Annotated in this window: 196 protein-coding genes, 1 tRNA gene and 3 rRNA genes (1 of these 200 cut by a window edge); 132 read left to right on the forward strand and 68 right to left on the reverse strand. The window is 71.5% G+C overall.

Features of this window, described 5'->3' with window-relative positions:
• Positions 1-147: 147 nt before the first annotated feature.
• From C1A17_RS00015 to C1A17_RS00045, 7 genes are all read left to right on the forward strand, one after another.
• Positions 148-1,674: ribosomal RNA gene (locus tag C1A17_RS00015) — 16S ribosomal RNA — on the forward strand.
• Between the two features lie 431 nt (positions 1,675-2,105).
• Positions 2,106-5,214, forward strand: a 23S ribosomal RNA gene (locus C1A17_RS00020).
• 181 nt (positions 5,215-5,395) lie between these two features.
• A 5S ribosomal RNA gene (gene rrf, locus C1A17_RS00025) occupies positions 5,396-5,512 on the forward strand.
• Together the 16S, 23S and 5S rRNA genes form the textbook arrangement of a ribosomal RNA operon.
• A gap of 265 nt (positions 5,513-5,777) precedes the next feature.
• Positions 5,778-6,506, forward strand: a complete 729-nt coding sequence (locus C1A17_RS00030) for an SIR2 family NAD-dependent protein deacylase (protein ID WP_101649554.1) — start codon at positions 5,778-5,780, stop codon at positions 6,504-6,506.
• Positions 6,503-7,513, forward strand: a complete 1,011-nt coding sequence (locus C1A17_RS00035; RefSeq protein WP_101649556.1) for an NAD(P)H-dependent flavin oxidoreductase — start codon at positions 6,503-6,505, stop codon at positions 7,511-7,513. The genes C1A17_RS00030 and C1A17_RS00035 overlap by 4 nt, the downstream gene beginning before the upstream one ends.
• 195 nt (positions 7,514-7,708) lie before the next feature.
• Positions 7,709-8,236 (forward strand): SRPBCC domain-containing protein, encoded by a 528-nt coding sequence (locus tag C1A17_RS00040; RefSeq protein ID WP_101649558.1) that lies wholly within the window; start codon positions 7,709-7,711, stop codon positions 8,234-8,236.
• A gap of 2 nt (positions 8,237-8,238) precedes the next feature.
• Positions 8,239-8,832, forward strand: coding sequence for a TetR/AcrR family transcriptional regulator (locus tag C1A17_RS00045; protein WP_101649560.1), 594 nt, complete (start codon positions 8,239-8,241; stop codon positions 8,830-8,832).
• Positions 8,833-8,977: 145 nt separating this feature from the next.
• On the opposite strand, the gene C1A17_RS00050 is transcribed toward C1A17_RS00045, so the two are convergent.
• A complete protein-coding gene (locus C1A17_RS00050) occupies positions 8,978-11,017 on the reverse strand; it encodes a choice-of-anchor I family protein (RefSeq protein WP_101649562.1) in 2,040 nt (679 codons plus the stop codon).
• A gap of 226 nt (positions 11,018-11,243) precedes the next feature.
• Positions 11,244-12,044: a hypothetical protein gene (locus C1A17_RS00055; protein ID WP_146000559.1), complete on the reverse strand. Its 801-nt coding sequence runs from the start codon at positions 12,042-12,044 to the stop codon at positions 11,244-11,246.
• A 51-nt stretch (positions 12,045-12,095) separates the two neighbouring features.
• Between C1A17_RS00055 and C1A17_RS00060 the strand changes: the two genes are divergently transcribed.
• From C1A17_RS00060 to C1A17_RS00170, 24 genes are all read left to right on the forward strand, one after another.
• A complete protein-coding gene (locus C1A17_RS00060) occupies positions 12,096-13,025 on the forward strand; it encodes a hypothetical protein (RefSeq protein WP_101649566.1) in 930 nt (309 codons plus the stop codon).
• A complete protein-coding gene (locus C1A17_RS00065) occupies positions 13,025-14,062 on the forward strand; it encodes an HAD-IIA family hydrolase (protein ID WP_101649568.1) in 1,038 nt (345 codons plus the stop codon). The genes C1A17_RS00060 and C1A17_RS00065 overlap by 1 nt, the downstream gene beginning before the upstream one ends.
• The gene (locus tag C1A17_RS00070; RefSeq protein ID WP_101649570.1) at positions 14,055-14,258 is read left to right on the forward strand and encodes a hypothetical protein; all 204 of its coding nucleotides are present in this window, start codon (positions 14,055-14,057) and stop codon (positions 14,256-14,258) included. The genes C1A17_RS00065 and C1A17_RS00070 overlap by 8 nt, the downstream gene beginning before the upstream one ends.
• Complete coding sequence (locus C1A17_RS00075) at positions 14,255-15,091, forward strand: TlyA family RNA methyltransferase (protein WP_219618223.1); 837 nt, start codon at positions 14,255-14,257, stop codon at positions 15,089-15,091. The genes C1A17_RS00070 and C1A17_RS00075 overlap by 4 nt, the downstream gene beginning before the upstream one ends.
• Entirely contained in the window at positions 15,088-16,014 is a 927-nt protein-coding gene (locus tag C1A17_RS00080; protein WP_101649572.1) for an NAD kinase, read from the forward strand. Before C1A17_RS00075 ends, C1A17_RS00080 begins: the two co-directional genes overlap by 4 nt.
• The gene (recN, locus tag C1A17_RS00085; protein ID WP_101649574.1) at positions 16,011-17,729 is read left to right on the forward strand and encodes a DNA repair protein RecN; all 1,719 of its coding nucleotides are present in this window, start codon (positions 16,011-16,013) and stop codon (positions 17,727-17,729) included. Before C1A17_RS00080 ends, recN begins: the two co-directional genes overlap by 4 nt.
• Before the next feature lie 7 nt (positions 17,730-17,736).
• Positions 17,737-18,984, forward strand: a complete 1,248-nt coding sequence (steA, locus tag C1A17_RS00090; protein WP_101649576.1) for a putative cytokinetic ring protein SteA — start codon at positions 17,737-17,739, stop codon at positions 18,982-18,984.
• A complete protein-coding gene (locus C1A17_RS00095; protein WP_180953166.1) occupies positions 18,981-20,000 on the forward strand; it encodes a copper transporter in 1,020 nt (339 codons plus the stop codon). Before steA ends, C1A17_RS00095 begins: the two co-directional genes overlap by 4 nt.
• On the forward strand, positions 19,997-20,854 hold the full coding sequence (locus tag C1A17_RS14000; RefSeq protein ID WP_146000560.1) for a hypothetical protein: 858 nt from the start codon (positions 19,997-19,999) through the stop codon (positions 20,852-20,854). Before C1A17_RS00095 ends, C1A17_RS14000 begins: the two co-directional genes overlap by 4 nt.
• The gene (murJ, locus tag C1A17_RS00100) at positions 20,851-22,518 is read left to right on the forward strand and encodes a murein biosynthesis integral membrane protein MurJ (RefSeq protein WP_180953167.1); all 1,668 of its coding nucleotides are present in this window, start codon (positions 20,851-20,853) and stop codon (positions 22,516-22,518) included. The genes C1A17_RS14000 and murJ overlap by 4 nt, the downstream gene beginning before the upstream one ends.
• An 88-nt stretch (positions 22,519-22,606) precedes the next feature.
• Positions 22,607-23,797, forward strand: coding sequence for a glycosyltransferase family 4 protein (locus tag C1A17_RS00105; protein ID WP_101649582.1), 1,191 nt, complete (start codon positions 22,607-22,609; stop codon positions 23,795-23,797).
• 35 nt (positions 23,798-23,832) lie between these two features.
• The gene (locus tag C1A17_RS00110) at positions 23,833-25,014 is read left to right on the forward strand and encodes a glycosyltransferase family protein (RefSeq protein WP_245873327.1); all 1,182 of its coding nucleotides are present in this window, start codon (positions 23,833-23,835) and stop codon (positions 25,012-25,014) included.
• A gap of 35 nt (positions 25,015-25,049) precedes the next feature.
• Positions 25,050-26,717: a CTP synthase gene (locus C1A17_RS00115; RefSeq protein ID WP_180953168.1), complete on the forward strand. Its 1,668-nt coding sequence runs from the start codon at positions 25,050-25,052 to the stop codon at positions 26,715-26,717.
• A gap of 4 nt (positions 26,718-26,721) precedes the next feature.
• Positions 26,722-27,354, forward strand: coding sequence for an NUDIX domain-containing protein (locus tag C1A17_RS00120; RefSeq protein WP_101649584.1), 633 nt, complete (start codon positions 26,722-26,724; stop codon positions 27,352-27,354).
• Between the two features lie 10 nt (positions 27,355-27,364).
• Complete coding sequence (gene xerD / locus C1A17_RS00125; protein ID WP_101649586.1) at positions 27,365-28,345, forward strand: site-specific tyrosine recombinase XerD; 981 nt, start codon at positions 27,365-27,367, stop codon at positions 28,343-28,345.
• 39 nt (positions 28,346-28,384) lie between these two features.
• Complete coding sequence (locus C1A17_RS00130) at positions 28,385-29,269, forward strand: ParA family protein (protein ID WP_245873329.1); 885 nt, start codon at positions 28,385-28,387, stop codon at positions 29,267-29,269.
• An 86-nt stretch (positions 29,270-29,355) separates the two neighbouring features.
• Complete coding sequence (locus C1A17_RS00135) at positions 29,356-30,135, forward strand: segregation and condensation protein A (RefSeq protein WP_245873457.1); 780 nt, start codon at positions 29,356-29,358, stop codon at positions 30,133-30,135.
• Positions 30,128-30,757, forward strand: a complete 630-nt coding sequence (scpB, locus tag C1A17_RS00140; protein ID WP_101649591.1) for an SMC-Scp complex subunit ScpB — start codon at positions 30,128-30,130, stop codon at positions 30,755-30,757. The genes C1A17_RS00135 and scpB overlap by 8 nt, the downstream gene beginning before the upstream one ends.
• Before the next feature lie 216 nt (positions 30,758-30,973).
• Complete coding sequence (locus tag C1A17_RS00145) at positions 30,974-31,801, forward strand: pseudouridine synthase (protein WP_101649592.1); 828 nt, start codon at positions 30,974-30,976, stop codon at positions 31,799-31,801.
• Positions 31,798-32,895: a prephenate dehydrogenase gene (locus C1A17_RS00150; RefSeq protein WP_101649594.1), complete on the forward strand. Its 1,098-nt coding sequence runs from the start codon at positions 31,798-31,800 to the stop codon at positions 32,893-32,895. The genes C1A17_RS00145 and C1A17_RS00150 overlap by 4 nt, the downstream gene beginning before the upstream one ends.
• Positions 32,892-33,557, forward strand: coding sequence for a (d)CMP kinase (cmk, locus tag C1A17_RS00155; protein ID WP_101649596.1), 666 nt, complete (start codon positions 32,892-32,894; stop codon positions 33,555-33,557). Before C1A17_RS00150 ends, cmk begins: the two co-directional genes overlap by 4 nt.
• Complete coding sequence (gene der / locus C1A17_RS00160; protein WP_101649598.1) at positions 33,550-35,094, forward strand: ribosome biogenesis GTPase Der; 1,545 nt, start codon at positions 33,550-33,552, stop codon at positions 35,092-35,094. Before cmk ends, der begins: the two co-directional genes overlap by 8 nt.
• Entirely contained in the window at positions 35,091-36,563 is a 1,473-nt protein-coding gene (locus C1A17_RS00165) for an AI-2E family transporter (RefSeq protein ID WP_101649600.1), read from the forward strand. Before der ends, C1A17_RS00165 begins: the two co-directional genes overlap by 4 nt.
• Positions 36,564-36,669: 106 nt before the next feature.
• Positions 36,670-37,287, forward strand: a complete 618-nt coding sequence (locus tag C1A17_RS00170) for an L-threonylcarbamoyladenylate synthase (protein WP_101649602.1) — start codon at positions 36,670-36,672, stop codon at positions 37,285-37,287.
• A 124-nt stretch (positions 37,288-37,411) separates the two neighbouring features.
• Here C1A17_RS00170 and C1A17_RS00175 read toward each other — a convergent pair whose 3' ends face one another.
• Together C1A17_RS00175 and C1A17_RS00180 are read right to left on the reverse strand one after the other, a co-directional pair.
• A complete protein-coding gene (locus C1A17_RS00175) occupies positions 37,412-38,956 on the reverse strand; it encodes an AMP-binding protein (RefSeq protein WP_101649604.1) in 1,545 nt (514 codons plus the stop codon).
• Positions 38,953-39,732 (reverse strand): TetR/AcrR family transcriptional regulator, encoded by a 780-nt coding sequence (locus C1A17_RS00180; protein ID WP_101649606.1) that lies wholly within the window; start codon positions 39,730-39,732, stop codon positions 38,953-38,955. Before C1A17_RS00180 ends, C1A17_RS00175 begins: the two co-directional genes overlap by 4 nt.
• A gap of 136 nt (positions 39,733-39,868) precedes the next feature.
• Here C1A17_RS00180 and C1A17_RS00185 point away from each other — a divergent pair, with 136 nt between their 5' ends.
• From C1A17_RS00185 to C1A17_RS00225, 9 genes are all read left to right on the forward strand, one after another.
• Entirely contained in the window at positions 39,869-40,672 is an 804-nt protein-coding gene (locus tag C1A17_RS00185) for an SDR family oxidoreductase (protein WP_101649608.1), read from the forward strand.
• A 74-nt stretch (positions 40,673-40,746) separates the two neighbouring features.
• Entirely contained in the window at positions 40,747-41,952 is a 1,206-nt protein-coding gene (locus C1A17_RS00190) for an acyl-CoA dehydrogenase family protein (RefSeq protein ID WP_219618224.1), read from the forward strand.
• Between the two features lie 46 nt (positions 41,953-41,998).
• Entirely contained in the window at positions 41,999-42,751 is a 753-nt protein-coding gene (locus C1A17_RS00195) for an SDR family oxidoreductase (protein WP_101649611.1), read from the forward strand.
• Entirely contained in the window at positions 42,748-43,938 is a 1,191-nt protein-coding gene (locus tag C1A17_RS00200) for an acyl-CoA dehydrogenase family protein (RefSeq protein ID WP_245873332.1), read from the forward strand. Before C1A17_RS00195 ends, C1A17_RS00200 begins: the two co-directional genes overlap by 4 nt.
• Complete coding sequence (locus C1A17_RS00205) at positions 43,935-45,056, forward strand: acyl-CoA dehydrogenase family protein (protein ID WP_101649613.1); 1,122 nt, start codon at positions 43,935-43,937, stop codon at positions 45,054-45,056. The genes C1A17_RS00200 and C1A17_RS00205 overlap by 4 nt, the downstream gene beginning before the upstream one ends.
• Before the next feature lie 69 nt (positions 45,057-45,125).
• Positions 45,126-46,325, forward strand: coding sequence for an acetyl-CoA C-acyltransferase (locus C1A17_RS00210; protein ID WP_101649615.1), 1,200 nt, complete (start codon positions 45,126-45,128; stop codon positions 46,323-46,325).
• Between the two features lie 100 nt (positions 46,326-46,425).
• Positions 46,426-48,093, forward strand: coding sequence for a class I adenylate-forming enzyme family protein (locus C1A17_RS00215; RefSeq protein ID WP_101649618.1), 1,668 nt, complete (start codon positions 46,426-46,428; stop codon positions 48,091-48,093).
• 1 nt (position 48,094) lies between these two features.
• Complete coding sequence (locus C1A17_RS00220) at positions 48,095-49,807, forward strand: AMP-binding protein (RefSeq protein ID WP_219618225.1); 1,713 nt, start codon at positions 48,095-48,097, stop codon at positions 49,805-49,807.
• Positions 49,804-53,070 carry an acetyl-CoA carboxylase family protein gene (locus C1A17_RS00225; RefSeq protein ID WP_101649620.1) on the forward strand — a complete coding sequence of 1,089 codons (3,267 nt, stop codon included), beginning with the start codon at positions 49,804-49,806 and terminating at the stop codon, positions 53,068-53,070. The genes C1A17_RS00220 and C1A17_RS00225 overlap by 4 nt, the downstream gene beginning before the upstream one ends.
• A gap of 105 nt (positions 53,071-53,175) precedes the next feature.
• Here C1A17_RS00225 and C1A17_RS00230 read toward each other — a convergent pair whose 3' ends face one another.
• Positions 53,176-53,862, reverse strand: coding sequence for an SDR family oxidoreductase (locus C1A17_RS00230; RefSeq protein ID WP_101649622.1), 687 nt, complete (start codon positions 53,860-53,862; stop codon positions 53,176-53,178).
• A 159-nt stretch (positions 53,863-54,021) separates the two neighbouring features.
• Positions 54,022-54,648 carry a DUF2238 domain-containing protein gene (locus C1A17_RS00235; RefSeq protein WP_101649623.1) on the reverse strand — a complete coding sequence of 209 codons (627 nt, stop codon included), beginning with the start codon at positions 54,646-54,648 and terminating at the stop codon, positions 54,022-54,024.
• Between the two features lie 65 nt (positions 54,649-54,713).
• On the opposite strand from C1A17_RS00235, the gene C1A17_RS00240 reads away from it, so the two are divergent.
• From C1A17_RS00240 to C1A17_RS00250, 3 genes are all read left to right on the forward strand, one after another.
• The gene (locus C1A17_RS00240) at positions 54,714-56,024 is read left to right on the forward strand and encodes an MATE family efflux transporter (protein WP_101651420.1); all 1,311 of its coding nucleotides are present in this window, start codon (positions 54,714-54,716) and stop codon (positions 56,022-56,024) included.
• Between the two features lie 89 nt (positions 56,025-56,113).
• Positions 56,114-56,698, forward strand: a complete 585-nt coding sequence (locus tag C1A17_RS00245) for a GNAT family N-acetyltransferase (RefSeq protein ID WP_101649625.1) — start codon at positions 56,114-56,116, stop codon at positions 56,696-56,698.
• 4 nt (positions 56,699-56,702) lie between these two features.
• Positions 56,703-57,200: an SRPBCC family protein gene (locus C1A17_RS00250; protein WP_101649627.1), complete on the forward strand. Its 498-nt coding sequence runs from the start codon at positions 56,703-56,705 to the stop codon at positions 57,198-57,200.
• A gap of 228 nt (positions 57,201-57,428) precedes the next feature.
• Here C1A17_RS00250 and C1A17_RS00255 read toward each other — a convergent pair whose 3' ends face one another.
• The gene (locus C1A17_RS00255) at positions 57,429-58,280 is read right to left on the reverse strand and encodes an alpha/beta fold hydrolase (protein ID WP_101649629.1); all 852 of its coding nucleotides are present in this window, start codon (positions 58,278-58,280) and stop codon (positions 57,429-57,431) included.
• 68 nt (positions 58,281-58,348) lie between these two features.
• Here C1A17_RS00255 and C1A17_RS00260 point away from each other — a divergent pair, with 68 nt between their 5' ends.
• Positions 58,349-58,750: a MerR family transcriptional regulator gene (locus C1A17_RS00260; RefSeq protein WP_101649632.1), complete on the forward strand. Its 402-nt coding sequence runs from the start codon at positions 58,349-58,351 to the stop codon at positions 58,748-58,750.
• Between the two features lie 73 nt (positions 58,751-58,823).
• Here C1A17_RS00260 and C1A17_RS00265 read toward each other — a convergent pair whose 3' ends face one another.
• The 4 genes from C1A17_RS00265 to C1A17_RS00280 all read right to left on the reverse strand — a co-directional run bounded on the left by C1A17_RS00265 (position 58,824) and on the right by C1A17_RS00280 (position 65,943).
• Positions 58,824-60,047 carry a MalY/PatB family protein gene (locus tag C1A17_RS00265; RefSeq protein ID WP_245873333.1) on the reverse strand — a complete coding sequence of 408 codons (1,224 nt, stop codon included), beginning with the start codon at positions 60,045-60,047 and terminating at the stop codon, positions 58,824-58,826.
• Between the two features lie 110 nt (positions 60,048-60,157).
• Positions 60,158-60,550, reverse strand: a complete 393-nt coding sequence (locus tag C1A17_RS00270) for a nuclear transport factor 2 family protein (protein ID WP_101649634.1) — start codon at positions 60,548-60,550, stop codon at positions 60,158-60,160.
• A gap of 96 nt (positions 60,551-60,646) precedes the next feature.
• Entirely contained in the window at positions 60,647-61,966 is a 1,320-nt protein-coding gene (locus C1A17_RS00275) for a M1 family metallopeptidase (RefSeq protein WP_101649636.1), read from the reverse strand.
• The gene (locus tag C1A17_RS00280) at positions 61,963-65,943 is read right to left on the reverse strand and encodes a Pls/PosA family non-ribosomal peptide synthetase (protein WP_101649638.1); all 3,981 of its coding nucleotides are present in this window, start codon (positions 65,941-65,943) and stop codon (positions 61,963-61,965) included. Before C1A17_RS00280 ends, C1A17_RS00275 begins: the two co-directional genes overlap by 4 nt.
• A gap of 209 nt (positions 65,944-66,152) precedes the next feature.
• On the opposite strand from C1A17_RS00280, the gene C1A17_RS00285 reads away from it, so the two are divergent.
• On the forward strand, positions 66,153-66,773 hold the full coding sequence (locus C1A17_RS00285; protein ID WP_180953169.1) for a 4'-phosphopantetheinyl transferase family protein: 621 nt from the start codon (positions 66,153-66,155) through the stop codon (positions 66,771-66,773).
• 39 nt (positions 66,774-66,812) lie between these two features.
• A complete protein-coding gene (locus C1A17_RS00290) occupies positions 66,813-68,024 on the forward strand; it encodes a cysteine desulfurase-like protein (protein WP_101649642.1) in 1,212 nt (403 codons plus the stop codon).
• Between the two features lie 6 nt (positions 68,025-68,030).
• Here C1A17_RS00290 and C1A17_RS00295 read toward each other — a convergent pair whose 3' ends face one another.
• Positions 68,031-68,609 carry a hypothetical protein gene (locus tag C1A17_RS00295; protein ID WP_101649644.1) on the reverse strand — a complete coding sequence of 193 codons (579 nt, stop codon included), beginning with the start codon at positions 68,607-68,609 and terminating at the stop codon, positions 68,031-68,033.
• Positions 68,610-68,872: 263 nt separating this feature from the next.
• On the opposite strand from C1A17_RS00295, the gene C1A17_RS00300 reads away from it, so the two are divergent.
• The gene (locus tag C1A17_RS00300; RefSeq protein WP_101649646.1) at positions 68,873-71,605 is read left to right on the forward strand and encodes a cation-transporting P-type ATPase; all 2,733 of its coding nucleotides are present in this window, start codon (positions 68,873-68,875) and stop codon (positions 71,603-71,605) included.
• 122 nt (positions 71,606-71,727) lie between these two features.
• Here C1A17_RS00300 and C1A17_RS00305 read toward each other — a convergent pair whose 3' ends face one another.
• The gene (locus C1A17_RS00305) at positions 71,728-72,132 is read right to left on the reverse strand and encodes a hypothetical protein (protein ID WP_101649648.1); all 405 of its coding nucleotides are present in this window, start codon (positions 72,130-72,132) and stop codon (positions 71,728-71,730) included.
• A 171-nt stretch (positions 72,133-72,303) separates the two neighbouring features.
• Positions 72,304-72,377: transfer RNA gene (locus C1A17_RS00310), tRNA-Pro, on the reverse strand.
• A gap of 118 nt (positions 72,378-72,495) precedes the next feature.
• Here C1A17_RS00310 and C1A17_RS00315 point away from each other — a divergent pair.
• The 9 genes from C1A17_RS00315 to C1A17_RS00355 all read left to right on the forward strand — a co-directional run bounded on the left by C1A17_RS00315 (position 72,496) and on the right by C1A17_RS00355 (position 79,623).
• A complete protein-coding gene (locus C1A17_RS00315; RefSeq protein WP_101649650.1) occupies positions 72,496-72,699 on the forward strand; it encodes a zinc-ribbon domain-containing protein in 204 nt (67 codons plus the stop codon).
• Positions 72,700-72,796: 97 nt separating this feature from the next.
• Positions 72,797-73,783 carry a DUF881 domain-containing protein gene (locus tag C1A17_RS00320; RefSeq protein ID WP_101649652.1) on the forward strand — a complete coding sequence of 329 codons (987 nt, stop codon included), beginning with the start codon at positions 72,797-72,799 and terminating at the stop codon, positions 73,781-73,783.
• Complete coding sequence (locus tag C1A17_RS00325; RefSeq protein ID WP_101649653.1) at positions 73,780-74,112, forward strand: small basic family protein; 333 nt, start codon at positions 73,780-73,782, stop codon at positions 74,110-74,112. Before C1A17_RS00320 ends, C1A17_RS00325 begins: the two co-directional genes overlap by 4 nt.
• On the forward strand, positions 74,109-75,116 hold the full coding sequence (locus C1A17_RS00330; protein WP_101649654.1) for a DUF881 domain-containing protein: 1,008 nt from the start codon (positions 74,109-74,111) through the stop codon (positions 75,114-75,116). The genes C1A17_RS00325 and C1A17_RS00330 overlap by 4 nt, the downstream gene beginning before the upstream one ends.
• 122 nt (positions 75,117-75,238) lie before the next feature.
• A complete protein-coding gene (gene gcvH / locus C1A17_RS00335) occupies positions 75,239-75,643 on the forward strand; it encodes a glycine cleavage system protein GcvH (protein ID WP_101649656.1) in 405 nt (134 codons plus the stop codon).
• Positions 75,643-76,626: an FHA domain-containing protein gene (locus C1A17_RS14775; RefSeq protein WP_425427259.1), complete on the forward strand. Its 984-nt coding sequence runs from the start codon at positions 75,643-75,645 to the stop codon at positions 76,624-76,626. The genes gcvH and C1A17_RS14775 overlap by 1 nt, the downstream gene beginning before the upstream one ends.
• 13 nt (positions 76,627-76,639) lie before the next feature.
• Positions 76,640-77,116: a bifunctional nuclease family protein gene (locus C1A17_RS00345; RefSeq protein ID WP_101649658.1), complete on the forward strand. Its 477-nt coding sequence runs from the start codon at positions 76,640-76,642 to the stop codon at positions 77,114-77,116.
• A gap of 54 nt (positions 77,117-77,170) precedes the next feature.
• Positions 77,171-78,571: a class II 3-deoxy-7-phosphoheptulonate synthase gene (locus C1A17_RS00350; RefSeq protein ID WP_281258678.1), complete on the forward strand. Its 1,401-nt coding sequence runs from the start codon at positions 77,171-77,173 to the stop codon at positions 78,569-78,571.
• A gap of 11 nt (positions 78,572-78,582) precedes the next feature.
• Positions 78,583-79,623, forward strand: coding sequence for a threonine aldolase family protein (locus C1A17_RS00355; RefSeq protein ID WP_219618226.1), 1,041 nt, complete (start codon positions 78,583-78,585; stop codon positions 79,621-79,623).
• Positions 79,624-79,632: 9 nt separating this feature from the next.
• On the opposite strand, the gene pknB is transcribed toward C1A17_RS00355, so the two are convergent.
• Both pknB and C1A17_RS00365 read right to left on the reverse strand, forming a co-directional pair.
• Positions 79,633-81,552 carry a Stk1 family PASTA domain-containing Ser/Thr kinase gene (pknB, locus tag C1A17_RS00360; protein ID WP_101649662.1) on the reverse strand — a complete coding sequence of 640 codons (1,920 nt, stop codon included), beginning with the start codon at positions 81,550-81,552 and terminating at the stop codon, positions 79,633-79,635.
• Complete coding sequence (locus tag C1A17_RS00365) at positions 81,549-82,637, reverse strand: lytic transglycosylase (protein WP_245873336.1); 1,089 nt, start codon at positions 82,635-82,637, stop codon at positions 81,549-81,551. Before C1A17_RS00365 ends, pknB begins: the two co-directional genes overlap by 4 nt.
• Before the next feature lie 124 nt (positions 82,638-82,761).
• Between C1A17_RS00365 and C1A17_RS00370 the strand changes: the two genes are divergently transcribed.
• Positions 82,762-83,115: an Rv2175c family DNA-binding protein gene (locus C1A17_RS00370; protein WP_101649664.1), complete on the forward strand. Its 354-nt coding sequence runs from the start codon at positions 82,762-82,764 to the stop codon at positions 83,113-83,115.
• Positions 83,116-83,130: 15 nt separating this feature from the next.
• Here the strand turns inward: C1A17_RS00370 and C1A17_RS00375 are convergent, their stop codons facing one another.
• The gene (locus tag C1A17_RS00375; RefSeq protein WP_101649666.1) at positions 83,131-84,210 is read right to left on the reverse strand and encodes a polyprenyl synthetase family protein; all 1,080 of its coding nucleotides are present in this window, start codon (positions 84,208-84,210) and stop codon (positions 83,131-83,133) included.
• A complete protein-coding gene (locus C1A17_RS00380) occupies positions 84,207-84,797 on the reverse strand; it encodes a hypothetical protein (protein WP_101649668.1) in 591 nt (196 codons plus the stop codon). Before C1A17_RS00380 ends, C1A17_RS00375 begins: the two co-directional genes overlap by 4 nt.
• 28 nt (positions 84,798-84,825) lie before the next feature.
• Here C1A17_RS00380 and dinB point away from each other — a divergent pair, with 28 nt between their 5' ends.
• Entirely contained in the window at positions 84,826-86,124 is a 1,299-nt protein-coding gene (dinB, locus tag C1A17_RS00385) for a DNA polymerase IV (protein WP_101649670.1), read from the forward strand.
• Between the two features lie 155 nt (positions 86,125-86,279).
• The gene (locus C1A17_RS00390) at positions 86,280-86,705 is read left to right on the forward strand and encodes a DUF3040 domain-containing protein (protein ID WP_101651431.1); all 426 of its coding nucleotides are present in this window, start codon (positions 86,280-86,282) and stop codon (positions 86,703-86,705) included.
• 247 nt (positions 86,706-86,952) lie between these two features.
• Here the strand turns inward: C1A17_RS00390 and C1A17_RS00395 are convergent, their stop codons facing one another.
• The 3 genes from C1A17_RS00395 to C1A17_RS00405 are packed head-to-tail and all read right to left on the reverse strand — an operon-like array spanning position 86,953 to position 91,381.
• Positions 86,953-89,166 carry a transglutaminaseTgpA domain-containing protein gene (locus C1A17_RS00395; RefSeq protein WP_101649672.1) on the reverse strand — a complete coding sequence of 738 codons (2,214 nt, stop codon included), beginning with the start codon at positions 89,164-89,166 and terminating at the stop codon, positions 86,953-86,955.
• Positions 89,163-90,308 (reverse strand): DUF58 domain-containing protein, encoded by a 1,146-nt coding sequence (locus tag C1A17_RS00400; protein WP_101649674.1) that lies wholly within the window; start codon positions 90,306-90,308, stop codon positions 89,163-89,165. Before C1A17_RS00400 ends, C1A17_RS00395 begins: the two co-directional genes overlap by 4 nt.
• A complete protein-coding gene (locus C1A17_RS00405; RefSeq protein ID WP_101649675.1) occupies positions 90,308-91,381 on the reverse strand; it encodes an AAA family ATPase in 1,074 nt (357 codons plus the stop codon). The genes C1A17_RS00400 and C1A17_RS00405 overlap by 1 nt, the downstream gene beginning before the upstream one ends.
• A 314-nt stretch (positions 91,382-91,695) precedes the next feature.
• Here C1A17_RS00405 and mraZ point away from each other — a divergent pair, with 314 nt between their 5' ends.
• From mraZ to nrdR, 22 genes are all read left to right on the forward strand, one after another.
• Entirely contained in the window at positions 91,696-92,127 is a 432-nt protein-coding gene (gene mraZ / locus C1A17_RS00410; protein ID WP_101649676.1) for a division/cell wall cluster transcriptional repressor MraZ, read from the forward strand.
• A gap of 178 nt (positions 92,128-92,305) precedes the next feature.
• Positions 92,306-93,280, forward strand: a complete 975-nt coding sequence (gene rsmH / locus C1A17_RS00415; protein ID WP_101649677.1) for a 16S rRNA (cytosine(1402)-N(4))-methyltransferase RsmH — start codon at positions 92,306-92,308, stop codon at positions 93,278-93,280.
• Entirely contained in the window at positions 93,277-93,831 is a 555-nt protein-coding gene (ftsL, locus tag C1A17_RS00420) for a cell division protein FtsL (protein ID WP_101649680.1), read from the forward strand. Before rsmH ends, ftsL begins: the two co-directional genes overlap by 4 nt.
• A gap of 35 nt (positions 93,832-93,866) precedes the next feature.
• Positions 93,867-95,732, forward strand: a complete 1,866-nt coding sequence (locus C1A17_RS00425; protein ID WP_245873338.1) for a peptidoglycan D,D-transpeptidase FtsI family protein — start codon at positions 93,867-93,869, stop codon at positions 95,730-95,732.
• A complete protein-coding gene (locus C1A17_RS00430; protein ID WP_245873339.1) occupies positions 95,723-97,273 on the forward strand; it encodes a UDP-N-acetylmuramoyl-L-alanyl-D-glutamate--2,6-diaminopimelate ligase in 1,551 nt (516 codons plus the stop codon). The genes C1A17_RS00425 and C1A17_RS00430 overlap by 10 nt, the downstream gene beginning before the upstream one ends.
• Position 97,274: 1 nt before the next feature.
• Positions 97,275-98,726 (forward strand): UDP-N-acetylmuramoyl-tripeptide--D-alanyl-D-alanine ligase, encoded by a 1,452-nt coding sequence (locus tag C1A17_RS00435; protein WP_101649684.1) that lies wholly within the window; start codon positions 97,275-97,277, stop codon positions 98,724-98,726.
• Positions 98,723-99,811: a phospho-N-acetylmuramoyl-pentapeptide-transferase gene (gene mraY / locus C1A17_RS00440; RefSeq protein ID WP_101649686.1), complete on the forward strand. Its 1,089-nt coding sequence runs from the start codon at positions 98,723-98,725 to the stop codon at positions 99,809-99,811. Before C1A17_RS00435 ends, mraY begins: the two co-directional genes overlap by 4 nt.
• Positions 99,804-101,396 carry a UDP-N-acetylmuramoyl-L-alanine--D-glutamate ligase gene (gene murD / locus C1A17_RS00445; protein WP_101649688.1) on the forward strand — a complete coding sequence of 531 codons (1,593 nt, stop codon included), beginning with the start codon at positions 99,804-99,806 and terminating at the stop codon, positions 101,394-101,396. Before mraY ends, murD begins: the two co-directional genes overlap by 8 nt.
• Positions 101,396-102,700: a putative lipid II flippase FtsW gene (ftsW, locus tag C1A17_RS00450; RefSeq protein WP_101649690.1), complete on the forward strand. Its 1,305-nt coding sequence runs from the start codon at positions 101,396-101,398 to the stop codon at positions 102,698-102,700. Before murD ends, ftsW begins: the two co-directional genes overlap by 1 nt.
• A gap of 7 nt (positions 102,701-102,707) precedes the next feature.
• A complete protein-coding gene (gene murC / locus C1A17_RS14735) occupies positions 102,708-105,302 on the forward strand; it encodes a UDP-N-acetylmuramate--L-alanine ligase (RefSeq protein ID WP_101649692.1) in 2,595 nt (864 codons plus the stop codon).
• Positions 105,299-106,021 (forward strand): FtsQ-type POTRA domain-containing protein, encoded by a 723-nt coding sequence (locus tag C1A17_RS00460; protein ID WP_101649695.1) that lies wholly within the window; start codon positions 105,299-105,301, stop codon positions 106,019-106,021. The genes murC and C1A17_RS00460 overlap by 4 nt, the downstream gene beginning before the upstream one ends.
• 160 nt (positions 106,022-106,181) lie before the next feature.
• Positions 106,182-107,435: a cell division protein FtsZ gene (gene ftsZ, locus C1A17_RS00465; RefSeq protein ID WP_101649697.1), complete on the forward strand. Its 1,254-nt coding sequence runs from the start codon at positions 106,182-106,184 to the stop codon at positions 107,433-107,435.
• Between the two features lie 20 nt (positions 107,436-107,455).
• On the forward strand, positions 107,456-108,220 hold the full coding sequence (gene pgeF, locus C1A17_RS00470; RefSeq protein WP_101649699.1) for a peptidoglycan editing factor PgeF: 765 nt from the start codon (positions 107,456-107,458) through the stop codon (positions 108,218-108,220).
• Between the two features lie 134 nt (positions 108,221-108,354).
• Entirely contained in the window at positions 108,355-108,852 is a 498-nt protein-coding gene (locus C1A17_RS00475) for a cell division protein SepF (RefSeq protein ID WP_101649701.1), read from the forward strand.
• 128 nt (positions 108,853-108,980) lie between these two features.
• Entirely contained in the window at positions 108,981-109,280 is a 300-nt protein-coding gene (locus C1A17_RS00480; protein ID WP_101649703.1) for a YggT family protein, read from the forward strand.
• A gap of 198 nt (positions 109,281-109,478) precedes the next feature.
• Positions 109,479-110,276 carry a DivIVA domain-containing protein gene (locus C1A17_RS00485; protein WP_101649705.1) on the forward strand — a complete coding sequence of 266 codons (798 nt, stop codon included), beginning with the start codon at positions 109,479-109,481 and terminating at the stop codon, positions 110,274-110,276.
• A 150-nt stretch (positions 110,277-110,426) separates the two neighbouring features.
• On the forward strand, positions 110,427-111,002 hold the full coding sequence (locus C1A17_RS00490; RefSeq protein WP_101649707.1) for an O-methyltransferase: 576 nt from the start codon (positions 110,427-110,429) through the stop codon (positions 111,000-111,002).
• A gap of 69 nt (positions 111,003-111,071) precedes the next feature.
• Positions 111,072-111,626: a signal peptidase II gene (locus tag C1A17_RS00495; protein ID WP_101649708.1), complete on the forward strand. Its 555-nt coding sequence runs from the start codon at positions 111,072-111,074 to the stop codon at positions 111,624-111,626.
• Positions 111,623-112,552: an RluA family pseudouridine synthase gene (locus C1A17_RS00500; protein ID WP_219618227.1), complete on the forward strand. Its 930-nt coding sequence runs from the start codon at positions 111,623-111,625 to the stop codon at positions 112,550-112,552. The genes C1A17_RS00495 and C1A17_RS00500 overlap by 4 nt, the downstream gene beginning before the upstream one ends.
• Before the next feature lie 126 nt (positions 112,553-112,678).
• The gene (gene dnaE, locus C1A17_RS00505) at positions 112,679-116,212 is read left to right on the forward strand and encodes a DNA polymerase III subunit alpha (protein WP_245873463.1); all 3,534 of its coding nucleotides are present in this window, start codon (positions 112,679-112,681) and stop codon (positions 116,210-116,212) included.
• Positions 116,213-116,255: 43 nt separating this feature from the next.
• The gene (hisD, locus tag C1A17_RS00510; RefSeq protein ID WP_245873341.1) at positions 116,256-117,581 is read left to right on the forward strand and encodes a histidinol dehydrogenase; all 1,326 of its coding nucleotides are present in this window, start codon (positions 116,256-116,258) and stop codon (positions 117,579-117,581) included.
• Positions 117,581-118,090, forward strand: a complete 510-nt coding sequence (gene nrdR / locus C1A17_RS00515) for a transcriptional regulator NrdR (RefSeq protein WP_101649713.1) — start codon at positions 117,581-117,583, stop codon at positions 118,088-118,090. The genes hisD and nrdR overlap by 1 nt, the downstream gene beginning before the upstream one ends.
• Before the next feature lie 190 nt (positions 118,091-118,280).
• Here nrdR and C1A17_RS00520 read toward each other — a convergent pair whose 3' ends face one another.
• Complete coding sequence (locus C1A17_RS00520) at positions 118,281-120,494, reverse strand: HelD family protein (protein ID WP_101649716.1); 2,214 nt, start codon at positions 120,492-120,494, stop codon at positions 118,281-118,283.
• 153 nt (positions 120,495-120,647) lie between these two features.
• Positions 120,648-121,454, reverse strand: a complete 807-nt coding sequence (locus tag C1A17_RS00525) for a spermidine synthase (RefSeq protein ID WP_101649718.1) — start codon at positions 121,452-121,454, stop codon at positions 120,648-120,650.
• A 137-nt stretch (positions 121,455-121,591) separates the two neighbouring features.
• On the opposite strand from C1A17_RS00525, the gene C1A17_RS00530 reads away from it, so the two are divergent.
• The gene (locus C1A17_RS00530; RefSeq protein ID WP_101649720.1) at positions 121,592-122,767 is read left to right on the forward strand and encodes a DUF4192 family protein; all 1,176 of its coding nucleotides are present in this window, start codon (positions 121,592-121,594) and stop codon (positions 122,765-122,767) included.
• A 421-nt stretch (positions 122,768-123,188) separates the two neighbouring features.
• Complete coding sequence (locus tag C1A17_RS00535; RefSeq protein WP_101649723.1) at positions 123,189-124,940, forward strand: RNA polymerase sigma factor; 1,752 nt, start codon at positions 123,189-123,191, stop codon at positions 124,938-124,940.
• A gap of 397 nt (positions 124,941-125,337) precedes the next feature.
• On the opposite strand, the gene C1A17_RS00540 is transcribed toward C1A17_RS00535, so the two are convergent.
• Positions 125,338-126,102, reverse strand: coding sequence for a VOC family protein (locus C1A17_RS00540; RefSeq protein ID WP_101649725.1), 765 nt, complete (start codon positions 126,100-126,102; stop codon positions 125,338-125,340).
• A gap of 122 nt (positions 126,103-126,224) precedes the next feature.
• On the opposite strand from C1A17_RS00540, the gene C1A17_RS00545 reads away from it, so the two are divergent.
• On the forward strand, positions 126,225-127,874 hold the full coding sequence (locus C1A17_RS00545) for an amidohydrolase (protein ID WP_101649727.1): 1,650 nt from the start codon (positions 126,225-126,227) through the stop codon (positions 127,872-127,874).
• Between the two features lie 12 nt (positions 127,875-127,886).
• Here the strand turns inward: C1A17_RS00545 and C1A17_RS00550 are convergent, their stop codons facing one another.
• Entirely contained in the window at positions 127,887-128,729 is an 843-nt protein-coding gene (locus C1A17_RS00550; protein ID WP_101649729.1) for an N-acetylmuramoyl-L-alanine amidase, read from the reverse strand.
• A 255-nt stretch (positions 128,730-128,984) separates the two neighbouring features.
• Between C1A17_RS00550 and C1A17_RS00555 the strand changes: the two genes are divergently transcribed.
• Positions 128,985-131,108 carry a DNA gyrase/topoisomerase IV subunit B gene (locus C1A17_RS00555; RefSeq protein ID WP_101649731.1) on the forward strand — a complete coding sequence of 708 codons (2,124 nt, stop codon included), beginning with the start codon at positions 128,985-128,987 and terminating at the stop codon, positions 131,106-131,108.
• A gap of 74 nt (positions 131,109-131,182) precedes the next feature.
• Here the strand turns inward: C1A17_RS00555 and C1A17_RS00560 are convergent, their stop codons facing one another.
• Together C1A17_RS00560 and C1A17_RS00565 are read right to left on the reverse strand one after the other, a co-directional pair.
• Entirely contained in the window at positions 131,183-132,073 is an 891-nt protein-coding gene (locus C1A17_RS00560; RefSeq protein WP_101649733.1) for a M56 family metallopeptidase, read from the reverse strand.
• Between the two features lie 23 nt (positions 132,074-132,096).
• Positions 132,097-132,456 (reverse strand): BlaI/MecI/CopY family transcriptional regulator, encoded by a 360-nt coding sequence (locus C1A17_RS00565; RefSeq protein WP_245873343.1) that lies wholly within the window; start codon positions 132,454-132,456, stop codon positions 132,097-132,099.
• A 260-nt stretch (positions 132,457-132,716) separates the two neighbouring features.
• Between C1A17_RS00565 and C1A17_RS00570 the strand changes: the two genes are divergently transcribed.
• Genes C1A17_RS00570 through cydC form a run of 3 tightly spaced genes read left to right on the forward strand, consistent with a single transcriptional unit; the run spans position 132,717 to position 138,839 of the window.
• Positions 132,717-134,300, forward strand: coding sequence for a cytochrome ubiquinol oxidase subunit I (locus C1A17_RS00570; protein WP_101649737.1), 1,584 nt, complete (start codon positions 132,717-132,719; stop codon positions 134,298-134,300).
• Between the two features lie 13 nt (positions 134,301-134,313).
• Positions 134,314-135,351, forward strand: a complete 1,038-nt coding sequence (gene cydB, locus C1A17_RS00575; RefSeq protein ID WP_101649739.1) for a cytochrome d ubiquinol oxidase subunit II — start codon at positions 134,314-134,316, stop codon at positions 135,349-135,351.
• Positions 135,348-138,839, forward strand: coding sequence for a thiol reductant ABC exporter subunit CydC (gene cydC / locus C1A17_RS00580; protein ID WP_101649741.1), 3,492 nt, complete (start codon positions 135,348-135,350; stop codon positions 138,837-138,839). The genes cydB and cydC overlap by 4 nt, the downstream gene beginning before the upstream one ends.
• A gap of 34 nt (positions 138,840-138,873) precedes the next feature.
• Here the strand turns inward: cydC and sepH are convergent, their stop codons facing one another.
• On the reverse strand, positions 138,874-140,001 hold the full coding sequence (sepH, locus tag C1A17_RS00585) for a septation protein SepH (protein ID WP_180953170.1): 1,128 nt from the start codon (positions 139,999-140,001) through the stop codon (positions 138,874-138,876).
• 192 nt (positions 140,002-140,193) lie between these two features.
• Between sepH and C1A17_RS00590 the strand changes: the two genes are divergently transcribed.
• On the forward strand, positions 140,194-141,315 hold the full coding sequence (locus C1A17_RS00590; RefSeq protein ID WP_101649745.1) for a ferrochelatase: 1,122 nt from the start codon (positions 140,194-140,196) through the stop codon (positions 141,313-141,315).
• A gap of 19 nt (positions 141,316-141,334) precedes the next feature.
• Here the strand turns inward: C1A17_RS00590 and C1A17_RS00595 are convergent, their stop codons facing one another.
• The gene (locus tag C1A17_RS00595; RefSeq protein WP_101649747.1) at positions 141,335-141,565 is read right to left on the reverse strand and encodes a hypothetical protein; all 231 of its coding nucleotides are present in this window, start codon (positions 141,563-141,565) and stop codon (positions 141,335-141,337) included.
• Positions 141,566-141,817: 252 nt separating this feature from the next.
• On the opposite strand from C1A17_RS00595, the gene C1A17_RS00600 reads away from it, so the two are divergent.
• A complete protein-coding gene (locus C1A17_RS00600) occupies positions 141,818-142,117 on the forward strand; it encodes a DUF4193 domain-containing protein (RefSeq protein ID WP_101649749.1) in 300 nt (99 codons plus the stop codon).
• A gap of 108 nt (positions 142,118-142,225) precedes the next feature.
• Here C1A17_RS00600 and C1A17_RS00605 read toward each other — a convergent pair whose 3' ends face one another.
• The gene (locus C1A17_RS00605) at positions 142,226-142,687 is read right to left on the reverse strand and encodes a DUF3093 domain-containing protein (protein WP_101649751.1); all 462 of its coding nucleotides are present in this window, start codon (positions 142,685-142,687) and stop codon (positions 142,226-142,228) included.
• Positions 142,688-142,820: 133 nt separating this feature from the next.
• On the opposite strand from C1A17_RS00605, the gene dut reads away from it, so the two are divergent.
• The 3 genes from dut to C1A17_RS00620 are packed head-to-tail and all read left to right on the forward strand — an operon-like array spanning position 142,821 to position 144,527.
• Positions 142,821-143,279, forward strand: coding sequence for a dUTP diphosphatase (gene dut, locus C1A17_RS00610; protein WP_245873345.1), 459 nt, complete (start codon positions 142,821-142,823; stop codon positions 143,277-143,279).
• A gap of 49 nt (positions 143,280-143,328) precedes the next feature.
• Positions 143,329-144,126 carry a DUF3710 domain-containing protein gene (locus C1A17_RS00615; protein WP_101649755.1) on the forward strand — a complete coding sequence of 266 codons (798 nt, stop codon included), beginning with the start codon at positions 143,329-143,331 and terminating at the stop codon, positions 144,124-144,126.
• A 35-nt stretch (positions 144,127-144,161) separates the two neighbouring features.
• On the forward strand, positions 144,162-144,527 hold the full coding sequence (locus C1A17_RS00620; RefSeq protein ID WP_101649757.1) for a single stranded DNA-binding domain-containing protein: 366 nt from the start codon (positions 144,162-144,164) through the stop codon (positions 144,525-144,527).
• On the opposite strand, the gene C1A17_RS00625 is transcribed toward C1A17_RS00620, so the two are convergent.
• Complete coding sequence (locus C1A17_RS00625) at positions 144,513-145,199, reverse strand: potassium channel family protein (protein ID WP_101649759.1); 687 nt, start codon at positions 145,197-145,199, stop codon at positions 144,513-144,515. The two genes, C1A17_RS00620 and C1A17_RS00625, sit on opposite strands and share 15 nt — an antisense overlap.
• A complete protein-coding gene (locus tag C1A17_RS00630; RefSeq protein WP_101649761.1) occupies positions 145,196-145,867 on the reverse strand; it encodes a potassium channel family protein in 672 nt (223 codons plus the stop codon). The genes C1A17_RS00625 and C1A17_RS00630 overlap by 4 nt, the downstream gene beginning before the upstream one ends.
• A gap of 41 nt (positions 145,868-145,908) precedes the next feature.
• Between C1A17_RS00630 and C1A17_RS00635 the strand changes: the two genes are divergently transcribed.
• Both C1A17_RS00635 and C1A17_RS00640 read left to right on the forward strand, forming a co-directional pair.
• Entirely contained in the window at positions 145,909-147,933 is a 2,025-nt protein-coding gene (locus C1A17_RS00635; RefSeq protein ID WP_342750285.1) for an APC family permease, read from the forward strand.
• Positions 147,930-149,252 carry a class I SAM-dependent RNA methyltransferase gene (locus tag C1A17_RS00640; RefSeq protein ID WP_101649765.1) on the forward strand — a complete coding sequence of 441 codons (1,323 nt, stop codon included), beginning with the start codon at positions 147,930-147,932 and terminating at the stop codon, positions 149,250-149,252. The genes C1A17_RS00635 and C1A17_RS00640 overlap by 4 nt, the downstream gene beginning before the upstream one ends.
• Positions 149,253-149,341: 89 nt before the next feature.
• Here the strand turns inward: C1A17_RS00640 and C1A17_RS00645 are convergent, their stop codons facing one another.
• Entirely contained in the window at positions 149,342-149,563 is a 222-nt protein-coding gene (locus C1A17_RS00645) for a hypothetical protein (RefSeq protein ID WP_101649766.1), read from the reverse strand.
• Between the two features lie 304 nt (positions 149,564-149,867).
• Here C1A17_RS00645 and acnA point away from each other — a divergent pair, with 304 nt between their 5' ends.
• Entirely contained in the window at positions 149,868-152,549 is a 2,682-nt protein-coding gene (gene acnA / locus C1A17_RS00650) for an aconitate hydratase AcnA (RefSeq protein ID WP_101649768.1), read from the forward strand.
• A gap of 118 nt (positions 152,550-152,667) precedes the next feature.
• Here the strand turns inward: acnA and C1A17_RS00655 are convergent, their stop codons facing one another.
• The gene (locus C1A17_RS00655; protein WP_101649770.1) at positions 152,668-153,219 is read right to left on the reverse strand and encodes a dihydrofolate reductase family protein; all 552 of its coding nucleotides are present in this window, start codon (positions 153,217-153,219) and stop codon (positions 152,668-152,670) included.
• A 222-nt stretch (positions 153,220-153,441) separates the two neighbouring features.
• Between C1A17_RS00655 and dxs the strand changes: the two genes are divergently transcribed.
• Both dxs and C1A17_RS00665 read left to right on the forward strand, forming a co-directional pair.
• Positions 153,442-155,382: a 1-deoxy-D-xylulose-5-phosphate synthase gene (gene dxs / locus C1A17_RS00660; protein ID WP_101649771.1), complete on the forward strand. Its 1,941-nt coding sequence runs from the start codon at positions 153,442-153,444 to the stop codon at positions 155,380-155,382.
• 134 nt (positions 155,383-155,516) lie between these two features.
• Positions 155,517-157,220, forward strand: a complete 1,704-nt coding sequence (locus C1A17_RS00665; RefSeq protein ID WP_245873347.1) for an AMP-binding protein — start codon at positions 155,517-155,519, stop codon at positions 157,218-157,220.
• Between the two features lie 189 nt (positions 157,221-157,409).
• On the opposite strand, the gene C1A17_RS00670 is transcribed toward C1A17_RS00665, so the two are convergent.
• Both C1A17_RS00670 and C1A17_RS00675 read right to left on the reverse strand, forming a co-directional pair.
• On the reverse strand, positions 157,410-158,618 hold the full coding sequence (locus C1A17_RS00670; RefSeq protein ID WP_245873349.1) for an HRDC domain-containing protein: 1,209 nt from the start codon (positions 158,616-158,618) through the stop codon (positions 157,410-157,412).
• Entirely contained in the window at positions 158,615-159,226 is a 612-nt protein-coding gene (locus tag C1A17_RS00675) for a DUF3000 domain-containing protein (RefSeq protein WP_101649772.1), read from the reverse strand. Before C1A17_RS00675 ends, C1A17_RS00670 begins: the two co-directional genes overlap by 4 nt.
• A gap of 223 nt (positions 159,227-159,449) precedes the next feature.
• Here C1A17_RS00675 and C1A17_RS00680 point away from each other — a divergent pair, with 223 nt between their 5' ends.
• From C1A17_RS00680 to hemQ, 4 genes are all read left to right on the forward strand, one after another.
• Positions 159,450-159,947, forward strand: coding sequence for a flavin reductase family protein (locus C1A17_RS00680; RefSeq protein WP_101649773.1), 498 nt, complete (start codon positions 159,450-159,452; stop codon positions 159,945-159,947).
• Positions 159,948-160,028: 81 nt separating this feature from the next.
• Positions 160,029-161,129 carry a uroporphyrinogen decarboxylase gene (hemE, locus tag C1A17_RS00685; protein WP_101649783.1) on the forward strand — a complete coding sequence of 367 codons (1,101 nt, stop codon included), beginning with the start codon at positions 160,029-160,031 and terminating at the stop codon, positions 161,127-161,129.
• The gene (gene hemG / locus C1A17_RS00690; RefSeq protein ID WP_101649785.1) at positions 161,126-162,544 is read left to right on the forward strand and encodes a protoporphyrinogen oxidase; all 1,419 of its coding nucleotides are present in this window, start codon (positions 161,126-161,128) and stop codon (positions 162,542-162,544) included. The genes hemE and hemG overlap by 4 nt, the downstream gene beginning before the upstream one ends.
• A gap of 98 nt (positions 162,545-162,642) precedes the next feature.
• On the forward strand, positions 162,643-163,353 hold the full coding sequence (gene hemQ, locus C1A17_RS00695) for a hydrogen peroxide-dependent heme synthase (RefSeq protein WP_101649787.1): 711 nt from the start codon (positions 162,643-162,645) through the stop codon (positions 163,351-163,353).
• Positions 163,354-163,382: 29 nt separating this feature from the next.
• Here the strand turns inward: hemQ and C1A17_RS00700 are convergent, their stop codons facing one another.
• From C1A17_RS00700 to msrB, 5 genes are all read right to left on the reverse strand, one after another.
• A complete protein-coding gene (locus C1A17_RS00700; protein WP_245873351.1) occupies positions 163,383-163,790 on the reverse strand; it encodes a PKD domain-containing protein in 408 nt (135 codons plus the stop codon).
• A 458-nt stretch (positions 163,791-164,248) separates the two neighbouring features.
• Positions 164,249-164,875 (reverse strand): hypothetical protein, encoded by a 627-nt coding sequence (locus C1A17_RS00705; protein WP_101649789.1) that lies wholly within the window; start codon positions 164,873-164,875, stop codon positions 164,249-164,251.
• A 137-nt stretch (positions 164,876-165,012) separates the two neighbouring features.
• Positions 165,013-166,170 carry an NAD(P)/FAD-dependent oxidoreductase gene (locus tag C1A17_RS00710; RefSeq protein WP_101649791.1) on the reverse strand — a complete coding sequence of 386 codons (1,158 nt, stop codon included), beginning with the start codon at positions 166,168-166,170 and terminating at the stop codon, positions 165,013-165,015.
• 58 nt (positions 166,171-166,228) lie between these two features.
• Positions 166,229-166,822 carry a GNAT family N-acetyltransferase gene (locus tag C1A17_RS00715; RefSeq protein WP_101649793.1) on the reverse strand — a complete coding sequence of 198 codons (594 nt, stop codon included), beginning with the start codon at positions 166,820-166,822 and terminating at the stop codon, positions 166,229-166,231.
• Positions 166,815-167,270 (reverse strand): peptide-methionine (R)-S-oxide reductase MsrB, encoded by a 456-nt coding sequence (msrB, locus tag C1A17_RS00720; RefSeq protein ID WP_245873353.1) that lies wholly within the window; start codon positions 167,268-167,270, stop codon positions 166,815-166,817. The genes C1A17_RS00715 and msrB overlap by 8 nt, the downstream gene beginning before the upstream one ends.
• Before the next feature lie 137 nt (positions 167,271-167,407).
• Here msrB and C1A17_RS00725 point away from each other — a divergent pair, with 137 nt between their 5' ends.
• Positions 167,408-168,640 carry an alpha/beta hydrolase family protein gene (locus C1A17_RS00725; RefSeq protein ID WP_180953172.1) on the forward strand — a complete coding sequence of 411 codons (1,233 nt, stop codon included), beginning with the start codon at positions 167,408-167,410 and terminating at the stop codon, positions 168,638-168,640.
• Positions 168,641-168,673: 33 nt separating this feature from the next.
• Here the strand turns inward: C1A17_RS00725 and C1A17_RS00730 are convergent, their stop codons facing one another.
• Genes C1A17_RS00730 through C1A17_RS14010 form a run of 3 tightly spaced genes read right to left on the reverse strand, consistent with a single transcriptional unit; the run spans position 168,674 to position 171,229 of the window.
• Positions 168,674-169,648, reverse strand: coding sequence for a malate dehydrogenase (locus C1A17_RS00730; RefSeq protein WP_101649797.1), 975 nt, complete (start codon positions 169,646-169,648; stop codon positions 168,674-168,676).
• On the reverse strand, positions 169,645-170,487 hold the full coding sequence (locus C1A17_RS14005) for a dihydrofolate reductase family protein (protein ID WP_146000561.1): 843 nt from the start codon (positions 170,485-170,487) through the stop codon (positions 169,645-169,647). Before C1A17_RS14005 ends, C1A17_RS00730 begins: the two co-directional genes overlap by 4 nt.
• Positions 170,471-171,229 (reverse strand): L,D-transpeptidase family protein, encoded by a 759-nt coding sequence (locus C1A17_RS14010; RefSeq protein WP_146000562.1) that lies wholly within the window; start codon positions 171,227-171,229, stop codon positions 170,471-170,473. The genes C1A17_RS14005 and C1A17_RS14010 overlap by 17 nt, the downstream gene beginning before the upstream one ends.
• A 120-nt stretch (positions 171,230-171,349) precedes the next feature.
• Here C1A17_RS14010 and C1A17_RS00740 point away from each other — a divergent pair, with 120 nt between their 5' ends.
• The 4 genes from C1A17_RS00740 (at position 171,350) to C1A17_RS00755 (ending at position 176,003) form a co-directional block, all read left to right on the forward strand.
• Entirely contained in the window at positions 171,350-172,438 is a 1,089-nt protein-coding gene (locus C1A17_RS00740) for a DUF6636 domain-containing protein (RefSeq protein WP_146000563.1), read from the forward strand.
• A 197-nt stretch (positions 172,439-172,635) separates the two neighbouring features.
• Positions 172,636-174,402, forward strand: coding sequence for a 2-isopropylmalate synthase (gene leuA, locus C1A17_RS00745; RefSeq protein WP_101649801.1), 1,767 nt, complete (start codon positions 172,636-172,638; stop codon positions 174,400-174,402).
• Between the two features lie 90 nt (positions 174,403-174,492).
• Positions 174,493-175,221, forward strand: coding sequence for a DNA repair protein RecO (gene recO, locus C1A17_RS00750; protein ID WP_101649803.1), 729 nt, complete (start codon positions 174,493-174,495; stop codon positions 175,219-175,221).
• Complete coding sequence (locus tag C1A17_RS00755) at positions 175,218-176,003, forward strand: isoprenyl transferase (protein ID WP_101649804.1); 786 nt, start codon at positions 175,218-175,220, stop codon at positions 176,001-176,003. The genes recO and C1A17_RS00755 overlap by 4 nt, the downstream gene beginning before the upstream one ends.
• A gap of 25 nt (positions 176,004-176,028) precedes the next feature.
• On the opposite strand, the gene C1A17_RS00760 is transcribed toward C1A17_RS00755, so the two are convergent.
• Positions 176,029-177,831: a 2Fe-2S iron-sulfur cluster-binding protein gene (locus C1A17_RS00760; RefSeq protein WP_101649805.1), complete on the reverse strand. Its 1,803-nt coding sequence runs from the start codon at positions 177,829-177,831 to the stop codon at positions 176,029-176,031.
• A gap of 67 nt (positions 177,832-177,898) precedes the next feature.
• A complete protein-coding gene (locus tag C1A17_RS00765; RefSeq protein WP_101649807.1) occupies positions 177,899-179,719 on the reverse strand; it encodes a DEAD/DEAH box helicase in 1,821 nt (606 codons plus the stop codon).
• Positions 179,720-180,107: 388 nt separating this feature from the next.
• Here C1A17_RS00765 and C1A17_RS00770 point away from each other — a divergent pair, with 388 nt between their 5' ends.
• Positions 180,108-181,484, forward strand: a complete 1,377-nt coding sequence (locus C1A17_RS00770) for a glycine--tRNA ligase (protein ID WP_101649809.1) — start codon at positions 180,108-180,110, stop codon at positions 181,482-181,484.
• A 23-nt stretch (positions 181,485-181,507) separates the two neighbouring features.
• Entirely contained in the window at positions 181,508-182,764 is a 1,257-nt protein-coding gene (locus C1A17_RS00775; RefSeq protein ID WP_180953174.1) for a YibE/F family protein, read from the forward strand.
• Here C1A17_RS00775 and C1A17_RS00780 read toward each other — a convergent pair.
• Complete coding sequence (locus C1A17_RS00780) at positions 182,754-184,178, reverse strand: L-lactate permease (RefSeq protein ID WP_101649813.1); 1,425 nt, start codon at positions 184,176-184,178, stop codon at positions 182,754-182,756. The genes C1A17_RS00775 and C1A17_RS00780 overlap by 11 nt on opposite strands.
• Positions 184,179-184,320: 142 nt before the next feature.
• Here C1A17_RS00780 and C1A17_RS00785 point away from each other — a divergent pair, with 142 nt between their 5' ends.
• Complete coding sequence (locus C1A17_RS00785) at positions 184,321-185,529, forward strand: acyl-CoA dehydrogenase family protein (protein WP_101649815.1); 1,209 nt, start codon at positions 184,321-184,323, stop codon at positions 185,527-185,529.
• Here the strand turns inward: C1A17_RS00785 and C1A17_RS00790 are convergent.
• Positions 185,507-185,998: a DoxX family protein gene (locus C1A17_RS00790; RefSeq protein WP_245873355.1), complete on the reverse strand. Its 492-nt coding sequence runs from the start codon at positions 185,996-185,998 to the stop codon at positions 185,507-185,509. The genes C1A17_RS00785 and C1A17_RS00790 overlap by 23 nt on opposite strands.
• A 99-nt stretch (positions 185,999-186,097) precedes the next feature.
• Here C1A17_RS00790 and dusB point away from each other — a divergent pair, with 99 nt between their 5' ends.
• From dusB to dnaG, 3 genes are read left to right on the forward strand one after another with little or no spacing between them, the layout of a single operon-like run.
• Positions 186,098-187,294 carry a tRNA dihydrouridine synthase DusB gene (dusB, locus tag C1A17_RS00795; RefSeq protein WP_101649817.1) on the forward strand — a complete coding sequence of 399 codons (1,197 nt, stop codon included), beginning with the start codon at positions 186,098-186,100 and terminating at the stop codon, positions 187,292-187,294.
• 2 nt (positions 187,295-187,296) lie between these two features.
• Complete coding sequence (locus C1A17_RS00800) at positions 187,297-188,583, forward strand: deoxyguanosinetriphosphate triphosphohydrolase (RefSeq protein ID WP_245873357.1); 1,287 nt, start codon at positions 187,297-187,299, stop codon at positions 188,581-188,583.
• Positions 188,583-190,523: a DNA primase gene (gene dnaG, locus C1A17_RS00805; protein WP_101649818.1), complete on the forward strand. Its 1,941-nt coding sequence runs from the start codon at positions 188,583-188,585 to the stop codon at positions 190,521-190,523. Before C1A17_RS00800 ends, dnaG begins: the two co-directional genes overlap by 1 nt.
• A gap of 74 nt (positions 190,524-190,597) precedes the next feature.
• Here the strand turns inward: dnaG and C1A17_RS00810 are convergent, their stop codons facing one another.
• Complete coding sequence (locus tag C1A17_RS00810; protein WP_180953175.1) at positions 190,598-191,554, reverse strand: 2-hydroxyacid dehydrogenase; 957 nt, start codon at positions 191,552-191,554, stop codon at positions 190,598-190,600.
• Positions 191,555-191,762: 208 nt separating this feature from the next.
• On the opposite strand from C1A17_RS00810, the gene C1A17_RS14125 reads away from it, so the two are divergent.
• Genes C1A17_RS14125 through C1A17_RS00830 form a run of 3 tightly spaced genes read left to right on the forward strand, consistent with a single transcriptional unit; the run spans position 191,763 to position 195,035 of the window.
• The gene (locus C1A17_RS14125) at positions 191,763-192,434 is read left to right on the forward strand and encodes a TetR/AcrR family transcriptional regulator (protein ID WP_180953176.1); all 672 of its coding nucleotides are present in this window, start codon (positions 191,763-191,765) and stop codon (positions 192,432-192,434) included.
• Positions 192,431-194,140, forward strand: a complete 1,710-nt coding sequence (locus C1A17_RS00825) for an MDR family MFS transporter (RefSeq protein WP_101649824.1) — start codon at positions 192,431-192,433, stop codon at positions 194,138-194,140. Before C1A17_RS14125 ends, C1A17_RS00825 begins: the two co-directional genes overlap by 4 nt.
• Positions 194,073-195,035 carry a D-2-hydroxyacid dehydrogenase gene (locus tag C1A17_RS00830; protein ID WP_101649826.1) on the forward strand — a complete coding sequence of 321 codons (963 nt, stop codon included), beginning with the start codon at positions 194,073-194,075 and terminating at the stop codon, positions 195,033-195,035. Before C1A17_RS00825 ends, C1A17_RS00830 begins: the two co-directional genes overlap by 68 nt.
• A 28-nt stretch (positions 195,036-195,063) precedes the next feature.
• Here C1A17_RS00830 and glpK read toward each other — a convergent pair whose 3' ends face one another.
• The 6 genes from glpK to C1A17_RS00860 form a co-directional block, all read right to left on the reverse strand.
• Entirely contained in the window at positions 195,064-196,572 is a 1,509-nt protein-coding gene (glpK, locus tag C1A17_RS00835) for a glycerol kinase GlpK (protein ID WP_101649828.1), read from the reverse strand.
• Positions 196,573-196,575: 3 nt separating this feature from the next.
• Positions 196,576-198,018 carry a glyceraldehyde-3-phosphate dehydrogenase gene (locus C1A17_RS00840; protein WP_101649830.1) on the reverse strand — a complete coding sequence of 481 codons (1,443 nt, stop codon included), beginning with the start codon at positions 198,016-198,018 and terminating at the stop codon, positions 196,576-196,578.
• Between the two features lie 94 nt (positions 198,019-198,112).
• Positions 198,113-198,424, reverse strand: coding sequence for an antibiotic biosynthesis monooxygenase family protein (locus tag C1A17_RS00845; RefSeq protein ID WP_101649832.1), 312 nt, complete (start codon positions 198,422-198,424; stop codon positions 198,113-198,115).
• Between the two features lie 19 nt (positions 198,425-198,443).
• The gene (locus C1A17_RS00850) at positions 198,444-199,187 is read right to left on the reverse strand and encodes a fructosamine kinase family protein (RefSeq protein ID WP_101649834.1); all 744 of its coding nucleotides are present in this window, start codon (positions 199,185-199,187) and stop codon (positions 198,444-198,446) included.
• On the reverse strand, positions 199,184-199,807 hold the full coding sequence (locus tag C1A17_RS00855; RefSeq protein WP_219618228.1) for a DNA-3-methyladenine glycosylase: 624 nt from the start codon (positions 199,805-199,807) through the stop codon (positions 199,184-199,186). Before C1A17_RS00855 ends, C1A17_RS00850 begins: the two co-directional genes overlap by 4 nt.
• 5 nt (positions 199,808-199,812) lie before the next feature.
• Positions 199,813-200,856: a YhjD/YihY/BrkB family envelope integrity protein gene (locus C1A17_RS00860; protein WP_101649836.1), complete on the reverse strand. Its 1,044-nt coding sequence runs from the start codon at positions 200,854-200,856 to the stop codon at positions 199,813-199,815.
• Between the two features lie 172 nt (positions 200,857-201,028).
• Here C1A17_RS00860 and C1A17_RS00865 point away from each other — a divergent pair, with 172 nt between their 5' ends.
• The 4 genes from C1A17_RS00865 to C1A17_RS00880 all read left to right on the forward strand — a co-directional run bounded on the left by C1A17_RS00865 (position 201,029) and on the right by C1A17_RS00880 (position 204,010).
• Entirely contained in the window at positions 201,029-201,730 is a 702-nt protein-coding gene (locus C1A17_RS00865; protein WP_245873359.1) for a DedA family protein, read from the forward strand.
• 40 nt (positions 201,731-201,770) lie between these two features.
• Positions 201,771-202,220, forward strand: coding sequence for a hypothetical protein (locus C1A17_RS00870; protein ID WP_101649838.1), 450 nt, complete (start codon positions 201,771-201,773; stop codon positions 202,218-202,220).
• Positions 202,221-202,502: 282 nt separating this feature from the next.
• On the forward strand, positions 202,503-203,564 hold the full coding sequence (locus C1A17_RS00875; protein WP_101649840.1) for a phospholipase A2: 1,062 nt from the start codon (positions 202,503-202,505) through the stop codon (positions 203,562-203,564).
• 17 nt (positions 203,565-203,581) lie between these two features.
• Positions 203,582-204,010, forward strand: a complete 429-nt coding sequence (locus C1A17_RS00880) for a hypothetical protein (protein WP_101649842.1) — start codon at positions 203,582-203,584, stop codon at positions 204,008-204,010.
• An 86-nt stretch (positions 204,011-204,096) separates the two neighbouring features.
• On the opposite strand, the gene C1A17_RS00885 is transcribed toward C1A17_RS00880, so the two are convergent.
• Complete coding sequence (locus tag C1A17_RS00885; protein WP_245873361.1) at positions 204,097-205,137, reverse strand: glutathione S-transferase family protein; 1,041 nt, start codon at positions 205,135-205,137, stop codon at positions 204,097-204,099.
• 192 nt (positions 205,138-205,329) lie between these two features.
• On the opposite strand from C1A17_RS00885, the gene C1A17_RS00890 reads away from it, so the two are divergent.
• Positions 205,330-206,415 (forward strand): FUSC family protein, encoded by a 1,086-nt coding sequence (locus tag C1A17_RS00890; RefSeq protein WP_101649846.1) that lies wholly within the window; start codon positions 205,330-205,332, stop codon positions 206,413-206,415.
• Between the two features lie 31 nt (positions 206,416-206,446).
• On the opposite strand, the gene C1A17_RS00895 is transcribed toward C1A17_RS00890, so the two are convergent.
• Complete coding sequence (locus C1A17_RS00895) at positions 206,447-208,258, reverse strand: AMP-dependent synthetase/ligase (protein WP_101649848.1); 1,812 nt, start codon at positions 208,256-208,258, stop codon at positions 206,447-206,449.
• A 327-nt stretch (positions 208,259-208,585) separates the two neighbouring features.
• On the opposite strand from C1A17_RS00895, the gene leuS reads away from it, so the two are divergent.
• Together leuS and nadE are read left to right on the forward strand one after the other, a co-directional pair.
• Positions 208,586-211,459 carry a leucine--tRNA ligase gene (gene leuS, locus C1A17_RS00900; RefSeq protein ID WP_101649850.1) on the forward strand — a complete coding sequence of 958 codons (2,874 nt, stop codon included), beginning with the start codon at positions 208,586-208,588 and terminating at the stop codon, positions 211,457-211,459.
• A 78-nt stretch (positions 211,460-211,537) separates the two neighbouring features.
• A complete protein-coding gene (gene nadE, locus C1A17_RS00905; RefSeq protein WP_101649852.1) occupies positions 211,538-212,365 on the forward strand; it encodes an ammonia-dependent NAD(+) synthetase in 828 nt (275 codons plus the stop codon).
• Between the two features lie 9 nt (positions 212,366-212,374).
• On the opposite strand, the gene C1A17_RS00910 is transcribed toward nadE, so the two are convergent.
• From C1A17_RS00910 to C1A17_RS00920, 3 genes are read right to left on the reverse strand one after another with little or no spacing between them, the layout of a single operon-like run.
• A complete protein-coding gene (locus C1A17_RS00910) occupies positions 212,375-212,722 on the reverse strand; it encodes a fluoride efflux transporter FluC (protein WP_101649854.1) in 348 nt (115 codons plus the stop codon).
• A complete protein-coding gene (locus C1A17_RS00915) occupies positions 212,719-213,159 on the reverse strand; it encodes a FluC/FEX family fluoride channel (RefSeq protein ID WP_101649856.1) in 441 nt (146 codons plus the stop codon). Before C1A17_RS00915 ends, C1A17_RS00910 begins: the two co-directional genes overlap by 4 nt.
• The gene (locus C1A17_RS00920; protein WP_101649858.1) at positions 213,156-213,839 is read right to left on the reverse strand and encodes a hypothetical protein; all 684 of its coding nucleotides are present in this window, start codon (positions 213,837-213,839) and stop codon (positions 213,156-213,158) included. Before C1A17_RS00920 ends, C1A17_RS00915 begins: the two co-directional genes overlap by 4 nt.
• A gap of 108 nt (positions 213,840-213,947) precedes the next feature.
• On the opposite strand from C1A17_RS00920, the gene C1A17_RS00925 reads away from it, so the two are divergent.
• The 5 genes from C1A17_RS00925 to holA all read left to right on the forward strand — a co-directional run bounded on the left by C1A17_RS00925 (position 213,948) and on the right by holA (position 220,530).
• Positions 213,948-215,270, forward strand: a complete 1,323-nt coding sequence (locus tag C1A17_RS00925; RefSeq protein ID WP_101649861.1) for a UDP-glucose dehydrogenase family protein — start codon at positions 213,948-213,950, stop codon at positions 215,268-215,270.
• Positions 215,267-216,169: a DegV family protein gene (locus C1A17_RS00930; RefSeq protein ID WP_180953177.1), complete on the forward strand. Its 903-nt coding sequence runs from the start codon at positions 215,267-215,269 to the stop codon at positions 216,167-216,169. Before C1A17_RS00925 ends, C1A17_RS00930 begins: the two co-directional genes overlap by 4 nt.
• Before the next feature lie 147 nt (positions 216,170-216,316).
• Positions 216,317-217,102, forward strand: coding sequence for a ComEA family DNA-binding protein (locus tag C1A17_RS00935; RefSeq protein WP_101649865.1), 786 nt, complete (start codon positions 216,317-216,319; stop codon positions 217,100-217,102).
• A 50-nt stretch (positions 217,103-217,152) separates the two neighbouring features.
• Positions 217,153-219,489, forward strand: coding sequence for a ComEC/Rec2 family competence protein (locus C1A17_RS00940; protein ID WP_180953178.1), 2,337 nt, complete (start codon positions 217,153-217,155; stop codon positions 219,487-219,489).
• A 54-nt stretch (positions 219,490-219,543) separates the two neighbouring features.
• Positions 219,544-220,530, forward strand: coding sequence for a DNA polymerase III subunit delta (gene holA, locus C1A17_RS00945; RefSeq protein WP_101649869.1), 987 nt, complete (start codon positions 219,544-219,546; stop codon positions 220,528-220,530).
• Positions 220,531-220,609: 79 nt separating this feature from the next.
• On the opposite strand, the gene rpsT is transcribed toward holA, so the two are convergent.
• From rpsT to C1A17_RS00960, 3 genes are all read right to left on the reverse strand, one after another.
• Positions 220,610-220,870, reverse strand: a complete 261-nt coding sequence (gene rpsT / locus C1A17_RS00950; protein WP_101651451.1) for a 30S ribosomal protein S20 — start codon at positions 220,868-220,870, stop codon at positions 220,610-220,612.
• A 198-nt stretch (positions 220,871-221,068) separates the two neighbouring features.
• Complete coding sequence (locus C1A17_RS00955; protein WP_101649871.1) at positions 221,069-221,800, reverse strand: type II toxin-antitoxin system PemK/MazF family toxin; 732 nt, start codon at positions 221,798-221,800, stop codon at positions 221,069-221,071.
• A gap of 5 nt (positions 221,801-221,805) precedes the next feature.
• Complete coding sequence (locus C1A17_RS00960) at positions 221,806-222,636, reverse strand: endonuclease/exonuclease/phosphatase family protein (protein ID WP_101649873.1); 831 nt, start codon at positions 222,634-222,636, stop codon at positions 221,806-221,808.
• Between the two features lie 72 nt (positions 222,637-222,708).
• Between C1A17_RS00960 and lepA the strand changes: the two genes are divergently transcribed.
• A complete protein-coding gene (gene lepA / locus C1A17_RS00965; protein ID WP_101649875.1) occupies positions 222,709-224,571 on the forward strand; it encodes a translation elongation factor 4 in 1,863 nt (620 codons plus the stop codon).
• 11 nt (positions 224,572-224,582) lie between these two features.
• Here the strand turns inward: lepA and C1A17_RS00970 are convergent, their stop codons facing one another.
• A complete protein-coding gene (locus C1A17_RS00970; protein WP_101649877.1) occupies positions 224,583-225,092 on the reverse strand; it encodes a hypothetical protein in 510 nt (169 codons plus the stop codon).
• Positions 225,093-225,170: 78 nt separating this feature from the next.
• On the opposite strand from C1A17_RS00970, the gene hemW reads away from it, so the two are divergent.
• Positions 225,171-226,403, forward strand: a complete 1,233-nt coding sequence (hemW, locus tag C1A17_RS00975; protein ID WP_101649879.1) for a radical SAM family heme chaperone HemW — start codon at positions 225,171-225,173, stop codon at positions 226,401-226,403.
• Positions 226,404-226,419: 16 nt separating this feature from the next.
• Here the strand turns inward: hemW and C1A17_RS00980 are convergent, their stop codons facing one another.
• From C1A17_RS00980 to C1A17_RS00995, 4 genes are all read right to left on the reverse strand, one after another.
• Positions 226,420-226,830, reverse strand: coding sequence for a magnetosome magnetite crystal formation protein family (locus C1A17_RS00980; RefSeq protein WP_483861848.1), 411 nt, complete (start codon positions 226,828-226,830; stop codon positions 226,420-226,422).
• Between the two features lie 67 nt (positions 226,831-226,897).
• Complete coding sequence (locus C1A17_RS00985) at positions 226,898-227,422, reverse strand: DUF4870 domain-containing protein (protein ID WP_101649882.1); 525 nt, start codon at positions 227,420-227,422, stop codon at positions 226,898-226,900.
• Positions 227,423-227,552: 130 nt separating this feature from the next.
• A complete protein-coding gene (locus tag C1A17_RS00990) occupies positions 227,553-228,278 on the reverse strand; it encodes a DUF4870 domain-containing protein (protein ID WP_101649884.1) in 726 nt (241 codons plus the stop codon).
• Positions 228,279-228,423: 145 nt separating this feature from the next.
• On the reverse strand, positions 228,424-229,293 hold the full coding sequence (locus tag C1A17_RS00995; RefSeq protein ID WP_101649886.1) for a DUF3097 family protein: 870 nt from the start codon (positions 229,291-229,293) through the stop codon (positions 228,424-228,426).
• Between the two features lie 132 nt (positions 229,294-229,425).
• On the opposite strand from C1A17_RS00995, the gene hrcA reads away from it, so the two are divergent.
• Together hrcA and dnaJ are read left to right on the forward strand one after the other, a co-directional pair.
• Positions 229,426-230,436 (forward strand): heat-inducible transcriptional repressor HrcA, encoded by a 1,011-nt coding sequence (hrcA, locus tag C1A17_RS01000; RefSeq protein ID WP_101649888.1) that lies wholly within the window; start codon positions 229,426-229,428, stop codon positions 230,434-230,436.
• A 13-nt stretch (positions 230,437-230,449) separates the two neighbouring features.
• Positions 230,450-230,686: the beginning of a molecular chaperone DnaJ gene (dnaJ, locus tag C1A17_RS01005; RefSeq protein WP_101649891.1), read on the forward strand. It continues 879 nt past the right edge of the window; only the first 237 of its 1,116 coding nucleotides appear in the window; the start codon lies at positions 230,450-230,452; its stop codon lies beyond the right edge, outside the window.

Raw genomic sequence — 230,686 nt, forward strand, 5'->3', positions numbered from 1 at the left:
TGCGTCTGTTCTTTGAGAACTCAATAGCGTGTTTGTTTGTTTTTGTGATGCCAGTTTTTTGTTTTACTGGTTGATTGAAAATTTGGTGGAGTAGCAGAATTTTGTTTTGTTTCTCTGTCTTTTTCTTTTGGCTGGGATTGTATTTTTCTTATGGAGAGTTTGATCCTGGCTCAGGACGAACGCTGGCGGCGTGCTTAACACATGCAAGTCGAACGCTGAAGCCTGCAGCTTGCTGTGGGTGGATGAGTGGCGAACGGGTGAGTAACACGTGAGTAACCTGCCCCTGACTCTGGGATAAGCCTGGGAAACTGGGTCTAATACCGGATATGACCATTCTCCGCATGGAGTGGTGGTGGAAAGTTTTTCGGTTGGGGATGGGCTCGCGGCCTATCAGCTTGTTGGTGGGGTGATGGCCTACCAAGGCGACGACGGGTAGCCGGCCTGAGAGGGCGACCGGCCACACTGGGACTGAGACACGGCCCAGACTCCTACGGGAGGCAGCAGTGGGGAATATTGCACAATGGGGGAAACCCTGATGCAGCGACGCCGCGTGGGGGATGACGGCCTTCGGGTTGTAAACCTCTTTCAGTAGGGAAGAAGCCTTCGGGTGACGGTACCTGCAGAAGAAGTACCGGCTAACTACGTGCCAGCAGCCGCGGTAATACGTAGGGTACAAGCGTTGTCCGGAATTATTGGGCGTAAAGAGCTCGTAGGTGGTTTGTCGCGTCTGCTGTGGAAACGCAAGGCTCAACCTTGCGCGTGCAGTGGGTACGGGCGAACTAGAGTGCAGTAGGGGAGTCTGGAATTCCTGGTGTAGCGGTGAAATGCGCAGATATCAGGAGGAACACCGGTGGCGAAGGCGGGACTCTGGGCTGTAACTGACGCTGAGGAGCGAAAGCATGGGGAGCGAACAGGATTAGATACCCTGGTAGTCCATGCCGTAAACGTTGGGCACTAGGTGTGGGGTCCATTCCACGGATTCCGCGCCGTAGCTAACGCATTAAGTGCCCCGCCTGGGAAGTACGGCCGCAAGGCTAAAACTCAAAGGAATTGACGGGGGCCCGCACAAGCGGCGGAGCATGCGGATTAATTCGATGCAACGCGAAGAACCTTACCAAGGCTTGACATACACCGGAATGTGCCAGAGATGGTTCAGCCCTTTGGGCTGGTGTACAGGTGGTGCATGGTTGTCGTCAGCTCGTGTCGTGAGATGTTGGGTTAAGTCCCGCAACGAGCGCAACCCTCGTTCTATGTTGCCAGCACGTGATGGTGGGAACTCATAGGAGACTGCCGGGGTCAACTCGGAGGAAGGTGGGGATGACGTCAAATCATCATGCCCTTTATGTCTTGGGCTTCACGCATGCTACAATGGTCGGTACAGAGGGTTGCGATGTCGTGAGGCGGAGCGAATCCCAGAAAGCCGGTCTCAGTTCGGATCGTAGTCTGCAACTCGACTACGTGAAGTCGGAGTCGCTAGTAATCGCAGATCAGCAACGCTGCGGTGAATACGTTCCCGGGCCTTGTACACACCGCCCGTCAAGTCACGAAAGTCGGTAACACCCGAAGCCGGTGGCCTAACCCTTGTGGGGGGAGCCGTCGAAGGTGGGACTGGTGATTGGGACTAAGTCGTAACAAGGTAGCCGTACCGGAAGGTGCGGCTGGATCACCTCCTTTCTAAGGAGCGAACACATTTCAGTGTTGCCATGCCCGTGCCATGTGTGTGCGGGGTGGTTGCTCATGGGTGGAACATCATAAGAACTGCTGCCTTCGGGGTCTTCGGGTCCTGGGGGTGGTGCCTGCCTGTCGGTGGCCTGTGTGCTGCTGGTGGGTGGGGGACGGACACGCTGTTGGGTCCTGGGAGAACAGGCCCCCACGTTTGTGGGTGGGTGTTTTTCTGTGGATGGCGGTCCTGCTGCCGTGCCGGCCTTCGGGTCGGTGTGCGGGGTGGGGTCTGCTGGTTGTTTGAGAATCGTATAGTGGACGCGAGTATCTGGACATCCTGCGCGCATATGTGTGTGGGGTGTTCTGTGTGATTTTGTTGTTGTGTTTCTTGTGTTATCCGACTCGGATGCGCCCGGTGCGTGGTTTCGGCTGCGTGGGGGTGTGTGTGAGTGTTCAAGAGCGCATGGTGGATGCCTTGGCATCAGGAGCCGATGAAGGACGTTGTAACCTGCGATAAGCCTCGGGGAGTTGGTAAACGAACGGTGATCCGAGGGTGTCCGAATGGGGGAACCCCGCGACATGTCATGTGTCGTGACCCGCATCTGAATATATAGGGTGTGTGGGGGGAACGTGGGGAAGTGAAACATCTCAGTACCCACAGGAAGAGAAAATAAGAATGATTCCGTGAGTAGTGGCGAGCGAAAGCGGAAGAGCCTAAACCGTGTGTGTGTCAAGCGTGCAGGCGTTGCATGTGCGGTGTTGTGGGGCTATCCGTCCGGGGTCTGCATTCCCTGGGCATGGTTGTGGTGTGTGTAGTCGAACAGGTTGGGAAGCCTGACCGGAGTGGGTGAGAGTCCCGTAGACGAAACGTGTGCCGGCTGTGTGTGATGGTTCCCGAGTAGGACGGGACTCGTGTAATCCCGTGTGAATCTGCCAGGACCACCTGGTAAGGCTAAATACTCCCTGATGACCGATAGCGGAGAGTACCGTGAGGGAATGGTGAAAAGTACCCCGGGAGGGGAGTGAAATAGTACCTGAAACCATGTGCTTACAAGCCGTCAGAGCCTTTCGGGGTGATGGCGTGCCTTTTGAAGAATGAGCCTGCGAGTTAGCGGTGCGTGGCGAGGTTAACCCTGGTGGGGAAGCCGTAGCGAAAGCGAGTCCGAATAGGGCGTCCCAGTCGCGTGTCCTAGACCCGAAGCGGAGTGATCTAGCCATGGGCAGGGTGAAGCACGTGTAAGAGCGTGTGGAGGCCCGCACCCACTTCAGTTGAAAATGGAGGGGATGACCTGTGGTTAGGGGTGAAAGGCCAATCAAACTCTGTGATAGCTGGTTCTCCCCGAAATGCATTTAGGTGCAGCGTTGCGTGTTGCTTGCCGGAGGTAGAGCTACTGGATGGCTGATGGGCCCCACCGGGTTACTGACGTCAGCCAAACTCCGAATGCCGGTAAGTGTAAGCGTGGCAGTGAGACTGCGGGGGATAAGCTTCGTAGTCGAGAGGGAAACAGCCCAGACCACCAACTAAGGCCCCTAAGCGTGTGCTCAGTGGGAAAGGATGTGGAGTTGCGAAGACAACCAGGAGGTTGGCTTAGAAGCAGCCACCCTTGAAAGAGTGCGTAATAGCTCACTGGTCAAGTGATTCCGCGCCGATAATGTAGCGGGGCTTAAGTACACCGCCGAAGTTGTGGCAATACCACGTGTGATGAGCCGCCGGCATGTCCGGTTGGTTGAGTTGTGGTATTGGGTAGGGGAGCGTCGTGTGGCCGGTGAAGCTGCGGAGTGATCCAGTGGTGGAGGCTATACGAGTGAGAATGCAGGCATGAGTAGCGAAAGACGGGTGAGAAACCCGTCCGCCGGATGACCAAGGGTTCCAGGGCTAGGCTAATCCGCCCTGGGTAAGTCGGGACCTAAGGCGAGGCCGACAGGCGTAGTCGATGGACAACGGGTTGATATTCCCGTACCGGCGAAGAACCGCCAATACCGAGGCATGTGATACTAACCGGCCGAGACTGTCTCCTGTCCTTCGGGACGGGTGCACGGTTGAGGGTGGGACCTGAATGTGTAGTAGGTAAGCGTGTTAACAGGTGTGACGCAGGAAGGTAGCCGGGCCGCGCGATGGTTGTCGTGGTCTAAGGTCGTAGGGCGACAGGTAGGTAAATCCGTCTGTCATGTGCCTGAGAGCTGATGGGCACCCACATCTGGTGGGTGATCCGGTGATCCTATGCTGCCGAGAAAAGCATCGACGTGAGGTTCTAGCCGCCCGTACCCTATTACCGACTCAGGTGGTCAGGTAGAGAATACTAAGGCGATCGAGAGAATCGTGGTTAAGGAACTCGGCAAAATGCCCCCGTAACTTCGGGAGAAGGGGGGCCATCCCGGTGATGAGAACATGCTTCTCGGAGCTGGTGGTGGCCGCAGAGACCAGGGAGAAGCGACTGTTTACTAAAAACACAGGTCCGTGCGAAGTTGTAAGACGATGTATACGGACTGACGCCTGCCCGGTGCTGGAAGGTTAAGAGGACCTGTTAGAACTTCGGTTCGAAGCGGAGAATTTAAGCCCCAGTAAACGGCGGTGGTAACTATAACCATCCTAAGGTAGCGAAATTCCTTGTCGGGTAAGTTCCGACCTGCACGAATGGCGTAACGACTTCTCCACTGTCTCAACCACGAACTCGGCGAAATTGCACTACGAGTAAAGATGCTCGTTACGCGCAGCAGGACGGAAAGACCCCGAGACCTTCACTACAGTTTGGTATTGGTGTTCGGTGTGGCTTGTGTAGGATAGGTGGGAGACTGTGAAGCATGCACGCCAGTGTGTGTGGAGTCATCGTTGAAATACCACTCTGGCCATAGTGGATTCCTTAACTTCGGACCCTGATCGGGTTCAGGGACAGTGCCTGATGGGTAGTTTAACTGGGGCGGTTGCCTCCCAAAGAGTAACGGAGGCGCCCAAAGGTTCCCTCAGCCTGGTTGGCAATCAGGTGTCGAGTGTAAGTGCACAAGGGAGCTTGACTGTGAGACGGACGTGTCGAGCAGGAGCGAAAGCTGGGACTAGTGACCCGGCCGTGGATTGTGGAATCGCGGTCGCTCAACGGATAAAAGGTACCTCGGGGATAACAGGCTGATCTTGCCCAAGAGTCCATATCGACGGCATGGTTTGGCACCTCGATGTCGGCTCGTCGCATCCTGGGGCTGTAGTCGGTCCCAAGGGTTGGGCTGTTCGCCCATTAAAGCGGTACGCGAGCTGGGTTTAGAACGTCGTGAGACAGTTCGGTCCCTATCCGCTGCGTGCGTAGGAAATTTGAGAAGGGCTGTCCTTAGTACGAGAGGACCGGGACGGACGAACCTCTGGTGTGCCAGTTGTACCGCCAGGTGCATGGCTGGTTGGCTACGTTCGGAAAGGATAACCGCTGAAAGCATCTAAGCGGGAAGCCTGCTTCAAGATGAGATTTCCATTGAGGCGCCCTACAGACTATGGGGTTGATAGGCCAGATGTGGAAACGCAGCAATGCGTGGAGCTGACTGGTACTAATACGCCGATCACTCACCCACCACCCTATTTCCGGGTGTGTTCGGGTCGGGTAACACAAGCACACACACCATCACTGTGCACACACCACCCCGCCGGTAAGCCGGCCGGGTGGAGACACGCTCGCGTCCACACATACGACACCCCCCACCACGTGTCGGGGGTTCCGCAGAACGAACACGCCCGCCGTGTTCCCCATAGTTTTGCGGTGGTCATAGCGGCAGGGAAACGCCCGGTCCCATTCCGAACCCGGAAGCTAAGCCTGCCAGCGCTGATGGTACTGCACTCGACAGGGTGTGGGAGAGTAAGACACCGCCGCAATATTCTTCACGAGCGAAGGCCCCGAAACCCAGTGTTCCGGGGCCTTCGCCCATTCACCACCTAGCACACCCCGGTCGGGGTGTGCCTTCTCTCATTCACCCACGAAGCACCGCCCACCGATAAGAGACCCCGAGCTCGGGGGCCTTGCCTCAGGCGCACCCACGCCCGGGTGTGCCTTCTCTCGTTCAATGGGGCCCTCGGGCTTCGCCCGCATCCTGCGCTGCACGCCTGGGCAGCGACCCCGGACTCGGGCGACAATGGATGCATGAGCACTCAACCGTTGATCACGTTCCTCACCGGCGCCGGGATCAGCACCGGAGCCGGCATTCCCGACTTCCGCGGGCCCCAGGGGGTGTGGACCAGGGACTCCGAGGCCGAGAAGACCTCCACTCTCTCCTGGTACCTGCGCGACCCGGAGATCCGGAAGCGCGCCTGGCAGCTGCGTGCCGCCTCGGCCGTCTGGGACGTCGAACCCACCCCGGCACACCGTGCGATCGCCGAGCTCGAGGGTTCCGGGCAGATCTCCGGCATCATCACGCAGAACATCGACGGCCTCCATCAGGCCGCCGGCTCGAGCCCCGAACTCGTCCACGAGGTCCACGGCAACGTGCGCCGGTGGCGCTGTGAGTACTGCCGGGCGGCCGGTCCGATGGCAGAGATGATCGATCGGGTCCGTGCGGGGGAGGAGGATCCGCCGTGCCCGATGTGCGGCGGCATCATCCGCGCCACGACGATCCTGTTCGAGGAGATGCTCGACGCAGACGTCATCGACGCCGCCACCTCCGCCGCGGAATCCTGCGACATCATGATCGCCGTCGGCACCAGCCTGTTCGTGCAACCGGTCGCTTCCCTGTTCCCGCTCGCACTCGAGTTCGGCGCCGCCGGAGTCATCGTCAACGCGGAGCCGACCCCGTTCGACTCCGCCGCCGACGAAGTCATCCGCGGCGACATCCAGGACGCACTCCCCGCCTACCTCGAAGGACTCCGCTCATGACATTCCGCCTCACCGACCTCACCCACCCGATCATCCAGGCGCCGATGGCCGGCGGACCCTCGACCCCGGCGCTCGTCGCCGCGGTGAGCCGCGCCGGCGGACTCGGTTCGCTCGCCGCCGGCTACCGCACCGCAGCGGACATGGTCGACGAGATCGCCGCGGTCCGCCGTCTCACTGACCGCCCCTTCGCGATGAACGTCTTCGTGCCGGAGGTGCACCCGTCTGCCCCGGGCGACCTCGACGCCTACGCCCGCGCGCTCCGCCCTTTCGCCGCAGAGCTCGGAGTCCCGGCCCCCGAGGTCCGACCCGCCGGCGACGACGAGTACGGCGCGAAGCTCGAGGAGCTCCTCGCCGACCCCGTCCCCGTCGTGTCCTTCACCTTCGGACTCCCCACCGCGGAGCACGTCCACGCGCTGCAGGAGGCCGGGAGTGCGGTCGTGCTCAACGCGACGACCGTCGCCGAGGCGCAGGCGGCCCTGGCGCTCGACCCCGACGCTCTCGTGCTCCAGGGACCGCTGGCCGGTGGGCACCGCGCCCAGCACGACCAGCGGGCCGAACCCTCCGAGCTGCCACTCGAGGCACTCTTCGATGCCGTGCGCGGTCTCACGTCCGTGCCGCTCATCGCCGCCGGAGGACTCGCGACGCGCGCTGACGTGGCTCGCGTGCTCGAGGCCGGCGCGCATGCGGCGCAGGCGGGCACCGCGTTCCTCCTCGCCGCGGAGGCCGGCACCAGACCGCTCCACCGGCAGGCGCTCGAAGCTGGGCGCTCCACCGAGACCGTCGTCACCCGGGTGTTCTCCGGCCGCCCGGCCCGCGGACTGCGCAACGCCTTCATCGAGCGGATGAACCGGCACTCCGTTATCGGTTACCCCGAGGTCCACTTCCTCACCAGCCCACTTCGGGCGGCGGCAACCGACCCCGACGGCATCAACGCCTGGGCGGGGACGGGATACGCGCACTGCAGGCGCGCCTCGGCCGCGGAGATCCTCGCCGACCTCGCTCCCTGAACCCGCGCGCCGCCCCCTCTTCCCATCCGATCGGGGAGGCAATGCTCCGCGCGGGCGGGCCGCGACCGTGCGGAGAACGGCGGATCCAGTGTCGGAAACCTGCTGGAATCGAGTGCTCACAGGTATTGCTAACAGTGTTAGCCGCACGCTAAGGTAACAGTGTTAGCTGCATTCGCATCCAGCCCAGGGGGCATCATGAATCCCGGACAGATCATCACCGTCATCGTCGCCACCATCGTCTGCATCGTCGCCGGGTCGTTCGTTCACGGGGCCCTGCGCCCCGTACGCGTCACCGCGACCACGGACCTCGCGGCATCTCCGGCAGAGGTGTGGGCCGTGCTCGCCGACACCTCTGCCTACCACGAGTGGAACCCTTCGATCATCGAGAGCAGCGGCACCGTCGCGGAGGGGGAGCGCCTCGACAACACCGTGGTGTTCGGTGACGGCACCATGCGCTTCACGCCGCGCGTCCTCGTCGCCGATCCCGGCCGCGAGCTCACGTGGCGCGGCAGCACGGCGGTCCCCGGGCTCGTCGACGGCACCCACTCCTTCGTCCTCTCACCGCTCCCCGACGGCGGCACCCGTCTGACGCAGGAGGAGACCTTCGTCGGCGCCCTCGTGCCGTGGACCACCGGCATGCTCAGGGCGATGGAGCCGGAGTTCGTCGCGGTCAACACCGCGATCGGCGAACGTGCCGCGCAGCTGCAGCAGTCCCGGCCGTGACCATGGATCCAGAGGAGGCCACCACGTCGGACGCTCCGGCCCCGTCCTCCGATCCGCCGGTCATTCCGGAGCGGACCGCGCGCGTCGATGCGATCGTCGCCCGCGCCCGGGTCCTCGTCGAGGACGCCGGGTGGGAGGCGCTGTCGACGCGCATCCTCGCCGACGACCTCGGGATCCGCGCGCCCTCGCTCTACAAGCATCTCTCCGGCAAGGAGGAGCTGCGCACCCTCCTCCTCACCGACGCCTTCATCGAGATCGGCACGCGCTGCTGGGAGGCGGTGCGCAGCGCCGCCGTGGAAGGCGAGGAGTCGGCGGTCGGTGCCCTGCTCACCGAGTACCGGAGCAGTGCGAGCGGCTCCGCCGAGCTCTACCGACTCGCCACCACCGGTCCGCTCGACCGCTCAGCACTCCCGCCCGGGCTCGAGGAGTGGGCGGGCACACCATTCTTCGAGGCCACGGGGGACCCGGTGCGGGCGCAGGCGCTGTGGGCGGCGGCCCACGGGCTCGCGATCCTCGAGGTCGACGGCCGGTTCCCGCCCGGCAGCGACCTCGACGCCGCCTGGCAGGCCCTCGCCCACGCCTTCGACGCCGGCTGACTGCAGGACCTCACCCGACTGCGCGGTATCCCGAACCGAGCGCACAATTGCGCGCTCAGTTTCGGATACCGCGCAGTTCGCTGGAGGCGGTGCGCTCCTCGCCCCGTGCCCCGCTCTCAGGAACCTTCGGAACTCGAGGTCTGGGTCAGGAACGGGCGCGGCGGGTGAGCCAGACGGCTGCGGCGCCGATGGCTGCGAGGAGAGCGCCGATCCCGGCGAGGATCGCCGCGTCCGTGCCGGTGCGCGGCAGCGGTCCGCCGCCTGCCCGATCGTCGGAGTCGTCATCGGAACCGCCGTCGGGACCCGGAGCCGGGGCCTGCGTGCTCGTCGGCGTCGCAGTCGGCTCCGCGCCGTCCGTCGGGGAACCGGTCGGAGCCGGGTCGTCCGTCGGAGTAGGTCCGGTGCTCGGCTGCTCGGTCCCGGGGGCGCTCGGGTCGTCGCCGGGCCGATCCTCGGCGAGGTCGCTCTTCACGTGGTAGAAGGTCGTCGTGCCCGTCACCTCGTTGCCGATGACGAGCATGCCGGCCACGCCCTCGGCGGGGGTCTCCATCTGGGCGGCCGGGACGAAGACGATGCTCTCCGGCCCGGAATCGCCGGCCGCGTCGAGGTCGGCACCGAGGTCCTCCACCCCGAAGTTCCGGTTGTTGAAGTAGGTGACGAACTCCGCGTCGTCCGGCCGGGTGATGTCGTAGACCATGACACCGCCCACCCGCTCGAGACCGATGAAGGCGAAGGTCTTCTCACCGATGGACCCGACCTCGATCGCCTCGGGCTCGGGGCCCTTGTCGTCGGAGCGGTCGTCGAAGCTCGATTCGGTGTTGTCGGAGTTGAAGAAGTCCGGAACGGCCTCCGCGGTGATCTTCTCGAACTCGTCCCGGGAGTCGAACACGACGTTCCCCTCGGTGTCGAGGATCGAGAACGAGCGGCCGCCGAAGCCGTGGATCTGCTCGTAGCACGAGCCGTCGGCGCTGAGCCCGTTCGCCGCGGTCGCCTTGAGCCGTCCGAGGTCCTCGTCCCGCTGGAGCTCCTCGATGCTCATCCCGGCCTCCGCCGCGACGGACTCGCACAGCGGGGCGACGCCGTCCGTGCCGAAATCCTTGACCCGGATCTCCTCGGAGTAGCCGTCCCAGTCGCGGGAATCGCCCTCGTTCGCGGTGAGCAGGTAGTCGCTGCCGCCGATCGACACCGACTTGAGCGTGTCGGGCATCATGAATGTCTGCACCGGCCAGGTGTCGAAACCGATCCCGCCGTCCCGATCGGAGACATCGGTGTCGACCGCGGAGAGGTCCTGGGTGCCGAGCGGGAGGAGACGCTCGACCGAGGCCGAGGCGAGATCGACGACGGCGATCGCGTTCGCCTCCTGGAGCGAGACGTAGGCGCGGTCGCCGATCACCGTCCCGTACTCCGGTTCGAGGTTCTCCGACACGGGGAACTCCGGTGTGCCGGTCCCCGCGTCCTCCCGGCCGCCGAAGATCCGGACGCCGTCGGGCAGCGCATCGCCCTCGAACGCCCGGAAGCCCGCGAGTCGGACCGCATCCTGCCCCGGGGCCTCGAGCGCATCGGGCAGTGCGATGACGCCGACCGACCCCTCCGGGTCGACGGAATAGTCCTCGGCCGGCTCGCCCTCGTTGGCGACGACGGCGTAGTCCCCGGCGGGGGAGAGGACGACCGAGTCCGGCAGCGCCCCGGTGCGGACCGCGCCGAGCGGCGCCGGCTCCTCCCCGGACAGGTCGAAGAACGCGATCCAGCCGGCCTCGGTCTTCGTCGGGTGCTCGACGGCGACCGCCGCGAGGCCGTCCTCGCGGACCGCCACGGAATTGGCGATGCCGCCCGCCTCGACGGTCGAGCCATCGGCTGACTCCATGCCGACCGTTTCGAGTTCGAACAGGGCGCGGGGATCGGCGGGATCGCTCGAATCGAGCACATTCACCGTCCCGGCGGCGGCGTTGACGACGAGCGTCTGCTGCTGCGCGGCGTAGTGGGCGACGATCTCCGCTGCGCTCTCGTCGAACAGGCCGGTGCGGTGGGTTCCCACCGGGTCCAGGGTGAGCACCGGGTTCGCGGACGAGTACTCGATCGCGCCGTCGGCTCGCGGGCTCGCCGCCTGGACGGTGACAGCGGGGGCGAGGGCACCGAGGCCGACGAGGGCGGCGACGAGGCCTCCGGAGGTGAGTGCGCGGCGCATGGGGTCCTTTCGGGAGAGCGGGCGTGGGCGATGGCCGACCGGGGCCGGCGCGCGTGCCGTCGACGGATCGACGGCTCTCCGAGACTAGGAAGACGGAATGGGGGTGAGGGGAGCGCGACATGACCCGCAGGTGAATTCTCGGGTGCCTCGAGTGCGGGTCTAGACTGGGACGGATCACCCCACCCACATCTGCATAGGGAGCACCGTGTCGAATCCTGAGGACAGCTCATACCGTTCCGCGCGCCGAGGCGCCGGCGGGGACGAGGGAGGTCGACGGGAGCACCGGGGTCGGGACTTCAGCCGCGACGATCGGCCCGCCGGGGACCGTCGGCAGAGCGGCGGGCGAGCACGCGGAGACGACCGCGGTCGCGATTTCCGCCGCGATGACCGGCGTGACGATCGCAGGCAGGCAGGCGGGGGAGACCGCCGCCCCCGGCGTGACGGCGAGGGCCGGGACTTCCGACGCGATGACCGCCGTCGGGACGACGGAGGAGACCGCCGTCCGCGCCGTGACGGGGCGGGGCGCGACTTCCGCCGGGACGACCGCCGCGATGACCGCGATCGGGGCTTCCGGCGCGATGACCGGCGTGACGATCGCCGACAGGGAGGCGGGGGAGACCGCCGCCCCCGGCGTGACGGCGAGGGCCGGGACTTCCGCCGCGACGATCGCCGAGGTGACCGCCGCGACGATCGGCGTCCCCGTGGGGACGCCCGGGGCCGGGACGATCGACGCGAGTTCTCGCGCGGTGACCGCCGCGACGATCGCAGCCGTGATCCCCGACGTGACGATCGCAGGGACGACCGGTGGGACGAGAGGCGTCCCCGCCGTGACGGCGGGGGCCGGGACTTCCGACGGGATGATCGCCGCGATGACCGTCGGAGCGATCGCCGTGACGACCGCGGACGCGACTTCCGGCGCGATGATCAGCGCGGCGGACCCCGCCACGGGAGGCCGCACCGCGACGATCGGCGGGCGGACCGCCGCGACGAACTGCTCGACGTCGACCCCGAGGCCGCTTACGCCCACGCGAGGTTCGCCGTCTCCCGGGCCGGTCGCGTCGGCGCCGTCCGCGAGGCCATGGGCCTCGTCGCCTACCAGCTCGAGAAGTACGACGAAGCGGTGCGCGAGCTGCGCACCCACCGCCGGATCACCGGGTCGACCGACAACCTCGCACTCCTCGCCGATGCCGAGCGCGGCCGCGGCAGGCCCGCGAAGGCGCTCGAGCTCATCGCCGAGGTCGACGCTGCGGACGTCCCGCCGGAGCTCTGGACCGAGCTCATGATCGTCGCCGCCGGCGCGCACACCGACGCGGGCGACATCCGGGCCGCCCGCGCGCTCCTCGAGGAGCAGAGCTTCACCGGCAGCGCCTCCGGGGCGACGGTGCGCCTGATGTCGGCGTACGCCGACATCCTCCGGATCGACGGCGAGCCGGAGACCGCGGACAAGTACGAGGAGCTCGCCCGCCGCACCGCGAGGGCGACGAACACGTTCTTCGGCGACGAGGAGCCCGACCCCAACGCGGGTGTCGAGATCATCACCATCGAGGCGATCGAGGACGAGCCGGAGGACGGCGAGCCGGAGCAGGCCGGGTCCGAGGATGCCGGGCCGGAGGATCCCGGGTCCGAGGAGGACGCCGCGGAGCCGATGGGCGATGACGACCTCGCCGCGGCCCCGCAGAGCTTCCGGGACGAGGTCGAGGCCGAGGTCGACGAGATCCTCGCCGAGGCCGGCATCGGTGCCGATGACGCCGAACCCGAGAGCGCCTCGGCGCCGGACGTCGCTCCCGAGCGCGAGTCGGTGGCCGAACCTGCTCCCGAGCCCGAGCCCGTCTCCGTGGTCGAACCCGAGTCGACCGACGAGCCCGCTCCTGAACCCGCTCCCGTGCCCGAGTCCAGTGACGCATCCGCGGGCGCGTCCGAGCCCGCGGACGCCGAGGACGAGAAGGACGAGCAGCGGCGCCGTCAGGACGAGGACGACGAGATGACCGCTCCGCTGTTCGATCTCTGATGAGCACGCCTTCCTCGCAGCCCACGCCCGCCCCCACGGATCCGGACACCGCCCCCGGTGCGGACACCGGGTTCGATTCGGTGCTCCTCGACCTCGACGGGGTCGTCTACGCGGGACCGCACGCCGTGCCGGGAGCGGTCGAGGCGCTCACCGCGCTCGGCGAGCGCGACATCCCGTTCGGCTTCGTCACGAACAACGCCTCGCGCGGTGCCGCGGAGATCTCCGATCACCTCGTCGAGCTCGGACTGCCCTCCCGGCCCGAGCTCGTCACGACCTCGGCGCTCGTCGCCGCCCGCGCGATGGCCGCGGAGATCGGCGCCGGGTCCCGCATCCTCGTCGTCGGCAGTCCGGCACTGCGCTCGCTCGTCGACGAGGCCGGCTTCACCGTCGTCGACTCCGCCGCGGACGACCCCGACGCCGTCGTCCAGGGCTTCTTCCGGGACATCTCGTGGCACGACATCGCCGAGGCGTGCGTCGCGGTGGCCGCCGGTGTCGACTGGTGGGCGACCAACCGCGATCTCACCATGCCGACGGAGCGCGGGCTGCTGCCCGGCAACGGGGCCTTCGTCCGCATCGTCGCCGACACCACCGGGCGCGAACCCCGGGTCACCGGGAAGCCCGCCGCGCTCATGCTCGAGTCCGCCGCGCAGTCGATCGGCGGGACCCGCCCGCTCATGATCGGCGACCGGCTCGACACCGACATCGCCGGAGCGCGCGCGGCCGGGTACGCCTCCGCCCTCGTCCTCACCGGGATCCACGACATCCGCGATGCGCTCTCCGCACCGGTCGAGCACCGGCCGGACCGGGTCATCGCCGACCTCACCGCCCTCCTCGAACCCGCACCGCGGGTGAGCACGGATCCGGACGCGGCGCGCGCGACGTGCGGCGAGGGCGCGGTCAGGCTCGACGGCGGCACGCTGCGCGCCTCCGGTCCGCCCGTCGACGCGGCGAACGCCGCTCTCGGGCTCCTCGCCGCGCTGCCCGCCGACACCGAGCTCGCGCTCGATCCCGCGTTCCCCCGGAGGGCCGATGGCTGAGCACACCCCCGGCACCGCACCGCAGCCGATCCCGTCGCCCGGCGCGGTGCCGAACCCCGCGCAGGCCGCCGGCCGCCTCGACACTGCGGGCTGGCAGGACGCTCTCGATCGCCTCGCGGATCTCGAACCTGCCGCCTCGCTCGCCGCCGCCGAGGACCTGCTCGCCGACCTCGAGCAGGGGCTCCGCTCCCTGTGAGCGGCCCGCCCGCGATCCGCCTCGACACCGCGCTCGTCGAGCGCGGCCTCGCCCGCTCCCGCACCCGCGCCGCCCGCGAGATCGCCGCCGGGCGGGTCACCGTCGACGGCGCGGTCGTGACGAAGCCCTCGCACCCCGTCCACTCGGGGAACGCACTCGAGATCCGGGCCGCCGACCCCTGGGTCGCCCGCAGCGCCCACAAGCTCCTCGGGGCGCTCGAGGATCTCGACCTCGGGGAGGCCCCCGCCGGAGCGGTATGCCTCGACGCCGGCGCCTCGACCGGCGGCTTCACCCAGGTCCTCCTGGCCCGCGGTGCCCGGCGGGTCCACGCGATCGACGTCGGTCACGACCAGCTCGCCCCCGAGCTCCGCGCCGACCGGCGCGTCCACTCTCTCGAGGGGCACAACCTCCGCGCTCTCGAACCGGCGTGGCTCGCTCCCGACGCCGCCGTCGACCTCGTCGTCGCCGACGTCTCCTTCATCTCGCTCACCCTCCTCGTCGGCCCCCTCCTCGCGGTGACGCGCCCGGGCGGACTGCTCCTCCTCATGGTCAAGCCGCAGTTCGAGCGCAGCCGCGCCGCCCTCGACCGGCACGGGGTCGTCCACCGTTCGGAGGAGCGCGCGGAGGCGGTCATCGGCGTGGTCGAGGCGCTCGCCGAACTCGGCGCCGAGGTCCACGACTGGGCCCCCTCGCGACTGCCCGGACCGGCCGGCAACCGGGAGTACTTCGTGTGTGTTCGCGCCCCGCTGTCGGTAGGATCGTCCTCAGCGCCGCCGCGGCCCCGGGTCGAGGCGGCCGACATCCGCCGCCGCATGAGTGAGGAGCAGACGTGACCCGCACGATCGTCGTCGTCCTCCACCCGCATCGCGGCGACGCCCGCTCCGCCGCGCTCCACGTGTGCCGGACCCTCGACGGCGACGGCATCCGCCCGGTCATGCTCGAATCCGAGTACCGGTCGCTCGTCGCCTACACCGGAGTGCCGGAGACCGCGATCGAGGTCGTCCCCGACAACGAGCTCGACTGCCTCGCGCGCGGCTGCGAGCTCGTCATGGTGCTCGGAGGCGACGGCACGATCCTCAAGGCCGCCGAGCGCTTCCACCACTCCGGGGTGCCGATCATGGGCGTCAACCTCGGTCACGTCGGCTTCCTCGCCGAGAGCGAGCGCGAGGACCTCGCCGAGGCCGTCCATCGCGCCTCCGCCCGCGACTACACCGTCGAGGAGCGGATGGCGCTCGACATCACCGTGTACGACCGCGACGCCGTCATCCACCGCACGTGGGCCCTCAACGAGGCGACGATCGAGAAGAGCGAGGACTGCCGGATGATCGACCTCGTGCTCGGGGTCGATTCCCGGCCGGTGTCGAGCTTCGGGTGCGACGGCGTCATCCTCGCCACCCCGACCGGCTCCACCGCCTACGGCTTCTCCGCCGGCGGTCCCATCGTGTGGCCCGACGTCGAAGCGCTCCTCATGGTCCCGATCAGCGCCCACGCGCTGTTCGCCAAGCCGCTCGTCGTGTCCCCGGCCGCCCGCCTCGGCGTCGAGTTCCTCCCGTCCGCCCCGGGGGTCGGCGCCGTCCTGTGGTGCGACGGCCGGCGCGAGATCGACATCCCGCCCGGCGCCCGCATCGAGGCCGCCCGCTCGCAGACCCCGGTCGCGCTCGCCCGTCTCAACACGAGTCCCTTCACCGACCGGCTGGTGGCGAAGTTCCAGCTCCCGGTCACCGGCTGGAGGGGACCGGTGAGGAACCCGCAGTGATCGTCTCGCTGCACCTCGAGAACCTCGGCGTGATCCCCGCCGCCGACGTCGAGCTGTCACCCGGCCTCACCGTCGTCTCGGGGGAGACCGGCGCCGGGAAGACGATGTTCGTCACCGCCCTCGACCTGCTCACCGGTGCCCGCGCGGAGACGCACGTGGTCCGCGCCGAGGCCGAGCGCGCCGCGGTCGAAGGCGTGTTCGACCTCTCCGGGACCGATCCCGCGGTCGCCGCCCGGATCGTCGAGGCCGGGGGAGAGGCCGAGGACGAGGCGATCCTCGCCCGCATCATCCCGCGCACCGGCCGGGCGCGCGCCACTGCGGGCGGGCGCACCGTGCCGCTCGGCGTGCTCCGGGACGCCGGTGCCGGCCTCGTGAGCATGCACGGCCAGTCCGAGCAGATGACCCTGCGGCAGGCCGCGACCCAGCGCGAGCTCCTCGACACCGCGGGCGGGCCGCCGGTGGCCGCGGCGCTCGACGAGTACCGCACCGCCTACGCCGCCTGGCGGGACGTCACCGCGGAGCACGCCCGGCTGCAGGCCACCGCGACGGAGCGTGCCGAGCGGATCGCCTTCCTCACCACGAGCCTCGAGACGATCGACCGGATCCGGCCGCAGCCCGGTGAGGACGCCGAGCTCTCCGCTCTCGCGGCCCGCCTCGGCGCGGCCGAGGACCTCACCTCCGCCGTCTCCGCAGCCCACGACCTGCTCGTCGGGAGCGACTGGGAGGAGACGGCCAACGCCGCCGACCTCATCAACCGGGCCGCCGCCGAGGTGTCCCGCGCCGCCGCCACCGACGACACCCTGAGCCCGCTCGCCGCCGCCGTCACCGACGCCGCCCTGCGCGTCTCCGACACCGCCGCGGAGCTCTCCGGCTACCTCGAGGAGTTCGAGGACCTCGGTGCGATGTCGCTCGAGGACGCCGAGGCCCGCCGTGCCGAGCTCGGCTCGCTGTCCGCGTTCGGCCCCGACGTCGAGGCCGTCCTCGACTTCGAACGGCGCGCCGGCGCCGAGCTCCTCGAGCTCGAGGGCTCGGAGAGCTCGCTCGCGGACATGGACGCCCGCGTCGCGGCGGCCGGCGCCGAGGTCGAGCGCACCGGCTCCGCGCTCCGCGCGGCCCGCGAGCACGCCGCCGCGGAGTTCTCCTCCGCCGTCGCCGCGGAGCTCGCGGCGCTGTCCATGCCGCGGGCGCGGATCGGCTTCGAGATCGCGCCGGCGGAGCCGCATGCGCTCGGTGCCGACACCGTCCGGATGCTCTTCACCGCCCATGACGCCGCGGCGCCCGGTGACATCGGGAAGCTCGCCTCCGGCGGCGAGCTCTCGCGCGTGATGCTCGCGATCGAGGTCGTCAAGGCCGCCCGCACCGCGTTCCCGACCTTCGTGTTCGACGAGGTCGACGCCGGGGTCGGCGGCCGGGCCGCGATCGAGATCGGCCGCCGCCTGGCTCTCCTCGCCCGGCGCTCCCAGGTCATCGTCGTCACCCACCTCGCCCAGGTCGCCGCGTGGGCCGACCAGCACCTGACGATCGTCAAGGACGATGCCGCGGCGGGCGCGGTGTCGGGGGTGCGCGCTCTCGACCGCGACGGCCGTCTCACCGAGCTCGCCCGGATGCTCGGCGGCATGTCCGACTCCGACAGCGCACGCGAGCACGCCGCGGAGCTGCTCGACACCGCACGCGCGGAGAAAGCCGGGTTCGGACCGGGCGGCGTGTCAGAATGAGTGGACCATGAGACTGCGCAAGGGTCGAGAGACCATCCCCACCGACACCCTCGTCGGACCCGCCAAGGTGCGTGCGGATCCGCGCACCAAGGACCTGACCAAGCGCCTGCAGCCCGGCGAGATCGCGGTGATCAGCCACTCCGACATCGACCGGGTGTCCGCCGAGGCTCTCGTCGCCTGCCGACCGGCCGCGGTCGTCAACTGCGAGCACTCGATCTCCGGCCGGTACCCCAACCTCGGCCCCCGGATCATCGTCGAAGCCGGGATCCCGCTCGTCGACGGCGCCGGCGACGGCGTGCTCGAGGCGGTCACCGAGGGGGAGGAGCTCACCCTCCACGACGGCGAGCTCCGGCGCGGCGAGGAGATCGTCGCGACCGGCCAGGTGCAGACACTCAGCCGCATCGAGCGCTCGATGAAGGACGCCGAGGCGGGGATGAGCACCGTCCTCGTCGACTTCGTCGAGAACACCATCGAGTACATCCGCAAGGACTCGGACCTGCTCGACGAGGAGATCGTCGTCCCGCACGTCCGCACCGACTTCACCGATCGACAGGCCCTCATCGTGGTGCGCGGGTACCACTACAAGGAGGACCTCGCGATGCTCAAGCCCTACATCCGCGAGTACCGGCCGATCCTCATCGGGGTCGACGGCGGCGCCGACGCGATCCTCGAGGCCGGGCACACCCCGGACATGATCGTCGGCGACATGGACTCGGTGTCCGATGCCGCGCTCACCTCGGGCGCGGAGCTCGTCGTCCACGCCTACCGGGACGGCCGCGCCCCCGGCGTCGAGCGCCTCCAGGCGCTCGACCTCGAATGCGTGCTGTTCCCCGCCTCGGGCACCTCGGAGGACATCGCGATGCTCCTCGCCGACGACAAGGGCGCCCAGCTCATCGTCGCCGTGGGCACCCACGACACCGTCATCGAGTTCCTCGACAAGGGCCGGCGCGGCATGGCCTCGACGTTCCTCACCCGTCTCCGCGTGGGCTCGAAGCTCGTCGACGCGAAGGGCGTGTCCCTGCTCTACCGGCAGCGGATCTCCAACTCCCAGCTGTGGCTCCTCGCGCTCGCCGGTCTGCTCGCCGTCATCGTCGCGATGTCCGCGACCGCGGCCGGGCAGACGTTCCTCGGCCTCATCGCCGCGCAGTTCGACGGCATCGCACGCTGGTTCCAGGGCCTGTTCGGCGCGGACCCGGCCGCCGACGTCGCCGCCCGGGGGCTCGCCCCTCTCCTCACAGGAAGAGTTCCTCTGTGATCGATTTCCGGTACCACCTCGTCTCGCTGATCTCGGTGTTCCTCGCGCTCGCCGTGGGGATCGTGCTCGGCGCCGGCCCCCTCCAGCAGCCGATCGGCGACTCCCTGCAGAGCCAGGTCGAGGCGCTCCGCACCGACCGCGACAGCCTCCGCACCGAGGTCGACGAGGCCCGCGCGACGATCGACGAGCTCAACGAGTACGTCACCGCCTCCGCGCCCGATCTGCTCGCCGATTCGCTCAGCGGCGAGAGCGTCGCGCTCGTCAGCGCCCCGGGAGCCGACGCCGACGCCGCCGCCTCCCTCGAGGAGCGCGTCACCCAGGCCGGCGCCGAGGTCGCGGTCCAGCTGTCCCTCGCGGAGACCGCGCTCGATCCCAAGGGCGCCGGCGAGCTGCTCGAGACCCTCCAGGGGATCGACCCGACCCTGCCCGAAGGCGGGGCGGAGGCCCTCACCGCCGCGCTCGCCCGCGCCCTCACCGCCGGGGCGACGGAGGCGGAGGCACCCGGCGACGAGGCGCAGGCCGGGTCCGAGACCGCTCCGACCGGCGAGCCGACCGAGGCCGGAACCCCCGCCGGACCCACCACCTACACCGCGGACCAGGCCGCCGAGGTCATCGCCGCGTTCTCCGGCGACGGACGGCTCACCGGCGGCGAGTACGCTCCCGCGACCGCGATCGTGCTCATCGCCCCGGTCGCCGCGGAGACCGATGCCGCGGCGCAGGCCACGGAATCGACGGCCCCGCCGCAGGGCGAGACCGGCACCGCCGAGGCCGCGCTCGCCGCCGCGCTCGCGCAGGACGCGCCGACCGTCGTCGCCGGATCGCTCGACTCGGCCGAGCGCGGACTCCTCGCCGCGCTGCGCTCCGACGACTCCGGCATCACCACCGCCGACGGCCTCGAGCTCACCGCCGGACCGATCATCACGACCCTCGCCGTCGAGCAGGCCCTCACCGGCGAGCCCGGGGCGTTCGGGTTCGCCGACAGCGCGCAGGCGGTCATCCCGGGAGCCGGGGGATGATCGGGCGCCTCGTGCTCGCCGCCGTCGGCGGCGCCATCGGATTCGGGACCGCCCGCGCGGTCGCCGCCGGCCGTCCCGTGCTCGACCCGCAGGGCCGGCTCGACCGCCCCAACCACTCGGGCGCGACCGTCTCCCTCATCGAGGGTCCCGCCGTCGCCGCCGGCCTCACCGCGGTCGCGCTCGCCGCGGCCCGCCCCCGTGACCGGTTCGCCGCGGTGAGCACCACCGCGGCCGCCGGCCTGCTCGGATGGGTCGACGACGTCCTCGAGACCGGCTCCGCGAAGGGCCTGCGCGGACACCTGAGCGCACTGGCCCGCGGGGAGATCACCACCGGCGGCCTCAAGGTGCTCGGCATCCCCGCCGTCTCCCTCCTCGCCGCCGCCGTCGCCCGGGACCCTGCGCCGCTGCTCGGCTCGCGGCTCCTCGGCCGCTGCGTCGACACCGTGCTCGCCGGCGGCGTCGTCGCCGGCTCCGCGAACCTCCTCAATCTCCTCGACCTGCGGCCCGGCCGCGCCCTCAAGGCCGGTGTGATCGCAGTCGCGCTCGGGCCCGTCGGCTCCGGGTCGGCCGCGCTCCTCGGCGGCGGCATCCTCGGCACCGCGGCCGCAACCGCGCCCGACGACCTCGCCGGGCGGACGATGCTCGGCGACACCGGGGCGAACGCGCTCGGCGCCGCGCTCGGCGTCCGGACCGCCCTGCAGGCCGGGCGCGGAGAGCTGCTGGGCACCCTGGCCCTCCTCGTCGCCCTCACGCTGGCGAGCGAGAAGGTGTCGTTCACCCGCGTCATCGAGGCCACGCCGGGACTCCGCGAGCTCGATGCCTGGGGCCGCCGCCCCGCCGACCCCGGCCCGTGACCTCCCGCTGGATCCGGCTGCTCGCGAGCGCGGCGCTCGCGGTCTCGGTCATCACCCTGCTCTCGCGCCTCGTCGGGTTCGCCCGCTGGCTCGTGTTCTCCCCGACGGTCGGCGCCGGTGCGGTCGGCACCGCCTACCAGACCGCCAATCAGGTGCCGAACATCCTCTACGAGGTCGTCGCCGGCGGAGCGCTCGCCGGCGCCGTCGTACCGCTGCTCGCCGCACCGATCGCCCGGGCGGACCCGCGCACGGTGTCGCGCATCGCCTCGGCGCTGCTGACCTGGTCGATCACCCTCACCCTGCCGCTCGCGGTGCTCGTCGCGGTGCTGCACCGGCAGATCGCGGGGTTCTTCGTGCCGCCGGACACCGCGGCCGGGGCCTACGCCGGGGACTTCCTCCTCATGTTCGCCCCGCAGCTCGTCCTCTACGCGATCGGCGCGGTCCTCACCGGAGTGCTCCAGGCCCACCGGCGGTTCCTCTGGCCGGCGTTCATGCCGCTCCTCTCGAGCCTCGTCGTCATCGCGACCTACCTCGCCTACGGAGCGGTAGCGACCGATCCCGAGGCCGCCGGCCCCGGGCCCCTCGCCCTGCTCGGCTGGGGGACCACCGCCGGGGTGGCGATGCTCGCCCTGCCGCTCGCCCTGCCCGCCGCGCGCACCGGCGTCCGGCTGCGGCCGGTCTGGCGCTTCCCCGCCGGCGTGGCCCCCCGGGCAGGCCGCCTCGCCACCGCGGGCATGTCCGCGCTCCTCGCCCAGCAGATCGCTGTCCTCCTCGTGCTGCGGGTGTCGAACCACGTGGGCGGCACCGGCGTGTTCGTCGTCTTCAGCTACATCCAGGCCGTCTACCTCCTGCCCTATGCGGTGCTCGCGGTGCCGATCGCCACCGTCGTGTTCCCGACGCTCAGCCGGCAAGTCGCCCGCGGTGCGGAGGAGGTCGCGGGCACGGTCGCGACGACCACCGGGATGATCATCCGGGTCGGCTTCGCCGGCGCCGTCGTCCTCGTCGCCGCCGCCGCCCCGCTCGCCGCGTTCTTCTCCTCCTTCGACGCCGCCGGGCAGAACCCGGACGTGCCCTTCGGGGCGATGGCCGCAGGCATCGTGCTCATCGCCCTCGCGGTTCCGGGCTGGTGCATGGTGGCGTGGGCCTCCCGCGTGTTCTACGCGCTCGAGCATTCGCGCTTCGCGGCGATCGGCACGACGACGGGGTGGATCCTCGTCGCCGGCACCGTCGCGCTCGGGGCGCTCGGGCTGCCCGCCCTCACCGCGGGCCCCGCGACGCTCACCGCGGGCGAGGCGACCCTCCTCCTCGTGTGCGCCGGGCACGCCGTCGGGATGATCGTCGCGGGCGTCCTCCTCGTCGTCTTCATCCGGCGCGCCGCGGGGCCCGCCGCGCTGCGCGAAGCCCCCGGCGGGGCGCTCCGCACGCTCGTCCTCGCGGCGGTCGCCGCCGCAGGCGCCGCGTGGCTCTCGCACCTCCTCCTCGCGGCCTTCGCCGGGCTGCCGGAGACCCTCGGCCCGGTGTTCGCCGGGGTGCTCTCCGCCCTCGCGGGCCTCGCCGTCCTCGGGGCGGGCCTCTTCGCGTTCGACCGGGACCTGCTCCGCGACGGTCTGCGGCTCACCGCCTCCCGCGGCGCCGATGACGACCGGGGTCCGGCCGCGGGGTGAACCGGGTCGGCGGCGACCGCCCCGCCGGTGCGAATCCGCCGCCGGGATTGGATAGGCTGGGGACCGAGGACGACGAGAAGGAGGAGCGGTGACCGGGATCGCCGGATCGGCACGGGACACGCACGGCGCGGCGCAGGAGCGCCCGCTGCGGATCCTCCTCGTCCTCGCGACCTCCACCGGCGGCGTCGGCACCCACGTCGCCGCGCTCGCCCGCGAGTACGCGGCCGCCGGACACTCCGTCGGCATCATCGGACCCGCTGCCACGGAGGAGCACTTCGGCTTCACGTCCCATCCGGGCGTGCGCTTCGCTCCGCTCGAGCTCGGCACGTCGATCGGGCCGCGCGACTCCGCCGCTCTCGGCCGGCTGAGCCGGCTCATCGTCACCTTCAGCGCCGACATCGTCCACGCCCACGGGTTCCGCTCCGGCGCGGTCGCGCTCGCCGCGCTCGCCCGGATCCGCCGCACCGAGCGCCCCCGCTCCGTCGTCACCTGGCACAACCAGGCCGCCGGCACCGGCGTGCGCGGGATCGCGGAGAAGGCCGTCGAGCGTTTCGTCGCCCGCCGCGCCGACCTCACCGTGGGTGCGAGCGAGGACCTCGTGCTGCGCGCCCGCGCATGCGGCTCCCGTTCCGCCGTGCTCGGCCCGGTCGCCGCTCCCGACGCCCAATTCACCGAGGACGTCAACATCGCCCTCCTGCGCTCCCAGAAGATCCAGGAGCTCGGGCTGCCGCGCGGCTCGGTGCTCGTGCTCGCCGTCGGGCGCATCGCGCCGCAGAAGAACTATCATCTGCTCCTCGACGCGTTCTCCCGGGTCACCGCCGACCATCCGGAGGCCCACCTGCTCATCGCCGGCAGCGCCGACGCCGCGGAGCTCGCCGCGCTCGAGGAGATCGTCGCGCAGAAGCGGCTGCCCGTCCGCTTCCTCGGCCAGCGCTCCGACATCGTCGCCCTCAACCAGGCCGCGGATGTGTTCGTTCTGTCGAGCCGCTGGGAGGCCCGTGCGCTCGTCGTGCAGGAGGCGATGATGGCCGGCCGCGCGATCGTCGCCACCGCCGTGGGCGGGGTGCCCGGGCTACTCGGCGACGCCGGCATCCTCGTCCCGCCGGACGACGCCCCTGCCCTCGCCGCCGCCCTCGACCGCCTCCTCGGCGACCCCGCCGAGCGCTCGCGGTACGGCCGTGCGGCCGCCCTCGCCGCCGTCGACCTCCCGCGCGAGCCCGAGGTCGCCGACACCCTCGTCCACCACTACCGCGCCGTCCTCGCCCAGGACCGGCGGTAGGCTGAAACGCACACCATCCGAACGTGAGGACTCCCATGAGCACGACCGCGCCGACCGCCGCCCCGGACCCCCAGGCACCGGGGCACGCCCCCGAGGTCCCCGTCCTGCCGGCGGACGCCCGGATCCTCCATGTGCTCGCCGAGACCGACGGGGTCATCGGCGAGGTCGCCGTGCTCGCGATCCGCAGCCATCTCCAGGCCGGTTTCAAGGTCGGGGTGGCCGCGCGCCGCCGCGTGCTCGATGCCCTCGACCTCCCTGCCGACGACCCGAACCTCGTCCATCTCGACGTCGACGTGCGCACCGGTCCGCGGCCCGGCGATCCCGGGCGCGCCCACACCCTCCACCGGTACTACCGCCACGTCGACGTCGTCCACGCCCACGGCCTCCACCCCGCCGCGGTCGCCGGCCTCGGCATGACCGGACTGCCCGCGCGCCTGCGCCCCGCGCTCGTCGCGACCGTCGGCCGGTTCGACCCCCGCAGCCCCTTCGCCGCCGCGGACGCCGCGATCGTCGCGCGCACCGCGGCCGTCGTGCTCGGCACCACCGAGCCCGTCGTCGAGCACTTCGCCGAGGACGTCCCCGTCGTGTCCCGGGCCCGGCTGCTCAACCCCGACGTCCGCACCGTCTACGAACCCGTCCGCTCGCGCGCCCAGATCCGCGAGGCGCTCGGCGTGCGCGCCGGCACCGTCGTCGTCGCGGTGCCGCTCGAGCTCACCGACCACCCCGCGCTCACCACCGCCGTCGAGGCGGCCGTCGAGCTCTCCGATCACCGTCCGGATCGGCGCTGGGCCACGGTCTTCACCGGTTCCGGCCGGCTGCGCCAGACCATCCACGACGAGTTCGTCACCCGCCGGAAGGACATCATCCTCGCCGACGTCGTCGCGACCGTCGATGTGGTCGCCGGTGCCGACATCGTCATCGCGGGGGACCGGATGTCGGCGATCGGACCCGAGGGGATCATGCAGCTCGCCCGTCCGGTCGTCCACCTCGGCTCCGCCCGCGGTGCGCGCGCCTGGGGCGACTCGGCCGTCCACGTCGACACCGACGACACCGCCGGGCTGCTCGCGGCGATCGCCCACTACTCCGACTCGCCGGCCGCCCGCGGGACCGCCGGCATCGCCGCCAAGCGCCGGGTCGTCGACATCAGCGGCCACGGGTACCTCGCCGGGGAGCTCCTCGACGTGTACGCCGCCGACGCCCTGCCCCACCGGCGCTGACCGACAGCCGCCCCCACCTGATAGGATCGAGTCCCGTGGTGAATCGATTGAGCACAAGCGGACAGCACGGCACTCGTCACATCTTCGTGACCGGCGGTGTCGCCTCCTCCCTCGGCAAGGGGCTCACGGCTTCCTCGCTCGGGCATCTCCTCGCACAGCGCGGCCTGTCGGTCGCCATGCAGAAGCTCGACCCCTACCTCAACGTCGACCCGGGGACGATGAATCCGTTCCAGCACGGCGAGGTGTTCGTCACCGAGGACGGCGCGGAGACCGATCTCGACATCGGCCACTACGAGCGCTTCCTCGACACCGAGCTCGACGCCGGCGCCAACGTCACCACCGGCCAGGTGTACTCCAACGTCATCGCCAAGGAGCGGCGCGGGGCGTACCTCGGCGACACCGTGCAGGTCATCCCGCACATCACCGACGAGATCAAGTCGCGGATGCGGGCCCAGGCCGAGCGCACCGACGGCGAGGCGCCCGACGTCATCATCACCGAGATCGGCGGCACCGTCGGCGACATCGAGTCGCAGCCGTTCCTCGAGGCCGCGCGCCAGATCCGCCACGACATCGGCCGCGAGAACGTGTTCTTCATCCACGTCTCCCTCGTGCCCTACCTCGGCCCCTCCGGTGAGCTCAAGACCAAGCCCACCCAGCACTCGGTGGCGGCCCTGCGCTCGATCGGCATCCAGCCCGATGCGATCGTGCTCCGCTCCGACCGCGCGCTGCCGGACTCGATCCGCGCGAAGATCGCCTCGTCCTGCGACGTCGAGTTCGAGGCCGTCGTGTCGTGCGTCGACGCGCCGAGCATCTACAACATCCCGCGCGTCCTCCACGACGGCGGGCTCGACGTCTACGTCATCCGCCGCCTCGACCTCGGGTTCCGCGACGTCGACTGGGAGAAGTGGGACCGTCTGCTCGAGCGCGTCCACCACCCCAAGCACACCGTGGAGATCGGACTCGTCGGCAAGTACATCGACCTGCCCGACGCCTACCTGTCGGTGACCGAGGCGCTGCGCCACGGCGGCTTCGACAACGACGCCCGGGTCAACATCCACTGGATCGCCTCCGACGACTGCCAGACCCCGGCCGGCGCCGAGGAGCACCTCGCCGGGCTCGACGCGATCTGCGTCCCCGGCGGCTTCGGCATCCGCGGCATCGAGGGCAAGCTCGGCGCGTTCACCTACGCCCGCACCCGCGGCATCCCGACGCTCGGGCTGTGCCTCGGCCTCCAGTGCATGGTCATCGAGTACGCGCGCAGCGTCACCGGCATCGCCGAGGCGTCCTCGAGCGAGTTCGACCCCGACACGCCCGAACCGGTCGTCGCGACGATGGCCGAGCAGCTCGACTTCGTCGAGGGCGAGGGCGACCTCGGCGGCACGATGCGCCTGGGCACGTACCGCGCCTCCCTGCTGCCGGGCAGCGTCGTCGCCGAGGCCTACGGCTCCGAGGACATCTCCGAGCGCCACCGCCACCGGTACGAGGTCAACAACGCCTACCGCGAGCGCATCGAGGAGAGCGGGCTCGTCGTATCGGGCACCTCGCCCAACGGCCAGCTCGTCGAGTTCGTCGAGCTGCCCGCGGACGTCCACCCGTTCTACGTCGCGACGCAGGCCCACCCGGAGTTCAAGTCGCGTCCCACGAACCCGCACCCGCTGTTCGCCGGGCTCGTGCGCGCCGCTCTCGACCGGCAGACGCCCTGAGCCGATGATCCGCGACGAGTTCGGCGCACCGGAGATCCTCGAGAGTGAGGTCGTCTACCACGGTCTCGTGTGGGACGTCGTCCGCGAGACGTTCCGGCTCCCGGAGTCCTCCGAGCCGATCACCCGCGACTTCGTCGAGCACCCCGGCGCGGTCGCGATCGCCGCCGTCGACGAGCACGCGCGGATCATGCTCATCCAGCAGTACCGCCACCCGATCCGCGCCCGCGAGTGGGAGATCCCCGCCGGACTCCTCGACGTCTCCGGGGAGCCGCCGCACCGCACCGCCGCCCGTGAGCTCGCCGAGGAGGTCGACCTCGAGGCCGCGACGTGGAACGTGCTCGCCGACCAGCTGTCCTCTCCCGGGGGCATCAGCGAGACGCTGCGCATCTACCTCGCCCGCGACATCACCGCGCGCTCGGACGCGTTCGAGCGCGACGACGAGGAGAGCGGCATCGTGCCCCGCTGGGTGCCGCTCGCCGAGGCGAAGGCCGCCGTCGTCGAGGGTCGGATCACCAACGCGACCGCCGCGCTCGGCATCCTCCACGCCGACCTCGCCCTCGCCCGCGGATTCACCGATCTGCGTCCCGCCGACGCCCCCTGGCCGGCGCGCGAGGTGCCCGCGGCGCCCGGCGCCTGAATTCCGGGCCATGGCACGCCGCGGGGCCGAGCTCTTGCCCGACGTCGCCGCGGGACTGCGGCAGCCGGCCGTCGACTACCTCGCCCACCTCGAGCTCGAGCGCGGGCTCAGCCGCAACACCCTCGACGCCTACGCCCGCGACCTCGGGCGCTATCTCACGTGGCTCACCGCGCAGGGGGCCGAGGACTACCGCGGGGTCACCCCCGAGGACCTCCGGACCTTCGTCGCCGCGCTCGCCGACTCCGGGCTCGCGGTGCGCAGCCGGTCCCGGATCACGGTGTCCGTCCGCCGCCTCCACGCCTTCCTCCACGCCGAGGGCCGCACCGAGTCCGACCCCGGGGTCGACGTCCGCCCGCCGGCAGACACCGAGCGGCTGCCCAAGGCGCTGAGCGTGGGGGAGATCGAGGCGCTCCTCGGCACCGTCGTCGGCGACTCGCCGGCCGAGCTGCGCACGCGGGCGCTGCTCGAGCTCCTCTACGCCACCGGGGCCCGGATCAGCGAGGCGGTCGGCCTCGACATCGACGACGTCGACCTCGAGAACCGGATCGTGCGGCTCTACGGCAAGGGGAGCAAGGAGCGGCTCGTGCCGCTCGGCGGCCACGCCGTCCGCGCGCTCGACGCCTGGCTCGTGCGCGGCCGCCCGCAGATGAGCGCAGCCCGCGCACCGCGGGGTCGGGGGAGCGCCGGTGCGCCGGAGCGACGGCAGCGGGCCGGTGCGGTGTTCCTCAACCAGCGCGGCGGCCGGCTGTCGCGCCAGTCGGCGTGGCAGGCGATCCGCACCGCCGCCGAGCGCGCCGGACTCGCCGCGCACGCCTCGCCGCACACCTTCCGCCACTCCTTCGCGACCCACCTGCTCGATGGCGGTGCCGACATCCGCGTCGTCCAGGAGCTCCTCGGGCACTCCTCGGTGACGACCACCCAGATCTACACCCGCGTGACCTCGGAGACGCTCCGCGAGGTGTATGCCACCTCCCACCCGCGAGCGCGATAGGGTGGGGTGCAGCCGAGCACGAGAAAGGTGACTATCCGCGTGGCCGATTCGCAGCAGAGACTCGACATTCCCGGAGCCGAGGGACGGCTCGGTCCCACCGGGCGTCCGATGAAGGACTACCCGGAGCCCGCACCCCTCACCGAGCACGGGCCGGCGCGCATCATCGCGATGGTCAACCAGAAGGGCGGCGTCGGCAAGACCACGTCCTCGATCAACCTCGGTGCCGCGCTCGCGGCGTACGGCCGCCGGGTGCTCCTCGTCGACTTCGACCCGCAGGGCGCGCTCTCGGTGGGCCTGGGCGTCAACCCCTACGACCTCGATCTCAGCATCTACAACGTGCTCATGAGCTCCCGGGTCGATCCGCACGACGTCATTGTCCCCTCGAACGTCGAGGGCATCGACATTCTCCCGGCGAACATCGACCTGTCCGCCGCCGAGGTGCAGCTCGTGGGCGAGGTCGCCCGCGAACAGGTCCTCGCCCGGGCGCTCGCGAAGGTCTCCGGCGAGTACGACGTCATCCTCATCGACTGCCAGCCCTCGCTCGGCCTCCTCACCGTCAACGCCCTCACCGCCGCGCACGGCGTCATCATCCCGCTCGAGACCCAGTTCTTCGCGCTGCGCGGCGTCGCGCTGCTCGTTGAGACGATCGAGAAGGTGCAGGACCGGCTCAACCCCGCACTCCGGATCGACGGGATCCTCGCGACGATGTTCGACGGCCGCACCCTGCACGCGCAGGAGGTCATCGCCCGCGTCATCGAGGCCTTCGGGGACACGGTGTTCGACACCGTGATCAACCGCACGGTGAAGTTCCCCGATGCCTCCGTCGCCGCCGAGCCGATCACCTCCTTCGCGCCCTCGCACTCCGGAGCCGAGGCCTACCGCCGGCTGGCCCGGGAGCTCATCGCCCGGGGTGGGGCCCCCTGAGCACCACCGGGTTCGTCGTCGAGCTGGAGAACTTCTCCGGCCCGTTCGACCTCCTGCTCGGACTCATCGGCAAGCGCAAGCTCGACATCACCGAGGTCGCGCTCTCCGAGGTCACCGACGAGTTCCTCGCCTACGTCTCCGAACTCCGGGGGCGCAGCGGCCTCGAGGAGCTGTCGAGCTTCCTTCTCGTCGCCGCCACCCTGCTCGATCTCAAGACCGCGCGCCTGCTGCCGAGCGGGGAGGTCGAGGACGAGCTCGACCTCGAGCTCCTCGAGGCCCGCGACCTGCTCTTCGCCCGGCTGCTCCAGTACCGCGCCTTCAAAGGGGTGTCCGCGGAGTTCGCCGAGCGGATGGCGGCCGCCTCCACGCGCACCCCGCGCGCGGTTCCGCTCGAGCCGGCGTTCATCGACCTCCTCCCGCCGCTCGAGCTCACCGCCACCCCGCACGCGCTCGCCGCGATCTTCGCCACGGTCCTCCAGCGCGACCACACCCCGCCCACGGTGTCGATCGACCACCTCCATCTGCCCCAGGTGAGCGTGCCCGAACAGCGCTCGCTCATCCTCGCCCGGCTGCGACCGGGGGAGCGCCTCGAGTTCGCCGACCTCGTCGCCGACGCGGAGGACACCCTCGTCGTCGTCGCCCGCTTCCTCGCCCTCCTCGAGCTCTTCAAGGCCGGGCTGTGCGCCTTCGAGCAGCCGGAGCCGCTCGGCCCGCTCGTGATCAGCGGGCTGGAGCCGGAGGCCGGGGATGCGAGCGCCGGGGACGGCGCCGCGGGGGCGGACGGGGAAGGTGCTGCGGACGCCCGCGCCGGGCTCACCGGCACCGGACTCACCGACACCGACGAATGGGAGACCGCCGATGTCTGACAGCGGAACCGAGGCCACAGGGGCGGCCGGAGCGGACCCCGCCGGGGAGGTCCTCGCTGGGGAGGCGGCGGTCGACACGACGCTGCTCACCGCGCTCGAGGCCGTGCTCATGGTTGTCGACGAGCCGCTCGAGTCGGCCGAGGTCGCCCAAGCGCTCGGCATCACCCCGGCCGAGGCGCTCGCCGCGCTCACCGAGCTCGCCGCTGACTACGACGGTGACCGCGGATCCCGCCGCCGCGGCTTCGAGCTGCGCCGCGCGGCCGGCGGCTGGCGCATCTACTCCCGGGCGGACCACCACGGCACGGTCGCGGACTTCATCACCGCCGGCCAGTCCGCGAAGCTCTCCCAGGCCGCCCTCGAGACGCTCGCCGTCATCGCCTACCGGCAGCCGGTGACCCGCGCCCGGATCTCCGCGATCCGCGGCGTCAACGTCGACGGCGTCGTGCGCACCCTGCTCCTGCGCGGACTCATCGTCGAGTCCGGGGCGGACGCCACCTCGGGCGCGGTGCAGTTCGTCACCTCGCGGGTGTTCCTCGAGTCGATGGGCCTCGAGAGCCTCGACGAGCTGCCCGACATCGCCCCCTACCTGCCCGCCGGCGACGACGTCCCCACGGTGGACTGAGGCACCCAGCTGAGGCACCGGTCACCGGGGTTCGACGCCCGGCTGAGGCACCGGTCACCGGGGCACCGATTCCCCGTGAGGTGTCGATCGAGTACGGTTCCCGGGCCGGATCCGTACTGGAACGAAACATGAGCGGCCCCGGGCCGTTTCGCCGGGGCATCGCGTGCCCGGGCCCGTGGTCACCGAAGACCCTGCGAGTTTGAGACAATGGACCCCATGAATGCCTCAGACCCCCGGTCGCCCGGTCACCGCTCCAAGCGCCCCAGCCGCAGGCAGCGCTCGCGGCAGGCCCCCGCCCCGACCGTCGACGCCCACCGGCCCGACGGGGTGCGCCTGCAGAAGATCCTCGCCGAGGCCGGCCTCGGCTCCCGGCGCGCCTGCGAACAGCTCATCACCGACGGCCGCGTCATGGTCGACGGGGAGACGGTGCGCGAGCTCGGCACCCGCATCGATCCGGACACCCAGACGGTGAGCGTCGACACCATGCCGATCACCGCGCACACCGACAAGGTGTACCTCGCCTTCAACAAGCCCGCCGGCGTCGTCACCGCGATGAGCGACCCCGAGGGCCGCCGCTGCCTCGCCGACTACCTCCGCGACCGCCCCGAGCGGCTGTTCCACGTCGGCCGGCTCGACTACGAGACCGAGGGGCTCCTCCTCATCACCAACGACGGGGAGCTGTCCAACCGGCTCACCCACCCCTCGTACGAGATCTCGAAGACTTACCTCGCCGAGGTGCGCGGCCCGGTGCCCAAGGACGCCGGCGCCCGCCTCCGCGAGGGCATCGAGCTCGAGGACGGGATATCCCGCGTCGACTCGTTCAAGCTCGTCGACTCGACGCCCGGCTACGCGCTCGTCGAGGTCGTCCTCCACTCGGGGCGCAATCGGATCGTGCGCCGCCTGTTCGACGCCGTCGGCACCCCGGTCCAGCGGCTCGTCCGCACGCAGTTCGGTCCGATCCCGCTAGCCGAGCAGCGCCAGGGCAAGGTCCGCGACCTGCGCCCCGACGAGGTCGGCGCGCTCATGGAAGCCGTCCGCCTGTGACCCGGGCCCGCGTCCACATCATCGGGACGGGGCTCCTCGGCACCTCGCTCGGCCTCGCGCTGACGAAGGCCGGCCACCCGGTCTCCCTCGCAGACGCGTCTCCGACCGCGGTGCGCCTCGCCGCGGACATGGGGGCCGGGGACGCCTGCGACCCGACCGACCCCGACATCGTCGTCGTCGCCACCCCGCCCGACGTCGCCGCGCGCACGATCGTCGATGCCCTGGGCCGGTGGCCGAGAGCGACCGTCACCGACGTCGCGAGCGTCAAGACCGCGGTCCTCGCCGAGGCCCGCGAGCTCGCCGGGGACCCGGTGCTCGAACGCTACATCGGGTGCCACCCGATGGCCGGCCGGGAGAGGTCGGGGGCGATCGCCGCCCGCGACGACCTCTTCCTCGCCCGCCCCTGGGTCGTGTGCTCCGATGAGGACACCCCGGCCGAGCGCCTCGCCGCGGTCGTCGCCCTCGCCGAGGCGGCCGGTGCGACCGTCGTCCACCTCGACCCCGAGTTCCACGACTCCGCCGTCGCCCGGGTCTCCCATGCCCCGCAGGTGCTCGCCTCGCTCATGGCCGGCCGCCTCAGGGACATGCCCGCCGACGGGGTCGCCCTCGCGGGGCAGGGATTGCGCGACGTCACCCGGATCGCCGCCTCCGACCCCGGGCTGTGGACCCAGATCCTCGCCGGCAACGCCGCCGAGGTGCGCACCGTGCTCAGCGCGGTGCGCGACGACCTCGACGCCCTCATCGACGCCCTCGACCTGCGCTCCGGAGCGCTCGCGACGATCGCCGGGCTCATCGCGGCCGGCAACGAGGGCCACGACCGGATCCCCGGCAAGCACGGCCAGGCCCCGGAGAAGTACTCCTCGGTCACGGTGTTCGTCGACGACACCCCCGGCACCCTGGCCCGGCTGTTCGCCGACATCGGCGACCTCGGCGTCAACGTCGAGGACATCCGCATCGACCACGCCACCGGCATTAAGCTGGGCAGTGTGGACATCTCCGTCATCCCGTCCGCCCAGGTCACCCTCACCGAGGGACTGGCCGCGCGCGACTGGTGGGTGCCGGAGGCAGCGATCGAGCACGAAGGACGAGAATGACAGTCATCGCCATCGACGGCCCCAGCGGAGTCGGCAAGTCGAGCGTCTCCCGCGAGGTCGCCCGACGCAGCGGGTACGGCTACCTCGACACCGGTGCGATGTACCGGGCGGTCGTGTGGCTGTGCCTCAACCGCGGGATCACCGACCCCGGGGACGTCGTCGAGCTCATCCGCGGCGCCGACCTCGAGATCTCCACCGATCCGGATGTCGTCGGCGTCGAGATCGACGGCATCGACGTCACCACGGAGATCCGCGAGCCCGAGGTGTCGGCGAACGCGCAGATCGTGTCCGCCGTGCCCGAGGCCCGCACCGAGCTCATCGAGCTCCAGCGCGCGATCATCGCCCGCGCCGCGCCCGGCATCGTCGTCGAGGGCCGCGACATCACCACCGTCGTCGCTCCCGACGCCGCGGTGCGCATCCTCATGACGGCCGACGAGTCGGTGCGCATCGCCCGCCGCTCGAAGGAGCTCCACGGCACCGCGGACGCCGTCGCTGTCGCCGCCACCCGCTCGTCGATCGTCGACCGCGATGCCAAGGACTCGGCCACGACGAGCTTCCTCACCGCGGCCGACGGCGTCCACACGCTCGACACCACCGACATCGACTTCGAGGAGTCCGTGGCCGCCGTCATGGGTCTCGTCGAGAAGGTCCACCATGACTGACGGCGCCCAGCCCACCGACCGCGACGCGACCGCCGAGGAGTTCCTCGCCCGTCCCGACGAAGACCTCGCCGCGCGCGTCGCCGGGATCGCCGAGGACGAGGCCGAGCAGCGCGCCTCCTCGCTGCGCGCCGGCCTCGAGTCCTACGAGCTCGAGGCCGAGGACCGCGCGCTCCTCACCGCCTTCGAGGACGGCGACTCCGACCTCGCGCCGGAGGGAGCGGCACCCGAGCTCGCCGTCGTCGGGCGGCCCAACGTCGGCAAGTCGACGCTCATCAACCGGATCCTCGGCCGCCGCGAGGCCGTCGTCGAGGACGTCCCCGGCGTCACCCGCGACCGCGTGAGCTACCCCGCGGAATGGAACGGCCGGCCCCTTACCCTCGTCGACACCGGCGGGTGGGACATCGACGCGAAGGGCATGGCCTCGCGGATCGCCGAGCAGGCCGAGATCGCCGTCGAGATGGCCGACGCCGTGGTCTTCGTCGTCGATGCGACCACAGGGCCCACCGCGACGGACGAGCACGTCGTGCGGATGCTTCGCCGGGCCGGCAAGCCGGTCGTGCTCGCTGCGAACAAGGTCGACGACGAGCGCGGTGAGCTCGCCGCTGCGGAACTGTGGTCCCTCGGGCTCGGGGAACCCCACCCGATCTCCGCGATGCACGGCCGCGGGGTCGCCGACTTCCTCGACGTCGTCATCGACGTGCTCCCCGAGGTCTCCGGCGTCGATTCGCTCACCGAGGTCGGCGGTCCGCGGCGCGTCGCGCTCGTCGGCCGCCCCAACGTCGGCAAGTCCTCCCTCCTCAACCGCCTCGTCGGCAGCGAGCGGGTGCTCGTCGACAACGTCGCCGGGACCACCCGGGACCCGGTCGACGAGCTCGTCGAGCTCGGCGGGCGGCAGTGGCGCTTCGTCGACACCGCCGGCATCCGCAAACGGGCCCGGCAGGCGAGCGGCGCGGACTTCTACGCCGCGCTGCGCACCCAGACCGCGCTCGAGCGCGCTGAGGTCGCCGTCGTGCTCCTCGAGGCCGACCAGACGCTGAGCGAGCAGGACGTGCGGATCATCAAGACGGTGACCGAGACCGGTCGCGCCCTGGTCCTCGCCTTCAACAAGTGGGACCTCATGGACGAGGAGCGCCGCCACTTCCTCGAGCGCGAGATCGAGCAGGACCTGCGCCACGTCGACTGGGCCCCGCGGGTGAACATCTCCGCCCGGACCGGTCGCCACGCCGACCGGCTCGTCCCGGCGATGGAGCGCGCGCTCGAGAGCTGGGACACCCGGATCCCGACCGGCCGGCTCAACGCGTTCCTCGGCGAGCTCGTCGCCGCCAATCCGCACCCGGTGCGCGGAGGGAAGCAGCCGCGCATCCTGTTCGGCACCCAGGCCTCGAACCGCCCGCCCAAGTTCGTGCTCTTCACCACCGGGTTCCTCGAGCCCGGCTACCGGCGCTACATCATGCGCCGGCTGCGCGAGACGTTCGGGTTCGAGGGCACGCCGATCGAGATCGGCATGCGGATCCGCGAGAAGCGGAAGCGCCGGTGAGCACCGCGGCCGCCGGAGCGTCTCCCGAGCCGGCCCCGGACGGGGGAGCGGCCGGGAGCGCGTGGCCCCGCTACCTCGTCGTCGTGCTCGGCCTCGCGGGGCTCGCGTACGCGCTCCATTTCTTCCAGACCCTCCAGTCGATCGTCGCGCCGGTGTTCCTCGCGATCAACCTCGTCATCGTCGCCTATCCGCTCCAACGGCTGCTCGTGCGGATCCGCGTGCCGCGCTTCCTCGCCGCGATGGTCACCGTCCTCGTCGTCCTCGTCATCATCTTCGGGTTCTTCGGGCTCACCGCATGGTCGATCGCCGAGCTCGTCCTCGTCATCCCGGAGTACACCGCGGAGATCACCGCGACCTACGAGGAGACGCTCCTCTGGCTCTCGACCCTCGGGGTGACGAGCGGCGTCATCGAGGACCAGCTCGCCGGGTTCGACGTCTCCTCCCTGTTCTCCACCGTCGGCTCGCTGCTGTCGAACGTCGGCCTCGTGCTCACGGCGCTCACCACGGTGGTCATGGCGGTGTTCTTCGTCGCGATGGATTCGATGTCCCTGCCGCGCCGGCTGCAGGTGACCTCGGCCATCCGGCCCCGGTTCGGGCGCGCGATGCAGATCTTCTCCGCCGGTGTGCGCCGGTACTGGATCGTCGCGACGATCTTCGGTCTCATCGTCGCCGTCCTCGACCTCGTGGCGCTGTGGATCATCGGGGTGCCGCTCGCCCTCGTCTGGGGCGTGCTCGCGTTCCTCACCAACTACATCCCTAACATCGGGTTCGTCATCGGCCTCGTCCCGCCGGCGCTCATGGCGCTCGTCAGCGGCGGCTGGTGGGACGCGCTGTGGGTCGTCATCGCGTACTCGGTGCTCAACTTCGTCATCCAGTCGATCATCCAGCCGAAGTTCACCGGCGAATCGGTGGGCGTCACCCCGTTCATGTCGTTCCTCTCGCTCCTGTTCTGGTACTGGGTGCTCGGCTGGATGGGCGCCCTGCTCGCACTCCCCGCGACGCTGCTGCTCAAGGCGCTCCTCGTCGACGCGGACCCGCAGGCTCGCTGGATCAACAACCTCATCGCCTCGGACCTGTCGACCGGATCCGGCCTGCCGGTCCGTCCCGAACGCGCGGCGCACGGGATCACCGGCCGCACGGTCATCGTGCCGCCGGATCCGGAGGCGTTCGCCGCTCTCGGGCCGGCGGCGGGGGCCTCGGGTGCGGCAGGAGCGCAGGAGTCGGATGCCCGTTCGGCGGGCGACGGCGGGATCCGCCCGGCGGATCAGGCCGCAGCGAGCACAGCGGCGGGGGACTCGGCGGTGACCGGCGTCGCCGCCTCGGGCACGGACGGCACCGGTGAGTGGCCGGCGGTCGAGGAGCCGGCGCCCGAGGAGCTCGTCATGGGCACGCCCATGCTCCGGCCCCCGGAACAGGTCGCCGACGAGACCCCGGCGCCCGAGGACGAGGACCCGGGCGAGCGAATCTGAGAGGCCCGCGGCACGGTCGCGGGCATGCTCTGCTGCGTCCGGGGGCGCCCCCGCACCGGGTCGGCGTCGACCCGCACCGCCTCCGCCGGTGTGGGTACCATGGCGTATGGCCGAAATCCTCGAGATCCACCCCGACAACCCGCAGCCCCGGCTCATCCGGAAGGTCGCCGAGGTCATCGCCTCGGGCGGGCTCGTCGCCTATCCCACCGACTCGTGCTACGCGATCGGGTGCGCGCTCGACAACAAGCAGGGGATCGAGCGGATCACCCGGATCCGCGATCTCGACTCCAAGCACCACTTCACCCTGATGTGCGACGACTTCGCGCAGCTCGGGCAGTTCGTCATCGTCGACAACTCCGCGTTCCGCACGATCAAGTCACTCACCCCCGGGCCGTACACCTTCATCATGAAGGCGACGAAGGAGGTGCCGCGGCGCATGATGCATCCGAAGAAGCACTCGGTGGGTGCCCGGATCCCGCAGAACCGTACGGCGCTCGCGCTCGTCGACGAGGTCGGCGAGCCGATCCTGTCGTCCACGCTCCTCCTGCCCGGAGCCGAGGATCCGCTCACCCATGCGGAGGACGTGCAGGACGAGATCGGCCGCGACGTCGACGTCATCATCGACTCCGGGGTCCCCGGGGTGACGCCGACGACCGTCATCGACTTCACCGAGGGGGCGCCGATCGTCCGTCGCGAGGGGGCCGGCCCCACCGACCGCTTCTAGAGTGCAATTTCCGAAGGTTCCTGGGAACGAATCCGCCGTTCTTCGCAATCTCACCCATCGGCACTGTCCGTGAGATTGCGATAATCTGCGGTTCTGTTCTCAGAAACCTTCGGAAATTGCTGTTTCAGAGGGGGATGTCGCGTTTGCGGATCTTCCCGGTCGGGCCCTTGGGAAGGGCCTCGACGAAGCGGATGATACGCGGGATCTTGTAGGCCGCGAGCCGCTCGCGGCAGAATGCCTCGACCTCGTCCTCCGTCAGCGTCTGCCCGGGCATCGGGGTGATGACCGCGGTGACCGTCTGGCCGTAGTGCTCGTCCGGGGTGCCGACGACCGCCGCCTCGAGCACGTGCGGATGCTCGTAGAGCACCTCCTCGACCTCGCGCGGGTAGACGTTGTACCCGCCGTGGATGATGAGGTCCTTGATCCGGTCGACGATGAAGAGATAGCCGTCGGCATCGATCCGGCCGAGGTCGCCGGTGCGGAAGAACCCGTCCTCGTCGAACGCCCGGGCGGTCGCCTCCGGATTGTTCCAGTATCCCCGCATGACCATCGCACCGCGGATGCACACCTCGCCGACCTCGCCGACCTCGTCGACCTCGCACTCGGCGCCGTGCGGGCCGACGACCCGGACCTCGAGCTGCGGCACCGGGAGACCGACGGACCCCGGCACGATCCGGCCGTCCCAGGGGTTGAAGGTGCCGAACGCGGTCGTCTCGGTGAGACCGTATCCCTCGGCGATCTGGGCGCCGAACCGGGACTCGAACCTCCGCATGAGCTCGACGGCGATCGAGGCGCCGCCGGAGAGCGCGAGACGCAGCGTGTCCGGAGTGCGATCGGACTCGACCTGGAGGATCGCGTTCCACATCGTCGGCACGCCCGCGACGACGGTGAGCCGGTCGTCGATGATCGTGTCGAAGAGCTCGCGGGCGTCGAAGCGGGGGAGCAGCGTGAGCGGCACCCCGGCGCTGAGCGCGACCGCGGCCACCGAGGCGAGGCCGAACACGTGGAACAGCGGCAGCGCGGTCCCCGAACGGTCGTCGGGCCCCATCGCGGAGATCTGCCGCCCGACCTCGGCGACGGCGAGCAGATTGCCGACCGTGAGCATCGCACCCTTGGGCCGGCCGGTCGTGCCCGAGGTGTAGAGCAGCGCGGCGAGGTCGTCGCCGCGCCGGCGCACCGGCCGGGGCACGGCGGCCGGGGCGGGATCACCGTTGATGAGGGAGATGTCCTCGAACCGGATGTCGGCGTCTTCCGCAACCGCTCGGCCCGCATCCGCGCAGGCCGGGTGCGCGAGCACGAGCCGCGCGCCCGAATCGGCGAGGAGGTAGGAGATCTCCCGTTCCGTGGAGAGCGGGTTCACCGCGACGACGGCGATGCCGAGTGTCTGGGCCCCGAAGAACTCGGCGAGGAACTCCGGGCAGGTCGGCGCGATGAGGACGATGCGGTCGCCCGCCCGGAGGCCGGCCGCGGCGAAGCGGTCGGCGGCCCGGGCGATCGCGGTGGCGAGGCCGGCCCGGGTGAGCTCGACGCGATCCTCGCCGCGCGGGCCGCGCACGGCGATCGCGGTCGGGTCCGCCGCGGCATGGGCGAGGAGGGCGTCGACGGGGTTGCTGCCCGCGGTGCTGTCGTCGGGCGTGCCCGCCGACTGCGCGGAGGCCGGGGTGGTCATGAGACTCCTGAGGGGACGGAAGCGGGCGGATGGGTGCCGAGCGGGGACGGCTGGGGGACGGGAATGGTCTCGAGCCCGGGTGCGTCCGATGTCTCGCCGTCGCCGCCGCCGTCGCCGGATCCGGATCCGACTCCCTCGCGGCCTGCGGCCGAGCGCGCCCCCGCTCCGGTCCCCGGATCGAGGCCGAGCGCGTTGATCCACAGCGTGGTGAGCGTGTCGACGAGCTCGTCGATCCCCTCCGCGGTGTGGAACCGCTCGTCGTCCCGGTCGTCGACGAAGATGTGGAAGCACATCCGGCTCACCATCGAGGACAGCGCCTGGGACACGAGGTGCGGATCGAGCTTCGGATCCACGGCCCCCTTGCGCTGGAGCTCGGCGATGCGGCGCGTGTTGCGGTCGACGAAGGCCCGGGCCCGCCGCATGCGGACCGCCTTGATCCCCGGGTCGACGTGGGACACCTGATCCATGAGCGCCATGAGGTCGGCGTTCTCCCGGTAGGCCTCGACGTACTCGCGGTTGGCCCGCCGGATCCGGGAGACCCGGTCGAGGTCGGCGTCCCCGGAGTGGTCGGGGGAGAGCACCGGGGTGTAGGCGCTCTCGATGACCGCGGCGAGGATGTCCTCCCGATTGCGGAAGTACGTGTACAGGGTGCCCGTCGAGCACCCTGCGCGATCGGTGATGTCGGAGAGCTTGGTGTCGAAGTACCCGAGCTCGGCGAAGACGGCGCGAGCGGCCGCGACGAGGCCGGCTCGGGTGCGCTCGGCTTTGGCGCCCATGCGGTCCTCCCATGGATCGATGAATGTGTGATGAACGATTGTTTGGTCGGGGTTGAAATTGAGGCCTGCCTCAACTATAGATAGAGGGTGAGGCCGGTCACAAGGATGTCGCCGTGATCATTCGAAGGGGAAGCACATGGACGTGAACTCGAAGACCGCCGTCGTCACCGGCGGTGCCAGCGGGATCGGGCGCGCGCTCGCCACCGAGCTCGTGCGACGCGGCGCCCGCGTCCTCATCGCCGACATCGCTCCCACCGTCCACGAGGTGGCCCGGGAGATCGGCGCCGCCGCCTGGGAGGGCGACGTCGCAGCGAGCACCGGGGTCGCCGAGCTCATCGCGGCGGCCGAGGCCGCGCACGGTCCCATCGATCTCTACTTCGCCAACGCCGGGATCGTCGGTCCCACCGGGATCGGCGAGGACGAGGACGAGTGGGACCGGGTGTTCGACATCAACGTCCGCGCCCACATCCGCGCCGCCAAGGCGCTCGTCCCCGGCTGGCGGGAGCGCGGTGAGGGCTACTTCGTGTCGACCGCCTCGGCGGCGGGCCTGCTCACCCAGATCGGCCAGGCCGGCTACTCGACGACGAAGCACGCAGCGGTCGGGTTCGCCGAGTGGCTCAACATCACCTACGGCGACGACGGCATCCGCGTGTCCTGCCTGTGCCCGATGGGCGTCAACACGCCGTTGCTCACTGGCGGGGAGCGCGCCGACCACGAGGCCGACCGCACCGCCAACAAGGCGGTGACCTCCGCCGGTTCGGTCCTCGAGCCCGCCGAGGTCGCCGAGGTCGTCCTCGCCGCCGTCGAGACCGAGACCTTCCTCATCCTGCCCCATCCCGAGGTGCTCGACATGTACCGCATGAAGGGCTCCGACTACGACCGCTGGCTGCGCGGGATGCGCCGCTACCGGCGCACGCTCGCCGGCGGGGCGGCGAGCTGACCCACCGGGCAGGTGCCCGTCCGACAATCCGCACAGTCCATCACGCACCCGAAACCCCCACTGCAGGAGTGAAGATGTTCGAAGAAACCGCACGCGCCAAGAAGTACCGCGAGGACCTGCTCGCCTTCATGGACGAGCACGTCTACCCGGCCGAATCCGTCTACGAGGAGCAGATGGCGGCCGCCGACAGCCCGCACACCCAGCCGCAGATCCTCGAGGACCTCAAGGTCGAGGCCCGCAAGCGCGGTCTGTGGAACCTGTTCCACCCGCACGAGGAGTGGGGCCCCGGCCTGACGAACCTCGAGTACGCCCCGCTCGCCGAGATCATGGGCCGCTCGATCCACCTCGCCCCGGAGGCGACGAACTGCAACGCCCCGGACACCGGCAACATGGAGGTGTTCACGCTCTTCGGCACCGAGGAGCACAAGGAGAAGTACCTGCGTCCGCTGCTCGACGGGAAGATCGCCTCCGGCTTCGCGATGACCGAGCCCGCCGTCGCGAGCGCGGACGCCACGAACATCGAGATGACGATGGAGAAGGACGGCGACGAGTACGTCCTCAACGGCCGCAAGTGGTTCACCTCGAACGGCTGCCACCCGTTCATCAAGGTCCTCATCGTCATGGGCAAGACCGACCCGAACGCGGAGACCCACCGCCAGCAGTCGATGATGGTCGTGCCGATCGACGCCCCCGGCGTCACCGTCAAGCGCAACCTCACCGTGTTCGGCTACGACGACCGCGAGGGCCACGCCGAGGTGCTCTTCGAGAACGTCCGCGTGCCGTCCAAGGACGTCCTCAAGGGCGAGGGCGAGGGCTTCGCGATCAGCCAGGCCCGCCTGGGCCCGGGGCGCATCCACCACTGCATGCGCGCGATCGGCATGGCCGAGCGGGCGCTCGAGTTCATGTGCCGCCGCGCGGAGTCCCGCGTGCTGTTCGGCACCAAGCTGTCGGAGAAGGCGAACATCCAGGACTGGATCGCGGAGTCCCGCGTCGAGATCGACCAGGCACGGCTGCTCACCCTCCACGCCGCGGACATGATGGACAAGGTCGGCAACAAGGAGGCGCGCACCCTGATCTCCGAGATCAAGGTCGCCGCTCCCAAGGCCGCCCTCAACGTCATCGACCGGGCGATCCAGGTGCACGGCGGCGGCGGCGTCACCGGCGACTTCCCGCTCGCGGAGATGTACGCCCACGCCCGCACCCTGCGGATCGTCGACGGACCCGACGAGGTCCACAAGATGACGATCGCCCGCAAGGAGCTCAAGAAGTACCGCTCCTGAGCCCGACCCGCAGAATTCCCCCCCACCATCTGAAGGAGACACCCCCATGACCCAGCGCACTGCGATCGTCACCGGCGGAGCCCGCGGCATCGGCGCGGCCATCTGCGAGCGGTTCGCGGCCGACGGGATGAAGGTCGCCGTCGTCGACCTCAGCGAGTCCGACGCCCAGCAGGTCGTCGACCGCATCACCGCCGCCGGCGGCGAAGCGCTCGCCGTCGGCGCCGACATCACCGACGAGGCCGCGGTCGAGCAGGCCGTGAGCACCATCGCCACGACGCTCGGACCGCCCACCGTGCTCGTCAACAACGCCGGCATCATCAAGGACAACATGCTGTTCAAGATGAGTCCGCAGGAGTTCCAGGCCGTCCTCGCCGTCCACCTCACCGGCAACTTCCTCATCACCAAGGCCTGCCAGAAGCACATGGTCGAGGAGAAGTTCGGCCGCATCATCTCGATGTCGTCGACCTCGGCACTCGGCAACCGCGGCCAGGCGAACTACTCCGCGGCCAAGGCCGGCATCCAGGGCCTGACGAAGACCTACGCGATCGAGCTCGGCAAGTTCGGCGTCACCGCCAATGCGATCGCGCCGGGCTTCATCGAGACCGATATGACGAAGGCCACCGCCGAGCGCGTCGGCATCTCCTTCGAGGACTTCACCGCCGGCGCGGCCAAGCAGATCCCGGTCGCCCGCACCGGCAAGCCCGAGGACATCGCCCACACCGCCTCGTTCCTCGCCAGCGAGGGCGCCGGCTTCGTGTCCGGTCAGGTCATCTACGTCGCCGGAGGACCGAAGAATTGAGCACCGAGACCCTCGCTGCCCAGCAGCAGCGCATCGATGTGGCGGTCGCGGCGGCGCGGTCCGCCACGACCGAGGGCATGAGCGCCGGCGAGCGCTACGGCGTCCTCTACGATCACGGCCTGGCCTGGGTGAACTTCCCGGCCGGCGCCGGCGGCCTCGGGGTGTCGACGAGCCTGCGCGAGTACGCCGCGCAGCGGGTCGCCGCCGCCGGGCTCGACTCTCCCGCCCGGGGCAGCAACACCATCGGCTTCGGGATGGCCGCCCCGACGATCGTCGCCTACGGCACGGAGGAGCAGAAGTCCGTCCTGCGCGACATCTACACCCTGAAGACGATCTTCTGCCAGCTCTTCAGCGAGCCCGGCGCCGGCTCCGACCTCGCCGCCGTCGCGACCCGCGCGGTCGCCGACGGCGACGTCTACCGGGTGAGCGGCCAGAAGGTGTGGACCTCGGGCGCGCAGAACGCCGACATGGCGATCCTCGTCGCCCGCACCGACACCTCGGTGCCCAAGCACCAGGGCCTGAGCTACTTCCTCCTCGACATGCACGCCCCCGGCGTCGAGGTCCGCGGCCTGCGCCAGATCACCGGCGAGGCGGAGTTCAACGAGGTCTTCCTCACCGACGTCGAGGTGCCCGCGGCGAACATGCTCGGCGAGCCCGGGCAGGGGTGGAAGGTCGCGAACACCACGCTCAACAACGAGCGCGTGGCGATCGGCGGCGGCTCGCCGCGCGAGGGCGGGATGATCGGCGTCGTCGCCCAGGCGTGGCGCGAGCACCCCGAGTACCGCGACCCGCTGCTCCAGGACCGCCTCCTCGACCTCTGGGTCGAGGTCGAGGTCGCCCGCATGATGGGGGAGCGGCTGAGCCAGAAGCTCGCCGCCGGCCAGCCCGGCCCCGAGGGCTCCGGCGCGAAGCTCTCCTTCGCGCGGAACAACCAGGAGCTCTCGAGCCTCGACATCACCATGCGCGGCGTCGACGGCCTGCGCTACGACACCTATGAGATGCGCCGTCCGAGCGAGTACTCGATGACCGGCAGGATCCCGGGCTACCGGTACCTGCGGGCCAAGGGCAACTCGATCGAGGGCGGCACGAGCGAGATCATCCGCAACATCATCTCCGAACGAGTCCTCGGTCTGCCCGGTGAGCACCGGGTCGACAAGGACGTGGCCTTCAAGGACCTGCCGAAATGACCGACATCGATCTGCTGCCCAGCGACGTCGAAGAGGACCTGCGCGCCAGCGTCCGCAAGCTCTTCGCCGACCGCAGCGACGCCGACACCGTCGCGAAGCTCTACGACGATCCGGCGACCGACACCTCCGCCCTCGACCGTGCCTGGGCTGGCGAGCTCGGCCTCGCCGCGCTCCTCGTGCCCGAGGACCTCGGCGGTGCCGGGGCGGGCGTGGCCGAGGCCGCCGTCGTGGCCGAGGAGATCGGCCGCGCGGTCGCCCCCGTGCGCTTCCTCAGCTCCGGCGTGCTCGCCACCGCGCTCGCCGTCGGCCTCCGCGACGCGGAGCTCGCCTCCCGGCTGGCCGCGGGCGAGGCCTTCGCGACCGTCGCGTTCCCGGCGACCGCGGCGGAGATCCGCGCGGATCTCACCGTGGACGGCGACGGGGACTCCGCGACCGTGTCCGGCACCGTGGCCGGCGTGATGGACGGCGCCGGGGCCGACGAGTACCTCGTCGTCGCCGGCACCGGCGCGGACACCGTCGTCGCCCGGGTCGCGGCCGCGCACGTGCAGGCCGCCGGGTTCCTCGGCTTCGACCAGACCCGCCGGCTCGCCGACCTCACCTTCGACTCCGCACCGGCGACGGTGCTCGGGCGCGGGGAGCAGGCGGCGCAGGCCGTGCGTACCGCGGAGATCCTCGGCCGCACGATCCTCGCCGCCGAGCAGTACGGGGTGGCGCAGCGGGCGTTCGACCTCACCCTCGAGTACATCAAGGGCCGCCGCCAGTTCGGCCGCACCATCGGCTCCTACCAGGCGGTCAAGCACCGCATGGCCGACCTCTGGCTCGAGGTGTCCCAGACCGGGGCGGCCGCGATCTACGCCGCCCGCGTCGCCGCCGCCTGGCAGGCCGGGGAGGAGACCGAGGAGGAGGCGAACCTGTGCTCGCTCGTCGCCGGCTCGTACGCCTCGACCACCGCGGTCCACGCCGCGGAGGAGGCCGTGCAGCTCCACGGCGGCAACGGCATGACCTGGGAGTACCCGCTGCACCTCTACCTCAAGCGCGCCAAGGCCGACGAGCTCATCCTCGGCCACGCCGCCGCCCAGCGGCGGGCGCTCGCCCCGCTCATCGATCTGACAGCATGACCACAGGCGGCTCCGGCCGCCGCCGGCCGGCGGGACGCTCCGCCGGTCCGACCAACGAGAGGACCTCTCATGACTGATGCAGTCATCGTCTCCACCGCCCGCACGCCGATCGGCAAGGCCTACCGCGGCGCTTTCAACAACACCCAGTCCCAGGAGCTCGCCGGCCACGCGATCAAGCACGCCGTGGAGCGTGCCGGGCTCGAGGGCGGCGAGGTCGAGGACGTCATCCTCGGCGCCGCCCTCCAGCAGGGCGCGCAGGGCGGCAACGTCGCCCGCCAGGCGCTGCTCCGCGCCGGCCTGCCCGTCACCGTGTCCGGCATGACGCTCGACCGCCAGTGCTCCTCGGGCCTCATGGCGATCGCCACCGCGGCCAAGCAGATCATCCACGACGGCATGGACATCGCCGTCGGCGGCGGCGTCGAGTCGATCTCGCTCGTCCAGAACGACAAGCAGAACACCTTCCGCGCCAAGGACCCGTGGCTCGTGGAGAACCTGCCGGAGATCTACCTGCCGATGCTCAACACCGCGGAGATCGTCGCCGAGCGCTACGGCGTGTCCCGTGAGGCGCAGGACGAGTACGCCCTGTCCTCCCAGCAGCGCACCGCCGCCGCGCAGGAGGCCGGCCGCTTCGACGCCGAGATCGTCCCCCTCGAGTCGACGCAGATCGTCGTCGACAAGGAGACCAAGGAGACCTCGGAGAAGCAGGTCACGCTGAGCAAGGACGAGGGCAACCGCCCGCAGACCGACCTCGCGAGCCTCGCGAAGCTCCAGCCGGTGCTCGCCCCGGGCGTGGCCTCGCAGAACCCGACCGTCACCGCCGGCAACGCCTCGCAGCTGTCCGACGGCGCCTCGGCCTCCGTGCTCATGTCCGACGCCGAGGCCTCGCGCCGCGGCCTCGAGCCGCTCGGCATCTACCGGGGCATGGCCGTCGCCGGCTGCGGCCCGGAGGAGATGGGCATCGGGCCGGTGTTCGCGATCCCGAAGCTGCTGCAGCGCCACGGCCTCACCGTCGACGACATCGGCCTGTGGGAGCTCAACGAGGCCTTCGCCGTGCAGGCCCTGTACTGCCGCGACAAGCTCGGCATCGATCCGGAGAAGTACAACGTCGACGGCGGCGGCATCTCCGTCGGCCCCCCCTACGGCATGACCGGCGCCCGCCTCGTCGGCCACGCCCTCATCGAGGGCAAGCGCCGCGGCGTCAAGTACGTCGTCGTGACCATGTGCATCGGCGGCGGCATGGGTGCCGCCGGCCTGTTCGAGGTCGCCTGATCCATCCTGCTCGGGGCGGGTGCGGATGCACCCGCCCCGAGCACACCCATCACCAGTTCCATCCCGCTGTACCGCTCACCCGATGTGAAGGAATGACACCATGAGCTTCTTCGAAACCCGCCCCTGGCTGCAGACCGTCGCCGATGACGAGCGACTGAACAAGCAGATCGAGGAGACGACCACCCTCGCGCTCTTCGACCGCGCGGTGGAGCGCTTCCCCGACCGGACGGCGATCAAGTACTACGGCTACGAGCCCACCTGGGCCGAGCTCGACCGGATGGTCGACGCCTTCGCCGCCTACCTCGTCGACCAGGGTTTCGAGCCCGGCGACCGGCTGGGCGTCTACCTCCAGAACGTCCCCCACTACTACGTCGCCGTGTACGGCGCGTGGAAGGCCGGCGGCGTCGTCGTGCCGCTCAACCCGATGTACCGCGACGAGCTCGAGCACGTGTTCTCCGACGCCGGGGTCAAGGCGCTCGTCGTGTCCGCCGCGGCCTACCTCGACCGGGTGAAGCCCTACGCCGAGGGCCTGCCGATCGTCGTCACCTGCAACGAGAAGGACTACCAGCGCACCGACGACGAGCGGATCTTCGGGATGTTCGCCGACTCCTACGACACCGGGAATCCCGACTTCGCGACCGTCGTCGCCGAGTACGACGGGAAGTCCGTGCCGGACCCCGCGCTCACCCCCGACTCGGTCGGCATCATCGGCTACACCTCCGGCACCTCGGGCCGGTCGAAGGGTGCCGCGATCACCCACCGCGGGCTGACCGTCAACGCCCAGATGCTGCGCGACTACCAGGGCTTCGACGAGACCGCGACGATCTTCACCCTCGCCCCCGTCTTCCACATCACCGGGTTCGTGTGCCAGTTCCTCGCCGCGGCGGCCTGCGGGGCCGCCCTGTCGATGAACTACCGCTTCGACCCCGCGGCCGCGCTCCAGACGTTCCGCACCGACAAGCCGCAGTACATGGCCGGGCCCGCGACCGCCTACATGGCGCTGCTCGCCCACCCGGACTTCACGTCCGACGCCTTCGACTCCTTCACCTCGATCATGTCCGGCGGCGCCCCGCTGCCCGAGGCGATCGTCAAGAAGTTCGAGGAGCGCACCGGGCACTACATCGGCCAGGGCTACGGCCTCACCGAGACGACCGCCCAGTGCGTCGTCGTGCCCCACCACCTCCGTGCGCCGGTCGACCCCGAATCCGGCAATCTGTCCTGCGGTCTGCCGCTGTCGAGCGTGATGCTGAGGATCCTCGACGATGACGGCCAGGAGGTCGGTCCGAACGAGGTCGGCGAGATCTGCGTGCGCGGCCCCATGGTGTCCCTGGAGTACATCAACAACCCGCAGGCCACCGAGGAGAACATCCCCGACGGGGAGCTGCGCACCGGCGACGTCGGATTCATGGACACCGACGGCTGGGTCTTCATCGTCGACCGCAAGAAGGACATGATCAACGCCTCGGGCTTCAAGGTCTGGCCGCGCGAGGTCGAGGACGTCCTCTACACCCACCCGGCGATCCTCGAGGCCGCCGTCGTCGGCGTCCCCGACGAGTACCGCGGTGAGAACGTCGTCGCGTTCATCAGCCTGCAGCCGGGATCCGAGGTCACCGAGGACGACATCATCGCCTACTGCCGCGACCACCTCGCCTCCTACAAGGCTCCGCGCCAGATCAACTTCATCGACGCGCTGCCCAAGACCGCCTCGGGCAAGATCCTGCGCCGCGAGATGCGCAAGGTCGGTGCCGAGCAGGCGGAGAACGGCTGAGATGACCCGGACACCGATGCATGAGCAGTGGGAGGCGGCGGCCGAGGAGCTCGCCGGGATGCGCGACCTGTGGCCGGCCGAGGTCCCCCGGGAGTACAGCGAGCCGCTGCCCGGTGCGGTGCTCGCCGACTACACGCAGAAGTGGGCGGCGGAGCGGCCGGACACCGTCGCCATCCACTTCTACGGGCGCGATGTGTCCTATGCGGAGCTCGAGCGCTCGGCCGCCGCGTTCGCCGGGTGGCTCAGGTCCCAGGGCGTGCGCGCCGGCGACCGGGTGGGGGCGTACCTCGTCAACTGCCCGCAGCTGACGATCGCGTTCCTCGGGATCCTGCGCCTCGGCGCCGTGTACGTGCCGATCAACCCGCTGTTCAAGGCCGGCGAGCTCGCCTACGAGCTCGCCGACGCCGGGGTCGGCGTGGTGCTCGCGCACCCGGAGTTCGCCCCGCTCCTCGACGCGGTGCGCGGTGCGGACGGGGTCGATCCGGACCTCACCGTCGCCTACACCCGGATGGCCGACATGATCGACGGCGACCCGGTGCCGCGCGCCCCGTTCGGTGCGATCGACCCGGAGCAGCCCTCGGACTGGCAGACGATCATCGACAGCCCGCCGGCCGACCCGGTGCCGGCGGACCGGGACGCGCTCGCCGCGCTCAACTACACCGGCGGCACCACCGGCATGCCCAAGGGTTGCGAGCACACGCAGGGTCACATGGTCTACACCGCGGTGAGCGCGCTCCTGGGCCAGGGGCGCACCCCCGGGGCCGGTGGAGACGTGGCACTCGGCTTCCTCCCGATGTTCTGGATCGCCGGGGAGGATATGTGCATGCTCAACCCGCTCGTCGACGGGTCCACCGTCGTGCTCATGACTCGCTGGCACCCCGAGGTCGCGCTCGAGCTCATCGCCTCCCAGCAGGTCACCTCGATCGTGGCGCCGGCGGACAACTACGTCGAGCTCATGGAGCTGCCCGGGTTCGCCGGTGCCGACACGTCCTCGCTGCGCAACTGCACCGCGGTGAGCTTCGTCCGCAAGCTCGACCCCGAGCTGCGCGGGCAGTGGCGGGAGGCGACCGGTGTGCTGCTGCGCGAGGCGTCCTACGGGATGACGGAGACGCACACCGCCGACACCTTCACCCTCGGCCTCGATGCGGATGACCAGGACCTGCGCGCCGAGCCGATCTACTGCGGCTACCCGGTGCCCGGCACCCGGATCGTCGTCGTCGATGCCGACCTCGCACCGGTGCCGATCGGGGAGACCGGGCAGATCCTCGTGCACTCGCCCTCCGTCCTCACCCGCTACTACCACCGGCCCGAGGCGAGCCGCGACACGCTCGTCGACGGCTGGCTGCTCACCGGGGACACCGGCCGGTTCGACGCGCACGGGGCGCTGACGTACCTCGCCCGGACCAAGGAGATGATCAAGGTCAAGGGGATGAGCGTGTTCCCCGCCGAGGTCGAATCCTTCCTCAAGGGCCACCCCGACGTCGTGCGGGTCGCCGTCGCCCCGCGCGAGGACCCGGAGACCGGGCAGCGGCCCGTCGCCTTCGTCGAGCTCACGGAGGGCTCCGCGGCGACGCCGGAGAGCATCCGGGACTGGGCGCGGGAGCAGATGTCGTCGTACAAGGTGCCCGAGGTCGTCGTCGTCGACACGATGCCGATGACCGCGACCGGCAAGATCCGCAAGGTCGACCTGCTCAAGGAGCTGCCCACCGCATGACCACGCTGCTCGTCGCGAACCGGGGCGAGATCGCCGCCCGCATCATCCGCACCGCTCAGGACCAGGGGCTGCGCACGCTCGCCGTCCACCCCGCCGACGACGCCGACAGCCTCCACGTCCGGCTCGCCGATTCGGCCCGGCAGCTCGAGGGGATCGGTCCGCGCGCCTATCTCGACATCGCGCAGCTCATCCGGATCGCCGTCGACGAGGGGGCCGAGCTCATCCACCCCGGCTACGGGTTCCTCGCCGAATCCGCCGCGTTCGCCCACGCGTGCCACGAGGCGGGACTGACCTTCCTCGGCCCGTCCGCCGACGTCCTCGAGATCGCCGGGACGAAGACCTCGACGAAGGACCGGGCGGCCGCCCTCGACATCCCCGTCGCCGAGGCGACCGGGGTCCTCGAGACCGCCGCGCCGGCCCTCGAGCTCCTCGAACGACACCCGGCGGGCATCGCGATCAAGGCGCTCGCCGGCGGGGGCGGGCGCGGCATCGCCGTCGTCCCCTCCCCGGAGGACGTCGAACCGGCGATCGCGCGCTGTGCGGCGGAGGCCGAGCACGGATTCGGGGACGCGCGCGTGTTCGCCGAGACCTGGTTCCCCGCAGCCCGCCACATCGAGGTCCAGTGCATCGGCACCCCCGACGGCGTGTACGCGCTCGGCGACCGCGACTGCTCGCTGCAGCGCCGCCGGCAGAAGCTCGTCGAGCTCGCCCCGGCACCCGGACTGTCCGCAGAGCTGCGTGCGGACCTCCACCGGGCGGCGGAGAAGCTCCTCGACTCGCTCCACTACCTGTCGCTCGCGACCGTCGAGTTCCTCGTCGCCGACGACGACTGGGTGCTCCTCGAGGTCAACCCGCGGATCCAGGTCGAGCACACCGTCACCGAGGCGGTCACCGGGCTCGACCTCGTCGCCTGCCAGATCGCGCTCGGCCTGGGCGAGGACCTCGCCGTCCACGGCGTGGCCGAGGACATGACGTGGGAGCCTGCCGGCAGCGCGATCGAAGTGCGGGTGGCCGCGGAGACCCTCGCCGCCGAGGGCACCGTGCACCCGGCCACCGGCACGATCGAGCGCTTCGACCTGCCGAGCGGGCCCGGGATCCGCGTCGACACCTGGGTGCGCGGCGGCACCCGCGTGGGCGCCCTCTACGACACCGTCATCGCCAAGGTCATCGCCCACGGCCCGAGTCTCGAGGCCGCCGAGCGCCGGTCCGTCGGCGCGCTCGCCGAGCTCGGCTGCACCGGGCTGGACACGAACACCGCCTTCCTCCGCGCCGTCCTCGAGCGCGCGCAGCTCGGCCAGGCGCACACGACATGGATCGACGAGCACATGGGAGCGCTCGTCGCCCGGGCCGCGGAGCTCGCGGCGGGGGACGGTGGCGCGGACGGCGCCGGCACCGGTTCCGGTGGTGCGCCGGGAGGTGCGGGCGCCTCGTCGGCCGAGGGCGCCTCGGCTGCGGCTCGCACCGCGCCCGCACCCGGGCCGGGGGAGGAGCTCGTCGCCGCCCCGCTCAGCGGCACGATCGTGTCCCTCGAGGCGCGGCCCGGTGAGCTCGGGCTCATCGAGGCGATGAAGATGCACCACCCGATCCCGGCACCGGCCCATTCGGAGGCGCGCGCCCTCGTGGCGGTCGGCGACACCGTCGCAGCCGGTGATCCGGTGTTCCTCGTGCGGACCTCCGAGGACCCCGCCGCCCAGGCGGAGGCCGCCGGTGACGAGGCGCACCCGCTCGTCGACGAGGTCGTGCAGCGGCATGCCGACGTGCTCGACGAGGCGAAGCCGGAAGCGGTGGAGAAGATCCACGCCCGGCAGCGGCGGACGGCCAGGGAGAACCTCGACGACCTGCTCGTGCCCGGCTCGTTCGTCGAGTACGGGCCGCTCGTCATCGCCGCCCAGATGGCCAGGCGCTCGCTGGAGGAACTCATCGCGCGCACGAGCGGGGATGGGCTGATCGGCGGGATCGGACTCGTCGACACGCCCAGCGGTCCGCTCGAGGCCGTCGTCATGAGCTACGACTACATGGTGCTCGCCGGCACCCAGGGCTCCCGCAACCACGCGAAGACCGATCGGCTCATCCAGGTCGCGGCGTCCAAGGGGCTGCCGGTGGTGCTGTTCGCCGAGGGCGGCGGCGGGAGGCCCGGCGACACCGACCGGGCCCCGGGCGCCCACCTCAACGTCCACACCTTCGCCGCGCTCGCCGGGCTCAAGGGCCGGGTGCCGCTCGTCGCGATCGTGTCCGGGCGGTGCTTCGCCGGCAACGCCGCGCTCGCCGGGGTGTGCGACGTCATCATCGCCACCGAGGACGCGAACCTCGGGATGGGCGGGCCGGCGATGGTCGAGGGCGGCGGCCTGGGGCGCTACCGGCCCGAGGACATCGGCCCGGTCGGCGTCCACACCGCGAGCGGTGTCATCGACGTGCTCGTCGCCGACGACGCCGAGGCCGTCTCCGTCACCCAGCAGTACCTGCGCTACTTCGTGCCGACGGGGGAGAGCGGCGGTGCCGGGCCGGGTGCCGTGTCCCCGGATACCCAGCAGGGCGCCTCGGCCGCGGACTCCGGTGCCCCGGATCCGGAGCGCGCGCGGGCCGTGGTCCCCGGGGACCGGCTGCGCGCCTTCGAGATGCGCGAGGTGATCCGCAGCGTCGTCGATGCGGACACGTTCCTCGAGCTGCGCCCGGATCACGCACCGGGCGCGATCACCGGTTTCGCGCTCGTCGCCGGCCGGCCGATCGCGATCATCGCCAACGACAACCACCACCTCGGCGGGGCGGTCGACGTCGATGCCGCGAACTCCTTCGTGCGGCTGCTCGAGACCGCGCAGGCGCGCGGGATCCCTGTCGTGTCCTTCGTCGACACCCCCGGGTTCATGGTCGGCCCGGAGGCCGAGCACGAGCCGGGCGTCACCGCGTTCGGTCGGTTCTTCACCACGGGGGCGGGGCTGAGCGTGCCGTTCGGGGCGGTCGTCGTGCGCAAGGGCTACGGGCTCGGCGCGATGGCGATGGCCGCCGGCTCCTTCCACGCCACCCGCTTCACCGTCGCCTGGCCGAGCGGGGAGATGGGACCGATGGGCCTGGAGGGCGCGGTGCGCCTGGGCTACTCGAAGGAGCTCGCCGCGGTCGAGGACCCGGCCGAGCGCGAGGCGCTCTACGAGAAGCTCGTCGCGGAGTCCTACGAGCAGGGCCGGGCGATGACCGCGGCGATGTTCTTCGACGTCGACGACGTCATCGACCCCGCCGAGACCCGCCGCTGGATCAGCACCCTGTTCTGACAGTGCCCGGCCGGGCGTCCGACCGAACTGTGGGGCTTTCGACGGAGGGTGGTGGCATCAACGCCACCACCCTCCGCCGGAAGTCCTGCACTCGTACGCCCGGTCTCAGCGGATCGCCTCGGCGATCGGGGTGGACCCGTCGAAGAAGTTGACGGTCTCCCGGACTCCGGCACCCTCACGCAGGACGTGGGTGATGACGGCTGCGACGTTGTCGCGGGAGGTGACCTTCTCCTCGTCGGAGGGCGTGCGGCCCTCGGCCTCGCCGTGGGAATCGACGACCTGGATCTGCTCGCTCGCCGGGTCGAGGGTGAGGCGGCCCGGGCCGAGGATCGTGTAGTCGAGCTCGGTCTCGCGCAGGTGAGCGTCGGCGTCGTGCTTGGCCTTGGCGTAGGGGAAGAAGGAGTTGTCCTCCTCGAGCCGGTCGACGTCGATCCCCGCGGTGACGTAGGAGACGATGACGAACCGCTGCACGCCGGCCTGCTGCGCGGCCTTCATCGCGCGCACGGCCGCTTCGTAGTCGACTGCGTGCGTGCGCTGCGGGTCGCCCCCGCCGGCGCCGGCGGAGAACACCACGGCCTTCGCCCCGGTGAACTGCTTGGCGAGGTCCTCCTCGGTCGCGGTCTCGATGTCGAGGACGACGGGATTCGCGCCGGCCTCCCTGACGTCATCGCGCTGGTCCTCCTTGCGGATGACGGAGTCGACGGCGAATCCCGCCGCGGTGAGTCGGGGTGCGGCGAGCAGGGCGATCTTGCCGTGTCCGCCGAGGATGACGATGCGATCGGTGTCTGACATGGGGTGCTCCTTCCGCGCCGGAGCCGGCGCCGGGGTCCTCCGCGCCCGGTCGTCCCGTCACCCGTGAAGCGGGTGCCGCGGACCGTCGGGCTGCGGCTTCCACTCCGCACAACGTCGGTCACGGCGAGATATTCCGCCGGCCGTGGCCCCGATCGCTCGTCAGGCGTGAGCGTCGGTGTCCGCGGACGCCCCGCGCCGCCGTCGGAGGAGGAGCGGGATCGCCACGAGGACGGCCGCCGAGGTGCCCGCGACGAGGTCGACCATCGTGTCGGTGTTGTTCCGCTGCGCGTTCGTCCCGACGACGATGTCCGCGGTGAACTCGGACATCTCCCACAGGAGCGCGACGAGGCCGCTCACGGCGATGACGACGACGGCCTCGAACCACGGCGGGGGGGTGAGATCGGTCCGCCGGTAGGCGATGCCGAGCGCGTAGACCGTGCCGAGCGCGATGAGGATGCCGGAGTAGAAGTGGACCACGGTGTCCCACAGTCCCCACACCGCATAGAAGTGGAGGTGGCTGCCGAGGAACGGGCCGGAGAGCAGCAGCGCCGCGTAGAGCCCCTGGAGCCACGCGGGGATTGGGGTGCGCGCCCAGCGCTCGAGGAGGAGCGGCACCAGACCGGCGGGAATCAGCAGCGCCGGGATGATGATGTCGGACCACTGCCGGGTGACCACGGCGACCACGACCGCGGCGAGGCAGATCACCTCGGTGGCGAGGAGGGGCAGGTGCCGCTGGAAGGCACCGGCCCGGGTGTCGGTGGTGCGTGCGTTGTCGACCGTTCTCACGGGGGCGACCCTAACAGTCCGGCCTGACGTGCCCGTCCAGGTGTCCCGGTCCTACGATGGTGGTCATGCGTGCACTCGACCGGGACATCCTCAGGCTCGCCGTCCCGGCACTCGGGGCGCTCGCCGCCGAACCCCTGTTCCTCCTCGCCGACACCGCGATGGTCGGGCACCTGGGGCCCGAGGCGCTCGGCTCGCTCGCGATCGCGAGCACGATCCTCCAGACCGTCCTCGGCCTCATGATCTTCCTCGCCTACGCGACGACCCCGCGCGTGGCCCGCCGGCTCGGCGCCGGTGACACCCCGGGCGCGATCGGCGCCGGCTTCGACGGGATCTGGCTCGCGCTCATCACCTCGGGCGTCCTGCTCGTCATCGGGCTGCCGCTCATCGACACGGGTATCGGCTGGTTCGATCCCACGCCCGAGGTGGCCGCCGGCGCCTCGGCCTACCTCACCATCTCCTGGTGGGGCCTGCCCTTCATGCTCACCGTCGTCGCCGCGACCGGGCTGCTGCGCGGGCTGCAGGACACGCGCACCCCGCTCTACGTCGCCGCCGGCGGCTTCCTCTCCAACATCGGGCTCAACGCGCTCTTCATCTACGGTCTCGACATGGGCGTGGCCGGGTCCGCGCTCGGCACGCTCATCGCCCACCTCGGGATGTGCGCGATCTACCTCGTCATCGCCGTCCGCGCCGCCCGCCGCACCGGGGCCTCGCTGCGCCCGGACTGGGCGGGCGTCATCCGGGCGGCCCGCACCTCGGGCTGGCTGCTCGTGCGCAACGGTTCGCTGCGCGCTGCGATGATCCTCCTCATCGTGCTCGCCACCGGTCTGGGCACCGTGCAGCTCGCCGCGATCCAGGTCATCCAGACGCTATTCAACGCGCTCGCCCTCGTCCTCGACTCGCTCGCGATCGCCGGGCAGGCGCTCATCGGCCTCGAGCTCGGGCACCGCCGGCGGGAGCGGGTGGCGGCGATCAACCGGCGGCTCATCCAGTGGGGGATCGGCTTCGGGGTCGTCGTCGGCGTGCTGCTCGCCGCCGCGTCCCCGGTCCTCGGTGCGGTGTTCACCGGCGATCCCGAGGTCGCCGCCCTCATCGGCACGCTCGCTCTCATCCTCGCCGCCGGGATGCCGATCGCCGGGTACGTCTTCACCCTCGATGGTGTGCTCATGGGAGCCGAGGACGCCCGCTACTTGGCGCTCGCCCAGTTCGGGGCGCTGCTCGGGTACGCGGTCCTGCTGCTCCTCGTGTTCACGCAGTGGCCGACCGTCCATGTGCTGTGGGCGTGCTTCGGGATCGGCTTCGTCGCGTTCCGCGCGGTCAGCCTGGGCTGGCGGGTGCGCGACGACGGCTGGATTCGGCGCGCCGAAGCGCGCAGCTGAGAGCGGGCGCGGCCCGCTCGCACGGACCCCGGCCCCGGGCGCGGATACGATGATGGGCGTACTCGCACCCAGTCCCGAGGAGTCCCCGCATGCGCATCGTTACGGTCCCGTCCGACGGCGAGCACATCCTCCTGCCGTTCCTCGAGCTCTGCTGCAACTGGTCGATGGACCGCCCGCCGCTCGACGCCAAGGCGGTCCGCGCCGACGATCACCTCAACCGCTACATCGAGGGCTGGGGAAGGACCGGGGACCTCGGTGTCATGGCGGTGGGCGAGGACGACGGACCCGGGCAGACCGACAGCGAGGCGGGTGACGGCGAAACGGGTGACGGCGACGCCGACTCGAGTGCCGCAGGACCCGAGGCGGATCCCCGCGTGCTCGGGGCGGCCTGGCTCCGCACGATGGGGGAGAAGCCGGGCTACGGCTGGGTCGCCGACGAGATCCCCGAGCTCTCGATCGCGGTCCTGCCCGAGGCGCAGGGCGAGGGGCTCGGCCGCCGGCTCATGCAGGCGCTGCTCCAGATGGCGCGGCTCACCGGTGTCCGGGCGATCAGCCTCGCCGTCGAGGACGGCAACGGGTCCCGCCACCTGTACGAGGAGCTCGGCTTCGCGGTCATCGGCCGCAACGGGAGCTCCGACGTCATGCTGCTCGACCTCGCGGCGCGCGAGGGCTGAGACCGTGCGGGTCCGCAACCGGCACTCCCGCGACCTCGACCGGCCCGCCGCCGAGGTCGCGGCGCTGCTGTCGACGCTCGGAACCCGGGACGACGGGCTGTGGCCTGTGCACCTGTGGTTCCCCATGCGCCTCGACGGCCCGCCCCTCGTCGGTGCGGCGGGCGGGCACGGCCCGGTGCGCTACCACTGCACGGAGCGTTCACCGGATGCGGTGACCTTCGCCTTCGACTCGATCCTCGGCTCGCGGCACTGGCGCGGCTTCCACCGGTTCGTCGTCGTCCCCTCCGCCCGCGGCAGCCGCCTCGTGCACGACCTCGAGCTCCGCATCGGCCCGTGGCGGCGTCTGCAATGGGCGGTGCTCGTCGGTCCGCTGCACGACGCCGTGCTCGAGGACCTCCTCGATCGCGCAGCCGGGGTCACCGGCCCGCCCCGCTGGTCGCCGTGGGTCCGGCTCCTCCGCCGGGTGTACCCGCGGATCCGGGCGCGCGGGTCCGCCGCGTAGGCGGAGATCCTCCGGCGCGTGCGGCACGGGGGCGCGCGGGGCCGGTCGGTGTGCGAACGATCAGTGTCCGAACGCACGCCGATAGGCGGCGGGGGTGACGCCCATCGCCCGGCGGAGCCGCCGGCATCGCGAACGCACGGGGACGGTGATCCGGTCCGGGTGGGGAGGCCCGCTGCGACGTCCCCGTGGGGACGTCTCAGCGGGGACGTCTCGGCTCACGGCGGACGGTCAGCTCGGCAGGGTCCCGAGCCATCGCCGGAGGTCGAGAGCGAGTTCGGTCGGCGCCTCGAGCTGCACGAGGTGGCCGGTCCCCTGGAAGGTCGTGACGCCGGGCTGCCCGGGGAACCGGCCGGCGAGCTCGGCCGCCTGGGCGACGGGGATCCAGGGATCGTCCGCGCCCCAGCCGATGTGCACCGGGCATCGGGTCTCAGCGAGTCGGGCGACTATGGGCGCGGTGTGGTCCGGAGTGAGTGCGGCGATCTGCCGGTAGAAGGCGACCTGTCCGCGCGGCGAGCACCACGGTCGGGCGAGCTCCTCGACCCGCGCGGGGGTGAGGGTGTCGCCGCCGGCGCCGGAGATGTACTCCCGGACGAGGGCGGCGTGCAGATTCTCCGGAAGTGCGGCGAACACCTCGTGGTGCTCGGAGACGAGTCGGAAGAACGGCGAGCCCCACGGGTCGAGTGCGACGACATCGAGGAGATAGAGCGAGGCGGAGGCGGCGCCGTCGAGCAGATGGGATCCGAGAGCGACCGCACCGCCGATGTCGTGCGCGACGACGTGGGGTCGATCGAGATCCCAGTGATCGATGAGCGCAGTGAGACGGTGGCGCTGATGGACGAGGTCGACCGGCGGATCGGATCCGCGGATCGACCTCCCGTACCCCGGCATGTCCCACAGGAAGACCCGGAACGACCGTGCGAGCGCTCGGGCCACCGGCAGCCAGGTCTCCGCCGACCACGGTGTCCCGTGGCAGAGCACGACGTCACCGGCGGGGTTGCCGGTCTCGGGCTCGAGCACGGAGGTCGCGATCTCGGTGCCGAGGATCGGGATGCGCTCGGGCGGGGCGGGGAGGTCGGTCATGCGCGCTACGCTAGACCTTCATGTCGACATGAAGGCAAGAGGTGCGGGAACGTGAGGAGCACGGTGTCATGAGGATCGGGGAGGCCGCAGGGCGCCTCGGCGTCGCGACCCACGTCCTGCGTCATTGGGAGGACGCGTGCGGCATCACGCCGGACCGGACCCCTGCAGGGTATCGCGACTATACCGAGGAGCATGTGCGCCGACTGCAGGTCGTCCGATCCTGCCGGTCCGTCGGGCTGGGTCTCGAGGAGATCCGCCTCATCCTGCACCGCGACGAGCAGGGGCGCGACGGCGTCATCGCCGCTCGTCTCGAGGCGATCCGCAGGCAGCGGGCGGAGCTCGACGCCGCGGAAGCGTTCCTCGAGCACGTCCGAGAGTGCCGGCACAACTTCATCACACGGTGCGAGAGCTGTTCCGCCTATGCACTGGCGAACCCCTCTCGTCCCGCGGAACCGACGTCCCCGCTGTGACGTCCGACGCCGTTCGGCAATGGACCAGGACGTCACAGCGGCGACGCCTCAGCTCACGGTGGGCCGGCCGGTCTCAGCCGACCGGCCGCACGCGACCCATCCGCTCGACGGCCTCGGTGAGGATCGCCGGTGAGGTGGCGAAGTTGAGCCGGACGTGTTGGGCACCGCCCGTGCCGAACACGTGACCGGAGCTCAGCGCCACCCGGGCCTCGTCGAGGAACAGCTGCGCCGGTCCCGCGAGATCGGACACGACGGCGAGTCCGTCCCGCGCGGCGGGTGCCCCGGCGCCGAGGTAGCTGCAGTCGAGCCATGCGAGGTAGGTGCCCTCGGGCACGCGGAAGCCGGCCTCGGGCAGGTGCTCGGCGACGAGCCGGCGCAGCAGCGTCCGGTTCGCGTCGAGACCCCGCAGCAGCGCGCCGAGCCACTCCTGTCCCTCCCGGAGCGCGACGGTGTGGGCGATGAGGCCGAGGTGGCTCGGGCCGTGGCTGACCTCCTCGGGCATGCGGGCGAGATCCGCGGCGGCCTCCTCCCCGGCGATCGCGAGCGCGGCCTTGAGACCGGCGAGGTTCCAGGCCTTCGACGCCGACATCAGCGCGAAGGCGTCCTCCGACCCGGGCACGCTGAGATAGGGGGTGAAGCGGGCCCCGGGCAGGACGAGCGGGGCGTGGATTTCATCGGCGACCACCCGGACCCCGTGGGTGCGGGCGAGCTCCGCGATCCGCGCGAGCTCCCCCGGGGTGTGCACCGTTCCGGTGGGGTTGTGCGGGTTGCAGAGCAGGTAGGCGGCCCCGCGCCCGCCCTGTCTGATCCGGCGGAACGTGTCCTCGAGGACGCCGAGGTCCACCCGGCCGTCCGCACCGAGGGGCGCCTCGACGATCCGCCGGCCGTCATGGGTGACGAAGGCGTAGAACGGCGCGTAGACGGGGGAGTTGACGACGACGGCGTCACCGGGCTCCGTCAACAGCCGGAGCACCTCGACGATTCCCATCATGACGTCGGGGACGATCGCGGTCCGCTCCACGGCCAGGTCGTTCCACGCCCAGTTCTCCGCTGCGAACGCGGAGAAGGCCTCGGCGTACGCGGTGCCGACGGGATACCCGGTGTCACCGGCATCGATGGTGCGGTGGAGGGCCTCGGCGATGGGCGGGGCGAGTCGGACGTCCATCTCCGCGACCCACAGCGGCAGCACGTCAGCGGGGTGGGCGCGCCACTTCATGCTCGTCCGCTGCCGGAGCTCATCGAGCCCGAGCTCCTCGAGCGGGTTGGCGACCTGCTGCGCGCGCGACGGATCCATCATTCGAACTGCCACCTCGTTCATCGGAACCGAGCCGCGCGGCTCGCGTGCTCGGACGGAGTCTTCAGCATCGCACTGCCCGAGGGCCGAATCCACTCCGCCGAGTGCAGCGCTCAGTGCGTGATCGTCGTCTGCTGGTAGAAGGTGAGTCGCACCTCGTCGTCGACCAGCCGGTAGTGGCTCGCCATGAGGGCCTCGAACGGGGCAGGGTCCGCAGCGCGCCGCGCGCTCGCCCGGTACACGAGTGCCGCGGAGTCCTCGCCGGTCGGCACCACCCGGGCCTCGGTGAGGGTGTAGGAGTCCCAGGCGGGGGAGTCGTCGAGGCCGGCGACGATCGTCTCCCGGTCGAGAACCATCCCGTTGACGAGGACCATGACCGCCTCCGGCGTCATGAGAGCGCCGTAGAACGCGCCGCCCCGGTGGCTGGACAGGGCGTCCCACCCGCGGTGCTCGAGGGCGAGCAGGGATTCGAGCGCGAGGGGGTCAACGTGAGTCGGGTCGGTCATGCTCTCATGGTAACGGTCGCACCGCCTCACCGCTGCACGACGCGTCCCCGCGGGGACGTCACAGCGGGGACGTCCCGGCAGGCAGCGTCCAGGCGCTCACCACTGCACGGGCAGCGGCGGGAGCGGCTTCGCGTAGAGCCAGTCGTGGATGAGCGGCTCGACCGGGCGGCCGCACACCTGTTCCGCAAGCGCGAGGAACGCCGCGGTGGTGACATTCGCTCCCCGATGCTGATCGGTCCAGCGCCGCAGGATCCCGAAGAAGTCCTCGTCGCCGAGGTGGAGGCGCAGCGCGTGGAGGGTGAGCGCACCGCGCTTGTACACCCGGTCGTCGAACATGTCGGCGGCGCCCGGATCGGCGAGCACGAGGTCCTGGGGCTGCCCGGCCAGGCGCGCGTGCTGCTCGCGGGCGTGCCGCTGTGCGGGCTTCTGGCCCGAGTCCTCCGACCAGATCCACTCCGCGTAGCAGGCGAAGCCCTCGTTGAGCCAGATGTCGGACCACGTCGCCGGGGTCAGCGCGTTCCCGAACCACTGGTGCGCCATCTCGTGCGCGACGAGCCGCTCGGAGTTCCACGTCCGGCTCAGGTGGTTGCGACCGAGGATCGACAGCGGCTGCGACTCGAGCGGGATCTCGAGGACGTCGTCGGTGACGACGATCCCGTAGTGGCCGAACGGGTACGGTCCGAACCGGCGCTCGAACACCGCCATCATCGCGTGCTGCACCGCGAGCGCCTGCTGCGCCCGGTCCCACAGCGTCTCGCTGCAGGCAAGCGCCATCGCCACGCGCGACGGCGCGTGGGATCCGCTCTCGATCGCACCGCGCCGGTACTGGCCGATCTGCACGGTCGCGAGATACGTCGCGAGCGGCTCGGCGGACTCCCACGTCCACGCCGTCCGACCCGCGCGCCGTCGCGTCCCGACGAGCTCGCCGTTGGAGATCACGGTGTACTCGGAGTCGACGAGCACCGTCACCCGGAAGGTCGCCTTGCTGCTCGGGTGGTCGTTGCACGGGAACCACGTCGCCGCCCCCGTCGGCTGGCCGGCGACGAGCACGCCGTCGGTGAGCTCCTCCCAGCCGACGTCGCCCCAGGTCCCCATCGCCGGTCCCGGGGTGCCGGAGTAGTGGATGGTGAGCGCGAGCTTCTCGTCGACGACGAACCTGTCGATCGCCTTGATGACGAGCTTCGTCCGCGTCTGCTTGAAGCGGTGCCGGCGCCCGTTGACGAGGACCCGGCTCACTGCGAGGCCGATGAGATCGAGCTCGATGGTCCGGGCGTCCTCGAGCATCCAGCCGCGCAGCATCGCCTGCCCGGCGAGCCGGTTCGGCAGGATCTTGTAGTCGAGGTGGAGATCGTAGTGCTCGATCCGGACCCCGGGGGTCCCGGAGTGCGGGGTGTAGCTGTCGAGCGTCGACGTCATCGGACCTCCTCCTCGGCGTTCGTGGGCGCGGGCTCGGCGAAAGCGGATTCCGGCAGGTCGGGGGCGTCGACCCAGGGGACCACCGGGTTGCCGGCGAAATAGGCGTCCGCGGGGACGAACTCGCCGCGCATGACGAGCGAGGCGGGGCCGACGGTCGCGGCGCGGCCCAGAGAGGCCGCCGGCAGGATCACGCTGTTGGGGCCCAGGGTCGCGCCGGTGTCGAGGGTCACCGTGTCGAGCGCCATGACGCGGTCGTGGAACAGGTGGGTCTGGACGACGCAGCCGCGGTTGACCGTCGAGTTGTCGGCGAGCTCGACGAGGTCGGCCTCCGGCAGCCAGTAGGTCTCGCACCACACGCCGTGTCCGATCCGCGCCCCGAGCGCCCGCAGGTACCACACGAGCGCCGGCGTGCCGACGGCCGAGCGCGCGAACCACGGGGCGGCGACGAGCTCGACGAAGCAGTCGGCGACCTCATTGCGCCAGATGAACGAGGACCACAGGGGGTGCTCGCCGGGGGTCACGCGACCGACGAACAGCCATTTCGTCACGACGGCGATGCCGGCGGCGGCCGCCCCGGCGAGCATCATCACCACACCGGACACGGCGGTCATGATGACCGCGGGCCACACCCCGCCCGTCGCCTCGGCAGCGGCGGCGAGCAATCCGGCGAGAGTGAGGACCACGGCGGTGACGAGGATCCCGGCGGTGAGCACCGCGAGGATCCGCAGCGTCTCCCACGTGCCGCGCAGCGCCTTGAGCCGGAGCGGCGGATCGTAGGTCAGCGACTCGTCGGCGGCGACCTCGGAGCGGCGGAGCTCGACCGGGGGAGAGCCGATCCACGAGCTGCCCTTCTTCGCCTTCTGCGGGGCGGCCGACAGCACGGCGACGAGCGAGTTCTTCCGCACCCGGCGCCCGGCCGCGGCCATGCCCGAGTTGCCGAGGAACGCCCGCTTGCCGACCTTCGCGCGGCCGATCCGCATCCAGCCGCGGCCGAGCTCGTACGAGGCGACCATGGTGTCGTCGGCGAGGAATGCCCCGGAGGCGATCTGCGTCATCGACGGCACGAGGAGCACGGTCGACGCCTCGACCCCGCGGCCCACCCGGGCGCCGAGGATCCGCAGCCAGACCGGGGTGAGCAGGCTCGCGTAGAGCGGGAACAGCAGGTCGCGGGCCATGTCCATGATCCGCTCCGTTGCCCACACCCGGAAGCCCATCGCCGAACGCACCGGATAGGTCCCCTCGCGCAGTCCGAGTGCGAGCCCGCGCACCGCGGCGACGACGAGGAGCGCGGTGCAGAGGAACCACGAGGCGGCGAGCAGCGGCGACCAGGCGAGGAGGACGAGCGGGCGGGCCAGCACCTCGGGCCCGGACACGGCGAGCACGAGGGCGATCCCGGGCACGGCTGCGACGTAGGGGATCGCGGCGTGGAAGATCGACCCGACCGCGTAGAGGAGGAAGGGCGTGTGGCGCCGGCGGGTGGGCGGGTCCGGCCACGTACTCTTCGACCGTCCGATCCGCACCGCCGGGGATCCGGAGAACACCTGGTTCTTCCGCACCTTCCCGGTCACCGCCGAACCGGGTTCGACGTGGGCGCCGGATCCCACCCGGGACCCGGGCATGAGCGTCGAGCGGGCGCCGACGGTGGCGTAGGCACCCACGTGGACGGCGCCGATGCGCAGCAGGTCGCCGTCGACCCACCACCCCTTGAGGTCGACCTCGGGCTCGATCGCCGCACCCTCCTCGAGGGTGAGCAGGCCGGTCACCGGCGGGATCGAGTGGAGGTCGACGTCGGGTCCGATCCGGTTGCCGAGCAGCCGCGCGTACCACGTCACCCAGGGCGCCGAGGCGACGGACACCGCGGCGGCGAGGCCGGCGATGTGCTCGGCGAGCCACAGCCGCAGGTGCACGCCGCCGGAGCGCGGATACACGCCCGGACCCACTCCGCGCAGGAGCAGCCGGGCCGCGCCGGCGGAGATGAGCATCCGGCCCCACGCGGTGACGAACACGAGGTAGAGCACCGCGACGAACCACCACGGGGTGGTGACGAGCGGTGCCCCGACCGCGGCGGTGAGGTTGCACAGGACGAGGGTGAGGACGACCCACCGCATGGCGGAGAGGATGTGGAGGGGGATCCCGAGGACCGTCTGGAGGAGCTGCATCGAGCGCGCCGTCCGCCGCACCCGGCGCGGACGCCGGTGCACCTCCGCGGGAGCGTCGGCCCCGGTGCACAGCTCGACGAGGGCGCCGAACCGCGGGTGGGCGTAGATGTCGCCCACGGTGATCCGGGAGTGCTCGGCGCGCAGCCGCGACACGAGCTGGGCGGCGGCGAGCGATCCGCCGCCGGCGTCGAAGAAGTCGGTGTCCATGCCCGGCGTGCCGCCGAGCACCGCCGCCCACTGCTGTCCGATCCATTCCGCGTGCGCGGGCAGCGGGCCCGCGGCGTCGACCTCGGCGAGGGAGTCGAGCGGCCACGGCAGCGCGTTCCGGTCGACCTTGCCCGAGGTCTTCGTCGGCAGGTCGTCGACGATCGCGAGGCGGGGGACGAGGGCGGCGGGGAGCACCTGGCGGAGCTGCTCGGCGCGGGCGGCGAGGAAGGCGGCCTCCTCCTCCGGCGCCGGGCGCCGGGAGGGTGCGAGGTAGCCGATGAGCAGCTGGGTGCCGCCGGGCGTCGTCTTCACCGCGGCCGCACCGCCGGCGATGGCGGGCAGCGCCTGGAGCGCGGAGTCGACCTCGCCGAGCTCGATCCGCCGCCCGCCGAGCTTAACCTGCTCGTCGGCGCGGCCGACGAACACGAGGCCGGCGGGATCGTTGACGACGAGGTCCCCCGACCGGTAGGCGCGCTCCCAGCCGAGGGTGGGCATCGGGGCGTACTTCTCGGCGTCCTTCGCCGCATCGAGGTAGCGGGCGAGCCCCACCCCGCCGATGATGAGCTCGCCGGTCCCGCCGGCGGCCACCGGGACGCCCGCCGCGTCGACGACGGCGAGGTCCCAGCCGTCGAGCGGCAGGCCGATCCGCACCGGCCCGGTCGACCCGAGCGGAGCGGCGCACGCGACGACGGTCGCCTCGGTGGGACCGTAGGTGTTCCACACCTCGCGGGTGCCGTCGGACAGCCGGGCGGCGAGCTCCGGCGGGCAGGCCTCGCCGCCGAAGATCAGCAGTCGGACGTTGTCGAGCGTCTCCGCCGGCCACAGCGCGGCGAGCGTGGGCACGGTCGACACGACGGTGATGCGGCGGCTCGACAGCCACGGCCCGAGGTCCATGCCGGACTTGACGAGGGCGCGCGGGGCGGGCACGAGGCAGGCGCCGTGCCCCCAGGCGAGCCACATCTCCTCGCAGCTCGCATCGAAGGCCACCGACAGCCCGGCGAGGACCCGATCACCGGGCCCGAGCGGCTCGTCGCGGCAGAAGATCCGGGATTCGGCGTCGACGAACGCGGCGGCTGACCGGTGGCTCACCGCCACGCCCTTCGGGGTGCCGGTCGAACCGGAGGTGAAGATCACCCAGCAGTCGTCGCCCGGCTCCGGGGCCCGCAGATCCGGGGTGGCGGAGAGCGGCCGATCGATGGTGCGGGTGATCGTCGGGCGGATCTCCTCGCTCGGTGCGGCGGGGTCGGTGATGACGGCGGCGACCCCGGCCTCGGCGAAGACCGTGCGGGCCCGCTCCTCGGGATCGTCGACGTCGACGGGGACGTAGGCCGCGCCGATCATGAGCACGGCGAGGATCGAGACGTAGAGGTCGAGGGTGCCGCTCGACACCCGTACCCCGACCGCATCGCCGGGGCCGACCCCGGCGGCATGGAGCTCGAGTCCGAGATCCCGCATCGCGGTGAGCAGCTCGGCGTAGCTCAGGCTCCGCTGTCCGTCGTCGATCGCGGGCGCCTCGGGATGGGCGGCGGCGACCTCGAGGATGATGTCGATGAGGGTGCGCGGCGGCGGGGTCCGGTGGGCGCCGGGGAACTGCGGAGGATGGGGTGTCACAGGCCTCGAACTCGATCTCGTGCGGACAGCGGTGGATCAGGAGGAGTCTACGCCGCGCGGAGAGCGGAGGCCGGGAGGCCGGTCCGAGGCGTCGCACGCGCGCGGCCCGGTGCGCGGTGTCCGCACCGCATGCGTGCGCCGGGCCGGTGCCGGGCGGGAGCGCTTCGGCGATACTGGACGGAACCCGGAGCGGAGGGGAGCGGCGAGCAGTGGAGTGGACGATCGAGCGCGCAGTCGGAGAAGGCGACCCCGGCGCCGATGTGATCATCGCTCTCGTGTCCCGGACCCATGCCGTGGCACCGCAGGCGGTCCAAGTCGAGCGGAGCGGGCGGGGGCGCCGAGCCCGGGCCGGTTCCACCCCCGTCGAGGTCTCCCTGTCCCGCACTCCCGGCTGGATCGCCGCGGCGTGCAGCGCGCCGGGGGAGTCCGGCGCCGTCGGCATCGACGCCGAGACCTGGGTGCCGTTCCGCGACTCCGGAACCCGGGCGAGCGACTTCGCCGCCGTCGTCCTCTCCGCCGAGGAGCGGGAATGGTTCCGCGCTGCGGCGTCGGCGACGGAGAGCGATCGGCTGCACTGGCTGCTGCGCACCTGGGTGCGCAAGGAGGCCGTGCTCAAGGCGCTCGGCACCGGTTTCGACACCGCCCGCGGCGGGCTCGATCCCGCCGCGATCGTCCTCGGGCCGCCGTGGGAGGACCCGCGCTGCACGAGCCACCCGCAGGTCGAGCTCGCCGATCGCACCGCCGGGCCGAGCACCGCACCCGTCCTCGTGAGCCTCGCGCACGGTCCGGACCTGTTCGCGGCCCTTCCCTCCGGGGACCGGGACGCCTAGCGTGGGTCGAGGGTCGGCCCGATCCCCGAGGAGGATCCCATGACCTACGACGTCGCGGCACTGCGTCATCACTTCCCCTCGCTCGACAGCGGGATCGCGCACTTCGACGGTCCCGGCGGCACCCAGACCCCGGCCGAGGTCGGTCGGGCCGTCGCCGACACCCTCACCGGACCGCTGTCGAACAAGGGCTCCGGCATCGCGTCCGAGCGCCATGCCCTCGACTCGATGGCCGCATTCCGGCAGGCGATCGCCGACCTCGTCGGTGCCGAGCCGCAGGGGGTCGTCCACGGGCGCTCCGCGACCTCGCTCGCGTATGACTTCGCCGCCCACCTGTCGCGGGACTGGGGCCCGGCCGACGAGGTCGTGCTCACCCGACTCGACCACGACTCGAACATCCGGCCGTGGCTCCAGGCTGCGCGCCGCTCCGGCTCGACGGTGCGCTGGATCGATCTCGACCCCGACACCGGGGAGCTCGATCTCGAATCCGCCCGGCTGGCGATCGGCGAGCGCACCGTGCTCGTCGCGGTCACCGGCGCCTCGAACCTGCTCGGCACCATTCCGCCGGTCCGCGACGTCGCCGATCTCGCCCATGCCCACAGTGCCCTCGTCTGGGTCGATGCGGTGCACCTCGCCGCCCATGTCCTCGTCGACCGCGCGGCGCTCGGAGCCGACGTCGTCGTGTGCTCGCCGTACAAGTTCCTCGGTCCCCACTGCGCCGCTCTCGCCGCCGACCCCGCGCTGCTGGCCGCGATCGTCCCCGACCGCCTCGCCCCGCAGACCGATGCCGTGCCGGACCGGTTCGAGCGCGGCACCCTGCCCTACGAGCTGCTCGCCGGGGTGAGCGCCGCCGTCGACTTCCTCGCCGGGATCGCGCCGGGCAAGGAGACCGGGCGCCGCGAGCGCCTCGCGCGCTCCTACGCTGCGATCGCCGCGCACGAGCACGCGCTGCTCGACCGGCTCGAATCCGGTCTGCAGGGCTTCGGCGACCGGGTGGTGTCCTGGTCGAAGGCGCGGGAGAGGACGCCGACGGTGTGCGTGACCCTGCCCGGCCGCGATGTCCGCGACGTCTATCGCCGGCTCGCCGCGGACCACCGGGTGCTCGCCCCGGCGGGCGACTTCTACGCCTGGGAGGCGGTCGGGAGGCTCGGCCTGCCGGACCGGGTGGGGCTGCGCATGGGCATCGCGCCCTACACCGATGAGCGTGACGTCGATCGGCTGCTCACCGGGCTCGCGGACGTCCTCCGGAGCTGACGACCGTCAGTTCCGCTTGAGGCGGCCCATGACGAATCGCTCGGTGAGGCGCAGCACCGCAGCAACCGGCGCCGCCGCCCGGGAGGCGAGCGCGGCGGCCGGGAGCAGCGCACCGCGCCGGGCGAGCGGAGCCCCGATCTTCGCGAGCAGGGAGATCGCCGCCGGTGCCGGGCGGATGAACAGGGTGATCCGGTCGATCCGGTCGTCCGCGTCGAGGTGGAGCCACCGGATCTCCTCGAGGCTGTTCCCGTCGAGGGTGCTCGTCCCGTGGAGTGCCCAGTCGCGGCCCGTGCCGGTGAGGGCGGTGATCTCGATGTCGTCGAGCAGCTCGAACGCGGACTCGAGCACGGCCATGACCTCGTCGGGTCCGGTGAAGCGGAACCGGTCGGTGAGCGGGGAGACGAGCTCGACCGCCTGCGCGAGCTGGGCGCGCATCGCCGTCGTCTCCTGCCGGCGGTCGGCATCGACCCAGGCGACCACGGTCGGGGGAGCGTCGGCGGGGACGGCTGCCGCACGGGAGCGGTCCGTCGGCGCCGGGCTCGGCGCTGGGCTCGGCGCCGGGGTGCGGGTGGTGGGATCGGTCATCGTTCGTCCTTTCGCCGGTCTGCGTCCACGCTAGCCCACCGCGGCAGGGGGAGTCACCGAACGGCGGCCTGTGACCTCGGTGGGAACCGCCGTCGACACCGCGGCGTAGCATGGACGGGCAGGCCATCCGATGGTGGAGAACCGCTGGTCACCGTCGTGTGAGCGGGAAGGTTCCCTGTCGTCGGGAATGCCGGTCCGGGATGCACCGGACCCGCAGTGCAGGACCATGAAGCGATTCCGGCACCCGCCGGTCAGGAGCATCGATGACATCATCGCCGGCGCAGCTGTTCGCCGCCGACCGTCCCCCGCACGCCCTCCCGGAGCAGGAGGTCCTCGACGCGCTCGGGACCGACGACTCCGGCCTCGACTCCGGCCGGGCGGGCGACCTCCTCGCGGAGACCGGGCCGAACGCGCTGCCCCCGGGCGAGCAGGAGACCACGCTCCAGCGGCTGCTCCGCCAGTTCCGCGATCCGATGATCTACGTGCTGCTCGGTGCGGCGGTCTTCACCGCGATCCTCGGCGAGGTCGTCGACACGATCGTCATCCTCGCCGTCGTCCTCATCAACGCCCTCGTCGGGTTCTTCCAGGAGGGCAAGGCGGCCGACGCGCTCGAGGGGATCAGGGAGATGCTCTCGCTCGACAGCGAGGCGCTCCGCGACGGCGAGTGGAGGGAGATCGACGCAGAGGACCTCGTCCCCGGGGACATCGTCCGTCTGCGTGCCGGCGACAAGGTGCCCGCTGACATCCGACTGCTGCGCGCGGTGAATCTGCGGGTCGAGGAGTCCGCGCTCACCGGCGAATCGGTCCCCGTGGAGAAATCGGTCGCCCCGGTCGAGCCGGACGCCGGCGTCGGGGACCGGACCTCGATGGCGTTCTCGGGCACCGTCGTCGCCGCCGGCACCGGCCGCGGTGTGGTCACCGCGACGGGGACGCGCACCGAGATCGGCCGCATCACCACGATGCTCAGCGAGGTCGAGACGATGGACACGCCGCTCACCCGTTCGATGGGACGGTTCTCCTCGGCACTCGCGGTCATCGCCGTCGTGCTCGCGGTGCTCATGATCCTCGTGTCCTGGCTCCTCCACGACCGGCCCTGGGCGCAGCTGATCATGTCCGCGATCGGCTTCGCGGTCGCGGCGATCCCCGAGGGCCTGCCCGCCGTCCTCGCCATCACGCTCGCGCTCGGCGTGCAGGCGATGGCCGCCCGGAATGCGATCACCCGTCGAATGAACTCGGTCGAGACGCTCGGCTCGGTGACGACGATCTGCTCGGACAAGACCGGCACGCTCACCCGCAACGAGATGACCGTGCGCGAGGTCGTCACCGTCTCCGGACGCTTCGAGGTCACCGGCACCGGGTACGCGCCGCACGGCGAGCTCCGCCGCCTGGGAGCGGGGGAGGCCGAGCCGATCGACGCTGCCTCCCACCCCGACCTCGCCTCCGTTGCCGAGGTCGCCGCGCTCGCCAACGACTCCCGCGTGCTCGAGCGGGACGGCGAATGGGTGCTCAGCGGCGAACCGACCGACGGGGGCATCCGCACCTTCGCGCTCAAGTCCGGTCTCGAACCGGATGCCGAGCGGATCGCGGAGGTGCCGTTCGACTCCGAGTACAAGTACATGGCGACCCTCGATGCGGCGCCGGACGGCACCCGGCTCATCCACCTCAAGGGCGCACCCGATCGGCTGCTCGACCGGTGCGACCGCCAGGGGAGCGGGCCCGATTCCTCCGAGCCCCTCGACCGCGCCCGGTGGGAGGCGGAGGTCGACCGGCTGGGCGCCGCGGGCCTGCGCGTCCTCGCCGCCGCCGAGCGCCGCGCGAGTGCGGAGACGGACGAGCTGACGACCGCGGACGTCGACGCCGGCGGCTTCGTTTTCCTCGGCCTGTTCGGGATCATCGATCCGCCGCGCGAGGAGGCGATCGAGGCGATCCGCACCGTGCAGCGCGCCGGCGTCCGGGTGCGGATGATCACCGGTGACCACGCCGGCACCGCGACCGCGATCGCCCGGGAGATGGGGATCGGTGATCGCGCGATCACCGGGGCGGAGCTCGAGGCGAGCACCGACGAGGAGCTGCGGGAGATCGTCCGTGAGCACGACGTCTATGCGCGCACGAGCCCGGAGCACAAGCTGCGGCTCGTGCAGGCGCTCCAGGCCGACGGCGATGTCGTGTCGATGACCGGCGACGGCGTCAACGACGCCCCGTCGCTCAAACGCGCCGACGTCGGCGTGGCGATGGGCATCAAGGGCACGGAGGCGACCAAGGAGGCCGCCGACATCGTCCTCACCGACGACAACTTCGCCTCGATCGCCGCCGCGGTGGAGATGGGCCGGACGATCTACGACAACCTCCGCAAGGCGATCATCTTCATGCTCCCGACGAACGGGGCGCAGGGCCTCGTCATCCTCGTCGCGATGCTCGCCGGGATGACCCTGCCGATCACTCCGCTCCAGGTGCTCTGGGTCAATCTCATCACCGCGGTGACGCTGTCGCTCGCCCTGTCCTTCGAGCCGTCCGAGCCCGGCATCATGGACCGTCCACCGCGGGACCCCCGCGCCTCGCTCCTCGACGGCGAGGCGATCGTGCGGATCGCCTACGTGTCCCTGCTCCTCGGCGGAGCGACGATCGGTGCCTTCCTCCTCGCCCAGTCCGGCGGCCTCGGCCTCGAGGCATCCCGGACCATCGCGGTCCACACCCTCGTCGTCGGGCAGATCTTCTACCTGTTCGCGAGCCGCTTCAGTACGACGAGCAGCCTGCGCCGCGAGCTGTTCACCACGAACGGCGTCTCGTGGCTGTGCGTCGGGATCATGATCGCCCTCCAGCTCGCCTTCGGGTACGTGCCGTTCATGCAGACCGCCTTCGACACCACGGCGGTTCCGCTCACGGGCTGGGTGCTGCCGCTCGTCGTCGGCATCGTCGTGTTCGCGACGGTCGAGATCGACAAGGCGATCCGTCGGTACGCGCGGCGGGTTGCCTCGGGCGTCTCGACTGCGGGATGACACTGCCCGGGATGCGGCAGGCGGATGCGTTCGTGCGGGCCGGGTGAACGCCTCCGCTGGGTGAATGCGGCGAGGCGGGGCACCCGGGATCCGGGTGCCCCGCCTCCGTGCGGGTCAGCAGGTCACTTGCGACCGAACATCAGCGCGATGGCGATCGCGGCGAGCCAGGCGTCTTTGGCCAGCGAGGTGCCGTCCTGGCTGGGGCGCACGCCGTCGTCCTCGGTCATCGCCGGGTTGCGGAAGTACATCGCGAGCATGCCGGCGGCGAAGGTGCCGAGCGCGGCGCCGGCGATCCGCTTGGGGACCATGGGGGCGAGCAGCGCCGCACCGACCGCGATCTCTCCGTAGCTGACGAACTTCGCGAACTGCTCCGGGGTGAGCTCGCCGAGCTTCGGCACTCCGGTGGCGGCCATGCCCTGCATGCCCTCGGCGACCTCGCGCGGCAGGCCGAGCTTGCCGATGCCGGCATTGAGGATGAAGGCGCCGGGGATGGCGCGGAGAGCGGTGGTGGCGATGCTGAAGCCCATGGGGGTCCCTTCGTCCGGAATACTGTGCCCGGGCACGTCGAATCCCCGGGGGCGGTGGTTGTCCACCCATCCCAACAGCGTCGACGCCCCCGGTATTCCGGGTGGTGACCCGATGCGAAACGGCGACGGCCCCGGATCCGCAGATCCGGGGCCGTCGCCTCACGAAGAACGTCGGGCTAGCGGGATTCGAACCCACGACCTCTTGACCCCCAGTCAAGCGCGCTACCAAGCTGCGCCATAGCCCGGCCGATCCGCACGGCGGCGGATCGATCCTGGACAACCTTATACCCGGGTCGCCGCACGGGCAAAAACGCCGGACCTGCCCGCAGTTCCGGCGAACCGACCCGGCAGTAGACTGACCCGATGTTCATCCTGTTCGGCTTCGGCCGCCGGCAGAAGCACCTCGGACCCGGGGCGACGCGCACCTGCCCGCGCTGCCACAACACCACGCAGTGGACCCGGATGCGCGAGTTCCGGCAGTTCACCCTGTTCTTCATCCCGGTCGCCCGCTGGAACCGCCGCGAGTTCGAGACCTGCGGAATCTGCACCGCCGCGCTCGAGGTCTGAACCGACCGGGCGGCACGCCCCGAACCTGAGTGCGCGGCCGCGCCCGGTGTGCCACGATGGACATTTCACACCGGTTCGAAACGGGGGAGGAGGACGCGTGGCAGTCGAGCACCGTGACGCCCCCCGCACGCGCACCGAATCCTCCCGTACCCGCTCGAACGGATCCCGCCGCTCCCTTCCGGATCGGCGCAGCCCCCGCCGCGGGGATCCCGCCCGCGCCCGCCGCGTCGCCGAGCGCCGGATCTCCTCCCGCGAATCCGACCGTCCGCGCACCTCGTACTCCGAATCGCTCCTCGAGTCCCTGTGGAACCGCACCCCGGAGCCCGACTACGAGATCGCCGCGCTCAAGGACGAGCAGCGCTCCGCCGGATCCCGGATCGTGTTCGGCACGATGGCCCTCGTCCTCGGCCTCGCCTTCACCGTCGCGGTCGTCCAGCTCACCGGGGACGAGGAGGGGGAGCGCGGCACCGCTGAGTTCCTCGTCGAGCAGATCGAGACGCGCCAGGAGGCCAACGACGCCCTCGCCGCGGAGAACGAGCGGCGCACCGGCGAGCTCGGCTCCGCCCAGCGCTCCGCGCTCAGCGACGAGCAGAGCCGCGCACTCGATGCCCTCGCCGTCGCGGCCGGTGCGGAACCGGTGACCGGTCCGGGCGCCGTCATCACCCTCAACGATCAGGACGCCGCCGAGGCCGAGGACGACCCCCGGCAGGTCGCCGCCGCGGAGAACCGGGTCCAGGACATCGATCTGCAGACCGTGGTCAACGGACTGTTCGCCGCCGGTGCCGAGGCGATCGCGATCAACGGGCACCGCCTCACCACCGTGTCCGCGATCCGCTCCGCCGGCAGCGCGATCCTCGTCAACTTCGATCCGCTCGTCCCGCCCTACGAGGTCGTCGCGATCGGCGACGAGGACCTCGGCGACCGGTTCCTCGACTCCCCGGCGGCCGGCTACCTCACCACGATCCGCACCGAGTACGGCATCCGGTCCTCGCTCGCCCGCGAGGAGCGCACCGTACCCGGTGGTGAGCCGCCGGCGCCCCGCTTCGCCGTCCCCGCCGACCCCGGACCGGAGGCCGTCCTGTGATCGCCATCCTCGGACTCATCATCGGCATCGTGCTCGGGATCGTCCTCGACCCGTCCGTCCCCGCCGTCATCCAGCCCTACCTCCCGATCGCCGTCGTCGCCGCCCTCGACGCGCTCGCCGGCGGTGTCCGCGCGGTGCTCAGCGGCAGGTTCGACGACCGCGTCTTCGTCATCTCGTTCTTCTCGAACACGCTCGTCGCCGCCCTCATCGTGTTCATCGGCGACAAGCTCGGCGTCGGCACCCAGCTGTCGACCGGCGTCGTCGTCGTCCTCGGCATCCGGATCTTCACCAACGCGGCGGCCATCCGCAGGCAGCTGTTCAAGGCATGAGCGACCCGACCGCCCCGGACCCGCGCGACCGCCCGCCCGGCGCAGCGGATCAGCAGCCCCTCACACGGCGCGAGGCGCTCGCGCGCGAGACCGGCGCCGACGCCCGCTCGTCCGGACGGCACCGCACCGAGAGCGAGGCGGGCCCGGACCGGTCCGGACCCGCGTCGTCCCCCGTCGACTCCTCTCCCGCGGCGAGCGTCCCGGACTCCGACGAGGGGGAGCGCGCTCCCGCGGACCCGCGGCAGGGGCTCCCCGGCCCCAATCCCGAACCGGAGAACGCCGGCACCCGCGAGCAGGCCTGGAGACGGCTGCGCAACGCGCTCACCACCCGTGCGTGGCGCTCGCAGCTGCTCGCGGGCGCGATCTGCGCTCTGCTCGGCTTCGCCTTCGTCGCCCAGATCCAGCAGACGGAGGAGTCCGGCCTCGACCAGCTGTCGGAGACCGAGCTCGTCCGCGTGCTCGCCGACGTCGACGACCGCAACGAGCGGCTCGAGGCCGAGGCCTCACAGCTCACCCGCGACGAGCAGGAGCTGCAGTCCGGATCCAACCAGCGCGAGGCGGCCCGTCAGCAGGCGAGCGACCGCGCCGCGGCGCTCTCGATCCTCGCCGGCACGGTGGCCGTCACCGGGCCGGGGATCGTCGCCGAGATCGACGGGTCCGCAGGCGTCGTCACCGCGGCGAACCTCGTGACCTTCGTCCAGGAGCTCCGCGATGCCGGGGCCGAGGCCATCGACATCAACGGCACGCGCGTCGTCGTCGACACCTACTTCACGGAGAGCGAGGACGGGGGGCTGCTCGTCGACGGCACCGAGCTGACCCTGCCGCTCACCATCACCGTGATCGGCGAGCCGGACACCATCGCGACGGCGATGCGGATCCCCGGCGGTGCGGCGGACACGATCGAGCAGCGGGGCGGCCGATTCGAGGTCGAGACGCGCGACGCGGTCGACATCGACAGCGTGGTCGCTCCGGCCCCCGAGGGGTCCGGCGGACGGTCCGGATGACGTGCCCGGGTCCGAGCCGCGGACGCTGTCCGGCTGTACTGTGACGAATCCGTTGCCCGAATGTTATCCGGCGTGGTCGAACGGTTATGCTGGGTGCACCACCACGACATGCAGGAGATGACATGGCTCAGTTGGACTTCCCGGCCGACCTCAAGTACTCGCGCGACCACGAATGGATCGCCGAGGCGGGGGAGGACGCCGTGGTCCGAGTCGGGATCAGCGATTTCGCCCAGGACTCCCTGGGGGACGTCGTGTACGTCGACCTGCCTGCCGTCGGGGACACCGTCACCGCGAACGAGACGTGCGGTGAGATCGAGAGCACGAAGAGCGTGTCCGATGTCGTCGCTCCGGTGAGCGGCGAGGTCGTCACCGTCAACGACGACGTCGTCGAGACCCCGGAGACCCTCAACACCGACCCGTACGGTGCGGGGTGGCTCTTCGAGGTGCGCATAAGCGACCCGGCCGAGGCCGAGGCCCTCATGGACGCAGACAGCTACCGCCAGAACGTGGAGAGCGAGGGAGCCTGATGTCACAGCAGCACGACCCCCGGAACGGATCCGGTACCCCGCAGGCGCCCTGGTACGGCGATTCCCGGGCCGAGCAGGCCCCGAAGACCTTCCCGTTCGGCGAGCAGCAGGCGGGGTCGCAGGGCCAGGCGTACGGCGATCCGCAGGCCGGGCCCGGAGCGCACGACGCACAGCAGGGCGGCACCGGTGCCGCCCATGACCCGCAGCCGATGACCGAGGACCAGCCCTACACCGCGCAGGAGCAGTCCTGGCAGCAGCCGCAGCACGAGGCCCAGCCGCAGTACGGTTCGCAGGGCCAGGCCTACGGCTCCCAGGGCGCGCCGTACGGCGATCAGCAGCACGGCCAGCCGCAGCAGCAGTCGTGGCAGCAGCAGCAGTACGGTTCGCAGGGCCAGGCCTACGGGCAGCAGCCGCAGCAGCAGTACGGCTCCCAGGGCCAGCCGTACGGCGCCCCGCAGGCCTACGGTCAGCAGGCGCCCGGGCAGCAGCACGTCTCCCAGGGCCAGCCGTACGGCGACCAGTCGGCCCCGCAGCACGGCGGGTCGGCGGGGTCCTACGCCCCGACCTCGGCCCAGCCGCAGGCGCCGGCGGCCCAGCAGCCGCAGCAGCAGTTCCAGGGCTTCCTCGATCCGCACACCGGCGAGATTCACCCGGTGCCGGACCTCCAGCACCTGCAGGAGTCCGATGCGCTGCTCGTCGTCGTGTCCGGGCCGGACGCCGGAGCGCAGATCCTCCTCGACACCGATGTCGTCACCGTGGGCCGCAGCCCGAACGCCGACATTTTCCTCGACGACGTCACCGTGTCGCGCAAGCATGCGGAGTTTGTGCGGACCCCGTCGGGCTTCACCCTGCGCGACACCGGCTCGCTCAACGGCACGTACGTCGGCCGGCAGCTCATCGACTCCGTCGAGCTGCAGAACGGTGCGGACGTGCAGATCGGTAAGTTCCGGATGATCTTCCAGCAGCGCCCGCGGAACGCCTGAGGTCGATCCGTCCATGGCCGAAGTCGAAGTCGAGGTCGTCGGGGTGCGCATCGAGCTCCCCGCCAACCAGCCCATCCTGCTGCTCAAGGCGGTGAACCTGCCCCGGTTCCTGCCGATCTGGATCGGGACCGCCGAGGCCACGGCGATCGGCATTGTCCAGCGGGGGCTCACCCCGCCGCGTCCGCTGAGCCACCACCTCATGGTCGACATCCTCGAGGCGCACGGCGACAGCCTCTCCGCGGTCGTCATCACCGGCCGGGAGAACCACACCTTTCTCGCCGAGCTCCGCACCGAGGCCGGCAAGACGATCTCCGCCCGCCCGTCGGATGCGATCGCGATGGCGCTCATCGCCGACAGCCCGGTGTACGCCGCCGAGGAGGTCGTGCAGGAGAACGGGATCGACGCGCCCGCGCCCGACGAGGACGAGGTGGCGCAGTTCCGCGAGTTCCTCGACCACGTGTCGCCGGAGGACTTCGAGGGCCGACCCTGAACCGACCCGCACCGGCGCGCCACGACGATCGAACCAGGTGAGACACCCGTGAGCTTGAACACCAGCCGACTGTACGAGGCCGCCGGACACGCCGAGGCGACCGCGGAGACCATCGCCGGGCTCGACGCCTGGCGCTCGATGGACCCCCTCCAGCAGCCGACGTACCAGGACGCCGAGGAGCTCGCCGGGGTGCTCGACACGCTCCGCGAGGTCCCCCCGCTGATCTTCGCCGGAGAGGCCGACCGCCTCCGCGACCACATCGCCCAGGCGTCCCGCGGCGAGGCGTTCGTGCTTGCCGGCGGCGACTGCGCCGAGTCCTTCGCGAGCGCCTCGGCCGACGCGATCCGCCGCCGCGTGCAGACCGTGCTCCAGATGGCGGTCGTCCTCACCTACGGCGGCTCCCTGCCGGTGGTGAAGATCGGGCGCATGGCCGGGCAGTTCGCCAAGCCGCGCTCCTCGGACATGGAGACGCGCGACGGCGTCACCCTGCCGTCCTACCGCGGCGACATCGTCAACGACCACGAGTTCACCGCCGAGGCCCGCCGCCACGACCCGCACCGGCTGCTCGACGCCTACCACGTGTCGTCTTCGACTCTGAACCTCATCCGGGCCTTCACCACCGGCGGCTTCGCCGACCTGCGGCTCGTCCACGAATGGAACCGCGGCTTCCTCGCCTCGAACCCGAACTACCACCGCTACGAGCAGCTCGCCCGCGAGATCGACCGCGCGCTCAAGTTCATGGACGCGTGCGGTGCGGATTTCGACGCGATCGGCTCCGTCCAGTTCTTCTCCGCCCACGAGGCGCTGCTCCTCGAGTACGAGCGGGCGCTCACCCGCATCGACTCGCGCACCGGCGACCCCTACGACGTGTCCGGCCACTTCCTGTGGATCGGGGAGCGCACCCGCCGGATCGACTCCGCCCACGTCGACTTCCTGTCGCGGGTGAAGAACCCGATCGGCGTCAAGCTCGGCCCCACCGCGACCGCCGACGAGGCGCTCGCTCTCGCCGACAAGCTCGACCCCGAGGGCGAGCCCGGCCGCCTGACCTTCATCACCCGGATGGGTGCCGAGGTCATCCGCGAGCAGCTGCCGAAGCTCCTCGGCGACATCGGCGATCGGCTCCCGCAGGTGACCTGGGTGTGCGACCCCATGCACGGCAACACCATCACCTCGAACACCGGGTACAAGACCCGCCGCTTCGAGGACGTCATGGGTGAGGTCGCCGGGTTCTTCGACGCCCACTACGACGCCGGGACGATCCCGGGCGGTCTCCACATCGAGCTCACCGGCGACGACGTCACCGAGGTGCTCGGCGGAGCCTCCGAGATCGACGAGGAGGGCCTGCGGCGCCGCTACGAGACGCTCGTCGACCCGCGGCTCAACCACGACCAGTCGCTCGAGATGGCCTTCCAGGTCGCCGAGTTCCTCACTGACCACCAGAAGGCCCAGGGCTGAGAACCGGAGACATGATGATCGACCTGCGCTCGGACACCGTCACCCGCCCGTCGGAGGAGATGCGCCGTGCGATGGCGACGGCGGAGGTGGGCGACGACGTCTACGGCGAGGATCCCACCGTCAACGCCCTCGAGGAGAGGGTCGCCGGGCTCCTGTCGCACGAGGCCGGGCTGTTCTGCCCCTCGGGGTCGATGACGAACATGCTCGGGATCGCCGCCCAGGTGCCCCGCGGCTGGGAGGTGCTCAGCGACCACCGGGCGCACATCCTCCGCGCCGAGTGCGGCGGGCACGCCGCGCTCGCCGGAGTCACCTCGCGCACGTGGGTGTCCCCGGACGGCACCTTCGACGCCGCGCAGGCGCTGTCGATGGTGAGCCGCCCCCGCGGCTACAACCAGGTCGGCACCGCGGTGATCTCGGTCGAGAACACCCACAACTTCGGCGGCGGTCGGATCGCCGACATCGAGCAGCTCCGCATCCTCCGCGCCCGCACCCGCGAGGCGGGCGTCGCCGTCCACGTCGACGGCGCGCGGCTCGCCAACGCGACGGCGGCCACCGGGATCGGCCTCGGCGAGTACGGCGCCCTCGCCGATTCGGTCTCGCTGTGCCTCTCGAAGGGCCTCGGGGCGCCGGTCGGCAGCGTCCTCGTCGGGTCGGCGGATCTCATCGCCGAGGCGCGCATCCTCCGCAAGCGCTACGGCGGCGGCATGCGGCAGGCGGGGATCCTCGCCGCGGCCGGACTGTGGGCGCTCGACCACAACCTCGAGCGGCTCGCCGAGGACAACGAGCGGGCATGGCAGATCGCCCGGGCCATCGCGGAGGTCGCACCGGCCTCCGTCGCACCCGACACGGTCGACACGAACATCGTCTTCATCGACCTCGGTCCCACCGGACTCGACGCGCAGGCCTATGCGGCCGCGACGGAGGCGGCCGGGGTGCGGGTGTCGGTGATGGACGAGGACTCGGTGCGGATCGTCACCCACCTCGACGTGTCGGCCGAGGACGCCCTCCGCGCCGGCGAGATCCTCGCCCGCGCGGTCGACGAGAACGCCTGAGCGCGGCGCTCAGTCCTCGCTCTTCTTCTCCTCGTCCGCGGCGTCGTCACCCTCGTCGGCGCGCTCAGCGCCCTTCGACACCGTGAGGATGACGAGCTCGCCCGGACCGACCTGCTTCTTGCCGCGCGGCCACTGTGAGATCACCCGTCCCTTCTCGACGGTGTCGTCGTAGGCCTCCTCCTTCGCGACGAGGAATCCGAGTCCGGTGAGCTTCCCGAACGCGGTGTCGTACTCGAGCCCGGTGACGATCGGCACGGTGACCGGCGCGATGCCCTTCGATACGACGAGGTCGACGGCGGTGCCGGGGGAGACCTGGTCGCCGGCGCTCACCGACTGCGACATCACCGTGCCGTCCTCAACGGTGCCGGAGTGCTCGCGCGAGACGCTGCCGGGGGTGAGACCGGCCTGCTCGAGCGCGGCCCGCGCCTCGTCCTCGGTCATCCCGGTGACCTCGGGAGTGCCGAAGAGCTCCTCGCCCTTCGACACGAGCACGGTGACGACCGAATCCGGGGCGAGCTCGGTGCCCGGTCCCGGTTCGGTGCCGACGACCTTGCCCGCGGGGACGACGGTGTTGAAGACCTCGTGCGTGCGCACCTCGAGCCCCGCATCGGTGATCGTGCGGGACACGTCCTGCTGGTCCTCGCCGGCCATCGCGGCGGGCACGGCGGACAGCGGCTCCTCCTTGGGCGCCACTCCCCAGGCGACGAGTCCGAGAGCGACCGCGGCGGCGAGCACCCCGGTGACCCGCTTGCCGCCGGAGCGCCGTCCGTCCGGGCGGCTGCCCGCCACTCCGGACCCGCCGGCGAACAGCCGGGTGCGCCGGGTCCGTCCAGGCCCGGCGGAATCGCCGCGGGTGCCCGGGGACGGGCGCGCCGTGCGGGCGCCCGTGGCCGCCCCGACGCCTGCGACGGCCGCGGGTGCGATGTCGTCCTCGTCGTCCTCGGCGAGGTAGGGGATCTCGTCCGTCCGGGCGCGCGGCTCCTTGGGCTCCGGCTGCTCGGGGTCCTCGTCGATGACCATCGTCGCGGTGAGCACGGGGGAGTGGACTGCATCCGGGGTAGCGGTGCCCGCGTCTAGATCGAGCTCGGCCTCGGACAGCGACATCCGGGCCTCGGTGAGCGCGGTGCGCAGGGCGGTGGCGCTCTCGGGCCGGTCGTCGGGCTCGCGCGAGGTCGCCCACAGGACGATCGCGTCGAGCAGCGGGCTGAGCCCGTCGCGCGCCTCGGACGGCGGCGGCACCGAGTCGTGGACGTGCCGGTACGCGACCTGGATCGGCACCTCGTCGGTGTAGGGCTGGGACCCGGTGAGCATCTCGTAGAACATGATGCCGAGCGTGTAGAGGTCGGTGCGCGCATCGGCCCCCGTGCGGGTGACGAGCTCGGGGGCGACGTAGCCGACGGTGCCGATGAGGGTCTTCGTCGTCGTCGCGCTCGTCACCGCGCGGGCGAGCCCGAAGTCGGCGAGCTTGATCTGCCCGTCGGTGCCGAGCAGCACGTTGTCGGGCTTGAGATCGCGGTGGATGATCCCGGCGGCGTGGACCGCTTCGAGCGCGGAGAGCACGGAGTCCATGACGACGATCGCCTGGCGCGGGCTGAGCCTGCCGCGGTGCTTGAGCTCCTTGCGCAGGGTCACCGACTCGAGATACTCCATGACGAGGTACACGATGTCGCCGTCGCGGCCCTGGTCGTGGACCGCCACGAGGTTCGGGTGGCTGAGCTTCGCGGCATTGATCGCCTCGCGCTTGAAGCGTTCGACGAAGGTCTCGTCGCCGAGCAGGTGACCGTGCATGACCTTGATCGCGATCTCGCGATCGAGCCGGAGGTCGGTGCCGCGGTACACCATCGCCATGCCGCCGCGGGCGACGACGGAGTCGACCCGGTAGCGCTCGTCGAGCACGATCCCGAGCAGCGGGTCCTGGAGGGCCATCATGAGTTCTGCTCCTGTGTCCTGAAGCGGTCCTGCTGGACCTGGACGGCGCGCACGAAGCGCCGGGTGTCTGGGTGCTGTCCGTTCTCGCGCACCGAACCGAGCCCCTGGTAGTAGGCGGCGAGCGCCTCCGACTCGGAAACGGCGGTGTCGAGGAGCCGGCGGAGGATCGCGGTGCCGGCGGTGATGTTGTCCGCGGCGTCGAGGAGATCGAGCTCGCGGCCGACGATCCGGCCGGCCCACTCCCCGGCTGCGGGGGAGACCTGCATGACGCCGATCGCGTTGGTCGGCGAGACGACCTTCTGGTGGAAGCCGGACTCCTGCTGCGCGACGGCGAGGACGAGGTCCGCGCTCACCTCGAGCTCGTCGGCGATCCGACGGATGAGCGCGATGATCTCCGCGCGGCCGGGAGCCGGTCGCGCGCCGAGCGTACGCTTGTTGATCCGGGCGGCGGTGTGGACCGCGGCAGGGTAGGCGCGTCCCTTGTAGGACCGCGGCAGGAACGGCAGATCGCTCTCGACCGGTGCGGCCGGGCGCTGGCTGCTCGCACCGGTGCCGGTGAGTGACAGCACCTCGCCGGTGCGGATGATCGTCGAATCGCCCATCGCGTTGGCGCGCTGGAGCGCGGCTACGGTGGTGTGGTGGCGGGCGGCGATCGAGGCGAGGGTGTCGCTGGGCCGGACGCGGTGCCCGGCGGGGGCGGGAGGAGCGCTCTGCTCGGGGAGCGAGAGGATCTGGCCGGGGCTCACGAGAGCGCGGCCGCGCAGCCGGTTGAGCTCGACGAGGGCGGGTGCGGAGACCCCGTGCCGGGCGGCGATCGAGACCACCGTGTCGCCCGTGCGGACCCGGTAGGTCCGGCCGCCGTGCGACACCGGGACGGCGTCGGTCGTCGTCCCGGAGGTGAATCCGGGTCCGTCGTCGAGGAGCGGGAGCTCCGGGCCGTTCGGCGATCCGTCGGCGGGCGCGGGGAGTTCACGAGCGGGCGCCGAGGACGCGAGGAGGGCGGCGACCATGAGCGGCGCCGAGGCGGCGTCGGTGTACGCCCGGCGTGCCCGCGGCGATCCGGGACGCGTCGCTGGTGTGCTCATGCGATGACCTGCAGTTCATAGGGGGAAGACAGCCTGCACGTGGAGTCGGCACCAGCCTAGCGAGGGAGAGGGTCAAACCCGGGGGAGCGTGCGCGTCCGGCGTGTCGGGCAGTACGCTGGATCCGTGAGCGATGCAGAGAACCTCGTGGAGGAATGGACGACCCTGCCCGATATCGCCGAGGCGACCGGGGTGGGGATCTCGAAGGTGCGGCGCTGGGTCGAGGACCGCGCGATCCTCGGGTACAAGCACGGCACTCCCGCGGTGTTCCGCGTGCCGGTGCTGTTCGTCGACGCGGACGGGCCGGTGCCCGCTCTCAAGGGCACCCTCATCCTGCTCGAGGACGCCGGGTTCGACGCCGAGGAGGCGATCGCCTGGCTGTTCACCCCGGACGACACGCTGCCCGGACGACCCATCGACCTGCTGCGCGCCGGCAACAAGGGCGAGGTCCGACGGCGCGCGCAGGCGCTCGCCTTCTGAGTCCCGTCCCCGCGCTCAGGCGCTGCGGCGGGTGAGCCGGCGGATGTACTCCGCGAGCCGGTCCCGGTCCGCGTCCGCGATGTCGAGGCGGCCGAGGGCGGCCTCGGCGCGGGCGATCTCGGAATCGATCTCCTGCTCGAAGGCCGCGAGCGCTCCGGTGGAGCGCAGCAGCTCCTCCATCCGTACGATCTCGGCGTCGGTGAGATCCGGGGCGCCGAGACGGGAGGAGAACCAGTCCGCGGTCTCCGCATCGAGCCGGGTGAGCGCCGAGCCGACGAGCACGGTCTTCTTGCCCTGTCGGAGGTCGTCGCCGGCGGGTTTGCCGGTGACCTCCGGATCGCCGAACACCCCGAGCTCGTCGTCGCGGAGCTGGAACGCCCGGCCGAGCGGCAGTCCGAACCCCGCGAGCCGGCCGAGCAGAGCGTCGTCGGCACCGCCGAGCGCCGCGCCGAGCAGCAGCGGATGCTCGACGGAGTACTTCGCGGACTTGTAGGTGAGGACCTCGCGGGCCCGCTCGCTGACCTCCTCGGCGGCCACGGGAGCGGCCTGGAGCCGGATGTCGAGGAACTGGCCGACCATGACCTCGCGGCGGAAGTCGTCGTGGTGCCGGATCACGGACGGCGTCGTCAGGCGGGCGAGGCCGGACGCGGTGTAGACCTGCTCGCTCAGGACCAGGCACAGATCGCCGGCGATGATGCCGGCGCCGATCCCGTAGAGCTCGGAGTCGCCGGTCCAGCCCTGCTCCGCATGCCCGGTGCGGTAGGCGGCATGGATCGCCGGCCGGCCGCGCCGGGTGTCGGAGTCGTCGATGATGTCGTCATGGATGAGCGCGGCCGCGTGGAGGAGCTCGACGGAGGCCGCGACCCGCGCGATCCCCGGTTCGGCCGAGGCGCTGCCCCCGGCGAGCTCGAAGCCCCACCAGGCGATGAGGGCCCGGATCCGCTTGCCCTTCGCAGTGAAGGAGCGGATCGGCTCGATGAGCTCGGCCGCGCTCGGCGAGATCCGGGCGAAATCCGCGGCGCTCGCGGAGAGCACCTCGGCGAGGGCGGCGTCGACCCGTTCGATGATCTCCGTCGGCGCGCTCAGTGCGCTCATCCGTTGACCACGCCGCCGACGGTGACGAGACGCTGCGCCTCGTCGTCCGGGTCGGGTCCGATCGACACCGAAACCGTCTGTCCGTCGCCCTCGGCGTGGAACGCCTGGGTCGTCACGCCGTCCTGCGTGCCGGCCTCGCCCACGGCCCGGAAGCCGTGGCCCTCGAGGGACTCGGTGTAGAAGGCGAGGATGTCGTCCTCCGAGCTCGCAGTGCGCATGACGAGCGCCGCGTTGACCTGGCCGGCGCCGGCCTCCTCGGCGGGCGTCTCCTCCTCAGCCGGGGCCCCCTCGCCCTCGGCCGGCGGTTCGGCAGAGGCCGAACCGGCGTCCTCGCCTGCGGTGACCTCACCGAGGGAGGAGGAGATGATCTCGCTGTCGGGCAGCGGCTCGATGGCCGCCGGGAAGTCGGGGAGCATAGCGCCCTGCGTCGTCATCACCCCGGGGGTCGGAGCGTCCTCGGTGGAGTCGGCGACGGCCTCCGAGGGCGGCGGCGAGGACTCCTCGGCCGGGGACTCCGGAGCGGTGCAGGCCGTCAGCGCAACGGCCGCTGCGAGGCCGGCGCCCGCGAGAGCGATGCGTTGTATCATGCACTCGAGGATACCGGGCAGGGGTGAGATGAGTCGAAAGCAGTTGTCGCGCTCCGGCGGCGACCTGGCCTCGCTCGGCACCGACGACACCGGGTGCACGATCCTCCACCTCGACATGGACGCCTTCTTCGTGTCCGTCGAGCTCCTCGAGCGGCCCGAGCTCATCGGCACCGCGGTCATCGTCGGCGGCCGGAGCGGTCGCGGCGTCGTCGTGTCCGCGAGCTACGAGGCCCGCGAGTTCGGTGTCCACGCCGCGATGCCGATGTCCCGCGCGGTGAGCCTGTGCCCCCACGCCACGGTGATCCCGCCGTCGAAGGGGCGCTACGGAGCGTTCTCCCGCCGCGTGTTCGAGGTCGTCGCCGCGGTGACGGAGGACTTCGCCCAGGTGAGCGTCGACGAGGGCTATCTCGACGTGACCTCCGCGCTGCGGCGCCTCGGCAGCCCGGCGCGGATCGCCTCCGACCTCAGGCGGGAGATCCGTGAGCGCACCGGTCTCGCCGCCTCGATCGGGGTCGCCGACAGCATGGTCGTCGCGAAGCTCGCCTCGGCCCGGGCGAAGCCCGACGGCCTCCTCGTCGTCCCCGTCGCGGACGTCGCCGCGTTCCTCCGCCCCATGCCCGTCGAGGCGCTGCCCGGGGTGGGCGCGCGCACGCAGTCGGTGCTCGCCCGCTACGGCATCCGGCGCATCGCCGAGCTCGCCGACGCCGACCCCGCGTGGCTCCAGCGCATCCTCGGCTCCGCCGGGCCCGCCCTCCACCGGTACGCCCACGGCCGGGACGGGCGCACCGTGCACAGCACGGCGCGCGATCACACGATCAGCGGCGAGCACACCTTCCCCCACGACATCGCGGATCCCGCCGTCCTCGAGCTCGAGCTCCTCCGGCTCGCCGACACCGTCGCCTCCCGGTTGCGCGGCGAGGGGAAGGCGGCCGGCTCGGTCGGTCTCAAGTACCGGCTGTCGGACTTCACGACCTTCTCCCGGTCCGTCACGCTCCCGGCCCCCTCGGACGTTGCCGTCGAGCTCCACGCGGCGCTGCTGCCCGCGCTCCGGAAGCTCCACGACGACCACCGGCAGCCGGTGCGGCTGCTCGGTCTGCGCGCGGCGGATCTCGTCGACCTCGCCGCCGCGGGACGGCAGTCCGCGCTCGACGAGCCGGAGCATTCCCCGCGCGAGGCGGAGCTCGCGCTCGACGCGGTCCGCCGCCGCTTCGGGACCGCCGCGATCGGTCAAGCGTCCTTGATGCGGCCCCGACCCGGTCGCGGGCCGGATCCCGCCCCGCCGTCCGGTCGCGGCGCAGGACGTCCGCCGGGGCCGACGAGCCCCTGATCGGCGCGGATGCGACGCCGCGGGCACAGGCCGCGATCCCGGCCTGTGTGCTTCGTCAGAGTACGAGCACAATGCGGGCGGACGAATGTTCTTCTGCCCGTTCGCCGACTATGATGGATGTACTCAGTCTTCCGCATGTGCTCAAGGGGGCCGGCATGCCGCTTTCGGATCATGAACAACAGCTGCTCGATCAGCTCGAGAAGCAGCTGCGCAGCGAGGATCCCCGCTTCGCCCAGAACATCGCCCAGCCGCGCAATGAGGCCGACTCGTCGATCTCGGCCAAGCGGTTCGTCGGCGGCGCGCTGGCGCTCCTCGCCGGTGCGGCCGTGGTCGTCGCCTCGATCTACCTCTTCGAGCTCCCCTTCAACATCATCGGCGGAGTCCTCGGATTCGCCGTCATGGTCTTCGGCGGATACTGGGCGGTCGCCGGCGGCGACGCCGGTCGGTCCGCGACCGGGAGCGCGGGCGGATCCGCCGCCGGCCCAGCGAAGAAGAAGAGCGCGTCGGCCGGAGCCGGCTCCTCGGGCTTCATGGACCGCCTCGAGGATCGCTGGGACAAGCGTCGCCGCGGCGGCGAGTGATCACCTCCGGCCCCTGCCGCTGATCCCGCGCACTGCCTGACTCCCGATCGGCCCCGGACATCCGTCCGGGGCCGATCTGCGTCATCCCACCGCTGGGAGCCGAGCCGCTCCGTCGACTTGCCGCGTCTGCTCGATCATCCCGTCGAACTGCCGATTCTGCTCGAGACCCGGGCATGGATTCGAGCATTGCTGGCAGCTCGACGGGGGATCGAGCAGTGGTGACAGGTCGACGTGCGTGTGCACCGGGTCAGCGGAGTCCGAAGACGCTCGCCGGCCACAGGCGCGACCGCACGGCGGCCGCAGAGCCGGCGTCCTCGGCGAGGCCCTTCCGCAGCGCACGGAGGGTCTCGCGGACCTGCTCCGCATCGAGCGGCGTACGTACCTCACCGGCGTAGCGCGACTCGTCGACCGCGCGACCGATCGCCGCGAGCCCGTCCCGCTCCGGACCGGGGACGTGCTCGCCGAGCCGGGTGAGGTGCTCGTGGACGGTGGTCGCGGGAGCGAGCGGCCTGCCGTGATCGCGGGCGAGCGCCCGGATCTCCTCCCACACCCGCTCGGGATCGAGCGGTGTGCGGAGGCGGCGGCCCCGCAGGACCAGGCGCAGCAGGGCCGGGAGCGCGAGGAGGAGGATCGCGAGTCCGATGAGCCCGACGACGAGCGGCCAGGAGACCCCGGAATCCGCGTCGGTGCCGCCGGTGGATTCCTCGGTCGGCTCGGCGGTGGGCCCAGCGGCGTCCTCTCCCTCGTCGCCGGCCTCCTCGGTGGTGGGCTCCGCGGTCGGTTCGGGGGATGCGGTCTCCTCGGCGTCCTCCTCGCCGCCGGACTCGGTCCAGGGCGGGGGAGTGCCGGCCGGGCCGCCCGGGGTGGGCTCGAAGCGCACCCAGCCGGTGCCCTCGAACCACAGCTCGGGCCAGGCGTGCGCCTGATTGATCCGCACCTCGTACTCACCCTCGCCGGTCGCGGTGCCGCCGGTGAAGCCGACGCCGATCCGCGCGGGGATGCCGAGCGAACGGGCCATCGCGGTCATCGCGCCGGAGAACTGCACGCAGTAACCCTGCTTGTCCTCGAGGAAGTCGGCGAGCACGTCGCCCGAGGCGTCCTCGGGCGCATCGGTGGAATAGGTGAACTCATCGGAGCGGAAGTACTCCTGGAGCGCGACGGCCTTCTCCCACTCGTTCTCCGCGCCGGCGGTGACCTCGTCGGCGGTGTCGGCGATGACCTCGGGGGTGTCGTCGGGGAGGGCGAGGAGGTCGGCGAACTCGGTGGACGACACCGGAGCCGCGTCGCGCAGGGACTCCGCGGTGGGCTCGACCGAGAGATAGTCGACACCGTACTGCGCGCCGGCGGTGATCTCGCCGTTGCCGACGATCGTCAGCGTCTGCGGGTCGTAGATCCAGCGCCGGGACACCCCGTCGACGAGGGTGGGCGCATAGGGCGCGGGGAGGTGCTGCTGGTCGAGGTCGACGATGTCGATGTCGGCGCGCCGCTCGGCGGTGCGGGTGTCCTGCGACACCCCGGGCGCCGAGGGCAGGCCCTCGACGGCCACCGCGAAGGGGTCGAGGTCGAACTCGGCGGGCATCCACGTCGTGCCGTCGAAATCGCTCACCGAGGTGAGCCGGACCGGCGGGGCGAGCGGGTCGTCGGTGGTGTACGTGAAGGCGACGGTCTCGTCGTCGGAGGTGAGATCGGAGCGGAGATCGAGGAACGGGTTGATCACCGTGAGATCGCCCTGGGCGCTCACCGGCTGGTCGGGGCGCACGGAGATGTCCGGCAGGAGCACGGGCAGCCCGACGCCGAGCGCGAGCGCGAGCGCCCCGGCGGTGATAGCCGTGACCGGGGAGCGCAGGTGCGCCGACCCGATGTACGAGGACAGCATGAGGATGAGGAACGCGGCGGCGATGGTCGCGAAGTGCCACCACTGCAGCTCGCGCGGAGCGAGGAGCACCGGGATGATGTACACGAGGAGCAGGAGGATGCCCGCGACCTTGGGCGCTCGGATGTCGGAGACGAGGCCGTCGATGAGCATGGTGATGAGACCGAACCCGACGGTGAGGATGGTCCGGAACCCCGGGGTGCTCTCCGCCGGCGCGGTGGTCCGGTAGATGTCGTCGATGCCGGTCGCGAGCTCGCCGAACAGCGCCCCGAACGAGGAGCCGGTCGGCAGCACGCCGGCGGCGAGCGTGCCGGGCACGCACAGGTAGACCGCCGCGAGCACGGCGACGACGAACTGCGCGATCACCGTGAGGCCGGAGGCCCGCAGGGCCGGGACGGCGCGGAACAGCACGCCGGTGAGGACGACGATCGCGACCATGACGATCACCTGGACGAGCCACGCGGTGTCGGTGAACACGGCGCTCATGCTCGTCGCGGCGAGCAGCATCGCGACGAGCACGACGAGGCCGGGGAGGAAGACGGGCGGAGCGTGCCCGGCGCTCGGGTCCGCGGCGGGGGCGGCGGTCATCGGCGGCTCCTTCGCGATCGGGTCCAGGGGGCCGGCAGGGCGAGGTCGTGGCCGAACAGCTCGCAATCGAGACCTGCCGGGCTCTCGACCTGGTCGGCGGTGAGCCGGCGCACGGAGGTCGTGCGCGGCAGGCGGCCGGCGATCTCGTCGGCGCGTGCGCCGTCGGGGGCGCACACGATCGCCGACACCACCGAGCCGAGCCGTCCGAGCTCGGCGGGCAGCTCCCGGCCGCCGACCTCGTACCGCGCGGTGGCGAGCCGCAGGCGGTCCTCGCCGCGGCGACCCGACAGGACCTCGCGGTGCCCGCCGAGGTAGAGGATGACGTCGTACCCGGCGCGCAGATAGGCGTGCGTCGTCGAGGCGGCGCCGGACACGAGCACCTCGGTGGGGTGCTCGTGGGCGGTGAGCCCCGCGGTGTCGAGGACGACTGCGGCGAACGGGGTCTCCTCCTCTGCCTCCTGGCGGACCATGAGCTCCCCGGTGCGGGCGGTGGAGGCCCAGTGGATGTGGCGCAGGTCGTCGCCGGGGACGTACTCGCGGGTGTGGAAATCACGGCTCGTGTCCCCGCGCACGACCTGCGGGCTGTCGCTCATCGGACGGGCGATCCCGGCCGACACCGGCAGGCCGACGTGCTGGATCGGGGTCGACACCGCGACGGGGTGCTCGCGGTGGATGGTCTTCGTCACGCTGCACAGGCCGAAGGGGCCGTCGATGACGGAGCGCACCGCCTGCACGCCGGACATGCCGCGCCGGGTGGGGAGGAAGTCGGCGTCGATGGTGATCGTGCCGCCGGGCGCCATGCCCGGGACCCGCAGCCCCCGGGTCTCCCCGAAGCCCTCCTGCGGCTCGAGCTCGACGTCGAAGGCGCCGAGCGACAGCGGGGTCCGGTTGGTCAGGGTGGCGCGCACGTCGAGCGGGGTGCCGAGCTCGGCGACCGGGATCCCGTCGACGCGGCGGGCGCGGGCGTCGAGGGAGGCGGCGAGACGGGCACCGGAGAAGAACGCGAGCACGACGCTCAGCAGCACGAGCCCGAGGAGGAGGATCCCCGCCGGGAGGAGGCCGGGCAGGGAGAAGCGGTAGGCCGCGACGCACAGCGTGATCCCGGCCAGGGTGAAGACGATGCCGGCAGTGGTCAGGCGCATCAGTGCACGGGGGTGCGCGACAGGACCTCGGACACGATCTGGGCCGAGGCCCGCGGATCGTCGTCGTCCCGGGCGATGACGCGGTGGGCGAGGACGTCGACGGCGAGGGACTGGACGTCGTCGGGGGTGACGTAGGACCGGCCGCTGAGCACCGCGAGCGCCTTGGCGGCGCGCAGGAGCTGGACGCCGCCGCGCGGGGAGGCGCCGAGCGCGACCCCCGGATCGCGCCGGGTCGCCTCGAGGAGCGCCACGATGTACGTCCGCAGCTCGGGGGTCGCGGTGATCCGGCGCACGGTGTCGCGCGCCTGCATGATCGAGTCGAGGCTCGTCACCGCCCGGAGCCCGGCGAGCGGGTCGTGGTCGACGTGGTGGTCGAGCATGTCGACCTCCGCCCGGGCGCTCGGGTAGCCGATCGAGATCCGGGCCATGAAGCGGTCGCGCTGCGCCTCGGGGAGGGAGTACGTGCCCTCCATGTCGATGGGGTTCTGGGTCGCGACGACCATGAACGGGTCGGGCATCCGGTAGGTCGTGCCGTCGATGCTCGCCTGCGACTCCGCCATGCACTCGAGCATCGCCGACTGGGTCTTGGGCGAGGCGCGGTTGATCTCGTCGGCGATGACGATGTTGGCGAACACCGGTCCCGGCCGGAACTCGAAGTGCCGCGACTCCTGATTGAACAGGTTGACGCCGAGCACGTCGGAGGGGAGGAGATCGGGGGTGAACTGGATGCGGCGCACCGAGCCGTCGACCACCCGGCCGAGCGACTTCGCGAGCAGCGTCTTGCCCACGCCCGGCACGTCCTCGAGGAGGAGGTGGCCGCCGGCGAGCAGGGTGATGAGCGCGAGACGCACCGCGTGGTCCTTGCCCTCGAGCACGGAGTTCATCGCCTGGCGGGCCTCGCCGGCGATCTGCTGCACCTGCGCGAGCGCGGGATCGGCGGTCTGGGAGCCCACGCCGACGAGGGAGCGGGTGTCGCCGGTCGCGGCCGACTGCTGCGGCGCGACGGAGGGATAGCCCTCGGTGCGGGCGGCGCGGCGCGAGAGGGGCTGTGCGGGATCACTCGGATAGCTCATCCGTCCATTGTCGCGCACCCGGCCCGCGGGCTCCACTCCGGGCGCCGGGCCGCCCTCCCGGCGGGCCGCCGTCGAGGGCGCTCCCCACCTCCCTCCACCGCGCCCGCCGGCCCTCCGATCGGCCGCTCCGGAGCGTCCCGGGAGGGCCCGAGGCCGCTGGGTCGGATAAATCACCCCACTTTCCTCCACATATGTGACCTGGGAAAACTCAACTTTTCTACGGCATTCAGGGAAAAGTCAGGCGAAAGGTGGGGGAAAGTGGAGTACAGTGGGAGGCATCGGAGCCGATTGGGTTTCGAGAGGGGTGAGACGGCATGTTCTTGGGCACGCATATGCAGCGGCTCGATGACAAGGGCCGGCTCATCCTGCCCGCGAAGTTTCGAGAGGAGCTCGCGAACGGACTCGTCCTCACCCGGGGTCAGGAGCACTGCCTCACCCTGTTCTCCGCCCGGGAGTTCGAATCCGTCCACGAGCAGATGCGCGCGGCGCCCATGACCAGCAAGGACGCCCGCGACTATCTGCGCATGTTCCTCTCCGGGGCCTCGGCCGAGCAGCCGGACAAGCAGGGGCGGATCACCATTCCGCAGATCCTGCGGCAGTACGCCTCGCTCGACCGCGACCTCGCGGTCATCGGCATGGGAAACCGCGTCGAGATCTGGGACGCCCCCACCTGGGAGCGGTACCTGACCGAGACGGAGCAGGGATTCGCCGAGCGAACCGACGAGGTGATTCCCGGAGTGATCTGAGCACTCGGTCGAGATCCTCGTCCGCCACCGGTTCTGGGGCACTTCCCCGGTTCCAGAGCCACGGGTCCTGTCACACTTCCCCGGTGCCAGGGCAGCGGGCGGGCGAGGTTCTGGATCGAGTGACGGATCGCCGGACCGACAGTGCCGCGAGGCACGCGAACGCCGTGAGGAGGAGTCCGTGGCCGAGGCCCGTCACACCCCCGTGCTGCTCGACCGCTGCGTCGACCTCCTCGGCATCGGCATCGCCGCCGCCCGCGAGGCCGGGCGCACCCCGGTCGTCGTCGACGCGACCCTCGGGATGGGCGGGCACGCCGCAGGGGTGCTCGCCGCGCACCCGGACGTCGTGCTCCTCGGGATCGACCGCGACCCGGAGGCGATCGCCCTCGCCGGTGCGCGCCTCGCCCCGTTCGGAGAGCGCTTCATCGGCGTCCACGGCACCGACGAGATCATCCCCGAGGCGCTCGCCGCGCACGGGTACGACCGGATCTCCGGAGCGCTGTTCGACCTCGGCGTGAGCTCGCTGCAGCTCGACGAGGACGAGCGCGGGTTCTCCTACTCCCGTCCCGCCCCGCTCGACATGCGGATGAATCCGGAGGACCCGCTCACCGCGGCCGATGTCCTCAACACCTATCCGGAGGCCGAGATCGCCCGCATCCTCGCCGAGTACGGGGAGGAGCGCTTCGCGCGGAAGATCGCCCGCGTCGTCGTCGCCGACCGCGACGAGGACCCGTGGCGCACCTCGGACCGGCTCGCCGCGATGCTCCAGCGCGTCATCCCCGAGCCCCGGAACGCGCGCAAGCGCTCCCACCCGGCCAAGCGGACCTTCCAGGCGCTGCGCATCGAGGTCAACCGCGAGCTTGCGATCCTCGAGGAGGCGCTCCCGGCCGTGCTCGCCGCCCTCCACGTCGGCGGGGTGTGCGTCGTCGAGTCCTACCAGTCGCTCGAGGACGCCATCGTCAAGCGGGTGTTCCGGGCCGGGACGACCTCCCAGGCCCCGCCCGAGCTGCCGGTCGTCCCCGAGCACCTGCAGCCGTGGCTGTCCGAGATCACCCGCGGCGCCGAGAAGGCCGACGCCGCGGAGATCGAGTCCAACCCCCGGGCCGCGAGCGTGCGCCTGCGGGCCGTGCGCAAGACGAGGGAGCCGGCATCATGAGTCCACTCGCCCAGGCCGTCCACACCGCCCCCGCCCGGAAGCGCGCCGCGACCCCGCTGCGCGACGAAGATGTCGCCCGGCTGCGCCTCGTCGTCCCGCAGGTCGCCCGGCGCCGGGTGTCGTTCTCCGCGGTGTGCGTCCTGCTCGTCGCAGCGGGGATCTTCGGCGTCCTCCTCCTCAACATCGCGATCTCCCACAGCACCTACCGGGTCGAGCAGCTCACCGCCGAGCAGTCCCGGCTCCACGAGGAGCGCGACCGCCTCACCGAGGACATCTCCTACCGCGAGAGCCCGCAGAACATCGCCGCCGCCGCGGAGGAGCTCGGTCTCGAGCGCGACCTCACGCCGGAGTACATCCGGCTGTCCGACGGGGAGGTGCTCTCGCCCGGTTCGGTTCCCGGCAACCGCCTGCGAAATCCCTCAACCGTGCCCGGCCCGCGCGCCGATGCCCGCCAGGACGTCCGTCCGAACCTACGATCGGAGGAGACGCTCCCCGCGGTCGGGGGAGGGTCGCCCGACATGACCGCGCCGAGCCAGCGCAGCCCGGAATGACACGACCGATGCACTGACGAAGGAGAGGGACGCGGATGACGACGGTGAGCCCCCAGCGCCGCACCTCCGGCGCCGCGTCGTCCTCCCGCTCCTCGCGCACCTCCTCCCGCTCCTTGCGCCCGGGCCCGCCGCGCTCCGGTGCCCGGCGTCCGGCCGGCGGCCCGCCGGACCCGCGCCGCCGGATGCGGCTGCTCGTCCTCGCCGCGGTCATCGTGCTCCTCGTCATCGCGGGCAAGCTCGTCGCGATCCAGGGCATGGACACGATGAAGCTCGCGCAGGAGGCGCTCGACTCCCGCCTCGTCACCAAGCCGCTCCCGGCCGCCCGCGGGGTCATCACCGGTGCGGACGGGACCGTGCTCGCCGACAACGCGATGCGCTACCGGGTCGTCGTCGACCAGCAGAACATCGCGCGCTACACCGATGCCGACGGCGAGCTCATCGGCGCCTGGGGCGCGGCGCAGGCGATGGCCGGGCCGCTCGACACCGATCCCGGCCTCCTGCTGCCCGAGCTCGCCGGCGATCGGCTGTGGAACCCCGTGGCCGAAGGCCTGACGAGCGAGGTGTGGAACGAGATCGACGCCCTCGACATCCCCGGGGTGAGCATGGAGGAGTACTCCATCCGCACGTATCCCGCCGGCGCGGTGGGCGGCAACCTCATGGGATTCATCGGCACCGACGGGCAGGCGCTCGCCGGCCTCGAGCTCGAGTACGACGAATCCCTCCAGGGGCGCGACGGCGAGCAGCAGTACGAGCGCGGACTCGCCGGCGACATGATCCCGCTCGGGGACAGCAACCTCGTGCCGGCCCGCAACGGCACCGGACTCCGGCTCACCATCGACCCCACCATCCAGTACTACGCGCAGCAGGCGATCGCCGACCAGGCGGAGGAGCACGAGGCCGAATGGGCCTCGATCGTCGTCGAGGAGGTCGGCACCGGCCGGATCCTCGCCGCGGCCGAGGCGCCGAGCGTCGACCCGAACCACCCCGGCGCCGTCGATGCCGACGACCGGGGGTCGCGGATCTTCACCGGGATGTTCGAGCCCGGGTCGACGGCGAAGATGATCACCGCCGCAGCCCTCATCGAGGAGGGCCTCGTCACCCCGACGACCGAATTCACCGTCCCCGACCGCTGGACGGCGCCCAACGGCGAGGAGTTCCGCGACTCGAGCGCGCACGCCGATCAGCAGCTCACCTTCGCCGGCATCCTCATGAACTCGTCGAACACCGGGACGATCCTCGCCGGGGACAAGCTCTCCCTGCAGCAGCGCCACGACTACATGCGGGACTTCGGATTCGGGGAGGACCCCGCCGTCGAGTTCCCGGGATCGACCGGCGGCATCCTCCACCCGTACGACGAGTGGGACGGCCGGACGAAGTACACGGTGATGTTCGGTCAGGGGATGTCCGGCACCGCGCTCCAGACCACCTCGGCGTTCGCGACGATCGCCAACGGGGGAGTGCGGATGCCCTCCCAGCTCGTGTCCGGCATGGTCGACGACTCCGGCACGGTGACCCCGGTGCCGCAGGGCTCCGGCCAGCGGGTGGTGTCCGAGGACACCGCCGAGCAGGTGCTCTCCATGCTCGAGGCCACGGTCGCGGAGGGCACCGGCACCAACGCCGCAGTGCCGGGCTACCGCGTGGGCGGCAAGACCGGCACCTCGCAGGCTCCCGCGGACTCCGGCGGCGGCTACGACGGCTACACCGCGTCGTTCGTCGGCGTCGCCCCGATCGAGGACCCCCGCATCGCGGTGTCGGTGACCTTGCAGCGACCGCGCAAGGGCTACTACGGTGGATCGGCTGCGGCACCCGTGTTCTCCGACGTCACCGGATTCACCCTCCGGCACCTCCGGGTCCCGCCCTCGACCACCGCACCCGAACTCCCGCCGGAGGAATGGAACTGATGCTGCTCTCCGAGCTCGAACTGCCCGCCGCCGTGCGCGTCCTCGGCGACCCGCACCTCGACGTCAGCGGGGTGTCCCACGACTCGCGGACCGTCGCGCCCGGCGACCTCTACGCGGCGCTGCCCGGAGCGAACGTCCACGGTGCGCGGTTCGCCCCCGAGCTCCTCCGGTCCGGCGTCCGCGCCGTCCTCACCGACGACGCCGGGCTCGCCGCGATCCGCGCCGCGCTCGCCGAGTCCGGCGAGGACGCGCTCGCCGAGCGGACGACGTTCCTCGTCGTCGCCGACCCGCGGGCGCACCTCGGGCACATCGCCGCGCAGGTCCGCGGCACCGACCGGGAATCGCCGCAGCTCATCGGGATCACCGGGACGAACGGCAAGACGACGACGACGTACATGGTCGACGGGCTCCTCACCGCGCTCGGGCACACCACCGGGGTCATCGGCACCGTCGCGACGCTCATCGCCGGTCGCCGGCAGTCGAGCGTGCGCACCACCCCGGAGGCGCCCGAGCTCCATGCGCTGTTCGCGCGGATGCGGGAGGCCGGCGTCGACACCTGCGCGATGGAGGTGTCCTCCCACGCGCTGAGCCAGCACCGGGTGGACGGGGCGCACTTCCGCGTCGTCGGCTTCACCAACCTCTCCCAGGACCACCTCGACTTCCACGGGTCGATGGAGGAGTACTTCGCGGCGAAGGCGCAGCTGTTCACCCCCGAGTTCGCCGACTCCGGGGTCATCGTGCTCGCCGACGACTGGGCCCGGAGGCTCGCGGACCGGGCGGAGATCCCGGTCGTGACGATCAGCCGCGATCCCGCCGACGCCCCGGACTACCGCATCACCGACGAGGCCGACGGCGCATTCACCCTGACCGGCGCCGGGCTGAGCCTGCGCGCCCGCTCCCCGCTGCCCGGCGACTTCAACGTGCTCAACACCGCGCTCGCCCTCGTGCTCCTCCTCCGGACCGGGATCGAGCCCGCCGCGCTCGCCGCGCACGCCCGCACCTTCGGCGCCCCCGTGCCCGGCCGGATGGAGGTCGTCCACCCGGCCGACCCGCGGGTCATCGTCGACTACTCCCACACCCCCGATGCGATCGCCCAGGTGCTCGCCGGCCTCGACGGCGGCCCCGGTCCGCTCGCCATCGTGGTCGGCGCCGGCGGCGACCGCGATCGCGGGAAGCGGCAGGCGATGGGCCGGGCCGCCGCGACCGAGGCCGACGTTGTCATCGTCACCGACGACAACCCGCGCAGCGAGGACCCGGCCGCGATCCGGGCGGCGGTGCTCGCCGGGGTCGAGCAGGCCCTCGCCGACGGCAGCGCCCGCGTCCCCCGGACGGCGGTGCGCGAGATCGGCCCGCGGGCCGAGGCGATCGCCGCGGGCATCGCCGCGGCGGGTGCCGGCGGCACGCTCGTCATCGCCGGGAAGGGGCACGAGACGGGACAGGAGATCGCCGGAGTCGTCCACGACTTCGACGACCGCGAGCAGACACGCGCCGCGCTCGCATCACGAGGCGCGGAGACCGGAACCGGTAGAGTTCGGAAGTGATATGAAGCGATTCTCTGTGCACGAGGTGGCCACCGCCCTCAACGGCGAGATCTACGGGATATCCCCCGACCAGGAGCTGAGCGGGGGAGTCGTCACCGACTCCCGCGAGGTGTCGCCGGGCGACATCTACGTGGCCCGCCGCGGCGAGACCGCCGACGGGCTCGACTACGCACCCGCCGCCCTCGAGGCCGGAGCCGTGCTCATCATCGCCGAGGCGGTCCCGACGGTCGACGGGGAGCACCTGCCCACCGTGCACGTCGCCGACCCCACCGCCGCGCTCGGGCACCTCGCCCGCCTCAACGTCGAAGCGCTCCGCGCCTCCGGCGACCTCACCGTCATCGCGATCACCGGGTCGGCGGGCAAGACCACGGTCAAGGACCTCACGGCGGACCTCCTCGCCGGTCACGCGGAGACCGTGTGGCCGCCGAACTCGTACAACAACGAGGTCGGGGTGCCGCTCACCGCGATCCGCGCCGACGAATCGACCCGCTTCCTCGTCCTCGAGATGGGCGCCCGCTCGATCGGCAACCTCGCATACCTCACCTCGCTCGTCCGGCCCGACATCGCCGTCGAGCTCAACGTCGGCAGCGCCCACGGCGGGGTGTTCGGCTCGATCGAGAACACCGCCCGGGCGAAGTCCGAGCTCGTCGAGTCCCTTGAGTCCGGCGGGACCGCCGTCCTCAACGCCGACGACCGGCGGGTCGCGGCGATGGCCGAGGTCCTCGCCGAGGGAGTCGACACCCTGTGGTTCAGCGCGGCAGGCGGGGAGGACCGCACGCCCGCGGTGCGCGCCACCGACGTCGAGGCCCATGCCTCCGGACGCACCTCCTTCACCCTCCACCTCCCGGGGGAGGAGCCGGCCGCGGTCGAGCTCGCGCTCCTCGGCGAGCACCACGTGGGCAACGCGCTGGCCGCGGCCGCGGTCGCCCATCGCTGCGGCGTGCCCGCCCGGTCGATCGTCACCACGCTCGGCACCTCGGGCGCGGCGAGCCGCTGGCGGATGGAGCTCATCGACTCCCCGAACGGCGTCACGGTGCTCAACGACGCGTACAACGCCAACCCCGACTCGATGCGCGCGAGCCTGAAGACGCTCGCCGCGATGGGCCGCGGGGACGACACCACCGGCCCGCGCCGGACCTTCGCGGTGCTCGGGGAGATGCTCGAGCTCGGCGACGACTCGGTGACCGAGCACGACTCGATCGGACGCCTCGTGGTCCGCCTCAACATCAGCCGCACGATCGCCGTCGGCGACGGGGCGAAGCCGATCTACCAGGCCGCGAACCTCGAGGGCTCCTGGGGCAACGAGGCGGTCTGGGTGCCGAGCATCGCCGAGGCCCGCGAACTCCTCAGCGCCGAGCTCCAGCCCGGCGACATCGTCCTGTTCAAGTCCTCGCGCGACGCCGGTCTGCGCTACCTCGGAGACGAGATCGCAGGGGTGTCGGGGCAGCAATGATCGCCGTCATCCTCGCCGCGTGCCTGAGCCTGCTCCTCACGCTCATCGGCACGCCCCTCTTCATCCGGATGCTCGTCAAGCGCGGATACGGCCAGTTCATCCGCGACGACGGCCCGGAGACCCACGCGACGAAGCGCGGCACGCCGACCATGGGCGGCGTCGTCATCATCGGGGCCGCGCTCATCTCGTACTTCGCCTCCCATCTCCTCACCGGATCGCACCCCACGCCGTCGGGCGTGCTCGTCCTGTGGCTCGCCGCCGGACTCGGCGCGGTCGGGTTCCTCGACGACTACATCAAGGTCTCCAAGCAGCGCTCGCTCGGCCTCAAGCCCCTCGGCAAGCTCGTGGGGCAGGGATTCGTCGGGATCAGCTTCGCGGTCCTCGCACTGCAGTTCCCCAACGAGTACGGGCAGACCCCGGCATCGACCACGATCTCGTTCGTCCGCGACACCGCGCTCGACCTCGCGTTCGCCGGGCCGATCCTCGGCCTCATCGTCTTCATCGTGTGGGCGAACCTCATCGTCACCGCGGTGTCGAACGCGGTCAACCTCACCGACGGCCTCGACGGACTCGCCTCCGGCGCGGCCGCCGTCGTATTCGCCGGCTTCGTCATCATCACCACGTGGCAGTCCACCCAGAACTGCAATCTCATGACCGAGATCCGCGACGGCTGCTACTACATGCGGGACCCGCGCGATCTCACGATCGTCGGCGCGGCGATGGCCGCGGCCTGCATCGGGTTCCTGTGGTGGAACGCCTCGCCCGCGAAGATCTTCATGGGCGACACGGGCTCGCTCGCGATCGGCGGTGCGATCGCCGGGCTCGCGATCATGTCGCGCACCGAGCTCCTCCTCATCATCATGGGCGGGCTGTTCGTCCTCATCACCCTGAGCGTCATCATCCAGGTCGCCTCGTTCAAGCTCACCGGCAAGCGGGTGTTCCGGATGGCCCCGCTCCAGCACCACTTCGAGCTCATCGGCTGGGCCGAGGTGACGATCGTCGTCCGGTTCTGGATCATCGCGCTGCTCTTCGTCGTCGCCGCCGTCGGCCTGTTCTACGCGGAGTGGGTGTCCCACCTTGACTGAGACGCTCGATCCCACCGCCGCCGACGGCCCGCCCCCGGTGCTCCCGCCGGGTGCCGAGCCGGTCGACTACCCGAACGCCGCGGCGATCCCCGCCGCGCTCCACGGCCCCGAATCCTCGCTCGCCGGGATCACCGTCGTCGTCACCGGCCTCGGCGTGTCCGGGTACCCCGCAGCGGTCCACCTCGCCGAGCGCGGTGCGGAGGTCATCGTCGTCGACGGCGACACCGCCCGCGACCGGTCCGAGTACGAAGCGATCCTCGCGGTGTTCGACGTCGACATCCGGCGCGGGCCCGAGCACGTCTCCGAGGTGCCGACCGGCCGCTCCGGGCGCACCCCCGATCTCGTCGTCACCTCCCCGGGATGGCGACCCGACCAGCCGCTGCTCGCCGCGGCCGCCGCCCGCGGCATCCCGGTGATCGGCGAGGTCGAGCTCGCCTGGCGGGTGCGCGGGGCGAACTCCGCGCCCTGGCTCGTCGTCACCGGGACGAACGGGAAGACCACGACGACGACGATGCTCGAATCGATGCTCCGCGTCGCCGGCCTCGACGTGCGCGCGTGCGGGAACATCGGGGCCCCGCTCCTCGAGGCGGTGCTCGATCCCGACGCCGAGGTGCTCGCGATCGAGCTCTCGAGCTTCCAGCTCCACTGGCAGTTCTCGATGTGCGCCGAGGCCGCCGCCGTGCTCAACATCGCCGCAGACCACCTCGACTGGCACGGCAGCGCGGAGGCGTACGCCGCCGACAAGGGCCGCGCCTACACGAACGTGCGCACCGCGTGCGTGTTCAACGTCGACGATCCGGCGACCCGGGCGCTTGTCGAGGACGCCGAGGTCATCGCCGGTGCCCGCGCCGTCGGCTTCTCCTCCTCCGTCCCCGGCCCCGGGGAGCTCGGCGTCGTCGAGGACCTGCTCGTCGACCGGGCCTTCATCCCGCAGCGCTACTCCGCCGCCGCGGAGCTCGCCGCGCTCGCCGACGTCGCGCGGGCCTCGGGCACCCCCGACGCCCCCGCCGCGCCGCACCAGGTCGCCAACGCGCTCGCCGCCGCCGCGCTCGCCCGCGCGGTGGGCGTGCCCCCGGCAGCCGTGCGCGACGGGCTGCGCGCCCACGCCGCGGGCGGCCACCGGCTCGCGCTCGTCGCCGAGCACCGCGGCTGCCGCTGGTTCGACGACTCGAAGGCGACGAATCCGCACGCCGCGGACGCCGCGTTGCGCGCCTTCGACGACATCGTGTGGATCGCCGGCGGACTCGCCAAGGGCGCGGAGTACGGGGACCTCGTCGCCGCCCACGCCCACCGCCTGCGCGCCGTCGTCCTCATCGGCGAGGACCGCGCGCCGCTGCGCTCCGCCCTGGCCGCGCACGCGCCCGAGGTCTCCGTCCACGAGGTCGACCTCCCGGTCTCCGAGCTCGCCCCGGCCGAGCGCGGCGGCCCGGTGATGGACCGCGCGGTCGACCTCGCGCTCGCCGCCGCCCGGCCCGGCGACACCGTGCTGCTCGCTCCGGCGGCCGCGAGCATGGACCAGTTCCTCGACTACGCCGCCCGCGGCGACGCCTTCGCCCGCGCCGTGCACGAGCGTGCGGAGGCCTGATGAGCAGCCCGGGGAGGACCGCACCGCGGACCGGCGGCGCCCGCGCCCGCCGCACTCGACCGCAGGATTTCCTGCGCCGTGAGGACGGGCTGATCGCGGCGCTGCGCCGCATCCACGACCTGCCGGTGACGAGCTTCTACCTCGTCCTCGCCTCGACGCTCGCCCTCACCGCGATCGGCCTGACCATGGTGCTCTCCGCCTCGTCGATCACCGCGTACGCCGGCGGGGAGGGCTCGTCCTTCTCCGTGTTCGCGCGCCAGGCGGTGTTCGCCGTCGTCGGGCTCATCGCGATGATCAGTGCGGCGTCCTGCACGCCGCGCATCTGGCGGGCGCTCGCGGTGCCGGCGATCGTCCTCGGCGTCGGCCTCCAGGTGCTGCCGTTCGTCCCGGGGCTCGGGCGCACCGTCAACGGATCGACGAGCTGGGTCTCGATCGGCGGCATCCAGGGCCAGCCCGCGGAGTTCGTCAAGGTCGCGCTCGCACTATGGCTCGGGGTGTTCCTCGCCAACCGGGCCCGCCACCTCGCGGAGTTCCGGACGCTCCTCCCGGTGATCGCGGTGCTCGGCCTCGTGCTCGGCTTCATCCTCTACGGCCGCGACCTCGGGACCGGACTCATCATCATGGGCCTCGCCCTCGGCGCGCTGTTCGTCGGGGGAGTGCCGTGGAAGTACTTCCTCACCGCCCTCGCTGGGATCGGCGCCCTCGTCGTCCTCCTCGTCGTCACGAGCGCGAACCGGATGGCCCGCGTCAAGGCGATGTTCGGCGCCGCCGACCCGGCCGCCGCCGACCCGCTCGGCCAGCACTGGCAGTCGAACCACGGGCTCTACGCGCTCGCCTCCGGCGGCTGGTTCGGGGTCGGCCTGGGCGCGAGCCGCGAGAAGTGGTCGTGGCTGCCCGAGGCGCACAACGACTTCATCTTCGCGATCATCGGCGAGGAGCTCGGCCTCCTCGGCTCGTTCGTCGTCCTCCTCCTGTTCGCCGCGCTCGGCTACGGTCTCATCCGGATCGTCATGCGCTCCCGCGACCGCTTCGTGCAGACCACGACCGCCGCGGTGTTCATGTGGATCGTCGGCCAGGCCCTCGTCAACATCGGCGTCGTCGCCGGGGTGCTGCCGGTCATCGGCGTCCCGCTCCCGCTCGTGTCATCCGGAGGCTCCGCGCTGCTCGCCACCCTCATCGCGATCGGCATGGTGCTCTCCTTCGCCCGGACGGAGGACGGCGCCCGCGAGGCGATGCGCGCCCAGTCCACGCGGGTCCGCAGCTCGCTCGCCGTCCTGGCCCGTCGCCCCGTCCGCTCCACGTGAGGAAACCATGTCCCTGACCGTCCTGTTCGCCGGCGGCGGCACCACCGGCCACGTCTCGCCGATGCTTGCCGTCGCCGACGACCTGCGCTTCCAGGATCCGGAGGCGCGGATCATCATGCTCGGCACCGCCGAGGGCCTCGAGACCCGACTCGTGCCCGCTGCCGGGTTCGAGCTGCTCACCATCGACAAGGTGCCTGCGCCGCGCCGCATCGACGCCTCGCTCGTGCGCTTCCCGGGCCGGCTGCTCGGCACGGTGTCCGCCGTCACCCGGATCATCCGCGAGCGCGGGGTCGACGTCGTCGTCGGCGTCGGCGGCTACGTGTCGAGCCCGGCCTATCTCGCCGCGCGCCGCACCGGCACCCCGATCGTCGTCCACGAGGCGAACGCCCGGCCGGGTCTGGCCAACCGCCTCGGCGCCCGCCTCACCCCCGAGCGGCGCGTCGGCTACACCTTCGCGAGCACCCCGCTGCCCGGGGTCCACGTCGGGATGCCGATGCGGCACGCGATCGAGGCGATCGACCGCTCCGCTCCGGACCAGCGCGCCGCCGGAGCGCACGCACTCGGCCTCGACCCGCAGCGCCGCACCCTCGTCGTCACCGGCGGCTCGCTCGGGGCGCAGGCGATGAACGAGGCGTTCCGCGAGGCGATGCCCGATCTCATGGCCGCCGGGGCCCAGGTGCTCCACATCACCGGTGCCGGCAAGGGCGCCGAGCTCGCTGCGGCCGCCGAGCGGTACCACGGCTACCACGTCGTCGACTACGTCGACGGGATGGAGCACGTCTACGCCGCGGCCGACCTCCTCATCTGCCGTGCCGGCGCCGGCACCGTCGCCGAGGTCACGACCGTGCAGGCACCCGCGATCTACGTCCCGCTGCCGATCGGCAACGGTGAGCAGCGGCTCAACGCCGCCGACGCGGCGACGGCCGGGGCCGCCCGGGTCATCGAGGACGCCGACTTCACCGCCGCGACCATCCGCGACCGGGTGATCCCGCTCGTCACCGACGACGCGGAGCTCGCCGCGATGGCCGAGGCCGCCCGCAGCATGGTCTTCCCGACCGCTGCGGCGCGCACCATGGTGGAGATGATCTACGAGGCCGTCGGCCGGCCCCACCCCGGCCGCCCGTACCCGCCCGAGCGGCGGACCCGGGCCGAGCGCGCCCGGGTCCGCCGCTCGGGCGGGTACGGGCAGCGAGGGACACGCATGACCGAGGCCATCGTGCCGGCCGCCGAGCTCGGCCGGGTGCACTTCATCGGGATCGGCGGCGCCGGGATGTCCGGCATCGCGCGGATCATGCTCATGCGCGGCATGAGCGTCTCCGGCTCCGACGCCAAGGACTCGAGCGTCGTGACGACGCTGCGCGCGCAGGGCGCCCAGATCGCGATCGGACAGCGCGCGGAGAACATCGCCGGCGCCGACACCGTCGTGGTGTCCTCGGCGATCCGGGAGTCCAATCCCGAGCTCGCCGCGGCGCGCGACGCCGGGTTGCGGATCATCCACCGCTCGATGGCGCTCGCCTCCCTCATGGTCGACCGCCGCGCCGTCGCGATCGCCGGCACCCACGGCAAGACGACGACGACGTCGATGACGACCGTCGTGCTCCAGGCCTGCGGGGCGGATCCCTCGTTCGTCATCGGCGGCGTCCTCACCGCGACCGGCACCAACGCCCACGACGGCTCCGGGGACGTGTTCGTCGCGGAGGCCGACGAGTCCGACGGCTCCTTCCTCCTCTACGAGCCCGCGGTCGGGGTCATCACCAACGTCGAGGCCGACCATCTCGATCACTACGGCACCTGGGAGGCGGTGCGCCAAGCGTTCGTCGACTTCTGCTCCCGGACCGCCGAGCGCGGCGGGACCGTCATCGTGTGCGCCGACGACGAGGGCTCGCGCGAGATCGGTCTGCGCGCCCGGGCGGCGGGCGCCTCGATCCTGTTCTACGGAACCTCCGAGGACGCCGACGCGCGGATCGTCGACCTCGAGCTCGGCCGCGCCGGGACCCGGTTCGGGCTCGAGCTCGACGGCACGGTCCACGGGCCGATCACCCTCCACCAGCCGGGCGCGTACAACGCCGCGAACGCCGCCGCCGCCCTGTGCGTCGCCGCTGAGCTCGGTCTCGATCTCGGAGCAGCGATCAGCGGGGTCGAGTCGTTCGGCGGCACCCGTCGCCGCTTCGAGCTGCGCGGCACCGAGAGCGGCGTGCGCGTCTACGACGACTACGCCCACCACCCGACGGAGGTCGCCGCGGTGCTCACCGCCGCCCGCTCGGTGGTCGACCCCGGTGGGCGGGTGCACGTGATCTTCCAGCCGCACCTGTTCTCCCGCACGCAGAACTTCCGGACCGAGTTCGGCCGCGCGCTCGGCATCGCCGACGAGGTCGTCGTGCTCGACGTGTTCCCCGCCCGCGAGGATCCGATCCCCGGGGTCACCGGGGCGATCATCGCCGCCGAGGTGCCGCACGAGAACGTGACTTTCCTCCCGTCCTTCGCCGACGCGGTGCCCTACGTCCGCGATCGCGTGCGTCCCGGCGACGTCGTCATCACCGCGGGCGCCGGCGACGTGACCCTGCTCGGCCCCGAGCTCGTGGCGGCCCTGGGCGGGTCGTGAGCACGGCGAGCCTCGCGGACCGGCTCGCCGCCCGCAGGCGCGCTCGGATCCGCACCTGGGCGATCGTCGGCGCGGTCGCGGCCCTCGTCCTCGGGCTCGCGGCGGCGGCATGGTTCACCCCGGTGCTCGAGCTGCGCGCCGTCGAGGTCACCGGTGCCGAGCTCACCGACCCGGCGGAGGTCGAGGACGCGGTCCTGGCCTCCCACGGCGGCACCCCGCTGCCGCAGATCCGCCTCTCCCGCGTCGAGGACGAGCTCGTCTCCGCGTTCCCCAAGGCGGCGAGCGTCGAGGTCGGCTGGGCCGGCCCGAACGCGCTGTCGGTCGCAGTGACCGATCGGGAGCCCGTGCTCGCGGTGCCCGCCGACGGCGGCTGGGACCGCTACGACGTCGACGGCGAGGTCATCGACTCCGTCGCCGACGAGCCGAAGGGCCTCCCGGTCCTCGCCCTCGAGGACGACGCCGACGTCCCCGGCGCGGTGAGCGCCGTCGTCGCCTTCCTCGACGCGGTGCCCGCCGAGCAGCGCGCCGGGGTCACCTCGATGAGCGCCGGCTCCGGCCGCGACCTTCGGATGCGCTACGACCACGAGGGCACCGAGGTCACCGTGCTGTTCGGCTCGCCGGAGGACGCCGCCCGGAAGTTCGAGGTCGCCCGCGCGCTCATGGCGACCGGCGCCACCGAGATCGACGTGTCCGTGCCCGAGGTGCCCGTCACCCGCTGAGGCCGGGCCGCCGGCGGGCGGCGGGGACATTTCGGCCAATCCCCGGCGGACACACCGGGTGCGATGGTTGCACCCGGACGGCGATCCCCATAGCGTCGACCCGAAGGCACAAAAGCCGGAGCGCCCCGCGCGGGCCCGATGCGTCGAAAGAGGAACCGACTTGGCTGAATTCCCACAATCCGGAGCGGACATCAAAGTCGCCGGCACCGGCGGTGGCGGCGTCAATGCTGTCCAGCGGATGATCGACGTCGGCCTGCGCGGTGTCGAGTTCATCGCGATCAACACCGACGCGCAGGCGCTCCTCCTGTCGGAGGCCGACCTCAAGCTCGAGATCGGCCGCGACCTCACCCGCGGCCTCGGGGCCGGCGCGGACCCGGAGATCGGCCGCAAGGCGGCCGAGGACTCCGAGGAGGCCATCGAGGAGGCGCTCGAGGGCGCCGACATGGTCTTCGTCACCGCTGGCGAGGGCGGCGGCACCGGCACCGGTGCGGCGCCCGTCGTGGCACGCATCGCGCGGTCGCTCGGCGCGCTCACCATCGGTGTCGTCACCCGACCCTTCACGTTCGAGGGCCGTCGCCGCTCGGCACAGGCCGAGGCCGGCATCGCCGCCCTCCGCGAAGAGGTCGACACGCTCATCGTCATCCCCAATGACCGCCTGCTCTCGATCTCGGACCGCAACGTGTCCGTGCTCGAGGCCTTCCAGTCGGCCGATGAGGTCCTCCGCTCCGGCGTGCAGGGCATCACCGACCTCATCTCGACCCCGGGGATGATCAACCTCGACTTCGCGGACGTCAAGTCGGTCATGCAGAACGCCGGCACCGCCCTCATGGGCATCGGCTCCGCCGTCGGCGAGGACCGCGCGGTGCAGGCCGCCGAGGCCGCGATCGCCTCCCCGCTGCTCGAGGCGAGCATCGAGGGTGCGCATGGCGTGCTGCTGAGCATCCAGGGCGGCTCCGACCTCGGCCTGTTCGAGATCAACGAGGCCGCGCGCCTCGTGCAGGAGGCCGCGCACCCGGAGGCGAACATCATCTTCGGCACGGTCATCGACGACAACCTCGGCGACGAGTGCCGGATCACCGTCATCGCCGCCGGCTTCGATTCGCAGGCCAGCGAGTCCTCCGAACCCACCGGACGCCCGGCCTTCGCCGAGCCCGAAGCCGACTCGGCCGGTCAGGATTCCGACCGCGGCGAGACGGGCCAGGGCCAGTTCGGTCAGGCCCCGGCCGGCCAGGGGCAGTTCGCCGCCGGCCAGGCATCACAGGGCCAGCCCGGCCCGGGGCAGCAGCCCGGTGCCGACCCGCAGTCCCGCCCGCAGTCCGGCCACCCCGGCTCCGACGTCCCGTCGTCGCTGCCGGAGGAGAAGCCGTCCCGGTTCGACAACTCGGACCTGGACATCCCGGACTTCCTCAAGTGATCCGGATCGGCTGACCCACCGTGCTGCACAGCCGCTTCGTCCTGTCCGGTGAGCGCTTCACCGCGCATGCCGCGTTCACCGACAGGAGGGGCGGCTACAGCAGCGGGCCGTTCGACTCCTTCAACCTCGCGCTCCACGTCGGCGACGCCCCGGAGACGGTCGCGGCGAACCGAAGCATGCTCGCCACCGTGCTCGAGCTCCAGGCCGACCGGCTCGGATACGTGTCCCAGGTGCACGGCACGGCGGTGCACCGGCTCGAGCTCGACGACCCCCCCGCCTCGGTGCCCGGCGACCCGGTGACCGCCGATGCGCAGGTCACCGCGAGCACCGACCTCGGGCTCGTCGTCCAGGTCGCCGACTGCACCCCCGTGCTCCTCGCCGATGTCGACGCCGGCGTGGTCGGCGCGGTCCACGCCGGTCGGCAGGGCATGGCCGACGGGGTGGTGCCCGCCGCGCTCGAAGCGATGACCGCCGCCGGTGCGCGCCACGTCACCGCGATCATCGGCCCGTCGATCTGTCCCCGCTGCTACGAGGTGCCCGCCGAGCTCCGCGCCGCCGTGGCGGACGCCGAGCCGGTGACCGCCTCCGTCTCCGCCCACGGCACCCCGGCGCTCGACGTCGCCGCGGGCGTCGCCGAGCAGCTGCGCCGCGCGGGCGTCGCGATCCACCGCTGGGTGCCGGAGTGCACCGCGGAGGACCCGGCTCTCTACTCCTACCGGCGCGACGGCGAGACCGGCCGGTTCGCCGGGATCATCTGGCTGCGGGCGAACCCCGCCGCCGGCTGAGACCGCGATACGCGCCCGCCGACACGCCCGCTCGTCCTCCCCGGATCCCGGTCCCCGGCGCGGTAGTTTCGACACTGAGGGAGACTCACCTGCAGGTGCGCCTGCGACCGAACCGCGAACCACGAGGAGACGACATGTCCGCGCTCAAGAAGATCGGCACCTATCTGGGATTCGTCGAGGACGACCTCGACGAGCCGCAGGCGCGCCACCACCGCGCCGCCGACACCGACGACTACGCAGACGACTACGGGGTCGAGGACTTCGACGAGGTCGTCGAATACGAGGAGCCCGCCGCCGTGACCCCCATCCGCGCCTCCGTCCGCCCCGTCGAGTCGGCCCCCGCCTCGGCGATGCAGCGGATCCAGACCATCCACCCCCGCAGCTACAACGACGCGAAGGCCATCGGCACCGCGTTCCGCGACGGCATCCCCGTCATCATGAACCTCTCCGCGATGGACGAGGCGAACTCGAAGCGCCTCGTCGACTTCTCCGCGGGCCTGATCTTCGGCCTGCGCGGCTCGATCGAGAAGGTCACGAACAACGTCTTCCTCCTCACCCCGGAGAACATCGAGGTGTCCACGGAGAACGACGACGCCGGCGACACGCAGGCGAGCTTCTTCAACCAGAGCTGAGCGTCCGCGTGCGCGAGCTTCGGGCTCGCTGAGAACAGCGGGTCGCGGTTCGGTGTTTCCTCGGGCGGCGGTCTACCCTGGTGGGTAGACCGCCGCCGTCCTGTTCGCGAAAGAGGTTCGATCCGCCCGTGGGCATCATCTTCCATCTCCTGGCGACGATCGTCAGCCTGTACGTCTACGTGCTGCTGGCCCGCGTCATCATCGACCTCATCCAGGTCTTCTCCCGCGATTGGCGGCCGACCGGTTTCGTGCTCGTCCTGTGCGAGATCGTGTACACGCTCACCGATCCGCCGATCACGCTCATGCGCCGGATCATCCCGCCGGTCCGTCTCGGGCAGATCTCGCTCGACCTCGGCTTCATCGTCGTCTTCATCCTCGTCCAGGTCCTCGCCGGAGCGCTGCGCATCGCGGGCAACTCCTTCGTCTGAGGGCCCGGAACGCGCCCGCGGGCGTGACCGTTTCGTGACCTCCGGGACCGCTGCACTCCGCGGTGCGGGCACGGCGCAGGCGCGCCGCGCACGACAACGGCGCGGGGGATGGGATATGGTTTCTCTGTTGTCTGTTGTATAACAGACTTGTAAAGAACAGCATTTCGAAGAACATCATTGTCGACCGAAGGTGGCCTCATGGCGCTTACGCCTGAAGACGTAGTAAACAAGCGGTTCCAGCACGTCAAGTTCCGCGACGGATACGACCAGGACGAGGTGGACGACTTCCTCGATGAGGTCGTCGTCGAGCTCCGCCGTCTCTACCAGGAGAACGACGAGCTCCGCCAGAAGCTCTCGGCCGCCGAGCAGCGCGTGAATGAGCTCTCGCAGGGCGGATCCGCTCAGTCGTCTTCGTCCTCTGCGGACGCGCGGTCCGAGCCGGCCGTCGACCCGCAGGCCACCCAGGCGATGCCCGCCGCGGTGCCCGGCAACGAGCCGAAGGCCTCCGACGACCGCCGCGAGTCCGCGGAGCAGACGCCGGCCTCTCCGCTCGTCGCCCCGCAGCAGTCCGGCCCCTCGGCCGGTGCCGGCTTCGCCGCCGGTGCGGGCGCAGGTGCCGTGGCCGGCTCCGCCGCGAAGTCCTCCTCGGACCAGGACGCCCACGGCCTCATCGCCCTCGCCCAGCGCCTCCACGACGAGCACCTCGCCGAGGGTGAGCGCACCCGCGACAAGCTCATCGGCGACGCGGAGAAGAAGGCCCAGGAGATCGTCCGCGACGCGGAGAAGAAGCGCGACGACACGCTCCGCCACCTCGAGACCGAGAAGGCCAACCTCGAGCGCGAGATCGACGGTCTGCAGAACTTCGAGCGCCAGTACCGGACGCGGCTCAAGAGCTACCTCAACGATCAGCTCCGCGAGCTCGAGAACTCCGGTTCGCTCGCCCCGGAGACCCTGGGCGGCAACAAGATGGGTTCGAACCCGCAGCACTCGATCTGAGTCGCAGGCCACACGGCCGCAGCACGACGCGAACGGCGTCGGTGAGCTCGTCTCACCGGCGCCGTCGGCGTTCCCGGGCGCATGCTCCGCGCCGCCCGGGCCCGTTGCCGGTCTGTTCCCATCCGGGGCCGTGCGGCCTAGGGTGGTCCCATGGTCGACTTCGATGAGTTCAGCGCGGCGGTCCTCGAGCGCTCCCGTGCGCACGATGCCGGGGCCGAGGCGCACGAGAGCCGGTACCGCAACCTCGAACCCTCCTCCGCCCGGCTGCTCGCCGATCTCGTGGGCGGGCTCCGGGCGCAGAACGTGCTCGAGGTCGGGACCTCGAACGGGTACTCGACGATGTGGATCGCGCAGGCGCTGCCCCCGGGCGGCTCGATCCTCACCATCGACAACCACCCGGGCCGCGCCGCAGAGGCCGCCGGCCACTTCGCCGAGGTCGGCCTCGACGCCCGGATCGAGCAGCGGGTGGGCGACGCGGCGACGGAGCTCGCGGCGATCCGCGGGTCCTTCGACCTGATCTTCCTCGACTCCGACCGGACCGCGTACGTCGACTACCTGCCGCAGATCCTGCGGCTGCTCGACGGCCTCCTCGTCGTCGACAACGTCATCTCCCACGAGCACGAGACCGCCGAGTTCGAGGCGGCGCTGCGCGACACGCCGGGCTTCACCGTGCTCACGCTCGCGATCGGCAAGGGGCTCCTGCTCGCCCAGCGCGACGCCGGGTGAGTCCCGGGCGCCCGGGCGGCTAGACTGGTGAGCCGGACCGCCCGACCCCGAAGAGGAGACCCCACGGCTGTGAGCACTGCACCCCCCACCGGCAGGAGAGGTCTCCTCATCGGTGCGCTGTTCGCGATCGCCGTCGCCGTCGTCGTCGTCGACCAGGTCACCAAGCAGATCGCGATCGCGGTGCTCGAGGGACGGCCGTCCGTGCCGGTCATCGGCGAGCTCGCCGGCTTCACCTTCTACCGCAACCCGGGCGCGGCGTTCGGGATGGGCTCGAACTCGACGTGGATCTTCGCCGTCATCGCGATCATCGTCCTCGTCGGGATCCTCGTCGCCAGCCGCCGGCTCGGCTCGCGCGCCTGGAGCTGGGGTCTCGGGCTCCTCCTCGGCGGCCTCAGCGGCAATCTCATCGACCGGCTGTTCCGACCGCCCGGCTTCTTCCACGGCGCCGTCGTCGACTTCATCGACCTCTCGCTGTTCATCTGCAACGTCGCCGACATCGCGATCTCCGCCGCCGCCGTCGTCATCGTCGTCACCACCCTGCGCGGCATCGGGCTCGACGGCACGCGCGATTCCGACGAGACGCAGACCGCGTCTGCCGAAGACGCAGCGAAGGAGCAGGTGTGAGGGAGCGTTCGATGTTCGTGCCCGAGGGACTCGAGGGCGAGCGGGTCGACACCGCGCTGAGCCGGATGCTCGGCCTGTCGCGCTCGGCCGCGGCCCAGATCGCCGCCGCCGGCGACGTGCAGGTCGACGGGGCCGTCGTGGGCAAGTCCGACCGGGTGAGCGCAGGTGCCCGCATCGACGTCGTCATGCCCGAGCCCGCGAAGCCGCTCGAGATCGTCGCCGAGCCCGTCGAGGGGATGCGGGTGATCTACGACGACAATGCGTTCGTCGTCGTCGACAAGCCCGTGGGCGTCGCCGCCCATGCGGCCGCCGGCTGGAAGGGACCGACCGTCATCGGCGGCCTCGCTGCGGCCGGCTACGACATCGCCACCTCGGGAGCGGCCGAGCGGCAGGGGATCGTGCACCGGCTCGACGTCGGCACCTCCGGGGTCATGGTCGTCGCGAAGGGCGAGCACGCGTACTCCGTGCTCAAGCGGGCCTTCAAGGAGCGCACCGTCGCCAAGACCTACCACGCGCTCGTCCAGGGCCTGCCCGACCCGGTGGTCGGCACCATCGAAGCGCCGATCGGCCGCAACCCGCGCCGCGACGGCCTCTACGCCGTGCGCACCGACGGCAAGCACGCCGTCACCCACTACGAGGTGCTCGAGGCGCACCGCTCCGCGACGCTGCTCGAGGTCCGGCTCGAGACCGGGCGGACCCACCAGATCCGCGTGCACATGGCCGCCACCCGGCACCCGTGCTGCGGTGACCTGCCCTACGGCGCCGACCCGGTGCTCGCCGCCCGGCTCGGTCTCGAGCGGCAGTGGCTCCACGCGGTGCGGCTCGGCTTCGAGCACCCGGAGACCGGCGAGCAGGTCGAGTTCGAGAGCGCCTATCCCGAGGATCTGCGGACCGCTCTCGACCGGCTGCGCGACGCGCAGGGCTGATCCCGCAGGCGCGCGGACCGTGTCCGCGGCGAGCGGTACCCTGGGACGAGCGCCGACCGCAGGAGGAGAGAAGGACCCGTGACGACCGACAGCTTCGTGCATCTCCACGTCCACACCGAGTACTCGATGCTCGACGGAGCGGCGCGGGTGGGCGACCTCATGGCGGCTACCAAGGAGATGGGCATGCCCGCCATCGCCACCACCGACCACGGGTACCTGTTCGGCGCCTTCGACTTCTGGAGCCAGGCCACCGCTGCCGGCGTCAAGCCGATCATCGGCGTCGAGGCCTATGTCACCCCGGGCACCGCGCGCGGCGACAAGACCCGCGTCAAGTGGCGCACCGACGAGAGCCAGCGCGGCGACGACGTGTCCGGCGGCGGTGCCTACACCCACATGACGCTGCTCGCGGAGAACAACACGGGCATGCAGAACCTGTTCCGGGCCTCCTCGATCGCCTCCCTCGACTCGGCGTTCGGCAAGTGGCCCCGGCTCGACCGGGATCTCATCGAGACCCACGCCTCCGGCCTCATCGCGACCACCGGCTGTCCCTCGAGCGAGATCCAGACCCGGCTGCGCCTCGGCCAGTACTCCGAGGCGCTCCGGGCCGCCTCGGAGTACAAGGACATCTTCGGGGCGGGCAACTACTACTGCGAGATCATGGACCACGGGCTGTCCATCGAGCGGCGCGTCGTCAAGGATCTCCTGCGCCTGGCGAAGGAGCTCGACCTGCCGCTCGTCGCGACGAACGACCTCCACTACACCCACGAATCCGACGCCAAGGCTCACGAGGCCCTGCTCGCGATCCAGTCCGGCTCCAAGCTCATCGAGCCCACCTACGACCAGGGCGGCAGCCGGTTCGCGTTCTCCGGGTCCGGGTACTACCTCAAGTCCCCGGCGGAGATGCGCGCGCTGTTCAAGGAGATGCCCGAAGCGTGCGACAACACGCTCGAGATCGCCGAACGCTGCCAGGTGTCCTTCGACACCTCGGCGAACTACATGCCGAAGTTCCCCTGCCCGCCGGGTGAGGACGAGACCTCGTGGCTCGTCAAGGAGGTCGACCGGGGCCTCCACCACCGGTACCCCGGCGGCATCCCCGACGCGGTCCGCAAGCAGGCCGACTACGAGCTCGACGTCATCGTCTCGATGGGCTTCCCCGGCTACTTCCTCGTCGTCGCGGACTTCATCAACTGGTCGAAGGACAACGGCATCCGGGTGGGTCCCGGGCGCGGCTCCGGTGCGGGCTCGATGGTCGCCTACGCGATGCGCATCACCGACCTCGACCCGCTCGAGCACGGACTGATCTTCGAGCGCTTCCTCAACCCCGAGCGCGTCTCCATGCCCGACTTCGACGTCGACTTCGATGATCGCCGCCGCGGTGAGGTCATCGAGTACGTCACGCAGAAGTACGGCAGCGAGTACGTCGCGATGATCGTCACCTACGGCACGATCAAGACCAAGCAGGCGCTCAAGGACTCCGCGCGCGTGCTCGGCAAGCCGTTCTCGCTGGGGGAGCGGCTCACCAAGGCCCTGCCGCCGCCGGTCATGGCCAACGACATCCCGCTGTCCGACATCGAGGACTCCGCGGCGGCGCGCTACGGCGAGGCCGGGGAGTTCCGGGAGCTCGTCGCCTCCGAACCCGAAGCGCGCGAGACCTTCGAGACCGCGAAGGGCCTCGAGGGCCTCAAGCGGCAGTGGGGCGTGCACGCCGCCGGCGTCATCATGTCCTCGGAGCCGATCATCGACGTCATCCCGATCATGCGCCGCTTCCAGGACGGGCAGGTCATCACCCAGTTCGACTACCCGACGTCCGAGGGCCTCGGGCTCATCAAGATGGACTTCCTGGGTCTGCGCAACCTCACGATCATCTCCGACGCGATCGCGAACATCGAGCTCAACCGCGGCTTCCACCTCGACCTCGAGCAGCTCGCGCTCGACGACGCGGAGTCCTACCGGCTGCTCGCCCGCGGCGACACCCTGGGCGTGTTCCAGCTCGACGGCGGCGGACTGCAGGGCCTGCTCCGGCTCATGCAGCCGGACAATTTCGAGGACATCTCCGCGACGCTCGCGCTCTACCGCCCGGGTCCCATGGGTGCGCAGTCGCACACGAACTACGCGCTGCGCAAGAACAACCAGCAGCCCATCACGCCCATCCACCCGGAGCTCGAGGAGCCGCTGCGCGACATCCTCGACACGACCTACGGCCTCATCATCTACCAGGAGCAGGTCATGGCGATCGCGCAGAAGGTCGCCGGGTACTCGCTCGGCCAGGCCGACATCCTGCGTCGCGCGATGGGCAAGAAGAAGAAGGCCGAGCTCGACAAGCAGCAGGCCGGCTTCTTCGCCGGGATGCAGGAGCGCGGATACTCCGAGGGTGCGGCGCAGGCGCTGTGGGACATCCTCCTCCCGTTCTCCGACTACGCCTTCAACAAGGCGCACTCGGCGGCCTACGGCGTGATCTCCTACTGGACGGCCTATCTCAAGGCGCACTACCCGGCGGAGTACATGGCGGCGCTGCTGACCTCGGTGGGCGACAACAAGGACAAGCTCGCGATCTACCTCGGCGAGTGCCGTCGGATGGGGATCACCGTGCTGCCGCCCGACGTCAACGAGTCCGCGCAGAACTTCACCCCGGTCGGCTCCGACATCCGCTTCGGCATGGGCGCGGTGCGCAATGTCGGCAGCCAGGTCGTCGAGGGGATCGTCGCCGCCCGGACCGACAAGGGCGACTTCACCTCCTTCACCGACTTCCTCGACAAGGTGCCGAGCCAGGTCTGCAACAAGCGCACGATCGAATCCCTCATCAAGTCCGGCGCCTTCGACTCGCTCGGACACACCCGGCGCTCCCTCGTCGAGGTGCACGAGGAGGCGGTCGATTCGGTGATCGGCGTCAAGCGGCAAGAGGCAGCCGGGCAGTTCGACCTGTTCGCCGGGCTCGGCGGGGACGACCCTGCGGAGCCGAGCTTCTCCGTCGCGATCCCCGACCGCCCGGAATGGGACAAGAAGGAGAAGCTCGGGTTCGAGCGCGAGATGATCGGGCTCTACGTGTCCGACCACCCGCTCAACGGTCTCGAGGGCATCCTGCAGAGCGAGGCTGAGGCCTCGATCGCGGAGATCGTCGACCCGGAGAACTCCCGCCCGGAGGGATCGTCGGTGACGATCTGCGGGATGATCACCCAGGTCCAGCGGCGGGGGTCGAAGAACTCCGGCAAGCCCTACGGCATCGTCACCATCGAGGACCTCGCGGCGAGCATCGAGGTGATGTTCTTCGGCGACGTCTACGAGCCGGTGGCCTCGCTGCTCGCCACCGACCTCGTCGTCGCCGTCACCGGGCGCATCCGGCGCTCCGACGACCGCCCGACCTCGCTCATGGCGCAGTCGATGACGATCCCCGACGTCAGCGACCCCGACGACCGGCCGCTCCACATCACCATGCCGGTCCAGCGGTGCACCCCGGAGCTCGTCGAGGAGCTCCGCGACGTCCTCCGGGCCAATGCGGGGCACACCGAGGTCCGGCTCAACCTCACGCAGCCCGGCCGGAGCATCGTCATGCGGCTCGACGCGAGCGTCCGGGTGAGCCCCGGCCCCAGCCTCTACGGCGATCTCAAGGCGCTTCTCGGCGCGCAGTGCCTGCAGGCGGCGGGGTCGTCGGCGTTCGGCTGAGATCACCCTGCGGCGCGGGCGCGCCGGGCCGTACACTGGGCGGGTGAATCAACCACTGATCAACCGACTCGACCTCCGCGACTCGCCGCTCGACCGCCGCACCCTGCGCGGTGCGGTGCCGCGCGCCCAGGTGGACCTCTCCGACGCCGTCACCGCGGTCGGCCCGCTCATCAGCGCCGTGCGGAAGCGCGGCCGGGCCGCCGTGCTCGAGTACACCGCGCGGTTCGATCGCGTCGAACCCGAATCCCTCCGGGTCCCCTCCGAGGAGCTCGCGCGCGCGGCCGAGGAGCTCGACCCGCAGGTCCGCGCCGCGCTCGAGGAGACGATCCGGCGCACGCGCACCGTGGCCCGCGGCGACGTCCGCACCCCCGTCACGACGGCGTTCCCCGGCGGCGGCAGCGTGACGAGCCGCTGGCTGCCGGTCGACCGGGTGGGCCTCTACGTCCCCGGCGGACTCGCCGTGTATCCCTCGACCGTCGTGATGAACGTCGTCCCCGCCCAGGAGGCCGGGGTCGCCTCGCTCGCGATCGCCTCGCCCCCGCAGGCGAACGGCCTGCCCCACCCGACGGTGATGGCCGCAGCCGCGATGCTCGGCGTCGAGGAGGTGTGGGCAATGGGCGGCGCGCAGGCCGTCGCGGCCTTCGCCTACGGCTTCTCCGACGGCGAGGAGCTCGAGCCGGTCGACCTCGTCACCGGCCCCGGCAACGCCTTCGTCGCCGCCGCCAAGGCGAGCGTCCGCTCGGTCGTCGGCATCGACTCCGTCGCCGGCCCCACAGAGATCATCATCCTCGCCGACGACACCGCCGACCCGTCCTACGTCGCCGCCGACCTCATCAGCCAGGCCGAGCACGATCCGCAGGCCGCATCGGTCCTCGTCACGGCGTCCCCGCAGCTCGCCGACGCCGTCGAGGCCGAGCTCGCGGTGCAGGCCCCGGCCGCCCGGCACGCCGAGCGGATCGCCGAGGCGCTCGCGGGCCCGCAGTCGGGCATCGTCCTCGTCGCCGACCTCGACGCCGGCATCGCGGTGCTCAACGCCTATGCCGGGGAGCACGTCCAGCTCATGATCGCCGATCCGCACGCCGCCGCCGCCCGGGTGACGAACGGGGGAGCGGTGTTCCTCGGCTCCCATGCGCCGGTGGCGCTCGGCGACTACTGCGCCGGCTCGAACCACGTGCTGCCGACCATGGGCAACGCCGCTCACGCCTCGGCCCTCGGGGTGCAGTCCTTCCTCCGGGGCAGCCAGGTCATCGACTACCCGGAGGCCGCACTCGCGGCCGTCGCCGACCACATCGTCACCCTCGCGGTGGAGGAGGATCTCCCGGCGCACGGCACCGCGGTGAGCCTCCGCTCGGCCGGGGGGAGCGCCTGATGCACTGCCCGTTCTGCCGCCATCCCGACTCCCGCGTCGTCGACTCCCGCACCTCCGAGGACGGTTCGTCGATCCGCAGGCGCCGGCAGTGCCCGCAGTGCATGCGCCGCTTCACCACGATGGAGCACACGAGCCTCGCGGTGATCAAGCGCTCCGGGGTGTCCGAGGAGTTCTCCCGCCAGAAGGTCGTCTCCGGGGTGCGCAAGGCGTGCCAGGGGCGGCCGGTGGGCGAGGACGACCTCGCGAAGCTCGCACAGCGGGTGGAGGAGAAGATCCGCAGCCGGGGGATCGCGGAGATCGATGCCGACGAGGTCGGACTCGCGATCCTCGAGCCGCTGCGGGAGCTCGACCAGGTCGCGTTCCTCCGCTTCGCGAGCGTCTACCAGGGGTTCGAATCCCTCGAGGACTTCGAGGAGGCGATCGCCTCGCTGCGGGCGGACCGGGACGCCGGGAGCCCGTCGGGAGACCCCGCGAAGCCCGCCGCCGGGGGTCCGGCGCAGAATGCCTGAGACGATTTGTCGCAGGTGCGCGTTTTCGGTATAGGATGAGTTCTGCGCGCTCAGGCGCGCCCGCCGCCGGCGGCATCGGAGGGGAAGCCGACGCCGCCGGCGGCCTTCATTCATCCCCCCAGACAGCAATTTCGTGCGGTTCCTGAGAACGGAACCGCACGATTTCGCAATCTCAGCCGGCTCCGCTTCCTCAGCCGACGAGGAACGGGCTGAGCACCGAGGGTTCGACCCCGATCACCCGCAGCCGCGACGTCGAGCGGGTGAGCGCGACGTAGAGCTCGCCGATCCCGCCCGGGCTGCCGTGCGGCGCGATCGATGCGGGCTCGACGATGACGACGCCGTCGAACTCGAGCCCCTTCGCCTCGTAGGGGGTGATCACCGCGACCGTGTGATCGATGCCGGCCGGTCCGAGGCCGAAGTCCACGTTCCCGTCCTGGGTCAGCGCATGCTCGATGAGCTCGGCGTGGCCGGGCGTGGCGATCACCGCGATCCGTCCTCCGCCGAGCAGTGCGAGCTCCTCGCGGATGACCTCGGGCAGCGCTTGGCAGACCGAGGCGACGTCGGGAAGGGCCTCGATCTGCGGCTCCCACGTCCCCTCGCGCGCGGGGGTCGGCACCGTGAGCTCGGGGAAGTACTCGCTGAGCAGACGATTGGCCAGGGTCATGATCCGCCCCGGGGTCCGGTAGGACACGGTGAGCTGCTCGAGCGCGTACCGGTCGCCGACGTGCGGCTGCAGGACGGAGGACCACGTGCGGTCGGGGTCGACCTCGGTGGCCTGGGCGAGGTCGCCGACGAGGGTGGCCGATTTGCTCGGCACCCGCCGGAACAGGAGCCGCAGCTGCATCGGGCTGAGCTCCTGCGCCTCGTCGACGACGAGGTGCCCGTAGGTCCACTCGCGGTCCTCGGCGGCGCGCTCGGCCACGGTGAGGAGCGGATCGCCGGTGTCGTAGCGCTCGGCGAGCTGCCGGGCGGAGACCATGCCGTGCGTCCCCGTCATCTCGATGACCGCCTCGGCGTAGTCGGTGTCCTCGCGGCGGGCCGGCCGGCGGTCCTCCCAGTCCCCGATGAGCTCGGCGATCTCGTCGAGCAGCGGCACGTCCTCGACCGTGGGGTCCGCGCCGGCGAAGCGGCGCAGCAGGACCATCTCCTCGTAGGAGAGGAGGCCGTGGGCGGCGGCGACGAGCTTGTGCGGCTTCGACAGGAGTGCATCGAGGACGCCGAGAGGCGTGAGCGGCAGCCAGCACAGGTTGATCGCGACCCGCACGTCCCGGGAGCCGCGCAGCTCCTCGAGGAGTTCGGGGAGCCGCTCGTCGTCGGCTCCGATCCCCATGCTCTCCGCGAGGAGGGGCGCGAGCCGGTCGAGGACCTGCGCGACGAACGTCGAGCGCGCGCGGTTGTGCGGACCGCCGGTGCGCCGCGCCCGGTCCCGGGCGGCGCGGACCATGTCCGGGGTGAGCACGATCGTGTGCCGCCCAACCCCGAGCTCCTGCGGCTCCTGGGGCACGCGCTGATAGTTCTTCACTGCGCGGGCGATGACCTGCACCATCCGCAGGTCTCCCTTGAGCCGCGCGGTGTCCGGGCGGTCGTGCGCGGTGACGTCGAATCCCGGCATGAGCTGACCGGGGGTCTGGAGGACCGCTCCGGTCTCCCCGAGCGAGGGGAGGACCTGCTCGATGTACTTGAGGAACACCGGCGACGGGCCGATGAGGAGGACGCCGGACTTCGCGATCCGCTCCCGGTGCTGGTAGAGGAGGTAGGCGGCGCGATGGAGCGCCACCGCGGTCTTGCCGGTTCCCGGTCCGCCCTGGACGACGACGACGCCGGGCAGCGGCTTGCGGATGATCCGGTCCTGCTCGGCCTGGATCGTGGCGACGATGTCGCCCATCCGTCCGGTGCGATGGGCGTCGAGCGATGCGATGAGAGCACCCTCGCCATGGAGCGAGCCGATCTCGGACTCGTCGAGGGCCGCGAGGTCGAGCACGTCGTCCTCCACCCCGATCACCGTGCGGTGGCGGGTCGCGATGTGTCGACGGCGCACGATGTTCCCGGGATGCGCGGCGGTGGCCCGGTAGAACGGCTCGCTCGCCGGCGCGCGCCAGTCCATGAGCAGCTGGCGGCGGTCGCTGTCGGAGATGCCGATCCGCCCGATGTAGGTCGTCTCGCCGGAGCTCGCGTCGATCCGGCCGAAGCACAGGCCCTCCTCGGCGTGGGTGAGCCGGATGAGCTGATCCTCGTAGAGCGTCGCGAAGGCATCGCGCTCGGACCGGTTCTGGTGGTGGCCGCCCACGTGGGAGCGTCGCACCGAGCCGAGCCGGTCCTCCGCCTCGGCCCGCAGCTCGTCGAGGCGCGCATAGACGACGTCGAGTCGGGACTGCTCGTGATTGATCTCTGCCTGTTCGCTCACCGTCCACCTTTCCGATCGGCAATCAATTATGCCGCCTCGGGGCACCTGGGGCGTGACTCGACGCCCACATGGTGAGAATTGTTCGTGTTCCGGTCACCGAGTGCTCATGTCCGCCCGCGGCCGGGGCCCGCGGGGAGACCCGAAGGCCCCGGCTCAGGAGCGGGCGCCGGGACCGATGAAGGCGTCGAGATCGGCACCGGCACGGACCGAGGCGACCGCGGGTCCGCGCCGCATCGTCTTGGCGAGCGCGACGGCGTCGAGCGGGGCGTGCGCGCCGAGGGCGACGACGTTGCCGTAGCGGCGGCCGCGCAGCTGTCCGGGGTCGGCGACGATCGCGAGGTGGGCGAAGTGGCGGCGCATCTCCGCGAGCTCGATGCGGAGAGCGGTGTGCGGGGGACGGTCGGCGACATTGCCGAGGTAGATGCCGTCGGCGCCGAGCACCCGGGCGGCCTCGGCGAAGAACTCCGGGGTGCGGAGCGCCGCCGGGGTCGCGTCCCCGGAGAAGGCGTCGCGGACGACGAGCGAGATCGCTCCGTCGCGGAAGGTGCGGATCTCCCGGGCGCCGTCACCGGCGCGGAGCGCGAGCGCCGGGGAGCGGGGGAGGTCGAACCATTCGCGGACGCGGACGACGAGCTCGGCGTCGATGTCGATCGCCGTCTGCCGAGAGCCGGGGCGTGCGGCATCGATCCAGCGCGGCAGCGCGCACCCCGCGGCCCCGATGTGGACGGCGCGCAGGGTCGTCCCGGGTGCGAATGCCGTGTCGACGACCCGGGACATCCAGTCGAGGTACTCGAGGTCGAGGCGCAGGGGGTCGCCGATGGTGATCGAGGAGCTCGGCACCCCGTTGACGTGGAGCACCCACGAGTCGGGTTCTCCGGGCACCGGCTCGAGGCGCGCGATCCCCGTCGAGATCGGCACCTCGAGCGCCTCGGAGTCGGAGGTCCTGCGTTTCCGTCCCATGGCCCCACCCTAATTCGCGTCCGCAGGTCACAGCCGACCCCGACCTGAGGTCACCGGCGTGCCCGCCGTCCCCCGGGCATCCACAGGATCCCGGCGGAGCCTGTCGCCCCGGGCCGGGCAGGCGGTGGACTGCCCTCATGAACGCCTACACCGTCACCCAGCCCTCGGACCTCATCGGTCTCGTTCCCCACATCCTCGGCTACACCCCGACCGATTCGCTCGTCCTCGTGACCGGGACGCGTCACGGGGATCGGGGCGAGGTCGGACTCACCGTCCGCTTCGACTTCGGATTCTCCGAGGCCGCGCATCTCGATGCCGACGACCTCACCGCGATCGTCGCCACGCTCGAACACGCCGAGGACGCCGTCGGAGTGTTCCCGATCCTCTTCAGCGCGGAGTTGCCGAACGCGCTCGGTCTCCTCGACGAGCCGGCCAGCGAGCTGCTCGCCGACCACTTCCGGCTGCCGGTGTTCCTCATCTGCGCCGCGCTCGCCGAAGCCGGGTACGAGGTCGCGGACCCGCTGTGGGCCGGCGAGGGGTACTGCGGCAGCCTCGAGGATCCGGACGTCCTCTTCAGCCGTGCGGAGACGACCGACTCCGAGGTCGCGGTCCGGCTCATCGCCGACGGGCGCTCCCACGCCGCGGACTTCGCCGCGGCCACCGCGCACCCGGTCCCGCCGGCGGCACTCGTCGAGGACGCGGAGCGAGCGCGCCGGTCCGCGGTGCCGGCGGGGGAGCGGTATGACGCCGCGCTGGCCGATCTCGAACGCCTGCGGAGGATCGCCGACGACCCGGACACCACCGTCGACGACGTGCCCGCGGCACTCACCGGGGCCGGCGTCGCCGGGGTCGAGCTCATGGCCGGGGAGCTGTGGAGCCGGGACTGTCTCGAGATGATCCTCGGGTTCGATCATCCGGACCTCGGCCCGGATCGGCTGGCGGCGCTGAGTCCGGGAGGCTTCGCGGAGTACGCGCGTCCGATCGGCCGCTCCGCTGCGGCTGCGGAGAAGATGATCGGGCTGTCGCCGGACCGGCCGGACTTCGCGCGCACGGCGTACTCCGTCGCGTACCTCTCGTGCCTCGTGCCTGTGGTGACCGAGCGGCGCAGGCCGGCGGTGCTCGCGATGCTCGCCTGGATGGAATGGTGCCGGGCGCGGAACTCGTTCGCCGACCACTATGCCCAGCAGGCGCTCGCCGGTGATCCGGACTACTCGCTCGCCGCTCTCGTCCGCGCGGCGATCGCACGCGGTCTGCCGCCGCGGTGGATGGTGCGCGCAGGGGGCGAGGATCGGGCGCTCCGGGGAGGAGGGTGACGACGCCGCGGCGGAATGCCTCTGGCGAGTGGGCCGGGGGAGCATGCGTCGGGCGAGTGCACGTCGGGAGAGCGCGTGCCGAGCGGGCGCCGGACGAATGCGTGCCGGATGAGCTCGCCGGGCGAATACGAGTTGAGGAGGAGTGTGCCGGGGTGTTTCGTACGCAGGGGCGGCGTGAGCCGAACGGGAGCGCGTGACGGGGTCGACCGGCGTATGACGCGGATCACGAGAGGCATCTCTTGCCGTCGCCGCGCAGGGAGTGTAGACGATTCGCGCGGGCCGGAATATCGTGCGAGAATTGGGCGTTGACCCAGTCGTGCACCGGAGCGGGCCCGCCCCGCACCACCGCACTTGACTTGGGTCTTACTGATGCCGCGACGGCATCGGTGGTCCGCCGCCAGACTCCCCGAAAGGTGAACTCGTGCCGACAGACGAGAAGGATTCGAGCACAGCAGTCGAAACCACCGCTGAGAAGACTGCTCCCAAGAAATCCACTCGGGCGAGTGCGGCGCGCACGAGCACGGCGAAGTCGGCCTCGACGACCGCGAAGAAGAGCACTGCGGCGAAGAAGACGACGACCGCCGCGAAGAAGACCACTGCCGCGGAGTCGACCGCATCGAAGTCGACGGCCGGGACGAAGACGACCACGGCGAAGAATACGACCGCTGCGAAATCCACTGCTGCGAAGTCGACGACTGCGAAGAAGACGACCGCGTCCGGAACCGCCGCGAAGAAGTCCACCGCTGCGAAGTCCGCGAACACCGAGGCGAACGAGACGCCGGCCAAGACGACCACCGCGGCCAAGCGGACCACGACCGCGAAGAAGACGACTGCAGCGAAGTCCACGGCGTCGAAGTCGACCGCCGCGAAATCCCGGACGACCGCGAAGTCCACCGCTGCGAAGTCGTCTGCTGCGGAGCCCGATGCCGCCGAGGCGCCCGCCGCGAAGACGACGGCGCGCCGGACGACGAAGAAGTCCGCGGCGGGCACGAAGGCCGCTCCGGCGAAGAAGTCGACCTCGAAGTCGACGACCGGTGCGAAGAAGGCCGCGGGCACCGCCGATGCGGAGAAGAAGGGCACCGCGGAGTCCGTCATCGAGGCCGGTGCCGCCGAGGAGGTCGAGGCGGCCGTCGCCAAGGAGCAGACCGAGACGAAGAACTCCCAGGAGGAGAAGAAGGACGAGGCGGTCAAGGAGGCCGGCGGCTTCGTCGTCTCCGATGCCGACGACGACGACGCTCCTGCTCAGCAGGTCGTGTCCGCCGGTGCGACCGCCGACCCCGTCAAGGACTACCTCAAGCAGATCGGCAAGGTCGCGCTGCTCAACGCCGCCGAGGAGGTCGACCTCGCCAAGCGGATCGAGGCCGGCATGTACGCCGAGCATCTCCTCGGTGAGGGCGCGGTGACCGAGGCGCGCGAGACGCGCGACTACAAGTGGATCATCCACGACGGCCGGATCGCCAAGAACCACCTGCTCGAGGCCAATCTCCGCCTCGTCGTGTCGCTCGCCAAGCGCTATACCGGGCGCGGAATGCTCTTCCTCGACCTCATCCAGGAGGGCAACCTCGGGCTCATCCGTGCGGTCGAGAAGTTCGACTACACCAAGGGATTCAAGTTCTCCACCTACGCCACGTGGTGGATCCGGCAGGCGATCACCCGTGCGATGGCCGACCAGGCGCGCACGATCCGCATCCCGGTCCACATGGTCGAGGTCATCAACAAGCTCGCCCGCGTGCAGCGCCAGATGCTCCAGGACCTCGGTCGCGAACCCACTCCCGACGAGCTCGCCAAGGAGCTCGACATGACCCCGGAGCGGGTCGTCGAGGTCCAGAAGTACGGACGTGAGCCGATCTCCCTCCACACGCCCCTCGGCGAGGACGGCGACTCCGAGTTCGGCGACCTCATCGAGGACTCCGAGGCGGTCGTGCCGGCGGATTCGGTGAGCTTCACCCTCCTCCAGGAGCAGCTCCACTCGGTGCTCGACACCCTGTCCGAGCGCGAGGCTGGGGTCGTGTCGATGCGGTTCGGGCTCAACGACGGCCAGCCCAAGACTCTCGACGAGATCGGCAAGGTCTACGGCGTCACCCGCGAGCGGATCCGCCAGATCGAGTCGAAGACGATGGCGAAGCTGCGCCACCCTTCGCGTTCCCAGGTGCTTCGCGACTACCTCGACTGAGCCCCCGGGACCGAGGCCGGGCCTCCCGGTCGCGTTCCGGACGTTCGGTGCGCTGTCCCCTCAGGCGAGAATGCAGCGAAAACTGCTGTGGCGGGCGGAAACTTCACAGTTTCCGCCCGCCACAGCAGTTTTCGTCGTCATCTGGCCGTGCTTCCTGTTCTCGAGCACCATTCTCGGTCGGTGCAGGGAAGTGGAGGAGCCTGAATCGGGCAGTCGGCGCAGTGAAGGGCAGGCACCGGGAAGATCCGTCACCGGGAGCTCGACGCCGGGAAGAACCGGAACCGGGAACTCGGCGCCGGGAAGAACTGGAACCGGGCGGGTGCCACTATCCGGACCTCAGCCTGTCCGGACCCCTGCTCGTCCGGACCCGTTCCCGAGGGGCCGGTGCTCGGCCGGGTCAGCGCGGCTGGATCACCGTGAAGGCGGCGTTCTGCGAGTCGATGAAGCGGCCCACCCGACCGCGCGTCGAGTCGTGGGGCGCCGCGAGCCAGTCCCCGCCGAGCTCGCGCACGCGTCCGGCGACCGCGTCGACGTCGTCGACCTGGATGTAGGTCTCCCAGTGGGCGGGGATCCCGACGCCCGAGGTGTCGAGGATCCCGCCGCGGGGCGCCTCGGTCCCGGGGAGAGCGAAGGTCGCGTAGCGGAAGTCCGCGGTGTCGCTCGTCGTGCTCAGATCCCAGTCGAACACCGAGCGGTAGAAGTCCTGCACCGCGAAGTCCTTCGTGTGGAGCTCGAACCAGCACGCTGCCCCGGCGGCGTCGACGGCGGTGAGGCCCCGGTCGTCGTCGTACTCGAGGACGCCGAACGCCGTCCCGGCCGAGTCCGCGACGAGCGCCACGCCCGCACTCCCGTCGAACTCCGGGATCGCCATCATCGCCTGGCCGCCGGCCTCATCGACGCGGGAGAGGAATGTGGTGAGCTCGTCCACCCGGAAGTACAGCGACCAGAACGCCGGCTGTCCGGCCGGCGCCTCATCGGGCTGCGGGCTGATCCCCGCGATGACGGCGCCCTGCCGCATCGCCTTGACGCCGAAGCCCATCGGGCCGGGCTCGGTGAAGTCCCAGCCGAACAGCTCGCCGTAGAACGTCCGGGCGCTCTCGACATCGGGGGAGCTGAGCTCGACCCAGCACGGGTGGTTCGCGGAGATCGTCGTGTCGGTCATGCCGCCCAGTCTTCTGCCCCGATCCGGGATCGCCAAATCCGGCGCTTTGCTACGGTGAGCGGAGGGCCCCGCGGCGCACTCGCACGGGGCACTCGACGGACGAGGGAACGGAGCTCGGAACCATGCACTTCGACGCGGTCTTCACCAACGGACGATTCCGCACAATGGATCCCGAGCGCCCCGAGGTGCACGCGATCGGCGTCATCGGCGGCCGGATTCGCGCGCTCGACGACGACGTCACACGGTTCCCGGCGACGCAGACCTTAGATCTCGGCGGGGCGCCGGCCGTGCCGGCCTTCAACGACGTCCACCATCACCTCTCTCTGCGCGGCCAGCGGCTCAACGGCGTTGACCTCCGGGCGACGACGATCGGCTCGATGGACGCGCTCTACGCCGCCGTCGAGGAGGCCGCGGCCGCCGCGCAGCCGGGGGAGTGGGTGTACGGCGCCGGCTACGACCAGAACAAGCTCGGCGATGCGCACCCGCTCGCCGCAGAGCTCGACCGGCGGGCCCCCGACAACCCGGTATGGCTCGAGCACGTGTCCGCCCACATGGGAGTCGCCAACTCGCGGGCCTTCGAGATCGCCGGGTTCCCCGACCTCGCGGACGTCCCCGACGTCGACGGCGGCCACGTCGCACGGACCGCGGACGGCCGCACCGCCGCAGGCCTCATCGAGGAGCGTGCGATGGACCTCATCACCCGGGTGTACAAGCCGCTCCCCGTCGACACCATCGTCGACAACATCCGCACCGCGTCCGAGCAGGCGCTGAGCGAGGGCATCGGATCGATCACCGAGCCGGGCATCGGCACGATCGCCGGCCTGGGCAACTCCCCGCTCGACCTCCACGCCTACCTCACCGCGCGGGAGACCGGTGCGCTCGGCGTGCGCGCCACCGTCATGCCCTATCTCACGGCGCTCCACCGGGTCATCGGCGCCGCCGGCGCGGAGGGCACCGGGCTCGACCTCGGGCTCCGCAGCGGGATGGGCGACGAATGGCTGCGGATCGGGCCGGTCAAGGTCCTCACCGACGGCTCGCTCATCGGCCGCTCGGCCGCGATGACCTGCTGCTATCACGGCGAGGAGTCGAGCGGCTACATGGCGTGGGACGTCGCCGAGCTCACAGAGCTCGTGCGCGGCGCCTACCGGGTGGGCTTCCGGATCGCCGCCCACGCGATCGGCGACGCCGCCGTCGACCACGCCCTCGACATCATCGAGGGGATCCAGCGCGACTACCCGCGCCCGGACCCCCGCAACCGGATCGAGCACTTCGGCGTCGCCTCCGACGAGCAGATCGCGCGCACGGCGCGGCTCGGCGTCATCGGCGTCCCGCAGCCGCGCTTCATCACCGAGCTCGGCGACGGCATGGCCCGCGCGCTCGGCCCGGAGCGCGCGCAGCTCGCCTACCGCGTCCGCTCGCTCCTCGACGCCGGCATGCGGGTCCCCGGATCCTCCGATGCCCCCGTCGTCGAGGGCGGCCCGCTGCTCGGCATCCACGACTTCGTCAACCGGCGCACCGCGAGCGGGGCGGAGTTCGGGCCGGCGGAGACGATCACCGTCGAGCAGGCGCTGCGCGCCTACACCGTCGACTCCGCCTACGCCTCCCACGAGGAGGACATCAAGGGAACTCTGTCGATCGGCAAGGTCGCGGACTTCACCGTCCTCAGCGACGACCTCCTCCAGGTGCCCGCCGAGGCGCTCCGCGACGTCGGGGTCGGCGCCACCGTCGTGGGCGGCGAGGTCCGCTTCGACGACGGGGCGCTCGGCAACTGAGGCGCGTGAGCCTCAGTCGCGGAGGAACTCCTCGACCCCGGAGACGATCGCCGCGGCATAGCGCTCGCGCCCCTCGGTCGACTCCATGAGCGCGGCCTCGTCCGGGTTGCGCATCTCCCCGCACTCGACGAGCACCGCGGGCACCTCCGCGTGGTTGAGGCCGGCGATGTCCGTCCGCGCGACGATCCCGTCATCGCCGTAGGCGGGATTGGGGGAGAGGTCGGCGTCCCGGAACGCGCCGACCATGTCCTCGGCGAGCGACCGGGAGGGCTCGCCCACGCCGTCGTGCGGCGAGTCCTCGACGACGATCATGTGGAACCCGGCGGCCCCGGGGTCCTCGGTGCCGTTGGCATGGATGCTCACGAGCACATCGGCCCCGGCATCCCCGGCGAACCGGCCGCGCTCGTCGACGCACGGCCCGACGCCCTCGTCGTCCTCGCGGGAGAGCACGACCTCGGCCCCGAGGTCTTCGAGTCGCTCGCGCACCTCTTCGGCCACGCCCCAGGTGAAGGCGTGCTCGGGGTAGTCCGAGCCCGTCGCGGTGCCGGTTGTGTTGCACGCCTTCGTCCCGCCCCGGCCGTCGGGCACCGGCGCGGTGACCTCGTCCGGGTGGGAGGCGTTGCCGCCGTTGTGCCCCGGGTCGAGCGCGACGACGGTGCCGTCGAGGGGCTCGGGCTCCGGAGACGGCGTCGGGGTCTCCGTGGGAGTGGGCGTCGGAGCCGCCGAGGTGCCGCTCGTCGCGGGACCGCCCGCACCCTCCGAGGTGTCCTCCGACGCCGCGCCGCCCGCACCGGAGCAGCCGGTGAGCAGGAGCGCGCCGGCGAGGAGAGCGGAGACGGGGAACCGGCGGGACATGCCCTCAGTATCCCACCCCCGTGCAGGCGGGGGACCGCTCGCGCTCCCGTCGGAGTCGGTGCCGCCGCCCGCCGGAGTCGATCCGCCCTGCGGGGCGGAATGCTCCCGCAGCCGCCCGCCCCCGGAAACCCGCGGGCCCGCACGCTCGCGCGTCCGCCCGCCCCCCGGAAACCCGCGGGGCGGGCGGCATGGCGTCCCCGCCGGGGGACGTCGCGAACCGTAGACTGGGACGCGCAATCGACGGAAGGACGACGGGTGGCAGGCAAGCCGGCGAAGACCGAGGACTACGGCGCACGACAGCTGTCGGTGCTCTCCGGCCTGGACGCGGTGCGCAAGCGCCCGGGCATGTACATCGGCTCGACCGATTCCCGCGGCCTCATGCACTGCCTGTGGGAGATCATCGACAACTCCGTGGACGAGGCGCTCGCCGGCCACGGCGAGGACATCGACATCACCCTCCACGCGGACGGCTCCGTCACCGTGGCCGATGACGGGCGCGGCATCCCCGTCGACATCGAGCCGCGGACCGGACTCACCGGCGTCGAGGTCGTCATGACCAAGCTCCATGCCGGCGGCAAGTTCGGCGGCGGCTCCTACGCCGCGGTCGGCGGCCTCCACGGCGTGGGCGCCTCGGTCGTCAACGCGCTGTCCGCCCGCCTCGACGTCGAGGTCACCCGCGGCTCCAAGGTCCACCGGATGTCGTTCCGCCGCGGCGCCCCCGGGCGCTTCGACGACTCCTCGGGCACCCCGTCGCCGGACAATCCCTTCACCCGCTTCGAGTCGGCCTCCGAACTCGAGGTCATCGGCAAGGCCAAGCGCGGGGTCACAGGCACCCGCATCCGCTACTGGTCCGATCCGCAGATCTTCCTCAAGGACGCCCACTTCACCTACGACACGCTCCTCGACCGCGCGCGGCAGACCGCGTTCCTCGTCCCCGGTCTCGGCATCGCCATCCACGACGAGCGCGGCGTCGAGCGCGACGAGACCGGGGAGATCATCGCCTCCCGGACCGAGGAGTTCCGCTACTCCGGCGGCATCTCCGAATTCGTCGAGCACCTCGCGCACGACTCCGCGGTGACCGACGTGTGGCGGCTGTCCGGGACGGGCACCTTCACCGAGACGGTCCCGGTGCTCGACGACGAGGGCCACATGGTCTCCACCGCGGTCCCGCGCGAGGTCGGGGTCGACATCGCGGTGCGCTGGGGCAAGGACTACGACACCCGGGTCAAGAGCTTCGTCAACATCATCGCCACGCCCAAGGGCGGCACCCACCTCGCGGGCTTCGAGCAGGCCCTCCTCAAGACCGTCCGCAAGAACGTCGAGGCCAACGCGCGCCGTCTCAAGGTCGGCAAGGACAAGCTCGAGAAGGACGACGTGCTCGCCGGTCTCACCGCCGTCGTCACCGTGCGCCTCGCCGAGCCCCAGTTCGAGGGGCAGACCAAGGAGGTGCTCGGCACCGCCGCCGTCCGCCAGATCGTCGCCCGCACCGTCGAGCAGGAGCTCGGCGCCGTCCTCACCTCGTCCAAGCGGCACGACAAGCAGCAGGTGAGCCAGCTCCTCGAGAAGGTCGTCGCGGAGATGAAGTCGCGCATCTCGGCGCGCACGCACAAGGAGAACCAGCGCCGCAAGACCGCGCTCGAATCCTCGTCGCTGCCCGCGAAGCTCTACGACTGCCGCAAGTCCGACCTCGAGCACTCCGAGCTGTTCATCGTCGAGGGCGACTCCGCGATGGGCACGGCGAAGGCCGCGCGCGACTCCGAGCACCAGGCGCTGTTCCCCATCCGCGGCAAGATCCTCAACGTCCAGAAGGCCTCGGTCGGCGACATGCTCGCGAACGCCGAGTGCTCCGCGCTCATCCAGGTCATCGGCGCCGGTGCGGGACGGAGCTTCGACCTCGAGACCGCCCGCTACGGCAAGGTCATCATCATGACCGACGCCGACGTCGACGGCGCGCACATCCGCACCCTGCTCCTCACGCTGTTCTTCCGCTACATGCGCCCGCTCGTCGAGGCCGGGCGCGTGTTCGCCGCGGTGCCGCCGCTCCACCGGGTCGAGGTCGTCAACCGGGGCAAGGCCGACGAGGTCGTCTACACGTATTCCGAGGCGGAGCTCCACGCGCTCCTCAAGCGCCTCGATCGGACGAAGAAGACGTACAAGGAGCCGATCCAGCGGTACAAGGGACTCGGCGAGATGGACGCGGACCAGCTCGCGGAGACGACGATGGAGCCGGGCATGCGGTCCCTGCGCCGGGTGACGATGGCCGACGCCGAGGCCGCCGAGCGCACCTTCGGGCTCCTCATGGGATCCGAGGTCGCCCCGCGCAAGCAGTTCATCGTGTCCGGCGCGGCGATGCTCGACGCCGAGCGCATCGACGCCTGACGTTCCTCCGGATCCCTGGGCCGCGGTGACCGCCACCGGGGACCGTGCGGTGAGCGCTGCCCGGGACCGCGTGCTCAGGCGAGGAGCGCGGCGGCGAGGAGCAGGCCCGGGAGCAGGACGAGGGTGCCCGCCGCGCCGAGGGTGAGAGCGCGGACGCGCCGCCGGGTCGGCGGCAGCTCCCGCGAAAGCCGCGCGCGGCGCGCTGCGGTGAGCCGGGAGCTCCGGTCGCCGAGGTGCACGCGCTCACCGATCCCGATCGCCTCGGCGAGGGAGTCGGCGCCGACGGACCCGCGCGCCCGGTCGTCGGCCATGAGCTCGCTGAGCGCCGACACCGCCCGGAGCGCGGTCGATGTCGCCGGGACGAAGGGCAGGGCCCGGTTCCAGGCCGCGAAGGGCAGCACGAGCACGTCGTGGTGGTAGTCGAGGTGCGCCTGCTCGTGGGTGACGACGGCACGGCGCTGCTCGGCGGTGAGCACCTCGAGCAGACCCGTCGACACCACCGTCGTCCCGGACCTCCCCGGCAGGCAGTAGGCCACCGGGCTGTCGCTGCGGAGCACCCGCGTGTTCGGGAGCTCGTCGGAGGGCTCGGTGAGCACCCCGATGAGCGTGCGATGCCGCTCCCGGCGGCGCCGCACGACGGCGGCCTGCACGAGGAGCGAGCCGAGGAGGCGGACGAGGAGGAGCGCTGCGAGGGCGAGGAGGAGCCACTGCCACCATGCGCGCGCGGAGAGGGCCGCGATGTCGGAGATCTCGAGCAGCCCGTCGCCGAGCGACCCGGACAGCGGTGCGGCGGCGAATACCACCGCGGTGCCGATGAGGGACAGTCCGCCGGCGAGCCCGACCGCCTGCCACAGGACGAGACGGGACACCGGGTCGATCGTCCGTGGCCGGCGGGCGAGCAGGAGCGGCACCGGCCACGCGAGGACGAGGGCCAGCAGCGCGAGGAGGGAGCCGATGAGGAGCATGGGTGCGCCCGGACGGGCGGCGCTCAGCGCTCCGCGGGCGCGGGTCGGAGCAGGGAGGACAGGAACGCGGCGTCGGAGTCCGGCACCGACCCGAGGAAGCGGGCGAGGACCGCGTGCCGGTCCGGGGCCTGATCGAGCACCTCGGTCATGAGCTCGGCGACGTGCTCCTCCCGGCTCGACACCGCGAGGTAGCGATGAGGGCGCTCGGCGCGCACGCGCGTGACGAACCCCTTCTTCTCAAGACGGGTGAGCACGGTGTGCACGGTGGTGAGCGCGGGTCCGCGCTCGCTCAGGTGGGCGCGGAGCTCGGCCGCGGTGAGACCGGCGGAGCGGTTCCACAGGGCGTCCATGACGCTGTGCTCGAGCTCGCCCAGATGTCCCACGTCGTCCTCTCCGATCCGTCGTCCGGCGGCGCTGCCGTACCGGGTCCGATGACATGCGGCGATCGTCGTGCGACGACCCCGGCGGCGGTGCGCTCCGCTACCGGATTCTAGCCCTGGATCCCGGGACCGCGCCAGCATACGAGACAGTTCTGTGTCAGTTCTGAGCGGGAAACCGGTTACCCGGGAGTTGGAGTAGTCTTCGAGGCGTAGAGCACCCTTTCCGCCCGGCCCCTCTGCGCCCCGCGGCGACGCTATTGGAGATGTACGTGGAACTCGATCCTGTCCTCATCGGCCGGTGGCAATTCGGCATCACCACCGTCTACCACTTCTGGATGGTCCCCCTCACCCTCGGCCTCGGCCTGCTCGTCGCGATCCTGCAGACGATGTACCACCGGACCGGCAACGAGGTGTGGCTGCGCGCCACGAAGTTCTGGGGAAAGCTCTACCTCATCAACTTCATCATGGGCGTGGCCACCGGCATCGTCCAGGAGTTCCAGTTCGGGATGGCGTGGTCGGAGTACTCCCGCTTCGTCGGCGACGTGTTCGGCGCCCCGCTCGCGATGGAGGCGCTCATCGCCTTCTTCCTCGAATCGGTGTTCCTCGGACTGTGGATCTTCGGCTGGGGCCGGCTGAGCCGCAAGCTCCACCTCGGCGTCCTGTGGGCCGCGGTCATCGGCTCGTGGCTCTCGGCCTACTTCATCATCGTCGCCAACTCGTGGATGCAGCACCCGGTGGGCGTCGAGCTCATCGACGGCCGTCCGGTGATGACCGACGTGTTCGCCGTGATGACGAACAGCACCGCGCTCGCCGCGTACTCCCACGCCCTCGCCGGCGCGACTGCCGTCGGAGCGGGCTTCCTCCTCGGCATCTCCTGGTACCACCTGTGGCGCCGCCGGGTCGACGGGATCGACACCGTCGACGACGCCGGCCGCGTGGTCGTCGGATCCGCGCCCGAGGTGCCCGGCCGCGACGAGAAGGACTACACCGTGTGGTGGCGCTCGCTGCGGATCGGCGGCTGGACCGCCGTCATCGCCTTCGTGCTCGTCGCGATCACCGGCGACATCCAGGCCAAGCTCATGTACGAGCAGCAGCCCATGAAGATGGCCTCGGCCGAGGCGTCGTGCCACGACGGCACCGCGTTCTCCGTCCTCACCGTCGGCGACCTCACCTCCAACAGCTGCGACGACGTCGTCCCGATCATCGAGATCCCCGGTGTGCTCTCGTTCCTCGCCAACAGCGACTTCAGCACCGAGGTGCCCGGCGTCTCCACCCTCATCCCGGAGTACGAGGAGGCCTACGGCACCCACATGCCGGAGGGCGACATGTACGGCGCCTACTCGGGCCAGGAGATCGACTACCAGCCCTCGATGGTCGTCACCTACTGGGGCTTCCGCATGATGATCGGCTTTGGAGTCCTCGCCGCCGCCGCCGGAGCGTTCGCGCTCTGGGTGACGCGCAAGGGCACGGTGCCGCGCTCGACGTTCCTCACGCACCTCGCGCTGTGGGGCATCACCGCGCCGTTCATCGCGAACTCCGCCGGCTGGATCTTCACCGAGATGGGCCGCCAGCCCTTCGTCGTCGCGCCTAACCCCGACCCCTCCGGCATCGACGGGGTGTTCCTCTACACCGCGGCGGCGATCTCGCCCTCGGTGACCCCGGGCGAGCTCCTCTTCTCGCTCATCTCCCTCACCCTCGTCTACGGCGTGCTCATGGTGTTCGAGCTCGGACTCATCATCAAGTACGTCAGAGGCGGCGTGGTCTCGGCCATGCCGGAGATCGACACCACCAACTACAAGCCCACTGTGGACCAGAGCGACGACGACGTCCTGTCGTTCGCGTACTGAGGAAGGACAGGACATGGAACTGCTGCCGACGATCTGGTTCGTGCTCATCGCCGTGCTGTGGCTGGGCTATCTCTTCCTCGAGGGCTTCGACCTCGGCGTCGGGATGCTCCTCAAGGGATTCGCCAAGGACGAGCGCGAGCGCCGCCTGCTCCTCAATACCATCGGCCCGGTGTGGGACGGCAACGAGGTGTGGCTGATCACCGCGGGCGGTGCCACGTTCGCGGCCTTCCCGATGTGGTACGCCTCGCTGTTCTCCGCGCTCTACCTCCCGCTCACCCTCGCCCTCCTCGCGCTGATTTTCCGTGCGGTGTCGATCGAGTACCGCGGCAAGGGCTACTCGGACCGCTGGCGCGCCGGCTGGACCTGGCTCCTCTCCGGCGGATCGCTCGTCGCGGCGTTCTGCGTCGGCGCGATGCTCGCCCTCACCACCACGGGCATGCCGCTCAACGAGAACGGCGACAACGTCGGCGGGCCGTTCGCGTGGCTCACCCTGCCGGCGATCGTCGGCGGACTCGGCGTCGTGGGATTCTGCATCCTCCACGGGCTGCTCTACATCACCCTCAAGACCGACGGGCCGGTCCGGCACCGTGCGCGCCGCGTCGCCACCGTCGGAGCGCCTCTCCTCCTCCTGCCGATCGTCGTGTGGGTGGTATGGGTGCAGCTGCTCAACGGGAAGCTGCTCGGCTGGGCGATCATCGTCGCCGCCGCCGCGTGCGCCGCGGTGATGTGGGTGATGATCCGGGCGGGCCGCGAGAAGCCGGCGTTCATCGCCCAGGCGCTGTTCCTCGTGCTCGGCGTGACGTCGATCTTCACCAACGTCTACCCGAACGTCATGCCCTCGACCGTCGATCCGGCGTTCTCGCTCACCGTGGGCAATGCCTCGTCCTCGGACTACACGCTCACCGTCATGCTCATCGTGGCCGTGATCTTCGTGCCGATCGTGCTCACCTACCAGATCTGGGTCTACCGGGTGTTCGCCCGCCGGCTCACGGTCGAGCACATCCCGGCCGCGCACCAGGTCCCGGTGGCGATCCGCAGCCACCACCAGTGACTCCGAACCGCGGCCCCGCCTCCATCGCGCTCGCCTCCCCGCAGGGGAGGCGGGCGCTGTGGCTCCTCGGCGCCATCGCCTGCCTCAAGGCCCTCGGCCTCGTCCTCGTCGCCGAGGGGATCGCCCGCGGAGTCGTCGGCCTCATCGGGTCCGAGCCGGTCACCGGCGCCGTGATCGTCGGTGCGCTCGGCGCCGCGGTGCGCGGTGCGGCCGTGTGGGCCTCGCGGACCGCGGGGGCGCGCGCGGCGATCGGGGTCAAGGCCGACCTGCGCGCGGCGCTCGTGCGCCGCACCTTCGCCGGGTCGACCCGGGACCTCCCGGTGTCCGACGGAGCGCTCACGCTCGCCGCCACGCGCTCGCTCGACGACCTCGACGACTACTTCACCTCGGTGCTGCCGGCGCTCACCGCCTCGGCCGCGATCCCGGCCCTCATCATCGTGCGGATCGCGTTCTCCGACTGGGTGAGCGCGGGCATCATCGTCCTCACGCTGCCGCTCGTCCCGGTGTTCATGGTGCTCATCGGCCGGTACACCGCCGAGCGCGTGGCGGACGCGACGACGTCCCTCGACCGGCTCTCCACCGCGCTCGTCGAGCTCGCCCGCGGACTCCCGGTGCTCGTCGGGCTCGGCCGCGTGCTCGCCCAGACGAAGGCCCTGCGCGCCACGAGCGAGACCTACCGCGACACGACGATGCAGACCCTGCGCGTCGCCTTCATCTCCGCCCTCGCACTCGAGTTCCTCTCGACGATCTCCGTCGCGCTCGTCGCGGTGTTCATCGGCGTGCGCCTGGTCTACGGCACCATGGAGCTGTCCGACGGGCTGTTCGCCCTCATCCTCGCCCCCGAATGCTTCCTCCCGCTGCGCCAGCTCGGGGCGGCCTTCCACTCGACGGAGAACGGGATGGCCGCCTTCGACCGGGTGCGCGCACTCATCGGGCTGCACGTCGCCCGCCCGGCGGCGGTGACAGGATCGTCGGCCGAGTCGACGGCCGCGGCCGGACCGGTGACCGTGCGCGGCCTCTCGGTGCGTCATCCCGGACGGTCCCGCGCCGCACTCGGCGCCCTCGACGCCGACATCCCCGCGACCGGGCTCACGGTGCTCCGCGGGCCGTCCGGTGCCGGGAAGTCCACGCTCCTCGGGGTCCTCGCCGGGCTCGTCCGCGAGGACGGCGGCACCCGGATCCGCGGGACCGTCACCGGAGTGCCCGAACGCATCGCGCTCGCGGGACAGGCCCCGCGCACGACCGCGCCGACGATCGGTGAGGAGCTCGCCCTCCACGGGCCGGCGGACGTGCGCCCGGAGGACACCGCGGCGTGGCTGTCGATGGCCGCACTCGACCGCGATCCGCTCACCCCGTGCGCCGCGCTCAGCCCCGGTGAGCTCCGCCGGCTCGCCCTCGCCCGCGCCTTCGCCCGGGTCGGGTGCGGTGCCGGGCTCCTCCTCGTCGACGAGCCCACCGCACACCTCGACCCCGAGGCCGCCGCGGCGGTGCAGCGCAGCCTCGCCGAGGTCGCGGGCAGCATCGCGGTCGTCGCCGCCACCCACGACCGCGACCTCATCGCAGCCGCGGACCACCGGATCGAGATCCGGCTCGGGACCACCGCCCCGGCGGGGGAGTCCCCGGTCGCAGACGACCGGGACGATCAGCCTGCCGCGGCCGCCGACGCCCTGCCCACCGGTTCACCCGCGGTCGCCGCTGCGGCGAGCGGGGAGGACGACGCCCTCCGCACGGGTGCGCGCGGTGCCGCGCACGTCCCGAGCGGGTTGGAGTCGGTCGACGACCGGCCGGACGACGACCGGCCGGACCCGGTGCGAGCGGACCGCGAGGACGGTGCCCCCGGCCCCCGGCTGCCCCTCGGCGCGGTGCTCCGCCGCCTCGTCCGCGCCGTCGACATGCGCTCGCCGCGCTTCCTCCTGTCCGTGCTGTGCGGGGTCGGCGCCGTCGCGGCCGGCGCGGCGCTCACCGGGGTGTCGGCCTGGCTCATCGTCCATGCCGCCTCCCAGCCGCCGATCATGTACCTCCTCGTGGCGATCGTCGGCGTGCGCTTCTTCGGTCTCGCCCGCTCGGTGCTCAAGTACGCCGAGAGGCTCACCCTGCACCGGGCGATCCTCGATTCGCTCACCCGGCTGCGCGAGCGGATCTGGCTCGCGTTCGCGCGCACGGGGACCGCGAACCGCACCCTGCTGCGCGGCGAGGTCGCGCTGAGCCGCCTCATCGCCGACGTCGACGACGTCCGCGACCTCGCGCCGCGCGTCGTCCTCCCGCCCGTCGTCGCGGTCGTCGTCGCGGCTGCCGCGGTCCTCACCCTCGCCCTCATCCATCCCGCCGCCGCGCTCCTCATGGCCGTCGGCGCCGTGCTGTGCCTCATCGCGGCCCCGCTCCTCACCCGGATCGCCGACCAGCAGGCCACGAGCGCGACCCGGCGGGCCCGCACCGCGGTGCTCTCCGCGCTCGCCGGGCTCCTGTGGTCGCGCGAGGACCTCGCGGTCAACGGGGCGGCACCCCGGGCCGTCCGCGGATTCCTCGCCGCCGACGCGCGCGCCGCCGCCCACGAGACGCGGGCCGTGCGCGCGACCGGGGTCGGCGAGGCGGTCATCACCGCGGTGGCGACCCTCACCGGTGTGCTCATGATCCCGGTGCTCGCGCCCGCCGTCGAGGCGGGGATGCTCAGCGGCGAGCTGCTCGCCGTCGCGGTCCTCCTGCCGCTGGCCCTCATCGACTGCTTCATCGACGCGCTCGCCTCCGTCCAGCAGTGGCCGGCGCTCGTGCAGGTGCTCGCGCGGGTCGACGAGCTCGACGCGGACGCCGCCGCGGAGCTCGGCTCCGGGGCCGGTCCGGAGCGCATCGACGCGCTCGACCTCGATGCGGTCGCCGCCACCTGGCCGGGCATCGCGACCCCGGTGTTCAGCGACGTCACCGCCCACATCGACGCGCGCGAGTGGACCGCGGTGACCGGGCCCTCGGGATCGGGCAAGACCACTCTCGTCAGCGTCCTCCTGCGGTTCCTCGATCCGAGCGCGGGGGAGTACCGCATCAACGGGCGGCCGACGGGAGATCTCGGGCCGATGGACCTCGCCGGCCGGGTCTCGTGGTGCCCGCAGGAGGCGCACGTGTTCGACTCGAGCCTGCGCGCGAACCTCCTCATCAGCCGGCCGGTGGACGACGCGCCCGACGACGCCGAGATCCACGCTGTCCTCTCACGGGTGGGGCTGGCGGATCTCGCCGCCGACGCCGGGCTCGATGCGCGGATCGGCGCCGGGGGAGCGTACCTCTCCGGCGGGCAGCGTCAGCGGCTCGCGGTGGCCCGGACCCTGCTCGCGCGCTCACAGGTCGTCGTCCTCGACGAGCCGACGGCCCACCTCGACGCGCAGATGAGCGCGGACCTCATGGCGGATCTGCGGAGCGGGCTCGACGGCCTCGCCGTCGTCCTCGTCACCCACGATCACGGGCTCGTCGGAGCCCACGACGTGAGCATCGCCCTCGACTGAATCGGGCGGGACCGGTGCGGTGCGCGGACGGGCGTCAGTCGCGCTTGGAGCCGAACATGATCTCGTCCCAGCGGGGGACGGAGGACCGGCCCTTGCGGCGCGGGGCCTCGTCCTCGGCGGGACGCGGGATCGGTTCGGTGTCGTGGGCGGAATCGGACACGCCCGGCTCGTCGAGCAGCGAGGGATGATCGTCGTGCACGCCCGGCACCGGGCCCGGCTGCTCCGGCGAGGATTCGGCCGGCAGCGGGAACACGCCCGCGTCGGAAGCCTCCTCGGGAGCGCTGAGCGCGGTGTGCGCGCCGTCGGGATGGGCGGGCGGCTCGTCGGTGACCGCGCGCAGCGATCGGCGGGGACCCGAGTGCACGGCGTCGGCCGAGGAGTCCGGACGGTCGAGATCGCCGAGGCCGTCCGGCTCGGTGGCCGCAGCGCCCCGGCGGCCGCGCCGGCGGCGCAGGCTCTCGAGGATGCGGCCGGTCTCGGCCATGTGGCTGCCGCGGGGGGAGTCCTCGTGGTGATGGGCGCGGCCGTCCTCGGCCTCGATGTTGAAGACGCGCTCGGATCCGCTGCCGTAGTTCGGGATCGGCCCCGAATCGCTCGGCCCGGCGTCGGACAGCCAGCGGGCCTCGTCGTCGAGCGGGGAGATCGACCCGCGGGCGTACTCCCAGCCCGCGCTGCGCTCCTTCTCCGCCGCGACGAAGCTCAGCTCGACGTACCACGTGCCGGAGGCCTGCTTCCAGGCGTCCCAGCGCATAGTGTCGAGGTCGACGTCGCGCATCCGGAGCCGCTCGCGGCACAGGCCGAGGAGCTGCTTGGGGCTGCCGTCGGGATCGTTCTCGGGATACACGAGGCACTGCCCGGCCCGGTTGGCGATGTGGGCGCGCTCGGCGAGCACCGGCCCCTCGTAGACCTGCACGTGGTCGACGGTGGCGCCGGTCGCCTCGGCGACCTCCTCGGTGGTCATGCCCGACCGGATCATCGCCTGGATCTCCCGTGGGCGCACCGGTTCCCCGGCGGCGCGGATCCGGGCGAGGCGGTTGCGGTCGCGACGGACGGCGGCATACAGGCTCTCGTCGATGGGGAGCAGATAGTCGTTGCCGGCACCGTCCGACAGGACGAGGTGCTCTTCGTCGTCGTGCACTCCGCGCAGCGTCAGCTCCGTCATATGCGTCAAACCTCCAGTCATGACCGTGGTCCGATCGTTTCACGAAGTCGCGGACGGGAGCGGGAGGCGCCCGGGCGAGTCGCGAGAACCCGCGCGCCGGGCACGCTCCTGCGGGCGTTCGCGGTGCGAGACGCGGCTTCTCGGGCTCGTCCGCGCGATCGGCCGGGGTGTCCGGATCAGTAGACTGGGCGGATGAATACTTCGAGCCTCGCACCCTTCGACGCCCTCGTCCTCATGTCCTTCGGCGGACCCGAATCCGAGGAGGAGGTGCTCCCGTTCCTCCAGAACGTCACCCGCGGCCGGGGGATCCCCGACGAGCGGCTCGTCGAGGTCGGCGAGCACTACTACGGCTTCGGCGGGAAGTCCCCGATCAACGATCAGAACCGCGCGCTGCTCGCCGAGCTCCGCCGCGAGCTCGAGGAGCGCGGCATCGACACCCCGGTGGTGTGGGGCAACCGCAACTGGGATCCCTACCTCACCGACGTCGTGCGCGAGGAGCACCGCGAACACGGCCGCACCCGGTTCCTCGCGATCGACACCTCGGCGTACTCGAGCTACTCCTCGTGCCGCCAGTACCGGGAGGACTTCGCGAAGACGACGACCGCGCTCGCGGAGGAGGGGATCGAGGTCGAGTTCGACAAGATCCGCCAGTACTACAACCACCCCGGCTTCACCGCGGCCGAGCTCGCCTGCGTGCGGCAGGCGCTCGCGGACTTCACCGCCGAGGTCGGCGAGCTCGACCCCGAGCGGCACCGGGTGCTCTACGTCACGCACTCGATCCCCGACACCATGCAGGACGCCTCGGCGGTGATGACCCGCGGCTACCGCGCGCAGCACGAGGAGCTCATCGAGTGGATCGCCGGGGAGCTCGGCGAGGAGCTGCCGCTGCCCTCCGAGCTCGTCTACTGCTCACGCTCCGGCGCGCCGCACATCCCGTGGCTCGAGCCCGACGTCAACGATCGGATGGAGGAGCTCAGGGCCGAGGGCGTCGAGGGCGTCATCGCGGTGCCGATCGGATTCGTCTCCGACCACATGGAGGTCAAGTACGACCTCGACACCGAGGCCGCCCAGACCGCCGCCGAGCTCGGCCTCGCCTACGTCCGGGCGGCGACGGTGGGCGTCAAGCGGGAGTTCGTCTCCGGCCTCATCGACCTCGCGCTCGAGCGGGCGGCCCAGCGGCGCGGCGAGCCCGTCGAGTCGCCGGCCGTGACCGGCCAGGGGCCGTTGGGGCCCGGCACCGGGGCGTGCTCGATCGAATGCTGCCGGGGCAGGATGGACAGGCCCGTCCTCCCGCAGTGGGAGACGGTGGGCTGAGACGCGGACGGCGCCGGGGTCAGCGGCCCTCCGGCGCCTCCTCGACGATCGGGATCGCACCGGTCTCGGTGTCGAGGACCTGCTGCAGCTCGCGGGTGTCGACGTCGTTGCGCTCCGCGAGCCGCACGAGTCCCTCGAGCTCGCCGAGCAGCGAGTCGACGGCGAGCTCGTTGTCCTCGAGACGCGCGGTGGCGATGAGCTCCCGCAGGGCTGACACGTGTCGGTGGAGCTCGGCCTCGAATTCGCTCATGGGTGCTCCTTCCGGGGTGCCGGCGACCGGGTGATCCCGATCGCCGGGTGGGGATCGTCGTCCGGCCATTGTTCCAGATCAGCCCGACTCCTGTCAGACCCGCGACGCCGTCGGAGGATGAACAGCGGATGACAAGGAACATTCCCCGGCGACGCTGTCTTGCCAAATCGTGGGACGCAGTGCAGAATGCTTGGGACATTGCACCCCAGGCGCGCTTCCACCCCCACCATTCGCGGAGAGTGATCAGTCCACATGGCGACAGACTACGACGCCCCTCGTAAGCAGGACGAGGACCTCAGCAACGACTCCATCGAGGAGCTCAAGGCCCAGCGCACGCAGCAGCAGGCGAGCCAGGTCGATGAGGACGAGGCCGTCGCCGCCGAAGGGTTCGAGCTCCCCGGTGCCGATCTGTCGAACGAAGAGCTGTCGGTGCGCGTCCTGCCCAAGCAGAACGACGAATTCACCTGCATGGAATGCTTCCTCGTGCGTCACCGCTCGCAGCTGGCGAGCGAGGACGGCGGGGTGCCGATCTGCACCGACTGCGCCGGCTGATCCCGCAGACACCGCGCCGCGAGCACGAGGCCGTCTCCCCACGGGGAGGCGGCCTTCCGCATGCCCGGCGCGGGTCGGGCGGAATGCGCCGAGGTCCTGCGGGGCGCCTCAGCGCTCGGTGAGCGCTGCGGCGAGCGCGCGCGGCCGGCGCGAGGACACGAGCCAGTACGGGGTGGGGTCGGCGGGGTCGTCGATGACGACCTTGACCACGGTCTTCACCCACGGGCGGATCATGAGGTAGGCCCGGGCGTCGAGCTCCGCCCCGCGGGCGACGAAGGAGTCGCGCTCGTCGTAGGGGATCGCCTCGGCGACGAATCGGCGGTCGATGTGGGCGGGTCCCGCGCGCAGGGCGTCGCCGGTGACGACGACGGGGGAGGACATCGACCGCAGCCAGGCCGCCGCGAGGACGAAGACGACGATCGGGACGACGAGGGCGCCGAACTCCCACACGGGGTACACCATCGCCGCCGTCATCGCTGACAGGAGGGCGGTGACGATCCACCACGACACGGGCGGCCACAGCCGCTCGGAATAGCGCACGGCGGTGTCCGATCCGGGAAGAGCACTCATGCCCCCATCCTCCCACAGCGTCGCTCGCGCGGGCCGTCCGGCCGGTTCCGGGAGCCGACCCCGGCGACCCGCGGGCCGGGAATCCCGGTCCGCGCTTGGGCGAGCCGCCTCCGCACCGATAGAGTGCGGCACTGTGACCATCGAACACGAGACCATCGCGCTGCTCCGCCTCGATCCGGAGCTGCCGGTCCCTGCCTACGAGCACGACTCCGATGCCGGGGCGGACCTATGCGCACGGGACGACGTCGTCCTGCGGCCCTTCGAGCGCGCGCTCGTCCCCACCGGGATCGCCCTCGCGCTGCCGGAGGGGTTCGCCGGGTTCGTCCACCCGCGCTCGGGCCTCGCGGTCCGCAGCGGACTGTCGATCGTCAATGCGCCGGGCACCATCGATGCCGGGTACCGCGGCGAGATCAAGGTCCCGCTCATCAACCTCGACCCGAACACCCCGATCGAGCTCAGCCGAGGCGACCGGATCGCCCAGCTCGTGATCCAGCGCGTCGTGCACGCCCGCTTCACCCCCGTCGACAGCCTCGAGGTCTCGGCCCGGGGCGAGCGCGGCTTCGGATCGACCGGCGGCTTCGCCGCCGACTGACCGGCCCGGCCCGCACCACCACGTGACCCCCACCCGAAGGAAGGACAGCATGGGACTCTTCGATCGCTTCCGCAGGTCCGCACCCGCCGAGGACGCCGACGACCGCACCGACGCACCCGGCACCGAGGAGGACCTCGACGACGTGCTCACCGACGAGGAGCCCGACACCGCCGCCGAGGACGCTGCGGACGAGGACGAGGAGGACCTCGCCAAGGCCGCGCCGCTCGATCGCCTCGACGCGGGGCCGTGGGACTCCGAGGAGAAGTTCGGGGAGGAGAACCGGATCGACCTCGGCGCCCTCCGGATCCCGGTCCGCGACGGCATGCAGGTCCGCCTCGACGCCGAGGAGGGCACCGAGCGGATCCTCGCGGTGACCCTCGTCCACCGGGGCGGGGCCGTCCAGCTCCAGGCCTTCGCCGCCCCGCGTTCCGAGGGCTTGTGGACATCGGTGCGGACCCAGATCCGCGACAACGTCGCGCAGAAGGGCGGAGTCGTCGACGAGCTCTACACTGCGCTCGGCACCGAGCTCCTCACCCGCATCCCCGTCCGCACGAAGGACGGGAAGGCCGCCGCCCGCGTCGCCCGCTTCGCCGGGGTCGACGGACCGCGCTGGTTCGTGCGCGGGGTCTTCACCGGCAAGGCCATCACCGACGAGGCGGTGCGCGACGACCTCGTGGCGATCTTCCGCGGGACCGTCGTCCACCGCGGCACCGAGGCGATGCCCCCGCGCGATCTCCTCGTCCTCACCCCGCCGAAGGCCGCCGCGAAACCGGCGCCCGAGAAGCCGGGCCGCGACGACGACATCGATCCGTTCGAGCGCGGCCCCGAGATCACCGAGGTCCGCTGAGTGCGCGTGCAGGCGAAGCCCGGGGAGGGCCGCCGATGAGCGCCCTCGGTCGGCTCCTCGACCGGTTCGGCTCGAAGGACGTCGAGGCGGACGAGGACATCCACGCCGCGAGCGCGGTGCCCGACGCGATCCCGCTCGCGGAGCTGCCGCTGCGCGAGGCGACCCGGGTCGCCGGAGTCGTCGTCGCGGTCACCCGGTCCCTGCCCCACGAGTCCCCGCGCCTCGACATCGTCATCAGCGACGGCACCGGCTCGGCCGCGGCGCGCTTCCTCGGCCGGCGGGAGATCCCGGGGGTGGCGGCCGGTCGCGTCATCGTCCTCGAGGGCCGCTTCTGCGCCCAGGACGGCGGGGCGCGGACCGTGAATCCCGCCTACCGGCTCATCGGCTCAGCGGCCGAATGAGCCGGCGGGCCGCTCGTCGGCCCCGAGGAGCGCGCGCAGCGGCTCGATCCGGTCCGGCGCGACGACGAAGAACAGCTCGTCGGCCGGCTCGATGACGTCATCGGCCGAGGGTGCGATGACCTTCCCATTGCGGAGGACGGCGACGAGGACGGTGTCGCCGGGCCAGGACACCGCACCCACCCGCTCACCGCACACCTCGGCGCGCTCGCCGACGGTGAACTCCATGAGCGCCGCCTGGCCCCGGCCGAGGTCGAGCAGGTGGACGAGACCGCCGACCTCGACCGCCTCTTCGACGAGCGAGGTCATGAGGCGCGGGGTCGACACGGCCACGTCGACGCCCCAGTTGTCGTCGAACAGCCATTCGTTGCGCGCGTTGTTCACCCGCGCCACGGTGCGCGGCACGCTGAACTCGGTCTTCGCGAGCAGGCTGAGGACGAGATTGGTCTTGTCGTCGCCGGTCGCCGCGACGACGACATCGGCCTCGGAGATCCCGGCCTCGTCGAGCCCACCGAGCTCGCAGGCGTCGGCGAGCACCCAGGCCGCGCCCGGCACCCGGTCGCGGCGGATCGCCTCGCTGCTGCGGTCGATGAGCACGACCGTGTGATCGCGGCCCAGCAGCTCCCGGGCGACCGAGCGCCCGACGGAGCCGGCCCCGGCGATGACGACCTTCATTCGACGTCCTCCTGGGTGAGCGGCTGGTCGAGGGTGCGGGTGATCTCGTCGAGGTCGTCCTTCGCGCAGACGAGGTGCACGAGATCGCCGTCCTGCACGAGGGTCGTCGGCGTGACGAGCACGCCCTCCCCGGTGCGGGTGACGTAGGCGACGCGGGCGGGCACGGCGGATTCGATGTCGGCGACCGGCCGGGCCACCCAGTCCGGGTGGAGATGGACCTCGGCGAGCACGAGGCGGCCGGAGGGCTCCCGGAACTCGGTGACGGCGCCCTGCGGGATGAGCCGGCGCATCATCTGGTCTGCCGTCCAGCGCACGGTCGCCACCGTGGGGATGCCGAGCCGCTCGAAGATCTGGGCGCGGCGCGGGTCGTAGATGCGGGCGGCGACGTTCGTCACCCCGAAGGTCTCGCGGGCGACGCGCGCGGCGAGGATGTTCGAGTTGTCGCCGGAGGACACCGCGGCGAAGGCGTAGGCCTCGCCGGTGCGCGCCCGCTCGAGGGTGTCGCGGTCGAAGCCGACGCCGGTGACCGTCTCGCCCCGGAACGCGTCGCCGAGCGCCCGGAACGCGTCCGGGTCCTGATCGATGACCGCGACGGTGTGACCGGCCGCATCGAGCGCGGTCGCGAGCGAGGCGCCGACCCGTCCGCAGCCCATGATGACGAAATGCATCCGCGCGGACCCCCTTCCCTCGTGGCCTACCATTGGTGCTCGTGGCACGCAGATTCTCCGATGCCGTCAAAAGACTACTCGTCGGACGGCCCTTCCGCAGTGATCACTTCCGCAGGGAAGCGCTGCCGAAGCGACTCGCCATGCCGGTGTTCGCCTCCGACATGGTCTCCTCGGTGGCCTACGCCCCGGACGAGATCCTCCTCGCGCTCTCCCTGTCGGGCCTCGTCGCGCTCACCGTGTCGCCGTGGATCGGGCTCGCCGTCGGCGCCGTCATCCTCGTCATCGTGCTGTGCTACCGGCTCAACCTCCGGGCCTACCCGTCCGGCGGCGGGGACTACGCGGTGGCGAGCACGAACCTCGGGACCCGCGCCGGGCTGCTCGTCGCCGCCTCTCTGCTCGTCGACTTCGTCCTCACTGTCGCGGTGTCGATGACGGTGTTCGCCGGATACATCGGTGCGATGATCCCCGAGCTCAAGCCCCACAAGGTCGTCATCGCCGTGGGCGGCATCGTGCTCGTCACCCTCGCCGGGCTGCGCGGCAGCGCGAGCATCCGCCGGTTCCTCGCGATCCCCACCTACCTCTTCATCCTCGCGGTGTTCGCGACGGTCGCGGTCGGCACGTACCGGGTCGTCACCGGCGACACGCCGGTCGCGGCGACGAGCGGCTACAGCGTGCTGCCGATGGCCGAGGAGGAGACCGCACTCATGGGGCTGGCCGCGGTCTTCATCATCCTCCGCGCATTCTCGTCGGGCTCGGTCGCGCTCGCCGGGGTGCAGACCGTGGCGATGGCGGTGCCGGGCTTCCGCGCTCCCCGCGGTCGCAACGCCGCGGCCACCCTCCTCCTCACCGGCGCGCTGTCGGCGTGCATGCTCGTCGGCCTGACCTGGCTCTCGGCGGTCATCGGCATCAAATACGTCGCCGCTCCGAGCGAGCAGCTCGTGGCGCGCAGCGGATCGCCCATCGGCGCCGACTTCGAGCAGGACCCGGTCCTCGGCCAGCTCGCGCAGGCGGTGTTCTCCGGGTTCCCGTTCATGTTCTACGTCGTCGCCGCGGTGGCCGCGCTCGTCCTCCTCGTCGCCGCGAACACCTCGGTCGAGGGGTTCCCCGGGCTGGCCTCGCGGCTGGCCCGCGACGGCTTCCTGCCGCGCCAGCTCGCCTCCCGCGGCGACCGATTGACCTTCTCCAACGGCATCCTCCTCCTCGCCGCGGCCGCCGCTGTGCTCGTCGTCGCCTTCCGCGCCTCGGTCCCGGACCTCATCGAGCTCTACCTCGTGGGGGTGTTCACCGCGTTCGTCCTCGGACAGCTCGGCATGATCCGCCACTGGACGGTGCGGATCCGTCGCATCGTGTCCTCACCAGTGCGCCGCCGCATGCAGCTCAACCGCGTGGTCAACGGACTCGGCTTCGTCCTCACCGCCCTCGTCCTCGTCGTCGTGCTCGTGACGAAGCTCGCCGGCGGGGCGTGGATCGCCGTCGCGGCGATCGCCGTGCTCTACCTCGTCATGGGGCTCATCCATCGGCACTACACCCGAGTCGACTCCGAGCTCGCCCCCGACGAGGACGACGAGTCCGCGCGCACGCTGCCGCCGAACACGCACGCCGTGGTCGTCGTCACCGAGATCCACAAGCCCATGCTCCGCGCCCTCGCCTTCGCGCGGGCGAGCCGGCCGACCTTCCTCAACGCGATCACCGTGGCCGTCGACGAGGACGCCGCCGTGCGGCTGCAGGACCGGTGGGACGAGATGGACCTCCCGGTGCCGCTCACCATCCTCGACTCGCCGTACCGCGAGCTCGTGCGACCGGTGATGAACCACATCACGAATCTCCGCCGGCGCTCGCCGCGCGACCTCGTCATCGTCTACATCCCGCAGTACATCGTCGGCCGCCGGTGGGAGAACCTGCTCCACAACCAGACGTCGCTGCGCCTCAAGTCCCGCTTGCTGTTCGTCCCCAACGTCGTGGTGGCGAGCGTCCCGTGGCGACTCCGGTCGTTCACCCGCGCCCGCGACCAGCTCATCCGCCGTGCCGGGGACATCGACGCCGAGTCCTTCCGGGAGCTCCGATGAGCGCCCGGGGAGCCCGCCCGGACGCCGGTGCCGGCGGGGGAGAGCGCACGCTCGAGCTGCGCGTCACCGCGCCCGCGGCCGGGGGAGAGTCGATCGCCCGGCACGACGGCCGCGTCGTGTTCGTCACCGGGGCGATCCCGGGGGAGACCGTCCGCGCCCGCATCACCGAGGAGCGCTCCCGGCTGCTCCGCGCCGAGGTCGTCGAGGTCCTCGATCCCTCGCCCCACCGGGTGCCGGACCGGCGCTCGGCGCTCGGTGCGCCGGGGGTGGGCGGCATCGAGTTCGCCCACGTCGAGCTCGCGCACTCCCGGAGGCTCAAGGAGGAGGCTGCGGCCGACCAGTTCACCCGCCTCGGCGGGCTCGACCGGGTTCCCGCGGTGAGCCCAGCCGCCCGCGAGGCCGTCGGCGGCACGGGGCTCGACTGGCGGACCCGCGTGCAGCTCGCGGTCGACGACTCCGGGCGACCGGGCATGTACGCCGCCCGCTCGCACTCCGTGGTCCCGGTGGGGACCCTGCCGCTCGCAGTGCCCGAACTCGACGCGCTCGGGCTCCAGCGCCTCGTGCTGCCCGGACTCACCCGGCTCGAGCTCGCCGCCGGGACCGACGGCGGTGCGGTTCTCGCCCACGGCCGGCTCTCCCGGACGTCGGCCGAGGCGCTCGGCGCCGCGCTGCAGGAGGCCTCCGGGAGTTGGAGCCTGCTCTCGCGGACCCGCGGCGCCGGTCGCAACCGGGGCGGCGGCGCCCGTGCGCGGGTCCGGGTGCTCTCGGGCGACGGGCGGGTGCGCCAGCGCGTCGCCGGCGTCGAGCGCACGTTCGCCATCGCCGCCGACGGGTTCTGGCAGGTCCACGTCGATGCGGCCGCCGAGCTCTCCCGCCGGGTCGTCGACGCGACCGCCGGGGCGTCGCGGGTGCTCGACCTCTACTGCGGCGCCGGCCTGTTCTCCGTGGCGATCGGGGAGGCCCACGGGGTCCCGGTGCACGGCATCGAGGGCTCGGACGCGGCGATCGACGCCGCCCGGCGGGCCGCCACCGGCCTCGACGCGGAGTTCGACACCGCTCGCGTGGAGCGGCTCACGACGCTGCCCGAGGCCGACACCGTGGTGCTCGACCCGCCCCGCGCCGGCATCGGCGCCGCGGTGGTCGCGCTGCTGTGCGGATCGGCGGCCCGCAGGATCGTCTACGTCTCGTGCGTCGGGGCGACGTTCGCCCGCGACGCCGCCGGCCTCGTCGCCGGCGGGTTCCGCATGACGGGCACCGAGGGCATCGACCTGTTCCCGCTCACCGCGCACACCGAGTTCCTCAGCGTGTTCGAGCGCTGAGACGCCGCCCGGGCACAGCGGACCGGGGGCGCGCCTCGGCTGAGGCGCGCCCCCGGTGGACGGGTCCGGCGGTCCGACCCGCCCCGGTGTCAGTAGGTGCCCGCGTACTCCGTGCGGGTGTGGGCGGGCGAGCGTTTCTCGAGCAGCGCGAGGACGATGAGCGCGACCCAGGTGAAGAGGAAGCCCCACAGCCCCCACCAGAACGTCGAGCGGGCCTTGCCGCGGGCGACGCGGCGGCAGATCCAGGCGAACAGCAGGCCGAGGAGGAGGGCGCCGAATCCGAATCCGGCGCCGAGGGTGATCGGGTCCATGGCGACTCCTTGCGTCGGGGGGCGCGCTGCGGGATGCATGCGCTTCTGTCCCGTACAACCATGATGACCGGCCCGGCGATTCCCGGCGCGGGGGATTCCCACCGATCCCACAGACGGGAACCCGTCCCGGCAGGCGGGAACCCGGCCCGGATCGGTGGATACCGCGGGCCGAATGCGATAGGATTTATCTTGACGTCAAGATATCTTCGGAAACATTTGTGTCACCTAAATCGACGCAGAGGTCGTCCAGCGGCCGGGTTTCCGTGCGAACCGATATCTCGTGCCAACGAACAGGAGACACACGATGAGCAACGTCGACAGTTTTTCGTCGAAGGGCACCCTGGAGGTCGGCAGCAAGTCCTATGAGATCTACCGCCTGTCGGCGGTCGACGGATCTCAGAAGCTGCCCTTCAGCCTCAAGGTGCTGCTGGAGAACCTGCTGCGCACCGAGGACGGTGCCAACATCACGGCGGATCACATCACCGCTCTCGCCCAATGGGACCCGAGCGCGGATCCGGACACCGAGATCCAGTTCACCCCCGCCCGCGTGGTCATGCAGGACTTCACCGGCGTGCCCTGCATCGTCGACCTCGCCACGATGCGCGAGGCCGTCAAGGACCTCGGCGGCGACCCCGCGAAGATCAACCCGCTCGCCCCGGCCGAGCTCGTCATCGACCACTCGGTCCAGATCGACGCCTTCGGCTCCGAGGACGCCATCGAGCGCAACATGGACATCGAGTACCAGCGCAACGGCGAGCGGTACCAGTTCCTCCGCTGGGGCCAGACCGCGTTCGACGACTTCAAGGTCGTCCCCCCGGGCATGGGCATCGTCCACCAGGTCAACATCGAGTACCTCGCCCGCGTCGTCATGGCCCGTGAGGTCGGCGGCGTCACCCGCGCCTACCCGGACACCCTCGTCGGCACCGACTCGCACACGACGATGGTCAACGGCCTCGGCGTGCTCGGCTGGGGCGTGGGCGGCATCGAGGCCGAGGCCGCGATGCTCGGCCAGCCCGTCTCGATGCTCATCCCGCGCGTCGTCGGCTTCAAGCTCACCGGACAGATCCCCTCGGGCGTGACCGCGACCGACGTCGTGCTCACCATCACCGACATGCTGCGCCAGCACGGCGTGGTCGGGAAGTTCGTCGAGTTCTACGGCCAGGGCGTGGGCTCCGTGCCGCTCGCCAACCGCGCGACCATCGGCAACATGAGCCCGGAGTTCGGCTCGACCGCCGCGATGTTCCCGATCGACGACGTCACCGTCGAGTACCTCAAGCTCACCGGCCGCTCGGCGGAGCAGATCGCGCTCGTCGAGGCCTACGCCAAGGAGCAGGGCCTGTGGCACGACCCGTCCGTCGAGGTCGAGTACTCCGAGTACCTCGAGCTCGATCTGTCGACCGTCGTGCCCTCGATCTCCGGCCCCAAGCGTCCGCAGGACCGGATCGAGCTCGCCGACGCCAAGTCGCAGTACGCGAAGGACATCCACAACTACGCGCAGCCCGGCGACGAGGACAAGTCGACGGCCGTGTCGATGCCCGACGGCCGCAGCTTCGACCTCGCCAACGGCGCGGTGGCGATCGCCTCGATCACCTCGTGCACGAACACCTCGAACCCCTCGGTGATGATGGCCGCCGGCCTGCTCGCCCGCAATGCGCGTGAGAAGGGCCTCAACTCGAAGCCGTGGGTCAAGACCTCGATCGCTCCGGGGTCCAAGGTCGTCACCGACTACTACACCAAGGCCGGTCTCATCGACGACCTCGAGGCGCTCAACTTCTTCATCGTCGGCTACGGCTGCACGACCTGCATCGGCAACTCCGGCCCGCTCGAGGACGAGATCTCCGCAGCGATCCAGGACAACGACCTGTCGGTCACCGCGGTGCTCTCCGGCAACCGCAACTTCGAGGGTCGCATCAGCCCGGACGTCAAGATGAACTACCTGGCCTCCCCGCCGCTCGTCATCGCCTACGCGCTGGCCGGCACCATGGACTTCGACTTCGAGAACCAGCCGCTCGGCCAGGACTCGGAGGGCGCCGACGTCTACCTCAAGGACATCTGGCCCAGCCCGGAGGAGATCCAGTCGGTCATCGACTCCTCGATCGACACCGACATGTTCTCCTCGGAGTACGGCACGATCTTCGACGGCGACGCCCGCTGGCAGCAGCTCGACACCCCCGAGGGCAACACCTTCGAGTGGGATCCGAACTCGACCTACGTGCGCAAGCCCACGTACTTCGACGGGATGACCAAGGAGACCTCGCCGGTCGAGGACATCACCGGCGCCCGCGTGCTCGCGCTGCTTGGGGACTCGGTCACCACCGACCACATCTCCCCGGCGGGATCCTTCAAGGCCGACACCCCGGCCGGCAAGTACCTCGTCGAGCACGGGGTGGAGCGCAAGGACTTCAACTCCTACGGCTCGCGCCGCGGCAACCACGAGGTGATGATCCGCGGCACCTTCGCCAACATCCGGCTGCAGAACCAGCTGCTCGACGGCGTGCAGGGCGGGTTCACCCGCGACTTCACGCAGGAGGGCGGTCCGCAGACCACGATCTACGACGCCTCGGTGAACTACCAGGAGCAGGGCATCCCGCTCGTCGTGCTCGGCGGCAAGGAGTACGGCACCGGCTCCTCGCGCGACTGGGCGGCGAAGGGCACCAAGCTGCTCGGCGTGTCCGCGGTCATCGCGCAGAGCTTCGAGCGCATCCACCGCTCGAACCTCATCGGGATGGGCGTGCTGCCGCTGCAGTTCCCGGCCGGCGAGTCCGCCGAGACCCTGGGTCTCGACGGCACCGAGACCTACGACATCTCCGGCGTGACCGCTCTCAACGAGGGCACCACTCCGAAGACCGTCAAGGTCACCGCGAAGAAGGACGGCGGCGAGACCGTCGAGTTCGACGCCGTCGTCCGGATCGACACCCCGGGTGAGGCCGACTACTACCGCAACGGCGGCATCCTCCAGTACGTGCTGCGCTCGCTCGTCGACTGAGTCGACGCAGCGCCGCACCGGCGCCGCCGCTCATCGAGCGGACCGAACGGGCCGGGATCCTCAGGGATCCCGGCCCGTTCGCGTGCTCCGACCCGGCACCGGGCGGAGCGCTGCGTCCTCAGTGCAGGCGGTAGGCGCGATAGGGCATGACGCCGTCGAGGAGGCGGGCGTCGGTGAGCGTCAGCCGCACCGGTGGGGCGTCGGCCGGCAGGAGGAGGCGCCCGCGGCCCTGCAGCCAGGGGTAGTCGAAGAGCCGGATCTCGTCGACGAGGCCGGCGCGCAGCAGCGCGTGGCACACGGAGATGCTCCCGGTGACGACGATGTCCCCGCCCGCGCGCTCCCGCAGCTCGCGGATCGCGGCGAGCGGATCGCGCACGACGGCGGAGTTCCGCCAGCCCGGGTCGGTGAGCGTGCGGGAGACCACGACCTTGTCGACCGTGTCGAGGTAATCCGAGATCCCTGCGGCATCGTCGGCATCCGGCCAGTACCCGCGGAAGTCCTCGAAGGTGCGCCGGCCGAGGACGACGAGATCGCAGGCCTCCTCCTGGGCGGCGTTGAGCTCGGCGAGCTCGCTCCGGCCCGGTACGGGGGGCTCCGGGTCGAACCAGTCGTCGAGCATCTCGATCGAGCCGTCGGCGGTGATGTTCTGGGTGATGATGACCGAGCGCATGATGATCTCCTCGTCCGTCCTGCGTGTTCGTCTCCTCAGTGTGCACCGCTGTGAGGTGCGGGGATGATCCGATCCTGCGCGATCCGACCAGCCCGGACACCGGTGCCCGCCGGGTCCTCCACTCTGGGAGCTCACCCAGGGACCGGGCAGTAGGATTGCTACGCTTGGACGAATGTTTCGACAGCCGTGCGCGCCCGCGCACCCGAAGGAGCGAACCCGCGCATGACATTCCTGGAGACCATCACCTCCCCGGCGGATCTCAAGTCCCTGTCGGATGCCGAGTGCCAGGTGCTCACCAAGGAGATCCGGGACACGCTCATCACGACGGTCGCCGGGACCGGCGGCCACCTCGGTCCGAACCTCGGCGTCGTCGAGCTCACCACCGCGATCCACCGCGTGTTCGACTCACCGTGCGACACGATCCTCTTCGACGTCGGCCACCAGACCTACGTCCACAAGCTCCTCACCGGTCGCTACGCGCAGTTCGACACGCTGCGGCAGCGCGGCGGCCTGTCCGGATATCCGTCGCGCTCCGAGAGCGAGCACGACGTCATCGAGAACTCTCACGCCTCCACGGCGCTCTCCTGGGCCGACGGCATCGCCAAGGCCCATCAGCTCCGGGGGGAGACCGACCGCACCGTCGTCGTCGTCATCGGCGATGGGGCGCTCACCGGCGGTATGGCCTGGGAGGCCCTCAACACCATCGCGGCGGATCGCTCGGAGCCCGCTCGTCGGCTCGTCATCGTCGTCAACGACAACGGCCGCTCCTACGCCCCGACCGTCGGCGGGTTCGCCGCGCACCTCGACTCGCTGCGGGCGAGCTCGAACTACGAGAAGCTGCTGAGCTGGGGCCGCGACCGCCTCCAGCAGTCCGGCCCTCCCGGGCGGGCGGCGTACACCGCGATGCACGGGGTGAAGAAGGGGCTCAAGGACATGGTCACGTCCCCGCGGACGGGGATGTTCGACGAGCTCGGCATCAAGTACATCGGCCCCTTCGACGGGCACGATCTCGAGAGCATGGAGCGGGCGCTGGCCCGGGCGAAGAACTACGACCAGGGGCCGATCATCGTCCACGCGATCACCCAGAAGGGCCACGGCTACGCCCCGGCGATCGAGGACGAGGCCGACCAGTTCCACGCCGTGGGCGTCATCGATCCGCTCACCGGCCGCTCCCAGCCCTCGTCGGCCACCTCGTGGACCCAGGTGTTCGGCGACGAGATCGTCGAGGTCGCCCGCGAGCGCTCCGACATCGTCGCGATCACCGCCGCGATGCTCCGGCCCGTGGGGCTCGAGAAGTTCGCCGCCGAGTTCCCCGACCGGGTGTTCGACGTCGGCATCGCCGAGCAGCACGCCGTGGCCTCGGCCGCCGGTCTGTCCTACGGCGGGCTCCACCCCGTCGTGTGCCTCTATGCGACCTTCCTCAACCGGGCCTTCGACCAGCTCCTCATGGACGTCGCCCTCCACCGGCAGGGGGTGACCTTCGTCCTCGACCGGGCCGGGGTCACCGGTCCCGACGGGGCGAGCCACCACGGCATCTGGGACATGGCGATGCTCCAGATCGTGCCCGGGCTCCGGCTCGCGGCCCCGCGTGACGCGACCCGTCTGGCCGAGGAGTTCCAGGAGGCCGTCGCGGTGTCCGACGCCCCGACGGTCGTCCGCTTCTCCCGCGGCACCGTCGGCAGCGAGATCGCCGCGCTCCGCCGCACCGACGACGGCGTCGACGTCCTCGCCGAGCTGCCCGCCGGCCGCAACGCGGACGTGCTCATCGTGTCCGTCGGGGCGCTCGCCGACCGGGCGCTCGCGGTGTCCGAGGAGCTGCGTGCGCAGGGCATCGGCACCACGGTGATCGATCCCCGCTGGGTGCTGCCGGTGCCGGAGTCGGTGCTCGAGATGGGCAAGGCGCACGCCCTCGTCGCGGTCATCGAGGACGGGGTGAAGATCGGAGGCATCGGCTCGCAGATCCGCCAGGACCTGCGCGACGACGACTCGCGCACCGGGGTGCTCGAGCTCGGGGTTCCCGACGAGTTCCTGCCCCACGGCACCCGCGAGGAGATCCTCGAGTACGCGGGCCTCGCAGTCCCCGACATGGTCGAGAAGATCCTCCACATGCTGCCGGCCGAGATCGCCGGGCGGGTCGTCCGGAGCGCCACCCAGACCGGCTGATCCCCGGCTCCCGGACCCGTCGCCGGCCGCCCTGGCCCGGCGACGCGGCGCCCGACGTCTCGCCTGGCGGCGCGTGCCTTGACCCGGGATCGGCGGGCTGGTTGGGCGAATCCCACCGCCCACCGAGGAGTCCCATGCAGTCACCGTCGACGCCCGCATCCACCGGCTTCACCATGCCGACCGCCCATCCGTTCCTCGGCTCCGACGTGTGGGGCCTGCTCGCGGACACCGCGGATGCGGCACCGGATTCCCCGCTGCTGACCTGGCAGCCCTTCGACGCCGATGCGCGGACGTGGACCTATGGGGAGTTCCGCACCGACTGCGAGGCCGTGGCCGCGTCCCTCCAGGAACGCGGAGTGGCCGCCGGCGACCGCGTCATCATCCACATGGAGAACTGCCCGGAGTTCCTCCTCGCCTGGTTCGCCTGCGCCGCGATCCACGCGGTCGCCGTGACGACGAACGCCCGGTCGTCGGCCGACGAGCTCGCCTACTTCATCGAAAACAGCGGCGCGCGGGCGGCGATCACGCAGGAGCGCTTCGTCGACACCGTGCGGACCGCCGGCGGGGCGCTCGACTGGATCAGCGTCGTCGGCGATCCGGGTCCCGATGGGTTCGAGGCGCTCGCCCGGACCTCGAGCAGGCCCGTGCTCCCGGCGCCCGACCCGGCTGCGCCGCTGAGCATCCAGTGCACCTCGGGAACCACCTCGCGGCCCAAGGGCGTGCTGTGGACGCACGCGAACGGCCTGTGGTCGGCCCGGGTGAGCGCCGCGCACGAGGGGCTGCGCCCCGATGACGTGCACCTCGTCTACATGCCGCTCTTCCACACCAATGCGATGGGCTACTCGGTGCTCACGGGCCTGTGGACGGGCGGCCGCTTCGTCCTCCTCCCCAAGTGGTCGACGAGCCGCTTCTGGGACATCTCGGTCGCGCACGGCTGCACGTGGGTGTCCCTCATGGGGCTCTCCACCCGCGCGGTCCTCGCCTCGACGCCGCCGGCCGAGCACTCCTACCGAGTCTTCGGCGGGGGAGCGAGCAGCCCGCTGCTCGAGGAGAAGTGCGGGGTCGCCACCGTCGCATGGTGGGGGATGACCGAGACGGTGAGCCACGGCACGATCTCCGACGGCCGGCCCTCGGACGTGCCGGGCAACATGGGTCGCCCGGCACTCGAGTACGAGATCGAGGTCCGGCGCGCCGACGGGACACCGGCCGCAGTGGGGGAGTCCGGCGAGCTCGTCATCCGCGGGGTCCGCGGGGTGTCGCTGTTCGCCGAGTACTGGAACAACCCGGAGGCGACCGCGGCCGCCTTCGACGCCGCCGGCTGGATGTCGACCGGCGATCTCGTGCGGGTGAATCCCGACGGCACGCTGTCCTTCCTCGACCGGGTCAAGGACATGCTCCGGGTCGGGGCGGAGAACGTCGCCGCCTCGGAGATCGAGCGGGTCGTCCAGGAGATCGTCGGCGCCGCGGAGATCGCGGTCGTCGGGCGCCCCGATCCGAGTCTCGAGGAGGTGCCGGTGGTGTTCGTCGTCGACGAGGACCCGGAGCCGGGACTCGCCGAGCGGATCATCGACGGGTGCCGGGACCGGCTGGCGGACTTCAAGGTGCCGCGCGAGGTGTTCTTCGTCTCCGCGCTGCCCCGGTCGACGATCAGCAAGATCCACAAGGTCGAGCTGCGCACCGTGCTCGGCGACGACGGGGACCTCAGGGAGGCGGAGGAGCGCTGGAAGCGCGCCGCCGTCCTCGACCCCTCGGGAGACGCCGCTGCCGCCGAGACGGGCCCGGAGCTCGGAGACCCGGCCGGGTCCGCCTCCGCCGGGACGGTCCGTGACCCCTCGTGACCCGGGGGCGCGACCGGAGACCCGCCGGCGGCGCCGCCGCAAGGTGCACGAGATCGCAACCATTCGTGGAACCACCGCCCGGTCATCGACCGGCTGCAGGCGGAGGGCTACCGGTTCGTCACCGTGTCGGAGCTCATCGGCTGAGGGGCTCGGCGCCCGAGTGCAGTCCTGGGCCGCCCGAGTGCATTCTTAGGCGCCCGAATCCGCTTCGCGTGCGGCGTCGGCGAGCACGCGGGCGGTGGCATCGATCTGCCAGGGCCGGGCGCCCCGGTCCGCGAGGAACGCGGCGACTGCGTCCGCGTCGCCGACCGTGCGGCGGCCGGCGAGCGCCTTGACGTGGCGTGGGGTGAGCACGAGGTCGTGCGGCATCCCGTGTGCGCGTGCGACGGCCGCCACGGCGGGCTTCATGAGCTCGAGGCGGACCTTGACGCGATTGCGGTCGACCTCGGGGGAGGCCTCGGAGTCCGGCGAGCGCCGATCGGGCAGCTCCGACTCCGGGAGCGCATCGGCGTCGGAGAGTGCCTTGTGCCAGCGCACCCGGGCGGGCCGGTCCATTCCCGGAACCCCCGGGATCCGCCGCAGGTCGTCGGGCGTGCGGGCGCGGATCCCGGCGACCTCGATGAGATGACGGTCGCGGAGGATCCGGCTCGGCGCGAGGTCCTGGGCGGCGGCGACGCGGTCGCGGGCGGTCCACAGCGCACGGACGCGGGCGAGGCCCCGCCGCGACTTCACCGTGCCGATGCCGCTGACGCGGCGCCACGGCTCGGCGTAAACGGCGGGGGCGAAGTCGAGCAGGTGGTCGAACTCCTGCTGGGCGAACTCCGCCTTGCCCTCCTGCTCGAGACGCTCCTGGAGCAGATCGCTCACCTCGTTGAGGAGCTCGACGTCGAGCGCGGCATAGGTGAGCCAGTCGGCCGGCAGCGGCCGCTTCGACCAGTCGACGTTCGAGTGCTCCTTCGCGAGACGGACCCCGATCGTCTCCCCGACGACCGCGGCGAGGCCGAAGCGCTCGAAGCCGAGCATCCGCGCGGCGAGCTCGGTGTCGAACAGTGCGTCGGGCCGCATCCCGCGCTCGGCGAGGCAGGGCAGGTCCTGGGTGGAGGCGTGGAGCACCCATTCCGCCCCGCGGAGGGCGTCGTCGATGCTGGTGAGGTCCGGCAGCGCCTCCGGATCGATGAGGATCGTGCCGGCCGTGCCGCGCCGGAGCTGGATGAGGAACGCGCGGCTGCCGTACCGGATCCCCGAGGCGCGCTCGGCGTCGACGGCGACCGCACCGGCGGCCGCGGCGAGATCGCGGGCGGCCGCGGCGAGCGATTCCGGCGTGTCGACGATGGCGGGCACCCCGTCGGCCGGCGCGGACAGCAGGGGCAGGGACTCGTCGGTGTGGTGGGAGCTCACCGGCGGCGCCCCGGCAGTGCGGTGACGCCTTCGGGCAGGGGCGGCAACCCGGCCACGGTGCAGAGCAGGTCGATCCAGGCGGAGAGGTGGTCGCCGACCTGCTCCGGATCCTCCATCACCGGGGTCCAGGAGCCCCGGAACTCGAGGTCGATCGTCGCCGGCCGCCCGGCGAGCGTGCCGAAGCTCTCGGACAGGACGCGGGTGGTGGTGCCGCCGATGCTGCGGACCTCGCAGCCGTTGGTCTCGAGGGCCTCGGTGAGCCAGGACCAGGCGACGGAGCCGAGCATCGCCTCGTGGCCGAGCTCGTGCTCGAGCTCGGCGCGGATGTAGCTGACGACGCGGAACTCGCCGTCCCATTCGGACGGCCGATCCGGATCGTAGAGGACGACCACGCGACCGGTCGCGAGCTCGTCGACGTCCGCTCCCGTCGTCTCCGGATGCTCCGCGGAGACGACCTCGGCGCCGAGCGCGACCGCATACGGTGCGAGCTTGCCCGGGGCGGGGATCTCGGAGATCGACACATGGGGGCGGCTCACGGCCCCACGGAGCACCTCCGAGGCGCGTGCGAACGGCTCGGGGGTGCGGATGAGCGGAGACGGGACTACCACGCCTCCCAGGGTAGGCAACGGCCCGGACATGTCCTAGCGTCCACGCCGGTGCGGATCCGCGGCGTCCGCACCGGCGTGGACGCTAGGACATGTCCGGGCCGTGCGGATCCGCGGCGTCCGCACCGGTTCGAGCGCCTCCGGGCGGGGCGGGCGGGAATGCCGGGCCCAGGGTGCGGCGTTGGGGCGGAGGAGACCAAGGACGAACCCGGAGGAGATCGCACCCGTGAACCAGCTCGACCCCGAGGACTTCAAGCACGCGTTCCGGCACCATCCCGCGGGGGTCGCGGTGATCACCGCGACCGGCCCGGACGGCCCGGCGGGGCTCACCGTGTCGAGCGTGGCGAGCGTGTCCGCGGTTCCGCCGGCGCTGCTGTTCTCGCTGACCACGCGCCGCGGCTCGGCCTCCCGGGTGCTCGCGGCGGAGTCGTTCGTCGTCCACCTCCTCAGCGCCGACCAGGTCGACATCGCCCGGTCCTTCGCGGTGCCGGGCGCACCGCGCTTCACCCCCGACCAGGGCTGGCGCACCCTGCCCGGCGGCGAGCCCGTGCTGCCCGGGGTCCATGCCGCGCTCCTGTGCTCCCACCTCGAGCACGTCGGGGTGGGGGAGTCGACCGTCGTCGTCGCCGCGGTCCGCGAGATCCTCGCCGACGAGCCCCGGCCGCCGCTGGTCTACGTCGACCGGACGTTCCACGCGCTCACCGCGGACACCCCGATCCCCTGACGAGCCGCACCGGGGTGAGACGCGAGGTCCTGTCCACCGTCCCGGTTTCACCGGTCCGCGCGCAGATGAGACCATGGAGCAATGGCTTCGACTCTCGTACGCGCTGCTCTCTCGCAGCCGGTTGATCACACCCCGGTCTGGTTCATGCGTCAGGCCGGCAGGTCCCTTCCTGAATACCGCGAGCTCCGCAAGGACAACGCGATGCTCGAGGCCTGCCGCACCCCCGACCTCGTCACCGAGATCACCCTCCAGCCGGTCCGGCGCCACGGCGTCGACGCCGCGATCTTCTTCTCCGACATCGTCGTCCCGCTCCAGGCCGCCGGCGTGGACGTCGTCATCGAGCCGGGGGTCGGCCCCGTCATCGCCCATCCGGTGCGCACCCGCGCGGACCTCGACCGGCTCCCCGAGCTCGAGCCCGAGGCGCTCGCCGACATCGCCGAATCCGTCACCCGGATCGTCGCCGAGCTCGGCGAGACCCCGCTCATCGGCTTCGCCGGCGCCCCCTTCACCGTCGCGAGCTACCTCATCGAGGGCGGCCCGAGCCGCAACCACGAGAAGACCAAGGCGATGATGCTCGGCGACCCCGGGCTGTTCTCCGCCATCCTCGCGGAGCTCGGACGGATGTCGGCGACCTTCATCGACGTGCAGCTGAGCGCCGGGGCGCGGGCCTTCCAGCTCTTCGACTCGTGGGCCGGCTACCTCAGCCCGCAGGACTACCGCGCCTCGGTGCTGCCGCACTCGCAGGCGGTGTTCGCCGCGCTCGGCCACCACGAGGTCCCGAGCTTCCATTTCGGCGTGCAGACCGGTGAGCTGCTCGCCCCGATGTCGGAGGCCGGCTCCACGGTCATGGGCGTCGACTTCCGCGTCGACCTCGCCGACGCCACCGCGCGTGTGCAGCCGGGCCAGGCGCTCCAGGGCAACCTCGACCCGGCGATGCTCTTCGCCCCGTGGGAGGTGCTGCGCCCGCGCGTCGAGCAGATCGTGCGGGCCGGCCTCGACCACCCGGGCGGCCACGTGTTCAACCTCGGCCACGGCGTGCTGCCGGCCACCGATCCCGCCGTCCCCGGCCTCGTCGTCGAGGAGGTCCACCGGGTGTCCCGGGAGATCCTCGCCGAGCGGGCCGCCCAGGCGCCCAGCGGCGAGCAGGCCCCCGGCGCCGCCGGAACGGACGCTCGCCGGTGACCCGAGCCGTCGTCGTCGGGGGAGGGATCTCCGGACTCGTCGCCGCCCAACGGCTCGCCGCGCGGCCCGGGTACGACATCACCGTCCTCGAGGCCGCCGACCGCCTGGGCGGGTGCCTCCGGGGCTCCGCGCTCGGCGGACACGCGCCTGACGGGGCGGACGTCGGCGCCGAGGCGAGCCTCTTCGTCCGTCCGGAGACCGTCGGCCTGTGCCGGGAGCTCGGCCTCGAGCTCGAGTTCCCGTCTCGGGCCCACTCCTCGCAGATCCGCGCCCACGGCGTCATGCACGCGATCCCGGCGGGCACGCTCATGGGCGTGCCCGCGGACCCGCAGGCCCTCACCGGCCTCCTCACCCCCGACGAGATCGCCCGGGTCGCGGAGGAGCAGCCGACCGCGCCGAGCGACGCCGACGTGTCCGTCGGCGATTTCCTCGCCGCCCGGCTCGGGGATGCGCTCGTCGACACCGTCGTCGACCCGCTGCTCGGCGGGGTGTACGCCGGACGCTGCCGCGACCTCTCGCTCGCCGCGACGATCCCCGCCCTGCTGCCCGCGGCCCGGGAGGGCACCTCGGTCCTCGACGCCGTGGCGCGGGTGCAGGAGCAGCGTGCGCGCGGCCGCGGAACCACCCCGGGAGCCCAGGTCCCCGGATCGCAGACCTCCGATTCGCCCCCGGTGTTCCTGTCGCTGCGGGGCGGGATGAACCGCCTCGTCGACGCTCTCGCGCGGCACCTGGTCGACCTCGGCGCGACGATCCGCACGGATGCTCCGGTGGAGCGGATCGGTCGCTCCGCCGACGGCACGTGGACGATCGACGCCGGTGAGCGGATCGAGGCCGAGGTGCTCGTCCTCGCCGTGCCCGCCTTCGTCGCGGCGCCGCTGCTCGCCGACGTCGACGGCGAGATCGCCGGCACCCTCGCCGGGATCGAGTATGCGAGCTCCGCGGTCGTCACCGCGGTCATCGATGTGAGCGAGGCCCCGTTCGAGGGCTCGGGCTTCCTCGTGCCTCCGGCCGACACCGTCGTGGTCAAGGCCTCGACCTTCGCCTCGAACAAGTGGCCGTGGCTCGCGGCCACGCTGCCCGCGGACACTGCGGCAGTCCGGATGAGCGTCGGCCGGTTCGGCGACGCCCCGGACACCTGGCAGGCGCTCGACGACGCGGAGCTCGCCCGCGCGGCGATCGACGACTGGCGGCGCATCACCGGCCGGTCCGCCCCGGTGCTCCACAGCGAGGTCCAGCGCTGGACGGATGCGCTGCCCCAGTACATGCCCGGTCACCTCGAGCGGACCGCCGGGATCGACGCGCGGCTGCCCGGGGTCCCCGGACTCGCCCTCGTCGGCTCCGCCTACGAGGGGGTCGGCATCCCGGCATGCATCGCCCGGGTCGACCGCGAGGTCGCCCGCCTCACCGGCGGCTGAGCACCGCGGCGCGAACCCCGCACCGAACACGAACCCACGACGATACCCCCGATCACGAAATCACCCGCTGACCAGCAGAGAGAAGGAAGAAGGACACGATGTCGAACTACCGCCAGCCCACGCCCGAGGAGATCGAGAAGTTCAACAAGGAGATCCGCTACGCCGGCTACAGCGTGTTCTCCGTCGCCGGGGAGATCGGCGAGGAGGATCGCGCGGCGCTCGCCGCGGAGATCGACACCCGCCTCGCGGCGCTCGCCGACCAGGGCCTCGTGGTCCGCGGGGTCTACGACGTGTCCGCGTTCCGCCCCGATGCCGACGTGATGTTCTGGTGGCACGCCCCGACGACCGAGGCGATCCAGGCCGCCTACGCCGCCGTGCGCCACTCGGTTCTTGGGTCGATCCTCGAACCCGTGTGGTCGGTCATCGGCATGCACCGGCCCGCAGAGTTCAACAAGTCGCACCTCCCGGCCTTCCTCACCGACAACGAGCCGGGCGACTACATCTGCGTGTACCCGTTCGTCCGCTCCTACGAGTGGTACGTCCTCCCGCCCGAGGAACGTTCGCAGATGCTCCGCGAGCACGGGATGGCGGCCGCGGACTACAAGGACATCAAGGCGAACACGATCTCCGCGTTCGCGCTCGGCGACTACGAGTGGCTCCTGTCCTTCGAGGCGTCGCAGGTCGATCGGATCGTCGACCTCATGCGCGAGCTGCGCAACACGCAGGCGCGCCTCCATGTGCGCGAGGAGCTGCCGTTCTTCACCGGACCGCGGAAGGATCTCGCCGAGATCATCGCCCCCTGGCGCTGATCGGCCGCCGGCGCTGATCCGACCCCTGCTCAGCCCTCCGGGGCCGAGCAGTCCGGGCTGTCGGGGGAGTCGAGGCAGTCCTCCTCGACGAGGAAGCGGTGATAGCGGAAGACCTCGAGCTCGAGCGGTGCGCTCGGCACCGCGGCCTGCCCGGGGATCGTCAGCCAGGGGCCGCCGTCGACGGAGTACATGCCCGCGTAGTACGTGGTGAGGGTGACGGTGACGATGCCCGGCTCGCTGTACGTGTGGTGGATCCGCGCATCCTGCACCGAGCGGGGTCGGCTGCCCGGCGAGGTCGTCCGCTCGGTGGTCCCGTCGCCGAAGTCCCACGCATACGCCACCGGGGTCGCCCGGACCCGGACCGGGATGTCGAAGAGCGTGAGGTCGATGTACCGCACGGACGCGTCGGCCCAGAATGCGGTGCGTCGGTTCGTCACCGCCCAGGAATCCGGCCAGGAGTGGAGCGTCGAGGGCGGGATCTCGAAGGACTGGAAGTCCTCCTCGGTGACGACCGGGGTCGGAGCGGCCTCTCCGCCGCCTCCGCCTCCCGGTCCGGCATCCGGCGGATCGAGCTCGGCGCAGACCTCGGCGGTCTCGCCGGCGGAGGGCAGGTTGACCGTCTCGCATCCGCCCGGCGGCCCCGCGGGGCCGCCTCCGCCACCGCCACCTCCGCGGTCGCTCCCGCCCCCGCGGCCGCGGTCGGATCCGCCGCCGGAGCCCCGGTCGCTGCCACCGCCCCCAGGGTTGGAGCCGCCGCCCCCGCCCGGCGAGTTCCGGGAGTCCTTACATTGACCCTGCGCATCTTGAAATGGGAGGCATTCAATAAGCGGGTTCGCAGGAGTGCGACTGAATCCCATGGTTAGCAGAGTCAAGAGTAGGACGAGACCGGATGTCATCAGTCGCATTCCGAAACCCACAACTCCTGCTCGGATACGAACCAAGCGTCGTCATACTCGGCAATCACAAAACGGTATGTGCCGAATGACTCCTCGCGACTAGGTTGGGTAGTTGCTGCAGGCTCACTGAATGAAAATTCGTGCCGTGGAATGCACGAGTGGACGGTGACAAACGGAATCTGAGTCTCATCGTCGATTCTGAGATCAACGGTTTCGATCACCTTGGAATCGAGGCGATATTCGCCGATCATCTGCACACCTTGACTCTGCATCTGATCGACTTCGTCCTTCGCCGCGAAGAGCACGGAATCACGGGCGACTTCGTCGAATTTCTCGACGCCTTCCCCTCCTGCGCGGTACACCTCGTTGAGGACGGAGATGTACTCGTCGAGACCCGTAAGTGCCTCATCCACCGCCGTCTTCTCCTCCTCGCTCAGCTGGAGCTCGGTCGTGTAGGCCGGAGTCGGTTCGGCTGCGGGTGCGGCGGTGTCGGACGTCGGGCTCGCGAGCGGATGCTCCTCTTCGGGAGCGGTGCACCCGGTCAGGACGAGGACGGCGACCGCGATCGCGGCCGGAGCCGCAGAGTGCGGACGACGGGCCGGTCGAAGAGGGGACGATTCGGGCATCGGGTGACCTCGGGGATGAGCGCGATGGGGATCGCGGGGGATCGAGCGGGTGGACACCACCGTAGTGCAGGCCGCCCCGGGGCGCACCCCCTTCGTCATGGGCTGTGGACAGAGCGGGCCGCTGCGCACAGGCGCGCCTACTGCCGGCCGATGAACTCCTCGCGCTCCCCGGTGACCGGTGCGTCGGCCCGGTCGAACCGGCTCGGCCGGAACGGATCGAGAGCGGCGTCGGGGGATCCGGTGACCTCGGCGGCCGCGACCGCACCCAGATGCGGTGCGAGGGTGATCCCGCTGTGGGTGACGAGCGCGTAGACGCGTTCGTCGGGGTCGAGGAAGCCGGCGATGGTGAGCTCGTCGTCGGGGAGGTTGCGACCGCTGAGGATCACCCGCTCGAGCGTCACCCGGTCGCCGAAGAACTCCGCGAGCACTCCGTCCATCTCCGCACGGACATCGGCGAGCTGCTCCTCCGTGGACTCCTCGGCCGCTCGGTGCTCGACCGAGGGGACCTGCACGAGCAGCCGCCCGTCGAACTGCGGGCGCACGTTCATCCGGTCCGACACGATGACGTGACGCAGCTCGACATCGACCGGCGCGGTGATGCCGAGGAAGCTGTGGGTCCGCGCGCTGCGCTCCCGGAGGTCCGCGATCCGCACGGCCGCGCCCGACCGCTCGGCGATCGTGCGGGCGGCGGCCCCGGCGGCGAGCACCGCGCGCTCCGCCGAGCGCACCCCGCCGTCGCGCATCCGCAGCTCGACCGAACCGGACACGGTGCTCCACGATTCGACTGCGGCGATCTGCGGTTCGACACCGTGGTCGCGGAGCGCGGCGAGGAGCCCGTCGCGCAACAGGGCGGCGTCGACGTAGCCCTCGGTCTCGAAGAAGAGCCCGCCGGTCACCGCGGCGGGCCAGTCCACCGCCGGTTCGAGCGCGGCGAGCTCCGCGCCGTCGATCTCCCGGCACGGGTAGCCGAACTCCTGCGCCTCGGCGCGGCGCGCGGCATAGGTCGCGGCGCTGCTCGGCCCGGTGTCGACGAGGATCCCGCCCGTCGGATGGAACCAGCGCCCGTACCGGCCCCACCGGTCCTGGAGCCGGTGGTGCGCGGCGATGCCCGCGGCATTGAGCGCGAAGTAGGCCCGCGGCTGCTTGTGATTGGCGTTCACCCAGGCGAAGGTCCGGCCGCTCGCCCCCGCGAAGGGGCGCTCGGCCTCGAGGAGTTCGACCGGATGACCTGCGGCGGCGAGCTCGAGGGCGGTGCACAGGCCCAGGACCCCGGCTCCGATGACGGTGGTCGTCATGGTCGTTTCCTTCCTGCGGGGGATCGCCGCGGGCTGTCGTAATCCGCGGCCCGGCGGTTCACTCGGAGCGCTCGATGCCGGAGCCGGCACCGACTGCGCCCCCGGCGGACCGGCGCATGGGAATGTGGAGGATGCCGTCCTCCATGAAGTCCTCACCGGACCGGACGAAGCCGAAGGCGCCGTAGAAGTCCTCGAGGTAGGACTGGGCGTTGAGGGTGAGCAGGGTGCCGTCGAACTCCTCGACGAGCCGGCCCACGACCGCGCGTCCGGCACCGGTGGAGCGGACCGCCGAGTCGCTGACGACCCGGCCGATGCTCCGCCCGTCCGGGTGCCCGGCAGGACCGTCGATGAGGCCGTGGGGGAGGAGCCGGGCGTAGGCGGCCGGCTTGACCGAGAGCCCGGTCTGCTCGCCGTGGGAGTCGCGGAACGGCGTGGGCGCCCCGGCGTGCGGGATGAAGGCGTGGAGCGTGTCGGGGTACATGTCGATGCCGTCGAGGTCGAGGAAGATGCACTCCTGCTCGACGACGAACACCTCGCTCCGCAGCTGGAGGATGCCGTAGAGCTCCTCGCTCGTGAGCTCGGAGAAGTGTTTGACGACCGCGTCGGCGGGCGTGCTCCGGCGGACCGCGGCCTCGACCGCCGGCTCAGGCATCCGCGGCGCCGCTGTCCGCGCCGCCTGCGCCGTCCTCGTCGAGGACGAGGCTGATCGAGTTGATGCAGTAGCGCAGGTCGGTCGGGGTGTCGTAGCCCTCGCCCTCGAACACGTGCCCCAGGTGCGAGTCGCATGCCGCGCACCGCACCTCGACGCGTTGCATGCCGAGCGAGTCGTCGCGGATGTAGCGCACGCGGTCCTCGGCGAGGGGGGAGAAGAAGCTCGGCCATCCGCAGTGGGCGGAGAACTTCGTCTCCGAGCGGAACAGCTCCGTGCCGCACCCGCGGCAGCGGTAGGAGCCCGCGGTCGTCGTGTCGGTGTACTCGCCGGTGAAGGGGCGCTCGGTGCCGGCCTGCCGGAGGACCGCGTACTCCTCGGGGTCGAGGAGCTCCCGCCACTCGGCGTCGCTGCGTCGGATCGTCGGGGTGCTCGGGTCGTTCGTGCTCACGGTCGCTGTCCTCCTCGTCGTCGCGCGTGCGGGTGCGTTCCATGCTACTCCGGGGTCGCGGCGCGTACAGGGTCCCCGGGTCCGCGGGCGGACGTAGACTGTGGCGATGAGGTGGTTCCAGTGACGAGGTGGTTCCAGTGACATCGACCCCGGAGCAGTCCGAGAACGTGCGGCGGCGCGCCCTGCGGATCGCGGCGACCGGGTTGGGCGTGGGCGCCGGGATCGGGGTCCTCGCCTCCGTCGCGACCTCGGGCCTGGCCGCGTACTTCGCCCGCCGCGTCGTCATCCCCGAGCAGGCCCCGGAGGAGCTCGAGATCCTCCACGTCGACGGCTTCGACGACGCCATGCGCGTCCACCTCGCCGCCGACGACGACACGCTCGTCAACGGCCGCTACGGCCTCTACTTCGATTCCGGTGCCGGGCACGCGCAGATCGGCGACATCATCGAATACGACCCGGTGTCGCGCACGGTCTCGCGCGAGGTCATCGCCGTCACCGCGGGAGACCTCCGCGCGGCCCGGCGGGGACGGTGGACCGGGGTCTACTACCCGCATCCGGACACCACCGGCCTGCCGTACGAGGAGGTCACCCTCGAATCCGACGTCGGGGAGCTGCCGGCGTGGTTCTTCCCCACGACGTCCGATGCCCCGCTCGACACGTGGGCGATCCTCGTCCACGGGCGCGGCGGCTCCCGCGCCGAAGGGCTCAAGGCCACCCAGGTGCTCAGCGACCTGCGGATGCCGGCCCTCGCGATCTCCTACCGCAACGATCCCGAGGTGCCCGTCGGCGCCGCCGCGCGCTACGGCCTCGGGGACACCGAGTGGATCGACGTCGACGTCGCGATCGACCACGCCCTCGCGCACGGGGCGAAGAAGGTCGTCGTGTTCGGCTGGTCCATGGGCGCGGCGATCGCGTTCCAGGCCGCCTCGCGCGGCCGCAACCGCCATCACATCGCCGCGCTCGTCCTCGACGGTCCGGTCGTCGACTGGTACGACGTGCTCGACCACCAGGCGCGGATCAACTTCCTCCCCACTCCGGTCGCCCGGCTCGCCCTCGACATGCTCACCCGGCCCTGGGCCCGACGCATCACCGGCCTCGAGACGCCGCTCGACCTCAAGCGCATGGACTGGGTGCGCCGCGCCGCGGAGCTCGACACGCGGGTGCTCCTCATCCACTCCGAGGACGACGACTTCGTCCCCTCGGGGCCGTCGCACGCGCTCGCGAGCGTCCGCCGCGATCTCGTGACGATGCCGCACTACGAGAAGGCCCGGCACACGAAGGAGTGGAACGTCGACCCCGATCGGTGGAACGACGACGTCGCGAACTTCATCGAGTCCCACGTCCTCGACCTCGCGGAGATCACCCGCTGATACCGGGTCGCCCGCTGATCCGCGGGGCCGGCCTCAGAGCAGGCCGAGCGCCCGGGTGGCCTCGCGCTCTTCGGCGAGCTCGTGGACCGAGGCGTCGATCCGCGCACGCGAGAACGTGTCGATCTCGAGCCCCTCGACGATCCGGTACTCGCCGTCGGCAACGGTGCACGGGAACGAGGAGATCAGCCCCTCCGGCACGCCGTACCCGCCGCTCGACGGCACGGCCATCGACACCCACCGGCCGTCGGTCCCGGTGACCCAGTCGCGCAGGTGGTCGATCGTCGCGTTCGCGGCCGAGGCCGCCGAGGACGCCCCGCGGGCGGCGATGATCGCCGCGCCCCGCTGCGCGACGGTCGGGATGAACGTCTCGCGCACCCATGCCTCGTCGTCGATGAGATCGAGGACGAGGCTGCCGTCGGACACCGCGCGCGTCGCGTCCGGGTACTGCGTGGCGGAGTGGTTGCCCCAGATCGCGAGCTTCCCGATCGACCCCACGGGCACCTCGGCGCGCGCGGCGAGCTGGGCGAGCGCCCGGTTGTGGTCGAGCCGGGTGAGCGCGGTGAAGCGCTCCGCCGGGATGTCGGGGGCGTGGTGCGCGGCGATGAGGGCGTTCGTGTTCGCCGGGTTGCCGGTGACGACGACGCGGATGTCGGAGCCGGCGACCTCGCCGAGCGCCCTGCCCTGGGCGGAGAAGATCGCCCCGTTGGCCTCGAGCAGGTCCGCCCGCTCCATCCCCTTCGAGCGCGGGCGGGCGCCGACGAGCAGTGCGGCGTCCGCGCCGTCGAAGGCGGCGCGCGGATCATCGGTGATGTCGATCCCGGTGAGGGCGGGGAACGCGCAGTCGTCGAGCTCCATGGCCACACCTTCGAGCGCGGGGAGTGCGGCGGGGATCTCGAGCAGGCGCAGGCGCACCGGCTCGTCCCCGTACACCGCTCCGGCGGCGATGCGGAACAGCAGCGCGTACCCGATCTGTCCGGCGGCTCCGGTGACGGCGATCGTCTTCGTCATGGCTGGTCTCCTTCTCCGGCCGCGACGGCCAGTCGGTGGATGTACGTGTGCGAATCGGTGAGCAGGCTGAGCGGGGTCACCCGGACCGGGCCGGGCAGTCGGGCGCTGCCGAGGATCCCCGGAGCGCCGTGATCCTGCGCCCCGGCGAGGAGCGGGGACACGGTGATGCACAGCTCGTCGACCACCCCTGCGGCGACCCAGGTCCCGAGGAGCGTCGGTCCGCCTTCGCAGAGGACCCGCTGCACGCCGCGGCGCCGCAGGTCGGCGAGGACGGATCCCGGTCGCACGTCCCCGGGATGGACGACGACGTTGTCCGGGCCGCAGAACTCGCGGAGCACGGCGAGGGCCTGCGGATCCTCGGCCGCGGTGTGGACGACGACCTCCGAGGTGCCCTGCTCGGCGAGGCGCTCGCGGTCGATGCGCCCGGAGCCGGAGACGATGACGAGGAGGGGGACGGGCGCCTGGCCGCGGGATGCGCGCTGCGCGCGATAGGCGGGCTTCTCCGACAGCCGGGTGTAGCGCTCCGTCCGCGTCGTCTCTGCGCCGACGACGACGGCGTCGGCGAGCGAGCGGAGCACCGAGAACACGCGCATGTCGGCGGCCGAGGAGATCGTCGACGACCGCCCGTCGGCGCCGGCGATCGCACCGTCGACGGTGGTGACCATGTTGACCTGGACGCGCAGCCCGGGAGTGCGGCCGGACAGCGGGCCCGCATCGTAGAGAGCGACGAGGTCGGGCTCAGGGCCCGCCGGGTCGGCGGTGCTGTCCGCGACCGAGCGGCGCGGCGGCAGGGTGCGGGCCTCGGGCAGGAGGACGCGGAGCTCAACGGGCGAGGTCATCGACGGGTCCCATGATGATGTGCGGTCGGTCGGCGGGGTCGAGGGTGCGCAGCAGGTACTCCATGTCCGCGGCGTCGACGGTGATGCAGCCGCGGGTGGGGGAGCCGTGGTCGACGTGGATCCAGATCTTGCCCCCGGCGTCCCAGCCGAGCGGCCGGGTGTCGTCGTCGGGCGGGGTGCCGGGCTCGCGGTTGTAGTTGATCGCGATGACGAGGTCGAACACCTCGGAGTAGTCCGCACCGTAGGCGGTGACCGCCTGCGACCGCAGGCTCGGGTCCTCGGTGTACGGCAGGAGTGCGCCGGGGTCGGGCAGGGAGCCGCCGGCATCGGTGAGCGCGAAGACGCCGATCGGCGAGGTGCGATCGCCCTCGCGGCGGTCGCGCAGCCAGCCGGCGCCGCCGTTGTGCCCGGCGAACGCGCGCACCTGCTGCCAGCCGTCCCCGGACCGCTCCCACAGGACGGTCCGCGCCGCGGTGTCGCCCGCCTCCGGCGGCGAGGCGATGAGCACCTGGCGTGAGTCGGCAGGGAGCTCCGCGAGGGTCTCGGGCCCGATCCCCGGCAGTGCCGGCACCTCTGCGCCGGCCGATCCGCCGGCGCAGAGGTGCCGGCACTGCCGGGGATCGGGCCCGGTGAGGGAATCGGCGCCCGCCGGTACCGTCGACCCGCCGGTGTCCGGCGCGCAGCCCGCGCACAGCGCCGCGGCGAGCACCGCGGCTGCGAGACGGACGGGGGCGGAGACCATGCCCCCATCGTCCCACGTCCCCGCTGCACGGGCGCGCGCCGACACGGGGCCATGGATGCGGCGGGGCCGCGACCCGGTCCGACCGTGCGCGGCGGGCGTCGGTGTCTACACTGGTCTCCCATGAGCATTCCTCCTCCGCCCGATCGTCGACCGCCGCGCCGGCGGCCGGCACCCGGTGCGCCGCCGGAAGACTCCCTGACCACGCAGCTGTTCGTCGGCCAGGCCAAGCCCACGCCGCCCACCGAGGACACCCAGGTGCTCGGCCGCGACGAGATCGAACGCCTCCGCCGAGGCGGGGACCCGGACGCGCCGGGCGGGGAGTCGACGCGGGTCCTCAGCCTCGAGGAGCTCGAGCAGATCGCGGCGGAGACCCATGACGACCGGCTCGACGGCCCGCGCGCGCAGCCGGCCGCCGAGGCGCCGCGCGCCACCGCCGCGCACTCCGCCTGGGCCGCGCAGCAGGCCCCCGCGAACCGCTGGCCGGGCACCGCCGCGCAGGCCGCACCGTCCGGCCCGGCCGTTCCGCCGCCCCCGCCGGTGCCGCCCGCGGTCGGCGGGGACCACCGCGCCGCCGGATGGGGTGCCGGTCCGCAGCCCGCCGGTCCGCAGTTCCCCGGCCCGGCAGGACCGGGCGGCGGTGCTGCGGCCGGGGCACCCTCCCGGAAGCGCTCCGGGCTGCCAGGGGCTGCGATCGCCGTCATCGTCATCGCCGCGCTCCTCGTCGCCGGCATCATCGGCTACATCCTGTTCGATGCGCTCAGCGGCCCCGGCGACGGCGCGAACGAGGCGCAGCCGGCCCCGCCGCCGGTCGCCGAGGAGCCCGCGGACCCGAGCACGGAGCCCACCGCGGCGCCGAGCACCCCGGCCGACGTCCGCGCGTTCGCCGCCCCCTCGGGCAACATCACGTGCACGATCGACGCCGAGCGGGCGCGCTGCGTCATCGCGAGCTTCGACTACGAACCCCCGGAGCGGCCGGCCGACTGCCAGGTCGAGAACTGGGGCGGCATCGTCGTCGCCGACTCCGAGGGCGCCGGCTTCTCGTGCGCCGAGGCGCCCGCCCCGGCCGCTGCCGAACCGCTGGCCTACGGGGAGTCGATCTCCGCCCACGGCATGACGTGCACATCCGAGCGCGACGGCATGTCCTGCACCTCGGACACCACCGGCCGCGGGTTCAGCCTCGCCCGCGCCGGGGCCGACTTCACCAACTGAGCCGCCGTGCTCCTCGGCCCCGGCGTCCCACATGGTGGGCGGGTCGCGTGACCTCGGTCTCCGAAGGGCATAGGGTGAGCACCATGAGCAGGCAGGCGCTTCTCCTTCTTCACTGCCGCGGCGAGGCCTGAGACAGGCCGCATCCTCGTCGCGGAGTCGATGCTGTCGGTCGCCACCCACAGATGAAGGATCCTCCAGTGACCAACTTCCAGAAGCCCAGCCCGATGCCCTACGCCAAGTACAAGTCGTTCTTCGACCGCATCCGGATCGACATGCACGACCGCACGTGGCCGGACCAGCGCATCACCGAGGCCCCCCGCTGGCTCAGCACCGATCTGCGCGACGGCAACCAGGCGCTCATCGACCCGATGACCCCGGACCGCAAGCGCCGGATGTTCGACCTGCTCGTCAAGCTCGGATTCAAGGAGATCGAGGTCGGCTTCCCGGCCGCCAGCCAGCCCGACTTCGACTTCGTCCGCCAGATCATCGAAGAGGACGCGATCCCCGACGACGTGCGGATCTCCGTGCTCACCCAGGCCCGCGAGGACCTCATCGAACGGACCATGGAGAGCCTCGTCGGCGCGAAGATGCCGACCGTCCACCTCTACAACGCCACCGCCCCGGTGTTCCGCAAGGTCGTCTTCGGGTTCGACGGCGACGGCTTCGACGAGACCCGCGACATCGCGATGCGCGGCACGCAGGCGGTGATGAAGCACGCCGAGAGCTTGCTCGGCGACGCCGACTTCGGCTACGAGTACTCGCCGGAGATCTTCGTCGACACCGAACCGGAGTTCGCCCTCGACGTCGTGGGCAACGTCCTCGACATGTGGCAGCCCGGCGCCGGCCGCGAGACCGTCGTCAACCTGCCCGCCACCGTCGAGCGCGGCACCCCGAACACCTACGCCGACCAGATCGAGTGGTTCTGCCGGCACATGCCCTACCGCGAGGACGTCGCGGTCTCCCTCCACCCGCACAACGATCGCGGCACCGGGGTCGCCGCCGCCGAGCTCGGCCTCATGGCCGGCGCCGACCGGATCGAGGGCTGCCTGTTCGGCAACGGCGAGCGCACCGGCAACCTCGACCTCGTCACCGTGGCCCTCAACCTGTACTCGCAGGGCATCGACCCGCAGCTCGACTTCTCCGACATCGACGAGGTCATCCGCACGGTCACGCACTGCAACCAGATCGGCGTCCACGAGCGCCACCCCTACGGCGGCGACCTCGTGTTCACGTCCTTCTCCGGCTCGCACCAGGACGCGATCAACAAGGCGTTCGCCGACCGCGAATCCCGCGCCCGCGCCCAGGGCGTGCCGATCGAGCAGATGGAATGGGACATGCCCTACCTGCCGGTCGATCCGAAGGACCTCGGCCGCACCTACGAGGCGGTCATCCGGGTCAACTCGCAGTCCGGCAAGGGCGGGGTGTCCTACCTGCTCAAGACCGAGCACGGCCTCGAGCTGCCGCGTCGCCTCCAGGTCGAGTTCTCCCAGGTCGTGCAGTCGCGCTCGGAGTCCGGCGGCGAGGTCTCCGCCCCGGAGATCTGGCGGATCTTCAACGACGAGTACCTGCCCAACGACCAGGCCGCGGAGGCCTGGGGCCGGTTCAAGATCATGGGTCTGAAGACGACCTCGGCGAACATCACCGACGAGGCGACGACGAAGAACACCGAGACCATCGAGGTCGACCTGCTCGTCGACGGCCAGGAGCGGACCTACGAGAGCCGCGGCAACGGCCCGATCAACGCGCTCGTCAACCTCCTCACCGATCAGTTCGACCTCGACATCCGGCTCCAGGACTACACCGAGCACGCGGTGGGCACCGGAGCGGACACCGTCGCGGCGTCCTACGTCGAGCTCGCGGTGGGCGACCGGGTGCTGTGGGGCGCGGGTCTCCACCCGAACATCACGAAGTCCTCGCTCAAGGCGGTCATCAGCGCCGTCAACCGCGCCGTCCGCCAGGACTGAGAGCACGATCCGCGCACGGTCGACGCACACGCCGGGGCATCCCGGCGTGTGCGTCGACCGCTGTCCGTCCCGGGCGCGGATAATGGAGCGATGAGACAGTACCGGGACGAGGGGATCGTGGTCGGCGGGCACAAGCTCGGCGAGGCCGACCGCATCGTCGTCATCCTCACCCGGAACCACGGCCTCGTGCGGGCGGTCGCCAAGGGCATCCGGCGCACGAAGTCCCGGTTCGGCTCCCGGCTCGAGCCCTTCATGCTCGTCGACGTCCAGTGCCACGTGGGCCGCAGCCTCGACGTCGTCACCCAGGTCGAGCTCATCGAGCCGTTCGCGCGGGCGATCGGCGCCGACTACGACACGTACTCCGCGGCGAACGTCATGGCCGAGACGTGCACCCGTCTCACCGAGGCCGAACCCCGCTCCCGCGCCCAGTACCTCCTCCTCGTGTCCGCGATCCGCTCGCTGTGCCGCGCCGAGCACCCGCCCCGGCTCGCGCTCGACGCGTATCTGCTCCGCGCGATGGCGGTCGCCGGCTGGGCGCCGAGCCTGCGCGACTGCGCCCAGTGCGGCGCACCCGGACCGCACCGCGCCTTCTCGCCCGCACTCGGCGGAGCGGTGTGCTCGGCGTGCCGCCAGCAGGGCACCGCGCTGCCGACCACGGAGACGATCCTCCACCTCGCGGCGCTGCTCACCGGCGACTGGGAGCGGGCGGAGGCGACCGCGCCCCACCACGCCGCCGAGGCCTCCCGGCTCGTCACCCTCTACGTCCAGTGGCACCTCGAGCGCCACGTCAAGTCCTTCACCGTCCTGGAGAACGCATGAGCACCCACCCCTCCGTCCCGCCGCCGCACCCCTCGGGAGCCCGTCCGCCGGCGATCCCGCGGAAGTTCGTGCCCCGTCACGTCGCCGTCGTCATGGACGGCAACGGGCGCTGGGCCAACGACCGGGGGCTGCCGCGCACCGAGGGCCACCGGGCCGGCGAGTTCGCGCTCCTCGAGGTCATCCACGGGGCGATCGAGATCGGCGTCGAGAACCTCTCCGCGTACGCCTTCTCGACGGAGAACTGGAAGCGCTCCCCGGACGAGGTGCGCTTCCTCATGGGCTTCAACCGCGACGTCATCCGGCGCCGCCGCGACGAGCTCGCTGCGCTCGGCGTGCGCATCGTGTGGTCGGGCCGCCGGGGGCGGCTGTGGCGCTCGGTCATCGCCGAGCTCGAGGCCGCGGAGGAGATGACGCGGAACAACACCGGGCTCGTGCTCCAGTTCTGCGTGAACTACGGCGGCCGGGCCGAGATCGTCGACGCCGCGAATTCCCTCGCCGCCGACGTCGCGGCCGGCCGGATCACCCCCGGGAAGATCACCGAGAAGACCCTGGCGCGCCGCCTCTACTCGCCCGAGGTGCCCGACGTCGACCTGTTCCTCCGGTCCTCCGGGGAGCAGCGGACCTCGAACTTCCTCCTCTGGCAGGCGGCGTACGCCGAGCTCGTGTTCCAGGACGTGCTGTGGCCCGACGTCGACCGGCGCACGCTGTGGGCGGCGATCGAGGAGTACGCTCGCCGCGACCGTCGGTTCGGCGGCGCGGTCGATCGCACCGCGCAGACCTGAGGCCCGACGGCCGCGCGCCCGCCGCTCAGATCCCGAGGACGACGTCGCCGTCGGGCACCGCCGCGCACGTGACGACCTCGCCGTCGGCGACCACCGCGGCCGGTTCGACCGGATAGGCGACCTGTCCCGCATCGAGGCGGAGCACGCACGTCCCGCACGACCCGCCCCGGCACGAGCTCGGGGCGTCGACCCCGGCGGCCTCGAGCGCGTCGAGGAGGAATCCCGCTGCCGGCTCCCACCGGATCTCCGCGCCGGAGGCGGTCCGGACCGCGGCCGGCGCCCAGGCCGACAGGTCGTCGTCCCCGTGCGCGTCGAGGGGTCGCGGGGAGCCGAACACCTCACGGTGGACGCGCTCGGGGGAGATGCCCGCGAGCCGCGCGGCCTCCTCGGCGGCGACGACGAAGCTCGACGGCCCGCACAGGACGAGATCGGCAGCGGTCGGGGCATCCGCGCGGTCACTGACGTCGTCGAGCACGGCCGCGAGCTCGCGGGCACCCGGGCGGCCGCGCACCGCCGTCGACCAGCGGGTCACCGAGGTCCCCGGCCGTCCCTCCGCCGCAGCGGCGAGCCGACGGGCGAAGCCGCTCGGCTCCGGGGACGCCTCGACGTGGACGAGGCGGACCGGTCGCGCGGCGGGGAGGCCGGGCAGCAGTCCGAATGCGGCGGTGATGCCGATGCCCGCGGTGAGGACGATCGTGCGCCCTCCGGTGAGGGTGTCCGCGGTGAGGCGGCCGAACGGCCCGGACACGAGGACCGGGGCTCCGGTCGGCAGCCCGGTGAGCGCCCGGGATCCCGCGCCGTCGATGCCCACGCCGAGCTCGAACTCGGAGCCTGCGGCCCGGGTGACGGTGTAGGTGCGCCACAGCGGGCCGTCCGGCGGGGTGAGGTGGACCCGCACGTGCATGCCCGGGCGGTAGGCGCCGGCGAACCAGCCGCGGTCGTCGCGCAGCCGCATCCGCACCTGCCCGGGACCGCCGGAGGGGGAGGCGTCGGCGGCGGTCTCGAGGACCGTGGCGCAGCGGGGCGTCGTGCCCGGCTTCGCGAGGCTCGGATCGAGCCCGGCGGGCACCGCGGGGCCGAGGTCGTCGAGGACGGTGAGCGCATCCCCGGGGCGCACCTCCCCGCCGTCGAGGACGACCCCGTAGATGCCGCAGTGGAGGTGCCCGAGGATGCCCGCGAGGAGGCGAGGGACGTTGACGTCGTCGACCGCGGTGGTCGGGTCGACGCGGGTGGCCGGGCACCGTTCGATCGACGACCGGATCCACAGCCGGGCGCCGCCGAGCCGCACCACGGTGCCGATGAGGCCGAACTCGGCGAACGGCGGGAGATTCGCGAGGTGGACGTTGCCGCGGAACCGGAGCGGGTCGAGGTCGATGCCGGCGGCCGCAGACAGCGCCGCGACCGTGGCGGGGTTGATGAGTGACACGCCGGAGGGACGCGAGTCGAACATCCCCTGGTCGGCGACGACGAGCCGGCGCGGGTGCGGTCCCCGGGCAGTGAGCCGCGCGGCGAGGAACTCCGAGGCCGCCTCCCGCGACACCGGGTCGTCGGTGCGGAAGGAGGTCGCCTCACCGTCCGGGGCGCGCAGCGTGATCGCGGTGCCGACGGAGTCGACGCCCCACGCCTGCAGGCTCGGGTCCGACTTGAGGACGGAGAATCCGCGGTATTCGCTCCAGACGCCGGCGGGGACGGGGGAGCGGCCGCTGCTGAACGCCGCCGCGCGGTCGCCGTCGAACCCGGATCCCGTCCGCAGCGTGCCGACGGCGAGCTTCTCGGCCGGGAATCCCTTGACCGGGTAGCGGAAGAGCGCGGAGACGGCGACGGACATGCCGCCCATCCTAGACGGGCGGCATGTCCGCGGGGCGATGCCGGTCAGCGACGGCCGGCGGCGGGGATCAGCGTCCCGGGCCCTTGCCGCCGCGGTAGAAGCCCTTCCGACCGCCGGGCTCCTGGCGGAACTTGCGGCCCTCGCCGGGCTGCTTGTCGAAGGACTTCTTCTTGAACGGCCGGCCCGGACGCCCGGTGTCGGGGCGCAGGTCGATCCGCTTGCCCTGGACGCGGGTGTTCGCGAGCCGGTCGAAGACCGTCTGCGGGAGGTCGTCGGGCAGGTCGACGAGGGAGTGGTTCGACCGGATGTCGATGTGTCCGATCTGTCCCGAGGTCAGGCCGCCCTCGTTCGCGAGCGCGCCGACGATGCCGCCGGGCTGCACCCGCTCGTTGCGTCCCACTGCGAGGCGGTAGGTCCGCATCCCCTCGCGGGAGCGCGGGGACCGCGGTCCGCGGTCGCCGCGGTCCTCGCGCTGCTTGCGGGCCTTGGGCTCGGGCAGCGGCTGGGCGGTGAGCGACTCCCCGTCGAGGAGGAGCACGGCGAGTGCGGCGGCGATCTCCGAGGCCGGGACGTCGTGCGCCTGCTCGTACTGCTCGATGACGGGGCGGACCTCGGCGAGGTCGAGGGTCGACAGCGCCTCGGTGATGCGGTTCTGGAACCGCTCGATCCGGGTGGAGGTCAGCTGCTCGACCGTCGGCAGGGTGAGCGGCTCGACCCGCTGCCGGGTCGCCTTCTCGATCTGGCGCAGGAGGTGGTTCTCCCGCGGGGTGACGAAGAGGATCGCCTCGCCGGAGCGGCCGGCCCGGCCGGTCCGGCCGATCCGGTGGACGTAGGACTCGGTGTCGTGCGGGATGTCGTAGTTGACGACGAGCGAGATCCGCTCGACGTCGAGACCGCGTGCGGCGACGTCCGTGGCGACGAGGATGTCGATCGCCCCGCTGCGGAGCTGCTCGACGGTGCGCTCGCGCGCCTGCTGCGGGATGTCGCCGTTGATCGCCGAGGCCGACAGGCCGCGGGCCCGGAGCTTGTCGGCGAGCTCCTCGGTGGCCTGCTTCGTGCGGACGAACATGATGATGCCGTCGTAGGACTCGACCTCGAGGATCCGGGTGAGGGCGTCGAGCTTGTGGGAGTGCATGACGGTGAGGAACCGCTGCCGGATGTTCGCCCCCGTCGTCGTCTTCGACTTCACCCGCACCTCGGCGGGGTCGGTGAGGTACTGGCCGGTGATCCGGTGGATCGACTTCGGCATGGTCGCGGAGAACAGCGCGACCTGCCGGGCGGTGCCGGCCTGGGCGAAGATCTCCTCGATGTCCTCCTGGAAGCCCATCTTGAGCATCTCGTCGGCCTCGTCGAGGACGAGGTGGCGGAGGTCGCCGAGCTTGAGGGAGCCCCGCTTGAGATGGTCGATGACGCGACCGGGCGTGCCGACGACGACCTGCGCGCCGCGCTTGAGGCCGCCGAGCTGCGGGCCGTAGGACTGGCCGCCGTAGATCGGCAGCACGGAGAAGTCCGGCAGGTGCGCGGCGAAGCTCGTGAACGCCTCGGCGACCTGGAGCGCGAGCTCGCGGGTGGGGGTGAGCACGAGGGCGAACGGGCCCTCCTGGGCGCGCCCGGCGTGCGCGAGGTGGCTGAGCACCGGGAGCGCGAAGGCGGCGGTCTTGCCGGTGCCGGTCTGCGCGAGGCCGATGACGTCGCGCCCGGAGGTCAGCAGCGGGATCGTCTGCGCCTGGATCTGGGACGGCGTCTCGTAGCCGAGGTCGGCGACCGCGGCGAGGACCGCGGGGTCGAGATCGAACGAGTCGAACGGGGGCAGCTCCTCGGCGACGGGCGCGGTGCCCGCGGCGGCGGAATCGGTGGGGGCAGGGGTGGTCGTATCCTCAGCGGACATCACGGAACTCTCTTCGCGGTTCGGCACACACTTGATCGCAGTGGACGGAATTGGCGATCGACCCATGCGCAGCCGAACTGCGGAACACGTGAGCAGCGACCGGCCGGTGCCGTCGGCCCGTGGATGCGGGAGCATCCGGCGCTTCGTGCGTCGACGGGTCCCGCGGCACACACCGGCGGGGTCCCTGGCACCGTGACGGCGGAAAGGTTTGGGTGTGCGTCCAGTCTACATGCCGCCCGGCGCCGAACCCGGCCGAGAGCGCCCGAGGTGAGCGAAGACACACGGTCCGCAGCCCGCCGGCGCGCGAGCCGCGGTCAGCGCCATTCGATACGCTGGACGGGCATGCGGACGACAGCCAGCCGTTCGCCCCCGAACCGAGGAGACATCTGTGGCATCGACATTGGATTCCGTCATCACCCTGGCCAAGCGGCGCGGCTTCGTGTTCCAGGCAGGTGAGATCTACGGCGGATCCCGTTCGGCCTGGGACTACGGCCCGCTGGGCGTCGAGCTCAAGGAGAACATCAAGGCCCTGTGGTGGCAGAACTTCGTGCGCGGGCGCGAGGACATGGTCGGCCTCGACTCCTCGATCATCCTCCCGCGCACGGTCTGGGAGGCCTCCGGCCACGTCGAGACCTTCGTCGACCCGCTCGTCGAGTCGCTCCACACCCACAAGCGCTACCGCGCCGACCACCTCATCGAGGCCTACGTCGCCAAGCACGGCCGGGAGCCGGAGAACGGCCTCGCCGACATCCGCGACCCCGAGACCGGCCAGGAGGGTGCGTGGACCGAGCCCCAGCAGTTCTCCGGGCTCATGAAGACCTACCTCGGTGCGGTCGACAACGAGGAGGGCCTCCACTACCTCCGGCCGGAGACCGCGCAGGGCATCTTCGTCAACTTCGCCAACGTCGTCACCGCGAACCGGCGCAAGCCGCCGTTCGGCATCGGGCAGATCGGCAAGGCCTTCCGCAACGAGATCACGCCGGGCAACTTCATCTTCCGCACCCGCGAGTTCGAGCAGATGGAGATCGAGTACTTCACCCATCCCGACGACGCGGAGAAGTTCTACCACGAGTGGGTCGAGGCCTGCTGGGACTGGTTCGTCGACCTCGGCATCGACCCGGACAACATGCGCCGGTTCGACGTCCCCGACGGCGAGCGCGCCCACTACTCGGCGGCCACCGTCGACATCGAGTACCGGTTCGGGTTCCAGGGCGGCGCGTGGGGCGAGCTCATGGGCATCGCCAATCGCACCGACTTCGACCTCGGCAACCACACCGAGCACTCCGGGCACAAGATGCAGTACTTCGACCAGGCCTCGGGAACCCGCTACACCCCGTACGTCATCGAGCCGTCCTTCGGCCTCACCCGGTCGATGATGGCGTTCCTCGTCGACGCCTACACCGAGGACGAGGCGCCGAACACCAAGGGCGGCGTCGACAAGCGGATCGTGCTCAAGCTCGACCCGCGCCTCGCCCCGGTCAAGGCCGCGGTGCTGCCGTTGAGCCGCAACGAGAAGCTCTCGCCCAAGGCCAAGGAGCTCGCCGCGCAGCTGCGCCAGCGCTGGAACGTCGACTTCGACGACGCCGGTGCGATCGGCCGCCGCTACCGCCGGCAGGACGAGATCGGCACGCCCTTCTGCATCACCGTCGACTTCGACACCCTCGACGACGATGCGGTGACGATCCGCCGCCGCGACGACATGTCGCAGGAGCGCGTCCCGCTCGCCGAGGTCGTCGACCACCTCGCGGCCGACCTCGCCGGCTGAGCCGCCGGGCCGCGATGCACTTCGTGACCCGTGAGCGGGCTCCGCGGGCCTCGCGGCGCGCCTGGACCGTCATGCTGGGACTCCTCGTCCCGCTGGCGGTCCTCGTCGTCTCCGGGCTCGTGCTCCTGTGGCCGGCGGGGGAGGACCGCGCCGCCTGGGACCCCGCGGCGCTCGGGGAGGGGGTGAGCTACGTCTCCGGGACGGTGACGATGGTCGATCTACGGAAGTGCCCCGACGCGGAGTCGACCGGCTGTGCGGCGATCACCGCCGAGATCGACGGGACCGAGGGCTCGCTCTACGTGCCGCCCGAGGCGATGGCCGCAGGCATCGCGCCCGGCGACACGGTCAAGGCGATCGCGATGGATGCCGGCCTCGACTCCGACCCCGCGGCCGAGGCCGTCACCGGACCCGCGGACGCCGCGCCGCCCGGCGGCTCCGCCGGTCCGAACGATCCGGGCGCGGCGGACTACGTGTTCGTCGACTTCGACCGCAACCTCTCCCTCGGCGTGCTCGCCGCGGTGTACGCGCTGCTCGTCGTGCTCGTGGCGGGGATGCGCGGGCTGCGGGCGCTCCTCGGCCTCGTGTTCGCCTTCGTCGTCATGCTCGTCTTCATGCTCCCCGCGCTCCTCGCCGGCTCCCCGGCGGTGCTCGTCGGGATGGTCGCCGCCGGCCTCATCATGCTCGTCGTCCTCTACCTCGCCCACGGCTTCTCCGCGCGGACGACGACCGCGCTGATCGGCACGCTCGCCGGGGTCGCGGTGACCGGGGTGCTCGGTGCGCTGTGGACGCGCTGGGCCCGGCTCGCCGGGATCTACTCGGAGGAGACGTACGTCCTGTCGTGGTCGGCCGGGGTGTCGACCGGTGACCTCGTCGTGTGCGGCATCCTCGTCGCCGGCCTCGGCGTGCTCAACGACGTGACGATCACCCAGGCGGCCGCGGTGTGGGAGCTCGCGCTCGCCCGGCCGCAGGCCCGCGTGCGCGAGCTGTTCGCCTCGGCCATGCGGATCGGCCACGACCACATCGCCTCCACGGTCTACACCATCGCCTTCGCCTTCGCCGGCGGCGGGCTCACCGTCCTCCTCCTCGTCGCGTCGTCCTCGCGGCCGTTCCTCGAATCGCTCACCCTCGGCGACCTCGCGATCGAGGTCGTCAGCCTGCTCGTGTGCTCGATCGGCCTCGTCCTCGCGATCCCGGCGACGACGCTCATCGCCGCCGTCGTCGTCCGCTCGGGGGAGCGGGGCCGGACCGGCGCCGCACGAGAGGAACCGGTCAGCCGATGACGGCGGCCGCCGCGGCGAACGGCACGGTCGCGGCGAGGACGCACAGCAGCGCACGCCGCAGCACCCAGGCGGTGTCGCGTGCGAGGGCGGCGCGCGCGGCGTCGTCCCGCGGCGCGTCGCCGGCCCCGATCTGCACTGCGAGCGCCACGCGCGGCGGAGTGGCGATGTTCGCGAACGCGCCGGCCGCATTGCCGAGCGCGACGAGACCGAGCGTCGAGCCGCCGGTGGTCTCCGCGAGGGCTGCGACGGTACCGGCGAACATCGCGTTCGCCCCGGTGTTCGAGCCGGTGAGGATGCCCCCGAGGGCGAGGAGCACCGGCCCCGGAGCCGCCCCGAGGACGGCGAGCGCGGAGCCGATCGCGGTGCTCATCCCGGTCGTCGTCATGAGCCAGCCGAGGACCATGAAGAGACCGGTCGCCGCCCCGACCGGGACCCAGGCGCGCGCGGCCCGGGCGAGGACGGCCGGCCCGTCCACCGGGCCGGGAGCGGCCGGGACGGCGACGGCGCACGCGAGGGCGAGCCACACCGGGGGCGAGGCGAGCAGCTCCGTCCACCACGCGGCGCGGAGTCCGGCGAGGAGCTGTGCGCCGAGCACCCCCGCGGTGAGGACGAGGTAGGGGAGGGCGGCGCGCAGCATGTGCGGCACGCGGGGTGCTGCGGCGCCGCGCAGGCGCGCCCAGCCGAGGAGCACCGCGATGACCGCGAGCGACCCGAGGATGCCGGCCGGGGGAGTGCCGAACAGGAGGTTGGCCCCGAGGACGCCGGCGAACAGCACGAGGCCGCCGACCGCCTGCGGGACGGCGACCCGGAAGTCGGTGCGCGCACCGCACAGGATGCTCACCGCGACCACCGCGACGAGCACCGGGATGACGTTGACGAGCGCGGTCGCGACGCCGAGCTCGTCGAGGCCGAGCCCGGCGAGGGAGGCGGCGACGGCCGTGCCCGGGCCGAGCGCGCCCCACGGCACGGCGATGAGGCCGAGGAGCCCGAGCAGCGCCGCACGGGGGACGGAGTGCCCGAGGTGGACGAGGGCCGGGACGCCGACGGTGACGCCGATCCCGTAGCCGGTGACCGATTCGGCGAACGGGACGACCCCGAAGACGAGGAGGGCGGTGCCGCCGGCCCGGGAGGTCGAGACGGCCCGGAGCCCGGTGGAGAGGATCGCCATCGCCCCGCTCGCCTCGAGGAGACGGGCGAGCGCCATGCCGAACAGGAGGATGAGGAGGACCTCGACGACGAGGGGAGCGTAGTCCGCGGCGCTCGCTGTCAGCGCGGGCAGCGGAGCGGGGAACGCGAGCACCGCGACGAGGACCGCGGCGGCGAGCCCCGCCGCGGCCGCCCACGTCGCCGGACGGCCGAGGAGGAGCACGGCGAACGCGAGGAGGATCGGCGCGGCGGCGAGCAGAGCGGTCATCGGACGTCCTCCCCTCCCGGTCGCGTCGGCGTGCGAGATCCCCAGCCACACTAATACGCACCGTGACAGACTGGACCGGACGAGATCCACAGCGTGTCGCGCGGGCCCCGGGCGCGCCGCGCACCCGACGAAGGAGCACGCCATGTCCGCACCGTCCGAGCAGCGCACGTCCGACATCCGCACCCGCGCGGACCTCCTCGGCCTCGATTCCCTGTTCAGCTCCGCCGAGCTCGCCTTCCGCGACGAGGTGCGCGGCTTCGTCGACGAGGCGATCCGGCCGCACGTCGCCGACTGGTTCGAGCGCGCGGAGTTCCCCCGCGAGATCGTCGCGGAGATGGGATCGCGCGGCTACCTCGGCATCCATCTCGATTCCCCCGGCTGCCCGGGGCGCAGCGCCGTCGACTACGGGCTCGCCTCGCTCGAGTTCGAGGCCGCCGACGCCGGGATCCGGACCTTCGTGTCCGTCCAGGGCTCGCTCGCGATGGGCGCCATCCATCACTGGGGCTCCGCGGAGCAGAAGGCCGAGCACCTCCCCGCAATGGCCCGCGGCGAGGTCATCGGCTGCTTCGGGCTCACCGAGCCGAACGCCGGATCCGACCCGTCCTCGATGGAGACCGTGGCCCGGCGCGACGGCGACGACTGGATCATCAGCGGGCGCAAGCGATGGATCGGACTGGCGACGATCGCGCAGCTCGCGGTGATCTGGGCGCGGACCGAGGACGGCGTGCGCGGCTTCGTCGTCCCCACCGATTCCCCCGGGTTCGCCGCGACCGCGATCGAGCCGAAGTTCGCGATGCGCGCCTCGATCCAGTGCGAGATCGAGCTCACCGACGTGCGGGTCCCCGACTCCGCCCGCCTTCCCGGGGCCGAGGGCCTCTCCGGGCCGTTCACCTGCCTCAACGATGCCCGCTACGGGATCATGTGGGGCGTGCTCGGCGCCGCCCGCGACTCCTACGAGACCGCCTGCGGCTATGCGCTCGAGCGCGAGCAGTTCGGGGCGCCGATCGCATCCTTCCAGCTCACCCAGCGCAAGCTCGTCGACATGGCGCTCGACATCCAGCGCGGACTGCTCGTCGCCGAGCGCACCGGCCGCCTCAAGGACGCCGGCGAGCTCGACCCGGTGCAGATCTCCGTGGGCAAGCTCGCCAACACCCGCGACGCGATCGCGATCTGCCGGGAGGCCCGGACGATCCTCGGGGGCAACGGGGTGTCGGCGGAGCACTCGCCGCAGCGCCACGCGAACAACCTCGAGGCGGTGCGGACCTACGAGGGCACCGACGAGGTCCACACGCTCATCCTCGGCGCCCACCTCACCGGCATCCCCGCCTTCAATCCGCCGCGGGAGGACTGACCCGCCGCCGGCGCAGCGCGGCGGCCGCGGAGAACCCGATGAGCACGAGCTGGAGGAGTGCGCGGGGGAGCATCGGCGTCGACGGGGCCGCGGGATGGTCGACCCCGGCCGCGGCCACGACGTTGGCGGGGAACAGCGCGAGCAGGAGGAGGACGGAGGCCCAGGCCGCCGGTCGCCGGGTGCGCGGGATCAGCAGGGCGACAGCGAGAACGAGCTCGATGATCCCCGTCAGGGTGACGAGCAGCTCGGGCCGGGGCAGGAAGCCCGGGACGATCGCGATCAGCCCCGATCGCTGGGGCTCGATGAAATGGGTCGCCGCGGTGTTGAGGTAGACCATCGCCATGCCCGCCGCGGCCGCCGCCGGCCAGGAGTCCCAGTGCGCTGCCCGGTCGACGCCGCGGGGGACGAGCACGCGTGCGAGCAGGCGCACGCACGCGGTGGTGAGGAGGAGGGGGAGGAGCAGGATCATGGGGTGTCCGATCGCCGGGGATGTGCTCGATGCTAGCCCCGGATCCGCCCGCCTGTGGACGACGGGGTCCGGTTTGACTCGGAATGGGAGAATGGTCGGGTGACTGCTGCATCCCTCACCCGTGCCCCCGAGACCGCCGCGGCGCCCTCCGCGCGCCCCGCGCTGCGGATCGGGCCGATCGAGCTGTCCTCGCCCGTCGTGCTCGCCCCGATGGCCGGGATCACCAACACCGCGTTCCGCCGCCTGTGCCGCGAGTACGGCGCGGGCCTCTACGTCACCGAGATGGTGACGAGCCGCGCGCTCGTCGAGCGCAGCCCCAAGAGCATGCGGATCATCCACCACGAGCCGTACGAGACCCCGCGCTCGGTGCAGCTCTACGGCGTCGACCCGGTGACGATCGGGCAGGCGGTGCGGATGCTCGTGGAGGAGGACCGCGCGGACCACATCGACCTGAATTTCGGCTGCCCCGTCCCCAAGGTCACCCGCAAGGGCGGGGGCTCGGCGCTGCCGTGGAAGACCGATCTCTTCACCGCGATCGTCACCACCGCGGTGCGCGAGGCCGCGCGCGGCGGGATCCCGCTCACCGTGAAGATGCGCAAGGGGATCGACGCCGACCACCTCACCTACCTCGACGCCGGGCGGATCGCGCGCGACGCCGGCGTCGCGGCGATCACCCTCCATGGCCGCACCACGGCCGACCTCTACTCCGGCACTGCGGACTGGGACGCGATCGCCCGCCTCAAGGACTCCCTCGGCGACACCGTCCCGGTGCTCGGCAACGGGGACATCTTCGCCGCCGAGGACGCGCTGGCGATGATGGACCGGACCGGCTGCGACGGCGTCGTCATCGGCCGCGGGTGCCAGGGCCGACCCTGGCTGTTCGGCGACCTCGCCGCGGCATTCGCCGGCAATCCGGAGAGGATCCGCCCGGGCCTCGGCGAGGTCGCCGAGGCCGTCCACACCCACGGCGTCTACCTCTCCGAGTACTACGGGGACGAGTTCTACGGCGTGCGCGACCTCCGCAAGCACATGAGCTGGTACTTCAAGGGCTACCCCGTCGGAGGCGAGGTCCGCCGGGCGCTCGCCATGGTCTCCTCGCTCGCCGAGCTCCGCGAGCACCTCGACCGGCTCGACGCGAGCGCACCGTACCCCGGGAGCGATGCGGAGGGCTCGCGCGGGCGCACCACGCGGCCCAAGCGGCCCCACCTGCCCGACGGCTGGCTCGATTCCCGGTCGATGGAGGATTCCCGGCTGGCCGACCTCGCGCTCGCCGAGCTCGACGTGTCGGGAGGCTGAGGGTGAGCGGGATCCCGGGCGGGCTCGCCGAGTACTCCGCCCATGACCAGGAGCGGTGGGTGCCGGAGTCGGCGAAGAACCCCCGTCGGTCGGCGTTCCAGCGCGACCGCGCCCGCGTGCTCCACTCCTCGGGCCTGCGCCGGCTCGGCGCCAAGACCCAGGTGGTGTCCCCGGGCAGCGACGACTTCGTCCGGACGCGCCTCACGCACTCCCTCGAGGTCGCCCAGGTGGGCCGCGAGCTCGCCCGCTACCTCGGCTGCGACCCCGACGTCGTCGACACCGCGTGCCTGAGCCACGACCTCGGCCATCCGCCGTTCGGACACCACGGGGAGACCGTCCTCGACGAGCTGTGCCGCGACATCGGCGGCTTCGAGGGGAACGCGCAGACCCTGCGGATCATCACCCGCCTCGAGCCCAAGGTCATTACCCCCGACGGCGACTCGGCCGGGCTCAACCTCACCCGCGCGACGCTCGACGCCTGCACGAAGTACCCGTGGTCGCGCGACGACTCGCCGGTCGAGCCGACCTCCGGCGCGCCCCTCCGGAAGTTCGGGGTCTACGCCGACGACCTCCCGGTGTTCACGTTCTTCCGCGATGGGCGCACCGACACCCGCCGGTGCATCGAGGCCCAGCTCATGGACCTCGCCGACGACATCTCCTACTCCGTCCACGACGTCGAGGACGCGGTGTTCGCCGGGCACCTCGACCTGTTCGCCTACCGCAACGACCACGCGCTCGGCGGCCTCATCGACATCACCCGCTCGTGGTACCTCCCCGCGGCCCGCGACGAGCAGATCGTCTCCGCGCTCGACCGCCTCCAGGCGGCGGCGTACTGGCCGCGCGAGCGCTACGACGGCTCGCGCCGCGCGCAGGCCGGGCTCAAGCACATGACGAGCCAGCTCATCGGCCGGTTCGCCGGCGCCGCGGAGGCCGCCACCCGCGAGGAGTTCGGCTGGGAGCCGCTCGGCCGCTACGACGGCGATCTCGTCGTCCCCGAGACGACCCGCCACGAGATCGCGGTGCTCAAGGGACTCGCGACCGTCACCGTCATGGTCGCCGAGGACCGCCTGCGCCTCCAGCGCATCCAGGCCCGGGTCCTCACCGCGCTCGGCGAGTACTTCTCCGAGCGGCCCGAGGCGATGGACCCGATGTTCCTCCTCGACCACCGGGCCGCGGAGTCCGACGCCGAACGGCTGCGCATCGTCGTCGATCAGATCGCCTCGCTCACCGACCACTCCGCCTGGGCCGCCTACCACCGGATGCAGGCCGACGAAGCGAGCCTCCTCTAGTGGCCGGCCTCATCCGCCGCGAGGACATCGACGAGGTCCGGTCGCGGACCCGGATCGACGAGGTCGTCGGCGAGTACGTCACGCTCAAGAGCGCCGGCGTCGGATCGATGAAGGGCCTGTGCCCGTTCCATGACGAGCGCACGCCCTCGTTCCACGTGCGGCCCCAGGTGGGGATGTACCACTGCTTCGGCTGCGGCGAGAGCGGCGACGTGTTCGCGTTCCTCCAGAAGATCGACGGGATGACCTTCGTCGAATCGGTCGAGCGCCTCGCGGAGCGCTCCGGGGTGCAGCTGCGCTACGAGGACGGGCGCGGTCCGGACCGCGAGGCCGCGGGCACCCGGCAGCGCCTCCTCGAGATGCATCAGGTGGCCGCCGACTTCTTCCGCGAGCAGCTCGCCGGTCCGGGGGCGCGGATCGGTCGCGAGTACCTCGCCGAGCGCGGCTTCGACGAGGACGCGCGCACGACCTTCGCAGTCGGCTTCGCGCCGCAGTCCTGGGACGCGCTGCTCGGCCACCTGCGCGGCCGCGGCTACGTCACCGACGACATCATCGCCTCCGGGCTCGTGAGCCAGGGGCGGCGCGGCGTGTACGACCGGTTCCGCGGGCGGCTCGTGTGGCCGATCCGGGACGTCACCGGACGCACCATCGGGTTCGGCGCGCGCCGGCTGTTCGACGACGACCAGGGACCCAAGTACCTCAACACCCCGGAAACCGCGCTCTACCGGAAGAACCAGGTCCTCTACGGCCTCGATCTCGCGAAGCGCTCGATCGCCCGCACCAAGCGGATCGTCATCGTCGAGGGCTACACCGACGTCATGGCCGCCCACCTCGCCGGGGTCGAGCAGGCGGTCGCGACCTGCGGCACCGCGTTCGGCGCCGAGCACATCAAGATCGCCCGGCGGCTCCTCGGCGACGACCAGGCGCACAGCGGCGAGGTGGTCTTCACCTTCGACGGCGACGAAGCCGGCCGGAAGGCCGCGCTCAAGGCCTTCGAGGAGGACCAGCACTTCGTCGCCCAGACCTATGTCGCCGTCGAGCGCTCGGGCATGGATCCCTGCGATCTCCGGCAGGCGCAGGGCGATGCGGCCGTCCGCGCCCTCATCGAGTCGCGCCGCCCGCTGTTCGAGTTCGCGCTGACCTCGAGCGTCGACCGCTTCGACCTGAGCACCGTCGAGGGCCGCGTGGGGGCGGTGCGCGCCGCCGCCCCGGTCATCGCGCAGATCCGGGACTCCGCGATGCGGCCGGGCTACGAGCGCTTCGTCGCCGGGCACATCGGCGTCGATCCCGCCGAGGTCGCCCGGGCGGTGCGCACCGCTCAGCGCCGCAGCGGCGGACGGGGCGAGGGGGACGCGCGCAGGGCCGACGGTCCGCAGCGGCACCCGGGCCGGCAGGGCCGTCGGACGGCCGAGGACACGCCGGCGGAGACCGCAGCGGCCGTCGAGACCTACGCGCAGGAGCTCGGCGGGGGACCGGTCGACGTCACCGGGATGCGCGTCGAGCGCGGTGCGCTCCAGGTCGCCCTCCAGCAGCCGACCTTCGTCAACGCCACGCTCTTCGACGGCCTCAACGGCAAGGTGTTCTCCGACCCCGCACACCGGGCGGTGCACGAGGCGATGAAGGCGGCCGGTGGCATCCGGACGGGGCTGGCGGATCCCGCGAGCTGGCCGGAGAAGGTCCTCGAGGCCGCGCCCGAGCAGCTCCGCGGATTCGTCGGGCGGCTCGCCGTCGAACCGCTGCCCGCCGAGGACGCGAACGGGGTCGAGCGCTATGCGCGGGGCATCATCGCCCGGCTGTTCGACAAGGACATGGTGCGCATCGCCGACGAGCTCCATTCCCGCCTGCAGCGCGCCGACCCGGCCGACGGGGCGACGAGCGGACGGCTGCTCGAGCAGCTTCAGGTCCTCGAACGCCAGCGCGCCCGCCTCCGCTCGATCATGTGAGAGCGGAGGCGGGCGCGAGATCGCAATAGTCGAAGGAATCGTTCTCAGGAACCTTCGGAAATTGCTCGGTGGGGTCAGTCGATGACGTGGTCGGGTCGGCCGCCCTCGGCGAGGGTGAGGACGTTGGCGAGCGACTTCGTGAAGACCCGGGTCACCGTGTCGTGGGTCTGCGCGCCCGCGTGCGGGGTGGCGACGACGTTCGGCGCGCTGAGCAGCGGGTTGTCGGCGATGTCGGGCTCGCCGGTGAAGACGTCGAACCCGGCCCCGGCGATCGTACCGGCACGGAGGGCGTCGGCGAGCGCCTGTTCGTCGACGATCCCCGGCCGCGACATGTTGAGCACGATCGCCGAATCGGACATGAGCGCGAGCTCCTCGGCCCCGATGAGGCCGCGCGTCTCGTCGGTGAGCGGGACGTGGATCGACAGCACGTCGGCGCCGGGGAGCAGGTCGGCGAGCTCGCGGTACTCGATCCCGATCTCCTGCTCGACCTCTGCGGGCTGCCGGAACACGTCGTAGTACGCGAGCTCCATGTCGAACGCCCGGAGACGGCGGGCGAGGAGCTGACCGATGTGTCCGAGGCCGATGATCGCGGCCCTGCGGCCGGACAGCTCGTAGCTCGAGTGGAGCCACTCGTTGGGTGCCCAGGTGCCGGCGCGGGTGTTCGCGTCGAGGCCGGGAAGGTGGCGGGCGCAGGCGAGGAGCGAGGCCATCGCGAGCTCCGCGACGGCCACCGAGTTCGCTCCCGGCATGTTCGCCACGAGGATGTCGCGCTGCGCTGCGGCGGCGAAGTCGATGCCGTCGGTGCCGGCGCCCACGCGCTGGATGATCCGGAGCTTCGGGGCGCCGTCCATGAGGTCCGCGCCGATCGTCCCCGCGCCGTTGAGGATCGCCTCGACCTCGGCGAGCTCCGCGTCGGTGGGGGAGTCGCCCTCCGGGATCACAAGCTCCGCCCGGGGCTCGGAGGCGAATACCTGCTCGAGGATGTCGAGGACCTCGCGGTCCTTCTCGCCGATCCAGATGACTGTGCTCACTGCGTCCTCCTGGGATGCTCCACGGGTGCGGCCGCCGTCCGATCGGCGATCCAGTCCGATTATGCACCGCGGACCCGCGTCCCCGGTGCACCGGTCCACCGCGGGCGGTCCGCCGGTCCCGGGTGCCGGACGCGGCGGTGAGGCGTGTCACTGCACGACGCGCAAAGATGCACTTGAAGAAAGTTTGCACAGAGTGCAAAATCGAGTCATGACCATTTCCCAGGACACCGCCGCACCGCCGGCGGAGGAGTCCCTGCGCGATCGGAAGCCCCGCCTCACCCGGCGGGCCATCCACGTCGCCACCGTCAACCAGGTGCACGCGCACGGCCTCGATCAGGCCACGATCGCCGCGATCGCCGCCGAGGCCGGGGTCTCCACCCGCACCTTCTTCAACTACTTCGCCTCGAAGGAGGACGCGGTCGTCGGCATCGCCGAGCAGGAGCTCGACGAGGAGGCGATCGCCGGCTTCCTCGTCGCCCCGTCCGACGGCGCCGAACTCGCCGAACAGGTCGCGCGCCTCCTCCACGCCGCGTACCTCCTCACCTTCAACGATGACGAGGTGGCGAGTCTGCGGCGCCGAATCTTCGCCGCGCACCCCTCGCTCCTGGGCCGCCAGTTCGAGAAGAACCGGCGACTCGAGGCGCAGGTCGCCGAGGTCGTCGCGACGAGGATCCGACAGCACGATCTCGAGTTCGACAGCCCCGAGTCCCCGGAGGCGATCGCCGAGATGATCGTCCTCGTCTGCAGCGCCCCGCTGCGCGCAGCCGCCCGGCAGCTGGCCGAGCGGGACGACGCCGGCGCGGAGGCGGGCGAGGACCCCGCGGTGTTCGACCGATCCATCCGCCTGTTCCTCGACGTCATGAAGGGCCCCGCCGCATGAAGCGCCTCGAACGCCGTCCCGCCCCGGCCCCCGGCGAGGAGATGTCGACCGGCGCGATCCTCCTGCTGTTCATCGGACTCATGGTCGCGATGTTCATGTTCTCGCTCAACCAGACGATCCTCGCCACCGCCCTGCCGACGATCGTCGGCGAGCTCAACGGGGTCGACCTCATGCTCTGGGTGTCCACCGCGTTCATGCTCGCCTCGACGGTGATGATGCCGATCTACGGCAAGATCGGCGACCTGTTCGGCCGCAAGCCGCTCTTCATCTTCGCGATCGTCATGTTCATGGCCGGCTCGCTCGCCGCGATGATCGCCCAGGACATGCGCCTGCTCATCCTCGGCCGCGTCCTCCAGGGAATCGGCGGCGGCGGCATGATGATCCTCGCGCAGGCGATCATCGCCGCGGTCGTCCCGGCCCGCCGGCGCGGCAAGTACATGGGGATCATGGGATCGGTGTTCGCCGTGTCCTCCGTCGCCGGGCCGCTCATCGGCGGCTGGCTCACCGAGGGTCCCGGCTGGCGCTGGGCGTTCGCGATGAACTTCCCCCTCGGCCTGTTCGCCATCCTCTGCGCCGTCGTCTTCCTCCGCATCCCGCGCACCGCGAACGCCACCCGGCCCAAGGTCGACGGCGCCGGCATGGCGCTCATCGCGCTCTTCACCTCCTCGGTGATCCTCGCCTCGGCCTGGGGCGGCCACCAGTTCGCGTGGACCTCCCCGGTGATCCTCGGCCTCGTCGCTCTCGCCCTCGTCGCCGCCGTGGTGTTCGTCCTCGTCGAGCGGCGGGTGAGCGAGCCGATCATCCCGCTGTGGCTGTTCCGCGAGCGGAACTTCATCCTCTGCACGATCGCCGGCCTCACCATCGGCGTCGCGATGTTCGGGGTGCTGAGCTACATGCCGACCTACCTCCAGATGGTCCACGGGATCGACGCCACGATCGCCGGCTTCATGATGGTGCCGATGATGGCGACCATGCTCGTCTTCGGCACCGTCGTGGGCTTCGTCGTCGAGAAGACCGGGCGCTACATGATCTACCCGGTCATCGGGTTCGTCCTGATCTTCGCGTCCCTCGTCCTCATGTCGCTCATGCAGGCCGACACGCCTGCGTACTGGTCGATCGTCCATCTCGCGATGCTCGGACTCGGGCTCGGGCTGACGATGCAGCTCCTCGTGCTCATCGTGCAGAACTCCTTCCCGGTCGCCGTGGTCGGCACCGCGACGGCTTCGAACAACTTCTTCCGGCAGATCGGCGCGACGCTCGGGATGGCCGTCATCGGGTCGATGTTCACCGAGCGCCTCATGACCCGGCTGGCGGGCGAGCTGCCCGGCGCCGGGGGAGCGGGCGCGGCCAATCGGCTCACCCCCGAGGTGGTCGCCGGGCTTCCCGGGCCGGTCCACGATCTCGTCGTCACCGCGTACAACGACGCGCTCATGCCGCTGTTCCTCTGGGTCAGCCCGCTGGTCCTCGTCGGTCTCGTCGCGGTCCTCCTCCTCGAGGAGAAGCCGCTCGCGACGACGCTCGAGCCCGAGGGCGACCGCGATGTCATCGACCTCGGCGACACCACGGGGCGGGCGGACGCCGCTAGAGTGGATCGGGCAGGAGACGCCGACGCCGCAGTCGAGAGCGAGGGGGCCGACGATGACCGTGCTGACGATCCTCACCGCCGAGGACCGGCCCAGGCCGCCGGCGTTCGAGCGGCTGAGTGACGACGCCGAGGTCCGGTGGACCACCGCCGACGGCCTCGCCTGGGCGCTGCCCGGCACGGACGCCCTCCTCCTCTGGGACTTCTTCTCCCCGGCGCTCAAGGCCGCGTTCAGCGCCGCCGATGCGCTGCAGTGGATCCACGCGGCCTCGGCGGGCGTGGACTCCCTGATGTTCCCGGCGCTGCAGGAGTCGGGGATCCGGGTGACGAACGCGCGCGGGGTCTTCGACCGGCCGATCGCAGAGTTCGTGCTCGGCCTCGTGCTCGCGTTCGCCAAGGACCTGCCGGGCTCGCTGGCGCTTCAGGCCGAGCGGCGCTGGCACTGGCGGGAGACCGAGGATCTCGCAGGGACCCGCGCGCTCGTCGTCGGGGTCGGCTCGATCGGCCGGGAGACCGCGCGGCTGCTGCGCGCGCTCGGCGTCGAGGTGCGCGGTGCCGGTTCCGCCGCCCGCTCCGGCGACCCGGACTTCGGCGAGGTCCTCGACTCCGCGCGGCTCGCCGACCACGTCGGCGACATCGACTGGCTCATCGACATCGCTCCGCTCACCCCAGCGACCACGGGCCTCATCGATGCGGAGGTGCTCGCCGCGCTCCCGCCCCGCGCCCGGCTCATCAACGTCGGACGCGGAGCGACGGTCGTCACCGCCGATCTCGTCGACGCGCTGCGCACCGGGCGGATCGCCGGCGCCGGCCTCGACGTCGTCGACGAGGAGCCGCTGCCGGAGGACCATCCGCTGTGGACGTGCCCGAACACCGTCATCACCGCCCACCTGAGCGGCGACACGCACGGGTGGACAGAGCGGCTCGCGGCGCAGTTCATGGACAACTGGGACCGGTGGATCGCCGGGGAGCCGCTGCTCAGCCCCGTCGACGTCGCCAAGGGCTATTCCGCGCGCTGAACCCGAGCGCGCGGCTCCGGATCGCGGATCAGTCCGCCGGATCCTGTTCCACCCACCCGAGCGAGCGCTCCACCGCCGCCTCCCAGCGACCGAGCAGGCGGGCGCGCTCGTCCGCGTCGATCGCGGGCGACCAGGTCGCCTCCTCGCGGGCGAACGCGGCGACGGCCGCGGTGCCGTCGTGCACGCCGGCACCGATCCCCGCGGCGAACGCCGCACCGAGGGCGGTGGACTCGACCACCGGCGGGCGGACGACCGTGCAGTCGGCGACGTCCGCCTGGAACTGCATGAGCGCATCGTTGACGCTCATCCCGCCGTCGGCGTGGATCCGCCGGATCGGGAAGCCGGTGTCCTCGCGCATCGCGGTGAGCACCTCGGCGGTCTGGAAGGCCGTCGATTCGAGGGCCGCGCGCGCGATGTGGGCCTTCGTCGAGAAGCGGGTGAGGCCGACGAGCGTGCCGCGGGCGTCGGGCCGCCAGCGCGGGGCGAACAGCCCGGAGAACGCCGGGACGAAGTACACGTCGCCGGAATCGGGGACGCTCGCCGCGAGCTCCTCGACCTCCTCGGAGGTGCGGATGGTCCCGAGCGAGTCGCGCAGCCACTGGACGAGCGAGCCGGCCACCGCGATCGATCCCTCGAGGGCGTAGACCGGGTCCGCCCCGGAGATCTCGTAGGCGACGGTGCTCACGAGGCCGTGCTCCGAGGTGCGGATCTGAGTGCCGGTGTTCGTGAGGAGGAAGCACCCGGTGCCGTAGGTGTTCTTCGTGTCGCCGGGGGAGAAGGCGCACTGGCCGAACGCCGCGGCCTGCTGGTCCCCGAGCACCCCGGTGATCGGGACCCCGCCGAGGAGCTGGCGGGCGGCGACCGTGCCGAAGTCGCCCACCGAGGGTCGGATCTGCGGGAGCAGCCCCGCCGGGATGCCGGTGAGCTCGAGCATACGGTCCGACCATGTTCGCGAGGCGAGATCCATGAGCATCGTGCGCGAGGCGTTCGTCGGGTCGGTGACGTGGAGACCGCCGTCGACCCCGCCCGTGAGGTTCCAGATGAGCCACGTGTCGATGGTGCCGAACAGGAGCTCACCGGATTCGGCGCGGGCGCGCAGCTCCGGATCGGAGGCGAGCAGCCACATGAGCTTGATCGCCGAGAAGTACGTGTTGACGGGCAGCCCGGTCACCGCCCGGATCTCCTCGGCGTGCGGCGACAGGGCGGCGACGTGCTCGCCGCCGCGGGTGTCCTGCCACACGAGGGCCCGGTGCACGGGCCGCCCGGTGTCCCGCTCCCACAGCACCGTGGTCTCGCGCTGGTTCGTGATGCCGAGGGCGGTGATGTCGTCATGGGTGAGCTGGGCCTGGCCCATCACCCGGCCGATGACCTCGCGGCTCGTCCGCCAGATCTCGGCGGCATCGTGCTCGACGAGGCCGGTGGCGGGGAAGTGCTGGGCGAACTCCTGGGCGCTCGACGCCACCGCGCGGCCGTCCTCGGAGTAGACGACCGCGCGGGTCGATGTCGTCCCCTCGTCGAGCGCCAGGACGAAGCCCATGGCTCAGCCGCGAGCGGGGTACGAGGGGGTGTCGATGCCGGCCATGTCGGCGATGCAGCGGACGACCTGGCACGAGTAGCCGAACTCGTTGTCGTACCACACGTAGACGACCGCGCGGTCCCCGTCGACGATCGTCGCGAGGCCGTCGACCACGCCGGCGCGCTTCGAGCCGACGAAGTCGGTCGAGACGACCTCGGGGGAGGCGATGTAGTCGACCTGGTTGCGCAGCGGCGAGTTCAGCGAGGTGTCGCGGAGGAAGCCGTTGAGCTCGTCGACGGTGGTCTCGCGCTCGAGGTTGAGGTTGAGGATCGCCATCGAGACGTTCGGGGTGGGCACCCGGATCGCATTGCCCGACAGCTTGCCGGCGAGCTCCGGGAGCGCCTTCGCGACGGCCTTCGCCGCACCGGTCTCGGTGAGGACCATGTTGAGGCCCGCGGCCCGGCCGCGGCGCTCGCCCTTGTGGAAGTTGTCGATGAGGTTCTGATCGTTGGTGAACGAGTGGACGGTCTCGACGTGGCCGTTCTTCACGCCGAACTCGTCGTTGAGCACCTTGAGGACCGGGGTGATCGCGTTCGTCGTGCACGAGGCGGCCGACACGACGGTGTCCTCCGGGGTGATGTCGCCGTTGTTGACGCCGTAGACGATGTTCTTGACGTCGCCCTTGCCCGGAGCGGTGAGGAGCACCTTCGAGGCGCCCGGGCACGCGAGGTGCTTGCGGAGACCCTCCTCGTCGCGCCACTTGCCGGTGTTGTCGACGACGATCGCGTCGGTGATGCCGTACTGCGTGTAGTCCACCGAGGACGGGTCGTCGGAGTAGATCACCTGGATGAGCACACCGTTGGCGCGGATGGTGTTGTTCTCCTGGTCGACGACGATGGTGCCGTCGAACTTGCCGTGCACCGAGTCGCGGCGCAGCAGGGAGGCGCGCTTGACGATGTCGTTGTCGCCGCCGCGGCGCACGACGACGGCGCGCAGGCGCACGCCGGTTCCCCCGGCGCGGTCGACGAGGATGCGGGCGAGCAGACGGCCGATCCGGCCGAAGCCGTAGAGGACGACGTCCCGCGGGGTCGGCTGCTCGTCGTCGGCGCCGCCGATCGCGTCGGCGAGCTGGGCGCGGAGGAACGCGGTGAGGTCGGTGTCGCCGGCCTCGCGGTAGTCCGCGGCGAGCCGACCGAGGTCGATCCGGCAGGATCCGAGGTTGAGGCTCTCGAGCTCATCGACGATCGCGCCGGTGACGGCGATGTCGAGATCGGTCCCGTCGAAGTGGCGCGCGTAGCGGTGCGCCTTGATGATGCCGTTGACCGACTTGTTCAACAGGCTGCGGCCGTACACCGTGAGGAGCACGTCGTTGTTGCGGTAGAGGCGACCCACGACCGGGATCATCCTCTCTGCGGCGTCCTGCTTGGCCGCCCACTCCTGCATCTGTGCAGTGGTCTGATCAGTCACCAGTCGGTCCCTTCAACGTCGAACAGTGGTCTGCGGTCCGATTCTATCCGGGCGGACCGGCTGCGGCGCCACCGCCTCGCGGCACCGCCGGGGCTCAGTCGCCGATGCTCAGCGCGGGGACGAACTCGAGGAGCTCGGAAGCGGTGGCGACGGGGGCGGGTCGGTCCCCGGACCCCGCATGGGAGCGGGAGAACGCGCGGGAGGACTTCCAGTTCTCGTAGGCGTCCTCGCTCTCCCACTCGGTGAGCACGAACCAGCGGTCCGAGCCATCGGTGGGCTTGAGGAGCTGGAACCGCACGAACCCCTCGAGATCGGGCAGGCGGCCGATCGCCGGCTCGAAGCGCGCGACGATCTCGTCGCCGGTCTCGGCGGGGACCGTGAGGGCATTGATCTTGATGACAGTCATGGCACCGTCCTTCCGTCTCTCAAGCGTAGCGCGCGGCGAGCGCCTCGGCCGACGCGAGGTAGCCGCCGCCGAACAGCACGGCGTGGGCGGTGACCCCGAACAGCTGATGGAGCCCGATGCGGGTCCGCCAGTCCGCACCGATGTCCGCTGTCCCGTAGGCGTCCTCCCAGGCGCCGAGCACGGTCTCGAGGTGCGGGGCGCCGAACAGGGACAGCATCGCGAGGTCGACGAGCGGGTGGCCGGCGATCGCCGCCGGGTCGATGAGGGTGCCGCCGGAGGCGGTGAAGAGCAGATTGCCCGCCCACAGATCGCCGTGGAGCCGGGCCGCCGGCGCATCGTCGTCGAGGTCTCCGGAGGCGAGCCGGTCGATGACCCGGCGCAGCACCGGGGAATCGGCGGGCAGCCGGTCGACGAGGTCGGCCAGGCGCACCGCGGTCGCCTCGCCCATCGAGGTGCTCACCGCGGTGGCGACGGGCAGCGGGTCGCTCAGCGGGCCGAAGCGGTACTGCTCGACCCCCGGGGGCAGGGTGCCGTGGGCGGGGCAGGGCGAGCGGTGGAGCGCCGCGAGCGCGGCGCCGAACTCCGCCGCCGCGTCCCGTGTGGGCGGCACCGCGGTGAGCCGTTCGAGGACGAGGGCCTCCGGCGACACCGAGAGCACCTCGACGACGGGGACGGTTCCGGTCTCGGCGAGCCAGGCGAGCCCGGCGGCCTCGGTGGGGAAGAGGTCGGCGGGGGCGCCGGCGGCGGACTTGCGGAACGTCATCGCGGAGCCTTCCGGCGGCCGGGGACGAACGCCGACACCGTCGGATCGCCCGGGATGCTGAAGCGCCACGGGAACGCGGCGGGATCGGCGCCCGGACCGCTCACCCCGACACGGGGGCCGGTGACGTGCGCGGGAGGGCGGGCGGCCGGCGCGAAGGACCATTCGCCGCCGAACAGGTCGGCTCCGTCCGTGGTCGCGTCCGCCCCGAACGCCTGGGCGACGCAGCCCGGTCCGCGGGCGAGGTCGCGCTCGCGGAGGGGAGTGCGGCGCCGGACCGCGCGGCGTTCGCGGACGAGCGCGTGCCCCGCGGTGACCTCGCCGGCGCGGAGGAGCAGTCCGGTGGGGGCGCCCGCCGCTTCGCACACGATGTTGAGCGAGAAGTGCATGCCGTAGATGAAGTAACAGTAGAGGTGGCCGGGCGGGCCGAACATCGTGGCGTTGCGGCGGGTGCGGCCGCGGTAGGCGTGGGAGGCCGGATCGATCCGGCCGTCGTAGGCCTCGACCTCGGTGATCCGGATCGCGACCGGCTCGACCCCGGGCAGGTGCCGGGTGAGCACCCCGTCGAGCACCGCGGGTGCGACGTCGAGGACGGGGCGATCGAAGAACGATCGGTCGAGCACCGGCCTCAGGCCTCCTCGTCGTCGCCGAACCGCTTGAAGCCGAGGATGGTGAGGGCGATGATGCCGGATGCGGTCGCGAGCGCCATGACCGACGACCCGAGGTCCGAGTCCTTCTTCTCCTCGTACTTCCGGGGCGCGGAGGGGATCTCGGAGAAGATCGGCTGGTCGTCGGCGGTGCCCATCCAGGCGGCGACGACGAGGATGATCCGGGCGAAGACGTTCATCGAGAGCATGATCGCGATGACCGGGCCGAACAGCGCGGCGGTCGGCGAGCCGGAGAACAGGTCGATGAGCACGGTGGCGAGGTTGAGGAGGGCGGTGAGGGCGATCGCACCCATGAGGGAGCCGAGCATCCGGGTCCGCTTGGTGATCGGGGTGATCGGGATCATCGTGAAGATGAACATGAAGATCAGCCATGACATCGCGAGCGTGATGATGATCGGGGTGATGGTGAGCACCGGGGTGACCCAGTCGGGCAGGCCGAGCCACGACACGATCGTCGTCTGCAGGCCGGTTCCGACGACGGTGAGCGCGAGGGTGATCGCGACGCCGACGAGGATGCCGAGCAGGGTGACGGTGTTGTTCACCGTGCGGATGATGAAGTTCTCCTTGGGCTTCGCGCCCATCTCGCTGCGGAGCTGGGCGCGGATCGCGTCCTTGAGGTTGCCGATGAATCCCTGCGCGGTGTAGAGCGCCGACAGCACACCGATGATGCCGACCGTCTGCCAGTTGTCGAGGAAGTTCCGGAGCATCTCGACGAGCGCGTCCTGACCCGGCGCGGCCTCCTCGAGGTATCCGACGATGACGTCGACCCACTCCGGCCGGATGACGTCGAGGACGAAGCCGAGGGCGGCGAACGCGAACATCAGCGTCGGGATGAGCGCGAGGACGAGGAAGTAGGTGATCGCCGCGCCGAACTGGTTGCCGAGCCGGAGGTTGAACCGCTGCACGGTCGCCATGAGGTGCTGGACCGCTGGGCGGCGCATGAATGACTTCGCGGACTGCGCGGCGGAATTCGAGTTCGTCAGGAGGCGTTCACTGGATTCCATGGCCGAGGCGTTCCTTACGTCTGCGAGCGGGCGGGTCTGGCGTATCGACTGTACTTCACCGTCGACTCTAGTCGCACCGGCGGCCGCGCCGACCGAGGCCCGGGGGAGCGGTCCGGCGGCGCACCCGTCCCGGTCCCGGAAACGTTTAGGTGCGCCCGATAGCCTGGAGACCATGACTGCAGACGTGACGACGATCGTGGCCGCCGGGTCCGGACAGGCGCTCACCGGATTCACCGGCTGGGTGGTCTCGGTGATGGAGAGCCTCGGCGCGGTGGGCGTGGGCCTCATGGTGGCGCTCGAGAACATCTTCCCCCCGATCCCCAGCGAGATCATCCTGCCGCTCGCCGGCTTCACCGCCTCCCAGGGATCGATGAGCCTGTTCGCCGCGATCGTGTGGGCGACGGTCGGCTCGCTCGTCGGCGCGATCGCGCTCTACTGCATCGGCTATGTGTTCGGCCTCGACCGGCTGCGCCGGTGGGCGTCGAAGATCCCGCTAGTCGACATCGACGACATCGACAAGACCGTGGCATGGTTCCACCGCCACGGGCAGGCGGCGGTGTTCTTCGGACGCATGGTTCCGATATTCCGCTCCTTCATCTCCATCCCCGCCGGCGTGGAGAAGATGAACATCTGGCTGTTCATGGCGCTCACCACGGCCGGCAGCGCGATCTGGAACACGATCTTCGTCGTCGCCGGCTACCTGCTCGGCGAGAACTGGCACGTGGTGGAGAACTACGCGGGGGTCTTCCAGAAGATCGTCATCGCCGTCGTCCTCATCGCCGTGGTGTGGTGGGTGATCCGCCGTATCCGCCGCAACCGGAGGGAGAAGCACCTCACCGAGCAGATCGAGGCCGAGGACCCTGGGGCGCGCTGAGCGGGATCGGGCCGAGGTCAGCGAGGATCGGGGACGGACGATGAACACGCAGCGCTTCAAGGCGGTCGCAGGGTACGCCGCCCTGCTGGTCTCAGCGGTGGGCTACCTCGTGTGCAGAGTCGTGCTGGTCGGGTATATGGAGTCCGGAGTCGGCGTCGTGGAGACGGTACCGATCGGGATCGCTCTGGGAGTCCTCGCCGTGGCGGCGGGAGCCGTGGGAGCGTGGTTGCTCGTCCCGGAACGGCGATTGGCGGTCGTTCTCGGTCTGGGGTTCCTCCTCGTCGCGGGGCCCACTCTGCTCGGTGCGATCGTGAACCTCACCGATTTCCTGTCAGCGACCGGATACAACGCCTTCGGTGCGCTCAACATCATGGTCGGCAACAGCGTCCTGCCGTTCGGAGCGGTCCTCGCGCTGCTGATCGCAGGGTGGTCCGCGGTCCGGCAGCTGCGGCGGCGGGGCCGGCAACAGCCCTCACGTGCTCCGCACTGACGGCACGGGCACGGAGGAGCACTGAGTGATAGAGGTCGGTCAATCAGCCCGCGCAGAATCGAAAGACCTTTCCCGGCAGGATAGGCCCAGCACTCTGACCCACCCGGCGGATCGAGGGTGCGACATCTTTGATTCCATTGCCGTGAAAAGCGATTTCACGCTATATGCTTCGGTCAGCGGCATCGCCGCAACTCACCACCGAATAGAAAACTGGTTCAATGATGAAGCCTAGGTCTATAACCGCGCTCGGGCTCTTAGCCATCGGCAGTCTGATTCTTGCAGATGCCGTCGCTACCCCCCCCAGCTGCGGCCGCGGAAGACGTCGAAGTCTCGAGCAATGTTGCTCCTGAGGAGGAAGCAGCCAGCGTAGCTGAAGCGCTCGAAGCTGCAGAGGAATCCACGGGGATCAATGAGGTGCCCACCATCGCTTCTTACGAGGTCCGATTTACCGATGAGGGCCAAATTGATTCTGGTCAGCGGCTGGTATCGGAATTTCCTCTTCCGGAGAACTGTGTCAGCAGCGCAGCTGCGGAAAGTCTTCAATGTGATGGTGTCGACGTCATGATCGAGCCTGTGGCACTCACTGTGTCCGGGGACTCCGTACCCATTACTGCTGCTGTCACGGATGCCGGCATCGTTGTCACCACTCACCCGCTGAACGCTGAGACGGCCCACATCCTCACGATGTACGTGGGCGCTTCCAAGGATGCCGATCTGCTGCCGATCGCGGCCGATGCCTTTGCGTGGATGCTTGCCGCAGAAGGATCGCAGAGCGGGAGTGACGCACCCGTCACCGACGAGGAGGAAAGTGAGTGGACCGAAGAGGATTCGGATGCTGAAGCTCCACCCGACGAACTCGGCGAGGAATGGGTGCCTGCTGATGGCGAGTTCGACGAGTCGGCCGGGGAACCCACTCAGCCTCCGCTGATCGCGTATGGATCCTTCACCCGACCCAAGCAGGTCAAGGTCCCGAGCAATTACGTCTACTGCTCCGTCTGGGTCACCTCACGGTGCAGGCCTAAAGCTTTGCATGACTACTGCACATGGTCCCCGGACAGCTTCTCTTATACCGCTACGCGTGGTGCAGTCCCGGTCAGAGCTAGTTTCAAGGGACCATGCGCTCGGCATGACTTGTCGATCGACTCCATCCGGAAGAAGAAGATCTCGCTGTCCTCGAAGCGGTCTCAACGTGCGAAGGCAGACACACGATTCAAATCTCATCTGCGCCAGAACTGTGCGTACAGTCTTTACAAGACCAAGGCCGGCCGCGTGAAATGCTACGACCGCGCAGCGCTCTACTACTCGATCGTGTCTGATAAGGCCAGAACATGGGATGGAAAGTGAGCGCCCGACGATCGACGGTGATCGCCGGGTACGCCGTCCTGCTGGTCTCAGCGGTGGGCTACCTCGTGTGCCGCAGTGTCCTGGTCGGCTTCATGGACGGCGGCGTCGATGTCGTGCCGAGCCTGGTGCAAGGAATCTCATCGGGGACCCTCGCCGTGGTTGCGGGAGCCGTGGGAGCGTGGCTGCTCGTCCCGGAACGGCGGCTGGCGGTCGTTCTCGGTCTGGGGTTCCTCCTCACAGCGGGCCCCACGCTGGTCGGGGCCATCTTCGATCTCAGTGATTTCCTCGCGGGCGGGTACAACGCGATCGGTACGATCATCCTCATCATGATCGGCAACAGCGTCCTGCCGTTCGGAGCGGTCCTCGCGCTGCTGATCGCAGTGTGGTCCGCAGTCCGGCAGCTGCGTGCGCGACGCGCCCCTCGCACTCCGCCACCACCGAGCTGACGGGACCGGTTCGACGCACGCGGGGCCCGGCACCGGGAGTGCCGGGCCCCGCGCTGAGCGCGCGGGTCAGGTGATGAGCGCGCGGCTCAGGTCCAGGCGGCCGCGGTGTGCGCCGGGTCCACGGTGTCGTGGGGGAGCGGCGCCTCGGGCGGGGTGCCGTCGCCGAACGGCGAGCCGCCGAACCGCTCGTCGCGGCCGTGCGGGCTGAACCAGCCGGAGAGATCCGGGCCGACCGGCACGATCTGCGTGGGATTGATGTCGGTGTGGACGATGTAGTAGTGCTCCTTGATCTGCACGAAGTCCACGGTGTCGCCGAATCCCGGCGTCTGGAAGAGATCCCGAGCGTAGCCCCAGAGGTTCTCGAAGTCGCTGAGCCGGTTCCGGTTGCACTTGAAGTGGGAGTAGTAGACCGGATCGAAGCGCACGAGCGTGGTGAACAGGCGGACGTCGACCTCGGTGATCGCATCCCCCATGAGGAAGCGCCGGTCGGCCAGCCGGGCCTCGAGCGTGTCGAGCGCGGTGAACAGCCGGTCGAAGGCCGACTCGTACGCCTCCTGCGACCCGGCGAAGCCGCACCGGTACACCCCGTTGTTGACCTCGGTGAAGATGAGCTTGATGAGCGGGTCCATCTCCGCGCGCAGCGCCTCCGGGTAGAGGTCGGGCGCTCCCTCGCGCTGGAACCGGCGCCACTGGGAGGAGAAGTCGAGCGTGATCTGGTTGTAGTCGTTCGTCACGACCTTCCCGCTCGGCACGTCGACGATTGCCGGCACGGTGATGCCGCGCGGGTAGTCGGGGAACCGGGCGAAGTACGCCTCCTGGAGGCGCTCGATGCCGAGCACGGGATCGCGGCGGTCCGGGTCGAGGTCGAAGGTCCACGAGCGCTTGTCGTGGGTGGGTCCGGGCATGCCGATCGAGATCGCGTCCTCGAGGCCGAGGAGCCGGCGGACGATCATCGTGCGGTTCGCCCACGGGCAGGCGCGCGCCGCGATGAGCCGGTAGCGTCCGGCCTCGACCGGCCAGTCCGCCTGCGGGTCGTCGAGGATCCGGTCGGTGATGTAGTTCGTGTCCCGGTTGAACTCCTGGCCCTGAGTGACGTAGTTGCCCTTGGTGTCGTGCTCGTCGGTCACGGTGTCCTCCTCTTCGTGACGTGCTGCGATGGCTCCGGTGCCGCTCCGGGGGTGTCCCGGGCGACGGCGGGCGGTCCTCATTCATCCTGTCACATGCACCCGGGGGTGCGGATGTGAGACGATCCGGTGCGCGGACTCCGGGCCGGAGGCGCGCAGATCGCCGGGCGGACGGCAGGGAGAAAGGGACGGAGCATGGGTGCGCTGCGGGTGCCGGGCTGGGTGTGGCCGAGGTCCCTCGGCCGTCTCGATGTCGAAGCCGGGCTGCGTGCCGGGATCTGCGTGCTCCTGCCGCTCCTCGCGCTGCTGCTCGCCGGCGTCCCGCACCTGTCGGCCTGCATCGCCTTCGCCGCCTTTACCGCGCTCTACGGCCGCTCGGAGGCCTACCGGTCCCGCTGGGTCACCGTCTGCACCGCCGGGGCCTCGTTCCTCGTCGTCATCGCCGCCGCGATGCTGATCGCGCTCCTCGGCGGGTCCGCGGTCGCGACGGTGATCGGACTCATCCTCGTCTCCGCCCTCGGCGTCGTGCTCTCCACCGTCATGGGCTGGGTGCCCTTCGGCTCGGTGTTCTTCGTCTTCGCCTTCGCGGTGATCTCCTCGATCCCGCTCGGCGCGGGGGAGTTCTGGCCGCGGTACGCGCTCTCGGCGGGCACGGTCGTGTTCTGCGTCCTCGTCGCACTCCTCGGATGGCTGCCGCGCAGGATCCGAGGCGCACATCGGCGGCACCTCCAGCGCCTGCGGAAGGTCGCCCGCACGCCGGCCGCGCTGCGGGATCCCGTCGTGTGGCTCCATGCGGGGGAGACCGCGCTCGGCGTGGTGACCGCCCTCCTGATCGCCGCGGGCCTCGGCCTCAGCCGCTCGTACTGGGCCGCCGTCGCGGTCGCGGCCTGCATGCCCCGGCCGCACGCGCCCCGGCAGGTCACCCGGATCGCCCACCGGGTCCTCGGCACCGCCGTCGGGGTGGTCGTCACCGGCCTCGTGCTGCTCCTGGAGCCCTCGATCTGGCTCACCATCGTCATCGCCGCGGTGTGCCAGGTGCTCGCGGAGCTCTTCGTCGGTCAGGCGTACTGGTTCGCCCTGCTCTTCATCACCCCGCTCGCGCTGCTCGTGGGGCAGCTCTCCGCCCCGGCGCCGGTGTCGCTCATCCTCACCCACCGGGTGCTCGACACGACGATCGGCGGCGCGGTGCCCCTCGTCCTCGTGCTCGCCGGCACCGGAGCGGCGGTGACCTGGCGGGAGTCGCGGCGCCGCGACGACGACGGGGCCGCCGCGAGGGCGTGAACCCCCTGCGACGGCCCCACGGCCACAGCGCTCAGGACTGAGCGCCGCCGCCGTAGATCGATTCGATGTCCTCGGCGAAGTCGCGGTCGATGAGGTGGCGCTTGACCGACTGCTTCGCCGACAGGTACCCGTTCTGCTCGGTGAGCTCGGTGGGGACGATCCGGAACTCCCTGATGCTCTCGGCCTTCGACACCGTCTGGTTCGCGCGGTCGATCGCCCGCGACACCGCCTGCCGCACGCGCTCGTTGCCGGCGGCCTCCTCGAGCGACATCGCCGGCAGGCCCTTGTTCTCGAGCCAGGCGGGCAGCATCTCCGGGTCGAGGAAGATCAGCGCGGAGATGAACTTGCGGTTGTCGCCGATGACGACCGGCTGGCCGATGATCGGGTGCCGGCGCAGCTGGTCCTCGAGCGGTGCGGGGGCGACGTTCTTGCCGCTCGAGGTGACGATGAGCTCCTTCTTCCGGCCGGTGATCCGGAGGTAGCCGTCGGAGTCGAGCTGTCCGATGTCCCCGGTGGCGAACCAGCCGTCGACGAAGGTCTCCGCGGTCGCCTTCTCGTTCTTCCAGTACTCGCGGAACACGCTCACACCCTTGGCGAGGACCTCGCCGTCGGGGGCGATCGCGATCGCGCAGCCCGGCAGCGGCACGCCGACGGTGCCGATCTTCGAGTTCGCGGACACGTTGACAGTGATCGGCGCGGTGGTCTCGGTGAGGCCGTAGCCCTCGAGGACGGTGAGGCCGATGCCGCGGTAGAAGTGGCCGAGGTGCTCGCCGAGGGGCCCGCCGCCGGACACCGCATGGGTGGCATCGCCGCCCATCACCGCGCGGAGCTTCGAGTACACGAGGCGGTCGAAGAGCGCATGCTGGACCCGCACGCCCAGCGGCACCGAGCCGGTGTCGAGCGCACGCGAGTAGGCGACCGCGACGGACTCGGCGCGACGGAAGATCTTCCCCCGGCCGCCGGCCTCGGCCTTGGCGAGCGCGGAGTTGAAGACCTTCTCGAACACGCGCGGCACGCCGAGGATGAAGTTCGGCTTGAACGTGCCGAGGGAGTCGGTGAGCTTGGTGAGGTCCGCGCTGTGGGCGAGGACCACGCCGTTGCTGATCGAGAGCACCTGGATGAAGCGGGCGAACACGTGCGCGAGGGGGATGAACAGCAGGCACCGGTTCCCAGGCCTGACGACCTCGGAGATCTGGTGGGCGGCGGCCTGCGAGGTCTGCACGAAGTTCGCGTGGGTGAGCACGCAGCCCTTCGACTTGCCGGTGGTGCCGGAGGTGTAGATGAGCGTGGCGACGTCCTCGGAGCGGACGGCGGCGCGGCGGGATTCGAGCAGCTCGTCGGACACCGACTCCCCGGCGGCGCGGAGCTCGGCGAGCCCCGCTTCGTCGTAGATCCAGATCGTCGCCTCGCGCCCCTCGGTGGCGCGCACGATGCGCTGCGCGTGCTCCTGGGACTGGACGAAGCCGCAGGTGACCTCGGCGTCCTCGATCATCCACGTGAGCTGATCGTTCGACGAGGTCTCGTAGAACGGCACGGTGATGCCGCCGGCGTACCAGATCGCGTAGTCCGCGAGCGTCCATTCGTAGGCGGTCTGGCCGAACAGGCCCACCCGCTGGCCCACCTCGACGCCCCGGGCGACGAGGCCGCGGGCCACCGAGCGGACGTCGTCGAGGAACTCCTGCGCCGACACCTCCGCCCAGCCGTCGCCGGCCGGACGGGCGAGCAGGGGCGCCTGCGGGTCGGTCGCGACCCGGGCGAGCAGGACGTCGGTGGTCGACGACGCGGTGTCGAGCTCGAACCCCTCGACGGGGGTGACCGACTGGACCATGGTGCTCTCTGACATGTGCACATCTCCTTCGATTGCGACCGGTTCGCGGGCGCACACGGGAATCCGGTGCGCACGGCATCGCCCTCGATCCTATGGCGGATCGGCGGCGCGCGGAGGACTGCTGCGGGGAATCGTTGCCGTTTCTCCACACTTCCCCGGCGGGTGCCGACCGCCGTTCCTGGCTCGGGGACTACTGCTGAGTAGTCCGCCGGGAGCGGCTGAGCGGCGGAGCCGGGGTGTCGCCGTCACCGCACCGGCGTCGCAGCGCCCGGCGCCGCCTCGCGGGGTGCGGGGGCAGGGCGTACCATGGAGAGGTTGATCTCCGCACGTGAAAGGACCCCCATGAGCTCTGCCGTCGAGCAGCCCGATCCCGTCGACTTCCGCTATGACGCGGAGCTCGCCGGGCGGATCGAGACGAAGTGGCAGCAGCGGTGGCAGGACGAGCGGACCTTCGCCGCGCCCAATCCGGTGGGCGACCTCTCCGCGGTGCCCCGCGGGGTGCGGGCCGAGGACCTCGAGCCGGTCTACCTCATGGACATGTTCCCGTACCCCTCGGGCAAGGGGCTGCACGTCGGGCATCCGCTCGGCTACCTCGCCGTCGACGTCTTCGCGCGGTTCAACCGGATGCTCGGCCGGAACGTCATGCACGCCCTCGGCTACGATGCCTTCGGCCTGCCCGCCGAGCAGTACGCGGTGCAGACCGGTCAGCACCCCCGGGTGACCACTGAGGAGAACATCGCGAACATGCGCCGGCAGCTGCGCCGGCTCGGCCTCGGTCACGACGACGCCCGGACGTTCGCGACGACGGATCCGGAGTTCGTCAAGTGGACGCAGTGGATCTTCCTCCAGATCTTCAACTCGTGGTACGACCCCGAGGCCCGCGACGGGCAGGGCGGCGCCCGCCCGATCGCCGAGCTCGTCGCGCAGTTCGAGGCCGGCCGCGACACCGGGACCGGCGAGCCGTGGTCGGCCCTCGACCCCGCTGAGCGCGAGGCGGTCCTCCAGCAGCACCGTCTCGCGTACGTCTCCGACGCGCCCGTCAACTGGTGCCCGGGGCTCGGCACCGTGCTCGCGAACGAGGAGGTCACCGTCGAGGGCCGCTCCGAGCGCGGCAACTTCCCCGTCTACACCCGCCGCCTCAAGCAGTGGAACATGCGGATCACCGCGTACGCCGACCGGCTCGCCGACGACCTCGACGCCGTCGACTGGCCGTCGGCGGTCAAGCACATGCAGCGCAACTGGATCGGCCGCTCCACCGGCGCCTTCCTCACCTTCACCGCGCCCGGCGACATCGCCGTCGAGGTCTACACCACCCGCCCGGACACCCTGTTCGGCGCGACCTCGCTCGTGCTCAGCCCCGAGCACCCGCTCGTCGACGCGCTCACCGCCGATTCCTACGCCGCGGACGTGCCGGAGACCTGGCGCGGCGGTGCGGAGACCCCGGCCGAGGCGATCGCCGCCTACCAGCGCCGGGCCGCCCGGATGACGCCCGCCGAACGTCAGGAGAACCGCGAGAAGACCGGCGTGTACACCGGCACCTCGGTGGTCAACCCCGCGACCGGGAACGCGATGCCGGTGTTCGTCGCCGACTACGTGCTCATGGGCTACGGCACGGGCGCCGTCATGGGCGTGCCGGCCGAGGACCAGCGCGACTGGGACTTCGCCCGGACCTTCGGGCTGCCCTACATCCGCACGGTGCAGCCGGCCGAGGGCCACGACGAGGACTCCGCCTACACCGGCGATGGTGAGAAGATCAATTCCTCGAACGCGGAGATCGACCTCGACGGGACGAGCGTCGACGAGGCCAAGGAGCGGATGCTCGAGTGGCTCTCCGGCAAGGGGCTGGCGCGGGCGACCACCCAGTACCGGCTCCGCGACTGGCTGTTCTCCCGGCAGCGCTACTGGGGCGAGCCGTTCCCCATCGTCTACGACGAGCACGGCACGCCGATCGCGCTGCCGGAGGACCAGCTGCCCGTCGACCTGCCCGAGGTGCCCGACTTCTCACCGCGGACCTTCGACGCCGACGACCTCGAGAGCGAGCCGGAGCCCCCGCTCGGCCGCAACGCCGACTGGGTGAACGTCACGCTCGACCTCGGCGACGGGCCGAAGCAGTACCGCCGGGAGACGAACACCATGCCCAACTGGGCGGGCTCCTCGTGGTACCAGCTGCGCTACGCCGATCCGCACAACGACGAGAAGCTCGTCGACCCCGCGAACGAGGCGTACTGGCTCGGCCCGAAGTCCCCGGGCGGCTCCGGGGGAGTCGACCTCTACGTCGGCGGCGTCGAGCACGCCGTCCTCCACCTCCTCTACGCCCGGTTCTGGCACAAGGTGCTGTTCGACCTCGGGCACGTGAGCTCGTTCGAGCCGTTCCACAAGCTCATCAACCAGGGCTACATCCAGGCCTACGCCTACACCGACTCCCGCGGCGCCTACGTCCCGGCCGAGGAGGTCGAGGAGCGCGTCGACGGCTCGACCTCGACGTACTGGTACCAGGGCCAGGAGGTCGCGCGCGAGTACGGCAAGATGGGCAAGTCGCTCAAGAACATGGTGACCCCCGACCAGATGTACGCCGAGTACGGGGCGGACACCTTCCGCGTCTACGAGATGGCGATGGGACCGCTCGAGCTCTCCCGCGCGTGGGAGACGCGCGCGGTGAGCGGCGCGCAGCGATTCCTCCAGCGGGTGTGGCGGCTCGTCGTCGACGAGGCCACCGGCGCGTCGACCGTCACCGAGGAGCCGGCGGACGAGGCGACGCGCACGGTCCTCCACGAGACGATCGCCGGAGTCCGCGACGACATGGAGCACTTCCGCTTCAACACCGCGATCGCCAAGCTCATCGTCCTCACCAACCACCTCACCAAGGTGGGCACCGCCCCGCGCGAGGTCATCGAGCCGCTGACGATCATGCTCGCCCCGCTCGCCCCGCACATCGCCGAGGAGATCTGGGAGATGCTCGGGTACACGGAGACGATCACCTATGTGCCGTTCCCGGTGCACGACGAGTCCTACCTCGTGCCCGACACCGTGACGTGCGTCGTGCAGGTCAAGGGCAAGGTGCGCGATCGCCTCGAGGTCGCCCCCGACATCGATGCCGCCGAGCTCGAGCGCCTCGCGCTCGAGTCGCGCGGCGCCCAGCGCTCGCTCGCCGGCGCCGGGGTCCGGAAGGTCATCGTGCGGGCGCCCAAGCTCGTCAACATCGTCCCCGACGCCTGAGGGTCGAGCACCCCGGCGGGGCGGGTGCGCCCCGCCGGGTGAAACACCCGTGTCACATCGAGCCGATATCCTGAGCGCATGAGTGCTTTCGCCGACACCATCCGCCAGGCCCTCGGGGTGCAGCCGACGATCGATCCGGCGCGCGAGGTCGAGCGCCGCGTCCAGTTCCTCGTCGAGTACTGCCTCACCGCCGGGGCCGCGGGATTCGTGCTCGGGATCTCCGGCGGGCAGGATTCGACGCTCGCCGGGCGCCTCGCCCAGCTCGCCGCGGAGGAGCTGCGGCGGCGCCGGCACGGGGCGCAGTTCTGCGCCGTGCGCCTGCCGTACCGCACCCAGCACGACGAGGACGACGCCCAGATCGCGCTCAGGTTCATCACCGCGGACGAGGTCCTCACCGTCAACATCGCCGGCGGCACCGACGGGATGGCCGCCGACCTCGACACGGCGCTCGGCCACCCGATCACCGATTTCAACAAGGGCAACGTCAAGGCCCGGATGCGGATGGTGGCGCAGTACGCGATCGGCGCGGAGCGCAGGCTCCTCGTCATCGGCACCGACCACGCGGCGGAGGCGGTCACCGGGTTCTTCACCAAGCACGGCGACGGAGCCGCGGACATCCTCCCGCTCGCGGGCCTGACGAAGCGCCAGGGCAAGCAGCTGCTCGCCCACCTCGGCGCCCCGGAGAGCACCTACCTCAAGGCGCCGACCGCGGACCTGCTCGACGACCAGCCCGGTCAGACCGACGAGTCCTCGCTCGGGCTCACCTATGAGCAGATCGACGACTACCTCGAGGGCCGCGAGGTCGACCCGGCGGTCGCGGAGAGGATCGAGGCCCGGTACTGCTCGACCGAGCACAAGCGGCGGACCCCGGTCGACCCGCAGGACTCGTGGTGGATCCGGCAGTAGCCGTCCGTCTCAGTTGCCGCCCACGGCGAACCCGGCGGCTGCCGCGAGCGCGCTGAGCAGCAGGGTGCCTGCGGCGTAGAGCACCGCCGCCGTCCTGCGGGACGCGAGCAGCAGGCGCCAGACGTCGACGAACGCGGTCGAGAACGTCGTGAAGGACCCGAGGAACCCGGTGCCGAGCACGACCCCTGCGGCATCCGACGACCCGGCGACGAGCCCGAGCGCGGCGCTGCCGACGATGTTGACGAACAGGATCGACAGCGGTCGCGCAGTCTCCGGGAGGATGCGCGTGAGCCCGGTATCGAGCACGTGGCGCACGACGGCACCCGCTCCTCCCGCGAGGCAGAGGAGGGCGATCATCGGCCGCCCCTGGGAGCCAGCGCGGCATCCGTCCCGGCCGGGGAGCCGTCCGGGCGACGCAGGTGCGATCCGACCCACCAGCCGAGGGCAGCGATGAGCACCCCGCCGACGGCGAATCCGGCTCCGGCGACGACGGCGGCGACCGGATCCGTCGCGACGAGCCGCGCGCCGAGCGCTGAGCACGTGGTGAGCGAGCCGCAGATGCCGGTGCCGAGGAACAGTCGGAGGCCCCGGGCGCGCGGGGTGTCGCGGTGGAGGAGTGTGCTGAGGAGAAGACCGAGGACGCCGGTGCCGATCCCGTTGACGAGCGCGAGCGGGACGAATCCGGGGAGGTCATCCGGTCCCGCAGTGAGGGCCGCGCGCAGCGCGGTGCCGACGATCCCGCCGCCGAACACGAGGAGCAGCGCCCCGGGTCCGAGGGCGCGGGCGGCGCTCATCCCAGGACGTCGTTCTCCAGCGCGGTGCGCTCGAAGGCCTGCCGGGCGCGGACGAAGGCGTCGATCCGCTGCTCCCCGGTCTCACGCGCCTCGGCGAACTCGCGCCAGCCGCCCTCGCGCTCGTCCCCGGGCATGATCTCGAGGCGGCCTGCGGTGTCCTGCGTCTGCTCGCCGAACCATGCGGAGAGCGCGGCCCCGGCGCGGTGGAGATCCATGAAGGCGAAGTGCGAGGCGGGGTTCTCGAAGCTCGTGTGCGAGAACTCGTCGAGGAACGTCCGGAGCGGATCGAGCAGCCCGGCGGGCACCGGGCTGAAGCCCGACTCGATGCGCAGCTCCTGGATCAGACCGGAGCCGGTGGGGAACAGCTCGCGGATGCGCTCGGCGCGCACGGTGTCGGCGCTCGGCTCGTCCTCGGCGACGGGGCTCAGGGTCACCCCGCCGATCGCGGCGTGGGCCTGTGCGAGCCGGGCGTTGAGGTCGTCGATGCGATCCTGGGTGCGCGTCCACTCGAGGAACCACAGGAGCAGGACCCCGATGACGACGAGGACGCCGAGCAGGCCGATGATCCACGCGGAGGGATGGATCGGCGGGACGAGGAAGAGGATGAGGAGCACGCAGGCGGTGGCTCCGAGCAGCAGGGCCGCCGGGGAGTTGACGAGGAAATCACCGAAACGCTTCACGCCCCCAGCGTAGCCAATGCGCGTCCGGCCGATGCGCGGGAGAGAACCGTGTCGCTCTATGCTGGGGACGGGCGCCCCGCCCATCGTCGAGAGCAAGGACGGAAGAGCATGAGCACGATCTCGGTCATCGGATGCGGCTACCTCGGTGCGGTGCACGCCGCCGCGATGGCGTCCCTCGGACACCGCGTGTTCGGCGTCGACGTCGATGAGCGCAAGATCGCCGCGCTGTCCGAGGCCCGGGCGCCGTTCTTCGAGCCGGGGCTTGAGGAGCTCCTCGCCTCCGCGCAGAGCGACGACGGGACACCTGCCCGCCTGACCTTCACCACCGACATCGCCGACGCGGCGGAGGCCACGGTCCACTTCGTGTGCGTGGGCACCCCGCAGCGGCGCGGCGAGTTCGCCGCCGATCTCACCTATGTCGACGCGGCGGTCGAATCCCTCCTCCCCGTCCTCAAGGCCGGCGACCTCGTCGTCGGCAAGTCGACCGTCCCGGTCGGCACCGCGGAGCGGCTGGCGGAGATTATCCGCCCCACCGGGGCGGAGCTCGCGTGGAACCCGGAGTTCCTCCGCGAGGGCCATGCCGTCGACGACACCATCACCCCCGACCGGCTCGTCTACGGCGTGCCCGGCGGGGAAGCCGGGGAGCAGGCGACCGCCGCTCTCGACGAGGTGTACCGGACGACCCTCGACGCGGGGACCCCACGCCTCGTCGCCGACTACGCGACGGCCGAGCTCGTCAAGACCGCGGCGAACTCGTTCCTCGCGACGAAGATCTCCTTCATCAACGCGATGGCCGAGCTGTGCGAGGCCTCCGGTGCCGACGTCACCCTGCTCGCCGATGCGATCGGGATGGACGACCGGATCGGCCGGAAGTTCCTCAACGCCGGCCTCGGGTTCGGCGGCGGCTGCCTGCCCAAGGACATCCGGGCGTTCATGGCGCGCGCGGGCGAGCTCGGCGCGGACCAGGCGGTGGCGTTCCTCCGCGAGATCGACTCGATCAACATGCGGCGCCGGGTGCGGATGGTCGACCTCGCCCGCGAGGTCGTCAACGGATCATTCATCGGTAAGAACATCACCGTGCTCGGCGCCGCATTCAAGCCCGACTCCGACGACGTGCGCGACTCGCCGGCGCTCGGCGTCGCCGGACTCATCAACCTCCAGGGCGGCACCGTGACGGTGACCGATCCGGAGGCGACCGACAACGCCCGCCGTCTGTTCCCCGACCTCGGCTACGAGGCGGACCTCGAGACCGCGCTGCGCGGGGCCGACGCCGTGCTGCTGCTCACCGAGTGGAAGCAGTACCGCGAGCTCCATCCGGAAGAGGTCGGCGAGCTCGTCCGCGGTCGCGCGATCGTCGACGGCCGCAACGTCCTCGACCCGGCCGAGTGGCGCGCCGCCGGCTGGACCTACCGGGCGCTGGGCCGCCCGTGAGCACCGCCGTCCTCGTCGACTCGACCGCGCAGCTGTCCGTGGAGCAGCGCGCGGAGTTCGACGCCGCGCTCGGCGGCCTGTTCCGGGTCGTCGACCTCAGCGTCGAGGTCGGGGAGGAACTGCGCCGGGACAGCGACTGGACCCCGGCCGAGCTGTGCTCCGCGATGCGCGGGGGCGCCCGGGTGCAGACCTCGCTGCCGAGTCCCGAGGACTTCTCCGCAGCGCTGCGCGCGGTCGCCGAGGCCGGTGCCGCCGACGCGATCGTTCTCACCCTGCCCGCAGTGCTCTCCGGCACCCACGGATCGGCCGCGAGCGCAGCGGCGGAGCATCCGGAGCTCACCGTCCACCTCGTCGATTCCCGGACGACCTCGGCGGGGCTCGCCGGGGCCGTCGCGGTGGCGGTCGCCGGACTCGCCGCCGGGCTGCAGGCGGCGGCCGTCGCCGGCGAGGTCGAGGACTGGTGCAGCGCGGAGACCCGGACCTTCTTCATCCCCGAGGACCTCGAATACCTGCGCCGGGGCGGCCGGATCGGGCGGGCGGCCTCGCTGCTCGGCCGCGCGCTGTCGATCACGCCGGTGCTCGGCCTGCGCGAGGGGGCGGTCGTGCCGCTCGCCCGCGTCCGGACGACTGCGCGCGCCGAGGACCGGCTCGTCGCCCTCGTCGCCGAATCGTGCGCGGAGTACCGGGAGCGCTCCGCCGACGCCGTGATCGAGATCGTCGTGCTCCATCCCGAGGCGACGCTCGGCGAGGCCGGGGACGGCACACGACGAGTGCACGCCGCTCTCACGGCCGCCGACATCCCGGGCGAGGTGCACGTCCGCACCGCGGTCCTCTCCACCGTCATCACCGCCCACGTGGGCCCCGGCGCGCTCGGCGTCGCAGTCCAGACCCGGCCGTAGCGGAAGGCGCCCCGCCGCGGGCGCCGTCCCGTTCGCAGGTCACCGCGGCGCCGTCGGGTGCGGCTCCGGTGCGTGGACCGGGCGGCGTCCGTCCACAGGGCCGGAGATGCCGCACGCGACGGCCCGGCACCGGCCTAGCGTCGTGCCATGGCCCCCTCACCAGACGACCGGTTCGCAGTGCTCGTCGGGCGCGGGTCGGGGAACGGGTGGCGACCCGCGGATCTCCTCGACGAGGAGGACGACGACGAACCCCGCTCGCGGCCGGTGCCGACGAGGATCGCTGTCCTCGCGGTGCTCGGCGTGCTCGTCGCCGGGATCGTCGCCTTCGTCCTGTTCGCCCCCGGTGCCGGGCCCGTCGACGTCATCGGTCCGGACCCGGTGTCCGCGACCACGGCGGTCGACCCCGCTGAGGCCGCGGGCGGGCCGTCCGCCGGTCCGGGAGGCTCCGGCACCGCTGCAGCGACCGAGCTCACCGTCCACGTCGTCGGCGCGGTCGAGGATCCCGCCGTCGTCACCCTGCCCGCCGGAGCCCGCGTCGCCGATGCCCTGGCAGCAGCCGGTGGAGCCACCGCGGAGGCCGACACGGCCGCGATCAACCTCGCCCGCGCGCTCGTCGACGGCGAACAGATCGTCGTTCCGGTCCGTGGCGAACAGGCAGCCGGCGCCGCACCGCCCGGCGCCGCGCCGCCGGGAGCCGCGCCCGGGGCTGCTCCGCCCGGAAGTCCGGGCGGCGAGCCCGGGACCCCGGTCAACATCAACACCGCGGACGCCGCCGCGCTCGACACGCTGCCCGGGGTGGGTCCGGCCACTGCGGAGGCGATCATCACCCACCGCACCGAGCACGGTCCCTTCGCCGCAGTGGACGACCTCGTCGACGTCCCCGGGATCGGCGAAGCGACGCTCGCCCGTCTGCGCGATCTCGTCACGGTGTGAGCCCGGTGGCCGGGACGCGACCGCCGCGGAGGGGAGCACGCGGCGCGGCTGTGGTCCGGACCGTGCTCGGCCGGGCGCGCATCCGGGTCGTCGAGAGGGCCGCCAGCCTCCGTCTCGCGGCTGCCGCAGGCGCCGCATGGCTGGCGGCCGTCCTCCCGGCCGCCGGCTGGCTTCCCGCCCTCGGGGCGTTCCTGTGCGCCGGGATCGCCGCCTGTGCGCTCTGCATCCCGGACCGCTCTCGTAACCGGATCCGCAGCGAGACCCCGGCGGACCGTCGGAGCGGGCGCCGGGCAGTCCGCTGGGCGATCTCCGTCGCCCTCCTCGCCGCAGCGGCCGCAGCCGGGGTCCTCACCGCGCGCACGCTCGTCCCGCCCGAACCCGCGTCCCTGTCCACGGAGGCGACGGTGATCACCGACGCCGTCACCGGCCCCTCCGGCGCGCACCGCGCCGAGCTCCGGACCCGGGCCGGTCCGGTGACGCTCATCACCCACGATGTGCCGCCGGCCGCGGGCAGCCGGGTCCGCGTGAGCGGTCGGATCGATCCCTCCGGCGGCAGTCCCGTGCTCTTCCCGGACGAGCCCGTGGAGGTCATCGCCGATCCGGGTGCGCCCTGGCGGGTGCGGGCCGCGGCCCGAGAGTTCCTCGTCCGCGCCGCTCTCGGGGGACCGGGGCCGGTTGCGCACGACGGGGCGGGTCTGCTGCCGGGCCTTGTCGTCGGGGACACCGGGCACCTGGCGCCCGGGCTCGAGGACGCGATGCGGACGGTCTCGCTCGCGCATCTCACCGCGGTGTCGGGGTCGAACATCTCGATCGTCGCCGTGACTGTGATGTGGACCGTCCGGCGGGTGGTGGCCCGGCGGGGCTGGGCGATCGGGGCCGCGGTATGCGTCACCGCGGGCTACGTGTTCGTCGTGGGACCGGAGCCGAGCGTCATCCGGGCCGCCGCGATGGGGCTCGTCGGGGCGGTCGTGCTCGTGCGGGGCAGCGGGACCCCGGGGACGGCGGTGCTCGCCACTGCGGTCATCGGGGTGCTCATCCTTCGCCCCTCGCTCGCGAGCCAGGCGGGCTTCCACCTGTCGGTCGCGGCCACCGCCGCCCTCGTGCTGCTGGGGCCGGGGCTCACCGCGCGCCTCTACGCGCGGGGTGTGCCGTTCCCGGTCGCGACCGCGCTCGCGGTGCCGCTCACCGCGCAGATCGGTGTCACCCCGGTCCTCCTCGGCATCGGCGGCACGATGAGCGCCTGGGCGGTTCCCGCGAACGTGCTCGCCGCGCCGCTCGTCGCCCCGGCCACCCTGCTCGGCATCCTCGTCCTCGGCCTCGGGGTCGTCGCGGCCCTCGCCGGCACGACGGCGGGGCCGATCGCGCTCCTCGGCGGGCTGCTCGCGGCCCCGGCGGTGCTGTGCGCCTGGTGGATCGCCCGGCTCGCCCGGGTCGCCGTCGCGCTGCCGGCTGCGGTGTGGCCGTGGCCGGCGGGATCGACCGGGATCGTCCTCGCGATCGGGATGGCGCTCGGACTCGCGCTCGCCGTGCTCGTGAGCACCCGCGCCGCACTCGTGCTCGGTGCGGGTCTGCTCGTCCTCTGCCTGTGCGCGGGCTCGCTCGTCGCGCTCGGCGGGCGCAGGCTGCCGCCGGACTGGCAGGTCCTCGTGTGCGACGTCGGACAGGGCAGCGCGGCGCTCGTCCGGCTGTCGGAGGACTCCGGTCTGCTCGTCGATGCCGGACCCGACGCCGCCGCGGTGGACGACTGCCTCACCCGGGCCGGAACCGAGCGGGTCCACCTCCTCGTCTCGCACTACGACGGCGACCACATCGCCGGTCACCCGGGAGCGACGCGCGGGCGGACCCTCACCGGCATCGATCATCCGCTCGGCGCGGGGGAGCACCGCCGGGCGCACGCCCTGCGCGACGCCCACCCCGGCGTCCCGGTGACCGAGCTCGGCGCGGGAGCGGCGTTCGCCTCCGGTGAGGTGCAGTGGGAGATCCTGTGGCCGCGTCCGGGCGCCCCGATCGCCGAGGGGGACACGAATGCGGGATCGGCGGTCGTGCTCGTCACCGCGCCGGGGCTGAGCGTGCTCCTCCCCGGTGACATCGGGGAGCCCGAACAGCGGCGCCTCGCCCGCACCGTCCCGCCCGTCGACGTGCTCCTCGCCCCGCACCACGGTTCGGCGGACCTGAGCCCGGAGTTCTTCACCGCCGCCGCACCGCGGCTGGGCGTCGTCTCGGTGGGGGAGGACAACGACTACGGCCACCCGAGCCCGGCGAGCCTCGCGGCGTTCGGCCCCGCACCGGTGATGCGCACCGACCGGTGCGGCACGGTCGCCCTCGTCGCCGGTCCGGCGGGCCCGCAGGCCGTGCCGCTCGACCCGGGTCCGGGGTGCGACCGGTGACGGCGCTCGGCCGCGCGCTCCCGCCGCGTCCGCGGCCACCGGTAGGGTGGGAACGTGGCAGCCAAGAAGACCCTCGTGACGTGGACCCGGGCCAAGCCGGCCCCCGTCGTCGTGATCTCCGGCGGCGAATCCGTGCTCGTGCGCAAGGCGCAGGATCGGATCGTCACCGCCTGCCGCAAGCACAAGGGCCTCGAGACCACGCACCTCGACGCCGCCCACTACGAGGCCGGCGCCCTCCCGCTGGCCGCCGCCCCCTCGCTCTTCGCGACGCGCAAGCTCGTCGTCGTCGACTCCGTGGCGCAGTGCGGGGACGACTTCCTCGCCGACGCCCTCGCATACGTCGGCGACGTCAACGAGGACGCCGTCGTCGTCCTCAAGCACTCCGGCGGCAACCGGGGATCGAAGCTCCTCACCGCGATCGACCGGGCCGGGTACCCGCGCATCGATGCGCAGGCGATGAAGAGCGAAGCGGACCGGCAGGCCTTCGCCGCAGCGGAGTTCACGCGCGCCGAACGCACGATCGAACCCCCGGCGCTCGGGGCGCTCATGAGCGCGCTCGGAGCGGATCTGTCCGAGCTCAACGCGGGGATCGAACAGCTCCTCCAGGACACCACCGGACCGATCACCGAGCAGATGGTCGACCGGTACTACGGCGGGCGCGTCGAGGCGACCGGATTCAAGGTCGCCGACGCCGCCGTCGCCGGGCGCTCAGCAGAAGCGCTCACCCTGCTCCGCCACGCCCTGGCCACCGGTTCCGACCCGGTGCCGCTCGTCGCCGCGGTGGCGCTCAAGCTCCGCACGATGGCCCGCGTCCAGGGACTCAGCGGCGGTTCGGGCCAGCTCGCCGCCGAGCTCAAGATGGCGCCGTGGCAGGTCGACCGGGCGCGCCGCGATCTCCGCTCGTGGAACGACGTCGCACTCGGCCGGGCGCTCCTCGAGGTCGCCCACGCGGACGAAGCGGTCAAGGGCGGCGGCCGGGACCCCGTCTACGCCGTCGAACGACTCGTCACCCGGGTGAGCGCCCAGGCCAGGGAGCACTGAGGCGAACCACCGCTGACACGAGAAGAGCCGGTCCCCGCACGATGCGGGAACCGGCTCTCGGCGCTCGGCGTCGGACGGCTCAGAGGCCGTTGACGAGCTTCGCGAGCTTCGACTTGCGGTTGGCTGCGTTGTTCTTGTGCAGCACGCCCTTCGACACGGCCTTGTCGAGCTTGCGCGACGCCGTCTGGAGGGCGGTCTTCGCCTCATCGGCGTTGCCGGCCTCGACCTGCTCGCGGACGGCGCGGATCACGGACTTGACCTCGGTGCGCACCTGCTTGTTGCGGAGGCGCGCCTTCTCGTTCGTCAGGTTCCGCTTGATCTGGGACTTGATGTTTGCCAACTTCGACACTCTTTCGTGTTCGTGTTCATGGATGGTCGCGAGGGCTGCCCGCACTCCGGTGGACGACAACGCGGGGAAACACGAGCGCCACGACTGTGGTGAGCGGGTGTACGTCCACCCGACCAGGGTGAGACACACACCGTGGTGAACATACAGCACACCAGCCTACACCGTTCACCCGCCGGTGCGCACCTCGACTCACCCGTCGGTGCGCACCTCGGCGACGATCTGCGAGAACAGCTGCATCGGGATGATCGCTCCCTCCCGGCGGACCGCCCGGTCGTCGATCCGGATCACCCGGTCGAGCCGGACCTCCGAGGGCCGTCCTCGGGAGTCCCAGTCGCCGGAACCGATGTTGATGTAGCGGGAGCGCCCGTCCGAGCGCACCTCGCCCACACCGCCGGGGACGTTGTCCTTGCTCGTGAGCATGAGCCCGAGGAGCCAGCGACCCTCGTGGCCGATGATGAGCACGGGGCGGTCCTTGCCCTTCGTGTGGTCCTCCTCGTACGGCACCCAACCCCACACGACCTCGCCGGGGTCGGCGTCGCCGTCGAGGTCCGGAGCGTAGCGCGGCCGGATCGGACCGGTGTGGTCCCCGGGATACCCTCCTGCGGGTCGCTGCGGGAAGCGCTGCCGGGGACGGGAGCGCGGAGCCGGCTTCGCCCGCCCGTACTCCGAGGCGTCCCGGCGTCCGCGGTCGGCCCGGCCGCGGCGCTGTCCGCGGTCGGCCGTGCGCCCGTCGGAGTGCGAGGGACCGGACCGGTCCGGCTGCTCAGGGCGCTCCTCGAGGACCCGCGCCGGTGCCCGGCCGCCGAGCAGGTCGCTGAGCGCGCTCCGGGCCGCGGGGTCCTGGAGCTTCCGGGAGGCGTAGCGGATGCCGCTGCGCACGCCGGCATCGACGGCGCGTCGGGCGAGGTTCTTCAGACTCATGCGACTCACGATACCGGCTGTCCGGGAGCGTCGGCCCGCGTCGTCGGGAGTGCGAAGTCGGCCTCGATGGGGAAGTGATCGGAGGGGTACTGCTTCCCGCGGCCGAAGAGATTCACCGAGGTGCGGACGGGGTGCAGCCCGCTGGAGTGGAGGATCCAGTCGATCCGCTTGTTCTCCCGCCGCGGGCCGCGGTAGGCGTGGAAGGTGTTGATGTCCGAGTCCGGTGCCGGAGCGCCGAGGACCGCGTCGGCCAGGCCGCCCTCGGAGAGCAGCCGCGCGTGCACGGGGGAGTCCTGGGTGACGTTGAAGTCGCCGGTGAGGATGCACTCGCGGCCGTCCGCCTCGGCGACGGCGGCGAGCAGGGCGTCGACGGACCGCTCCCGGGACCGTTCGGACCGGTGATCGAGGTGGGTGTTGAGGAAGCGGATCCCCGTGCCGGTGAGGAGATCGGTGCAGTCGACGACCGTGAGGGTGCGCGGATGGCGGGCGCCCCACGAGATCGAGCCGGCCACCCGCGGGCGATCGGACAGCCAGCGCACATCGACGGCGTCGATGCCGATCCGGCGCGCGTCGTAGACCACGGCGGTGAATTCCCCCGAGTCCCCACCATTGCGTCCCTCGCCGAGCCACACGTAATGCTCCGGCAGCCCGTCGACGAGCTCGGTGAGCTGCCGGAGCACGCCCTCCTGGGTGCCGACGAGGTGCGGCGCGGAATCCCGGAGCATCGCGGCGGCGACCGGCCGCCGCCGGCGCCACGGGTTCCGGTCGAGTGCGGGGTAGCGGAGGTTGTAGCTCATCACGGACAGGGGTGCGGTACCGCCGGTGTCGTCGACCATGGCGCCCAGTCTAGGACCCGCGCGGTGTGGAACAATGGGGGATCGGTCCACGAGAAAGGGAACCCACGTTCTATGGCACCTCAGGTGAGCGAGTCCGCAGCCTCCCGGATCGCGGTCGCGTCGACGCCGCCGGAGCTCATTCGCAACTTCTGCATCATCGCGCACATCGACCACGGCAAGTCGACCCTCGCCGACCGGATGCTGCAGATCACCGGGGTGGTGCAGCCGCGCGACATGCGCGCCCAGTACCTCGACCGCATGGACATCGAGCGCGAGCGCGGGATCACCATCAAGTCGCAGGCGGTGCGGATGCCGTGGGAGGCCGACGGCACGCCCTTCGCCCTCAACATGATCGACACCCCCGGCCACGTCGACTTCACCTATGAGGTGTCGCGCTCGCTCGCCGCCTGCGAGGGAGCCCTCCTCCTCGTTGACGCGGCGCAGGGCATCGAGGCCCAGACGCTCGCGAACCTCTACCTCGCGCTCGAGAACGACCTGACGATCATTCCGGTGCTCAACAAGATCGACCTGCCGGCCGCGCAGCCGGAGAAGTACGCCGAGGAGCTCGCCAACCTCATCGGGTGCGAGCCCGAGGAGTGCCTCCTCGTGTCCGGCAAGACCGGGGAGGGGGTCGAGGAGGTCCTCGACCGCATCGTCACCGACATCCCGGCACCGCAGGGCGACGCCGACGCCCCGGCGCGCGCGATGATCTTCGACTCCGTCTACGACACCTACCGGGGCGTCGTGACCTACGTCCGCGTCGTCGACGGCAGCCTCGCCCCGCGCGAGAAGATCGCGATGATGTCGACCCAGGCCACCCACGAGCTCCTCGAGATCGGGGTGTCCTCCCCGGAGCCCACGCCCAGCCAGGGCCTCGGCGTCGGGGAGGTCGGCTACCTCATCACCGGCGTCAAGGACGTCCGCCAGTCGCGGGTCGGTGACACGGTGACCTCGGCCCGGACCCCGGCGACCGAGGCGCTCGGCGGGTACCAGGACCCCAAGCCGATGGTGTATTCGGGGCTGTTCCCGATCGACGGCTCGGACTACCCGGTGCTCCGCGATGCGCTCGACAAGCTCAAGCTCAACGACGCCGCGCTCGTCTACGAGCCGGAGACCTCGGTGGCACTCGGCTTCGGATTCCGCTGCGGGTACCTCGGGCTCCTCCACCTCGAGATCGTCCGCGAGCGCCTCGAGCGCGAGTTCGATCTCGACCTCATCTCCACCGCCCCGAGCGTGATCTACCACGTGACGATGGAGGACGGCACCGAGCACGAGGTGACCAACCCCTCGGAGTTCCCCGACGGCAAAGTCCGCGAGGTCCGCGAGCCGATGGTGCGCGCCACCGTCCTCACCCCGGCCGACTTCGTCGGCGCCGTGATGGAGCTGTGCCAGTCGAAGCGCGGTCAGATGCAGGGCATGGACTACCTGTCCGAGGACCGGGTCGAGCTCCGCTACCGGATGCCGCTCGCGGAGATCGTCTTCGACTTCTTCGACCAGCTCAAGTCGCGCACCAAGGGCTACGCGTCCCTCGACTACGACAACGACGGCGAGGACGCGGCCGCGCTCGTGCGGGTCGACGTGCTCCTCCACGGCGATCCCGTCGACGCGTTCTCCTCGATCGTCCACAAGGACCGCGCCTACTCCTACGGCGTGATGATGGCCGGCAAGCTCAAGGACCTCATCCCGCGCCAGCAGTTCGAGGTGCCGATCCAGGCCGCGGTCGGCTCGCGCATCATCGCCCGCGAGACGATCCGCGCGATCCGCAAGGACGTGCTCTCCAAGTGCTACGGCGGCGACATCAGCCGCAAGCGCAAGCTGCTCGAGAAGCAGAAGGAGGGCAAGAAGCGGATGAAGATGGTCGGCCGGGTCGAGGTGCCGCAGGAGGCCTTCATCGCCGCGCTGTCCGCCGACGACTCGAAGTCGGAGAAGAAGTAGCCGACCCGGCCTCAGGCGCGACCGGCGAGCTGCTGGGCATAGGCCCAGCGGGAGTTGATCTCGGCGAGGATCCGCGCATCGCGCACCGGGACCGAGGAGGTGTAGCTCACGCCTGCGCCGGTGACGGTGACGTCGACGTACCCGGTCGTGCGCTCCTCCTTGGCCAGCAGGAACAGCAGGCTGAAGAAGGTCAGGACGAAGAATCCGCCGATCGCCAGCGCGATCGCCCAGCCCGGGGTCGATCGCGTCGTCCATGTCCGGTCGGCGAGGAAGAAGCGCGCCTGGTGGAGGGGGATCGAGCCCGCCGGGGTGTGCACGCCGGTGCTCGTCACCGCGATGCCCGGGAAGTCGACGAACGGGATCTCCTCGTGCGCCGAGGTCAGCGGTCCGGTGTGCGGAACCTGCCCGTACCGGGACGTGTGCCAGGTGCGCGGACCCGAGATCCCCTGGTAGTCGGGCGGCATCGGCGTTCCCTGCGCCTCCTGCGCGGAGCGCGCGGACGGATCGTACGGAGCTGACATGCGTTCCTCCCGAGGGGTGAGCGGTCCCACACATCATAGGCGTCCTCGGCGGTCGGGCGCATGTGCCACGATGGAGGGATGCCCGCACAGCCCCCGGGGGAGACCCCACCGCGCGACGGCGCCCTCCCCGCCTCCGCGGCGCACGGTGCCGAGGACCGCACCTTCAGCCTGTACGTCCACGTGCCCTACTGCCGCGTGCGCTGCGGCTACTGCGACTTCAACACCTACACCGCCGAGGAGCTCGGCCCCGGAGCCTCGCGGGCGGACTTCCGCGACGGGATCCGGGCGGAGCTCGACCTCTCCGTCCGGGTGCTCGAACGGGCCGCGGTGCCCGGCAGACCGGTGGAGACGGTGTTCTTCGGCGGAGGGACCCCCACCCTGCTCCCGGCCGAGGTGCTCGCCGGGGTGCTCGACGACATCCGGGCGCGCTTCGACCTCGCACCCGGCGCGGAGATCACCACCGAGGCCAACCCCGACACCCTGAGCCCGGCCTACCTCGCGATCCTCGCGGCGGCCGGATTCACCCGGGTGTCGCTCGGCATGCAGTCGGCGGTGCCGCATGTGCTCGCCACCCTCGATCGGACGCACGACGCCGCCCGGATCCCCGAGGTCGTCGCCTGGGTCAAGGACGCCGGCCTCGACGTCAGCCTCGATCTCATCTACGGCACGCCGGGGGAGTCGCTCGCCGACTGGGAGACCACGGTGCGGGCGGCCGTCGGATGCGCGCCCGACCACGTGTCCGCGTACTCGCTCATCGTCGAGCCGGGAACCCGGATGGGGATGCAGGTGCGCCGCGGGGAGCTGCCCATGCCCGACGACGACGACCTCGCCGACAAGTACGAGCTCGCCGAATCGCTCCTCGCTCCCGCCGGGTACGCCTGGTACGAGGTGAGCAACTGGGCCCGCGGGCCGGAGCACCGCTGCCGGCACAATCTCGCCTACTGGCGCAATGCGGACTGGTGGGGCTACGGGGCCGGGGCGCACTCGCACATCGGCGGCACGCGGTTCTGGAACGCCAAGCACCCGCGGGCCTGGGCGGACCGGCTGCGCGCGGGCGATTCGCCGGCGATCGGTCGGGAGGTGCTCGACGCGCCGGTCCGGGAGCTCGAGAGGATCATGCTCGCCGCCCGCATCGAGCACGGTCTCACGATCGCGTCGCTGCCGGCCGGGGCCCGCGCGACGGTGCAGGAGTTCGTCGCCGAGGGTCTGCTCGAGCGGTCCGCGGCCGAGGCCGGCCGCTGGGCGCCGACGCTACGCGGACGCCTCCTCGCCGACGCGATGGTCCGCAGGCTCGCCGATCACCTGGGGTGAGGCGGCCCGCCCGGGATCAACGGAAGAACGGGATCGCCGGGCGCAGACGGAGAACCGTGCCGGTGAACCCCGCGGCGGCTGCCGCGATCTCGGCGACGGTCCAGTAGAGCACGAAGAGGAGCGAGGGGAGCAGGAGGAGCGCGGCGCGCCCGTCGGTTGCCTCGGCGAGGGCGGCGACGACCATGCCGACGACGAAGACATAGGTCACGGCGGCGAGGGCGACGGTGATGACGAGGTTGAGCGACTGCCGGCAGTGCTCCCTGACGAAGGGCGATGCACGCCGACCGTAGGCGTAGTACATGATCACCGGGGCGAGGGCACCGAGGACGAGGGCGGTGAGGAGATGCATCGATCCGGCGACCGTCGTCTCGGTGGAGTCGGCGCGCCACAGTCCCTTCCCGCGCGAACCGTACGCCGCCTCGGGGATGAACCGGGAATCGAACGGCCCCCGCCGGCGGCGGAGCCGGTGCGAATCCGCTGGGCGGGCGCGCTCGTCACCGGATGAACTCGATGACGAGCGGGATGCGGTACCCCGCTCCCTCGTTCGCCTTGACGCACGCGATGATCTCGAAGGCGGCGAGGGCCAGCAGCGGGAGGAGCGCGGCGTAGACGATGACGAAGCCGAGCCCGAAGGTCACGAGCGCGAGGACGAAGCCGAGGATGCCGGACACGATGAATCCCGCGATCGTCCAGAGGAGATAGCTGATCTGGGCGTTGAGGGCATGGCGCGCATGATCGCGGATGAACGGCGACTCGTCCTTCTTGAGCACGAACAGCACGAGCGGCACGATGAATCCGGTGAGGAGGGCGCCGAGGTGGACGAACATCGCCATCTGGCGCTCGTCCGGATCGGCCTGCCAGTACCGGGCCGAACCCGGCCCGTGCGCGCCCACCGGATGGGGCCCGGTCAGCGGGACGCCCGCCCGGGCGGATCCCGGCGGCGGCCGGTGGAATGGGGGCTGGGCATGCGCAGGCTGCTGCGGGGGAGGGACGTGTCCGTGCGGGTGCGGGTGTGCCATGGGGAATCCGGGGGAGGGACGTGTCCGTGCGGGTGCGGGTGTGCCATGGGGAATCCTCTCGAGGGGCCGGGACGAGGACGCGCCCCGCTCCGGGGTTCGGCGCGGGGCGCGTGCGGTGGGTCGGATCAGGTCACTTGACCATGTCGGCCTTCATCGGGATCCGGTACCCCTCGCCCTTGTTCGCGGCGACGGCAGCGATGATCTCGAAGATCGCGTAGACGATCGCCGGGATGAAGGCGAGCCAGATCGTGAAGATGCCGATGATGACGAACATCAGCGGGATGCTGATGAGCATGATGCCGTACATGAGGATGGCGTTCATGATCTGCGCGTTGAGCGACTGGCGTGCGTGCTCGCGGACGAAGGCGGACTCGTCCTTCTTCATGATGAACATGATGAGCGGCATGATCCAGCCGATGAGGAGGGTGCCGATGTGCGTCCACATCGCCGCCGAGCGCTCGGCCTCGGTGGGCTGCCAGAACTGTGCGGAGCCGGCGCCGTAGGCGTGCGGGGGCAGCGGGTGGCGCAGGCCCGGGCCCGGAGGCCGGCTCTGCTGCATCCCGCCCATCGCCGGCCGGCCGTAGGGCTGCTGGCCGTAGGACTGCGGCTGGGAGCCGTAGGGCTGCTGCGGCTGGGACCCGTATGCCGGCCCGCCCTGGGGCTGGGATCCGTACGCGGGTCCGCCCTGCGGCTGCGAACCGTACGGCTGCTGCGGTTGGGAGCCGTAGGGCTGCTGGGGCTGGGATCCGTACGCGGGTCCGCCCTGCGGCTGCGAGCCGTAGGGCTGCTGCTGGCCGGAGGTGTAGGTGGGGGGCATGGGTCGGCCGGGATCCTGGCCGTAGGGCTGCTGCGACATGCGGGGAACTTCCTTTCCGAAGCGGCGCGCACGGATGCGGTACGGTCCTACGCTATGCCACCGCGCCTCTCGGCGCATGCCCCGGGTGTTCCGATTCGGCCACACCGGCGGTCGGCCGGGCGGTCCGGGGGACCGGCGACCGGCCTCAGCCCGCCTCCGGATCCACCGTGACGAAGTCGATGAGCTCCTCGACCCGACCGGAGAGCGCCGGGTCGACGTCGGCGATCGTCGACACCGAGCGGAGTATCCGCTGCCAGGCGCGGGCCACGTCGCGGTGGTCGCGGGCCGGCCAGCCGATCCGCCGCAGCACGCCGGTCTTCCAGTCCTCGCCGCGCGGCACCGCGGGCCAGGCCGGGATCCCCACCACGGCGGGACGCACCGCCTGCCAGATGTCGACGTAGGGGTGGCCGATGACGTGCACCACCCCGGCGAAGCGCGGATCCCGGGTCACCGCATCGGCGATGCGCATCTCCTTCGTTCCCGCGACGAGGTGATCGGCCAGGATCCCCACGCGGTGGTCCCGGTCGGGTGCGAACTCCGCGAGCTTCGCGGCGACGTCGTCGAGCCCGCCGAGCGGCTCGACGACGACCCCCTCGACCCGCAGGTCGTCGCCCCAGATCTTCTCGACGAGCTCGGCGTCGTGCTTGCCCTCGACCCAGATCCGGGAGCCGCGCGCCACCCGGGCGCGGGCCTCGGGCACGGCCACCGAGCCCGAGGCGGTCCTCCGGGGCGCGCGGGTGCGCGGTGCGGGGCGGACGAGCCGCACGGGAGCGCCGTCGATGAGGTATCCGGGGCCCAGCGGGAACGGGCGGGACCGACCGCGCCGGTCCTCGAGATGGACGACGTGCCCGGCGGTCGTCTTCTCGAAGCCGACGACGGCTCCGACCCAGCCGCTCTCCGCATCCTCGACGACGAGGCCGGGGGCGACGGGCACCTCGCGCGATTCCGGGCGTCGGCGGCTCCGGGGCGAGGAGGCCGACAGCACATCGCGGCCGTAGGGGTCGTGGTAGGTCATCCGGCCACTGTAGACGGCGAACGGCGGGATGCGCGGGAGGTCGGCGCGGGGGCGGCGCCGGTTTTGGGGGTCGTCGGCACTCCGGCGTAGGATTGGCACTCGAATCGTCGGAGTGCCAGAAGGGGGAGCGTGATGAATGACGGCCGCCGCGCCCGCGTGCTGCGGGCGATCGTCGAGGACTACGTCGCCACCAACGAACCCGTCGGCTCCAAGGCGCTCGTCGAGCGCCACGGGCTCCAGGTCTCCTCGGCCACGATCCGCAACGACATGGTCGCGCTCGAGCAGGAGGGCCTCATCGCCCAGCCCCACACCTCGGCCGGGCGGATCCCGACGGACAAGGGCTACCGGATGTTCGTCGACCGGCTCGACGAGGTCAAGCCGCTGTCGGCGGCGGAGAAGCGGGCGATCGCCCGGATCATCGAGCGGCCCGTCGACATCGACGACATGCTCGACCGGACCGTGCGGCTCCTCGCCTCGCTCACCCACCAGGTCGCCGTCGTCCAGTACCCGATGGCGACGACCTCCCGGGTCAAGCACCTCGAGTTCGTCGACATCGCTCCGCACCGGCTCCTCGTCGTCCTCATCACCGACTCCGGGCAGGTCGAGCAGCGCATCGTCGACACCGGGGCCCCGCTCGGGGAGACGGAGATCGCGCTGCTCCGCGACGCCTTCAACGATGCGCTCGACCGGGTCCGACTCGACCGGGTCGCGGCGGCATGCGAATCGGCGGCGGTGCCGCCGGTGCTGCGCGACACCGCCGCGGCGATCGGCGAGGTCATCAGCGATCTCGCCCGCTCGACCCGGCAGGACCGGCTCGTCATGGCCGGGACGGCGAACCTCGCCCGCTCCGGCCGGGACCTCGGCGCCCACATCGGCCCCCTGCTCGAGGCGTTCGAGGAGCAGGTCGTCCTGCTCAAGCTGCTGACCTCGATGGTCGCCGAGACCGGCCGGGTGAGCGTGCGCATCGGGCGGGAGAACCCGGTCGAGTCGTTCGCCGGCACCTCGGTCGTGGCGACCGGCTACGGCACCGACGACTCCGAGGCCAAGCTCGCCGTGCTCGGCCCCACCCGCATGGACTACCCGACCACGATGGCCGCAGTGCGCGCCGTCGCCAAGTACGTCTCCGTCATCCTCTCGGAATAGCAAAGGACCTCGCGTGAGCGATCACTACGCAACCCTCGGCGTCGAACGCGACGCCACCCCCGACGAAATCAAGAAGGCCTACCGCAAGCTCGCCCGAAAGCTCCACCCCGACGTCAACCCGGGGCACGAGACCGAGTTCAAGGAGGTCGCCGTCGCCTACGAGATCCTCTCGGATCCGAACAAGCGGAGGAACTACGACCTCGGCGGCTCGGGCTCCGGGCAGGGCTTCGGCGGAGGCGACTTCGGCGGC

This window comes from Brevibacterium ihuae (assembly GCF_900184225.1).
GTDB classification, from domain to species: domain Bacteria; phylum Actinomycetota; class Actinomycetes; order Actinomycetales; family Brevibacteriaceae; genus Brevibacterium; species Brevibacterium ihuae.

Excerpts from the sequence above, each read along its gene's own strand:
- C1A17_RS00030 (WP_101649554.1), top strand. The coding sequence starts at position 5,778 with ATGAGCACTCAACCGTTGATCACGTTCCTCACCGGCGCCGGGATCAGC.
- C1A17_RS00035 (WP_101649556.1), top strand. The coding sequence starts at position 6,503 with ATGACATTCCGCCTCACCGACCTCACCCACCCGATCATCCAGGCGCCG.
- C1A17_RS00040 (WP_101649558.1), top strand. The coding sequence starts at position 7,709 with ATGAATCCCGGACAGATCATCACCGTCATCGTCGCCACCATCGTCTGC.
- C1A17_RS00045 (WP_101649560.1), top strand. The coding sequence starts at position 8,239 with ATGGATCCAGAGGAGGCCACCACGTCGGACGCTCCGGCCCCGTCCTCC.
- C1A17_RS00050 (WP_101649562.1), bottom strand. The coding sequence starts at position 11,017 with ATGCGCCGCGCACTCACCTCCGGAGGCCTCGTCGCCGCCCTCGTCGGC.
- C1A17_RS00060 (WP_101649566.1), top strand. The coding sequence starts at position 12,096 with ATGGGCCTCGTCGCCTACCAGCTCGAGAAGTACGACGAAGCGGTGCGC.
- C1A17_RS00065 (WP_101649568.1), top strand. The coding sequence starts at position 13,025 with ATGAGCACGCCTTCCTCGCAGCCCACGCCCGCCCCCACGGATCCGGAC.
- C1A17_RS00070 (WP_101649570.1), top strand. The coding sequence starts at position 14,055 with ATGGCTGAGCACACCCCCGGCACCGCACCGCAGCCGATCCCGTCGCCC.
- steA (WP_101649576.1), top strand. The coding sequence starts at position 17,737 with ATGAGACTGCGCAAGGGTCGAGAGACCATCCCCACCGACACCCTCGTC.
- C1A17_RS14000 (WP_146000560.1), top strand. The coding sequence starts at position 19,997 with ATGATCGGGCGCCTCGTGCTCGCCGCCGTCGGCGGCGCCATCGGATTC.
- C1A17_RS00110 (WP_245873327.1), top strand. The coding sequence starts at position 23,833 with ATGAGCACGACCGCGCCGACCGCCGCCCCGGACCCCCAGGCACCGGGG.
- C1A17_RS00120 (WP_101649584.1), top strand. The coding sequence starts at position 26,722 with ATGATCCGCGACGAGTTCGGCGCACCGGAGATCCTCGAGAGTGAGGTC.
- xerD (WP_101649586.1), top strand. The coding sequence starts at position 27,365 with ATGGCACGCCGCGGGGCCGAGCTCTTGCCCGACGTCGCCGCGGGACTG.
- scpB (WP_101649591.1), top strand. The coding sequence starts at position 30,128 with ATGTCTGACAGCGGAACCGAGGCCACAGGGGCGGCCGGAGCGGACCCC.
- C1A17_RS00145 (WP_101649592.1), top strand. The coding sequence starts at position 30,974 with ATGAATGCCTCAGACCCCCGGTCGCCCGGTCACCGCTCCAAGCGCCCC.
- cmk (WP_101649596.1), top strand. The coding sequence starts at position 32,892 with ATGACAGTCATCGCCATCGACGGCCCCAGCGGAGTCGGCAAGTCGAGC.
- der (WP_101649598.1), top strand. The coding sequence starts at position 33,550 with ATGACTGACGGCGCCCAGCCCACCGACCGCGACGCGACCGCCGAGGAG.
- C1A17_RS00170 (WP_101649602.1), top strand. The coding sequence starts at position 36,670 with ATGGCCGAAATCCTCGAGATCCACCCCGACAACCCGCAGCCCCGGCTC.
- C1A17_RS00175 (WP_101649604.1), bottom strand. The coding sequence starts at position 38,956 with ATGACCACCCCGGCCTCCGCGCAGTCGGCGGGCACGCCCGACGACAGC.
- C1A17_RS00180 (WP_101649606.1), bottom strand. The coding sequence starts at position 39,732 with ATGGGCGCCAAAGCCGAGCGCACCCGAGCCGGCCTCGTCGCGGCCGCT.
- C1A17_RS00185 (WP_101649608.1), top strand. The coding sequence starts at position 39,869 with ATGGACGTGAACTCGAAGACCGCCGTCGTCACCGGCGGTGCCAGCGGG.
- C1A17_RS00190 (WP_219618224.1), top strand. The coding sequence starts at position 40,747 with ATGTTCGAAGAAACCGCACGCGCCAAGAAGTACCGCGAGGACCTGCTC.
- C1A17_RS00195 (WP_101649611.1), top strand. The coding sequence starts at position 41,999 with ATGACCCAGCGCACTGCGATCGTCACCGGCGGAGCCCGCGGCATCGGC.
- C1A17_RS00205 (WP_101649613.1), top strand. The coding sequence starts at position 43,935 with ATGACCGACATCGATCTGCTGCCCAGCGACGTCGAAGAGGACCTGCGC.
- C1A17_RS00210 (WP_101649615.1), top strand. The coding sequence starts at position 45,126 with ATGACTGATGCAGTCATCGTCTCCACCGCCCGCACGCCGATCGGCAAG.
- C1A17_RS00215 (WP_101649618.1), top strand. The coding sequence starts at position 46,426 with ATGAGCTTCTTCGAAACCCGCCCCTGGCTGCAGACCGTCGCCGATGAC.
- C1A17_RS00220 (WP_219618225.1), top strand. The coding sequence starts at position 48,095 with ATGACCCGGACACCGATGCATGAGCAGTGGGAGGCGGCGGCCGAGGAG.
- C1A17_RS00225 (WP_101649620.1), top strand. The coding sequence starts at position 49,804 with ATGACCACGCTGCTCGTCGCGAACCGGGGCGAGATCGCCGCCCGCATC.
- C1A17_RS00230 (WP_101649622.1), bottom strand. The coding sequence starts at position 53,862 with ATGTCAGACACCGATCGCATCGTCATCCTCGGCGGACACGGCAAGATC.
- C1A17_RS00240 (WP_101651420.1), top strand. The coding sequence starts at position 54,714 with ATGCGTGCACTCGACCGGGACATCCTCAGGCTCGCCGTCCCGGCACTC.
- C1A17_RS00245 (WP_101649625.1), top strand. The coding sequence starts at position 56,114 with ATGCGCATCGTTACGGTCCCGTCCGACGGCGAGCACATCCTCCTGCCG.
- C1A17_RS00255 (WP_101649629.1), bottom strand. The coding sequence starts at position 58,280 with ATGACCGACCTCCCCGCCCCGCCCGAGCGCATCCCGATCCTCGGCACC.
- C1A17_RS00260 (WP_101649632.1), top strand. The coding sequence starts at position 58,349 with ATGAGGATCGGGGAGGCCGCAGGGCGCCTCGGCGTCGCGACCCACGTC.
- C1A17_RS00265 (WP_245873333.1), bottom strand. The coding sequence starts at position 60,047 with ATGATGGATCCGTCGCGCGCGCAGCAGGTCGCCAACCCGCTCGAGGAG.
- C1A17_RS00270 (WP_101649634.1), bottom strand. The coding sequence starts at position 60,550 with ATGACCGACCCGACTCACGTTGACCCCCTCGCGCTCGAATCCCTGCTC.
- C1A17_RS00275 (WP_101649636.1), bottom strand. The coding sequence starts at position 61,966 with ATGACGTCGACGCTCGACAGCTACACCCCGCACTCCGGGACCCCCGGG.
- C1A17_RS00290 (WP_101649642.1), top strand. The coding sequence starts at position 66,813 with ATGACCTACGACGTCGCGGCACTGCGTCATCACTTCCCCTCGCTCGAC.
- C1A17_RS00295 (WP_101649644.1), bottom strand. The coding sequence starts at position 68,609 with ATGACCGATCCCACCACCCGCACCCCGGCGCCGAGCCCAGCGCCGAGC.
- C1A17_RS00300 (WP_101649646.1), top strand. The coding sequence starts at position 68,873 with ATGACATCATCGCCGGCGCAGCTGTTCGCCGCCGACCGTCCCCCGCAC.
- C1A17_RS00305 (WP_101649648.1), bottom strand. The coding sequence starts at position 72,132 with ATGGGCTTCAGCATCGCCACCACCGCTCTCCGCGCCATCCCCGGCGCC.
- C1A17_RS00315 (WP_101649650.1), top strand. The coding sequence starts at position 72,496 with ATGTTCATCCTGTTCGGCTTCGGCCGCCGGCAGAAGCACCTCGGACCC.
- C1A17_RS00330 (WP_101649654.1), top strand. The coding sequence starts at position 74,109 with ATGAGCGACCCGACCGCCCCGGACCCGCGCGACCGCCCGCCCGGCGCA.
- gcvH (WP_101649656.1), top strand. The coding sequence starts at position 75,239 with ATGGCTCAGTTGGACTTCCCGGCCGACCTCAAGTACTCGCGCGACCAC.
- C1A17_RS14775 (WP_425427259.1), top strand. The coding sequence starts at position 75,643 with ATGTCACAGCAGCACGACCCCCGGAACGGATCCGGTACCCCGCAGGCG.
- C1A17_RS00345 (WP_101649658.1), top strand. The coding sequence starts at position 76,640 with ATGGCCGAAGTCGAAGTCGAGGTCGTCGGGGTGCGCATCGAGCTCCCC.
- C1A17_RS00355 (WP_219618226.1), top strand. The coding sequence starts at position 78,583 with ATGATGATCGACCTGCGCTCGGACACCGTCACCCGCCCGTCGGAGGAG.
- pknB (WP_101649662.1), bottom strand. The coding sequence starts at position 81,552 with ATGATGGCCCTCCAGGACCCGCTGCTCGGGATCGTGCTCGACGAGCGC.
- C1A17_RS00365 (WP_245873336.1), bottom strand. The coding sequence starts at position 82,637 with ATGAGCACACCAGCGACGCGTCCCGGATCGCCGCGGGCACGCCGGGCG.
- C1A17_RS00375 (WP_101649666.1), bottom strand. The coding sequence starts at position 84,210 with ATGAGCGCACTGAGCGCGCCGACGGAGATCATCGAACGGGTCGACGCC.
- C1A17_RS00380 (WP_101649668.1), bottom strand. The coding sequence starts at position 84,797 with ATGATACAACGCATCGCTCTCGCGGGCGCCGGCCTCGCAGCGGCCGTT.
- dinB (WP_101649670.1), top strand. The coding sequence starts at position 84,826 with ATGAGTCGAAAGCAGTTGTCGCGCTCCGGCGGCGACCTGGCCTCGCTC.
- C1A17_RS00390 (WP_101651431.1), top strand. The coding sequence starts at position 86,280 with ATGCCGCTTTCGGATCATGAACAACAGCTGCTCGATCAGCTCGAGAAG.
- C1A17_RS00395 (WP_101649672.1), bottom strand. The coding sequence starts at position 89,166 with ATGACCGCCGCCCCCGCCGCGGACCCGAGCGCCGGGCACGCTCCGCCC.
- C1A17_RS00400 (WP_101649674.1), bottom strand. The coding sequence starts at position 90,308 with ATGCGCCTGACCACTGCCGGCATCGTCTTCACCCTGGCCGGGATCACG.
- C1A17_RS00405 (WP_101649675.1), bottom strand. The coding sequence starts at position 91,381 with ATGAGCTATCCGAGTGATCCCGCACAGCCCCTCTCGCGCCGCGCCGCC.
- mraZ (WP_101649676.1), top strand. The coding sequence starts at position 91,696 with ATGTTCTTGGGCACGCATATGCAGCGGCTCGATGACAAGGGCCGGCTC.
- ftsL (WP_101649680.1), top strand. The coding sequence starts at position 93,277 with ATGAGTCCACTCGCCCAGGCCGTCCACACCGCCCCCGCCCGGAAGCGC.
- C1A17_RS00425 (WP_245873338.1), top strand. The coding sequence starts at position 93,867 with ATGACGACGGTGAGCCCCCAGCGCCGCACCTCCGGCGCCGCGTCGTCC.
- C1A17_RS00430 (WP_245873339.1), top strand. The coding sequence starts at position 95,723 with ATGGAACTGATGCTGCTCTCCGAGCTCGAACTGCCCGCCGCCGTGCGC.
- C1A17_RS00435 (WP_101649684.1), top strand. The coding sequence starts at position 97,275 with ATGAAGCGATTCTCTGTGCACGAGGTGGCCACCGCCCTCAACGGCGAG.
- mraY (WP_101649686.1), top strand. The coding sequence starts at position 98,723 with ATGATCGCCGTCATCCTCGCCGCGTGCCTGAGCCTGCTCCTCACGCTC.
- ftsW (WP_101649690.1), top strand. The coding sequence starts at position 101,396 with ATGAGCAGCCCGGGGAGGACCGCACCGCGGACCGGCGGCGCCCGCGCC.
- murC (WP_101649692.1), top strand. The coding sequence starts at position 102,708 with ATGTCCCTGACCGTCCTGTTCGCCGGCGGCGGCACCACCGGCCACGTC.
- C1A17_RS00475 (WP_101649701.1), top strand. The coding sequence starts at position 108,355 with ATGTCCGCGCTCAAGAAGATCGGCACCTATCTGGGATTCGTCGAGGAC.
- C1A17_RS00485 (WP_101649705.1), top strand. The coding sequence starts at position 109,479 with ATGGCGCTTACGCCTGAAGACGTAGTAAACAAGCGGTTCCAGCACGTC.
- C1A17_RS00490 (WP_101649707.1), top strand. The coding sequence starts at position 110,427 with ATGGTCGACTTCGATGAGTTCAGCGCGGCGGTCCTCGAGCGCTCCCGT.
- dnaE (WP_245873463.1), top strand. The coding sequence starts at position 112,679 with ATGCTCGACGGAGCGGCGCGGGTGGGCGACCTCATGGCGGCTACCAAG.
- nrdR (WP_101649713.1), top strand. The coding sequence starts at position 117,581 with ATGCACTGCCCGTTCTGCCGCCATCCCGACTCCCGCGTCGTCGACTCC.
- C1A17_RS00525 (WP_101649718.1), bottom strand. The coding sequence starts at position 121,454 with ATGGGACGGAAACGCAGGACCTCCGACTCCGAGGCGCTCGAGGTGCCG.
- C1A17_RS00530 (WP_101649720.1), top strand. The coding sequence starts at position 121,592 with ATGAACGCCTACACCGTCACCCAGCCCTCGGACCTCATCGGTCTCGTT.
- C1A17_RS00540 (WP_101649725.1), bottom strand. The coding sequence starts at position 126,102 with ATGACCGACACGACGATCTCCGCGAACCACCCGTGCTGGGTCGAGCTC.
- C1A17_RS00545 (WP_101649727.1), top strand. The coding sequence starts at position 126,225 with ATGCACTTCGACGCGGTCTTCACCAACGGACGATTCCGCACAATGGAT.
- C1A17_RS00550 (WP_101649729.1), bottom strand. The coding sequence starts at position 128,729 with ATGTCCCGCCGGTTCCCCGTCTCCGCTCTCCTCGCCGGCGCGCTCCTG.
- C1A17_RS00560 (WP_101649733.1), bottom strand. The coding sequence starts at position 132,073 with ATGCTCCTCATCGGCTCCCTCCTCGCGCTGCTGGCCCTCGTCCTCGCG.
- C1A17_RS00570 (WP_101649737.1), top strand. The coding sequence starts at position 132,717 with ATGTACGTGGAACTCGATCCTGTCCTCATCGGCCGGTGGCAATTCGGC.
- cydB (WP_101649739.1), top strand. The coding sequence starts at position 134,314 with ATGGAACTGCTGCCGACGATCTGGTTCGTGCTCATCGCCGTGCTGTGG.
- sepH (WP_180953170.1), bottom strand. The coding sequence starts at position 140,001 with ATGACGGAGCTGACGCTGCGCGGAGTGCACGACGACGAAGAGCACCTC.
- C1A17_RS00590 (WP_101649745.1), top strand. The coding sequence starts at position 140,194 with ATGAATACTTCGAGCCTCGCACCCTTCGACGCCCTCGTCCTCATGTCC.
- C1A17_RS00595 (WP_101649747.1), bottom strand. The coding sequence starts at position 141,565 with ATGAGCGAATTCGAGGCCGAGCTCCACCGACACGTGTCAGCCCTGCGG.
- C1A17_RS00600 (WP_101649749.1), top strand. The coding sequence starts at position 141,818 with ATGGCGACAGACTACGACGCCCCTCGTAAGCAGGACGAGGACCTCAGC.
- C1A17_RS00605 (WP_101649751.1), bottom strand. The coding sequence starts at position 142,687 with ATGAGTGCTCTTCCCGGATCGGACACCGCCGTGCGCTATTCCGAGCGG.
- C1A17_RS00615 (WP_101649755.1), top strand. The coding sequence starts at position 143,329 with ATGGGACTCTTCGATCGCTTCCGCAGGTCCGCACCCGCCGAGGACGCC.
- C1A17_RS00620 (WP_101649757.1), top strand. The coding sequence starts at position 144,162 with ATGAGCGCCCTCGGTCGGCTCCTCGACCGGTTCGGCTCGAAGGACGTC.
- C1A17_RS00625 (WP_101649759.1), bottom strand. The coding sequence starts at position 145,199 with ATGAAGGTCGTCATCGCCGGGGCCGGCTCCGTCGGGCGCTCGGTCGCC.
- C1A17_RS00630 (WP_101649761.1), bottom strand. The coding sequence starts at position 145,867 with ATGCATTTCGTCATCATGGGCTGCGGACGGGTCGGCGCCTCGCTCGCG.
- C1A17_RS00640 (WP_101649765.1), top strand. The coding sequence starts at position 147,930 with ATGAGCGCCCGGGGAGCCCGCCCGGACGCCGGTGCCGGCGGGGGAGAG.
- C1A17_RS00645 (WP_101649766.1), bottom strand. The coding sequence starts at position 149,563 with ATGGACCCGATCACCCTCGGCGCCGGATTCGGATTCGGCGCCCTCCTC.
- acnA (WP_101649768.1), top strand. The coding sequence starts at position 149,868 with ATGAGCAACGTCGACAGTTTTTCGTCGAAGGGCACCCTGGAGGTCGGC.
- C1A17_RS00655 (WP_101649770.1), bottom strand. The coding sequence starts at position 153,219 with ATGCGCTCGGTCATCATCACCCAGAACATCACCGCCGACGGCTCGATC.
- dxs (WP_101649771.1), top strand. The coding sequence starts at position 153,442 with ATGACATTCCTGGAGACCATCACCTCCCCGGCGGATCTCAAGTCCCTG.
- C1A17_RS00665 (WP_245873347.1), top strand. The coding sequence starts at position 155,517 with ATGCAGTCACCGTCGACGCCCGCATCCACCGGCTTCACCATGCCGACC.
- hemE (WP_101649783.1), top strand. The coding sequence starts at position 160,029 with ATGGCTTCGACTCTCGTACGCGCTGCTCTCTCGCAGCCGGTTGATCAC.
- hemQ (WP_101649787.1), top strand. The coding sequence starts at position 162,643 with ATGTCGAACTACCGCCAGCCCACGCCCGAGGAGATCGAGAAGTTCAAC.
- C1A17_RS00705 (WP_101649789.1), bottom strand. The coding sequence starts at position 164,875 with ATGCCCGAATCGTCCCCTCTTCGACCGGCCCGTCGTCCGCACTCTGCG.
- C1A17_RS00710 (WP_101649791.1), bottom strand. The coding sequence starts at position 166,170 with ATGACGACCACCGTCATCGGAGCCGGGGTCCTGGGCCTGTGCACCGCC.
- C1A17_RS00715 (WP_101649793.1), bottom strand. The coding sequence starts at position 166,822 with ATGCCTGAGCCGGCGGTCGAGGCCGCGGTCCGCCGGAGCACGCCCGCC.
- C1A17_RS00730 (WP_101649797.1), bottom strand. The coding sequence starts at position 169,648 with ATGACGAAGACGATCGCCGTCACCGGAGCCGCCGGACAGATCGGGTAC.
- C1A17_RS14005 (WP_146000561.1), bottom strand. The coding sequence starts at position 170,487 with ATGACCTCGCCCGTTGAGCTCCGCGTCCTCCTGCCCGAGGCCCGCACC.
- C1A17_RS14010 (WP_146000562.1), bottom strand. The coding sequence starts at position 171,229 with ATGGTCTCCGCCCCCGTCCGTCTCGCAGCCGCGGTGCTCGCCGCGGCG.
- C1A17_RS00740 (WP_146000563.1), top strand. The coding sequence starts at position 171,350 with ATGAGCATTCCTCCTCCGCCCGATCGTCGACCGCCGCGCCGGCGGCCG.
- recO (WP_101649803.1), top strand. The coding sequence starts at position 174,493 with ATGAGACAGTACCGGGACGAGGGGATCGTGGTCGGCGGGCACAAGCTC.
- C1A17_RS00755 (WP_101649804.1), top strand. The coding sequence starts at position 175,218 with ATGAGCACCCACCCCTCCGTCCCGCCGCCGCACCCCTCGGGAGCCCGT.
- C1A17_RS00760 (WP_101649805.1), bottom strand. The coding sequence starts at position 177,831 with ATGTCCGTCGCCGTCTCCGCGCTCTTCCGCTACCCGGTCAAGGGATTC.
- C1A17_RS00765 (WP_101649807.1), bottom strand. The coding sequence starts at position 179,719 with ATGTCCGCTGAGGATACGACCACCCCTGCCCCCACCGATTCCGCCGCC.
- C1A17_RS00780 (WP_101649813.1), bottom strand. The coding sequence starts at position 184,178 with ATGACCGCTCTGCTCGCCGCCGCGCCGATCCTCCTCGCGTTCGCCGTG.
- C1A17_RS00785 (WP_101649815.1), top strand. The coding sequence starts at position 184,321 with ATGTCCGCACCGTCCGAGCAGCGCACGTCCGACATCCGCACCCGCGCG.
- C1A17_RS00790 (WP_245873355.1), bottom strand. The coding sequence starts at position 185,998 with ATGATCCTGCTCCTCCCCCTCCTCCTCACCACCGCGTGCGTGCGCCTG.
- C1A17_RS14125 (WP_180953176.1), top strand. The coding sequence starts at position 191,763 with ATGACCATTTCCCAGGACACCGCCGCACCGCCGGCGGAGGAGTCCCTG.
- C1A17_RS00825 (WP_101649824.1), top strand. The coding sequence starts at position 192,431 with ATGAAGCGCCTCGAACGCCGTCCCGCCCCGGCCCCCGGCGAGGAGATG.
- C1A17_RS00830 (WP_101649826.1), top strand. The coding sequence starts at position 194,073 with ATGACCGTGCTGACGATCCTCACCGCCGAGGACCGGCCCAGGCCGCCG.
- glpK (WP_101649828.1), bottom strand. The coding sequence starts at position 196,572 with ATGGGCTTCGTCCTGGCGCTCGACGAGGGGACGACATCGACCCGCGCG.
- C1A17_RS00845 (WP_101649832.1), bottom strand. The coding sequence starts at position 198,424 with ATGACTGTCATCAAGATCAATGCCCTCACGGTCCCCGCCGAGACCGGC.
- C1A17_RS00850 (WP_101649834.1), bottom strand. The coding sequence starts at position 199,187 with ATGACGTTCCGCAAGTCCGCCGCCGGCGCCCCCGCCGACCTCTTCCCC.
- C1A17_RS00860 (WP_101649836.1), bottom strand. The coding sequence starts at position 200,856 with ATGGAATCCAGTGAACGCCTCCTGACGAACTCGAATTCCGCCGCGCAG.
- C1A17_RS00865 (WP_245873359.1), top strand. The coding sequence starts at position 201,029 with ATGACTGCAGACGTGACGACGATCGTGGCCGCCGGGTCCGGACAGGCG.
- C1A17_RS00870 (WP_101649838.1), top strand. The coding sequence starts at position 201,771 with ATGAACACGCAGCGCTTCAAGGCGGTCGCAGGGTACGCCGCCCTGCTG.
- C1A17_RS00875 (WP_101649840.1), top strand. The coding sequence starts at position 202,503 with ATGCCGTCGCTACCCCCCCCAGCTGCGGCCGCGGAAGACGTCGAAGTC.
- C1A17_RS00890 (WP_101649846.1), top strand. The coding sequence starts at position 205,330 with ATGGGTGCGCTGCGGGTGCCGGGCTGGGTGTGGCCGAGGTCCCTCGGC.
- C1A17_RS00895 (WP_101649848.1), bottom strand. The coding sequence starts at position 208,258 with ATGTCAGAGAGCACCATGGTCCAGTCGGTCACCCCCGTCGAGGGGTTC.
- leuS (WP_101649850.1), top strand. The coding sequence starts at position 208,586 with ATGAGCTCTGCCGTCGAGCAGCCCGATCCCGTCGACTTCCGCTATGAC.
- nadE (WP_101649852.1), top strand. The coding sequence starts at position 211,538 with ATGAGTGCTTTCGCCGACACCATCCGCCAGGCCCTCGGGGTGCAGCCG.
- C1A17_RS00910 (WP_101649854.1), bottom strand. The coding sequence starts at position 212,722 with ATGATCGCCCTCCTCTGCCTCGCGGGAGGAGCGGGTGCCGTCGTGCGC.
- C1A17_RS00915 (WP_101649856.1), bottom strand. The coding sequence starts at position 213,159 with ATGAGCGCCGCCCGCGCCCTCGGACCCGGGGCGCTGCTCCTCGTGTTC.
- C1A17_RS00925 (WP_101649861.1), top strand. The coding sequence starts at position 213,948 with ATGAGCACGATCTCGGTCATCGGATGCGGCTACCTCGGTGCGGTGCAC.
- C1A17_RS00935 (WP_101649865.1), top strand. The coding sequence starts at position 216,317 with ATGGCCCCCTCACCAGACGACCGGTTCGCAGTGCTCGTCGGGCGCGGG.
- C1A17_RS00955 (WP_101649871.1), bottom strand. The coding sequence starts at position 221,800 with ATGAGTCTGAAGAACCTCGCCCGACGCGCCGTCGATGCCGGCGTGCGC.
- C1A17_RS00960 (WP_101649873.1), bottom strand. The coding sequence starts at position 222,636 with ATGGTCGACGACACCGGCGGTACCGCACCCCTGTCCGTGATGAGCTAC.
- lepA (WP_101649875.1), top strand. The coding sequence starts at position 222,709 with ATGGCACCTCAGGTGAGCGAGTCCGCAGCCTCCCGGATCGCGGTCGCG.
- C1A17_RS00970 (WP_101649877.1), bottom strand. The coding sequence starts at position 225,092 with ATGTCAGCTCCGTACGATCCGTCCGCGCGCTCCGCGCAGGAGGCGCAG.
- hemW (WP_101649879.1), top strand. The coding sequence starts at position 225,171 with ATGCCCGCACAGCCCCCGGGGGAGACCCCACCGCGCGACGGCGCCCTC.
- C1A17_RS00985 (WP_101649882.1), bottom strand. The coding sequence starts at position 227,422 with ATGGCACACCCGCACCCGCACGGACACGTCCCTCCCCCGCAGCAGCCT.
- C1A17_RS00990 (WP_101649884.1), bottom strand. The coding sequence starts at position 228,278 with ATGTCGCAGCAGCCCTACGGCCAGGATCCCGGCCGACCCATGCCCCCC.
- C1A17_RS00995 (WP_101649886.1), bottom strand. The coding sequence starts at position 229,293 with ATGACCTACCACGACCCCTACGGCCGCGATGTGCTGTCGGCCTCCTCG.
- hrcA (WP_101649888.1), top strand. The coding sequence starts at position 229,426 with ATGAATGACGGCCGCCGCGCCCGCGTGCTGCGGGCGATCGTCGAGGAC.